The organism is Limosilactobacillus urinaemulieris (genome assembly GCF_932750685.1).
Classification (GTDB): domain Bacteria; phylum Bacillota; class Bacilli; order Lactobacillales; family Lactobacillaceae; genus Limosilactobacillus; species Limosilactobacillus urinaemulieris.
Genome location: NZ_CAKOBX010000004.1, coordinates 1 through 183056, shown reverse-complemented (window position 1 = coordinate 183056; position 183056 = coordinate 1). Strand labels below are relative to the sequence as shown.

General features: G+C 39.1%; 171 protein-coding genes, 1 tRNA gene, 1 other RNA gene, 2 pseudogenes and 1 other annotated feature. Of the genes and pseudogenes, 31 read left to right on the top strand and 144 right to left on the bottom strand.

What is annotated here, in order from left to right:
- Positions 1-396 precede the first annotated feature (396 nt).
- The 4 genes from MR181_RS04530 to MR181_RS04515 form a co-directional block, all read right to left on the bottom strand.
- Positions 397-1215: an aldo/keto reductase gene (locus MR181_RS04530; protein WP_242335412.1), complete on the bottom strand. Its 819-nt coding sequence runs from the start codon at positions 1213-1215 to the stop codon at positions 397-399.
- Between the two features lie 145 nt (positions 1216-1360).
- Positions 1361-1735: RNase P RNA component class B (gene rnpB, locus MR181_RS04525), an RNA gene on the bottom strand.
- 14 nt (positions 1736-1749) lie between these two features.
- The gene (gpsB, locus tag MR181_RS04520; protein ID WP_191336754.1) at positions 1750-2112 is read right to left on the bottom strand and encodes a cell division regulator GpsB; all 363 of its coding nucleotides are present in this window, start codon (positions 2110-2112) and stop codon (positions 1750-1752) included.
- Between the two features lie 97 nt (positions 2113-2209).
- Positions 2210-2791 carry an SLOG family protein gene (locus MR181_RS04515; protein WP_242335409.1) on the bottom strand — a complete coding sequence of 194 codons (582 nt, stop codon included), beginning with the start codon at positions 2789-2791 and terminating at the stop codon, positions 2210-2212.
- 364 nt (positions 2792-3155) lie between these two features.
- Here MR181_RS04515 and recU point away from each other — a divergent pair, with 364 nt between their 5' ends.
- Both recU and MR181_RS04505 read left to right on the top strand, forming a co-directional pair.
- Entirely contained in the window at positions 3156-3770 is a 615-nt protein-coding gene (recU, locus tag MR181_RS04510) for a Holliday junction resolvase RecU (protein WP_102169274.1), read from the top strand.
- 12 nt (positions 3771-3782) lie between these two features.
- Positions 3783-6038, top strand: coding sequence for a PBP1A family penicillin-binding protein (locus MR181_RS04505; RefSeq protein ID WP_242335406.1), 2256 nt, complete (start codon positions 3783-3785; stop codon positions 6036-6038).
- An 87-nt stretch (positions 6039-6125) separates the two neighbouring features.
- Here MR181_RS04505 and MR181_RS04500 read toward each other — a convergent pair whose 3' ends face one another.
- The 3 genes from MR181_RS04500 to MR181_RS04490 form a co-directional block, all read right to left on the bottom strand.
- Entirely contained in the window at positions 6126-6869 is a 744-nt protein-coding gene (locus MR181_RS04500) for an SDR family NAD(P)-dependent oxidoreductase (RefSeq protein WP_242335403.1), read from the bottom strand.
- Between the two features lie 161 nt (positions 6870-7030).
- Positions 7031-7948 carry a GH25 family lysozyme gene (locus MR181_RS04495; protein WP_242335400.1) on the bottom strand — a complete coding sequence of 306 codons (918 nt, stop codon included), beginning with the start codon at positions 7946-7948 and terminating at the stop codon, positions 7031-7033.
- A gap of 42 nt (positions 7949-7990) precedes the next feature.
- Positions 7991-9478, bottom strand: a complete 1488-nt coding sequence (locus tag MR181_RS04490) for an amidase (protein WP_242335397.1) — start codon at positions 9476-9478, stop codon at positions 7991-7993.
- A gap of 130 nt (positions 9479-9608) precedes the next feature.
- Here MR181_RS04490 and MR181_RS04485 point away from each other — a divergent pair, with 130 nt between their 5' ends.
- From MR181_RS04485 to MR181_RS04475, 3 genes are all read left to right on the top strand, one after another.
- Positions 9609-10286 (top strand): amino acid ABC transporter permease, encoded by a 678-nt coding sequence (locus MR181_RS04485; protein WP_242335394.1) that lies wholly within the window; start codon positions 9609-9611, stop codon positions 10284-10286.
- A 128-nt stretch (positions 10287-10414) separates the two neighbouring features.
- Complete coding sequence (locus MR181_RS04480) at positions 10415-11263, top strand: transporter substrate-binding domain-containing protein (RefSeq protein ID WP_242335391.1); 849 nt, start codon at positions 10415-10417, stop codon at positions 11261-11263.
- 12 nt (positions 11264-11275) lie between these two features.
- The gene (locus tag MR181_RS04475; RefSeq protein ID WP_242335388.1) at positions 11276-12163 is read left to right on the top strand and encodes a LysR family transcriptional regulator; all 888 of its coding nucleotides are present in this window, start codon (positions 11276-11278) and stop codon (positions 12161-12163) included.
- A gap of 48 nt (positions 12164-12211) precedes the next feature.
- Here MR181_RS04475 and MR181_RS04470 read toward each other — a convergent pair whose 3' ends face one another.
- From MR181_RS04470 to MR181_RS04455, 4 genes are all read right to left on the bottom strand, one after another.
- The gene (locus tag MR181_RS04470; protein WP_242335385.1) at positions 12212-13429 is read right to left on the bottom strand and encodes an oxidoreductase; all 1218 of its coding nucleotides are present in this window, start codon (positions 13427-13429) and stop codon (positions 12212-12214) included.
- 441 nt (positions 13430-13870) lie between these two features.
- A complete protein-coding gene (locus MR181_RS04465; protein WP_242335382.1) occupies positions 13871-14194 on the bottom strand; it encodes a zeta toxin family protein in 324 nt (107 codons plus the stop codon).
- Positions 14191-14370, bottom strand: coding sequence for a hypothetical protein (locus MR181_RS04460; RefSeq protein WP_242335379.1), 180 nt, complete (start codon positions 14368-14370; stop codon positions 14191-14193). The genes MR181_RS04465 and MR181_RS04460 overlap by 4 nt, the downstream gene beginning before the upstream one ends.
- 164 nt (positions 14371-14534) lie before the next feature.
- Entirely contained in the window at positions 14535-15932 is a 1398-nt protein-coding gene (locus MR181_RS04455) for a PucR family transcriptional regulator (protein ID WP_242335376.1), read from the bottom strand.
- A gap of 120 nt (positions 15933-16052) precedes the next feature.
- Between MR181_RS04455 and MR181_RS04450 the strand changes: the two genes are divergently transcribed.
- The 3 genes from MR181_RS04450 (at position 16053) to MR181_RS04440 (ending at position 18845) form a co-directional block, all read left to right on the top strand.
- Complete coding sequence (locus tag MR181_RS04450) at positions 16053-16994, top strand: NAD(P)H-binding protein (RefSeq protein WP_242335373.1); 942 nt, start codon at positions 16053-16055, stop codon at positions 16992-16994.
- A gap of 15 nt (positions 16995-17009) precedes the next feature.
- Positions 17010-17951, top strand: coding sequence for an NAD(P)H-binding protein (locus MR181_RS04445; RefSeq protein ID WP_242335370.1), 942 nt, complete (start codon positions 17010-17012; stop codon positions 17949-17951).
- Positions 17952-18200: 249 nt separating this feature from the next.
- Entirely contained in the window at positions 18201-18845 is a 645-nt protein-coding gene (locus MR181_RS04440; protein ID WP_242335367.1) for a sunset domain-containing protein, read from the top strand.
- Positions 18846-18888: 43 nt separating this feature from the next.
- Here MR181_RS04440 and MR181_RS04435 read toward each other — a convergent pair whose 3' ends face one another.
- The 6 genes from MR181_RS04435 to MR181_RS04410 form a co-directional block, all read right to left on the bottom strand.
- Positions 18889-19284: a type II toxin-antitoxin system HicB family antitoxin gene (locus MR181_RS04435; RefSeq protein ID WP_242335365.1), complete on the bottom strand. Its 396-nt coding sequence runs from the start codon at positions 19282-19284 to the stop codon at positions 18889-18891.
- A 2-nt stretch (positions 19285-19286) separates the two neighbouring features.
- The gene (locus MR181_RS04430) at positions 19287-19424 is read right to left on the bottom strand and encodes a type II toxin-antitoxin system HicA family toxin (RefSeq protein ID WP_242335362.1); all 138 of its coding nucleotides are present in this window, start codon (positions 19422-19424) and stop codon (positions 19287-19289) included.
- Between the two features lie 60 nt (positions 19425-19484).
- Positions 19485-20678, bottom strand: a complete 1194-nt coding sequence (locus MR181_RS04425; protein WP_242335359.1) for a hypothetical protein — start codon at positions 20676-20678, stop codon at positions 19485-19487.
- A 198-nt stretch (positions 20679-20876) separates the two neighbouring features.
- Complete coding sequence (locus MR181_RS04420) at positions 20877-22199, bottom strand: hypothetical protein (RefSeq protein WP_242335353.1); 1323 nt, start codon at positions 22197-22199, stop codon at positions 20877-20879.
- A 41-nt stretch (positions 22200-22240) separates the two neighbouring features.
- A complete protein-coding gene (gene rfbD, locus MR181_RS04415) occupies positions 22241-23092 on the bottom strand; it encodes a dTDP-4-dehydrorhamnose reductase (protein WP_242335349.1) in 852 nt (283 codons plus the stop codon).
- An 82-nt stretch (positions 23093-23174) separates the two neighbouring features.
- Positions 23175-23561 (bottom strand): type II toxin-antitoxin system HicB family antitoxin, encoded by a 387-nt coding sequence (locus tag MR181_RS04410; RefSeq protein ID WP_242335346.1) that lies wholly within the window; start codon positions 23559-23561, stop codon positions 23175-23177.
- Positions 23562-23986: 425 nt separating this feature from the next.
- Between MR181_RS04410 and MR181_RS04405 the strand changes: the two genes are divergently transcribed.
- On the top strand, positions 23987-24424 hold the full coding sequence (locus MR181_RS04405) for an OsmC family protein (protein WP_242335343.1): 438 nt from the start codon (positions 23987-23989) through the stop codon (positions 24422-24424).
- Between the two features lie 3 nt (positions 24425-24427).
- Complete coding sequence (locus MR181_RS04400) at positions 24428-25441, top strand: lipoate--protein ligase (protein ID WP_242335340.1); 1014 nt, start codon at positions 24428-24430, stop codon at positions 25439-25441.
- A 69-nt stretch (positions 25442-25510) separates the two neighbouring features.
- On the opposite strand, the gene MR181_RS04395 is transcribed toward MR181_RS04400, so the two are convergent.
- The 7 genes from MR181_RS04395 to MR181_RS04365 form a co-directional block, all read right to left on the bottom strand.
- Positions 25511-26620, bottom strand: coding sequence for an Abi family protein (locus MR181_RS04395; RefSeq protein WP_242335336.1), 1110 nt, complete (start codon positions 26618-26620; stop codon positions 25511-25513).
- Between the two features lie 185 nt (positions 26621-26805).
- The gene (locus MR181_RS04390; RefSeq protein WP_242335333.1) at positions 26806-27138 is read right to left on the bottom strand and encodes a type II toxin-antitoxin system HicB family antitoxin; all 333 of its coding nucleotides are present in this window, start codon (positions 27136-27138) and stop codon (positions 26806-26808) included.
- Positions 27139-27384: a type II toxin-antitoxin system HicA family toxin gene (locus tag MR181_RS04385; protein ID WP_242335330.1), complete on the bottom strand. Its 246-nt coding sequence runs from the start codon at positions 27382-27384 to the stop codon at positions 27139-27141.
- A gap of 151 nt (positions 27385-27535) precedes the next feature.
- A complete protein-coding gene (locus MR181_RS04380; protein ID WP_277956489.1) occupies positions 27536-27847 on the bottom strand; it encodes an SDR family oxidoreductase in 312 nt (103 codons plus the stop codon).
- A gap of 12 nt (positions 27848-27859) precedes the next feature.
- Entirely contained in the window at positions 27860-28636 is a 777-nt protein-coding gene (locus MR181_RS04375) for a zinc-binding dehydrogenase (RefSeq protein ID WP_242335327.1), read from the bottom strand.
- A gap of 900 nt (positions 28637-29536) precedes the next feature.
- Positions 29537-30328: a DUF3800 domain-containing protein gene (locus MR181_RS04370; protein WP_242335324.1), complete on the bottom strand. Its 792-nt coding sequence runs from the start codon at positions 30326-30328 to the stop codon at positions 29537-29539.
- Between the two features lie 18 nt (positions 30329-30346).
- On the bottom strand, positions 30347-31141 hold the full coding sequence (locus tag MR181_RS04365; RefSeq protein ID WP_242335321.1) for a helix-turn-helix domain-containing protein: 795 nt from the start codon (positions 31139-31141) through the stop codon (positions 30347-30349).
- Between the two features lie 901 nt (positions 31142-32042).
- Between MR181_RS04365 and MR181_RS04360 the strand changes: the two genes are divergently transcribed.
- The gene (locus MR181_RS04360; RefSeq protein ID WP_242335319.1) at positions 32043-32204 is read left to right on the top strand and encodes a sunset domain-containing protein; all 162 of its coding nucleotides are present in this window, start codon (positions 32043-32045) and stop codon (positions 32202-32204) included.
- 93 nt (positions 32205-32297) lie between these two features.
- Here the strand turns inward: MR181_RS04360 and MR181_RS04355 are convergent, their stop codons facing one another.
- The 9 genes and pseudogenes from MR181_RS04355 to MR181_RS04325 form a co-directional block, all read right to left on the bottom strand.
- A complete protein-coding gene (locus MR181_RS04355; protein ID WP_242335316.1) occupies positions 32298-33677 on the bottom strand; it encodes an IS3 family transposase in 1380 nt (459 codons plus the stop codon).
- A 57-nt stretch (positions 33678-33734) separates the two neighbouring features.
- The gene (locus MR181_RS04350; protein WP_242335313.1) at positions 33735-34280 is read right to left on the bottom strand and encodes a hypothetical protein; all 546 of its coding nucleotides are present in this window, start codon (positions 34278-34280) and stop codon (positions 33735-33737) included.
- Positions 34281-34285: 5 nt separating this feature from the next.
- Complete coding sequence (locus MR181_RS04345; RefSeq protein ID WP_242335310.1) at positions 34286-34789, bottom strand: hypothetical protein; 504 nt, start codon at positions 34787-34789, stop codon at positions 34286-34288.
- On the bottom strand, positions 34743-35972 hold the full coding sequence (locus MR181_RS04340) for a hypothetical protein (RefSeq protein WP_242335307.1): 1230 nt from the start codon (positions 35970-35972) through the stop codon (positions 34743-34745). The genes MR181_RS04345 and MR181_RS04340 overlap by 47 nt, the downstream gene beginning before the upstream one ends.
- Positions 35973-36381: 409 nt before the next feature.
- On the bottom strand, positions 36382-36615 hold the full coding sequence (locus MR181_RS04335; RefSeq protein WP_242335304.1) for a LemA family protein: 234 nt from the start codon (positions 36613-36615) through the stop codon (positions 36382-36384).
- A 606-nt stretch (positions 36616-37221) separates the two neighbouring features.
- Positions 37222-37392, bottom strand: coding sequence for an ATP-binding protein (locus tag MR181_RS08855; RefSeq protein WP_277956491.1), 171 nt, complete (start codon positions 37390-37392; stop codon positions 37222-37224).
- Between the two features lie 52 nt (positions 37393-37444).
- Positions 37445-37591 carry a hypothetical protein gene (locus tag MR181_RS08850; RefSeq protein WP_301050069.1) on the bottom strand — a complete coding sequence of 49 codons (147 nt, stop codon included), beginning with the start codon at positions 37589-37591 and terminating at the stop codon, positions 37445-37447.
- 390 nt (positions 37592-37981) lie between these two features.
- Positions 37982-38128: pseudogene (gene tnpB, locus MR181_RS08845) on the bottom strand (IS66 family insertion sequence element accessory protein TnpB); the annotation flags it as partial.
- 51 nt (positions 38129-38179) lie between these two features.
- Positions 38180-38371, bottom strand: coding sequence for a hypothetical protein (locus tag MR181_RS04325; protein WP_242335301.1), 192 nt, complete (start codon positions 38369-38371; stop codon positions 38180-38182).
- A 73-nt stretch (positions 38372-38444) separates the two neighbouring features.
- On the opposite strand from MR181_RS04325, the gene MR181_RS04320 reads away from it, so the two are divergent.
- The 4 genes from MR181_RS04320 to MR181_RS04305 all read left to right on the top strand — a co-directional run bounded on the left by MR181_RS04320 (position 38445) and on the right by MR181_RS04305 (position 41044).
- Positions 38445-38591 (top strand): hypothetical protein, encoded by a 147-nt coding sequence (locus MR181_RS04320; RefSeq protein ID WP_242335298.1) that lies wholly within the window; start codon positions 38445-38447, stop codon positions 38589-38591.
- Positions 38592-38674: 83 nt separating this feature from the next.
- Positions 38675-39886 (top strand): IS21 family transposase, encoded by a 1212-nt coding sequence (gene istA, locus MR181_RS04315; protein WP_242335295.1) that lies wholly within the window; start codon positions 38675-38677, stop codon positions 39884-39886.
- 4 nt (positions 39887-39890) lie between these two features.
- A complete protein-coding gene (istB, locus tag MR181_RS04310) occupies positions 39891-40643 on the top strand; it encodes an IS21-like element helper ATPase IstB (RefSeq protein ID WP_242335292.1) in 753 nt (250 codons plus the stop codon).
- Positions 40640-41044 (top strand): transposase, encoded by a 405-nt coding sequence (locus MR181_RS04305; protein WP_242335289.1) that lies wholly within the window; start codon positions 40640-40642, stop codon positions 41042-41044. Before istB ends, MR181_RS04305 begins: the two co-directional genes overlap by 4 nt.
- 399 nt (positions 41045-41443) lie before the next feature.
- On the opposite strand, the gene MR181_RS04300 is transcribed toward MR181_RS04305, so the two are convergent.
- The 17 genes from MR181_RS04300 to MR181_RS04220 all read right to left on the bottom strand — a co-directional run bounded on the left by MR181_RS04300 (position 41444) and on the right by MR181_RS04220 (position 57980).
- Positions 41444-42112: a hypothetical protein gene (locus MR181_RS04300; RefSeq protein ID WP_242335285.1), complete on the bottom strand. Its 669-nt coding sequence runs from the start codon at positions 42110-42112 to the stop codon at positions 41444-41446.
- A gap of 78 nt (positions 42113-42190) precedes the next feature.
- Positions 42191-43270 (bottom strand): FRG domain-containing protein, encoded by a 1080-nt coding sequence (locus MR181_RS04295; protein ID WP_242335283.1) that lies wholly within the window; start codon positions 43268-43270, stop codon positions 42191-42193.
- A 211-nt stretch (positions 43271-43481) separates the two neighbouring features.
- Positions 43482-44489, bottom strand: coding sequence for an acyltransferase family protein (locus MR181_RS04290; RefSeq protein ID WP_242335280.1), 1008 nt, complete (start codon positions 44487-44489; stop codon positions 43482-43484).
- Between the two features lie 143 nt (positions 44490-44632).
- Positions 44633-46090: a flippase gene (locus MR181_RS04285; RefSeq protein ID WP_242335277.1), complete on the bottom strand. Its 1458-nt coding sequence runs from the start codon at positions 46088-46090 to the stop codon at positions 44633-44635.
- 4 nt (positions 46091-46094) lie between these two features.
- Positions 46095-47288 (bottom strand): glycosyltransferase family 4 protein, encoded by a 1194-nt coding sequence (locus tag MR181_RS04280; RefSeq protein WP_242335274.1) that lies wholly within the window; start codon positions 47286-47288, stop codon positions 46095-46097.
- Complete coding sequence (locus MR181_RS04275; protein ID WP_242335271.1) at positions 47288-48259, bottom strand: glycosyltransferase family 2 protein; 972 nt, start codon at positions 48257-48259, stop codon at positions 47288-47290. Before MR181_RS04275 ends, MR181_RS04280 begins: the two co-directional genes overlap by 1 nt.
- Before the next feature lie 118 nt (positions 48260-48377).
- The gene (locus tag MR181_RS04270) at positions 48378-49613 is read right to left on the bottom strand and encodes a hypothetical protein (RefSeq protein WP_242335269.1); all 1236 of its coding nucleotides are present in this window, start codon (positions 49611-49613) and stop codon (positions 48378-48380) included.
- A gap of 7 nt (positions 49614-49620) precedes the next feature.
- Positions 49621-50361, bottom strand: a complete 741-nt coding sequence (locus MR181_RS04265) for a glycosyltransferase family 32 protein (RefSeq protein WP_242335266.1) — start codon at positions 50359-50361, stop codon at positions 49621-49623.
- Positions 50358-51122, bottom strand: coding sequence for a glycosyltransferase family 2 protein (locus MR181_RS04260; RefSeq protein ID WP_242335263.1), 765 nt, complete (start codon positions 51120-51122; stop codon positions 50358-50360). Before MR181_RS04260 ends, MR181_RS04265 begins: the two co-directional genes overlap by 4 nt.
- Entirely contained in the window at positions 51122-51724 is a 603-nt protein-coding gene (locus tag MR181_RS04255; protein ID WP_242335424.1) for a sugar transferase, read from the bottom strand. The genes MR181_RS04260 and MR181_RS04255 overlap by 1 nt, the downstream gene beginning before the upstream one ends.
- Positions 51725-51801: 77 nt before the next feature.
- On the bottom strand, positions 51802-52734 hold the full coding sequence (locus tag MR181_RS04250) for an NAD-dependent epimerase/dehydratase family protein (RefSeq protein ID WP_242335260.1): 933 nt from the start codon (positions 52732-52734) through the stop codon (positions 51802-51804).
- Between the two features lie 35 nt (positions 52735-52769).
- Positions 52770-53543, bottom strand: coding sequence for a tyrosine-protein phosphatase (locus tag MR181_RS04245; protein WP_242335257.1), 774 nt, complete (start codon positions 53541-53543; stop codon positions 52770-52772).
- 13 nt (positions 53544-53556) lie between these two features.
- A complete protein-coding gene (locus MR181_RS04240; RefSeq protein ID WP_242335255.1) occupies positions 53557-54312 on the bottom strand; it encodes a CpsD/CapB family tyrosine-protein kinase in 756 nt (251 codons plus the stop codon).
- A gap of 14 nt (positions 54313-54326) precedes the next feature.
- Positions 54327-55208, bottom strand: coding sequence for a YveK family protein (locus tag MR181_RS04235; protein WP_277956488.1), 882 nt, complete (start codon positions 55206-55208; stop codon positions 54327-54329).
- Between the two features lie 169 nt (positions 55209-55377).
- Positions 55378-56361 carry an LCP family protein gene (locus tag MR181_RS04230; RefSeq protein WP_242335252.1) on the bottom strand — a complete coding sequence of 328 codons (984 nt, stop codon included), beginning with the start codon at positions 56359-56361 and terminating at the stop codon, positions 55378-55380.
- A gap of 394 nt (positions 56362-56755) precedes the next feature.
- Positions 56756-57160: a transcriptional regulator gene (locus MR181_RS04225; RefSeq protein WP_242335249.1), complete on the bottom strand. Its 405-nt coding sequence runs from the start codon at positions 57158-57160 to the stop codon at positions 56756-56758.
- A 100-nt stretch (positions 57161-57260) separates the two neighbouring features.
- The gene (locus tag MR181_RS04220; protein ID WP_242335246.1) at positions 57261-57980 is read right to left on the bottom strand and encodes a hypothetical protein; all 720 of its coding nucleotides are present in this window, start codon (positions 57978-57980) and stop codon (positions 57261-57263) included.
- Between the two features lie 216 nt (positions 57981-58196).
- On the opposite strand from MR181_RS04220, the gene MR181_RS04215 reads away from it, so the two are divergent.
- Both MR181_RS04215 and MR181_RS04210 read left to right on the top strand, forming a co-directional pair.
- Positions 58197-58769: a sigma-70 family RNA polymerase sigma factor gene (locus MR181_RS04215; RefSeq protein ID WP_242335243.1), complete on the top strand. Its 573-nt coding sequence runs from the start codon at positions 58197-58199 to the stop codon at positions 58767-58769.
- An 18-nt stretch (positions 58770-58787) separates the two neighbouring features.
- Positions 58788-59030, top strand: a complete 243-nt coding sequence (locus MR181_RS04210) for a hypothetical protein (protein ID WP_242335240.1) — start codon at positions 58788-58790, stop codon at positions 59028-59030.
- Positions 59031-59166: 136 nt separating this feature from the next.
- Here the strand turns inward: MR181_RS04210 and MR181_RS04205 are convergent, their stop codons facing one another.
- From MR181_RS04205 to MR181_RS04175, 7 genes are all read right to left on the bottom strand, one after another.
- Positions 59167-72861 (bottom strand): serine-rich glycoprotein adhesin, encoded by a 13695-nt coding sequence (locus MR181_RS04205; protein WP_242335238.1) that lies wholly within the window; start codon positions 72859-72861, stop codon positions 59167-59169.
- 516 nt (positions 72862-73377) lie between these two features.
- Positions 73378-74874, bottom strand: a complete 1497-nt coding sequence (locus MR181_RS04200; RefSeq protein WP_242335235.1) for a hypothetical protein — start codon at positions 74872-74874, stop codon at positions 73378-73380.
- A 269-nt stretch (positions 74875-75143) separates the two neighbouring features.
- Complete coding sequence (locus MR181_RS04195) at positions 75144-76130, bottom strand: hypothetical protein (protein ID WP_242335232.1); 987 nt, start codon at positions 76128-76130, stop codon at positions 75144-75146.
- 210 nt (positions 76131-76340) lie between these two features.
- Positions 76341-76841: a hypothetical protein gene (locus MR181_RS04190; protein ID WP_242335229.1), complete on the bottom strand. Its 501-nt coding sequence runs from the start codon at positions 76839-76841 to the stop codon at positions 76341-76343.
- 37 nt (positions 76842-76878) lie between these two features.
- The gene (gene glpK, locus MR181_RS04185) at positions 76879-78384 is read right to left on the bottom strand and encodes a glycerol kinase GlpK (RefSeq protein WP_242335227.1); all 1506 of its coding nucleotides are present in this window, start codon (positions 78382-78384) and stop codon (positions 76879-76881) included.
- Between the two features lie 84 nt (positions 78385-78468).
- Complete coding sequence (locus tag MR181_RS04180; protein WP_124031687.1) at positions 78469-78654, bottom strand: 2-hydroxymuconate tautomerase; 186 nt, start codon at positions 78652-78654, stop codon at positions 78469-78471.
- 69 nt (positions 78655-78723) lie between these two features.
- The gene (locus MR181_RS04175; RefSeq protein ID WP_242335224.1) at positions 78724-80556 is read right to left on the bottom strand and encodes a monovalent cation:proton antiporter family protein; all 1833 of its coding nucleotides are present in this window, start codon (positions 80554-80556) and stop codon (positions 78724-78726) included.
- Between the two features lie 195 nt (positions 80557-80751).
- Here MR181_RS04175 and MR181_RS04170 point away from each other — a divergent pair, with 195 nt between their 5' ends.
- Entirely contained in the window at positions 80752-82155 is a 1404-nt protein-coding gene (locus tag MR181_RS04170) for a C69 family dipeptidase (RefSeq protein WP_242335221.1), read from the top strand.
- Positions 82156-82165: 10 nt separating this feature from the next.
- Here MR181_RS04170 and MR181_RS08765 read toward each other — a convergent pair whose 3' ends face one another.
- The 19 genes from MR181_RS08765 to MR181_RS04080 form a co-directional block, all read right to left on the bottom strand.
- Positions 82166-82294, bottom strand: a complete 129-nt coding sequence (locus MR181_RS08765; RefSeq protein WP_277956487.1) for a hypothetical protein — start codon at positions 82292-82294, stop codon at positions 82166-82168.
- A gap of 115 nt (positions 82295-82409) precedes the next feature.
- Entirely contained in the window at positions 82410-83267 is an 858-nt protein-coding gene (locus MR181_RS04165; RefSeq protein WP_242335219.1) for a transporter substrate-binding domain-containing protein, read from the bottom strand.
- A 15-nt stretch (positions 83268-83282) separates the two neighbouring features.
- On the bottom strand, positions 83283-84023 hold the full coding sequence (locus MR181_RS04160; protein ID WP_242335216.1) for an amino acid ABC transporter ATP-binding protein: 741 nt from the start codon (positions 84021-84023) through the stop codon (positions 83283-83285).
- Between the two features lie 17 nt (positions 84024-84040).
- Entirely contained in the window at positions 84041-84718 is a 678-nt protein-coding gene (locus MR181_RS04155) for an amino acid ABC transporter permease (protein WP_242335212.1), read from the bottom strand.
- Positions 84699-85358 carry an amino acid ABC transporter permease gene (locus tag MR181_RS04150; protein WP_102169240.1) on the bottom strand — a complete coding sequence of 220 codons (660 nt, stop codon included), beginning with the start codon at positions 85356-85358 and terminating at the stop codon, positions 84699-84701. The genes MR181_RS04155 and MR181_RS04150 overlap by 20 nt, the downstream gene beginning before the upstream one ends.
- 334 nt (positions 85359-85692) lie before the next feature.
- Positions 85693-85878: a hypothetical protein gene (locus tag MR181_RS04145; RefSeq protein ID WP_102169239.1), complete on the bottom strand. Its 186-nt coding sequence runs from the start codon at positions 85876-85878 to the stop codon at positions 85693-85695.
- Positions 85862-87205 (bottom strand): accessory Sec system glycosylation chaperone GtfB, encoded by a 1344-nt coding sequence (gtfB, locus tag MR181_RS04140; protein ID WP_242335209.1) that lies wholly within the window; start codon positions 87203-87205, stop codon positions 85862-85864. The genes MR181_RS04145 and gtfB overlap by 17 nt, the downstream gene beginning before the upstream one ends.
- Positions 87198-88733, bottom strand: coding sequence for an accessory Sec system glycosyltransferase GtfA (gene gtfA / locus MR181_RS04135; protein ID WP_242335206.1), 1536 nt, complete (start codon positions 88731-88733; stop codon positions 87198-87200). Before gtfA ends, gtfB begins: the two co-directional genes overlap by 8 nt.
- 20 nt (positions 88734-88753) lie before the next feature.
- Entirely contained in the window at positions 88754-91120 is a 2367-nt protein-coding gene (gene secA2, locus MR181_RS04130; RefSeq protein WP_242335203.1) for an accessory Sec system translocase SecA2, read from the bottom strand.
- The gene (asp3, locus tag MR181_RS04125; RefSeq protein ID WP_242335200.1) at positions 91117-92019 is read right to left on the bottom strand and encodes an accessory Sec system protein Asp3; all 903 of its coding nucleotides are present in this window, start codon (positions 92017-92019) and stop codon (positions 91117-91119) included. The genes secA2 and asp3 overlap by 4 nt, the downstream gene beginning before the upstream one ends.
- Before the next feature lie 4 nt (positions 92020-92023).
- Positions 92024-93535 (bottom strand): accessory Sec system protein Asp2, encoded by a 1512-nt coding sequence (gene asp2, locus MR181_RS04120; RefSeq protein WP_242335197.1) that lies wholly within the window; start codon positions 93533-93535, stop codon positions 92024-92026.
- A gap of 11 nt (positions 93536-93546) precedes the next feature.
- Positions 93547-95067, bottom strand: coding sequence for an accessory Sec system protein Asp1 (asp1, locus tag MR181_RS04115; protein ID WP_242335194.1), 1521 nt, complete (start codon positions 95065-95067; stop codon positions 93547-93549).
- Between the two features lie 2 nt (positions 95068-95069).
- Entirely contained in the window at positions 95070-96263 is a 1194-nt protein-coding gene (secY2, locus tag MR181_RS04110; RefSeq protein WP_242335191.1) for an accessory Sec system protein translocase subunit SecY2, read from the bottom strand.
- A 231-nt stretch (positions 96264-96494) separates the two neighbouring features.
- Positions 96495-97376 (bottom strand): glycosyltransferase family 2 protein, encoded by an 882-nt coding sequence (locus MR181_RS04105; protein ID WP_242335188.1) that lies wholly within the window; start codon positions 97374-97376, stop codon positions 96495-96497.
- A 16-nt stretch (positions 97377-97392) separates the two neighbouring features.
- Positions 97393-98421 (bottom strand): glycosyltransferase, encoded by a 1029-nt coding sequence (locus tag MR181_RS04100; protein WP_242335185.1) that lies wholly within the window; start codon positions 98419-98421, stop codon positions 97393-97395.
- 143 nt (positions 98422-98564) lie between these two features.
- Positions 98565-100229 carry an FAD-dependent oxidoreductase gene (locus MR181_RS04095; RefSeq protein WP_242335182.1) on the bottom strand — a complete coding sequence of 555 codons (1665 nt, stop codon included), beginning with the start codon at positions 100227-100229 and terminating at the stop codon, positions 98565-98567.
- 19 nt (positions 100230-100248) lie between these two features.
- Positions 100249-100812, bottom strand: coding sequence for an alkyl hydroperoxide reductase subunit C (gene ahpC, locus MR181_RS04090; RefSeq protein ID WP_040531529.1), 564 nt, complete (start codon positions 100810-100812; stop codon positions 100249-100251).
- Positions 100813-101541: 729 nt separating this feature from the next.
- Positions 101542-101811, bottom strand: coding sequence for a 30S ribosomal protein S14 (rpsN, locus tag MR181_RS04085; protein WP_102169229.1), 270 nt, complete (start codon positions 101809-101811; stop codon positions 101542-101544).
- 266 nt (positions 101812-102077) lie between these two features.
- Positions 102078-102932: a metallophosphoesterase family protein gene (locus MR181_RS04080; protein WP_242335179.1), complete on the bottom strand. Its 855-nt coding sequence runs from the start codon at positions 102930-102932 to the stop codon at positions 102078-102080.
- 88 nt (positions 102933-103020) lie between these two features.
- Between MR181_RS04080 and MR181_RS04075 the strand changes: the two genes are divergently transcribed.
- The 3 genes from MR181_RS04075 (at position 103021) to ubiE (ending at position 106425) form a co-directional block, all read left to right on the top strand.
- A complete protein-coding gene (locus tag MR181_RS04075) occupies positions 103021-104433 on the top strand; it encodes an MFS transporter (protein ID WP_242335176.1) in 1413 nt (470 codons plus the stop codon).
- Positions 104434-104495: 62 nt separating this feature from the next.
- A complete protein-coding gene (locus tag MR181_RS04070; RefSeq protein WP_242335173.1) occupies positions 104496-105719 on the top strand; it encodes an MFS transporter in 1224 nt (407 codons plus the stop codon).
- Between the two features lies 1 nt (position 105720).
- Positions 105721-106425: a bifunctional demethylmenaquinone methyltransferase/2-methoxy-6-polyprenyl-1,4-benzoquinol methylase UbiE gene (ubiE, locus tag MR181_RS04065; RefSeq protein ID WP_242335170.1), complete on the top strand. Its 705-nt coding sequence runs from the start codon at positions 105721-105723 to the stop codon at positions 106423-106425.
- A gap of 224 nt (positions 106426-106649) precedes the next feature.
- Here the strand turns inward: ubiE and MR181_RS04060 are convergent, their stop codons facing one another.
- Complete coding sequence (locus MR181_RS04060; RefSeq protein WP_242335418.1) at positions 106650-107549, bottom strand: prenyltransferase; 900 nt, start codon at positions 107547-107549, stop codon at positions 106650-106652.
- Between the two features lie 73 nt (positions 107550-107622).
- On the opposite strand from MR181_RS04060, the gene MR181_RS04055 reads away from it, so the two are divergent.
- The 3 genes and pseudogenes from MR181_RS04055 (at position 107623) to adhP (ending at position 110655) form a co-directional block, all read left to right on the top strand.
- Positions 107623-108600 (top strand): polyprenyl synthetase family protein, encoded by a 978-nt coding sequence (locus MR181_RS04055; protein ID WP_242335167.1) that lies wholly within the window; start codon positions 107623-107625, stop codon positions 108598-108600.
- A 57-nt stretch (positions 108601-108657) separates the two neighbouring features.
- Positions 108658-109335 carry an ion transporter gene (locus tag MR181_RS04050; protein WP_242335415.1) on the top strand — a complete coding sequence of 226 codons (678 nt, stop codon included), beginning with the start codon at positions 108658-108660 and terminating at the stop codon, positions 109333-109335.
- A gap of 287 nt (positions 109336-109622) precedes the next feature.
- A pseudogene (gene adhP, locus MR181_RS08840) lies at positions 109623-110655 on the top strand (alcohol dehydrogenase AdhP).
- A 100-nt stretch (positions 110656-110755) separates the two neighbouring features.
- On the opposite strand, the gene MR181_RS04040 reads toward adhP, so the two are convergent.
- From MR181_RS04040 to MR181_RS04030, 3 genes are read right to left on the bottom strand one after another with little or no spacing between them, the layout of a single operon-like run.
- Positions 110756-111673, bottom strand: a complete 918-nt coding sequence (locus tag MR181_RS04040) for a dihydroorotate dehydrogenase (protein ID WP_242335164.1) — start codon at positions 111671-111673, stop codon at positions 110756-110758.
- Positions 111673-112968, bottom strand: a complete 1296-nt coding sequence (locus MR181_RS04035; protein WP_242335160.1) for a dihydroorotase — start codon at positions 112966-112968, stop codon at positions 111673-111675. The genes MR181_RS04040 and MR181_RS04035 overlap by 1 nt, the downstream gene beginning before the upstream one ends.
- Complete coding sequence (locus MR181_RS04030; RefSeq protein ID WP_242335157.1) at positions 112968-113924, bottom strand: aspartate carbamoyltransferase catalytic subunit; 957 nt, start codon at positions 113922-113924, stop codon at positions 112968-112970. Before MR181_RS04030 ends, MR181_RS04035 begins: the two co-directional genes overlap by 1 nt.
- Before the next feature lie 296 nt (positions 113925-114220).
- Here MR181_RS04030 and MR181_RS04025 point away from each other — a divergent pair, with 296 nt between their 5' ends.
- Positions 114221-116038 carry a heavy metal translocating P-type ATPase gene (locus MR181_RS04025; RefSeq protein WP_242335154.1) on the top strand — a complete coding sequence of 606 codons (1818 nt, stop codon included), beginning with the start codon at positions 114221-114223 and terminating at the stop codon, positions 116036-116038.
- Between the two features lie 122 nt (positions 116039-116160).
- Here MR181_RS04025 and MR181_RS04020 read toward each other — a convergent pair whose 3' ends face one another.
- The 34 genes from MR181_RS04020 to gmk all read right to left on the bottom strand — a co-directional run bounded on the left by MR181_RS04020 (position 116161) and on the right by gmk (position 152559).
- On the bottom strand, positions 116161-116868 hold the full coding sequence (locus MR181_RS04020) for a matrixin family metalloprotease (RefSeq protein ID WP_242335151.1): 708 nt from the start codon (positions 116866-116868) through the stop codon (positions 116161-116163).
- A gap of 82 nt (positions 116869-116950) precedes the next feature.
- Positions 116951-117778: an exodeoxyribonuclease III gene (locus tag MR181_RS04015; protein ID WP_242335148.1), complete on the bottom strand. Its 828-nt coding sequence runs from the start codon at positions 117776-117778 to the stop codon at positions 116951-116953.
- 13 nt (positions 117779-117791) lie between these two features.
- The gene (locus MR181_RS04010) at positions 117792-118112 is read right to left on the bottom strand and encodes a MazG-like family protein (protein WP_242335145.1); all 321 of its coding nucleotides are present in this window, start codon (positions 118110-118112) and stop codon (positions 117792-117794) included.
- A gap of 174 nt (positions 118113-118286) precedes the next feature.
- Positions 118287-119309 carry a serine hydrolase domain-containing protein gene (locus tag MR181_RS04005; protein WP_242335142.1) on the bottom strand — a complete coding sequence of 341 codons (1023 nt, stop codon included), beginning with the start codon at positions 119307-119309 and terminating at the stop codon, positions 118287-118289.
- Positions 119310-119776: 467 nt separating this feature from the next.
- Positions 119777-120136 carry a 50S ribosomal protein L19 gene (gene rplS, locus MR181_RS04000; RefSeq protein WP_056974551.1) on the bottom strand — a complete coding sequence of 120 codons (360 nt, stop codon included), beginning with the start codon at positions 120134-120136 and terminating at the stop codon, positions 119777-119779.
- 114 nt (positions 120137-120250) lie between these two features.
- On the bottom strand, positions 120251-121687 hold the full coding sequence (locus MR181_RS03995) for an APC family permease (RefSeq protein ID WP_242335139.1): 1437 nt from the start codon (positions 121685-121687) through the stop codon (positions 120251-120253).
- A gap of 12 nt (positions 121688-121699) precedes the next feature.
- The gene (trmD, locus tag MR181_RS03990) at positions 121700-122458 is read right to left on the bottom strand and encodes a tRNA (guanosine(37)-N1)-methyltransferase TrmD (RefSeq protein WP_191910674.1); all 759 of its coding nucleotides are present in this window, start codon (positions 122456-122458) and stop codon (positions 121700-121702) included.
- Complete coding sequence (gene rimM / locus MR181_RS03985) at positions 122458-122967, bottom strand: ribosome maturation factor RimM (protein ID WP_242335097.1); 510 nt, start codon at positions 122965-122967, stop codon at positions 122458-122460. The genes trmD and rimM overlap by 1 nt, the downstream gene beginning before the upstream one ends.
- Positions 122968-123023: 56 nt before the next feature.
- The gene (locus MR181_RS03980; protein WP_191910676.1) at positions 123024-123284 is read right to left on the bottom strand and encodes a KH domain-containing protein; all 261 of its coding nucleotides are present in this window, start codon (positions 123282-123284) and stop codon (positions 123024-123026) included.
- A gap of 12 nt (positions 123285-123296) precedes the next feature.
- Entirely contained in the window at positions 123297-123572 is a 276-nt protein-coding gene (gene rpsP / locus MR181_RS03975; RefSeq protein WP_003717360.1) for a 30S ribosomal protein S16, read from the bottom strand.
- A gap of 83 nt (positions 123573-123655) precedes the next feature.
- Complete coding sequence (locus tag MR181_RS08835; RefSeq protein ID WP_367276838.1) at positions 123656-123841, bottom strand: LPXTG cell wall anchor domain-containing protein; 186 nt, start codon at positions 123839-123841, stop codon at positions 123656-123658.
- The gene (locus tag MR181_RS03965; protein ID WP_277956484.1) at positions 123838-126540 is read right to left on the bottom strand and encodes a mucin-binding protein; all 2703 of its coding nucleotides are present in this window, start codon (positions 126538-126540) and stop codon (positions 123838-123840) included. The genes MR181_RS08835 and MR181_RS03965 overlap by 4 nt, the downstream gene beginning before the upstream one ends.
- Before the next feature lie 326 nt (positions 126541-126866).
- Entirely contained in the window at positions 126867-128321 is a 1455-nt protein-coding gene (gene ffh, locus MR181_RS03960; RefSeq protein WP_242335094.1) for a signal recognition particle protein, read from the bottom strand.
- 3 nt (positions 128322-128324) lie between these two features.
- Positions 128325-128666, bottom strand: coding sequence for a putative DNA-binding protein (locus MR181_RS03955; protein WP_191910679.1), 342 nt, complete (start codon positions 128664-128666; stop codon positions 128325-128327).
- Between the two features lie 14 nt (positions 128667-128680).
- Entirely contained in the window at positions 128681-130096 is a 1416-nt protein-coding gene (ftsY, locus tag MR181_RS03950; protein WP_242335091.1) for a signal recognition particle-docking protein FtsY, read from the bottom strand.
- Between the two features lie 16 nt (positions 130097-130112).
- Positions 130113-133676: a chromosome segregation protein SMC gene (smc, locus tag MR181_RS03945; RefSeq protein WP_242335088.1), complete on the bottom strand. Its 3564-nt coding sequence runs from the start codon at positions 133674-133676 to the stop codon at positions 130113-130115.
- Between the two features lie 5 nt (positions 133677-133681).
- Entirely contained in the window at positions 133682-134404 is a 723-nt protein-coding gene (rnc, locus tag MR181_RS03940) for a ribonuclease III (RefSeq protein ID WP_242335085.1), read from the bottom strand.
- Between the two features lie 60 nt (positions 134405-134464).
- Entirely contained in the window at positions 134465-134719 is a 255-nt protein-coding gene (acpP, locus tag MR181_RS03935) for an acyl carrier protein (RefSeq protein WP_003717350.1), read from the bottom strand.
- A 58-nt stretch (positions 134720-134777) separates the two neighbouring features.
- Positions 134778-135785: a phosphate acyltransferase PlsX gene (gene plsX / locus MR181_RS03930; protein ID WP_242335082.1), complete on the bottom strand. Its 1008-nt coding sequence runs from the start codon at positions 135783-135785 to the stop codon at positions 134778-134780.
- Between the two features lie 13 nt (positions 135786-135798).
- Positions 135799-137835: an ATP-dependent DNA helicase RecG gene (gene recG, locus MR181_RS03925; RefSeq protein WP_242335079.1), complete on the bottom strand. Its 2037-nt coding sequence runs from the start codon at positions 137833-137835 to the stop codon at positions 135799-135801.
- A gap of 78 nt (positions 137836-137913) precedes the next feature.
- On the bottom strand, positions 137914-139620 hold the full coding sequence (locus MR181_RS03920) for a DAK2 domain-containing protein (RefSeq protein WP_242335076.1): 1707 nt from the start codon (positions 139618-139620) through the stop codon (positions 137914-137916).
- Positions 139621-139645: 25 nt separating this feature from the next.
- Positions 139646-140008 carry an Asp23/Gls24 family envelope stress response protein gene (locus MR181_RS03915; RefSeq protein WP_102169432.1) on the bottom strand — a complete coding sequence of 121 codons (363 nt, stop codon included), beginning with the start codon at positions 140006-140008 and terminating at the stop codon, positions 139646-139648.
- A 207-nt stretch (positions 140009-140215) separates the two neighbouring features.
- Positions 140216-140401, bottom strand: a complete 186-nt coding sequence (gene rpmB / locus MR181_RS03910) for a 50S ribosomal protein L28 (protein WP_003713527.1) — start codon at positions 140399-140401, stop codon at positions 140216-140218.
- Positions 140402-140530: 129 nt separating this feature from the next.
- Complete coding sequence (locus MR181_RS03905) at positions 140531-141187, bottom strand: thiamine diphosphokinase (RefSeq protein ID WP_242335073.1); 657 nt, start codon at positions 141185-141187, stop codon at positions 140531-140533.
- 185 nt (positions 141188-141372) lie between these two features.
- Positions 141373-142026, bottom strand: coding sequence for a ribulose-phosphate 3-epimerase (gene rpe / locus MR181_RS03900; protein ID WP_242335070.1), 654 nt, complete (start codon positions 142024-142026; stop codon positions 141373-141375).
- A 12-nt stretch (positions 142027-142038) separates the two neighbouring features.
- Positions 142039-142923: a ribosome small subunit-dependent GTPase A gene (gene rsgA, locus MR181_RS03895; protein WP_242335068.1), complete on the bottom strand. Its 885-nt coding sequence runs from the start codon at positions 142921-142923 to the stop codon at positions 142039-142041.
- An 11-nt stretch (positions 142924-142934) separates the two neighbouring features.
- The gene (pknB, locus tag MR181_RS03890) at positions 142935-144836 is read right to left on the bottom strand and encodes a Stk1 family PASTA domain-containing Ser/Thr kinase (protein WP_242335061.1); all 1902 of its coding nucleotides are present in this window, start codon (positions 144834-144836) and stop codon (positions 142935-142937) included.
- 3 nt (positions 144837-144839) lie between these two features.
- The gene (locus MR181_RS03885; RefSeq protein WP_191910690.1) at positions 144840-145580 is read right to left on the bottom strand and encodes a Stp1/IreP family PP2C-type Ser/Thr phosphatase; all 741 of its coding nucleotides are present in this window, start codon (positions 145578-145580) and stop codon (positions 144840-144842) included.
- Positions 145581-145598: 18 nt separating this feature from the next.
- Positions 145599-146951 (bottom strand): 16S rRNA (cytosine(967)-C(5))-methyltransferase RsmB, encoded by a 1353-nt coding sequence (gene rsmB, locus MR181_RS03880; protein ID WP_369807491.1) that lies wholly within the window; start codon positions 146949-146951, stop codon positions 145599-145601.
- Positions 146941-147894 carry a methionyl-tRNA formyltransferase gene (fmt, locus tag MR181_RS03875; RefSeq protein ID WP_242335055.1) on the bottom strand — a complete coding sequence of 318 codons (954 nt, stop codon included), beginning with the start codon at positions 147892-147894 and terminating at the stop codon, positions 146941-146943. The genes rsmB and fmt overlap by 11 nt, the downstream gene beginning before the upstream one ends.
- 18 nt (positions 147895-147912) lie before the next feature.
- A complete protein-coding gene (gene priA, locus MR181_RS03870) occupies positions 147913-150342 on the bottom strand; it encodes a primosomal protein N' (protein WP_242335054.1) in 2430 nt (809 codons plus the stop codon).
- 13 nt (positions 150343-150355) lie between these two features.
- Positions 150356-151558 carry a bifunctional phosphopantothenoylcysteine decarboxylase/phosphopantothenate--cysteine ligase CoaBC gene (gene coaBC, locus MR181_RS03865; RefSeq protein WP_242335052.1) on the bottom strand — a complete coding sequence of 401 codons (1203 nt, stop codon included), beginning with the start codon at positions 151556-151558 and terminating at the stop codon, positions 150356-150358.
- Positions 151559-151723: 165 nt separating this feature from the next.
- Entirely contained in the window at positions 151724-151942 is a 219-nt protein-coding gene (rpoZ, locus tag MR181_RS03860; RefSeq protein ID WP_003717336.1) for a DNA-directed RNA polymerase subunit omega, read from the bottom strand.
- Positions 151939-152559 (bottom strand): guanylate kinase, encoded by a 621-nt coding sequence (gene gmk, locus MR181_RS03855; protein WP_040531401.1) that lies wholly within the window; start codon positions 152557-152559, stop codon positions 151939-151941. Before gmk ends, rpoZ begins: the two co-directional genes overlap by 4 nt.
- A gap of 160 nt (positions 152560-152719) precedes the next feature.
- Here gmk and MR181_RS03850 point away from each other — a divergent pair, with 160 nt between their 5' ends.
- Complete coding sequence (locus MR181_RS03850; RefSeq protein ID WP_242335050.1) at positions 152720-153049, top strand: hypothetical protein; 330 nt, start codon at positions 152720-152722, stop codon at positions 153047-153049.
- 114 nt (positions 153050-153163) lie between these two features.
- Here MR181_RS03850 and recN read toward each other — a convergent pair whose 3' ends face one another.
- From recN to MR181_RS03775, 15 genes are all read right to left on the bottom strand, one after another.
- Positions 153164-154846, bottom strand: a complete 1683-nt coding sequence (recN, locus tag MR181_RS03845) for a DNA repair protein RecN (protein ID WP_242335048.1) — start codon at positions 154844-154846, stop codon at positions 153164-153166.
- Complete coding sequence (locus MR181_RS03840; protein ID WP_191910848.1) at positions 154847-155308, bottom strand: arginine repressor; 462 nt, start codon at positions 155306-155308, stop codon at positions 154847-154849.
- Positions 155309-155314: 6 nt separating this feature from the next.
- Positions 155315-156136 (bottom strand): TlyA family RNA methyltransferase, encoded by an 822-nt coding sequence (locus MR181_RS03835; protein ID WP_242335046.1) that lies wholly within the window; start codon positions 156134-156136, stop codon positions 155315-155317.
- Between the two features lie 8 nt (positions 156137-156144).
- Positions 156145-157020, bottom strand: coding sequence for a polyprenyl synthetase family protein (locus tag MR181_RS03830; RefSeq protein WP_369807489.1), 876 nt, complete (start codon positions 157018-157020; stop codon positions 156145-156147).
- A 1-nt stretch (position 157021) separates the two neighbouring features.
- Positions 157022-157312 carry an exodeoxyribonuclease VII small subunit gene (locus tag MR181_RS03825; protein ID WP_191910700.1) on the bottom strand — a complete coding sequence of 97 codons (291 nt, stop codon included), beginning with the start codon at positions 157310-157312 and terminating at the stop codon, positions 157022-157024.
- Between the two features lies 1 nt (position 157313).
- Entirely contained in the window at positions 157314-158651 is a 1338-nt protein-coding gene (xseA, locus tag MR181_RS03820) for an exodeoxyribonuclease VII large subunit (RefSeq protein WP_242335040.1), read from the bottom strand.
- A complete protein-coding gene (gene folD, locus MR181_RS03815; RefSeq protein WP_242335037.1) occupies positions 158644-159501 on the bottom strand; it encodes a bifunctional methylenetetrahydrofolate dehydrogenase/methenyltetrahydrofolate cyclohydrolase FolD in 858 nt (285 codons plus the stop codon). Before folD ends, xseA begins: the two co-directional genes overlap by 8 nt.
- Before the next feature lie 116 nt (positions 159502-159617).
- Positions 159618-160028, bottom strand: a complete 411-nt coding sequence (gene nusB, locus MR181_RS03810; RefSeq protein WP_242335034.1) for a transcription antitermination factor NusB — start codon at positions 160026-160028, stop codon at positions 159618-159620.
- Positions 160028-160468, bottom strand: coding sequence for an Asp23/Gls24 family envelope stress response protein (locus tag MR181_RS03805; RefSeq protein ID WP_102168905.1), 441 nt, complete (start codon positions 160466-160468; stop codon positions 160028-160030). The genes nusB and MR181_RS03805 overlap by 1 nt, the downstream gene beginning before the upstream one ends.
- A 128-nt stretch (positions 160469-160596) precedes the next feature.
- A complete protein-coding gene (locus tag MR181_RS03800) occupies positions 160597-161226 on the bottom strand; it encodes a 2'-5' RNA ligase family protein (protein ID WP_242335031.1) in 630 nt (209 codons plus the stop codon).
- Between the two features lie 53 nt (positions 161227-161279).
- A complete protein-coding gene (locus MR181_RS03795) occupies positions 161280-162356 on the bottom strand; it encodes a M24 family metallopeptidase (protein ID WP_242335028.1) in 1077 nt (358 codons plus the stop codon).
- 117 nt (positions 162357-162473) lie between these two features.
- Complete coding sequence (gene rpmA, locus MR181_RS03790; RefSeq protein WP_003717322.1) at positions 162474-162755, bottom strand: 50S ribosomal protein L27; 282 nt, start codon at positions 162753-162755, stop codon at positions 162474-162476.
- A gap of 25 nt (positions 162756-162780) precedes the next feature.
- Positions 162781-163107, bottom strand: a complete 327-nt coding sequence (locus tag MR181_RS03785) for a ribosomal-processing cysteine protease Prp (protein ID WP_242335025.1) — start codon at positions 163105-163107, stop codon at positions 162781-162783.
- 14 nt (positions 163108-163121) lie between these two features.
- Complete coding sequence (gene rplU / locus MR181_RS03780; protein ID WP_003717320.1) at positions 163122-163430, bottom strand: 50S ribosomal protein L21; 309 nt, start codon at positions 163428-163430, stop codon at positions 163122-163124.
- A 16-nt stretch (positions 163431-163446) separates the two neighbouring features.
- Positions 163447-163516: a sequence feature (ribosomal protein L21 leader region), on the bottom strand.
- Positions 163517-163774: 258 nt separating this feature from the next.
- Positions 163775-164422: a TetR/AcrR family transcriptional regulator gene (locus tag MR181_RS03775; RefSeq protein ID WP_242335022.1), complete on the bottom strand. Its 648-nt coding sequence runs from the start codon at positions 164420-164422 to the stop codon at positions 163775-163777.
- 182 nt (positions 164423-164604) lie between these two features.
- Here MR181_RS03775 and MR181_RS03770 point away from each other — a divergent pair.
- Together MR181_RS03770 and MR181_RS03765 are read left to right on the top strand one after the other, a co-directional pair.
- A tRNA-Arg gene (locus MR181_RS03770) sits at positions 164605-164678 on the top strand.
- A gap of 464 nt (positions 164679-165142) precedes the next feature.
- Positions 165143-165286, top strand: a complete 144-nt coding sequence (locus MR181_RS03765; RefSeq protein ID WP_242335020.1) for a hypothetical protein — start codon at positions 165143-165145, stop codon at positions 165284-165286.
- A 56-nt stretch (positions 165287-165342) separates the two neighbouring features.
- Here MR181_RS03765 and MR181_RS03760 read toward each other — a convergent pair whose 3' ends face one another.
- From MR181_RS03760 to MR181_RS03750, 3 genes are read right to left on the bottom strand one after another with little or no spacing between them, the layout of a single operon-like run.
- Positions 165343-165870, bottom strand: coding sequence for a hypothetical protein (locus MR181_RS03760; RefSeq protein ID WP_242335017.1), 528 nt, complete (start codon positions 165868-165870; stop codon positions 165343-165345).
- On the bottom strand, positions 165863-166861 hold the full coding sequence (locus MR181_RS03755; RefSeq protein ID WP_422732541.1) for a hypothetical protein: 999 nt from the start codon (positions 166859-166861) through the stop codon (positions 165863-165865). The genes MR181_RS03760 and MR181_RS03755 overlap by 8 nt, the downstream gene beginning before the upstream one ends.
- Complete coding sequence (locus tag MR181_RS03750; protein WP_242335011.1) at positions 166851-167738, bottom strand: exonuclease SbcC; 888 nt, start codon at positions 167736-167738, stop codon at positions 166851-166853. The genes MR181_RS03755 and MR181_RS03750 overlap by 11 nt, the downstream gene beginning before the upstream one ends.
- A 211-nt stretch (positions 167739-167949) precedes the next feature.
- On the opposite strand from MR181_RS03750, the gene MR181_RS08750 reads away from it, so the two are divergent.
- The gene (locus tag MR181_RS08750; protein WP_003717313.1) at positions 167950-168075 is read left to right on the top strand and encodes a hypothetical protein; all 126 of its coding nucleotides are present in this window, start codon (positions 167950-167952) and stop codon (positions 168073-168075) included.
- Positions 168076-168214: 139 nt separating this feature from the next.
- Here the strand turns inward: MR181_RS08750 and MR181_RS03745 are convergent, their stop codons facing one another.
- The 4 genes from MR181_RS03745 to miaA form a co-directional block, all read right to left on the bottom strand.
- Complete coding sequence (locus MR181_RS03745) at positions 168215-169390, bottom strand: pyridoxal phosphate-dependent aminotransferase (RefSeq protein ID WP_242335009.1); 1176 nt, start codon at positions 169388-169390, stop codon at positions 168215-168217.
- Between the two features lie 163 nt (positions 169391-169553).
- A complete protein-coding gene (gene gltX, locus MR181_RS03740; protein ID WP_242335006.1) occupies positions 169554-171056 on the bottom strand; it encodes a glutamate--tRNA ligase in 1503 nt (500 codons plus the stop codon).
- A gap of 172 nt (positions 171057-171228) precedes the next feature.
- On the bottom strand, positions 171229-172572 hold the full coding sequence (gene glnA, locus MR181_RS03735) for a type I glutamate--ammonia ligase (protein ID WP_102169474.1): 1344 nt from the start codon (positions 172570-172572) through the stop codon (positions 171229-171231).
- Positions 172573-172810: 238 nt separating this feature from the next.
- A complete protein-coding gene (gene miaA / locus MR181_RS03730) occupies positions 172811-173734 on the bottom strand; it encodes a tRNA (adenosine(37)-N6)-dimethylallyltransferase MiaA (RefSeq protein WP_242335003.1) in 924 nt (307 codons plus the stop codon).
- A gap of 101 nt (positions 173735-173835) precedes the next feature.
- On the opposite strand from miaA, the gene MR181_RS03725 reads away from it, so the two are divergent.
- Entirely contained in the window at positions 173836-174012 is a 177-nt protein-coding gene (locus tag MR181_RS03725) for a DUF3042 family protein (protein ID WP_102169472.1), read from the top strand.
- 168 nt (positions 174013-174180) lie between these two features.
- On the opposite strand, the gene MR181_RS03720 is transcribed toward MR181_RS03725, so the two are convergent.
- From MR181_RS03720 to MR181_RS03690, 7 genes are all read right to left on the bottom strand, one after another.
- The gene (locus MR181_RS03720; RefSeq protein WP_242335000.1) at positions 174181-174594 is read right to left on the bottom strand and encodes a rhodanese-like domain-containing protein; all 414 of its coding nucleotides are present in this window, start codon (positions 174592-174594) and stop codon (positions 174181-174183) included.
- 18 nt (positions 174595-174612) lie between these two features.
- Positions 174613-175575: an ROK family glucokinase gene (locus tag MR181_RS03715; RefSeq protein WP_242334997.1), complete on the bottom strand. Its 963-nt coding sequence runs from the start codon at positions 175573-175575 to the stop codon at positions 174613-174615.
- 27 nt (positions 175576-175602) lie between these two features.
- Complete coding sequence (locus tag MR181_RS03710; RefSeq protein ID WP_003717305.1) at positions 175603-175839, bottom strand: YqgQ family protein; 237 nt, start codon at positions 175837-175839, stop codon at positions 175603-175605.
- Between the two features lie 6 nt (positions 175840-175845).
- A complete protein-coding gene (locus tag MR181_RS03705) occupies positions 175846-176508 on the bottom strand; it encodes a rhomboid family intramembrane serine protease (RefSeq protein ID WP_102169470.1) in 663 nt (220 codons plus the stop codon).
- The gene (locus tag MR181_RS03700) at positions 176508-177065 is read right to left on the bottom strand and encodes a 5-formyltetrahydrofolate cyclo-ligase (RefSeq protein WP_242334994.1); all 558 of its coding nucleotides are present in this window, start codon (positions 177063-177065) and stop codon (positions 176508-176510) included. Before MR181_RS03700 ends, MR181_RS03705 begins: the two co-directional genes overlap by 1 nt.
- Positions 177066-177183: 118 nt before the next feature.
- Positions 177184-177333: a 50S ribosomal protein L33 gene (gene rpmG, locus MR181_RS03695; protein WP_003717302.1), complete on the bottom strand. Its 150-nt coding sequence runs from the start codon at positions 177331-177333 to the stop codon at positions 177184-177186.
- Between the two features lie 136 nt (positions 177334-177469).
- The gene (locus MR181_RS03690; protein ID WP_242334991.1) at positions 177470-179551 is read right to left on the bottom strand and encodes a peptidoglycan D,D-transpeptidase FtsI family protein; all 2082 of its coding nucleotides are present in this window, start codon (positions 179549-179551) and stop codon (positions 177470-177472) included.
- A 186-nt stretch (positions 179552-179737) separates the two neighbouring features.
- On the opposite strand from MR181_RS03690, the gene MR181_RS03685 reads away from it, so the two are divergent.
- Complete coding sequence (locus MR181_RS03685; RefSeq protein WP_242334988.1) at positions 179738-182365, top strand: YfhO family protein; 2628 nt, start codon at positions 179738-179740, stop codon at positions 182363-182365.
- A gap of 74 nt (positions 182366-182439) precedes the next feature.
- Here MR181_RS03685 and MR181_RS03680 read toward each other — a convergent pair whose 3' ends face one another.
- Positions 182440-182838, bottom strand: a complete 399-nt coding sequence (locus MR181_RS03680) for a HesB/YadR/YfhF family protein (protein WP_102169466.1) — start codon at positions 182836-182838, stop codon at positions 182440-182442.
- Positions 182839-183056 lie beyond the last annotated feature (218 nt).

Genomic DNA, 183056 nt, shown 5'->3' with positions numbered 1-183056 from the left:
ATTTAAATTAAAGAAAAGTGGGATTACCAACACTAAAACAGTTAATGTCGGTAATCCCACTTGACTAAGCGTAGAAAAGTACTAATTGGATCCAATAATTACTTTGAATCATCATTACTATATTAGACTTGTGATAAAATTTCAACTATTTTTAACAAATTATTCTCGTTTTCGTAACAAAATGATAAAGCAATTCACAGATTTATAAGAAGTTGTTCATTAAGTGAGCTAAAGCTGTTTTGGTAGTGATAAGTTAAAAATAGTGATTTACACTCATCAATCCTTGTCCTTAAGGGATCCTAAATTAGTTCATTAGGAAAGCTTGTTTACCCCTCCCCACTTCAAAAAATTCGAATTCACTTATCTCTTTATTAGTGAAAAATTTTTTGAGATTTTTTAGTAATTATTTTCCTGCATTGTAGCTGGCCAACCATCAATTGACTTCTTAGCATCAAGATCACGAAGTTTTGCCATTTCCTCACCATTAAGTTCAAAGTCAAAAATATCAATATTTTCTTCCATATGTTTAGTGTTCAATGATTTAGGAATAACAACAATTCCACATTGATTTAAGTAGCGTAAGGTAACCTGAGCTGGTGTCTTTTGATATTTATCGCCAATCTCTTTTAGAACAGGAATGTCTAAGAAACCAGGATTAGCCTCTCCTAAAGGTGCATATGATTCATGAACCATATTATTTGCAGTTAAGTAGTCATGCATCCGCTGTTGCTGCCAGAGAATATGAGTTTCAATTTGGTCAACAACTGGTTTAATTGATGAATGATCAATAATCTCTTGAACTTGCGGTTCATTAAAGTTGCTTAAGCCAATTGCACGGATTTTACCTTCCTGATATGCATCTTCCAATGCTCGGTAGGTTTCTAGATCATTGCCCATTGGCCAGTGGATAAGAACAAGATCAAAATAATCCTGATTGAAGTCAAGTAATGAATTATCTAATCCCTTTTTAGTTTCTTCATAGCCACTTGTTTGGACCTTAGTCGTTACAAATAGTTGCTCACGATCAAGGCCGCTTTCCTTAATCGCTTCACCAACGCCCTCTTCGTTTCCATAGTACTGCGCAGTATCAATCATTCGATATCCTAAACGGAGTGCCTTAGCAACATTTAATAAAGTTGTATTAGGAGTAATTTGGTACGTTCCGAATCCAATCATTGGCATCTCAAGGCCATTATTAAGTTTTACTGTCTTCATTAAACTCATCTCCTTACTTCTATTATATTATTTCTTTATTGAGATTGTTGTTTTTACAATTGATTAAAGTAAATATATGCTTATTATTACTAAAAAATTTAAAAAATAAAAAGCCCGGGCGAACCCGGACCACCTGAATGCAAGAATCTGTAGGCCATGTTTTGTCGTAGTATAACTATCAGGTAAAAGTTATACCGAGGTAATCATCTATCTCAGAGCATAAAGCTCTCCCCTGGAATCACTTCAATTCGTTATCCAAAGCTCCCCTACCGTAGTTTGGGTTTACCGCTTGAGGGGTTTACCGCGTTCCACCAATAAAGTTTCCCTTATTGTATCGTCACTGTGGCACTTTTCAGGAATACTCGGACGTAGTAAAACCGTAGTCGTTTCTTCCGCCGTTACCGATTAAATCGGTACCCCGCCTTATTTTTTCAGCGAGCACAAACACTACAGACATCGCAGTCTGTGCGAGCATGGACCTTCCTAACATAACATCAGTTATGCTCAATTACCCAAGACTTGCATCTGAAATTATTAAAGTAAGTGTGAGTCGTTCTCTTGACCGTTAGCTCCCATTTGAGAACCAAAGACACGCCGTTCCAAATTAGATAACCGCTTCAGGATATCCATGTTAGTAGCGTTAGAAACTGGTTGAGAAGCAGCTCCATTATTCATTGATGAACCAACTTCAACTTGACGGTTAAGTTCATCAACCTTAGCACGAAGTCGTTCATTTTCACTATTTAAACGATCAACTTCCTTGTTAAAGGTGTCATAATCTTTGATAACATCGTCCAAGAAGGAATCAACGTCAGCTTCATCGTAGCCCTTTCCGATGTTCCGTTCTTTAAATTGCTTATGCAAAATATCTTGTGGAGTAAATTTAATGTTATCCAATTTATACACCTCAATTGCTAAACTTCAAAAGTACATTAATTATCATACCTAACTCATCCCTCAAATTCAAGCAATTTCGCCCGATATTCACGAAAACCTAGAATTTATCTGCTTCTTCCATTTCCCGTTGACGTTCTTGCCATTCAATGGCTACTTCCTGAAGTTCATCAAAGTCGATTAAGCGATAAGAATAATCATGATTAGCTTGATACTTTTGAATTGCCTGATAATCATACTTTTCCTTTCCTTCATGGTCTGGATCGTAAAGTAAAAGTGCTTCATCAGTATGAGTTAACATGAACTGTTGAAAGGCACGAAGCTGTTGCGGTGATTGATATGGATGATCGCTGACACTTGCACTGAAGTCAACAGCTGATTGAAGGTTAGCTAATTTAGCCTGATTATTCTCATTCCATTGTTGACCAAACTCGGTAAACGGCTGCATCATCGATACTTTCAATTGCGGATAATCGTCCTTTAGTTTCAATGCTACTTCAATCGCCCACTGTTCAGTTCCCAATTGAGGGCCAGTAATCAGCCAAAATTCCTCATCGCTCTCTTCTAGTCGTGCCTTTAGTTCACGAGAAAGGACCTCTTTGATTACGGCAACTTTTGGATCGTCATCCTTAAAAACATTTAATTCATAACTCCGGTAACCCGTGATCCATAATCGATGCATTTAATCGCCACCTTTTTCTACTATTATTATAGGTAAAGTTATTTTTATAGGAAGTGTTTATTTACTGCAACAAGGTCAAGAACTGTTTACCAGGAACTTTCCTACTGCAACATAGACCAAACATGCTCGCCGTGACTGCAACTTCCTATTGTAACATAGCCGAAACGTGCTTCGCCCGAGTTTCCTAGAGCTAGCACCCTCCTTCCTAGGCGCAAGTCGCCTTCGTCAGGAGAAATTGCTAGCTTTCCGGAAACTCTTTGGGACGAAGACACTCTGCTGGCTCGCACTCTAAATTTAAACATTCTGTATCAATCATCTCGATGTATCTCTGGTATAATACTTCTAGTTAGGAGAGTGATCAATGGTGAATATTCACTATCCCAATGGTCAGCAACCGAAGCGGGAGTATAATCCGCAACGAGATTTGCCGACCCCCCATCAATCAATTTACGCAAAACGGGGAATGTCACTGGAAGATGAAATTAATCATAGCAACCAGTATTATTTAGCAAACCACATTGCTGTGATCCATAAGAAGCCAACACCAATCCAGTTAGTAAAGGTCGATTACCCGAAGCGGAGTGCTGCTGTTATTAAGGAAGCGTACTTTCGTCGGCCATCAACGACCGACTATAACGGTGTCTACAAAGGCTACTACATTGACTTTGACGCGAAAGAAACGCGAAATAAGCGGTCATTTCCGTTAAAGAATTTTCATCCCCACCAAATTCGCCACATGCGTGAATGTATCAAGCAGGGTGGGATCTGTTTCGCATTTATTAAATTTACCGAATTAGATCTTATTTATTTACTACCAGCTACCAACCTGTTTGAATTCTGGGATCAGCAAGAATCCGGCGGTCGAAAATCAATTCCGCTTGCTTCAATCGAGAAGTGCGGCTATCAAATTGGTTATCGACTTAATCCTCGTCTTCCATACCTGGAAGCAGTCGACCGAATTATTGCTAATACAAAGTAAAAGGAGAATATCATGTCGAATAACGATGAACCACGGCGCGAAGATCAGTATCGCGCCGATGGTAGTTATGATGATGGCGGAAAGAAGCCATTGTTAAAGCGCATCCTCCTCTGGATAGCAGGGGCAATTGTCCTCCTGTTCGTGGCTGGATGTGCACTATTTTTCTACTACGCTTCAAGCGCCCCGAGGATTAGTCAACGGGAATTATCAAGTCAGAACACAACGATTATCTATGATGCCAATAACAAGGTAATTTCTCGTCTTGGTGCCCAAAAGCGTGATTATGCTAAAGACTCGCAAATTCCTGACACTTTGAAACACGCGGTAGTCGCAATCGAAGACCGGCGTTTCTATAAGCACCATGGGGTTGATGTTCGGCGAATTTTTGGTGCAGCAATCAATAACGTGATTGGTCGTTCAGACGGAATGCAGGGTGGAAGTACCCTAACCCAACAACTGGTTAAATTATCGGTCTTCTCAACTGCTCAATCTGACCGGACCTTCAAGCGGAAAGCTCAAGAAGCCTGGTTAGCCTTAAATGTTGAACGGCACTTCAGTAAAGACCAAATTCTTAAGTACTACATTAACAAGGTTTACATGGGTAATGGGGTCTACGGGATGCGAACTGCTGCCCAGTATTATTATGGTAAAGAATTGAAAGATTTGGATCTTTCACAGTTAGCCTTGCTTGCCGGAATGCCTCAATCACCAACTAACTACAATCCGCTTGCTTCAAATACTAAATATGCCACTGCACGGCGGAATGAGGTTTTGAACGCAATGGTTCGGGCCGGCTACATTACTAAGTCAGCTGCTCAAAGTGCTGCCAGCGAAAGTGTTACTGATGGTCTTGATCCAGATCATGGTGACGTTGAATCAAGTGAAACCAACGTTAAGGAAAAGATCGTTGATCCTTACGTTAAGGAAGTCCTCGCCCAATTACAGGCAGAAGGATATAATCCAAACACTGACGGCTTGTTAGTCCACACTAACATGGATCTTGGTGCTCAAAAGAAGTTATATAACGCTGCAAATAGCGAAGTTTCCTTCCAAAATGACCAAATGCAAGCTGGGGCGGCGGTTACCGATCCGCATAACGGTCAAGTAATTGCCATGCTTGGTGGCCGTCATTCCAACGTCATTTATGGCCTTAACCGGGCTGTTCAGGAAAACCGGAGTTCTGGTTCTACCGCTAAGCCACTGATGGATTATGGTCCGGCGATTGAGTACCTTCAATGGCCAACGTTCAAGACCGTTTCTGATACGAAGTTCTACTGGCCAGGAACAAATAAGGTGCTTCACGACTTTGATAACAAGTACAAGGGGAACATGACGATGCGTTCCGCACTGGTGGAATCGCGAAACGTTCCTGCTATCCGGACATTGCAAGACGTCGGGATTAAACGGGCAACAACCTTCTTAGGCGGCTTAGGAATTTCCCAAAAGGATCCTTACACCCTCCAAAACGGGATTGCACTCTATATCTCCCCACTTCAAATGTCAGCCGCTTATGCAGCCTTTGCTAACGGTGGGACTTACTACAAGCCATATTACATTAGCTCAATCACCACCATGGATGGTAAGACCAAGACTTACTCTCCTCACGGTAAGCGGGCAATGAGTAAAGCAACTGCATACATGATGACTGATATGTTAAAGGGCGTCTTCACTAACTCTGCTTCTACCGGGACTTCTGCTTACTTAAGCGGCGTTCACCAAGCTGGGAAGACGGGGACAACTGACTTCCCTAACCGAAACCAATCAGGAGTAATGGATTCTTGGATGGCTGGTTACACCAAAAACTACTCGATCGGGATCTGGACTGGATTTGATCATCCGATGAATGGCGGTGCAATTTCCACCCAATACGAACGAACTGCGGTCCTCCTCTACAAGAGCATCATGCAGTACCTCGACGAGCAAAACCATGCTTCAAACTGGAAGATGCCAGATACTGTTGAGGCTGTTCGGGTAAACGGTAAGCGTCAACTTGTAATTAAGGATTCCAAGTGGGCCTTAATGTATGGCGCTTGGGATGGTGGCGATGATGACAATGAATCATCACGTTCTAGTTCTAGTTCGAGTTCTAACTCTTCTTCTGATAGTCGAAGTGAATCAATTTCCGAAAGTCGCTCCATTGAAAGTATTTTAAATGGCGGCTCAAGAAATGAAAGCAATTCATCTTCAACTACGCAAAGTAGCAGTGCAAGTTCTGCCTCATCCACTAGTCCAACACCACCAGCTCCTAACGCTGGCAATGGTCAATAATTATTAGCATAAAAAACTAAAGGAATACCTAACGTTTGTCTGCCAGACGTCAGGTATTCCTTTTTAAATTGATAAAGTTTAACTTGTTTACTTTGCCGTTAACCCGCCATCAACAATAAACTCAGAGCCGGTAGAATAATCAGCTTCATCTGAGGCGAGAAAGGCAACCATTTGCGAAACATCCTCAGGTTTAGCGATCCGCTGCAACGGAATTGTCTTTGCGAATGCCTTAACCTCATCACTATTATCATTTTGCTTAATCATTGGTGTTTCAACAACTCCGGGGTGAACTGAGTTGACACGAATATTATACGGTGCTAATTCAAGGGCGGCAGCTTTGGTCATCCCCCGAACAGCAAATTTAGTGTCAGTATAACCAATTGCACCGCCAACTAAGCCATCAATTGATGAAATGTTAACGATACTTCCCGATTTCTGGTTCTTCATTACTTCGCCAACGTACTTAATTCCAATAAAGGTTGAAAGTTGATTAATTTTAACAATCTTCAAATAATCATCAACGCTATAATCAAAGATTGACTTAGTGATGCTAATCCCCGCATTGTTGACTAACACATCAATCTTGCCAAACTTAGCTAATGTTTCCTTAACGACCTTTTGCCAATCCTGTTCGCTGGAAACATCTTGTTTAACAAAAAGCGTCTTTTCACCAGTCGGGTCAAGTTCCTTTGCCAAAGCTTCACCCTTTTCAGCATTAATATCAGTAATGACAATCTTAGCACCATCCTGGACAAAGAGACGGGCATGACTTGCACCCATTCCCTGTGATGCACCAGTGATGATTGCTACTTTACCATCTAATTTACCCATATTCATTTCCTCCATTCCGAGATACTAAGCACCTTTATAACTTTAATTATAACGGCTGTCTTTTCATTAAGCAAAGAATCGGCCTTTTAAGGACTCCTAAGTATCAAATGCCTCATACTCGTTAGCCTGTTTTCTAACGACCATGAGGCATTTTAATTTCGTTATTCACTAAATGTTCCGTATGCTTCATTCGTAACAGCATTGCGGCACGGTAGGTAACCGTATTGACCATTGTCACGTGGTTGACGGATCCAAACTTCGCCATCATGCCGTGACCAGGCATCATAGTCAATCACTGAACCTGTCGGTAATTCTGCAATTGCAGTCGAGGTTGGTAGCGCACCCCAACGCAAAGTTAATGGTCGATTACTCGTAAACCGCCCAACTTCACGGTGCCAGGTATCACCAAGGTTATCAGTCCACGTTTCATCACCTGGTAAATCGCTATCTATAGAGTCTCCAGAGATTATTGGTCGTAAACTTACTTGCCCAGTAGGATTAGCTAATTTTTGCCAACCTTCACGATCAACAGTTGCAACCGAGCGATCTTCATCATCTCCCGTAAATTGCCATAATGTATATACCGGCCAAGGCGCAGTATTAACCTGCATATTCGGTACCTGCCAGGAATGCCAGTTCATTGAGGGATACTTAGCAACCCAAAGGCCACAATCATTCGCACAGTTAGCAACTTGCCAAATTGCCGATTCTTGGACATAGATTAGTGGCCAGACATTTGTTTGCCGATGCACCTCATCAACAAACCTTCGGACCCAATTTACATTACCCCAAGCTGCATTCTGGTATTGCTCCCAATCAATTGCTAAAACCGCTTCGCCAACCTTCCCCTGAATATGATTGAGAAAATATGTTGCCTCCGCGACCGGATCATTGCCACCCGCATAATGATAAAGTCCTAGTAAACGACCGTTAGTTTTCGCTAGGGAATATTGGTATTCATATTTGGGATTAACATAGCCTGTTCCCTGAGAGACCTTCACGATTGTCCCCTGAGCATGGGGATCAGTTACTATCCAATCCGCACTTCCGGAAAAAACATCTGTAAAATACAGTGTCATCTACCCTCACTTCTTCCTTATTAGATAACTTCATTATACCTTTTATGAGAAAAGGGTTGGCTGAAGCATTTTGAATTGCTGATGGTCTTCAAATAACTTGGCCATTTGGAGAAGTAAACTTTCATTTCCTTTTCGGGCAATAAACTGTATTCCTAGTGGCGTTCCATTAGCGCAAACATGGGTTGGTAAGCTAATTGCCGGTTCACCGGTCATATTCGCCTGTTCGGTAAATGGTGTATAAGTCAACGCTGGAAGCCATTGATCATAAATCAACTGGCGCTGTTCTTCCGGTGATAGTTCTGTAATATTTTCCATCCGCTTACGATCGGTTGCCATAATTAAGTCATGATCAATTCGAGGAGCTGGTTGAGCATTCGTTGGCGTAAGGAATAAGGGATACTGATCGTGTAACTGATCATGAATATAGCTTGCTTGATCCCATTGACTCAATGCTTCACTGTATTGGGCTGCCGAAACATTTTCACCAGTTTTCCAAAGAGCATACGTCAATAATTCCATATCATCCCGGCTAGCCGGCCGCCCAAGATACTGTTCGATTCCATCAAACATTGTCGCGGTTTCACCAGCATTCATCGTGTAATAACTATTCATTAGTGCTCTACCATCAACTGAATCAGTAAATTCAGTACATTTAAATCCTTGATCACTCAGAAAAGTCACCGCGTCCAATACCGCTTGCTTTGCTTCGTCACTAACTGGAGTGCCAACCGGTGATTCAAGCGTATAACCAATTTCGACGGTTTTCATTGGATGCCGCAAAGCGTGACTAAATCCAGAGGTAAACTTTGGTACTTGAAAAACAGCTGCTGACTGAACGGTTTGCAACTGATCTAGTAACCGGGCAGAATCTTCAACTGATCGCGTCAGGGCAAAGTTAATCGAGGCTCCCTGCCAAGAACGCCAATCACTCGGTCCAGTTGGTACACGACCACGAGTGGGCTTTAACCCAATTAGTCCTGACCAGCTAGAGGGAATCCGGATCGAACCACCACCGTCATTCCCGGCAGCTAACGGCACCCAACCAGCGGCCACCGCAGCAGCTGAGCCACCGGAAGAACCACCAGGAGTAACTTCCGTATTCCATGGGTTACGGGCCGGACCAAAAAGCTTTGCATCAGTAATATTCTTCCAACCGAACTCGGGGAAATTAGTCTGACCAATAATGATAAAACCCGCTTGTTGCAAAGCCCGAACAAAGTTACTGGTCGATTGGGCAATATTATTTCGAAATAACTTATTGCCGTTAGTATCTGACTCGCCAGCAAGTTGTTGACCCAAACCTTTAATCAAAATTGGCACCCCTAAAAACGGTTGTCCATGATCAACTAGTTGACGGGCTTCCTTTAGGGCTGACTCCGCACGCAGGTGAATTACTGCATTTAATTGCCGGTTCTCCGCTTTAACTTTTTCAATTGCAGCACTTACTAATTCAGAACTGCTGATCTTCTTTGCTCTAACCATATCCGCTAATTGATAAGCTGGTTTTCTTAATAAGGAATGAATATCCATCTATTTTCTTCTTTCTGATAATCACAGTTACAAATAGGCATTTATATTATAAATCGTCTATTAGTCATTGTAAAAGCGTTTTCAATTCAATATACTTTAGGTTAGTAAACTTAATTTGGAGATGGTTCGCTTGAATTGGGAACACTGGTTTAACATTCCTGGACTTTTTGATGCACCACTAGCTTGGCAGTCCCTACCAACTATTCTTAGTGGCTTGCCCTTATCAATCATTCTGTTAGCAATTTGTTTTGTTACTTCTAACATCGTTGGTATTTTAGTAATGCTAATGCGAATTAGTAAATACCGACTTCTTCGTGGGATTGCTCGCTTCTATATTTCCTTTTTCCGTGGTGTTCCAATGCTAGTCGTGCTTTTCTTGACCTACTTTGGATTGAACATGGCTGCCCTGCCCGCGGCGATCCTCTCTTTTACTGTCGTCCCGAGTGCTTTCCTTGCTGAATATTACCGGTCTGCTCTCAAGGGCGTTAGTCAATCTCAATATGATTCTGCGCAAGCCTTGGGAATGTCCTATTTCACCATGATGATTTACATTATTTTGCCCCAAGCCTTTCGGATCGTTCTTCCGTCATTGGGAAACGTCTTACTCGACATGTTTAAAAGTACCTCCCTTGCCGCAATGATTACCGTTTCTGAAATGTTCATGAAGGCCAAAGTTGTCGCTGGAGTAAATCAGGATTACATGACGATTTATATTGAGATTGCCATTATCTACTGGATCGTTTGCTGCATTCTTAGCTGGGGTGAGCAGAAAGTCGAAAATCGTTTACAATTTTACGTTAATGAATGATTATGATTAACAATGTTTAGTATTATGGAGAAGTTATGCAGATCTGATTGAATTGGCTAAATGATCGGAATATAATTAAAGCGTTTTCACATTGTTGTCAGAATAAAATACAGGAAGAAGTCACCCATATGAAGAAAAAGTTTTTAACAATTTTCTCAGTAATTGTTTTAACAATTGTTGGTTTAGCTGCTTGTGGGAAAAAGAGTGCTGCAGATAAGGACACCTGGACTGTCGCAACATCTGGAACCCTCTACCCCACTTCTTACCATGATCCGAAAACTAAGAAGTTAACTGGTTATGATGTTGAGGTTATTCGTGCGGTTGCTAAGGGACTCCATAAGAAGGTCAAGTTTAAAGAGTACGATGTTGACGGGATGTTAACCGCGGTCAAGACTGGAAAAGCAGATATGGCAGCGGATGACTTTGCCATTTCACCTGCCCGCCAAAAGAACTATTTAATGTCATCCCCAATTAAACATTCTTTCAATAGTTTAATTGTTCGGCAAAGCGATAACTCTGGCATCAACAACTGGAAAGACATTAAGGGAAAGAAGTCTGCCGGTGAAGCTGGAACTAATTACCAACGACTCGCCCAACAACTAGGAGCTAAGCTAGTTAACTACGACAACGTTTCTAATGATGTCTACATGAAGGGTGTTGCCAGTGGGAAGACTGACTTTATTATGAATGACTACTATCTCCAAAAGTTGGCCCTCAAAGCACAACCGAATAGCGGGCTTAAAATCAGACAAGGAATGTACTTTACCACGAATGAAGATGGTAAGGGTGAAGGAATCGTCTTTAATAAGAATGATCAAAAACTCCAAAAGCAATTCAATAATGAACTAGCTAAATTAAAGAAAAACGGTACCTTATCTAAAATTGCGAAGAAGTACTATGGCGCCGATGTTACTAAGAAGCCGAATGTTCATATCGACCGTCACTTTACGATTCAGAGTAAGTATAAGGGGGATTAGGAGAACCTTCTCATGAATTATGAGCAACTTTTATACGTTACCCAAACGCTTCAAGAGACAGCGGATTTCCTTCATATTTCTAAGTCAGGATTAAGCCAATTAATTTCCCAGTTAGAAGGCGAACTCGGTGTTCAACTATTTAAGCGTAGCCATCAGGGAACGGTTTTAACTTCTAAAGGACAAGAATTATTACCTTATATCAAGAACATGATGTCAGCTAATATGAATTTAATCCAGCAAGCTGGCAGATTAGGTAAAATTCAAAGTATCCATACGATTAAATTAGCCTATGCAAATACATTTCTAAAACCAATGTTAACGGAATTCCTGAAACTGTATAACGGAAATGCCACCTTAGTGATTAAGCGTAAATCAAGTTTAGAGATTATCGAGCAAGTGCGCCATAAAGAATTAGATGCGGGCTTCATTGCAATTGATAGCAAACACCAAGAACAACTAAATGGTCTTAATTTTATTAAAGTTCATGATGGTCATATCAGTTTAATTACCAGCAACAGGAATCCATTATTAAAGCTAAGGGAAATCACCAAGCAAGACTTAGTTAAGCAAAAGTTTGCTTTGTTTAATGATCCCTACAATGATCAGTTATTTGAACATCTTCAATTTATTTGTGGGCCACTTGAAACAATTGCGCGGTTAGATGATAGTTGGGCAATGAATACCGTCATAAATCAACTAGATGCCGTATGTCTAGCACGTGATTGGCAAGCTCGTCATTCCACAGATGAGCAGTTTACAACTCTTCCTAAAATCAACCTCAGTAATATCATTAACGATCGCTTCTCTCTTGGCTGGGTCACTAATCCAGATGCTCATTTAGACCAATTTACTAGATTACTGCTACAAAATATTAATAATGAACTTACAAAAAGGGACTAACTAGTAACAACAATTAAGTTATTGGTTAGTCCCTTAACTTTTATTAGGTTATTTCTTGAAATGATCGAGGTTGAAAGATGAGCTAGTACCGTTCTTTAACACATCTTTATTTAGTGAACCAGTTTGATGAAGTGAGTAAATCGTTTCTCTTCCAGGAAGGTGCGGTTCCATCTGCGGATCAGAAAAGAGATTAATCAACCCTGGTGTCAGGTGTGATCTTTTTACCTGTTCAGGAGAAATTTTCCGAATAATCTCATCCCCGCGTCCTTCTTCAATTTTCAACCCAATTGCTGGATCAATTAACGTTGCCCGTGCCATCGCTACCAAATCGGTCAATTTCAAGGCATCTTGAGCATCCGCTTCTGACATAACATTACCTACAATAATCTCCTTTACTTCACTACCAATTGCTGGTTGAAATAGCTCGGCAAAAGTTTTCTCGGAATCTTGTGGCTTAGCATTGTACTTTGGAAGTGAAAGATGAATATAGTCCAAATTATAATTATCAGTGATTGCTTTAATCAATTGAGTTGATTCATGCCAAGTATAACCAACCGTTTGGTGAATCTCTTCTGGACTAATCCGATAACCAACAATAAAATCTTTAGGCGCATACTGCTTTACAACGTCCATTACTTCTTTAACAACTGCTAATGGAAAATTCATTCGCTTTTCAAGACTACCACCCCATTTATCTGTCCGGTGGTTAGAAAATGCTGAGAAAAATTGTTGGATTAAATAGTGGTTAGCACCGTGAATTTCAACCCCATTAAAGCCACAGTCGATTGCTCGCTTGGTCGCCGCTCCAAAGTCCTTTACCACTTGTTCTACTTCTTCGCTAGCCAATTCATGAAGCGGGTAATCAATCCACGGAAAATCCATTTGACTAGGAACCTCAACTGTTCGTCCAAGTTTAGGCGCATAGTTTGCTTCCCGACCAGAATGAACCAGTTGCAAGATCGCTTTATTACCATCCTTCTTTAATGCCTGAGCAACTTTTGTCATCCCTGGCTTAAAACGATCGTCATAAATCGCTAATTGCTCACGGTTATCCGCCCAGCTACGTGATGGTCCCCCGTTTTTCCGAACTGAAGTGTACTCAACAATCACCATTCCAGCAGATTGCGAACGAGCACCATAGTAATCCAAGGTATCCTGAGAAACGGCTTCATTATCACCACTATTGGTTAGCATTGGTGCTTGAACAAGGCGATTACTAATCGTTGCGCCATGACGAAATGTAATGTGGTCAGTTAATTGTTTCATAATAATTCCTCCATTCAGTTTCTTTCGACATGTTCAATGTATCACGAGAGACTAGTGAAGGAAATTAGTTGTTTTGGAACATGAGGTTCAGGAAAAGTGAACTATGTAAAATATAATAACTGCTTTTAATATGTATGAACAGCAAGCAAAATTCACAGTCTAAACGTTTACTTTGTATTATAAAAATCCACATCATTTTCAATTGCTTTTTTAGCCCATTTTATATTTTTCCTACTTTTAATAATTATTCTTTTACCCTCACGGATATAAAGCACCTCAAATTTATCAGTATTATTATAAATCCTGACATTATCAAAAAGATAGATTAACTGACTTAAGTGATCGACTGATTTCTTATACCGAATTTTTATAGTTCTTTCAGGTACTCCATGTCCACCAATCCTTACTCGATGATTAACTCTTTTAACAGCTAAGTTGTCACTATCTAAGCCAATGTAATATGAGATTAACAGTATATTTTTTATTTTTTGCTCTCTCCAATAATCTTTTATATGACTTAACACTACTTGCTAATGTTGTCTCAATATTAATAGATTGCCCTAATTGCATAGCATGTTTTAACTCTGAATGAACTTTCATTAAAGCTTTATAATTTGATGTACTGTCTCGCCAATCCCAATTATTCTTCTTAGCAATTTCATCAGCATTTATTCTTTTTGAATTCTTAAAAAGGTCTTGATCAGTTTCATAAAGTGTTGATTTTCCAGCACCATTTATACCAGCCACTACATACAAATTCTTCATCTTATAAATTTCTCTCTACTAATAATTTTCATTTGCCGGTGTCCTAAAGTGTGATTATATATAGCTGTCCAAAAGTCTTTATCTGACTCATTTTTAGCATTAACTATTTCTTCATTTAAGTCTTCCAACGGTGTATTATTAATAGTTTTTTCAAGTTCTTTTATTTTATTTGTCATAATTATTATCCTCCTTTGATTAGGTTATTTTTATTATCTATATTTTACTTTATATTATAAATTTCTCCTAATATATTACTATTCTTTGACTAGAAATATTAAAAGTACACTATTCTAATTTAAGAGAACGAAGAAAAAAGCATTTACTCTTTCCATACCAAAACTCAATCTATAAGCAACGTCGATAATAAAGTATAGAGGTATTGATTAGGTGTTGTTAACTCAATATTATACTTTTCTTCAATTTTGCTTAATCGATAATTCAGGGTTGAGCGATGGATCTGCAATTCAATGGCAGTCTCTTTTTTGTTCTCACGATTAATTAGGAATGCTTTTAGTGTTTTAAATAGTTTTCGATCCTTTTCTTTTAGCTCCAGCACCTTTTTACTTAGATAATTACTAAGCGATTGATCCTGACTAATATGATCGATTAAATCTGCTGCAATATAATCGTGATATTCGTTAATCCCAACACTTTCCCCAAGCTTAATTGCCCGGACAGCTTGTTGGTAAAACTGGTTAAATTGATGTAACTGAGTAAAAGTATTACTGATCCCTGCACAAGTGCTATTTGTTTTCAAGTATGGGTCTAACTCCTGAATAATGGTTTTAAGAATCGTTGGATTACTATCCTCAATGACATAAACGTCATACTGTTCATAATGAAAAACGACAAACTTTGTCAGAATTGTTCCTAATGGTTGAAGATTGGAATGCGGCGTCTTAAGACATAAAACCCGTAAAGGTCTCTTTAACCGATGCGGATCAAATTGTAGCCGATTCTGAATCTCATTAATTGAAATGTTAGGGCGAACCAAAATATCTCGTAATAGTCCCTCAAGATTGCCACCTCGCGATTGATACGGAAAATTATGAAGACCAACGGTTGCCGCAATTTTATCAGTTACTGATTCAATAACAGCCAAATCCTTCTGAAGTTTACTCTGCTCTTCAAGCACAATAATCATATAAAAGTGATCATCATTCCGTAAAATAATCTCTTGAAGGTAGAACGGTAATTTAAAACCAGATAACTGGCATACTCGACCAGAAATTATCTCAGTTGAATTAAAAAGCTCAGCTAATTTAGGATTAGTCTTTCCACTTACACTAATATAACCTGCCCTAACACTTTTTTGCCAATCAGTTAATTGGTTCCGGCTACCCGAACTGTGTCCTAATAACTTTAAACTAGAATCAAAAATCAAGAGCGGGTTAATTATTTTTTGCTTTAAAACATGAAGAATCCTTTTAACTGGTTGCTTGTAAGAAAGTGATTGGGATAACTGATCTTCCCATTTTAAATACTGAATAATCTTACTCTGAAACTCAGTAAAAAATGTTGTCGCTGAGCTTTTAGTAATTAACCATGATTCATCATTATTGAGTGGTCTTTGATCTACAATCAGAATGTTCCCGATTAGTTGCCGGCTTATAGGATCCACCACTTGAATAGTTTTTGAGTGTAATTTAAAGTTCACTCGATTAATTTCAACATCCAGTAATTCATTGTTTAAATTGTAACGATCTACGATTGAGCCTAAAAATAGTTTCAACTTCATTTCCTGTTTCTCCTACATTGTGTAGTAATATCACGCTAAAAATTAACGATAATTGAATGATGATTTAGCAAAAATCCATCACTATACTTTAATTATAGAATGTGAAAGGAGAAACAAGCAATGAGTAAAATAATTATTAATGGAGTTGATGGCAATCTTGGTAAGCAAGTTGTTACTGATATTACTAACTTAATTCCAAAAGAACATGTCATTCTTACTACTCCTTCTAAAGAGCCATTACAGCAATACCAGAAACTCGGCTTTAAGACAGCGGTGGTTGACTTCACTCACACTGAAACTTTAGATCCTGTTTTTAAAAATGCAGATAAAGTTTTATTAATTTCAATGCCATTTGTTGGTAAGAAGCGTCGTCAAACTCATAAAAACGTGATTGATGCCTGTGTAAGAGCAAACGTTAAACAGATTATTTATACTTCTGTTCTCTCATCAGCTAACCCATTAAATCCAAGTGTAGAAAATATCGACCATGGTTACACAGAAGCTTTAATTCAAAACTCACCTCTTGATTACATCATTTTACGGAATTCATTATTTGCTGAAGCCTTTATTTCTGATTATTTAAGAGCAGTCAACAATCATGAAACAGTGATTAATAAGAATATGGGTACAGGTCGTGTCTGGTTTATTTCTCGAAAAGACGCTGCGTTAGCAATCGCCTTTGCCCTAAATAACACTCTGCTTCACCGGGCGATCCTCAACATCAATGGGATTACACCATATAGTTATCAGGACTTTCTCAATGTTGCCAACAAGGTAACTGGGGCTAATATTAAATACAATCAAATAACCGATAAAGAACTTTATCAATATTTTGATAGTATTCACGTTCCCCGAAATACTGACAGTGACTTTTCTAAAAGTCCGATTCAGGCAACATCTGAAGGAATGGTAAGCTTTGGAACGACTGTAAGAGAGGGATTCCTTGACGTTCCGGTCAGCGATTTCGTCCCATTAACTGGTCACCAGCCGATTACAATGGAATACATGTTTGAGCACCAAGACGAGTTTCTTCTTGGTGAACGTCACACAACAGAAAAATAATGAAGGATACAGATAATGGAAAAATTAATTGTTACTGGAATTGATGGCAACTTAGGAAAAGTAGCTGCACAAGAAATTCAAAAGTTAGTACCAGCAGATAAGCTAATTTTTTGTAGCTATGACAAAGAAGCATTAAAAGATTACGAACAATCGGGAATCGAAACTCAGCAAACCGATTTCAATCATTATGATGGTCTAGCAAAAGCATTTCAGCATGGCGTCAAATTACTTTTAATTTCAATGCCATTTGTTGGGAAAAAACGTCAAGCAGCTCATAAGAATGTCGTTGACGCTGCTAAAAAAGCTGGCGTTAAACAGATCGTGTACACTTCACTCGTCAATGCAGATGATCCTACTAACCCGAGTGTTGAAAAGAAAGATCATATCTATACTGAAAATTATATTAAGGATTCAGGATTAGACTATATTTTTCTCCGGAATTCACAATATGCAGAAGCAATGATTACTAACTACTTTACCTATGTTAAGGGTGATGGGATATTAAAGAATAATCAAGGTAATGGTTTGATGGCTTATATCTCCCGCCGAGATTGTGCCAAAGCTGCAGCTTATGCACTAGCTTCTGATGATTATCATCACGCAATTCTTAACATTAACGGACCTGAAGCGATGACAATTAGTAAGTTCATTCAAATTGGGAATGAAGCAACAGGTAATCACGTTACTTATCAGGAAATTACTGATGAACAAAACTATGAAGTCTTTGACGCAATGGGAGTTCCCCGGACCACAGATGGCCAATTTAAAGAGGATTCAGAAGCGCCATTCTCTAGTGATGGAATGGTGACGTTTGGTCAAGCAATTCGTGAAGGTAAAATGAGTTTGCAAACTAATGACTTCCAAAAATTAACTGGAGATCAGCCGCTAACAGTTAAATATATGTTTGAGCATGCGGATGATTTCCAGATTGGTGCACGGCATTCGGAAAATAGGTAAAATAAACAACCTCCTTAGGGCTGAAAATTTACTGAATAAAGAATCAACCCTAAGAAGGCATTTTTATTATCTTGTTACATCTCTTTCTAAATCTTCAATAGTATCACGAGAAACTAGTGAAAGAAATCAGTTATTTTGGAACATGGGGTTCAAGAAAAGTGAACTTTCAAATCTGCCTTATTATTTATCCTAAAATATGATAATCTGTTATAGACAAGCGTAGAAATAACCAAGGAGGAGTATTTCTATATGAAAAGATTTGTAACGGTTTTGAGCGGAGTAATTGCTGGATTATGTTTATTCATTACGCCTACTCTTGCTAGTGGAACACACCTTACCATTAGTATCCCGGATGGTCACAGTACACAAGTGACAAATCAAAGTATCAACATTGATTCGGAAAATGATGGGAGCATCACCTTTACAGGCAAAACCGATAAGGATGCAGTTGTTACCATTGTAAAGCGTAACGGCAATAAGCATCATTATAAGGTTAAACCTGATGATAACGGGAATTTTACCAAAAAGATAAATCTGGCTACCTCAACTAAAAAATGTAAATTTATTGTCTCAGCTAAATCTACTGAGGAAAGTCAGAGTAATAAAGAAGTCTTTGTAGTAAAAAATACCGCTTATGTTAAGCCAGTTCCCAAAAATGATGATAGTAGCGCATCAAGTGAGGAACCAAGCAGCATATCATCGTCAAGTTCATCCGTTGAAAATAATAGAGACATGAAAACAGATGAAGCTAACGGATTAATAGTTGGTAATTCTCGTTCAAAGATTTACCATACACCAGATCAACAAGGTTATCATATGAATTCCGCCAATGCTGTTTACTTCAATTCTGAAGCTGAAGCACAAGCCGCCGGTTACCGGAAATCATTAAGATAAATAAAAGAAGTTAGGGAATTATCCTTAACTTCTTTTATTTATCTTATGCTTCCTTCATTTCTCTTAACGCATTCGTTGTAACTTGAGAAACGTTGATATTATTTTCTTTTGCCCAATTATTCAGTCCTTCTGGGAGTGAAATATTCCGGCGCACGGTTTTACCATACTGATTAAGCCACTTTGCCATATTCACTGTAACCCACATAACAGAATCATTATCACCAAGCTTCCACTTTGTCGGATCTTGTACTTTCGGATATTCTGTCATGTCGCTAATCATTGTTGCAATCGCATCTTCAGCATGAAGGACAGCTTTCGGCATAGTTTTACCATCTGTAACCATCCCCTTAATATTTGGAGAAGAGATCCCATAATAATGACCAGCCTCATCATTACACTCTGTTACAATCACTGGATAAATTAAAATTTTTTCTTTCATAATTAGCTCCTTACTATGCATGGAACCTTAGTCATGCGACCATCTGGAAGAATAAATTTATGATGGCCACCACTTTTAGCTACTTCCTTAAATCCAGCTTTCACAAGATAGTGAATCATTTTTCTTGCCTTAATGGGCATACCTTTACCTCCTCCTTTAATTATACACACTATCTTGTGTATATCAAACAATTAAACAAATTAATCTTCACTATATTTACCCCTATCAATTAACTTGATTGATGGTATCTCCGTTATCCCTTCATTACCAATCTTTAAAATACCATCATATAATGTCCTTGCTAGCATACTTTCAGGTAAATTATAGTTACGACCAAAATTTCTTAAATTCCAATTATCTGCAATTGCTCTTTGGCCTCGCGATTCTAATCCTGTTATCACTGAATTAGCAGCTCTTTTCTTTGGTACTTTTTCCTCGGTTTGCCACTGAACAGCGTAGGCAACAGAGATATAAATTAACCGCCAAATCTGACCAACAGAAAAATTATTTAGAAGGTTATTTAATACCAAATTTGTCTTTTTTCCCGGATTAAAATTAAAACCAACAGCCTTCATTCTATAATTCAAGAATTCTTTACACTCAGCTAAAGCTAACTCTTTCCAAAAACCCAAACTTATATTAGGTTCCAAATAGAATTCCTCGGATTTTGGATACTCTAACATCTCAATTAATTGATCATAATTATCATTCTCGCCAGTTACATTAAGCAGATAATTGACTTTATAAATATAATAAGTTTTGGGAAAATCTTCATCGGTAAAAGCATCGAGTGGTGATTCTGGATCAACTAAAATTATATCTTTAGATACTAAACTAGATAGAACATCTTTATCCATACCTGCTAGAGGTGAAAGCTTTCCTTCCGCTAATTTACTTCCCATTATTTTAGTTGTCTCTTCATTCAACCCTGTTTTTAATACAGTTGCTAAAAACAACTTATCTCTTAACGTGAGGTCATCAATTTTTACTTTTTCTTGAGGAACTAAATACGTATCACGAACCTTATTACGTAAATTCTCTAAATACTTTTTCTCTTCCTCCAGACAGTTTTCACAACGACAATATTGTGAATTCTGATGCCCACAAATTGGACAGTATGGTTCACCACTTAATCCAAGCCCGTCTCGACTATGCAAATTAACGATCATTTTTTCATTGTCATAAGGACATTTTTTATCCACAACTATTGGAGGAAACTCTTTTATTAATTGAGAACTAAGTATATTTAAATGATACTTCGTAATAATATCTTTTACTTTTATTTTATTCGTATAATAATCTGCAATTATATTTTTGACTTCAGTTTTATCTAAATTTCTTAATCGATTACCTATTTTATCCCAATAAAAGTTTATTTCACCTTTATTTTCCATAACATTATCTCCTTTCGAACATACGTTTTTATATAATAATACATCAATCTTTGTTCCTTAGCAAACATTAGTTCGAAAAGAGGCTTTCATATTTTTAATAATGAACAATATCGCTAATCGCTATTACTAACACCCATACGCAAAAAATCCTTCTAAAATCAGCTTAAGTTACCAATTTTAGAAGGATTTTATCCGATTTTAATCTAATGATGGGATATCTAAATTTATGAGTTGCTGTTCAAACCGTCTGATAGTACTCTGATCAAAGTCACTATCTGTAAGTAAATACAAAATAATTTCCATTGGATCAATTGTCGCCGACTTGATCATTTTAACTAATCGTTTATTCAAAGTTGACTGATGATTATCCAGCAATTCAAGTGCATTCGGATATGTCCTTGCCTGTGAAGGAGAGTGTCCACGCAATGACCATTTTGGCGTAATGTTATAAAGAGCAATTAAATTCTGAACTAACTGTTCCAATTCTGCTCGATCCTTGCATCCATAGTCTTGCTTAAGGAGCATTTCATTAATCTCACTAAATAACGGACTTATTTTGTCTGATGTCCAAGTTCGGAATTTTCTAATTGTAGCGTTTATATTATCCAATAATTTAGATTCAGGTATTCCCAGAACGTCCTGATAAAATATTTTAAGGTTCTTCAATTGTGGAGAATCTTCAACATAATCTTCATCAACGTACTTTAGTAAAATTGTTCGCTTTGGAATTGCGAAAGGACGTCCTTCAGTTAATTCGTGAAGGCTTGATAGGCTATCAGGAGCAGTTAATAATTCATGATTGATTATCGTCATTTGTGGCGAAGGAACAAGACTATATAAATGCTGGTTCTGGTATTGAAAGCGTTCAATTAATTGAATAAAATCATCAACTGGCAATTCTAACTGTGGATTTTGTCGACGAATAATCCGATAAGCTTGATCGCAGGAAATTACACCATACAAATTAGCAAAAGCATCAAAATAATGTTCAATCAGCTCATCAATCTCAGCACTAAATACTGGACTACTTGCTTCTAATGCAGCTAAAAGTCTTTGATTTTCTTCTCGAAGCATTTGTCGTGCTTCTGCGGCACCGAATTGTGGCTTTAAAGTCTCCAGCTGTTGCTGATAAAGAGCACCAGTAATTAATTTTTGACTACGAAGAAACTTATAGAATTTATTTAATGCTGTCTTAGTCTGACGCAACTCTTCTACAGAAAAGCCAGCATCCAGAGCCAGTTCTAGATCAACGACTTCATCCCCAAAAATTGTTTCCAAATCATCTGCTAAGTAACCATTTAAGAAATCTTCAAGACGGTGTTGATGTCGAGTAACTGTTTTCTTAGAAAGGTGTTGGCTTATTTCCTGCGTAAAAGCATCAATTAATATTTGGTTAAGACGAACTAGTTTGTCTATCTCATTGTTAGCTTGTGCTATTGAATAAGTAAATATTTTTTCACGACTAGTTTGAATATTTCTTATTTGATTACTAACATTTATAAGTGACAACTCTGCTGACATGATTTCTCCTTTAATAAATATAAAGCTAGTAAATTTAAGTCCTACTTATCCTCACTTACCTCACCCATAAACTTGCCCAACGCCTCTTGCCACGTTGGCACTTCGAATCCAGTCGCCTTGACCTTATCCAAACTCATAATCGAGTGCCGAGGACGGTAAGCTTTTTGCGGATATTCGGCTGAAGTAACGGGACTAACTTCAACTTTCTCATTCTTTAAAATCTCGCTGGCAAATTCATACCAAGTGCAAGAATCATCATTTGACAATTGGTAAGTACCATATGGAATTTGGTGTTCAACCGCATACAACATAAATTCAGCTAACGTCCGCGTCCATGTTGGTCGACCGACTTGATCATCAACTACTGTCAGATGATCATGAGTTTTGGCTAACCGTAGCATCGTGTAAACAAAATTCTTCCCATACTCGCCAAAAACCCAGGAAGTCCGAATAATATAATACTTATCCATGATCGACTTAACTACTTCTTCACCAGCAAGCTTAGCCTTACCATATTCATTCTTTGGGTTGGTAGGAGCATCAACCTGGTACTCGCCTTCGTTAGTGCCGTCAAAAACATAGTCAGTACTAATATAGACCATCGTTGCACCAATTGATTGCGCAGCCTCGGCAACATTCTTGGTTCCATCTTCGTTGACCTGCCAATTAAGCTTCTTGTCCTCATCTTCTGCCTTATCAACAGCCGTATAAGCAGCGCAATGAAAAAAAACTACTGGTTTTAATTCTGCAAACTTAGCTTTTACTTGCTCTTGATTAGTAATGTCCAATTCTTTGGAACCAAAAGCATCATAAGCAATTTTCTTTTCATCTAATAAGTGACATAATTCAGTACCCAGTTGACCGTGAGCACCAGTGATTAGGATTTTTGACATTTAATAATTCCCCTTAAATAATAATTTTCAATCTTCTAACTGTATATAAAACATCTTAACTAATTATAGAGTATTTAATATTTTATACACCTAACTTTTTCTTCAATGCAGCCGTCATTACTTCGCTAAAATTAATCCTATTTTCTTTTCCTAATTCATTTAAGTAATTGGGAATCGAAATTGTTTTCTTAACTACCCGATTATCATTCTTTCGTTTATATTCAGAAATGTTCGCTGTCACCAAAGTTACAATTGCCCCTTCTTCCGCTCTAGGCAATTTAGTATTTGATTCAGGCAATTTATTTTCTAACGAGAATGTGCCAATATAATCCTCTGCCATTTTCATCGCATCAGTAACTGATTTACCTTCAGTCATTCCATCAATATCTGGAATTTCAACAAAGTAAGGATATTCGCTACTACCCTTATCCTTAGTAATTATAATTGGAAATACTCTAATTTCATCCATGGCTGTCCCCCCCTAATGAGGTTTTACTTTTTCATTTACCTCAAATTAAACTTTTTTATTAAAGAATTATAGAGTCGATCACTAATCTTTGGATGTCTCGGTAATTGTGTCTTAACTTTACCATTTGACCAAACGTCATGATTTCCACCATGTCTAACAAAGAATCAACCATTTAGCTTGAACCTTTTTTCAACATCTCGTCGCTTTACCACACATTCCACATCTTTCTTTTATTATAGCATACGTATTTACCACGTATAAAGACTGACTCCTGTATTTAGAGAGCCTCTATTAATAAAGAACGTAAAGAAAGAGAAATATTACTATTTTAAAGTTCCTACACAAACTAATCACTTTCGTCTCTTTTAACCTTCTTTCGTACGGACTATAATTAAGTAAGCGGATTCAAAGGAGGCAGTTTAAAAATGACTGAAAAGATCCTGTATCAAACAGTAGTAGAAAACGATGCTGGAATTAACGACCACGCGAAGGTAATCCACGGCGGCGATTTAGACGTTTTAACCAGTAACCCAGTTCACGATAATCCGGGTACTAATCCAGAACAGTTAATTGGACTTGCTTTGGCAACTTGTCTTAATGCCACAATCGAAGCTGAAGAAAAGCGTCGTGGATTAGCTCATCAAAGCGTCGTTCGGGTTGGCGTCAAGATGGGCTTTGATAATCCTGGCTTTCAGTTTTGGCTAGATGCACAGGTAAAAATTCCCCAAGTTGAACATGATGAAGCAGTAGCAATTCTTAAGAAGGCAGAGACTCGTTGCCCAGTCGCTAAACTTCTTCAGGATAACGACAACGTTTCTGTTCACCTTGTTGACTATTTTAATTTTAACGAAAAAGAGGTTTAATAAATGAAATATCTTGTAACTGATAGCCGTGATATTCGGTATAACCTAGCACTCGAAACTTACTTAATGGAGCACGCCAACCTAGATGAGCCAATCCTTTACTTCTACATCAACTCGCCATGCATTATTCTTGGTCGTTACCAGGATGCCTACGAAGAAATTAACCAAGAATATGTTGATCAACATGACATTATCGTGACTCGGCGAACTTCTGGCGGTGGCGCTGTTTATGACGATCTCGGTAATGTTAGCTTTAGTTTCATTACTAAGGATGATGGCGATTCAATTGGAAATTTCCGGAAATTTACTGATCCGGTCATTGCCGCACTTCATAAACTAGGTGCGACTGAAGCTAAGATGACGGGTCGAAATGATTTGCAAATTAATGGCAAGAAGTTTTCGGGAAACGCGATGAAAACCGAGAAAGGACGAATGTTCTCTCACGGCACCCTAATGTATGATGTTGATCTGAGTGTGATCGGTGAGGCCCTGAATGTCCCAGCAGATAAAATTGCTTCTAAGGGAATTAAGTCGGTTCATAGTCGCGTAACCAATTTAAAGCCTTTCTTTAAAACTGAATTTCAGAATTTAACAATTGAAGAATTCCGTGATACTTTGGCGAAAACAATCTTGGGTGTTGATGATTTAAACGATGCCAAGGAGTACGAGCTAGATGCAAAAACGAAGCGCGACGTTGAAGAACTCAATCAATCAGTCTTCAGTAATTGGGATTGGATTTACGGTCAATCACCAAAAGCTGCGATCCAACACCGAAAACATTTTCCCCAAGGAACAGTTGATTTCCGTTTAACAATTAAGAACGGTCGAATTGCCGGGTTAACGGCTTATGGTGACTTTTTCGGTCAGAAACCAATTGAAGAATTTGAAAAACAGTTAATCGGTACTCGTTATGAACGAACCGCTGTCAAAAATGTATTGGATAATATTGAATTAAGTGATTACTTTGGGGAAATTCCAGAAACTGACATTTTAGACTTGTTATTAAGACAAGAATAAAGAAAGCCCTGATACCAGATTGTTAATGGGATGGTATCGGGGCTTGAGTGGTTTAAAATCTAATTATAATCATTTGTTTTTTAAAAACTTAATATAAATTGAACTTACTTTCTTTTTCATTTGACGACTTAAAATGGCTATAAAATAATAGATCAACTGATTGACTATCTCTAAATCCATAATAATTACTGTAACACTATCATTTATTAAGTTCTTAATTGAACTATTTAAATCATGAAAATTATATTTTTGGTTTATACACCGCATCAAATGAACTATTATCGCCAAGGGCAATGCTATACGATTAGTAATTAACCATCTTCTTAAATTTCCATCATGATCTTTAATCGGAATAGTATACAGAATTTTCTGATTTATAAATTCTCGAGGAGCTCTAGGTCTTGTTTTTAATTGTAAATCAGCCAAATTACCATTGTGACAACAAATATTTCTGATTAACCTTAAACATTCTAACCAGCTGATCAGTTCATCTGTCGTACAATTAAAATAATCAGCTATTAATTTCCGCAATTTTGGCTTCATTAGTTTATATAAGTGAATGGAATTACCCAAAGTTAACTCATTCATTAGTAACCAGATAGGAACGTCACTAGTATCACTTTCTTTTCTTAACCTAACAACATCCGGAGTACGTGATTTGATGATTTTTATCCTTACTTCTTTAATAAATTTAACTTGTTCATCTTGTAATACATCTTTACTCATAAATTTTGAACGCCATCTGTTATTTCTTCTTACCTTAAAGTATGGATTATAAGTATTGTGTTGACACCAATTACTAAAATTAAGGTATCCGTACGCACCACAATTATCACCTAAGACATGAGCAATTTTAGTATTCAGTGTAACTTCAATATCCTCAATAGCATGCAAAGTATTTTGCCTTACTCGTTTATCCTGATAATAACGTTCTCGCATTTGCCTAAAGGAAATATTACTAAATCGACTTCCTTTTCTATACGGATATAAATAGTCCTTTAATTGATAATACCCCAATGTGCTAAGGTCACTTAATTGTCGCTGTAAGTAATATCTTTCACGCTTTCTAATATTTAAATTCCGATTATAAAGTGACCATTCTAAGTGAATACCTTGAACACCACGAAGCTTTAATAAGGCAAGCTGATCAATATATCTTAATTGTTTCTTATTGATCATAATTTCTCCAAAAAAAAAGCCCTGCTGGACAGCATCCATAGACAGGGGGTTTGATTTATATAATAATTATATCTTATAAGGATTGTTATTACAACTAAAAAGACGATCGGTTAGATTCTTATGTTGTTATAAACTCAAACGTAACTGTTAGCCTCTGGTTAATAGTCTTAATCTTTTTGTAAGCGTCAATAAATCATCTTTTCAATTGCCTCGCGAACTACTGAATTTAAGCTTTCGTCTCTCTGTTCAGCATAAACTACTAAATCCCGATGAAGTTTTGGCGTTACCCTAACATTGAAATCCCCCTTATAGGATACTTGTGGTTTAATTCCTCGTCTTTGACAATCATTTAAGTACTCATCTACGACTCCTTTAAAATCTTTTTCTAGCTCTTCTAGAGTAGTTCCTTCATAAGAAAGGAGTCCCTTTATACCGACCACTTTGCCATATAAAACATTATCTTCCAATGAGGTCTCTATAGTCCCGTAATAATCTTTATAATGTAAAAGTTCTTTCATTTAAATCTTCCCCTTTAATTCATTGATAATTTGTTTTACTTGATAAGGTAACAGTGTTTTCCGGGGGTGAGGGTTATGTAAATAGATCGGTTCTCCGGTAAAATTTATAAATTTTACCCTCGATCCACTAGTTTTGCCCTTATTAAGTTGTTTGTAGCCAAGTGACTTTAATAACAATGTTACCTCATCAAAAGTTACATTATTAGAACCACTTTGTAACTTACTAATCGTTTTCTGATGTCCCATTTATCGTTTCCCTTTTGCAACTATTTATAGTTACATTTTACCATCATAATATCAAAAAATCACAGACTTAAGGTTTAAAATAACAAAGCCCCAGACGTATCTGGGACTTCAAGATGCGGGCACCCTTTAAAGAGTTCTACACTACAATAATTTATTTCTGCAAAATATCATGAATATTCTTTTGCGGGATAAAGGAATTAGTACTCCAACCACCATCAATTACTAAATCCGCACCGGTCATAAATTTAGACTCGTCGGATGCTAGGTAAACAAATGCATATCCGATATCATCGGCTTCCCCAGCGTATGGTGGTAAGTTAATTTTCCCTTTATGCAATTCTCCCATTGCAGCTTGCAACTCAATACCTGATTCTTTAACCATCACTGTAAAGATTGGTCCAGGATTAATATTGTTAACTCGAATATGATACTGAGCAAACCATTGCGTGGCATGACGCGTCATTGCATCAATACCTTAATTGAATAAAATAACCGGTTTAATAACTTTCCCAGATTCAAAATCAGCAAATGCTTGCTTAACATCACTGAATTGATAAAAACTCATCAGCTTATCAAGCGGAAACTTACCTTTTTTATAGTAACTAACCAATTTATTAATAAATAATTGTGGAATTGCATCCCCCTCAATTAACCCAATCACTTGTTTAGAATCTCCCATGATATCCATTCCGGATAGATTCAATGGACCAGCAATACCAATAATATAAAGCTTTCCAGCCGTCGTAAGAGAAGCTAATTGTTCCTTGATTAACGGTGCGTACCCGGTAGTATCAACTGCATATTCAGGACCCTTAGGCACTATTTCTCTAATTGCTGAAACGATGTCATCAGTATTATTAGTATTGATAACATCAGTTGCACCTAATTCTTTAGCCATCTTCAATTTAGAATCATTACGATCAAGTATAATTAAGTGCTCTGGATTATAAAGATTAGCAGCCATTACAGCAGCAAGACCAACACCACCAGCTCCCGCAATAATAATTGAAGAGCCAAATTCTAGCTTTACACCATTAATTACCGTCCCGGAGCCAGTTAAAAATCCACAGCCAAGAGACGCTAAATATTTAAGTTCAACATCTGGATCTACCTTAACAACATTATGCTCATCAGCAACAATATAATTAGCTAAGGAAGATTGACCAAAAAATGTACTTAAATCTCTTCCGTCCTTAAAATGCAAACGATGGGTTCCGTCGTAATTAGTCCCACCAATTAGCGATTGGATCATTCCCTAAATTAAAATGAACCTCTCCATTCAATAAAAGCGTTAATTGACAATTCTAATTTTTTCAAAGCATACCTTAACGCATTCTCTATTATACAAAACAGTTTTTTTATATGTGCATCATGAAAATAGAATGTAATCTCCATTAAATTATTTATATCGTATTTATCTTTGATTAAAATAATTTAATGGAAATTACATTAACATTACTATATATGCGAACTTAGTTAATAAACTCCGATCTAGGTTTAATGTTATACATATCAGTAAGATTATATGTAAATATCGTTTATCGTCTTGTCTCACCCATATTATCTTCTAACTTATTACTTTTACCTAACTCATAATTAGTACCATTTACTATCATCTATTGTGTGAAGTAGCTTACTCTCCTTAATAGATCTAATTAATTCTTATTTTGTTAGTTTTGAAATTCTAACGGGACCAATTTCTTAAATTTCACAAAATACTTAGCTAATTTCTCATAATACCTTAAAAACTCTCTATAAGCTGCATGTTCATTTTTATAAAATTCTTTATCAGTTACCAATAAATATCTTTCAAAGTTAAAGTACCCAAAGAGATCATACATAAAAATTAACCATTAAATTCTCTTAAACAGAAAATGATAAGCTAGCGTAGTCTTCTACAGTTTTCATCAATATCATTACTATTTATAACATACTCTACATAAAAGCAAAAAGGGATAATATGCTAAAAATACATATTATCCCTTTTTCTTAGGTGACGACATGAACTTAATCATGAAGTATTAATAAATACTAACACCCGTAGAATTAAATTTTCTCCATTTCACATAATGGGCTGCCGAAGCATCGAAACTAATCTTCAAACCCATTTGTTACTATTAATTATAACAAATATTAACCATAATGGATAGTTTTAATTAATTAGAACTACACCATATTTTCCGGCACCATTATAAACTGTACCTCCATCATACCTTTTGCATCTAATCTTTTGATAAATGCTAGGATTGCTTTTCTTTTGCCCTACTTTTACATAATGCAACAATAAAGGTCGTGGAATAAAGTCAGCAATCTGCAAAAGATTATCATTACTCATTTTTTCTACAAAAGAAATTCCTGTTAACTTGTTTTGTAAATATAAAGCAGAATACCGATACGTGCCATGACACATTATTTTATAATATTGTTTACGTATTCTCGAATCTAATTTTTGATTATTAGTTGTTTTTCTACTTTCTAGTATTATGTTCCCTGTAGCATTATGATCATACAAAAATTTTGTATAATTCTCCATAATAGTTTTCATACCAAGATAATAAGAAGTATAGGTAGATTCTTTAATCCTATAATTTTTATTAAGAGATGTTACATCAATAATTGTTCCCAATACATAGCAGTAATTATTAATAATATCTCCAATTTGGTTAAAAACTAATTTCATATTTTTCCTTCTAGTTAATAAAGAGTATTCTGGTATTTCATTAATTATTTTTTTATTATTCTTACCAGCTTGCCTTATATCTGTTTCATGCAGAATTACTTCAGGATTTTTGAATAATCCCTTTTTAAAGTCAGTTAACTTATTGTCAATTTCTAACTTCTTTTCTTCATTAATTATCACACCAGCAATCCCATATACATTGGGCTGATCGCGGTTTTTATTCCATAGCTTTGTCTCATCTAAGTATAAAGTATACCTATTCATCAATTTCACCTCTCTGATTTAAAACTCATACTTTTTATAATCATAGTCCTCAATAACTGAAAACAATTTCATGAAATATTCATTGTCCATTTCATTTTCTTTACCTTCTCCATCTAATAACATCGTTAGAGCGCCACAAATAATTGAGTGAAGTATGTATACCGAATTTTTATTAATACTTTTCAAGTCATTTATTATTTCCTTTTCGTTATTTTCACCACAAAAAGCAAGTAATATGTATAAGAGAGCAAAAGCTGGATCTTTATAGGCATAATCTAATTGCCTCAACAATTCATTTACTGCTTGTAATAATTTGCGATCATTTAAACTTGCGATAAAATTATCCATACTGTGCGGTAGATATTTACCATTAACTCCCAATAAATAGCTAGACTCTGCTCCTAATGCTTCAGATAATTTTCCCCAGTTTTCAACGGGTACTGAGCGAACTCCTAATTCATATTCAGAAATATATTCCCGAGTAACTCCAATTTCCTTTCCCAATTCTTCTTGCGTCATATGTTTACTTTTTCTTTCTACGTAAATGTTGTTATTATTTTCCCTTTTTTCTCCAAAATTAATCTTATCTAAGATCGTAGGAGCTTTAGAATTACTTTTACCAGTTAAATAGTTTACTGATACGTTAAAGTAATTTGTAATTTTTTGAAGTTTTTCTTTATTACGAGGAAATTTTCCCCGTTCATAACACGATATTAACGCTACAGAAACTTTGACATTTCTCTTTTTCAGTTCTTCACTTAATTGTTGCTGTGTCAATTGTTTTTCTTTTCTTAAAAGTTTCAGACGATTCATAATCAGCACCCCTTCTTTTCAAGATATATAAAATTTAACATAGACCCTTTCAAATTACTTTAACTTTTAGTAATTACTGAAAGTGGATTAAAATTCAGTTTTTTTTGAAATTTTACACTGAAGAAATCAAATATTTACCGTCTATACAAAAACATCTCTCTATGCACGAAAGTAGCATTTAAGTTCATGTATATCTGAAAGCTACATAATTACAAAATAAAAACTCTTTTCACAAATATAATCATTACTCTTGCTTTCGTAAGCATCCTCTAAACACGAAAATGGTCAACCAGCGTAGCTACATAGTTGCGTCGATTGACCATTCAATTCTCAAAGCTCTTTCATTATACCAGGAGATGACAAAAATAAATTAATAAGTCCTTTTTTCACCAGTTCTAGTGATATTAGCTACAAATTCTCCACTATGATATCCTATTATACTGGAAAAATTATTATCGGGATTGCCACTAGTTTATACTTATAGGTAATTCCAGCAGTACAGTCAGTCGAGACAATTCAAATATCACTAACCGTCAATATTTCTGATGGTAAACAAGCACAAATTACCGATAAGGCGATCAAGCTTAATTCAGAAGATGACAAGGCAGTCACTTTTGAAGAAAAACTGAGGCAAATGCAGAAGTTGCCATTGCCAAACTTGATGGAAACAATCGTCCTTATAAAGTCGAAGCAGATGAGAACGGTAATTCTTCTAAAAATTTAAAGTTATCAACCAAAACTAATGAAGATGATTATGATAGCAAGAGTACAGAGACAACCTTTACTGTTAACAATTAGGCTTATATTAAGCCGATAGTTAAAATCATCAAGTAGTAGCTCAGTAGATGAAGAATTAACGAGCACCGTAAATTCACCGTCTAATAGCACCTCTACTAGTGATGTGAAGACTGATCAAGCAAACGAGATGATTGTCGGCAATGCTAATTCCAAAATCTACCATACATCTGATCAGCAAGAATACCATATGACCCCAGCGAGTGCCGTTTACTTCAATAGTGAGGCAGAAGCCCAGGCGACTGGATATCGTAAATTACTTAGATAATATTTAAGAGCTTCTCGCCTATTCCCGGTATGATGTGCACTCTTAAAGTTGGAATTTGTATGTCCTTACTTTAAAACTGAATAAATATTTTTTCTAGGCAATCAATCTTTGCTCGTATTGAAGTGGAGTTTGGTTGCCTAGTTTCATTTGAATCCGTCGTTCGTTGTAGAAATGAATCCATTTATTAATTGCTTGTCTTAACTCCTCTTGATTACGATAACTGGTATCAGGGCCAATTTCTGCCTTTAGCTTACTAAAAACTGTTTCACAGGCAGCGTTATCTAGACAGGTTGCCCGATGCGACATGCTTTGCCTAACTCTGCCTTGACGAAGAAACTTTCGCCAAGCGCGATGTTGGTAATGCCAGCCTTGATCAGTGTGCAGTGTTAGTTGGTATCCGGTATGAGGTAACTGCTGGAGAAGCTTTTTTAGTGGTGTTAAGGCAAACTGCAGATTAGGATGATCACCAATTGACCAGGTAAGAATTTGGTTAGTTGCCAAGTCCTTAATCATTTCCAGATATACTTTTCGTCCGTTGTGAGCCTTGAATTCGGTAATGTCGCAAACCATTTTCTGGTATTTACGGTTACTCATAAAACGACGATTGAGCTTATTCTTCGCTTTCTTACCGGTTGGTCCCTTAGAGGAATTGTACTTGCGAACCCGCCGATTATATTTAGTACATTTAAGCCCCATTTCATGCATTAAACGCTGAATTCGCTTATGATTAAGTGCTTCTTTTCCAATTAAATGATAATAATCGCGAATTTGTGAACTTAGCCGTCGTACGCCATATTCAGTTTCATAGTAGTCAAAGAGTCCTTTAATGACTGCTTTAAGTTCTATTTCTTCTACCTCTGGATGTTCAAACTTAGCTTGCCAATATTGGTAAGTAGACATCGCGATGGAGAGCGCATCAATCAGATCTTTTAACAGGTATTTGGCCTTGAGTTCATAGATTACTTGCGCGAGTTCTTTTTTGGATGCTTTCTCAAGGCTGTTAATTTTTTTGAGGCGTCGAGTTGAATCTTTAACAATAAGTTTTCTCTTTGTAGGGCTTGGTTTTGCTTCTGGAGTTGGTGTAGTTCCTCGGCTTGATGTTTGTCGTGTTGGTTGATCATTTTTAGCTTTCCTTCCGTGGCGTAATCGTAGTAAAGCTTGCGGTCCTTGTTTATTGTAAAGAGCTTCCCATTTAGATATTGAACCAGGCGAACGGAAAGCAAAATGAATACAAGTTTTAGGGATTGACGCCAAATTTTCTTGTTTCCACTTTACCAGATTCAACCGAAAATCCCCAGTCACTTTGGGTGGATTGAGTAGTGCCTGTTTACCGAATTTTGCATAAATTCCCACATAAATTTGAAATTCAAGTTTGGCAATCCCATATTTAGCTCTTACTTTGGCTAAAGTGGTTGAACCATTGACATATTCCTCAACGGCTTTAATCTTAGTATTCATACTAATTTTGGTCATATAAAATACCCCCAGAATTGATTTCCAACTCTAGGGGTACACATCAACTTAATGTATTTATCGAGCTTTATTTATTAATTTTAATGTATTGCCTACTTTGCTAAATGTGTCTTGCACTATATCATCGCTTATACCCTTAGAATCCATTGTTTTTATTGCATTTAGCTTCTGATATGTTTCAAAAAGTTCCTTAGCACTCTCCTCTCCATAAGCAATATATTCAATTGAGTTTTCCCAAAGTTTTACACTAAGCATGTGTTGTAAAACCTCTTTGCTGGTATACTCTCTATCAATATATTTTGAAAGTCTCCTTTTGTCACTATTAAGTTCAAGTTCTACAAGAAGTTTCATGTTTTCCCATTTGTTTTGTTTATCTACTTTTTTCTGCTTCTCATATGTTCTTAATTGCCTTATAGCAGCTAATGATGCTACTAAAATAGAAATTAAAATTGATAATGAACTTGAAATCATCGTCATTAACATTGATAGTCTTTTATCAAAAGCTATCTTCGAGCCAAGAAATACCCAAATACTTACTGAAATATAAGCTATTATTAATATTGTAATTACAATGTAATACCATGTTTCTTTATTATTTTTCATAAAGATTACCAAGCCCCTTCATATTCTTTGCACAGTTGTATGTTTCCTATACTCTTAACAGTCTTGTCTGAATACAATGGGGCTCTCACTTTTTTTGGTTCCGTAATGTATTTTGGCAGATTTGATGGCGTATCAACCAATCTATAATAAAGAACAAATTGACATTCCGAAACAGGAATGTAACTGTCTTCTTCAATTGAATAGATTTCATTATTTTCAATTCCTGCTTCAATACTTTCTTTAGACCAACCATCAATCAGTGGCTCCATTCTTGGCGATATAACTCGATAGAACTTTTTAAAGAGCCCTAACTTATAAGCCTTTTCAATAATGTGAGCTGCTGTTGCAGCTATAATATTATAATCCGTAGCAAATTGTAAAGGATTTATATATTTTGTGTTTTCATGTGACAAATTAATTAACCATATATCTAATTTTTGAATTGCATCAATGGCAATTAAGTCATTCTTCATTGTTTTTTCTAATTCTTCTAATTTTTTGAAGTACATTTTTATACTCATCCTCCGTTATATCACTATACAAAAAGTGAGTTTCTAAAAAGCCCGGAAAGGCTGTATAACGTACCTGTAGAAAGTTACTAATGTCATCATATCCTGGTGTCCATACTATCAACACAGAAAAAAGTTTCTGCGCCTTATTTATTGTCTCTTTATTGTCAAAATAAGCTGTTGAGCTTTCAATATTAATTTCATCACCTATTAGTGATCTTCCAGGTCCTTTGCTGGCTTGTAACCTTGTTCCTTCAGGATCACTGAAAATGAAAGCTTTTACTCTTCCTTCTACATTCGGATTATTTGTAAAATTATTAAAATCATTTTGAATTATTTTTCGTAAAAAAACACCTTTTACTCGTTCTAACACTTCATTATCATCATCTTCGATATCTAGATTTTCCAATATATTATCACAAAGTTCTTCAATGCTGTCTTCTTCTTTTCTAACCATTTCCAAATACTTCTCTTCATCTTTCTTTGTAAGGTAGGAATAAAGCTTAAAAATAAAATCTTCTTCACTGTTTTCGTTAATCATAATACCATAGCTATTATGCAATATTGATTTAAAATAATTAAAAAGTAGCATTGGTTGTGAGGGTAATTCACGATCCACTTGATTATTATGTCTACTCGACATGTGCAGCCAAACCTTAAATGCCTCAAAATCAACTTCAACCCAAACATACTCACCTCTTAACTTTTGGCTTTCTGGCGAAGGATCTATATATTTTCTCGCAAAGATAATATCTATATGCTTAATTTTATCCTTTGTTTCATCATCTCTATCAAGAACTACATTTCTATAAATCGTCTTAAATTTATTAGAAGGATTAAAAGACATAATATTATTAAGATTGAGTTTGTTTTCTGATATTTTTAACTGATTAATAAGCTTTTTCTTGCTAGTAATTGGATGGGGTATATTAGCAATATCACTCTCTGTTATTACTCTTGACTTACCATACATTAAATTTTTTATAACGAATTCACTAAAATTGTTTTTTGCATCTGCACAGTTATCAAAGAAGTCATATACCAAGCTTAATTTATTTGAATTATGTGAATATTTATTCTTATGATCTGTCTCTTCTAAAAAATGTTGAAGACTTGTTTTATTGATTCGTGATGGAATTATATCCTCAATAATTAGCTGTGTTAATTCATTAGTAGTTTCCATATTATCATTCCTCATTTTTATTTTTTATAAGGATAGCATCTTTTCACTTATATCTAAAGAATATGTTAGCTTCTCCTGTAAATTACTAGTTAATGCCAGAGAGCACGAGCCTAATTTAGCCATCGCTCCTCTGGCTACTAAAAGCGTATAATTCTACCACACTGCCGGTTGTTGTATTCTCTTCATATGGTGCAGTACTAAAAATGTCACGTCTATCAATATAGAAATGGTAATTATCATTATATACACAACTAATTTTTATTTGCTATTCAGCTAATCCACTGACTTCATAGCTACCTTAGTATTGTTTGTTTACATCATAGTTAAGTAGCTGATATATCTTCGTATCATTTCCAATCACGTTCAAGATCTGGTAATTAAGGAATCAACGAATATACACGTTACAGTTTTATACTTTGTCATTGTAATCTTCATAATAATTAGCTAAACGATTTTCAATAATACTAAATTCCAACATTGACTGCTTATAATTATTCTGAGGTTTCAATTGTGAATAATATTCAACTACGGCATTAAGAGATGAACTTGTCTGGTTAATCGTACCAGAGCTTGCTTTAACACGAACATCAGTAATTTTTTGTTGAGTTGAGCCTTTCGTACTGAATATAGCTTTGAACTGCATCAACCATGTCCTTAAATAGATCCGCCCTCTTCATTGGAAATATTTATCTTTGCTGTTAGAACCTTTTGCTGACGATTAATTTAACCATTACTGATACTAAAAGCCAAGATAACTAATAATAGTAATACAACTTTAAATTCATTAACAATTACTTCTTGTAGTTGTATATTCATTTTCTATTCTCTTTTATCAAATAAAAAACTCCCTAGCTAAAGTAAAGTGCTTTACAACTGTTAAGTAAAACATACTAAGAAATAAGCTTGTTTAGCCAATCATCAGTGGACCTATATCTCAGTAATCATTGATGAAGCTAGTCAAGAAATCCTCGCTTTTCAAATTAGTACCAGTCCGAATAAGAAACTCATCATACACACCTTAGGAGCATTAACTAGTAAATTACCTAATGATGTCCATCCAGTTATCCCAACCTGATCAAGGATAGCATTACCGACTAGCTTACTATACCCAAAAATTAATAGATCACCATTTTATTCAGAGTATATCCTAAAGAGTGTATTGCTTGGACAATGCTTCCTTGCAAAAAGTGTCAAGAGCGGTTTTAAATTGTCACTTTATGGCGGTTTAACAATGTATGATTGGGGCGACTTAAAAATCGACCGATGTTAGCTTTCCCTTGATCTTAATTACGTATGAGTGATAGACAAGCCGGTCTAAAATGGCTTCTGCGGTTGCCGTACTATAGAGGGCGGTTTCCCAACTTGATAAGGGCACATTGGTCGTTATGATCGTTGATTTACGTTCATAATAACTATCTATTAGTTTTTTGCTTCCTTCGTTAATATTGGTAAATAGCCTAATTCATCAATAATTAACAGCTCTCATACCTTTTGTATCGATGCATTACGCGCTTTAAGTTTTGCTTCTCTTGAGCCACCCTCAATCTAAGAATTAGTTCATGGCAATTAATAAATAGTGTTCGTACACCTTGTTGACATGCTTCGATGACAAGACCAATTGGTAGATGTGTTTTACCTACACCAGATCTACCAATAAAAATGATATTCTCTTAATTGCTAAAAATAACATCGTCGCAAACTCAGCTATTTGATGTTGATTGAGGTTGAAATTGATAGTCAAAATTATTGAGTCGTTTGATAATTGGAAATCTAACTCGTTTGATTCTTCCTTTTAAGCTCTCTTGTTGCTGATAAGCAATTTCTTATCGATTAGTTCTAATAGAGCTTCACTAAAGCTAATTCAGCTATCATTGACTTGTTGACGATAATTTGCAATTGATACAGCCTTATTATGTAAATTAACCCTTTAAGTAAGTAGACAATTGAGAGTGTGAAAGTTGCTTAGCTTCAGAACTACTTCGTGGCCACTTTAATCGACCATTTTCAAATCATTTATAAAGCAAGATAAAAACTTCACCATCCCAAAATAATGCTTTAAACCGATCACTGCGGGATCCACAAAAAAATAACGAGTTACTATATAGCTCTAATCCATAATTTTCGGCGTTTACAATTACTAAATCGTCGATTTTCTTCCGTAAATCAGTTTACCACAAACCAGATAAACCTTATCTGGATCCTGCCAATTAACGAGCATACCGAACCATCACTTTCGCTAATTCAATCACCAGGCTGGGATTAGTTTCTTTGAAGATCGATAATTTAACACCATTTATTGTCATCTTAGCTGCTAAATGTGGTTTACTTCGTTTTGCTTTAGCTGATAATTCCTGCTTAGCGGAAAAGCTAGGTATAATAATTTCGTGTTTTTCTTCCAATAAAAAGGACTTCCTTACTGATGATTTCAGTATAGGATATTTGAAAAATTAAATATAGGCGTGTTGTTATGGTATGCTTACAAAAGAAGTCGTTACTCAAATGGTTACTATGGCACGTCAATTGAAACATGATGATTTATCAATTCTTACTAGTGTTCCAGGAATATCAAACACAACCGCAGTACTACTCTTGAGCACCTTATGTCCACACCGGTTATAAAATGTTGGAAAACACCGATTTAAAATTGTCGGTTTTCCAACATTTTTTTATACTTGTTTCATATTAAATCTGGAGGAATTTATATGAGACAAGATATTCGACAGGAGTTGAGAAAATATCAAATGGATAAAATTAAACCAAATTTCACTGAATTAGGTCGCCAATTAGGCTGTGATCCGAGGACTGCTAAAAAATATTATTATTTGAAAGAAGATGATTACGAAAACAAAAGAAAAAGACGTAAAAGTAAATTAGATCCCTATCGAAACATTATTGATGAGAAGGTTAAAAATTCTTGTTCAGCTACTTCAATTTTCTATTTTATTAAGGAGATGGGTTATACCGGCGGTATAAGTATATTGCGTGATTATTGTCATCAAATCAAAGTGAAAAAGCACACAACTCCGGTTGTAAGAATTCAGACTGCGCCAGGTCAATCTGCACAAGTTGATTGGAAAGAGGATTTTGTTCTACATACCCGAAAAGGTACTCCTATTAAGTTCTCAATTTTTCTTTATGTTCTTGGATATTCTAGGAAAAAATATCTTAATTTTGTCTTTGATCGGAAACAAGACACCTTATTCTCCAGTTTAGTCGGAGCTTTTGAATTCATGAACGGAGTTCCTAAGGAAATTGTCTTCGACAATATGAAAACGGCTGTTGATCATGCTAGAAGTTCCTTTACTAAGGTTGTATGGAATGAGAAGTTACTAGAGTTTGCACGGACTGCCGGCTTCATACCTAAATCATGCAAACCATTCAGACCACAAACTAAAGGTAAAGTCGAATCGCTAGCCAGAACTATTGAACGATTAAGAGTCTATGATTATGAATTTGATAATATAAATGACTTAGCACAGCTAATTCATAAGTTAAATGTGCAGCTTAATAATGAATTGAGTCAAGCAACTGGGGAGAAGCCCAACACTTTATGGACAAAAGAAAAAGAATATTTATCGCCTTTTGACAAGAATTTGCTTCTTTCAATAATTGATCGGGATCAAACTCGCAAAGTTTCTAATGAATCCATGATCACTTACAAGGGTAATAAATATTCTGTACCAGTTAAGTATATCGGAAAAGAAGTTACAGTCAATATAACCGACTCACTACTTCTTGTATCATTTGATGGCCGTCTTCTGCGAAAGCATTCGCTTTCGAATCAGAAAATAAATTACCACCATGATGATCTACAAGAAATACTCGCCAATGGTGTATATCATGATCTCGCCGAAGAAGAATTGGAGAGACAGGTTCAACGTAATCTTACTATGTTTGACAATTTAAGAGGATAAATTAATGACAGCTTATACAGAATTAGAAAATAATTTAGAAGCACTAAAACTAAATGCTATTAAAGAATATCTACCAAATTACCTTGAAGGAGACAAAAAACTCTCACTAGCTGAAATCCTTAAACAATTAACTGATAAAGAATTAAATTACCGTAAGCATCGCTCAGCACGTATGTCAATTCACACGGCGCATTTTCCCTATCAAAAAGAAATTAAAGATTTTAATTTTCAACCTTCTGTTGATAAAGGGAAAATAACCAATTTAATGTCAATGGAATTTGTTGAGAATGCACGCAATGTTTTATTTATTGGCAGTTCTGGTGTGGGTAAAACACATTTAGCTACTGGACTAGGAGTTGAAGCATGTAAAAATCATTTAAGTACTTATTTTGTTAATTGTCATGAACTAATTGAAAGGCTGAAATTAGCCTATCAAGAGAATCGTCTTGAGCCTATGCTCAAGAACTATCTTCGTTATAAGCTTTTAATAATCGACGAAATCGGCTACTTACCAATTGATGATTTAGGATCTAACCTATTCTTTCAGCTAATTTCAAGGAGATATGAAAAAAAGTCAATCATTGTTACTACTAATATTCCGCTATCTAAATGGGGACAGACTTTCTCTAATCCTACTATTGCCAATGCCATTCTAGATAGATTAGTCCATCATTCAGAAATATTTAAAATTTCTGGCAAATCATATCGTATGAAAGATTACACGGAACAACATGCAAAACAGCATTTAAACCGGTGAAAAAGTACATTTTTAAACCGGTGATTTCTGACAATTTTAAATCGGTGTTGACACCCTTAGGTGACATTCGTCGCTTTCGCAACCCAAACGCCCTAAATGCCTTTGTTGGAGTGGATTTACGTCATTATGAATCAGGACAGCTCACTGCAGCTGATCATATTAGTAAACGCGGTAATGCAATGGCTCGTAAGATTCTGTACAGAACAATTGGCCAGATGGTTTCAGCTAGTTACTATCATCAATCTCACATTGCGGACTACTACGCACAAAAGAAAAAATCTTCCCAGAGCCGAAGCTCTAAGAAGATCGCGATTGCAGCTGTCCATAAACTGATTAGAACCATTTACCACCTAATAATCTATGGTCAGAAATATGATTATCAACTTGCCAACCATCACTAATTGACAAAGATAACCTTTGATCAACACTTATTATAGCTAGTTCAACGATAATTTTAAAATCATTTTGAACTGGTTAATTTTAGTATACCCAAAATCAGAATCCAAAACGGTTATTGGTAATAATAAACTCAAAAAGTCAGGTCAAAACAGTAACTAAATACTGATATGACTTGACTTTGAGTAGAAAGAAACGACCTTACCGCAACGAAATTTCGTTACGGCATTTTTATTATTTAATGTGTAAACTTGACAGGGGTACAGTGCCCATACCTTAGCAACTTAATAATTTAATTTTGTCTTGCACTTCACTATTGTAATCCTTCATTTTAATAAATAACCGAACATTCTATTTGTTAATAATAGTATTTATAAATTTTAGTTCCCTAATAGCATTGACCATTACCCTTTTAACAACATATTATTCTTTTTTACATCAATTCTTAAAATATCTAAGGCAATACTTAATTTCCTTTTGCTAGAGAAATGATTTATTAATAAGATAATGATTATTATTAATATACCAGCAATTATTGAAATATAAATATTTTTAGACAATATACTTGTTAAAATAGGCACAAATAAAGAACCAAATACCCCATATTTAGCCATATCAAACCTACTAAAAAAATCAGTTTCGTTTTGCCTAGGTAAACTTTTTATCAAGCACTTTAAGGCCGCATTATCATTAATATCAAATTTATTAAGAAGCTTAAAAACTAATACTAACTTTAAATTATAAATCAATGGATGTCGATTATCTTTATTCATCCACGCAAAATATAACAGAATTAACAAAAATAGAGTCCCTATAATTAAAATTTTATAAAAATATATTTTTATATGAAAAAGATCGCTCGATGTAATATAACTCATAATGCAATAATCAATTAATAAAACATCAAAAACTATAGATAAGGCTAACATTAATGCCAAAGAATTTATAAATATATTAATTTTAAATAGTCCTTCAATTATTTGTTGTTCATTATTACTTGTGTCTGGAAGTTTTTTTCCCTCCATTATTTTCCAAAGTTTCCAAAAGCTTTTTCTGTCTTTTGCCTTTTTCACAAGCTATTCTCCTAACTACACTACTATACTTACTAAAACACTTAAATATTTAACCTAAAATTCCGTACAATAACAAGATTAACAGTATCTCCCTTTTATCTTATCAGCAATAATTGAATAATCGTCTGGATAAACAAAGTTTGAATCTATTCCTAATAAACTTAAATCTCTTAAAATTTCTTTCTTTTTAGAATTGGGTATTACAATTTTTATCATTTTATTTTGTTTATCATGGAGTCGTAAAATATTAATTAGCATTTCTGTCTTTACTTTTAAATCATCAAAGCTGGATTTACTAATAAATGGCGTAAAAATAAAGGCACCCCGTTGATTCTTTATTCTTCCATCAATTAATCGAGAACTCACCAATTTTGGAAGGATAAGTTGAATAGGATTCATCATTACACGGAAATTTTGTATATCCTTTTTTGCTTCATGAAATAGTTGTTGTACGGCAAAAGATCCAAAGCCAGCTAATTTCTTATATTCTTTCCAAATTGTGTCCTCCATACTATTTCTAACCTTATTATTCTTAATCCACTTATTATACTCATAGCTCCAACTAGAGTAACCACATAAAAAATCATAAAATCTACTAACTTCTCTTAAGATATTAGTACGATCACTCATACTAATCCTAATTAATGATGCTTCAAGTTCTATTTCATCACTATATGGGGTCTTATTGAAAAATTTATGTAAATTAGAAGAATTTTCATCAAGATTTTTACTTACTCCTTGAAATCGCAAAAAATCAAGTGTCCTTTTTAGACTATTACTATCTATCCTATCAGAAAAAATATATACACAACCGTCATTATCCTCACTATCTAAACAAGCAAAAAATAAAGCAATTAACGGGTTTTTGGTCACATCTAAAAGGCGTGTTGGAAGCTGATGATGTTGCATAATTGTTAAACGATCATAGTTGTTTTTACAGTTTTTGAACAAATTAGGAGAATCAGATAAAAAACTATTAAATAGTTCACTTTCATTCAAATAATAGTTTTTATTTCTTAATACTGCTGGTAATAATTTATAACTGATATTATTTTGTCCCCGATAATAAAGAACTTCCTTATCATGCTTATGCTTACAACTCAATATTTTTTCTATATATTCTGTTAGATCATTAGTTTGAAGGATAAGTTCTTTCATTTTCTTCTCTCCTGTTAGAATTATTGTTTATATATCTGTTTATTCTTTAAACCTTCCTAATAGGAATTTCCCAGATTTATAATCTAAATGCAATATCAGAAATTAACCAAGGAGTCAGTGAAGGCCTAACCCTTGATTGATCGCAAAAATAGAAAGATGTTCTTGATACTGAGTAGTACTTAAAATGTTCTAAACGCTTTCTTTATAATTATTATTTGACCTTTTTAAAAATCTTAAAAATACTAGTCAAACATACATCTAATAAGCCGAAGAAAAGACAGATTAAAATAGTCACTAAGATCTCAACTAGTGGTAAATAAAATTTATCTTGATATTTATTCATTTGAATTATTGAATTATAGAAATAATCCTGAAAGTTAGGATTAGAAGTAACTAAATATACTGCAAACATCCCTTTTGCTAATGTATTAATAATTTTAGAATAAAGAGGTTGAGTTACTGAGAACAATGTAAAAATAAAAGTAGCTATTACTACTGCTAAAACATATTGGGTAAAATGAGCTGAATGTGAAAATTCCATACCTATAGCTCGTGAAAAATATATTGTACATACGTCAATTAAACAAAATGCGATTAATGAAAGCCAAATAGTCCATTTGTAAGAATTTATTTTTTCCTTATAAAAGTTAACTTTAAACCCAATAATATATGATTCCAAAGCAAGAAAGTATCGACTAACTAGTGAATTATTTACCAACTCTAAAAAGAGTAATAAAAATAACATAAGGACCAAATAGTTCGTCTGCTTTTCAGAACACTTAAACAAAATATAGTTAATAAATGGTGAACTTAATATAAGCAGTATATACGCAGTCACAAACCAATATTCGTTAAATGAAAAAGGGAAAAAAGCAACAACAGCTTTTTTTAAACCAATTTTAGTTAAAGATAATAGGTAGCAAATAAATAAAATACATACAGAATATAAAAATGTCTTTATCCAAACTGATTTAATTTTATAGAGTGATTTATAAATAGCTTTATCAACATCATAATCACGTGCAAAAAAACCTGGAATCATAAAAAACAAGACCGCTCCAATAGGTCCAAGTGTATCAAAGCCTAACAATCTTACTGTGCTGTAAGGAGAAAGGTTACTTATTCCTTCCCAGTTTGTATAAAGTGAAATGTGAGATATTACTATCATTATCATGCTTAGAATTCTTAAAAATTCAATATTTGAAATTCTTTTTTTCATTAATTTCACCTTGCCATTTGTAAGTTTGTAAAATAATAAAACTATCTTCAATAACTATATTGATACGCCGATTAGCGTGATTTTCAATATTTGTAAAGTGTAATCAGTTCTGATCAAGATTAATAATAGTATATAATTGATAATTAATAACCTAATTTTTGCAATAATATCTTAAAAATTGAAATTGCATACTTATTTCTAAATAGTAGAAGTGTAATAGTATAAGAAATTACTCCTAAGATAACTGTTACTGTCGTTCCAAATAGAAGTGATGGGACAGTTTGCAGTACAAGTTTACAAATAATGCAGATTGCCATGCATCCCAAAACTGACTCTAAAAAATTCGTCAAAAACTCTTTTGAAAAGAAAATCTTTTTTACAATATTTCTACAAAAATAATAATTCATCAAAAATAGTAATAACTCTGCTATTACTGTAGAAAAAGCTGCAGCATTTTCATTAAACTTTGGTATCAATAGTAAATTTAATAAAACATTAACTAAGGCGCTTAAAGATGTACTTATTAATACATACTTCTCCTTTTTAAGGGGGATCAAAACACATGTACTCAAAATAACTTCAAGTATTGAAAATACTAGCGCAAAACAAAGTATTTTAAGAGAAGTAATTGATCTCAAAAAGTGTGCACCGGATATAATAAGTACCGTTTGTCTACTCAACATAAATAGCCCCGTTGCTATAGGTAGAATTATAATAATTAAACCGTTAAGTACCTTACTTAGTAATAAGTTGAAATTATTTACTTCTTTTCTACCATAATAAAAAGCTAATCGTGGTACTGATACTAATAGCATAGCCGATACTGCATTTTTCAAGATTACATAGATTCGGCTTGAGATTGTATAAATTCCAACAATATAATTATTCTTTATAAATCCTAAAATGGTTAAATCAGAATTAACATAAATGACATTTGCAACACTTGCCGCAAATATTATTAGAATAGGGCGCATTCGTTCCCACCAGTTAAAGTGAAAATCTAGATGTAGTTGAAAATGCTTCTTTGCCCTAACAAAATTTAATACATTAGAGCCAACCAATGAAAACACTGATACAGCGGCGTAATTTAAATAATCCCCCGGACTTTTTACAAAAGTGAATAGTAATATTATTGACAAGATCTGAAAGATAATACTTCTGAGCGTTATATACAGGAAATCCTCATAAATTGTATACAACCACTCTACACTTAAAACTGAAAAGCCAATCTGAATACTACAAATAAGAATACATAATAAATAAGAATGTAATTTATTTAAAAAAATTAGCAAACATATAAGAAGTAATATATATGCAAAAGTAGCAGAAAAAACATTAATTGTTAGAATCTGATTTGCAAATATATTGATTTTTTTATTGCTATCTCTAATTTTAGAGCCTTCCCGTACTGCATATTGTTCAATTCCTAAAGTGGCAATTAGAAAGAAATAGCTAACTATAGAACTTGAAAAATTATATTTTCCAATTCCATTAACATTTAACACACGTGATACATATGGAAAAGTAATTAAGGGAAAGACTAAGCTCATTACATTTCTTACTGTATTTAAAAATGCATTTAATTTAATTGATTTTTTCATACATTCATACTAATTCCTTTGCCAGCTCTTTATAATATTTAAACTCATTATTGGGAAAAATCTTGCTTTTTTCAAAATTTGCTTTACCCATTTTTTTTCGTAATAATTTTTTTGAAGATATAATATCTATTGCTTCAGCAAATTTTTCAACAAACTGATCATTATTATTAATTAAAATAGATCCTTTCTGTGATAACACCTCAGGTAAGCCACCAACATTGGAGGCAATAACTGGTTTACCCATAGCCATTGCCTCCAATGCAACCACGCCAAATGCCTCCTCAACTTGACTAGGGATAACTATACAGTCTGAGGAAGAATATATTATTGGTAGATCTTTATTTTCCATATACCCCATAAATCTTACAGAAATTCCTGACGAACCTGCTAATTTAGCAAGCTTGTTTTTATATTTATTATGCATGTTCCCCTCATAAAGATTATCACCGATAATTAAACAGTATATATTTTCTTTATTCTTTAATAAATGTAGAGACTCTAATAACTCTTTAGCCCCTTTATCAGGAGTTAATCTGCCTATAAATGTAAATATTGTCTTATTAGTTGGTATATTCAATCTACTTTTAAATCTTTGAATTTTCTCTTCCGATACTGTTTCAAATCGTCTAGATAAAAAAACATTGTACACAACTGAAACATTTTCTGCTCCAATTTTTTGAAGTTTCTTTTTTAAATAATTACTTACAACAATTATCTTATCAGCAGTATTAATGATATTTTTTGTTTTAAAAAGTGTTTTCCCAGCATCTCCATTGTTAAAATCATTATGAAGGTGAAAAATAAATTTTTCATTCTTTTTTTCTTTTATTAATGAATTATACAAATCCATATTATTTTCCACTAAAGTAATATCATAAAAATTCTTTTTGTAAACATTTCTGATCCTATAACCTATATAACTTTTACTTTTACCGCGCCCCAATAAATGCAAAAGAATATTATTAAACATATAATATATTTTTATTAATACATGTTCTTGCATGTTTTTTATTTGAATAATATTTGTATATTTAAAAGAATACTCATCTAATTTGTCTGATGACATAGTATATAAATCAATATCATAGAAATGATATTTTTCATTTGCGTAAATAAAATATGTTATAATTTGCTCAACTGCTCCTCCTTTAACCGAAGGAACAGGTAGGAAAAATGGTGTAATAATTGCTAATTTCATTAAATCACCCTTTTATTTAAAATTAATCTAATTAAAAAAATGAGTCTTGTTTTTACTGGAATTGAGATATCTAAAAGTGTTTTCAGTAGATACTTATCCTTTAGACTTGTATATTGCTTATGATTATTTTTCCCGTTAATCATTAGTCCATTTTTTCTTTCTTTGAATTTTATATTATTTATTAAAATTAGATAATCTTCATAAAATTTTGCTATCACTGCATTACTAAATTTCCTTTTTTCTATTATTAATTCAATCTCTGAATAAACAACTAATTGTTCCTCCAACTGTTTTTTCATTAAATCAGTTGAAATTTTTTTATGCATAACACTATTTTTATTAATTCTATAAAAATATGTTTCACTCTTATTAAATGATGCTCTAAATTTATCACAAAAACTAAAATAACTTACTACAAATAATAGGTCTTCTGATATATGTATATTATCTTTAAAATTTATTCCATTTTTTTTAATAATAGACATTCTAAATAATTTATTAAAAACAAATCCTTGAATGTCTCTCCACCCAAGAATACCTATTATTGCCTTATCACAGTCATAAATAAAGCGTTTACTCCTTACCTTATCTAATTTGTTTATATTTCTAGTAACACTGGTTATCGATAAAACTACATCATTACTATTCATTCCTTTAACTAAGTTCAGAATATGAAAAGGTGAAATAATATCATCACTATCCATAAAAGTAACGAAGGGAGTATCTACAACACTAAGTCCTAAATTTCTAGAAACAGAAACACCTTTTGATACAGTATTTTTAATAAATTTAACAGATATCTTTGTCGAATTTATAAAACTTTCAATTATCTTTATCGAATTATCCTTCGAGCCATCATCAACTATTATTAATGCAAAATTTTTATAAATCTGATCATTAATACTTTGCAAACATTCTTCCAAATATTGTTGTGAATTGTGAACAGGTAAAATTAAACTAACTTTTTTCATTTTGTTCTCCGAATAGATATTAATCATTTTTAACACTAAATCATCTACATTAATAATATTTAATGTTAATTCAAGCACAAATCATTAAGTGTTACCTATAATTACCAAATAATTCTAATCACCCTATAAGAATTGCATGATTAATTAAGTAAAAAATACTAACAAACCATATTCTTAACGAACCAACAGGAAATGTAAATTGACAAAAAGAAGCATATCCAAAAATAAAAGAAATAAAAATGTCAAAGGCAAATAGTAAAGACACAAGTAATCCTTTTCCTTCCGAGAAATTTATAAAATGATTTTCATTTGCTACTGTAAGCAATATATCGACGGCTATGAAAAAAGTAGCTAATGAAATAAAACGAATAAGAATCAAGTATCTTGTAGAAAGTAGTAGAGTAGAGATAATGGCAAGTATGGACAAATTGGTAAATGGATTTATCACGTCTGGGCTTAACCTATGAATTACTATATTAATTAATATTAAAATAATATACGCTGTATATATAACTATATTCAAAATTACAGCATTTCTAGTTTGCCCTGATGCTAAAAAGTTTTTAGAATAAATTTTAGTTGTGTTTAATAGTTGCCCAGTAAGATCTGTGGAATTCGATCCATTAATTGAAGTAAATAAAAATACAAGAACACAAATTATATATATAATTAACTCAGATAATCTGACCCTCTTCGCTACTAAGACAAAGAACGACATTACTACAGCTAAAATTATTCCTAAATGAAATAGTAGCGGTATTAATAAAAGAAAAGCCCATTTCTTTTTTTCTTTTAATCGTATAAAAAAAAGATAATTAACAAATAAACATGACGTTACTGCTAGTGACCATCTCATTACACTTGCCATATATCCGTACCCTAAAATATTTAGACAAATAAATCCTAAGCAAAGTGCTAAAAATCTATGCTTATCTTCTTTCTGAACAATATCTAAGAAGGGAAAAATGCAGAAAAAAGAAGAAAGAAAGACGGATATAACAGAAAGTAAATTACCTACCTTAAATTTTGAGCAAAAATACTGAATTAACATAAATAAATAATTATTAGTTTCATTCATCGCGTTTACTTTATAAAATTCATATAAATCATGTAAAGATGAAATCTTTATGAACTTTAAAGAACTGGTTATTTGCATGTACCTATCAAAATCTAAGCCATATCCAGGTATTATATCTAAAAAAAGTAAGCTAGTTAACGTACAAAAGAGCAGTAAGTAAATATAGGGCTTCTTTCCAGAACTAAAGAAAGCAGCTACTAAAAAGATAATGCCTGCTATTGCTGGAAAAAAGAATAGCAACAAAGTTATAATAATTATTTCAGATATTATTTTCATAAATTCACTACTCTCTTATCAATTTCATATCTTGCTCGGCAATTTTTGCACCTCGTTTAGCCGAAATTTTAGAAAAAGCATATGGAAAAAGCGAAGAAACTTTTCTTTTCATAAATCCATACATTCCCTTATTTTTTACTCCCCAAGAATTATCAAATAGATGTTGTGCGTAATTTGCTTTATTATTCCTACTTAAATAGCAAAAATAATCCTTGGGAAAAATTATTATTCCGTTCTCTAATTCCTGCTTTTCCCCATTTAATTTCAAAGAAGACCACTTTCTCAAAAAAATACTAGTAATAATAGGATTACTAGTAAAATTGCCCAATTTATTATAAATGTCGGTATTAATTTTACCGGCATACGTATCTAATAAATACATCAAGAATTCTTCCTGTGGTTCAGAACCTATTAAACCACCAGATATACTATTATCATACATAAATCCCCAAACCATTCTATTATTTAACAAGGGAGTTAGGTCCTTTTTTATTACCTCATCTGTATCTAAATAAAACCCGCCATAATTATAAAGAACATCATATCGCAACTCATCAACAATATATCCGTATTGCCCTTTATCATACTTATCCCCAGAAAACTTAAATTTATGAATGTCATAATTATTTTCATTCCAACAGATAAATTTCCATTCTGGCAACACACTTTTCCACTCATTTACCCGGTTTTTAATCTGTTCCGGTTTTTCTGAGCCAAACCAAGCGTAATGTATGATTTTGGGTATCATAATGCTTTCTCCTTCTTCCTATAAAAATAATTAATAATATATCTTAAAGTTAAAAAAACACTAAATATAATATTAATATGATTTGCTCTAAAAACTTCAAAAGTCCACTTAATAGATTGAAGTTTATTAGCAGATACAGAATTTTTATGCTTCATATAATAAGATAGGCTATCTAACATCAAAAATCCTGGAATCCCTTTTTTTGAAAGCCTAATCCATAAATCGTAATCTTCATGTTTAATATTTCTAAAATGATTACTTCTCAAAATAGAAGTTTTTACTACCACCGTCAACATTCCAACAGGATTCCCCATTGAAATAATTTCCTTATAAGTATAAATGCCGTATTTTCTTACACGTTCTCCTAAATATTGATATTTATTATTAACTACCGAATAGTTACTAAAAACCCACTCAGCATCCCAACGCAAAATAAAGTCATGCTGTTTTTGTAATTTTTCACTTTTCCAAAGATCGTCTCCGTCTATAAAAGCAATATATTTTCCTTTTGCTTTCTTTATACCAATATTTCTTGCGTAAGAAACTCCCATATTTCTGTTTAATCTTATTAAATGAATAAATTTTTCTCTACAATTAATTTTATTAATAAAATTAATTGTAGAATCAGTTGAACAATCATCTACTATAATAATTTCAAATGATTTATAAGTTTGATTTAATACCGATTCAAATGTTCTAACAATGGTTTCTTGATTATTATGGGTATTTAATATTACAGAAAAAAAAGGTGCTTGCTCCATTATCTTGCTCCATCACCAGTAATAATAATTTTCAATGTTTCAAACGCTATCTTAAAGTCAAATTCCAATGAATAATGATCAATATAATAATTATCTAACTTACATTTTTCATTTGGCTTAAGATCATACCCACCGTGAATTTGAGCATAGCCGGTTAATCCAGGAATAATCCGCAATCTTCGTGGGAAATCAGGCCATTTTTCAGAAAACTCTTCAGTAAGAACAAAACGTTCTGGTCGAGGGCCAACTAAACTCATATCACCTTTAATGATGCTCCAAAATTGTGGTAATTCATCCACACGAGTCTTTCGCATAAATTTACCTACTGTTGTTACTCGTGGATCATCCTTCTTAGCCCAAACTGCACCAGTCATCTTTTCTGCATCATTACGCATTGACCGTAGTTTAGTAATAACAATTGGCTTCCCCATATAACCAACCCGTTTTTGTCTGAAAAAGACAGGGCCCTTTGAAGTGAGTTTAATTATAATTGCAAACACTAAAATAATCGGTAAACTAATGACTCCAAATAAAATGCCAAAAATAATATCACAAATTCTTTTCCCAACTAGTTTTGACTTAGGAACAGGCGTACCGATCATACTTAGGAACTTTAACTTTTTCTTACTATCATCTATATTTTCCACTAATGCTTGCAATTTGCTTCTCCTCCAATAGATTAATTCTTTGAATAATAATCCCAGTAGTTCTTCAAACCATCTTCAAGCGACCATTGAGGCTGAAAGCCAATTTCTTTTAACCGGCTAATATCAGCTTTAGACTTACTAATATCGCCATTCCGAACTTCTTCATAGTTAATTGAAATCTTTTTACCAGAAATTTTCTCGTATGTGTGAATAACATCAATCAACGGTGTCTCCCCACCATTTGCTACATTATATACTCGAGGTTTACCGTTCTGTTTTGAAATAGTGATCAAAGCATTGACAACATCATCCACATAAACAAAATCACGAGTTTGCGAGCCATCACCGTATAATGTAAATGGTCGGCCTTCTTTCATACATTTAGTAATAATCGAAAGAACCCCTGAATAAGGTGAATCAGGATTTTGTCGAGGTCCATAAACATTAAAGAAACGAACTGCTGCAGTAGGTAAACCATATAAATTACCGTAATCAATGGTGAACCGTTCAGACGCATACTTATCAATCGCATATGGAGTCAATGGCTGAACATGTGAATCCTCCCGCTTAGGAAAATCAGGTAAATTTCCATAAACAGCTGCCGAAGAAGTAAACAGAAACTTCTTAATCGGTAGCTGTTCTTTACGAATATATTCAAGAGTATCAACCACTGATTCTTGGTTTACTTCATGAGTTTCTAGTGGGCGTTCTACTGAATCAGCGACACTTGATACAGCCGCTAAATAATAAATATAATCGAACCTTCCCTTAGTAAGCAGCTCGTGCATAAACTGATGATCACAGACATCATGTTGATAAAAAGTAACATCAATATCTTCAATATTCTCTTTACGTCCCATCGAAAGGTCATCTACGATCGTAACGTCACAACCTAAATTAACTAGCTTGTGAGCTAAAAACGAGCCAATAAATCCGGCTCCACCTGTGATTAACACCTTAGTCACTTTTATTTTCCTCCCCTATATTCGATAACTAACACTTACCACCACAAGAAATGCTTCTTTTTCTTCAGCGGCTGTACTTCATTCACGGGAACATTTTCCCCATTAATAATTGCTCGAGCATTGTCACCATACCGTTTAGCTAAATCCGGACCAAACTCCTGACTCAACTTATCAAATGCCTGACGCATCTCATACTTTCGCCCTGGTAAATCATGGGCATCAGAAGCAAACAGGTAACCCTGACCATTAGCAATCAGTTTTCGGCTAAAATCCTCAACCTTCTTACCAAATGTCCCGACATATGAACTCGCAGTAATCTGAGATAAACATCCCTTCTCCAGCATCTGGTACAACAAGTCCGGCTGTTCCATAATCTTGGTATTCCGTTCGGGGTGAACAATTACTGGAACAATCCCCCGTTGTTGAAGTTCAAAGATCATTTGATTAGTGTAATGTGGCACATCATCGTCCGGAAATTCTAACATTAGGTAACGGTTATCCTCATCCGCAAACAGGATGTCATCATGATCCAATGCATCAATTAACTGTCCATTGATCCGCACTTCCTGTCCTGGAAAAACGGTTAATGGAATTTGACGCGCCTTTAATTGCTCCCGAAAATCGTTCGTCAACTTAATAACATCTTGTTTATGGTTAACGTAACGACCATTCATGTGATGTGGCGTCAGCAAGGCATGGGTCACCCCATTTTCGACCGCCTCGCGTGCTAATCGTAATGAAATTTCCATATTCTTGGAGCCATCGTCAATTCCCGGAAGAAGATGACAATGTAGATCAACCATTACCATAACTAATCAGTCCTTACTTATTATCTGATGAATACCCGTAGCCGTAACCATATCCATAGCCGTAACCGTAAGCAGAGTCGCCATTCCGGCCAACATCATTCATTACGTAGCCCAGGATATTGACATGGGCCAGCTTTAATAATTCAACTGAACGCTTAAGGCCAGCTTTTTCTGTTTGCCCCATCTTCACAACCAAAACAACCCCATCAAGATGGCTAACCAACGCTTGGGTATCAGACACGGCAAGAATTGGCGGAACATCAAGAATTACAACATCATAATTTTGTTCGACACTAGCAATCAATGCTTGCATTCGTTGAGAATTCAATAATTCAGCGGGGTTGGGCGGAATTGGTCCAGAAGTCAAAATTGATAAATTATCAATCTCTGTTTTCTTAATCATATTCGTAATGTCCATTTCTGCGGCATCACTGGTCAAAATAGTAGTTAACCCTTCACGATTAGCAATATTAAAAGTCTGGTGGAGTGTTGGCCGGCGTAGATCAGCATCAATTAATAACACTCGTTTACCAGAATTGGCCCAAACAACCGCAATATTATCAGTAACGGTTGACTTCCCCTCACTAATGTTGGCGGAAGTGAAGGCCAAGGTCTTGATTGGGTGATCAATTCCCATAAAGCTAATGTTTGTCCGGATTGTCCGGAATTGTTCAGAGATGACACTCTTGGGATCCTTGACGGTAATTAATTTGGTCCCGTAACGGATCGTTTCATTACTAATATTCGTTTTCTTTTTGAATAAACTCATCTTAGGAAACCTCCTTAAACCCGTCGGTGATGGTCGGCAGAGTGACTAGCGCCAATTCCATCTTGGTCGGCACTCATTTGAATGTGGCCAACTGCACCAAGGTTGGTTAAGCCAAGCTCATTCGTCAAGAAGTCGTCACTCTTCACTGTGGTGTCGGTTAATTCCTTAATCAGAACATAGGCAAAGCTAAGGAGAAGTCCTAATACAGCCCCTGCTAAGGTAAAGAGCTTCTTGTTTGGGAATGCAGCAGCTTTCGGTGTATTCGCCCGTGAAATAATTGTCACGTTGTTAACTGACATAATATGCTTAATCTGTTGCTTAAATACAGAAGCCACCGTATTAGCAATCGCAGCTGATTCCTCAGCGTTATTCGTCTTGGCATTCAAGGTGAAGACCTGAGAATTTTGCTGGGTTTGAACTGAGATTGCCTTCTTCAGCTGAGTGGTAGTAACGTGGTAGGACTTACCATTTGTCCGTTCCACTACTGCTGGCTTAGCTGAACGAACCAACACCCGCCGACCATTCGCGTTCTCACGGTAAACAGCCTTCTTTGCTGGCGTAATTACCTTGACAGGATTTTCCAACTGCTTGCTGGCCTTAGAAAGGATCACTTGGTTAGTGATGATGTCCTTGTAGGTATTGATCACTTGAATATCAGCTTGCTGGTTGTTATACGCTTGGCCGTCAGCGTTATCATGCTTCTGGTTAACCAAGATTTGGGTTGAAGCTGTATATTGTGGGGTAATAACAAACTCAGCAACCACAAAACCAACAATTCCCATAATCACTGTCCAAAGGATGAACAGTTTGGCGTGATCGCGACAGATTTCCATTAACCGGTGCAAGTCAATTTGGTTTTCCCGACTTGCATTTTCGGTAGAACTATTAGTATTCACTTTTGATTCTCCTGTTGTTTAGATTTTTTATTCATTAATAAGGTAGGGTTAGGCAACAAAGGCGAAACGTGTTCGCCAGGAACTTGCTAGGGCTAACAACCTCCCTCCTAGGCGCAAGACGCCGTTGTCGGGAGAAATTGTTAGCCTTCCGCAAGTTCTTTGCTGGCTCTCACTCTAAAGCTTTTTCCAACAAATCACTAATTCGTTGCCGTTCATCGTGGTTAACCACTTGGAAGGAAGTCCCGCCTTCGTTGTCGTTATCCCCTTCGGCATGGTCTTGAACGATGTGGTCACGGGCAGCGGAATAGTGCTGAGCGAGCTGCATCATATCGTGCATCGTTAAGTCCGTTTGGGAGCTATCCGCGATTGAATGTAAGAAGCTCCGGTTCAAAACGGTCTTGTAAGAAACGGACTTCTTTAGAAGGGCCGCAATGATTAACCGTTGCCGTTGCTGACGACCATAGTCACCATTTGGATCCTCATGCCGCATCCGACTAAATGCGAGAGCTGTTTCTCCATTTAAGTGATACTTCTTCCCTTTTTGGAAAGAGTGTCCCTCGTAACTAAAGGTTAATGGTGAAACAACATCAACACCGCCAACCTTATTAATGGCTTTTTCCAGACCATTCATGTTGACTAACAGGTAAAAGTCAATTGGAACGTTAAATTCCTTCTGTACCGTGTTAATTGATTCCTTAACGCCACCATAAGTATAAGCAGCGTTAATCTTTGATGGCGAATACTCTGGATAGCCAGGTAAATTAACTTTCATATCCCGTGGCAAACTAACAATCGTGGTTGTCTTTGTCTTCGGGTTAAGGGTCATGATCATTAAGGTATCTGTCCGCCCCTTATCACTTCGGCCAAATTCACCAGTATCGGTTCCCATTAATAGGATCGACACTGGCTTTTTTTGTGCTAGTACTTTTTGTGCATTTCTCTTGGGATTTGCTCCAGAAGTGCTGTACATATCGCCAGTAGTAACGGTGAGATTATGGTAAGCAACCCCCGCAAAAATCAGTAGAATTGCAACTAACACCCCGAAAATTGACCAAAAGATCTTCCATCCCCGTCGCATATGGTGGCGATGATGATGCTTGTGATGATGGTGCTTCTCTACGCTATTTTTTGAAGACCAATCATTTTCCGTCATACTTATTTCTCCCCACTAGTAAATTATTTAATTTTTCCATAAACTTTAACTTTTGTATCTTACCACTTTCATTTAGCTAATTAAAGCCATTCTAATAGGAGATTAAAATCTCGCTAAAAATTATTTATCAAGAGAAAAGTAATTAGAAGCGATCTTTCACCCCCTCCTCCCCTCCACGTGGAGTAACGTTCGTATTCCTTGTCAGCATTGAATTTATCAAACTATTTAAGAACAGCAATCATAATTTAGCACCTGAAAGAATCATCATATTAGTCAAATAAGCTCATTTTAAATTTAGCAAAATTTTATCGACCATTAACTTATTTTTCCATCAAAAAAGCATCCCCCACCTTTCAGTGCGGAATGCTCTGGTCCCCTATGAGACAACTTTTTATTAGATATTCATGTACTTACGCAGAACACCGTCACGAAACTTAACCAATTCTTTCAGGTTAGCAACTCGTTCCGGCTCAACAATCAATTCTGGAATAATCTCTTCTTGATTATCCATCTGCTGGCGACCCCAAACACTTAACGAAATCAACATATTTCGCAAGTCGTCGCCATCATTCGTCAATGTCCATTTCTCCTGATCATCTTTAATTGGATTTACGACACCATTTTGCTGCAATTTCTGCAGGGCAAGTTCAATTTTCTCATCCGAACTCTCAATTAAAGTAGATAGTTCATCTTCATTGAAAGGTCGGAATCCTAACCAGAAAACAAGCCCGACCAGATCAGAATCAGCGAGAATTTTCTTTGCATATTCAAAACCACTTTGTTTAGAATTACTCATCATAATAACACTTCCATGTCCTGTCCGCTTTGAAAATATCCCCCTTCAGTTGAATTCTAACAGATTATCAGACAAATTGTTAGTATTATGTACATAAATAATCTCAATATCGACCAAGAATTCGCCGTAATTGCTTGTAAAAGTCTGCCGTAAAATCCTCACCATAACATCGATCTGCGGTCTGCCCAACTACTTTCAAAATTTGATCCATGAAAACCCGTTCATATTGCTTACGATGCAGGAATTGTTCATGATCGGTGGTCTCACAGGTAAAGCGCCCAACCTCATTGTTGCCGATGCCAAAACTATTACAAAGATTCTTTACCGATTCGAGTTGGATCTTACCAACTTCATGCGCCTGATGAAGCAATCGTTCAAAGGTCTTCATGCATGTTTCGACGGCTACCGTAACTAACCTTTGATCACAACCCTTAAAAGTAATCAAAACGCCATTATTCTCCTGGTTCAATTGGTAATGATCAATATGATGGGCCATGTAATAAGCAACCCGACTGTTTCCCCGACCACATGTTGGCACCAGTTCATAGTGACCAGCAATAATTCCCGTAGTCTGTCCCTTAACAATGCTGTACAACGTCTGCATTTCGATCTGATGAACCCCAGCGAACTCCCCAAAATTCCGCAAGACCTCCTGCAATCGTTGCTCCAATACTAATTCTGCACCATCGGTCGTCAAGATATACGTCCGCTTCCGGTCATACGGTGTCATCAGTAAAACATTATCCCATCGCGGTTGAAATACAGTGGTAACTGAATAATTCTTAAGATCGCCTAGTCGTGAAACGTCAATAATTTCATCCATGTAGGTGGCCTCCCTTTCAAATTTCAAAAATGAGCAAAATGCCGGCAAAGATTGCTCATTAATTAACGAATAATACAATATACGATTATGCAACCGGCGTCAATGGTTTTTCGCGCAACATAATTCATTTTCTATCATTCGCTCAGTCAGCGGCTTCCTGTTAAGTTAAAGCTACTCAAGAGCTCTTGGGAATAATCTCACAAAGGATGTTTCCAAATGACAAATCAAAAATTAATTGACGGCCTCGTTTACTTATCGACAAACAAGCGAATTAATCTCGTTCACAGTGTCCTTCAGCAACTCCACATTCTACCAACCCATGACTGTTACGACGACCTCTTCCAGGAAGGCTGTCTCATTTTTAGCCATGCCTACACTCACTTTCCTGACAATCCTAATAATCCAGAAAATGAACGCCGGCTAATGAACTTTGCCTATAAGCGAATCTACTGGCGGTTGTTGGATCAATTACGCCACCAATTTTGGGAAAGAGAGCACTGGCTTGGCTCAATCAATGATGAATCACTGGACGAAAACACTCATAACCACTTTACCGTGGATCGCAATAGCCAGCATGGTTTTGTCCGTCGCGAAAACAGCGACTTCTTCATCCATCTAGAAGCACATTGTTCACCAAACGAAAAGCGCTACCTGCACGCTGTTTTACTCTTCGATCTCAAGGACAGCGAGATTGCCGAAAAGTACCATGTTTCCCGTCAAACGGTTTATTCCTGGAAACGGGGGCTGATTAAAAAAGCTCGTGCGCTCAATGATCCGATTAGTTTATAATAAAAACGAGGTGGTAACGTGAATCGTCATCAAACCAGCAACCAGGATCAGTGGTTTCACTCTCGCTATGATGGTGAAGACCGCGATGATGGTTGCCAAAATGAGCTCAGCATCAAGCCAAGTCAGGAAAATGCCAGCCGACTAGAGGTTCTTCTTACCAATGTCGGGTTCAACGGAAAAACTTACGACAATACTTTCTCCCTAACAAGAGAAGATGTCGAGCAATTACGGGACTTTCTTAACCAATGGCTTAATCAATAACTAAAACGTCAGGATCAGTGAAAATACGATCCTGGCGTTTTCAATTTAAACCAAAAAATAAGGGCTAATGGTGAAAGACCATTAGTCCTTATTTCTATTCATGCGGAATTACTTCGCATTAGTTACTTAACACTGACTACTTATTGTCATCCTTACGCTTCTTACCGCCTGCGATGCCAAGAAGAGCAAACATTGCGGAGATGAAGCCAAGGTCAGCTAACATTTGAGCGTTACCAGTATTACCAGTTTGTGGTAATCTCATGTGACCCTTCTGACTAGCAGCTGCGCCATTACCAGCTCCGGTACCAGTAGCACCGTTACCAGCAAGACCTGCAGCACCGAAGTCAAGGCTTGATGCAACTTGACCTGCACCTGTATCGTAACCGAGGTTAGTAAGACCACCGTTACCAGCGAAGCCAGTATTACCAGTGTTGATTACACCGTTGCCATTATTAGCAGCACCGTTGTTACCAGCGTTACCAGCGTTACCGGCGTTGTTACCGTTATTGCCTTGGTTGCCATTGTTCTTACCACCATTATTGATGCTGGTTGAAGTTTGGCCACCATTGCTACCGCTGACACTTGAAGCGTTACTCAAGCTTTCACTGAGACTTGCACTTTGTTGTACTGATTCACTAGCAGATTGTGATTCACTAACACTGATACTCAAGCTCCGTGATGCTGGGTCATTGTTTGAAATGGAGTTGGAGATAACTTGACTAGTTGAAGCGGATGCACTAACTGATTCTGAACTAGAGTTGCTACCAGTTGAAGTACCTTCAGACTTAGAACCAGCGGCATGTGATTCACTTGTGCTGTTATTACCGTTAGAAGCACTGAGGCTTGCGGATAATGATTCAGAAGCACTGGTGCTAATTGAGTCACTCATTGATTCGCTAGCACTAAGTGATGCACTAGTTGATTCACTTGCACTGATAGATTCTGACTTACTCTTACTCATGCTTGCGCTATCTAATCCAGCATGTGATTCGCTCGTGCTGTTATCACCATTTGAAGTGCTGAGGCTTGCAGATAGTGATTCAGAAGCACTAGCACTAATTGAAGTGCTCATTGATGCGGATGCACTGGATGAAGTACTCAAACTCATCGAAGCAGATTCACTAGAACTGATGCTCAAGCTGAGACTTGCGAGTGATTGACTAGTAGCTTCATCAACTTGGCTTTGCTTTGCGCTAAGTGATGTTGATGTTGAAGCACTGTCAGAAACTGAAGTACTCAAGCTCCGTGATGCGCTTTGACTTGCAGAAGTTGAAGCAGATTCGCTGGTGCTAAGGCTGGTTGAAGCACTTGCGGATGCGGAACGGCTTGCTTCGGCTTGTGAGTTCTTAGCGCTCAAACTCATTGATGCACTGTCAGATAATGAGGTGCTCAAGGATTGACTTGCACTAAGACTTGTAGATGCGCTGGTGCTCATTGAAGTTGAAGTACTCAAGCTTGCACTGGTTGAAGCACTTTGACTTGCACTAGTTGATGCAGATTCACTAGCAGAAGTTGATGCGCTTGCGCTAAGGCTTGCGGAAGCACTCGTACTCAAGGAGCTGGATGCTGAAGCACTGTTGCTCAATGATGTGCTGAGTGATTCACTAGCACTCGTTGATAGACTAGCGGAAGTTGATGCGCTAGCACTTGCAGATGCACTGGCACTTTGTGAACCGCTAAGACTAAGTGATGCGGATGCGCTCGTACTCATTGAAGTTGAAGTACTCAAACTTGCACTAGTAGATGCGCTTTGACTTGCACTAGCTGAAGCAGATTCACTTGAGCTGAGACTAGTTGAAGCACTGGTACTCAAGGAGTCAGAAATTGAAGTACTGTCAGATAATGAGGTACTCAATGAACGACTTGCACTGTTGCTCAAACTAGTTGATACAGATTCGCTATCGCTAAGTGAAGTGCTCAAGCTCCGTGATGAACTAGTACTCAAGCTGTCAGATACTGAAGTACTATCACTGAGGCTGGTGCTGAGTGAACGACTTGCACTGTTAGATACAGATGTTGAAGTTGATTCACTGTCACTAAGACTAGTACTCAATGATTGACTTGCGCTGGCACTTGCAGATGCACTAGCACTTTGTGAACCGCTGAGACTAAGTGATGCGGATTCACTAGAACTCAAACTAGTTGAAGCGGAGTTGCTCAAGCTAGTAGATACAGAGTTGCTATCAGAAACTGAAGTACTCAAGCTCCGTGATGCGCTATCTGATACAGAAGTGCTCATTGAACGACTTGCACTGTTACTCAAGGAGTCAGATACGGAAGTGCTATCACTCAAGGATGTGCTGAGTGAACGACTTGCGCTCTCACTGAGACTTTCTGATACAGATACACTCGTGCTGAGTGATGTACTCAATGAAGCAGATGCGCTCAAGCTCCGACTCATATCAGCGTTGGAGTTGCTGAGGCTGGTGCTCAATGAGGTTGAAGCACTGTCACTTACAGATGTACTGAGTGAACGACTGTCAGATACTGAAGTACTCAAGCTCCGTGATGCACTGTTACTCAAACTATCAGATACTGATGTACTGTCACTAAGGCTGGTGCTGAGTGAACGACTGTCAGATACTGAAGTGCTCAAGCTTGCGGATTCACTAGAACTAAGTGATGTTGAAGTACTCAAACTAGTACTCAATGATGCAGATGCACTTGAACTCAAACTAGTTGAAGCGGAGTTGCTCAAGGAGCCAGATACTGAGTTGCTGTCGCTAAGACTAGTACTCAATGAACGACTTGCGCTGTCACTAAGACTAGTTGATACAGACTCGCTATCACTCAATGATGTGCTGAGTGAACGACTTGCACTGACAGAAGCAGTTGATTGACTTGCGCTAAGTGAAAGTGATGTTGATTCGCTATCGCTTAATGAAGTACTGAGTGAACGACTGTCGGATACTGAAGTGCTCAAGCTCCGTGATGCACTATCGCTAAGACTAGTAGATACTGATTGACTACCACTCAAGCTAGTGCTCAAGGATGCGGATTCACTTGAACTGAGACTAGTTGAAGCGGAGTTGCTCAAACTGTCGGATACTGAGTTGCTGTCGCTAAGACTAGTACTCAATGAACGACTATCAGATACGGAAGTACTCAAACTCCGTGATGCGCTGTCACTAAGACTAGTTGATTTGGATTGGCTATCGCTCAAGCTGATGCTCAAACTAGTACTCAATGATGCGGATTCACTAGAACTCAAACTAGTTGAAGCGGAATCACTCAAGCTATCTGAAGTTGAGGTGCTCTTGCTGAGTGATGTACTCAGTGATGCACTAGCACTTTGACTAGCAGATACTGATTGACTGTTCTTGATAGAGTCGGAAGTAGATTCGCTAGCTGATACAGATTCACTCTTTGATGTACTGTCAGATACTGAGGTACTCAAGCTCCGTGATGCACTGTTGCTCAAACTGTCTGAAGTTGAAGCACTACCACTAAGTGAAGTACTCAATGATTGACTTGCGCTAGCACTTGCGGATGCAGAAGCACTGTTAGATACAGATACTGATGTTGATTCGCTTGAACTTACTGATTCACTCTTGGAAGTTGAATCGCTGAGACTAGTGGAAAGTGAACGACTTGCACTGTTACTAATGCTGTCAGCAGTTGAAGTGCTATCACTTACAGAAGTGCTCAAGGATTGACTCTTGCTGAGGGAAGTACTCAATGAACTACTCAAGCTATCACTAAGACTGCTACTCTTTGAGATACTATCGCTCAAGCTGGTGCTCAAGGATGCAGATGCACTTGAACTCAGACTAGTTGAAGCAGAGTTGCTCAAGCTGTCTGATACTGAGTTGCTGTCGCTAAGACTAGTACTCAATGAACGACTATCACTAACACTAGTGCTGAGTGATTGACTTAAGCTATCGGATACTGAAGTAGAATCGCTGAGACTAGTTGAAAGTGAGCCGCTCAAGCTAGAACTTACACTAGCACTGAGTGAACGACTTGTACTGTTACTCAAGCTGTCTGAAGTTGAAGTACTGTCGCTAAGTGAAGTACTCAAGGATTGGCTTGCACTAGCACTTGCGGATGCAAAAGCACTGTTAGATACAGATACTGATGTTGATTCGCTAGCTGATACAGATTCGCTCTTTGATGTACTGTCAGAAACTGAAGTACTCAAGCTCCGTGATGCGCTATCACTGAGACTAGTTGAGGTTGAAGTGCTCTTGCTAATTGAAGTACTCAATGATGCACTAGCACTGCTGCTCAAACTGTCTGAAGTTGATTCACTAGTGCTCAACTTGGTGCTAAGTGAAGTACTGTCGCTGAGACTAGTTGAAAGTGAAGTTGAAGCACTATCACTCAAACTAGTACTCAATGAACGACTGTCGGATACTGAAGTACTCAAACTCCGTGATTCACTGTCGCTAAGACTAGTTGATTCAGATTGACTACCACTCAAGCTGGTACTCAAACTAGAACTCAACGATGCGGATTCGCTTGAACTGAGACTAGTTGAAGCACTGTCACTCAAGCTATCTGAAGTTGAAGTGCTCTTGCTAATTGAGGTACTCAATGATGCACTTGCACTTTGACTAGCAGATACTGATTGACTGTTCTTGATAGAGTCTGAAGTTGATTCACTAGCTGATACGGAGTCGCTCTTTGATGTACTGTCAGAGACTGAAGTACTCAAGCTCCGTGATGCACTGTTGCTAATGCTGTCAGCAGTTGAAGTACTATCACTTACAGAAGTGCTCAAGGATTGACTCTTGCTGAGGGAAGTACTCAATGAACTACTCAAACTATCACTAAGACTACTGCTCTTTGAGATACTGTCGCTAAGACTGGTGCTCAAGGATTGACTAGCCTTGTCACTAAGACTGGTAGATTCAGATTGACTACTACTCAAGCTTGAACTCAATGATGTTGATGCACTAGCACTGAGTGAACGACTTGTGCTGTTACTCAAACTATCTGAAGTTGAAGTGCTGTCACTCAATGAAGTACTCAAGGATTGACTTGCACTAGTTGAAGTTGAAGCTTCTTGACTGTTCTTAACAGATGTTGAAGTCGATTCACTAGCACTTACTGACTCACTCTTGGAAGTACTGTCAGATACGGAAGTACTCAAACTCCGTGATGCGCTGTCGCTAAGGCTAGTTGACGTTGAACCACTAGTACTCAACTTGGTGCTAAGTGAAGTGCTGTCACTGAGACTAGTTGAAAGTGATGTTGAAGAACTGTCACTTACTGAAGTACTCAATGAACGACTGTCAGAGATTGAAGTACTTAAGCTCCGTGATGCACTGTCGCTAAGACTAGTGGATTCGGATTGGCTACCACTCAAGCTGGTGCTCAATGATGCAGATTCACTTGAACTCAAACTAGTTGAAGCGGAGTTGCTCAAACTGTCTGAAGTTGAAGTACTGTCGCTAAGTGATGTGCTCAAGGATTGACTTGCACTAGCACTTGCGGATGCTGAAGCACTGTTAGATACAGATGCTGATGTTGATTCGCTGGCTGATACGGAGTCACTCTTTGAAGCAGAGTCACTTTGACTAGTTGAAAGTGAACGACTTGCACTGTTGCTTAAGCTGTCAGATGTTGATTCGCTATCACTTACAGATGTGCTGAGTGAACGACTGTCTGAGATTGAAGTACTCAAGCTCCGTGATGCGCTGTCGCTAAGACTAGTGGATTCGGATTGGCTACCACTCAAACTAGTGCTCAATGATGCGGATTCACTAGAACTCAAACTAGTTGAAGCACTGTCACTTAAACTATCAGAAGTTGAAGTACTCTTGCTGAGTGATGTGCTCAACGATGCGCTAGCACTTTCACTAGTAGATGCAGACTGACTGTTCTTAATGGAGTCGGAAGTTGATTCACTAGCTGATACGGATTCGCTCTTTGAAGCACTGTCGGATACTGAAGTACTCAAGGATTGACTTGCGCTAGCACTTGCGGATGCTGAAGCACTGTTAGATACAGATACTGAAGTTGATTCACTAGCTGATACAGATTCACTCTTTGATGTACTGTCAGATACTGAAGTACTCAAGCTCCGTGATGCACTGTCGCTCAAACTATCAGATGTTGAAGCACTGTCACTAAGACTAGTAGATTCAGATTGACTTGAACTAAGTGAACGGCTAAGTGATTGACTCAAACTGTCAGAAACTGAAGTAGAATCACTCAAGCTAGTGGAAAGTGATGAACTCAAGCTTGAACTTGCGCTGTCGCTAAGTGAACGACTAGTGCTGTTACTTAAGGAGTCGCTCTTTGATGTACTGTCACTCAATGAGGTACTCAAGGATTGACTTGCACTAACTGAAGTTGAAGCTTCTTGGCTATCCTTAATGGATGTTGAAGTTGATTCACTGTTCTTGACAGATTCACTAGTTGAAGCACTATTGCTGAGGCTAGTACTCAAGCTCCGTGATGCACTATTACTAATGCTATCGGATACTGAGTTGCTGTTGCTCAAGCTGGTACTCTTGGAAGTGCTGTCACTTAAGGAAGTGCTGAGTGATTGACTTGCTTCGGTACTAAGTGAACCGGAAGTGCTGAGACTTGACGAAAGACTGGCACTTGCGCTATCGCTGAGTGAACGACTGGCACTACCAGATAATGATTCGCTCTTTGAAGTACTATCAGATACTGATGTGCTCAAGGATTGACTTGCACTAGCACTTGCTGATGCTTCTTGACTATCCTTAACAGATGTTGAAGTTGATTCACTAGCTGATACGGATTCGCTCTTTGAAGCACTGTCGGATACCGAAGTACTCAAACTCCGTGATGCGCTATTGCTCAAGCTATCTGAAACTGATGCACTATCGCTAAGACTAGTGGATTCGGATTGACTTGAACTAAGTGAACGACTTGCACTGTTGCTTAAGGAGTCACTCTTTGAAGTACTGTCACTCAAACTAGTGGAAAGTGATGAACTCAATCTTGAACTTACACTGTCGCTGAGTGAACGACTAGTACTGTTGCTCAAGGACTCGCTCTTCGAAGTACTGTCAGATACTGAAGTACTCAAGGATTGACTTGCGCTAGCACTTGCGGATGCTGAAGCACTGTTAGATACAGATGTTGAAGTTGATTCGCTGGAGCTTACTGATTCACTCTTAGAAGTAGAATCACTAAGACTAGTTGAAAGTGAACGACTTGCGCTGTTGCTTAAGCTATCAGAGGTTGAAGTACTATCACTTACAGAAGTGCTTAAGGAGTCGCTCTTGCTGAGTGAAGTACTCAAGGAACTACTCAAGCTATCGCTGAGACTGCTACTCTTTGAAATACTGTCGCTAAGACTAGTACTCAAGGATTGGCTAGCCTTGTTGCTGAGTGAAGTACTATCACTGAGACTAGTTGAAAGTGAAGTTGAAAGACTTGAACTTTCCTTCGTACTCAAGGATACTGATTCACTTTGCTTTACAGATTCGCTAGTTGAAACTGATTCGCTCAAACTAGTGGACCGTGAAGCTTCAGCACTATCCTTAGTGGATTCTGACTTGGAGTTAGCATCACTTAATGATGTACTCAAGGAGCGGCTCAAGCTGTCGCTAAGACTATTACTCTTTGAAATACTACCACTAAGACTTGTACTCAAGGATTGACTGTCGCTGAGTGACGTGCTTAGGCTCCGTGATGCCTTATCACTAAGGCTAGTGGATTCGGATTGGCTAGCAGAAAGTGAACCGCTAAGTGACTTGCTCAAACTATCGGACTTAGAAGTAGAATCGCTAAGGCTAGTTGAAAGTGATGAACTTAAGCTTGAACTTGCACTATCGCTAAGTGAACGACTGGTACTGTTGCTCAAGGAGTCACTCTTGGAAGTGCTATCAGATACTGATGTGCTCAAGGATTGACTTGCGCTAGCGCTTGCGGATGCAGAAGCACTGTTAGATACAGATGCTGATGTTGATTCGCTTGAACTTACTGATTCACTCTTAGAAGCGGAGTCACTAAGACTAGTGGAAAGTGAACGACTTGCACTGTTGCTTAAGCTGTCAGATACTGATTCGCTATCACTAAGACTAGCTGATTCAGATTGACTTGAACTAAGTGAACGACTAAGTGACTTGCTCAAACTATCAGACTTAGAAGTTGAATCACTCAAACTAGTGGAAAGTGATGAACTCAAGCTTGAACTTGCGCTGTCGCTGAGTGAACGACTGGTGCTGTTGCTCAAGCTGGTACTCTTTGAAGTGCTGTCAGATACTGAAGTACTCAAGCTTGAACTTGCACTAACTGATGTAGAAGCACTTTGGCTGTCCTTGATCGAGTCTGAAGTGGATTGACTATTCTTGACAGATTCACTAGTTGAAGCACTGTCACTAAGGCTAGTACTCAAGCTCCGTGATGCACTGTTGCTAATGCTATCGGATACTGAGTTGCTGTTGCTCAAACTAATGCTCTTTGAAGTGCTGTCACTCAATGAAGTGCTCAAGGATTGACTTGCTTTAGTACTGAGTGAACCAGAAGTGCTGAGGCTTGATGAAAGACTGGCACTTGCACTATCGCTGAGTGAACGACTAGTACTGTTAGATACGGATTCGCTCTTGGATGTACTGTCACTCAATGAAGTACTGAGTGATTGACTTGCACTAGCTGAAGCAGAAGCATCTTGACTTTCTTTAATCGAAGTTGAAACTGACTTACTTTGATCAGTGGAGAGTGAATTGGAAGTACTTTGACTAAGTGAAGTACTCAATGATGAATCTTCACTATTCTTAACAGATTCACTCTTAGAAGCACTATCACTAAGGCTGGTAGATTCAGATTGACTACCAGAAAGTGAACTGCTGAGTGACTTGCTCAAACTGTCAGACTTAGAAATAGAATCGCTCAAACTAGTGGAAAGTGAACTACTCAAGCTTGAACTTACGCTGTCGCTAAGTGAACGACTGGTACTATCACTCAAACTAGTACTCTTCGAAGTACTGTCAGATACTGAAGTACTCAAGGATTGACTTGTGCTTACTGATGTTGAAGCACTTTGACTGTTCTTAACAGATGTTGAAGTAGATTCACTGTTCTTAACAGATTTGCTAGTTGATTCACTGTCACTAAGGCTAGTAGATTCAGATTGACTTGCACTTGTTGATGCAGAAACGCTTTGACTATTCTTGATAGACGTTGAAACTGACTTACTTTGATCAGTGGAAAGCGAACTGGAAGTGCTTTCACTAAGCGAAGTACTCAACGATGATTCTTCACTATTCTTAACAGATTCACTCTTAGACTTGCTATCAGAAGCAGAAGTACTCAAGGATTGACTAGTAGAAAGTGAACCGCTGAGTGACTTACTCAAACTGTCAGACTTAGAAGTTGAATCGCTAAGGCTAGTAGAAAGTGATGAGCTTAAGCTTGAACTTACGCTGTCGCTAAGTGAACGACTGGTACTATTACTTAAACTAGCACTCTTCGAAGTACTGTCAGATTGTGAAGTGCTCAAGGATTGACTTGCACTAGCGGATGCTGAAGCGCTTTGACTATCCTTGATTGAGTCTGAAGTGGATTGACTGTTCTTAACAGATTCACTAGTTGATTCACTGGCACTGAGGCTAGTACTCAATGAACGACTTTGACTATCCTTGATTGATTCAGAAGTTGAGCTACTTTCACTGTTCTTAATTGAAGTAGAAGTCGATTGACTAGCACTTACGGATTCAGAAGTTGACTTGCTATCACTCAAGCTGGTTGATTCAGATTGACTTACTGAAGCTGAAGTTGAAGCATCCTCACTATTCTTGATAGATGTTGAAACTGACTTACTTTGATCAGTTGAAAGTGAGTTTGAAGTGCTTTGACTAAGTGAAGTGCTTAAGGATGAATCTTCACTGTTCTTGATTGATTCACTCTTGGACTTGCTATCTGAAGCTGAAGTACTCAAGGATTGACTAGCAGAAAGTGAGCTGCTAAGTGACTTGCTCAAGCTATCAGACTTAGAAGTAGAATCGCTTAAGCTAGTTGAAAGTGAACTAGATGTTTCTTCACTATTCTTAATTGAAGTTGAAGTCGATTGACTAGCACTTACGGATTCAGCAGTCGACTTGCTATCACTCAAGCTAGTTGATTCAGATTGACTTGCACTAGCTGAGGCAGAAGCACTTTGACTATCCTTGATAGACGTTGAAGTGGATTCGCTGGAGCTTACTGATTCACTAGTTGACTTAGAATCACTCAAGCTCGTACTCTTCGATACGCTGTCGCTCAAACTAGTGGAGAGTGAACTAGATGTTTCTTCACTATTCTTAATTGAAGTAGAAGTTGATTGACTGGCGCTTACTGATTCAGCAGTCGACTTGCTATCACTCAAGCTAGTAGATTCAGATTGACTTGCACTAGCGGATGCTGAAGCACTTTGACTATCCTTGATAGACGTTGAGGTAGATTCACTGGAGCTTACTGATTCACTCTTTGAAGTGCTGTTGCTCAATGAAGTACTCAAGGATTGACTAGCAGAAAGTGAACCGCTAAGTGACTTGCTCAAGCTTTCAGACTTAGAAGTAGAATCGCTTAAGCTAGTGGAAAGTGAGCTTGAAGCCTCTTCACTATTCTTAATTGAAGCCGAAGTAGATTCACTGGAGCTTACTGATTCGCTCTTTGAAGTGCTGTCACTCAATGAAGTACTCAAGGATGCGTCTTGACTCTTCTTAATTGAGTCTGAAGTTGAAACTGAATCACTTAAACTCGTACTCTTGGAATTACTGTCACTTAAGCTAGTGGAAAGCGAACTGGATGTTTCTTCACTGTTCTTAATCGAAGTTGAAGTTGATTGACTTGCACTTACTGATTCAGCAGTTGACTTGCTATCACTCAAGCTGGTTGATTCAGATTGACTTGCACTAGCTGAGGCAGAAGTACTTTGACTATCCTTGATAGACGTTGAAGTAGATTCACTGGAGCTTACTGATTCACTAGTTGACTTACTATCTGAAGCTGAAGTACTCAAGGATTGACTAGCAGAAAGTGAACCGCTAAGTGACTTGCTCAAGCTTTCAGACTTAGAAGTAGAATCGCTAAGGCTAGTAGAAAGTGAGCTTGAAGCCTCTTCACTATTCTTGATAGATGTTGAAGTTGACTTGCTTTGATCAGTAGAAAGTGAACTTGATGTACTTTGACTGAGTGATGTGCTTAATGAATCTTTTTGACTATCACTAGTTGATTTAGAAGTCGACTTACTCTGACTTTGTTGAGTACTTAAGCTGCTTGATTGACTTGCTGAAATACTTTCTGAAGTTGAAGACTTCTCGCTTTCCGAAATACTCTTGGAAGTAGAATTTTGCTCAGAAATGCTCTTTGAGTTAGATTCACTATCAGCTGTACTCTTAGAAATCGAAGCTGACTTTGATGCATTAGATTCGCTATCGGCAGTACTCTTAGAAAGTGAAGCTGACTTCGATGCATTAGATTCGCTATCAGCAATACTCTTTGAGTTAGATTCACTGTCAGCTGTACTCTTAGAAGCCGATTCACTATTGCTGGTACTCTTAGAGGTTGACTCACTGAGCGTTGTTTTACCGTTGTATACAACTTGTGTAGTATTAGGCTTATTAACATTGCCAAAAAGATTGGTTGCTAATTGTTGCTGCTTAGCAATTTGTAAGTCAGTATTAACATTTTCAGTTGGACTAATGTATATTCCAGAAACTACTCCACCACCATTTGAATAGTTTCCATAACTACTAATCAATATGGCTGACTTAGTAGTAGTACCAGCTTCGGTAACTTCAATATTTGAAGCATTAACTCCTACATGGATATCTTGTTGACTAGCAGTACTGTTATATACATAACCTGTTCCTTTATTAAAGGTAACTACGTTTGGATTATTAATAGATACGGTAGCATTAGCCTGATTTGTTGAAATGTTAGATGCATCCCCATATGTAGTAGCTGTTAAGGTTGCACCATTATTAATATCCATCTGGAACTTAGACGAATTACCAGTTGAAATTCCACTTTGACCACCATTTACTGTGTAGTAACTATTACTACCAAATGACATGATATTGCCATCCTGATCAGAACGTGAATTACTACTACCGTCAATTGTTAAGTTAACATTAGACTTACCAATGGTTACGTTGTTTTCATAATCATTTGAAGAACCATTGTTCATCAAAACATTGAAGTTAGATGACTTCATGTTAACGTTAGAGTTATCACCAACAGTAAAGCTATTACCTTGGTTCCAACTATTACCAGCAATTGGTTGGTTCATGATCACGTTACCGGTGGTTGAGCCTTCCATGTTGACAGTGGCGTTGTTGCCAACAGTAAATTCATGAGCATGAATGTTGTCCCGAGCATCAACGTTGTAGGCGGTTAAGCCATTAGCATTCATGTTCAAGGTTGCACCGTCGCTCACATCTACCCCATTAGCAATGTAAAGTTGTGATGTACCCTGGCTATCGTTTGGGTTAGCCCAGAAGTAAGTGTTAACATCTGCTCCATTTTCTGCTTGGTAAGAACTAGCAGCATTAATGTTAACTGTACCCTTAATGGTGACCTTGTTTTGACCTTGACCAACAGTTTCAGAACGAACTGCAGTCCCACCAGTAATATTAGTATTTTCAAGGACTAAGTTAGTGTTACCCGGATTACTTAATGGCCGGAATGCACCATAACTTGAAGAAGTGTAGATGTCAGCGTTTTTAACAGTAACTTCAGTAGTGGTATCAGCAGTACTATTACTAATTGCAATGTTATTGTTATTATTTCTGACATACGTAGAACCAGCCTTATTGCCGTTAAAGTACATCTTGTAACCATTAGCATTGATGTTCAATGAGTGGCTAATGTTTAATTGACCATATCCATAATTACTGAAGTCAATGTTACCGACTAAGTTAATGTTAGTAACATTCTTGTCTTGAATTGCCTTTTGGAACTCAGCAACTGTTGAAACATCAACGCCACCGTTATCCTTGCTGGTAACGATCTCAGTTTGTTGTTTTTGAACAAGGCTAGTACCAAATAGATTTGCTAATTGTTTGGCAGTTAGCTTTTGATTACCTTCCTGGATAGTTTTACCATTAACTGTTAATGTTGCAGTTCCAGCTAAGTTAACATTGTCACCTAGTGTGGTGCTGTTCATTGAGTTAACGGTTGAACTAGCAGCGGATGTGTTCAGGCTATTATTTGAACCTGAAGTTGAACCACTAGTACTGCTTACTTGGCTACCAATAGTACTTGCACTGCCAGAAGTGGTAGATGCGGAGGTTGAAGTGGAACCTGAAGTACTTGAAGCACCTGAAGTAGATGTTGAGGAGCTAGTTGAGCCACTAGTGCTTGAACTGCTGGAAGTTGAGGTTGAAGTAGAACCACTTGCTGTTGAAGTGGATGTACTACCGCTTTCAGAAGTTGAAGCATTGCTCATACTAGTTGAGTTAGTACTGTTGCTGTTTGATTGAACGTTACTTTCTGAGTAAGTCCGTGATTGGCTAGTACTATTAGCGGTTAAACTATCAACGGTACTAGAGTTTTGGTTGCTCACGGAAGCTGAAGTTGATTCAGTCTGAGAAGCAGTCCCTAAAACTTGTTCACCGTTTAAGTTAGCTTGCTTTTGAACATTAGTATCAGCAAAAGCATTTCCGGTCATCATTGCACTACCACCAAGAACGGCAGTCATTGCAGACAACCCTTTAATATAAGCTTCTGTCGTGTCACTTAATTTACTTTCGTCTAATGCATCTGGGTCCGCATTCTTTGCCTTAACACTGTTCTTATCTTGAACAGCAAGAAGCTTGAAGAACCGATCCAGAGAACTCATCCAACCCTGGTGAGTCTTGTAAAGCTTTACTTTACTGTCATCAGAATTGAACATCTTCTTTTTATTTCTCCGATTGACCATAAAAAAGCTCCCTCTCATTAAATAGTTAAGTAAATGTAATGAATTAATTAAGAAAATGAAAAACTTATTAAACTCCTATCAAGTAATAGTTTATTACGATTCTTAGAAAATGTTAACACTTTTGATTGAATTTATTTATCGCTTGTTTACTTCTCTGCAATACTACTGTTAAGGCATTTATCGGCATTCAATTATGCATTTAGTTAGTGAATATGGAAAAGCTGTCAATCACTCTATTTAACAGCATTTAGTGACTTCAAATAAGCAACATTATTTTGGAAAATACAAATTTATTTTTTATTTAAAGCTAATTGGTAAAAGAAAAAGTTTCAAATAATTATTTAATCTAATGAAATATCCATCATATGTTGATTGTCTTATAGACTTTTTAGCGATTTCTGTACCGTACTTTTGCTTTTTGGTTTTCAATTGATAACTTAGGTTTAAGGGTAAAAGAAAAGGAACTTAACAGAAGTCGTTTATGGCTTCTATTAAGTTCCCGTCGACAAGTTTCTTCTATTGAATTGTTGGTTGATAAGTAGTACAGATTTTACGACCGTTGCGCATGAAGACGCAAACTGTTTGGGGATCAACCGTCCCAACAAATGACCGTTCTGGGTAGTAAGTAATTAATCCGCTATCAGTCTCAATCTCTGCTTCACCAATTCGTTCACCATTTGCCGTCATTTCGATAACGGTCGTTGTCTTGTTATTTTTAACAAAAACTGCTGGCTGAGCAGCCGAAATCTTCATATTTGGAAGAACCTTTCCGGCAACAACCTCAACCTTTGATTGACCATTCTGACCATTAACATACGTGGTATTTTTAATATCATATTTCGCAACGTCAATTGTAAAATCAACTTCGTGTGAATCACCATTTGCGGTTTTCGCTAATAACTTGATTGGTGACGTTTGACCACTGAATCCGGCAGCCGCTTCAAAATGAATTTTGTTTCCCTGGGTTAAGGTAAAGGTATTTACCCCACCGCCAATTAACTTTTGCTTTAATACTTTAGCTGGTGTTTCCTGACCATTAACCACGAAGCTTAACTTAGTCACTGGTAATTCTAAAATTGGCTGGCCATTAGGAAGGATTAACCGCCGTGCCGTAATTTGCGGAACATAACTAGAATTACTGTATAGGTTATTAATCATCGTCTGGTACTGCTCAATCGTTAAGTTAGTGTATAGGAACAAGCTCGTTGTTGTATCACTAAACATGATCCTTCTCTGCAAATGGTATTGCGGAAGAAGGGTATTTGGCTGGTATTGCAAGAATCCAACACGAGAGAACTCATCATTAGCAATGATGTAAACCGGCGCAATCTTACCCTCATATTGAAGGTCGTTATTATAAAAGGCTACCTTTAACTGGAATAGCTTATCAGTTGCGACAAATGTTAATTGGTAGGTTCCCACGTTAGCACCAGCAATCGGCTGACCATTTTCATCAGCTTTTAGTGCCGGTAAAGTAGCAACCGCTTGTTGAGCACTCTTCTGGTTAAACGAAACAAATTGCGTCCGTTGCGGATCATTAAGGTATGGCGAGGTGCTCAATGCAAATGAGGTTTTGACGCCCTGATCATTTTGAATATCAATTGTCTTTTCCTGAACCTGTGTCCCTAACAAGCCAAAGCTTTGTTGCCGACCACCAATAAACATATTAGCAAGGTAAATCTGTGCGTTTCGCCCTTCCTTTACAATTGTGGTGGGATCAAAGCTAGTAATTTGATTACCATATTGGTCAAGCAGGACTCCTTGAGGTGCCTTCAAACTAATTGGATCATACTTTCCCGCTGCATTAGGCGAGAAAGAAACTACTTGAACGGGATGCTGCATATCACCACTAACTGAATTGATGATAAGCGAACCCTTTGTTTTACTCTTATTTTGGCCCATCCCAGCATTAACGTTGTTAACCAGTGCAGCGTTACCGTCAACCTTGCCGGAAACGGACCGACCGGCCACGTTATTAGGTTTGGTGTTTATTTTTTGATCATAATCGGTCATTTAACGTCCCTCCTGCAAGGCTTTCAACTGATAACCTTAAAATTTTCTTAACATTATTTTAACCTAATATTAGCCCCTTCCATTCTCCTTTTCAAGTGACTTGTTAAAAAAATAACAATAAATTTATTATCAAGTGTTCAAAAAGATAAAAGGCCAAGTAAACATCGTCACTTAGCCTTTTATCTTTTTGAATAGAGGTATAATTTTCTTCTATTTTTAACGTTATTAATTAACAAATCGTTAAACAAGTGTTAATTAAATGCTCAGTCTTAAAATACTGGTTGATAGCTACACTTAACTACCTGATTGTTCTTCAGGTAAATCAAAACAGTAATCTCGTCCAATTGACCGGTATAGCCTGATAACTGAACCAGGTTAATTTCTCCAGTTGCCGGATCGATTTGTGCCTCACCAACAGTTTGACCATTAGCAGTAACATTAATAATTGTTGTGTTATTACCATCCTTAGCAAAGAAGACCTGCTGTACATTAGCCTTCTTTAAAGGAACATCAGTATTTCCAGCACGGAAAACAACTTGATCCTTTTGGTGGTCAGCAGAATATGCAATTGCTGGTTTCAGGATTGTGGTAACGTAATCGACCGTATGCCGATCACCATTAACTGTTGTTACACTCAACTTAACCGGAGCAACTTTACCGCTAAATTGCTTTGCTGGAACCACATTAATTGCGTTTCCCATAATTTTAAACAGGTTGCTCTCCCCATTAGCTAGAAACTGTTTTAGCTTTGAAGCATTCGATTGCTTACTGTTAATGACAAAATGGATCTCCCGGATTGGAATTTGGAGAAACTTCTCGCCGTCTTGATCATCAACTTCTTTAGCAACAACTTGGTCAACTTTTGCCTTTACTGCTGCAGGATTAACCAATGCTGGTGTTTGCGGTTGGGTGATAGAAATTGTTTGAATTTTCTTTCCAGCAGATTCCGTTGTCGTCTGTTGAACGTCCGGTTCTGTCGATAATTCATTATTAGATACCGCAGACTGCGCATCCTCGAGTTGTTGCCGAAGCATTGACCGATAATCAGCCAAACTCATCTTCGTCCGTAAGGAGAGCGGTTCGCCCTCCCCTGTTGCTGACGTAAATGCAGTCGCAACAAATAAGGATTCTGTATCCTTATTAGTCGATAAGTCTTTTGGTGCTGATTCACTTTCTCTTTTGAGAGATTGTGTCGGTGCTTGACTAGTTGTTAAGACCTGTTTATTGTTTGCTGACGTTTCAGATTTATTTTCCATAATATTACCACTGCCTTTGCTAAATCATTATTCCGTTAGCAGAATCGCGGTTATCTTATGGATAAAATCCACAAGAATACAGTAATTGTTTTCCATTAAATTACTGCAATAGAAGCTAACCTCTTTTTCATAATTCAGTTGATAGATTAATTCATTACTCAACTATTACTATAACCCTAGTAAACTGATTTCGCAATGTACAAATTTAACCTAAAACTTTCTCAATGCATCCCCAAGGAACTTCCAATAATCTAATAAAAGTGACATGTCAACCACGTTCAGATCATCCAAACTTAATTTAGTCATATCATTCACACTAACCCGCAAAATATTGAGAAAACTAGTCATGCGCACAATTTTGGCCTGCTGAACCTGTGGTAGTCGGTCTAAGATAACAGTTTGCAATTCTTGAAGAACACCGTCATAAAAACCAACTTTATCCGTTGCTTGAATTGGGAGCGCCGTAAAGATTTCTTCACTTTGCTGGGCAAATGATTGGTGCCATTGATCCATGGCTATCCAGTATAGCTGGTATAGCCGCTGATCATCTGCTGTTCCATTTTCAGGACGGTAACGATTAACTGCTTTCCACTGCGCAAGGACTTCAAGGTATAGAGACTCATGCCGTGTCCATACCTGATCTTCACGGTTAGCAGTAATCCAATGTTGAAGATCATCAATTAACTTTTGCGGATTAATATTTTGATCCACTCAAAAAACTCCTTTCGGTCTCCAATAATATTAAATTTTATTTCCCGTGACTAAAAAATTGCGCAGCCTTAATTGCTTGTTGCCAGCCGGTATAAAGGGTCGCGGCCTTTTGGGGTTCCATTTGCGGGACAAATTCATCCCCGATCTTCGAAAGTTTCTTTACTTCATCCTGATCATGCCAGAAGTCAACTGCAAGACCAGCAAGAAAGGCAGCTCCTAAAGCCGTCGTTTCTTCCATTGCCGCCCGCTTAATTGGTGTTTGTAAAATGTCAGCCTGGAATTGCATCATGAAATTATTCCGTGATGCTCCACCATTTACGGTTAAGGCCTTCAATGGCAAGTTAGTATCCTTGACCATCGTATCAACAACATCACGAGTCTGGTAGGCAATTGATTCTAGGGTTGCCCGAACAATATGTCCCCGATTAGTTCCTCGGGTCAAGCCAAACATGGCACCACGGACTTCCTGATCCCAGTACGGTGCTCCAAGTCCGGTAAACGATGGAACGACATATACACCACCGGTAGTCTTCGCGTCAACGGCCATCTGTTCTGACTCGCTCGCGTGCTTAAATAACTGTAAACCGTCACGTAACCATTGCACTGCAGACCCGGCAACAAAAATACTTCCTTCAAGGGCATAGTATGTCTTGCCGTCAATTCCGTAAGCAATCGTCGTTAATAGACCATTATCCGAAAGAGTCGGTTCCAATCCCGTATTCATCACGATAAAGGCACCGGTCCCATAGGTATTCTTAACCGACCCCTTTTCATAAGCTGCTTGACCAAACAAAGCCGCCTGTTGGTCCCCCGCAATTCCGGCAATTGGGATCTGCACACCAAAGAAGTGGTAATCACCAGTATAGCCATAGATTGTAGAACTTGGCTTGACTTCTGGCAGCATTGCTTCTGGAATATCTAACAATTTCAGAATATCCTGATCCCACTTCAGATCGTGGATATTAAAGAGCATTGTCCGACTCGCGTTAGTAACATCTGTAGCGTGAACCCGTCGACTAGAAAGGTTCCATAATAGCCAAGTATCGATCGTTCCAAAGAGCAGATCACCATTAGCTGCCTTTTGTCGTGCTCCGGGGACTCGATCCAAGATCCACTTAATCTTGGTTGCCGCAAAGTACGAGTCGATTACCAGCCCGGTCTTTTGGTGGATCATGTCCTTATAGCCGTCTTTAATTAGCTGTTCTGCAATCTCACTAGTTTGTTTTGATTGCCAAACGATCGCGTGATAGATCGGCTTACCGGTGTGACGATCCCAAATAACGGTGGTTTCCCGCTGGTTAGTAATTCCGATAGAAGCAATCTTATATGGTGGGATCTGAGACTTGATCATGACATCCGAGATCACTGACTGGACGGCATCCCAAATCTCCATTGCATCATGTTCAACCCAACCAGGCTGCGGAAAGTATTGGGGAAACTCTCGTTGGCTCATTGCTACTTTATTTCCTTGGTGATCAAAGATGATCGCCCGCGTACTAGTGGTCCCTTCATCAATCGCCATTACATATTGTTGTTCATTCAAAATTCTCATCCTTTTCAAATTAAGCTCAGGAACGGTCGAAAAAAGGGAGCCAAGCTAACTGCCCAGCCCCCTCTAATGCTCTGTTTACTTGTCGCTAACCATCTTGCCAGCAACACTGTAACGGTCTTTTCGCATTTCATTTAAAACGATGTGAATTCGTTCAGCTGGGACATTAGCATCCTTTGAAATAGCAGCTGTAACATCCTTTACCAAGGCCTTTAACTGTTCGTCAGTCCGACCTTCAAGCAAATCAATATGTACTAATGGCATTTGTATGCCCTCCCTTGTTAAATTTATTTAATCTTACCATAATCGACTATCTTCCGGCAATTATTCTTATTAACCACGACGACCAAGTCGTTTCCGTACTTCGTTAACAATCTCATACGGCCCGGTGTAAAGAATGTGATCACCATATTCAAGAACAGTATCCCCGCTTGGCGAAATCGGCTTATGCTTGCGGTAAATTCGACTAACCGTAATTTGATCAATAAATGGTAGGCTGCGAAGTTCAATACCAACATAACGCTGATTATGAATTGTCGCTTCAAACAATCCTGAATGAGTACTCATCAGCATTTCAAAGACCGATGGTGATTCAATCAGCGAACGCAGAACACTATTCTGGACCACAAAGCTATTGAAGATTTCTACTCCGAGACGGTTAAGCTCATCAATATGTTCGGTTGAAATCTTTGGGTTTTGAACACTCGCAATTACCCGTTTAACACCATGTTTTTTTGCTAGGACTGCCATTTGATAATTCTTGTTATCATTTCTGAAGCCAAGAACCATCACGTCAGTATCAAAGTAATCACCGTTATCAAGCGCCTGCTCATCAATCTTTTCAAGGTATTTTAGATCATCAACCTCGCTGTTGAAAGTCTTGTAGTTATCCTGGTTATCGGTCAGCATCCGAACAACATACCAATTATGGGACAACTGCTGGGCAACCGGAACAGTTAGGGTATTCGCACCAATAATGACAACCCGTTCCTTAACCAGGTCTTCTTTATTTAACTTATAGGTTGAATTAAAGACGATCGGAGCCACGACACAAACAATCACGGCCGCTAACACGAAGGCATCTGATTGCGTACTTGTAATTGCATGAAGGTTCTTAGCCACTTGTAGTGATGGCAGGACCAAAGTAATTGTTGTAACGGTTAGGAAACTACCAGCAAACGAATTTCGGCTGTTAAAGCGCCGACGATAGATTAACATTGTTGGTAGCTTGGCGATAATAAAGCAGGCCACCAAAACTGGAATTAACGCTAGTGCAGTACTATTAGCAAATAACGATTTTAGATCTAATCGGACCCCCGTCATAATAAAGAAGATCGGGATAAAGAAGCCGTAACCAATTGAAGTTAACTTTTCCTGAGTAGCCTCGCTTGGTTCCAGTAATTTCATAACCATTCCAGCAAGGAAGGCTCCCAGAATATTTTCTGCCCCAACTGATTCAGCAACCGTCACCAGAGTAAAAATCAGGAAAAAGGCTAGCCGAATATCAAGCTGGGTAGTCGCCTTAGAAACATTATTGAACCAGACATAGGGTTGACGGAACCGACGTAAAAGGAAAATGGCCGCCAAGAAAAGAAGCACGATTAGCCAAAGACGCCCCGCGTTGTGACCATAAATTGAGGCATAAAATGTCAATGCCAACATCGGAATTACTTCACCGAGGACAGCGGTTAACAGGAGTGTCTGCCCCATCGGTCGACCGAGGATCTCCTTTTCCTTGAGCGTTGCGATAACAACCCCTAAAGCAATCGTTGAAAAGAGTAGCGTTGCCAGTAGAATATCAGAGAACAGTCCCGTAAAGTAAAGGAACACGCCCAGCAGAAAGGCGGTAATAATCACACAGACGAAACTAAGGACAGCAATTGAAACTGGCGACTTAGCATCACGTTTCTTTTGACCAGGGGCCTTCTTAAAGAGGTCAAAATTAATTTCCATTCCGGAGAGGAACATTAAGATAATTACCCCTAAACTAGAAAGCAACGTCAGTGAAGACGTTTCCTGGACGATATTAAAGGCACTCTTCCCGAGGAGAATTCCTGCAACGATTTCCGCAACGGCGGTCGGGATACTTGAAACCTTAAATCGAGCCATTGCAATCGGGATAATAAGTGCCGCCAACATAATAATTAGCATTGATAACTGTTGCATAATTTTCCCTCTCTTACGAAAAAAATAATCAATCTATTATATGATCTTTTTCTAGTACACGGCAAAAGAATTCACTGGGTGAAATTTTCACTGCCAATCTAAGCGGTGTATAATTAAGAAAGAATATTAGTGAGCAACTGTTATTTTGAGAACAATTTGGTACTCACACTTAATTAATTAAAAGGGGTTTTAAATATGCCAAACAAATTATCCGCTTGTACGAGTATTTTGATTGGGAAAAAAGCCAGTATTGATGGCTCAATTATGATTGGTCGAAACGAAGATGCCAAAGCTGCCTGGCCAAAGCACATGATTATTCACCCTCACGGTGCTGTGCCACGCAAGTTTATTTCAAAGGAAACTAAATTGGAACTTGAGCTTCCTGATAATAGCGCCCGTTACTCCGCTACACCTGAATGGACTGATAAGTACGGGTTATTTGAAGAAGACGGAATTAACGAATACAACGTTGCAATGAGTGCAACCGAAAGTGCCTATTCCAATAGTTTAGTATTAGGTGCGGATCCACTAGTCAAGAATGGCCTGAATGAAGAAGCAATGGTAACCGTTGTTTTGCCATTCGTTAAGACTGCTCGTGAAGGAGTTCTCCGTCTTGGTAATTTAATCGCCAAATATGGGACGGGCGAAACTAACGGGGTCCTGTTTGCTGATGATAACGAAGCCTGGTATTTTGAAAGCGGTGCTGGTCATTACTGGGTCGCCCAGCGAATTCCTGATGATTGCTATGCAGTTGTCGCTAACCAATTAGCAATTCAAGAAATTGATTTTAACGACCCAAATAACTTTATGTTCCATCCTGGGATCCAAGAATTCGTTGAAAAGAACCACCTTAATCCGGATCCAGCAACATTTAACTTCCGGAAGATCTTTGGAACGGCTGACCGGTCAGATGCCATTTATAGTGAACCACGGGTTTGGATTGGTCATCAAATGTTCAGCCCGCGTCAGGCTAGTGCTGAAACACCGGAATCAACTGAATTACCATTCTTGATGAAGCCAGACCGCCTTCTTTCAGTGATTGATGCGCAGAACTACTTGAGCAATCACTATGAGGGAACCGAATTTGATCCGTTAACGAGCAGTCCGAATGCACACAAATACCGGCCAATCAGCTTGGCTAAAACTCAGGAATCACACATTCTTCAAACTGGACGCAAGGGCCCAGATATTCACTGGCTCGCCATGGGGGTGGCTAATGAAAGTACCTATGTTCCATTCTTTAATGGGATTACCAAGTTGCCAGCCGCCTATGGTCGAGGAAAACTACCGGCTCAATTAAATTCCGCTTACTGGATCTTCAAGCATGCCAGTGTTCTGGTTGATAGTCATCTTCATGACTTCCTTCCTCTCCTTCGGGATGTTCAAAAAGAACGGAATGTCGCTGCACAAAAGTTAATCCGTGAAACTGATACTAAGGCAGCTGCATTGCAAGGTGATGCATTAACCAACTACTTAAACGATCAAAGTGACAAATTTGCTAACGATACCCTAACCGCGTACCGTAACCTCGCAATGGAATTAATTACGAAGATGACTGATTATTGCGAGTTAAACTTTAAGACGGATGAGAATTTGTAATTAGGATCATTTAAAAACTTAAAAGACCAGCAACATTGTAATTGGTGTTGCTGGTCTTTTGTGTTGGGTGTTTTACTGCGGCATTGCCAAAACGTGCTTTGCCGTGACCGTAGCTTCCGCCTAGCGTTCTGGGCAGCATAGTAGGAATGTGCTCGCCCTAACCTTCCTCGACCTAACGACCTCCACCTCCGACGACGAGACGCCGTTCGGTGGAGAAATCGTTAGCCACCGGAAGGTTTTAACGGTCTCGCACTCTACTTATTATTCAACACAATATCCGATGGCTTTACTTCACTGCCGAAGTAAGGCTTGAGTTGGCTATTGTAATCCTTAGTAAAGAAGTCTTCCTTATTTAACTTGGTGATTTCTTTATTACTCCAATCGAGGAGGGACTTGTTACCCTTCTTAACAGCTGGAGAAATGTATTGCTTAGGACCGATACTCTTAATACCAACTGTGTACTTAGGGTTATTCTTTACCCAAGCGTAAAGGTATGAGTTATCATCAGCAAGTGCTGCGGCCCGGTTATTCTTCAGAGCGTTAAATTGTTGGGTCTTCGAATCAAACTTCAATAGTTGAACACTTGGTTGCTTACTAGTGAAGTAGTTTTCAGCAGTGGTTCCCTTAGTAACAATGACCTTCTTGCCCTTTAATTGACTAACTTTAGTGATTGCCTTCTTCTTTGGCGAAACAACCCCAACGGATACTTTCATGTAAGGCTTAGCAAAGTCAACAACCTTCTTCCGCTCAGGGGTAACGGTGAAGTTAGCCAAAACAATATCAGCCTTATTAGAGTTCAACGTATCAACCCGGTTGTTAGCGTTAACCTGAACAAACTTGGGCTTAACACCAAGATCCTTCGCCATCCGCCGTGCCAATTCAACATCGTAACCTACACGCTTACCATCCTTGTTCACCCAGCCATATGGTGGCAGGTCACCAAAAACGGCAACCCGTAAAGTTCCCCGCTTCTTAATCGCGGAAACGGAACTAGAATCGCTCGCAGCATTTACGGTTGCTGGCTTAAGATAACTTGAACCAGCAAGCAAGGCAATTGTTCCTGCTACAGCAACAGCACCGGCAATAATCTTTTTCCAATTAATCTTCAACATATCAATTCTCCCTTTCTAAAACTCCATGCTTGATAAGAATTCTTCTGCCCGAGCAGTTTGCGGATGTTCAAAGAACTGCTTCCCTGGTGTCTCCTCTAAAATTCGACCGTTTTCCAGGAAGAGAACTTGATCCGCAATCTGTGCCGCAAAATTCATTTCATGAGTAACAATAATCATCGTCATGTGATCCCGATCAGATAACTCCTTAATAATTTCGAGAACCCCACGCACCATTTCTGGGTCGAGGGAAGCGGTGACTTCATCGAAAAGCATTAATTCAGGATGCATTGCTAACGCCCGGACAATTGCAATTCGTTGCTTTTGACCACCTGACAACTGACGAGGGTATGAATTTGCTTGGTCTGCCAAGTCAACCCGTTCCAACAAGGCCAGTGCTTCCTTCTTAACCTCTTCCCGATTCCGCTTTTGAACCTTTGTCGGTGCCAAGAGGATATTATCCAAGACAGTCAGATTCGGGAACAGGTCATAACTTTGAAAAACCATCCCAATCTTTTGGCGCAACTCCTGCCATTCCTTTGGTGAAGGATTAACTTTATTTCCCTTGAAATAGATAGTCCCGTCACGGAATGGTTCCAGACCATTCAGGGTACGGATCAACGTACTCTTTCCAGAACCAGAGGGACCTAGTAACGTCACAACTTCGCCCTTTTTCAATTCGAAATTGATGTCATGCAGGGCTTGCCAATCGCCATAGAATTTATTTAAATGTTCAACTTTAAGAATTTCTTCTGCCATATTACCACCTACCAAAATTAATGCTCTTCTTTTGTAGTGAGATGCTTTGCCCAGAGGGATAATGGATAATCAACAATGAAGTAGAGGATGAAAATCAGACCATATACCCAGAAAATACCGGTCGGGTGTGTTTGGTTATTTGCTTCGATGATCTGTTGACCAACGTTGATAACATCCATAACACTAATCATTAGCAAGAGCGAGGTTGTTTTAATCACCCGCGTTGCTAAGTTAATCGTTGCCGGGAGTTCCAACTGGATTGCTTGGGGCAACAGGACATAACGGAACAGCTGCCATTGATTGAGTCCCAATGCTAACCCTGATTCACGCTGGTGCTTGGGAACTGACTCGAGTGCTCCCCGAACAATATCGCTAAATTCAGCTGCAACCCATAAGGAGAACGCCAGAACCGCCATCCAAGTTGCCGGTAAATTGACGTTAAATTGTCGCGGCAAAATGTAGTAAACCAGGAACAAGAGAACCACTGTTGGAACAATCCGGAAGAACTCGAGGTAAAGGAGCAGGATAAAGCGGATAATTCGGCTAGGCAGGGTTCTTAACAGGCCGAAGATGGTTCCCAGTAGCAAGCCAATCGCTAACGAAACAACCGCAATCCAAACTGATGTCCACAGCCCACCCATTAACCGGGCAAAGTTTGTTCCTTCAAATAAGACACTAATTCCCGAATGAGCCATACCGAACCCTCCTTTCAAGCCAGTCAAGCAGTAAGATTACCGGAATTAAGATAATTGCGTAGGCGATTACCAATACAAACAAGTACTCGTTCGACCGGTAGTACATTCCAATCAAGTCAAGAGCTGTGTTAGTCAGCTCCGGAATTGCAATTACGGAAAAGATTGACGTTTCCTTGATTAGGAAAATAATGTTAGCCGCTAACGCTGGAACACTCAATGACAATCCCTGCGGAAGGATAACGTACCGTGCAAGCTGATACTGATTCATCCCCAGTGCTTCACCAGCATCAATCTGGGTTTGACTAACCCCATTAAATCCACCGGTGAATCCTTCAGCCATGTATGCTCCGCCAAGGAAAATCAACCCAATAATCCCACAAGTTTCGGCCGTCATCTTAATCCCCATTACTGGAAAAGCATAGTATAAGAAAAATAGCTGAATTAGTAATGGAGTATTCCTCGCAACCTCAACGTAAACGTTAAGAACCTGCCGAAGACCCGGAACCCGAAAGTACTGTACTAAACTGGTGATAATTCCAACAATGATTGAGCCAACAATCCCAACTAGTGAAAGCCAAAGAGTTAATTTAAACCCTTGGACAAAGTTAGGGAGGCTCTGCTGGATAATCGTCCAATCCATATAAAGATCATCCTCTCTTTTCTTTTACCGCGAAGTGAAAAAAGGCTTACAATTCAAATTCAGAATTGTAAGCCTAGTTTATTAATAATCAATCCAAAAGTAGCTTGATTACTCTTGATTTTACTAGAATACAAATTACTGAATTTTAATCACGCCAAAAAACTTGTTACAAGCAACGCAACAAGCAGGACAGAATTCATTTGGCATGACATTATTCAGCATAATCTGTACTCCCTTCGTGATGAATTAATTAAATTCTACCCGATAATGGCTAAAAGTCAATAGAATATCCTAACTTTTTGTAAGTTATCAATTGAACAAGGTCTCGTTTTAGCTAGAAAATACTTACCAACGAGGTTAGCAGAACAATAATCAGGATAATCCCCATAATGATCTTGGCCGGACTAAACTTTTCAGGTTTCTTAGCATACGCTTTTCGGTGTTCCTTTTCAACGTGGTTCAACCGGTCAAGAGCATGTTTCTCTACCATTGATTCATTATCTTTATCTTGCTTTGCCATTTGTCAACGCTCCAATCACTTCTTTGTACTGTTCAACAGTCGCATCATTAGCATGTTCACGCTGGGTATCGATTAGTTTCTCCATCAATGCTGGCTTAAGCAACGCTGTCAAAATCGTTTGGGTCATTTCTTTGGCCTGGTTTTGATCAAAGATATTTTGTGGCGCAACAAATTGCGGTTCATGCAAGGTGTCCTTAAAGCCAAGGATTAACATGTTTTGTTCAAACGCTGCCCGGACACTGTCAAGGATTTCACTCCCCCGGTTAATATCAAGGTAGACGTCACAATCTTTCAATAATTGCAAAGCCCGTTGACGGCTAACGTTTGGATAAACCGTTACATTTGGTCGTTCACCAAATACGAGGAGCTTCCCGGACATTTCAGTCACCGCAGCAATATGGAATTGAATATTTGGCATTGCCCGCACTAATTCATCTAAATGATCAATTTGGTCAGAATTAGTCATAATGAGAATGCTTGGTTGCAGCTTATTCCCCCGTGGATGCGGGTAAATCATCCCCAAATATTGGAGATCGTCAACATTACCAGTACCATTAGGGAATAATTCCCGTCGGCGCATCCAATCACGATGACGTTGAAAAACGATATGCTTCGTCCTTGTCTTCTTGTCCAGCAAGTACTGCATATTCCCGGGGATCTTTGCGCCAGTATCTTCATTCCAGAAGAGCGTATCTGAACCATCAGCCGGCAATTGATCCATTACCCATAACGGGTAGCTAAGGGAATTGTAGAAGATGTGATCAAGGTTATACTTTCGTAACTGAAGGTAGAATGTGACGAACTGCGGTAATGAAGTAAAGTGACGGTGAATCTTCTTGGTATTTAAAAAAATATCGCCAGCAGTAAGGTTCCACTCAATCACAATTTTGCCGTGATTATCAAAATACTTCCGGTACTTTGCCTGACCATTCTCATAGTAGGTTTTAGCAAATAAGTGCCCATGATTATTGTAATGGTCGACCCATGAAACCGGACCAATATCATCAGACCAGCGAACTTCCTTCACTAGCCGCGTATTGTTTGTAGAACTATAAAAGATCTGGGCCTTTCTCTTATCTAAATCATAAATCCGGCCCTCAGAGGCTGTACTCAAGATCCGCCAATAATACGGAATCTTAAGCTGATCAAAGTACAACGGATCATGGTTATCAGTCAAATTACAGAAATACTTAAACGGCGAATCAACATCGTCAGGCAAGAAGCCATCATCAACCATCGCTACTGACGGAATCTTGATCTTTGCCGTTTTTTGTGAAAAGAGGAAGTCACGAGAACTGCCATCATATTTTTCAAATAGGTTAATCATGTTTTAATTCCTCCAATAGCTTTCCCCACCGCTTAGCGACGTTATCGGTGAGGTATGGTTCCGCAAGGTCATAGGAGTGCTGGATAAATTTCTCCTGATCAGCGGTGGTAAAGAGTTTGATAACTGCATCAGCTAAGAGGTCAACCTTCTTATCATCGCTCCAATCTTGGGTATATGGTAACAAGTAGCCATTCTTGCCATCATCAATGAAGGTCTGGTTACCATATGGCACGTCAAACCCAATCATTGGCAAGCCCGATCCAACTGCTTCCAAAAGGCTCAAGCCAAAGCCCTCACTGGTAGAACCAGCAATATAGGCTGCATAATTCTTATAAACATCGGTAAGGTCATGTTGCCCCATCAACCGAATATAATCATTTGCATGGTACTGGTTGATTAGCTCAGTCAGCCGGCCCATTTCGCCACCCTGACCGTAGATATCCAAGGTAACGTCTGGAACTTCCTTATGTGCCTTAGCAACTGCCTTTACTAACCAGTCAATATGCTTTTCAGTAGCTAACCGCGAGGCAGTAATTAGTGAATGCGGCTTCCGCTTAGTAGTTGGCTTCGTCAGCTTCTGCAGGTTTCCCACTGGAATAGTAGTAACGTTCGGTGTCACGTTCTGGTATTGCTTAAATTGCTTGGATAACAGTTCACGCTGCTTATCAGTGGCCACGATGAAACTAGCAACATCCTTTGTATGAGTAAACTGGTACTCGTAGAAGTTATTCCACAAAACATTCTTCTTGTTGGTATAGTGTTCATCATAGTGATCTGCATGAACAATAATTACTAACTTAGCCGGATTATGATGTTCAAAAATTAACTGACCATTAATCAGAATGTTTCCATCATCCTCACGGTCAAGAATAATTGTGTCATCCTTCGTCAGGTGAAGTCGTTTTAACATTTCAAGGTAAAGAGCGTTCTTTGAATAATAAATCTGATCAGGAAATTCAAAGACTTCATGCTTTCCCCGCAAATGTTGAGTATAAGCAACACTACCATCCTCATTATAGAAGTCACGGTAAACAACATGGTTGCCATTCTTTTCGCCGCTATAATATTCGGTCGCGTATTTCGTGTATGAATAGAAATCACGTTTTACCATTGCCCCATTAGCAACGTAGGAAACCTGATCAATCGTCTTCTTTTCGGGATCATGGAAGCGAACATTGATCGATAACCCTTCTTCATCAGAAGTATAGAAGTAATTCTTCCCCCCATTGATCTTCTTACAGTTAAAGCTCCGGTCTTTAAGATTAATATCATCCTCAAACTTACTCAGGGGATAATCTGATGGTGCAATTTTGACATCAGTAAAGAAATTGTAGAACCAGATGATCTCATCGTCAGAATAACCAAGGTTTTTCGTTAAGTCCTCAATGTTGTTTGCCAAGATTAGATCCGAAAAAATAAACTTGGCTGGTATTTTTAATTTTCGTAATGATTGGGCACGGTAAGCTTGGGCGTACTCGACACCGCTGCTTGCCCAACCAATTCCGAGGTTGACATTATATACAGTCATCTAATCGTCCTCCCGTTTACCTAGTTGAAACTAACCACTAGTTGGTTCTTCTTGTTTAACTTAATCCGACTAAGCAGCAAGTTATCAACCGCTTTTTTCCGTGCTTCACGCAGCATGTTTTTGTATGATTCAAAGGCCTTTACTTGATAAATATAACCGGGATCACGACCAGAAAGCGACCATGGCTCAACAATAATCCGTAAATCATTGAGATAATTAACCTGATTAGTCCAACAACTATCCAAGGCGGTTAACAAGGCGGAACGATAAAACTGGTTTAATTGTTCAGTATTAATTAGCGTCTTGTATTTCTCCTTAAGAATATCTGTACATAAATTTTCCAGGTACTTTTTCAGCGCCTTACGGTTATACATTAAATTATCGGGAATCTTAACTTCCTGATAAGTAAAATGCTCATTAATCAAATGTTGCAATTGACTAGGCGACCAATCTGTCTGGGTATTAAGGAAGTCGTCAATTCCTTCGCTTAGCCAGTTACCAACTGTTCGTTCGAGGCGGGCATTATTCATTAACTTTTCCCGTTCCTTATAGAATTGGGTTCGTTGGATTCGCAGGGCAACTTCGTACTTGTTAGTCTTTTTCCGTGACCGAACTTCACCATCAGCTACCCGGCTCTTTAGCATTTCCAGACTTAAGCGAATCCGAGAACTTGTATGCTCCTTCGGCATTGCCCCCTTACGACGCTTTTCAACTAACTTGCGGTACATCTTCTTAAACCGCTTTGTACTTGCCTTTGCAATATAACTATCTTCCAACGAAATGTAGAATTGGCTAGAACCAGGATCCCCCTGCCGTCCAGCACGACCGGCAAGCTGCAGCTTAACCCGTTCTGGTAACATTTCAGTCCCAATAACAGCAAGGCCGCCCTTCTCCTTAACACCAGGACCCAACTTAATGTCAGTCCCCCGTCCGGCCATGTTAGTTGCGACCGTAACGGCTCCTGGCTGACCAGCATCCTTAACAATGGCAGCTTCACGGGCAATGTTAAAGGCGTTCAAGACGTTGTGCGGAATTCCGCGGTCAAGTAAGAGTTCCGAAATAATTTCGGAATTTTCCACCGAACCGGCAACTAGCAGGATTGGTCGTCCCGCTTTATGGAGCGTGATGGCATCATTTAACGCATGCATTAACTTTTCGGAAGTTGTTAGGTAAATCTTTGGCGGATAGTCTTTCCGAATAACTGGCTTATGGGTCGGAATTTGAACGACTTTCATGTTATAGACGTTGATAAATTCGTCTTCATCACCCTTAACCGTCCCACTCATTCCAGAGATCTTATCAAATAGTCCGAATAAACTCGGGAACGTGATTGAAGCAGCTGTTTTTTGGTTATCAGTAACCTTCACGTGTTCCTTTTGTTCAACAGCTTGGTGAAGACCGGTATTAACCTTAACCCCGTTTTTCAGCCGACCATCGGTTTCATCAAGCAGGACAACTTTTCCCTTTTCAACCAAGTAGTCATGACCATTTTTCATGAAGTAGTGGGCCCGCATCGCCAAAGCAATATGACGGTAAACCTCACGACTTTCATCATCATACAGGTTGCGGATCCGGAAATATTGTTCGGCTCGTTGAACCCCGTTATACGTCAACCAAATTGCCTTATCCCGACGACGAACGGTAAAGTCTCGTTTAGGAACCAGTGTCCGGACAAAGTCATCACACAGCCGGTAAAGGTTAGATTGAAGCATCGGGGCACTCGCAACAACAAATGGTGAAGTAGCTTGATCCAACAGAACATCATCCACTTCATCAATAATAACGTAATGGTACGGCCGTAAGTATTGACCGTCCTTATTGGCTGCTAAGTTATTGAATAGGTAGTCAAAGGCTAGGTTACTAGCGGTCGTGTAAAGAATATCTGAGTTATACCATTGCCGTTTTTCCTCTGGTCGAACCTTTCGCTCAGGATCATCCTTGGGGAACCCAGTACTTACCGTTAGTCCCATCCATTCATAAACGGGTGCCAACTGTTCCTCATCACGTTGCGCCAAGTAAGCGTTTGGTGTAACCAGAATTGCACCCTTGCCACTCAATGCATTCAAGTATAGTGCGAGGGTCGCGGTTAACGTTTTCCCTTCACCGGTTTTCATTTCAGCGATGTACCCTTGATTAAGGACAATCGCCCCCATTACCTGAGCATCATATGGGAACATCTTTAGCACCCGTAAATCGGCCTCACGCATAGCAGCGAAAGCACGGGGAAGGATTTGGTCAACAGTTTTCCCATCAGCCAATTGCTTTTGGAGAATCTTAGTTTGTGACTTTAATTCCTCATCACTCATTTTACGCATCTTGGGAGCCCATTTATTGACTTTCCGCAGCTGGCGCTTAATTTGGTGACGTTCAAAAGCATCAAGAATCATTTAACTTTCACCCCTCCCCATAATCCATTGATTGCGTGAGTAATTGTAATCCAATCTGGATCAACCAAGTTAGCCGTACTCCACTCAGGAATATCACGACTGGCATAAATTTCATAGTCAATATGCAATTTATCATCCTGACTTGCTTCCGTCAGTAACAGCTGGGTCTTTGGACTAGCCTGATGAACTTTTCGTAAAACCTTATCCAGATCAGCAGCTGTACTAATTAAGTGTGCATAAAGCTGGTTTTTCTGTTCAATCCAATGAACAATTGCATCAGCCAGGTCACCATCATACTGCCACCCAATACTGATGATCTGTAAAGGTAAGCCATTAAGCATCTTACCAACTGTTTCCCAGGTTTTCTTTACCCGCTTTGGGTCATGCATTACGACAATATTAATCGGCTGGTCAGAGTCTGAATTAACTGGCTGATGAAACCATAAATCGTTATGAACACTCCGTGGAAGCTTAGCCGGGCAAATTTCAAGCCGTTTAAATTGCAGGCTAGTACATCCCGTATTAACGAGACTAACTTCATAATGGACAGCACCCTCCGGAAACGTAAACGCCTTTTCAAGGTTATGAAATTCAAGCCGACTAATTTCATCTCCCTGGCCATTAAAGAAGATGATTCGGGTAAAGAAACCCTGTGCCGGTTCGGACGACGCCTTAATTGAAATCCGGTAGCGCTGGTTAATTCGTAGCAATGGTAATTGGGGAACAATCTTATTCGCCTGAAAATTATAGACGGACCCCCACTTAATAATATCCTTCCCGGGAACCATTAACGGATTATTAAAGTCCACTTCCTTTTTGGCGGAAATCGTTACTTTGGACCCGTTATAATAGGTATTCCACGATGGTCCCCAATATACTTGGTTAATATAATTCTGCATCTTATTAGCCCTTCCTGCCAAAATCGTTTTGCATTAATTCCTTTAGTCGACTGACAAACCAACTAACAACTTCTGGATCATCATTGTGTCGTCCAGGGAAGCCCTTATAGATAAACTGTCGTGCTTTCTTTACCGCACGATTGTTTGATAGATCATGATATGCCAAATTATCGTAGTCATCATCTTTCATGTAAGCGATAAATAACTTCGTATTCGTCAGATCACATTCAGTAAAGTCCTCCCAGAATGTTTGGTCAATCATGTTTAGATCGGCAATGCTTAATTTTTTCGTTAGCTGTGAATCAATATCAAAAATCGTATCAAATTCATCTGGACGGTGAAGACGCCCACGTAATGCCACGTAACCCAGGTTAGTAATCGGCTTCGAAACGATGATTGCATGGGCAGACAATTCAGCGCCATACTTCAATGCCGGATAAGTCCCCATTGAAATTCCATTCATCACTAACTGATCCTTGGTGAAGCCCAGCTCTTTCAAGTGGGTCATAATCTTTTCCTTGATTAACTCTGAAATTTTAGCGCCAGTATAGAACTGCCCAACTTCAAGCCGGGGATCCGTAAACAGGAGGGATGGTGCATGGACACTCCTGAATAGTGGGTAAGCTTCAAACCCTTCCAATTCACGGGCACCAGAAAAGTAAACATTCAGCGGTGGCTTTAGATCGCCAGGGTTAAAGTAAACGCCAACCTCTTCTCTTGTTTGCGGATCAACTAATCGATCTCCACCAACAATATAATGACCAACACCCCGTCGCGACCAGCGAAGGTGAAGGTTACCAAGAATCAATACTCCCTGACCGCGAGCCTCCAACTGAACATTGGTTAACCGACCAACTTCAAGCGGCTTAAGCGGTAAGTCTTGTTCCTCCGAGGTATCCATATCAAGAATAAATGACTTAGCGGGATCTCCATCCCCACCTAGCGGACTGTAAAAGGCTCGCAGACGAAGATGCAAGTCATCAGTATTTTGGTGCTCAAGCCAAAACTTAATTACCCGATTTGGGTCAATGTAAAGTGAGGGCCGGTAATTACCTAACGAGCGCCACTCTTCTGCTGTATCAACGTTCAGGATCAGGTGTCCCTCATCGTGAAACTGCATTTCTTGAATATACTGATCGTTTAGTATCAGGCTTTGTGGTGAAATCCGCATCCCCGATTGACCAAAGTAATACTTACTAGGCAGGCTGTTAATTAGTGCTTGTGGCTCCTCATCAATTGGCTTGGCTAGCTGGAGGCGGAGATATGTTTGTCCCGCAAGACTAATTTGTTCCTTAGCTTCCGGAACATAAAGGACGGTATAAGGATCAGATAACCACTGTAATTTCGCCCAATCCTCGTCACTCAACTGGGTTGCCCCAGTAACAATAACAACCGTATAGCGATGTGGTTTATCCTCTTTTAGCGGCCGAGGATAAGCATTATATTCCCACTTAACATCTTTCGGAATCGCGTAATTTACTGACCAATCACTTGGCCCTAATTGAAGGACATTCATTAACTCTCACCTCACTTTGCAGTAACTCGTTGCCAAACCTTTAGCATATTCTCTTCTGAATACTGGTTAAGCATTTGAACATCATACGTTAGCGCCATATTCCAGTTCTTCAAGCTATCCATGTAGTAACTTAAAGCTACTGGCAGTTGAAGCATATTCTCACAAACAAAGCCATTTTTCCGATCAACAATGGCGGCCGTCCCAACTTGACGAATTTGCGGAATCCCAACGTTAATTGTTGCCATTTGAAGGAAACTATCCGGACGTTCTCCCCAATCAATAACGAGACGGATCTTGTCTAAGGCACTCATCACATCATTATTGTTCGTCCAACGATGAACCCGAATTTCTAGTTCAGGTGTTTGATCATCTTCATCGGGAATGGATCGCTTTAACATTGGCTTTTCTGGCTTTAACTTAAATTCTCCTGGGTGGGCGGCCTTGAGTTCTTCAATCATCTGGTTTGCTAACTGCTCTTTTTCGCTAGTATAGGCAAACATGTATAAGGCCTCTCCCTTAGGATTCTTGAGAAGGCGTTGGTAAACCAGTTCGATAATTGGCCGCAGCATGTTCGGGTCAACATCTTCCACAAAGACACCGATCCGTTGCTGACTAATCCGCTGACTGTGCCCCAGTTTGAACTGGGATGGAAATAGCGGAATTACCCCTGTCTGGATGGCAACCACGTATGCCTTCTTTAACATTGCGGAAGTTTCTTCTGAATCAACAAGGATTCCTTGATTAGCCTCCCCACGCAATACTTGAAGCGTTTTTTGGAAAGGATGCCAGCCACTGACTGAATAAACCGGCCGTAACTTAGCAAAGGTTTCATTTTTAACCATGGATTGATCGTCCATCGTTACGATTAAATTATCTTCTTTATGAAGATGCGCAAGAAATTGGGTTTCTACGATCTCGGAAACTAAATCGGTCAACCGTGAATATTGAAGTTGCTTAGTAAATCGTGGCAAATCAGCATTGATCTCTACCTCATCACTTTGCAAGTGGTGCTTAAAACGCCAATGCCCCTGCTCATCATAATAGATGTGGAGGACTGGGCGCTGATTGTCTAGCCGTCTTTCACGGGAGATAAAACCGCGACTATCAAAATCGAGGATACGGTTAATCCGTCCCTGCTGATCATAGTATTCAACGGCTAAGATTTTCCCTTGATTATCAAATGCCACCTTAGCGTAAAGCCTATCCTTGCGAATCGCATATACCCGAAAGGCGGTGTAGTTGAAGCTAGTATCATCCGGCCAGTTAAGATCATGCAGATCAATAATCCGACTGGCAAAGTGATTAACCCCCTGTAAATAATCAAACACAGAAAAGATCTTTGAAGGTGCTAATGCCATCTCGTTTAGTTTAGTCATTAGCTGGGGCTGGTAATCAGTTATTACTAGTCCTGCTTTATTCTGGGTATTTTGTAACAACTGCATGTGACTCGTTGCATCGTCAAAGGCAATCTTTGGGACAGTTGTCGCCCAGTCCTCCATCAATTCATGCCAAGCTGGTACTAAGTAATCCAAGATTATCCCTCTTTCTTCATTAACTTCTCGTAACGACTTGGGAACAGCAAGGTCAACAGTTGATCCTTAATTCCGGTCATAAACATAACCAACATAACAATATTCATTGGGATAACAGCAAAACCAGCAAATTTCCCCAAAAGCTGGTTACCGAGTAATCCGAGGGTCAATTGAATAGCGTTCAGAAGTGCTCCCCAGAATGAGACCCGTAAAAGTTTTTGCTTCAAGTATTCTTGAGTTGGCTTCCCTGGCCGAATTCCGAGAACATAATTGTTGCTGTTCCGAAGCTGCTTTGCCTGTTCCTTAGGATTAAATTGCATAAACGCAAAAAAGTAGAATAAACCAAATGCCAACAATCCACTAATAATGGCATCAAAGTAAACATTAGCAAAGATCGAATCTCTGCCGAGGAGGCTTCCGATCATTGTTGGGAACATCAATAAAGCCATCCCAATCATGTATGTCATCATTGCTCCTGAGTTAAGTCCAATTGGTACAATAATCGGTTTGGCACTGCTTGGCATTGATGTATTAATTGTCTTAACCGGGTAATAGGCATGACCAAATGCGTTCCAGAAAACAATTGCGAGAATTCCAACAAGGATTAGGGCAACGATCCAGAATGCCGGGTGACCTAAAGTAGTGATTCCCTGAACGGCTTTTTTAAGGTTTGGTAACGACATCGTAACCATGTTAAAAAGAACGATCGTGATCGTCCCTCCAATACCAAATTCCATGTTCATGTACCCCATCCAGACAACAAACAAACTACCAGCAGTTAAAATAATTATTACGGCAATCGCTTGCAGAATATCTGAAGTCAGGTGAAGACCAATGACCAGGGTAACGGCCTGAATTAACGTTAAAATTAAGGTCACAAACTGTTGAACCACCATCATCTGACGCATTGATAAGGAATCCAGACTGAAGAGCTTCATCATCATTAAAAGCTGCATAATCAACATTGCAATCATCAGTGGGTTTAGTCCGATCATGAACAGCGATAGCTTTTGGAAGTTAGCCCCACTCATGAAACTAACAACGCTCAACGGCGTATTGTTTAACAAATGATGAAACGACTTGGTAAACCGTGCAAACGGAACTGGGATTGACGATCCGAGCATGTAAACCAGTAATGTAAGCAACGTCACCGCAACCCGACGACGCAAATTAGACAACTGAGATGTTTTTCGCATTTTTCACACGCTTTCAAATATATTTCTAGAAATACGGAAATAGTGGTTTTGTTCTTTGCAAACTTTCCCCAACAAATAATTAAAATTTGACCACTAAATCTTGCTAACATCTTAATTTTAATGCAAATAGATCATAAATAAAACACTTATTACCATATAAACGAAATTCATGACAAACTAAAAGAGGTTAGGGATTGACTCCAACCTCTCTGCTATTTAAAGCTAATAATGTCACAACTTAGATTTTGCGATCATTCTTAATTTAAAATCAACGTCTTGGTACTCATGGTACATTCCGGCATTCAAGTATGCTTTTCGGCATCTCTTTAACCGTTTAATATAAATTTCCTCTAGGATCCGCGGATCGTACCCTAAGATATGAAGAAAAGCAATTTCCTCCTCCAAGCTCCGTAATGGCCGAATGTCTTCTTGGTTTCTGCGATGCGAAAGACCCTCTTGATTAAGGCGATAAATATAATCCTCATCATCTAAGTAAACAATTTTGCTAGCCTGGAGGTACGTTTTCCAGGTTGTAAATTCATCATCAATTTGGGTATCTTCTGGGCAAAAGATCTGTTTGAGAACTTCTTGGCGAAAGAGTTTTCCCCAGAGAACAGTATAAATTAATTGAAAAAAGTCATCCCTATTAGTATAAGCAAAGTCAAACCATTCTCGTGGGGTGAAGGTATGCCGACTAACCTTATGCTCTGGCATATGCACAAGTAAGTGACCATTCCCCTTATAATACTGAAAGTCACTTATTGCGATCTGGCTTCCAGTTGATTTCAAGGCCGCAAATAACTCTTCTAAATAATTAGGCATTATGTAGTCATCACTATCCACAAAGGTAATGAAATCCCCAGTAGCAACATCCATTCCATAATTCCGCGCCTTGCTAACACCTTGATTTGACTGATGGAATACCCGAACTCGTGAATCCAGTTCCTGATAATGAGTGCAAATTGCAAGTGAGCGATCCGTTGACCCATCATCGATCAAAATTAGTTCAAGGTTCTGATACGTTTGTTTCAATATACTTTGAATACATTGATCTAAATACTGTTCAGTGTTATAGACTGAAACAATAACTGATATTTGATCTTCTCTCATCATTATTTACCCAGCATTACTAATCATAAAAAGCCTTAAAAACCGCTTCAGTCAATGCTCGTTTTACAAAGTAACCTCCACGAATTAGCTTTGCAAAATCATCAATTGAGTCAACCATTTGATCGTACTCCGCGGTCGTCATTGTTTGAACCTGTTCAATTGCTTCAGGGAGTGAATCAGCAATAATTCCCAAGTTCTTTTTCTCAATAATGTCACGAGCTGGGGTCCCGCTATTGACAATGACTGGCAACCCAGCAGCCAAATAAGTTGACAGCTTAAATGAACAATTATGCTTCATATATTCAAGCCAGTATGGATCGCCAGACCAAATCAGACCAAAGCCACCCGTCCGGCGAATATTATCTAATAAGGCGATATCTGGCATGCTGCCAACAAATTCAATATTACGACCGACTCCCCAGTCTTTTGGCGATGTAAAGACTCGAAGCTTAACGTCTGGATTAAACCAGGTTCCACCAAAACCAAATTTATCTGGATTAGTTGGATCACCAGCAAAGTTAATAATTGGAGCATAATGAGGCTTTTCCTTCCCCAGCTCATTGTCAACCATATGGTCCCACATTTTTTGGATAACAACTTTCTTAACAGTTAAGCCATGCTGACGTAAAAGTTCAACCATGGATTGGGATGGAGCAATGATCACATCAGCCATGTTGTAATACTTAATCCATTTGTCCAACAAGTACCGATTGCTCTTCCACATTAACGGAATCACATCATGGATGAAAATAATCCGTTTTAACCCATCATAAATCATGGTTCGTTCAATAAGCGCTGTATCCCATTCAACTGAGTTCCAGGATGGCGATTGAAAAACGATCACATCACCCATTTCGACTCCCGCTAACATTCCATCAAAGCGAGAAATTAATGAACGCTTGCTCTCGTTTTTGTCTTGATACTGAAAAACACCAATTTCACGAAAGCCGAGTTCTCTCGTCGCAATGTCCGTTACCATATTCTGGGCCAGTCTGGCAACCCCAATCATATGGTGCGTGTTGGTAATGTGTACTCTCAAATTATCCATCCTTCTTTCTAAATCCAATTATAGCAAACTTAATCATTTTTATAAAAAAAGCTCCAGCATTTTAAAGCTAAATGCGTGGAGCTTTATTCTGATACAGATTCAATCATTATCTAGTATAAAATGAAATGACTATTCTGCAAAATTTAAGGACGAGTGTTCTCAACAGCCGTAACAAGCTGATCCATTGTCTGACTACCAAAAATGACAGGTCCATCATTAATCATTGTTGCAGGGACACTCATGATGTTCTTAGTTTTCCGCAATTCTGGGAAGTGTTGTAAGTCAATCATCGTTGCCGTAATCTTTGGATTTAATGCAGCCATCCGTTGGCAAGCAGCGACAACATCAGGGCAGAAGTGACAGGTTAGTGAAACACCAATCTTAATGGTTGCTTCAGGAAGTGCTTTAATCCGTTCAACCATTTCCGGTGAAATCGTCTGTCCAGGTCCCGCAACATTATAGATGCCTAAAACAAGTGAATTTAACTCATGACCTGTCGGAATTCCTGCATAGTGAAGTCCAGTATCATTACCATTAGCATCAAGCAACCGTAATTGTGGCAAGTACTTAACATCTTGCGGAGCAGCTTGCTTCTCGACCTTCATATGTTGCTCATCCAAACTAGCAAATTCCGTTACAAAGCCAAGCAACTGGTCACTTAATGACGTTCCGTTAGCTAAGACTTGTAAAGTAACGGTCTTTGTCAAACGAGCAAGGATTGGCTTCAATTGCTGATCAATATCTGCAGATAACCAATTGCCAGCATGCGGTGTAACTTCCTCTTCATTATCAAGAGAAGAGGTTTGACCGACCGTTTTGGTTGGCTGTTTAATTTCTGCATGGATTGGAATTCCAAGTCGTTGTTTTTGATCAGCAATATACTTTTCAGCAGCCGTGGCAGCTTCGGCACCGTCAGCAGTAGCCGTTACTATTTGCCGAAGCGACTTTTCAATAATATCGCCAGCAGCAAAGACTCCTGGAATGTTTGTCTGCCGTTGACTATCAGTAATAATATAGCCTTGCTGATTAAGCTTAATGACTCCTTCAAGGTTCTTTGTTGCCGGTTGGGTCCCAATGTAAATAAAGACACCAAAGGTTTGGTCACCATCATTAAGGTGGTAAGTTGTTTTTTCACCGGTCTTATTATTAACCAGGATGGCTTCGGTTAAGTAATCATCACCAGAAACACTTTCTACCTCAGTGTTGTACTTAACGCTAACCTTTGGATTATCCAATGCCCGAGATGCGATCAGCGGCGGACAGGTAAAGTGATCGCCCCGAACTAAAACGGTAACGTGCTTTCCATAACGACTTAGGTAGTCAGCTTCTTCTGCGGCAGCATAGCCACCACCAACAACGAAGATTTGCAAACCGGTGAACAGCTCACCATCACAAGTTGAACAGTAGGCAACGCCCCGGCCACGGAACTTTTCTTCACCAGGGAAACCAACCTTTCTTGGGTTAGCCCCGCCAGAAATGATAATGCTCCGTGCCAGGTACTGCTGCCCATTAGTATCAGTTACGGTTTTAACGTCAGCAGTTAAATTATCGTACTTGGTAACTTCAGCGTGTTTGATTTCAACACCGAAATCCGCAACCTGCTTTTGCATTTTATTCATCAATTCAGTGCCGTCAACTTCTGCTACCCCGGGATAGTTATAAACAACGGATGTCGTCGTTACTTGACCGCCAACACTGTTTCCCTCAAGGATTAGCGTATCAAGGGTTGCCCGACCAGCATAAAGACCAGCTGTCAATCCAGCTGGACCGGCACCAACGATGATCAAATCATAGATATGCTCACTCATCGGTGTTTCCTCCTATAAATTAAAGCTTACCAACAAGGTCCAAGCTTGGCTTAATTGAGTCTTGACCTGGCTTCCAGTTTGCAGGGCAAACACGATCACCATGTTCACGAACAAATTGAGCAGCTTGAAGTGTCCGCAGAATTTCATCAGCGCTACGACCAATTCCCATGTTGTTAATTGTGTAAGATTGAATCTTGCCATCAGGATCAACGATGAAGACACCACGGTAGGCTTGGCCAGCGTCTTCATCCAAAACATCAAACATCCGGGCAAGCTTACCAGCAGGATCAGCTAACATATTGTACTTAATCTTGCCAATCTTTTCTGAAGCTTCAGCCCATGCTTTGTGGACGAATTCAGTATCCTCTGAAACTGAGTAAATATCTGCATCAGCCTTCTTAAAGTCATCATACTTATCTTGGAGAGCTTCAAGTTCTGTTGGGCAAACAAATGAGAAGTCAGCTGGGTAGAAAAAGAAGATACTCCACTTACCCAAAACATCATTCTTAGTAACTTCCTTGGTCTTGCCGTCTTGGTATGCATTTACCTTAAAATCATCAATTTCGTGACCAATAAAATTCATCATAATAACCTCTCCTTAATTTAGAATCATTCTTAACTACATCTTAAGTATAACTAATTTCCAATTAAGATCAAGGCTAAATTAGAATTATTTTAAATCAAATATTTTAAAAATAAAAAAGGGGTTGTGGCATAAGTCCTATTACTTAGATAAAACACGAACAGCGCAGTACATAAATGGCTTCTGTCACGCTCCCTCGCAATGGTTACCTAATAATATAGATAAACCTCTTAAACCAGTAAATTTGCTGGTTTAAGAGGTTATACCATACTCTCTATCTAAATTAAATTCTTATTTACTTAACTATTACAGACAATAGTATAGCACATGATCGTGATCATGTTAACAATGGTTTAGTTGGATAATAGTGGTCGCGGGCTAGGCAACTGAGTCGGCCTATGCGCAGTAGCTGATTGACTTCTTTCATCAACAGATTGATAGCAAGAAGTCTAATCAGACTTGCAAGGGTTCACAGACGAAAACAAGTTTTCTGGTTCACTCCTTCGCCCTAACCTTCCTCGAGCTAACAGACTAGGTAACTGAGTCGAAATGTGCTCGCCAGGAACTTGCTAGGACCAGCAACCTACGACTTTCTAATGCAGCTAAGTAGAAATGTGCTCGCCCTAACCTTCCTCGAGCTAACGACCTCCGACTCCGACGACAAAACGTCGTTCGTCGGAGAAATCGTTAGCCACCGGAAGGTTTTAACGGGCTCGCACTCTGTTTCTACTACCAACTAGCCTTTTTAACACCAGGAATTTGACCTTTGTGGGCAAGTTCACGGAAAGTTAATCGAGACATGCCGAATTTACGCATGTAAGCGTGAGGACGACCATCGTAACGGTCACGGTTGTGCAAACGAACGGCACTTGAATTACGTGGTAACTTGGACAAGGCGATGTAGTCTCCTTGTGCCTTCAATTGCTTCCGCTTTTCAGCATACTTCTTTACCAATGCTTCTTGGTGCTTCAACTTAGCAATTTTTGACTTTTTTGCCATAAATTAAAGATCTCCTTTGTATTCATATTATTTGTAAATAAGCTATTAATAACAAAACGAACGAAATATTAACAAACTAATGGTTAAGACCCGTATTAATTTTTCCGATTAGTTTAGCTAGTATTTCCAAGCGACTGTAACAGCATAACGTGATCTCATTAACTTGTGGCGATAATGAGACCCCGCGTCATTAATCAACATTTGCGAACAATTCATTAAGTATTATTATACTAACTTTTTGTAAGACTTACAAGAAAAATGTCTGACTAATTTTGACCAAGCCGTTTACAGTAGTCTAAATACTGAGCAGCATAACCGTACTTTTGATTCAGCCGAGTTAATTTTTCGGGATCATGAGTATACGCCCTTCCGGTATGCATCATCAGATCGTACAGTTCAACATAGGGAACGGCAGACTGATCAGCAATTGCCTGCTCCGCCTTTCGATCATAACCAACATGGCGGAAGTTAACGGATGCCATCCCGAGATCATCAACCTCAATTACTAAGTAGTGGGCCCGCATATCGCGGTGCAGCTTATCCCAGCCATTAAATGGTTCACCAACAGCCCCGGGATTCATAACAATTCGTTCGTCGCTTGCATACCGCATAATCTCATGGTGGACATGGGCATAGATTGCAACATCAATTGGTGGATTAGCTGGGGTAAACACTTGATCGAAATTCTTAGTTGATTGAGTTGGAAAAAGATCCTGGCCCATATTTAACCACGGTAGATTATGGGAAATACCGAAATTTAGGGGACCAACCTTCTTGGTAACGTGGAGAGGCCAGTTAGCTATTTCATCGACCATCCCCCGTGGAGCGCTTTGACCGACATACTGGGCTAACCGAGCAAAGTAAATATGAGATGGATACTTAACATCTATTTTCCCCCGAACGCCATTAACTACCAAATCGTCCCAGTTTCCCCGAACGATTACACTTGGATTAATGATTTTAAGCAACTGCCAGATTTCACTAACACTTGGTCCTGGCATCAACAGATCGCCCACAAACCAATACTGATCAACGTGCTGTTGACGGCTATCACGGTACATTGCACGCATTGCACTCAGGTTCCCATGAACATCTGAAAAAACTGCAATCCTCGTTTTCATTAAGTCCGCTCCTTCTCCTACAAATTACACTTCACCGATAATTGTACCAAAGAATCCGTTAAAGAAGCAGCAATTGATTTGACACTCCATGGTAAACTATTTTAGTAACCTCAAAAAGCAAAGGAGTAATAGTGTGAATCAAAATGGAGAAGTAAGCCCACAGGTCCGGAAAATTATTACGGTTGTACTGCTCGGCTCTTGTTTTATTAGTTTAGCAAGTCAAACAATGATGGTAACAGCTCTTCCCGTTATTCAAGAAGATCTTCACGTCTCATTAAATGCCGTTCAATGGTTGACAACCGGCTACACCCTGATTATCGGGATTGTGACCCCGCTCTCATCAAACATGTACGAAAAGTTCACTAACCGGCATGTCTTTATCGGAATTATTGGAACCTTCCTTGTCGGGACACTAGTAGGCTGTTTTGCCAGTAATTTTACAAGCCTTTTAATTGCTCGGTTGATCCAAGCATGTGCCAGCGGGATGCTAATGACCTTTCAAATGACAACAATGATTTCAATTTATCCAATTGAAAAGCGCGGATCAATTCTTGGTCTTTCAAGCCTTGTCATTTCTGCCGCTCCAGCCCTCGGTCCTACAATTTCTGGATTAATTCTTGAGTTTCTTTCATGGCGCTGGTTATTCATCCTTGTCCTGCCACTAATGATTTCGGCCTTTATTATCGGTTATTTTAAATTGCCTAACTTCTCCACTCCACGACCGATCAAGATCGATTACATCTCTGTTATCATCTCGTTAGTTGGTTCTGGATTAGCCCTCGGGAGTTTAACCGTCTTCCAGATCAATTTCTGGGATGGCCTGGTAATGTTAATCAGCGGTTTCATTATTATTTGGGGCTTTGTCAAACGGCAGCTTCACTTAAAGAATCCAATGCTTAAAGTTCAAATTTTTGCTTATCCATCTTTTCGCTGGATGACGATTGTCGGCGTGTTTACCTTTATGGTTCTTTTAGGAACCGAGCAGTTAATTCCAATTTATACAGAAAAGATCATCGGAATGGGTAGCTTCCTCTCTGGATTAATTCTTCTTCCAGGAGCGATTGCTAATGCCATTACTGCATCAATTGTTGGTCGACTCTATGATCAATATGGTCCAAAATGGCTGATTACGATTGGGGCAGTCATTATGCTGGTTGCATCGATTCCGTTGGTGCTTGTTAGCCGCCATTCATCCATTACCCTCCTTACCCTGACCTACATGCTCCGAATGATTGGAAATGCCTTTGTCTTTAGCCCGGCCCTTTCAGAAGCTTTTTCTAACCTGAACCAGGAGGAAAATAGCCACGGTACAGCGCTAAACAATACTCTTCGACAAGTTTTCGGGGCTGTTTCAGTTACCCTCTGTGTGGTTATTGCCAACACACCGGCCTCATTAGTAACCGGGATCCGCTATGGAATGTGGGCAACTGTCATCATGGTTATTCTCATGATTCTTAGTTTCTACCATTATTTACGAATCAAGAAGGCTGAACAAAATTAGCTTCTTTCCCGTGAACTTGCTATACTCGTAGTTACTACAATTAAAAAGGAGCAAATATCTATATGGATTCTGAGCTATCTCCCCTGTGGCGCAAAACATTCTATTCACTATGGATTGGCTGTTTTATAACCGGGATGGGATTCTCAATGACGATGCCATTCGTTTCACTATTTATTAATGAGCTTGGTAACTTTTCAAAATTCCAACTAAATTTCTACTCAGGATTAGCATTTGGGGCCACCTTTGTTAGTCAAGCAATCGTTTCCCCGCTTTGGGGCAGTTTGGCCGACCAAAAAGGACGTAAATTAATGTGTATGCGGGCCTCCGGTGTAATGGCTTGTACAATCTTTATCACTGGACTTTCACAGTCAGCATGGATGATTATTGGAATGCGCTTTTTACAGGGAGCCTTCTCTGGGTACATCAATAACGCTGCGGCCTTAATTGCTGGAGAAACTCCCCACAGCAAGTCTGGTTGGGCAATGTCAGCAATTTCAACCGCCGGGATTGCCGGAAATCTTGTTGGACCGCTACTTGGTGGGGTTCTTTCAGGAGCATTCGGCTACCGGGTTCCCTTCTTCATTACTGGTTTTTTGATGTTCTGTGTCTTCCTAAGCACGACATTCCTAGTTAAGGAACGACATTTCAAGCCGATTAAGAAAGAAAAGATGCGGCCAATCAAGGAAGTGATGGCTGAAATTCCTAACCGCAAGCTAATTTTCGTTACTTTCCTAACGACACTTATCGTTATGGCATCGTCAATGTCAATTAGCCCAATTATTAGTTTGTACGTCCGTCAATTAATGCATAACCATGGCAACATTGCCTTTGTCGCTGGGATTGTTGCTGCAACACCGGGATTGGGAACCCTTATCGCTGCCTCAAAAGTTGGTCACACAATGGACGAAATCGGTCCAGAAAAAGTCTTACGAATCGGATTAATCACTGCCTTTATTCTGTTCGTCCCAATGACCTTTACCCATTCACCATGGTCGCTAGCTTTTTGGCGCTTCCTTCTTGGTTTAGCCAACGCAGCATTAATGCCCGCTGCCCAGACTGTCTTGACACTGAATGTACCAACGGAAGCCTTTGGTCGGGTCTTTAGCATTAATCAGTCGTTCCAAGCTGGTGGAGCCGTTTTTGGTTCACTTCTGGGATCGATCATCTCTGGACTTTCCTCATACCCGATGGTCTTTGCGATTACCGGACTAACACTGTTAATTAATTTTATCTTGATTGTATTAGTGCAACCAAAGAAACCAGCTACTAACAAGAAAGGTTATTAGTATGACAAAAACAAATCACCTCAAAAACGAATCTGAAGTTAATGAAATGTTTACCAGAGTTGCTCCCAATTATGACAAACTTAACAATATTATTAGTCTTGGGACACAAAAGCTCTGGCGAAAAAAGCTTTTAGCCGGCTTAGAATTCAAGCCAGGAATCACGGCCCTTGATGTTTGCTGTGGAACCGGAGATTTAGCAATTGCCCTGGCTAACCGGCTACCACAAGGACGTGTTACCGGGGTTGACTTTAATGCCGCAATGTTAAAAATTGCCGAACAAAAAGCTAAGACGATTCCAAATCTTATCTTGATTAATGGGGATGCAATGGCCCTACCGTTAGCAAACGAATCATTTGATATTGTTACAATTGGTTTTGGCCTACGGAACGTTCCAGATGCCGATAAAGCATTAAGCGAAATTTATCGGGTACTGAAACCTGGCGGGCAATTAGGTGTCCTTGAAATGTCCCAGCCGACAAATTCGCTGATTAGGGTTGGCTGGGAAGCTTACTTTAAAGCGTTCCCTTACTTAGCCAAACTTGCTGGCGGCCACGTCAAAGATTACCAATACCTTAAAAAGACAAGTCAGCAATTCGTTTCCGCTGATCAATTAGCCAGAATGATGGCTGATGCCGGATTTAAAGCCGTCAACTATTCATCACTTAATTTTGGCGCTGCAGCGATTCACTTTGGGATTAAAGAATAAATAAAGAAAGCCGGAAAAATAATTTTTTCCGGCTTTCTAATGCAGCTGAGTGGAAATGTGCTCGTCACAACCGCCACCTCCGTCTAACGGTTCTAGGCAACATAGTCAAGATCTGCTTGCCCTAACCTTCCTCGAGCTAACGACCTCCGACTCCGACGGCAAGACGCCGTTCGTCGGAGAAATCGTTAGCCACCGGAAGGTTTTAACGGGCTCGCACTCTAACTCTACAACACCCCCACCCCATATGTTATTACTTGGGCGAGGGAGCCGACGAGGAGAATTTTAACGGCACAGGGGAAGGTACGCTTTTTGACTTGTTCATGATACAGAAGCTTGGTTTGTTTGATAACAAACGGAATAATCAATAAGGTAAGCAGCATTGTCCAAGGGGCTAGGCGTGCCATGACAGCGGTAATAATTGCTAAAAAGGCAATCACATTTTTAGTAGTAAAACTATTTAGCCCCTGCTGAACACCAATAAAATGGATAATGGTGTGACGGTGATTATCTTCATCTTCTTGAGCATCACAAATATTATTAGCAAGCATCAGGTTTGAAATCCACAATTCACATGGTAAGGCCACTAGCCAAATCTTGATTAAGTTAGTCCAGCTCCAATCAAAGTTACCAGTTTTATTAATATAAACCGAAATCAGCATAATCATAAAGCCCATCGTAAAGCCAGAAAAGAATTCACCAACCGGTAACCCGTTCATCGGGAATGGTCCTGACGAATACAAAATTCCTACAGCAAAACAAAAGATTCCCATCCAAAGCAGTGGCAATCCAACCCGGGTAACAAGGTAAATCCCCATTCCAGCAGCAACAATGCTAAAAAGAAGAATCAAGGCTAAGACAAGTTTGGGAGAAATCTTTTCCCGACCAATAATATTGGTATTTTTCTTGTAATCCTCAGTATCAACCGCATGATTATAATCATTATAATTATCCATCATATCAACGGCCATATTAAAGAGGAGCATTGCAATAAAAAAGAGAATTGAGTTAATGAGGTTAAACGAGTGGTAATAATAAACACTCATGCAGACCCCGAGAAGCATCGGGAGGATACTAGCAGTTTTGGCTTTAATCTCAACTAACTCTAAAAAGACATCTAATGACACATTCATACTTCCCATTCATTTAAAAATATTGTTACAATATGATAGTACACCAATACAAAGGAATTATCATTCAATGGACAAACATTATTTCCGTAGTGACCCACAGCTTAATAACGCACTTCAGGAAGTCAATCACCTGATTAATCAGCGGATAACCGTTAATAATAGTGATTTACAAGTAGCACTGAAACAAATGGCTTCAAAGGGCGGTAAGTATCTCCGCCCTGCTTTCTGCCTAACCTTTGCCCGATTAGGCGGCAAGGATAGTTGGAACAGTTCTAAGCTAATCAAAATTGCTTCCTCATTAGAAATTCTCCACATGGCAACTCTGATTCATGACGATGTGATTGATGACTCCCCTGAACGACGAGGAGCGCCAAGCATTCAAAAAGCTTTTGGCAAGGACACAGCAGTATACAGTGGCGATTTACTATTTACCGTTTTTTTCGATTTATTGGTTGAAACCATGGAGAGTTCACCGTACCTAGCAACAAATGCTCTAGCAATGCGTAAAATTCTCGCTGGAGAGCTAGGTCAAATGAATCAACGCTATCGTCAGCAATCACTTCTTGAATATTATCGGAATATTAACGGTAAAACAGCTACTCTTTTTAGCCTGGCCGCTCAAGAAGGAGCTTATTTCGGTGGTGCCGATGCTAAAACCGTTCACCTTGCCAAACATATCGGGCAAAATATCGGGATTACTTTCCAAATTCTGGATGATATGTTGGACTATACTACCAACAAAAAATTGAATAAGCCAATTCTTGAAGACCTCGCTACTGGTGTTTATTCCCTGCCGCTTCTCCTGGTCTTAAAAGAGCACCATGAAGAACTTAACCCGTATCTCGCCAAGAAACAGGAAATGACAGTCGAAGATACTCAAAAAGTTCAACAATTAGTTAACCAGTATGGCGGTGTTAAGCAAGCTCATGAATTGGCTGGTAAGTTTACTAATAAATCATTACAATTAATTGATGAATTACCAACAAGCCCTACTCAGAAACTTCTTAAAAAAGTAACCATCCAACTCTTGAACCGCTCAATGTAAGAATAAGGAAGTTAAGCCAAATTGAAACGTCAAGTATACATTTTATATCTTCTTACCATGGCCCTATTAGCGGTTGTTTCGGTTCTATTAATCGCATTTGACTTTGCCCATGAGCTTAATATCAATAATGAACCTTTTAAGGCAGTGAATAACGGGATCCTGGTTATTTTTACAATTGATTACTTTACCCGGTTTTATCTTGCAAAGGATAAGAAGAAGTTCTTCAAACATAATATTTTTGACCTGCTTTCAATTATCCCCGTTAATGGCCTTGCATGGATCTTCCGGTGGAATCGGGTTAGTCGAGTCTTCACCTTCTTACGAATCGTTCGTCTTATTGGGTTAACTGGGCGGTTAAACCGGTTTATCGAAAAGGATGGTCTGCTGTACTACCTTTATGTAACTTGCGCGGTTCTTTTGATCTCTGCTTCGATGTACAGCATCTCTGAGGGCACTCATTTTTCCACCGCTCTTTGGTGGGCAATCACTACGGCTTCAACAGTTGGTTATGGTGACATTTCGCCCACCACCACGATCGGCCGCATTGCTGGTGTCCTATTAATGCTCGTGGGAATTGGGTTAATCGGGGTTATTACCAGTACAATTACCGATTATTTCTCCCAAGAAGATAATAATCAAATTCAAGATAAATTAGACCAGATTGAAAGAGAAAACCGAGAATTACGCAAAGAATTGCAAGAGTTAAATGAACACTTGAATCACCTTACTAAATGATCAGCATCAACTGATCATTTTTTTAATTATTTTTTCTTAGAATTATTTTGCATATATACATTTAGACCAATATTATTCTTTATGTTAACCGGTTATCATAAAACTGGAATTGATCAATTGCTTACCAATTCACTAGTTTCTCTTTTAGTAAAATTTTACGTTTATAAAATGAGAGTTTCTTTACTTGTAAGCGTTTGCAAGCACAATAAACCTATGCTACATTAACCATAGTGATTCGGATCATAGTTGTTAACTAACTGTTTTACTAAAGTTGGGAGGCTAATGAAATGAAAGCTGCCGTTGTTCGTAAAGATTGTGATGGATACTTTGATGTTAAGAATGTTACTCTTCGTGACTTAAAACCGGGTGAGGCCCTAGTAAAAATTGAATATTGTGGTTTATGCCATACTGATTTACACGTTGCTGCTGGTGATTTTGGTAAGGTTCCTGGTAGAATTACCGGTCATGAGGGAGTTGGCCGAGTTGTTAAAGTTGGACCAAATGTAACTAGCCTTAAAATTGGCGATCGGGTATCAGTCGCCTGGTTCTTCTCTGGCTGTGGTCACTGTGAATACTGCATTACTGGTAACGAGTCACTTTGCCGTCACGTTGAAAATGCTGGTTACACTGTTGACGGGGCAATGGCTGAATACTGTATTGTAAAAGCTAATTACGCCGTTAAAGTCCCAGAAAACTTGGATCCAATTAAGGCTACTTCCGTTACCTGTGCTGGGGTAACCACTTACAAAGCAATCAAGACCAGTCAAATTCGCCCTGGTCAATGGTTAGTAATTTACGGTGCTGGTGGCTTAGGCAATCTAGGTGTTCAATGGGCAAAGAATGTTTTTAAGGCCCACGTAATCGCCGTTGATAGTTGATATTAGTGATGAAAAACTCCAAGCAGTTAAGGATGCTGGTGCGGATATGATTATTAATTCTGCAAAAGTTGATCCTGCAAAGGAGGTTCAAGACAAGATCGGCGGAGCACAGGCAGCGGTTGTTACTGCTACTGCAACGATTTGTTATGATCAAGCACTTGCTTCTGTTCGTGCTGGCGGAAAGGTTGTTGCAATTTCACTGCCAAAGGGAAATATTGATGTTCCAATTGCTAAAACAGTCCTTGATGGGATTGAAATTGTTGGCTCATTAGTTGGTACCCGGCAAGATTTAGCCGAAGCATTTAAATTGACTGCTGAAGGAGCCATTAACCCAATTGTCCACACGCGGAAATTATCCGAAATCAATAATATCGTTGACGAAATGAAGAACGGTAAAATTGTTGGCCGAATGGTTGTTGATTTCACTAATGGTGCTAATTAAACGTTAAAAAATAAATAATAAAATCACCTTTAACTGATATAGCTAAAGATGATTTTATTATTATATGAAGAATTTTTTACAAGCAAGTTCAGACTGTAATTTATATTCTCAGCTCTGCCAGTGAGCCAATGCCAACTCGAGCCATCGCTTGCGGCAACTGCTCAATAATGTGGGGCATTGCTAAAGCATCATGAAAGTGCGCAGAACCGACCTGAACAGCTGAAGCACCAGCTAAAAAGAATTCAATAACGTCTTCTGCAGAGGAAATTCCCCCTTCACCAATGATTGGAATGTTCACTGCATGGGAAACCTGGTAAATCATCCGAATAGCCAGTGGCTTAATTGCGGTTCCCGAGAGGCCACCCATGATATTTCCCAGAACCGGCTTCCGGGTTTTCGGATTAATCTTCATCCCCAATAAAGTATTAATCATACTTAAACCATCAGCACCCCCTGCTTCAACTGCCTGAGCAATCTCCACAATATCAGTAACATTAGGAGTTAGCTTAACATAAACCGGAACATCGCCACTAGCAGTTTTAACTGCCTTGGTTAGTTTCTCAGCAACTTGCGGATCAGTTCCAAAGGCCATCCCACCATGTTTAACGTTGGGACATGAAATATTAAGTTCCAATGCATCAACTAATCCGGTTGTGGCCAGGTGTTTAGTAACCATTACATAATCCTCAACACTTGCGCCACCAATACTTGCTACTAAAGGAAGATCAGGGTATTGATGCTTAAGATGGGGAATCTTTTCTTCTGCAACTACCTTTACCCCAGGATTAGTTAAGCCAACTGAATTTAACACCCCATCACTCAATACCGCAATCTGTGGTTGGGGATTTCCCGTTCGCGCTTGGGGAGTCGTAGTTTTGATTACGATTGCGCCCAGCCGGTTAAGATCATACTTTCGTGCTTGTGGAACATCACCGAAGCCAAATGTTCCAGAGGCCGGCATTACGGGGTTCTTCATTTTTAACCCCGGCAAATTTACTGCAAGACGAACATCAGTCATTATCCTTCCTCCCCATTTCGTGAATAAGCAACTTCCCCATTAACTAGGGTTAAATCTGTTGTTCCATAAACTCGTTGACCGGTGAATGGATTGTTAACACCCTTGGAAAGGTAAGAGTCTTCAGTAATTTCCCGCTCCGTATCTAGATCGAAAATTGCAATATCAGCTGGCTTGCCAGGTTCTAGGTGCCCTGCCTGGTCTAAGCCAAACTCTTCTGCTGGAACTGTACTCATCCAATTTAACAGCTGGGTTAAACTAAAGATTCCCTGACGAACAAAATGCGTGTAAAGCATTTTAAATGCGGTTTCACTGCCGGTAATTCCGTTAGCTGCCCCCCGCATATCGTCTTGCGGTTTTTCTTTCCGTGAATGAGGAGCATGATCGGTCGCAATCATATCAATCGTCCCGTCAAGTAGTCCCTTAATAACGGCTTGACGATCCTCCTCATGCCGTAATGGCGGATTCATCTTAAAGTATGAGTTATTTGCTGGAATGTCTTTGTCAGCAAGCAAAAGATGGTGCGGTGTCACTTCACAGGTAACATTAACTCCCTCTTTCTTTGCCAAGCGAACAAGTTCAACACTTTCCTTTGTTGATACATGGCAAATATGGTAGTGAACTCCGGTTGCCTTTGCAAGGACAAGGTCACGCGCGACCTGCGCTGATTCGGAAACACTCGGTGCCCCGGGTAAACCTAACTCCTTAGCCCGCTTTCCGGCAGTCATTACACCACCAAAGAGAAGTGAATTATCTTCAACGTGAGCTGCTAATGGCAGACCAACCTTAGCAGCCCCCTCCATTGCCCGATACATGGTTCCAGCAGTCTGAATTCCGCTACCATCATTACTGAAAGCAAAGGCTCCTGCATCCTTCATTGCCTGAAAATCAACTGGCTGGTCCCCCTGACGGTTAATCGTGACACTTGAATATTGGGCCACGTGAACAAGACCAGTCTTCCGGTTATGATCAATCATTCGACGAAGCTTTTCAGGAGTATCAGGAACGGGATCAACATTTGGCATCGCACCAACCGTCGTAAAGCCACCATGGGCAGCGGCCTTACTCCCTGTTTCTACCGTTTCCTTATAGGTAAGACCTGGATCGCGGAAGTGAACATGAACATCAACTAAACCAGGAGCAACCAATTTTCCGCTAGCATCAATTACCCTATCCACACTTTCGTCAGCAATTAAATTCTTGCCAAGCGCCTGAATTTTGCCATCCTTAATCAGGACATCCGTATCTATTAACCGGCCGTCAACAAAGCAGCGACCACCTTTAATTAACATTCTCATTAATCTAAGCCACCCAACTTTCGACCGCGAAGAACTGCTTCTAACATTGCCATCCGCATGAAGACACCATTTTGCATTTGTTCATAGAACTTGCAGTTAGGTGCTTCAACCAGACTACCTGCTAATTCAACATCGTGGTTGATCGGACCTGGGTGCATGATAATTGCATTCTTTTTCATTCGATTGTAACGCGCTTCATTAATTCCGTACTTTTCGTGGTAAGATTCAGCAGAGAACTTTGCTTCGTTGGCATCCCCGGCATGTCGTTCATGTTGAACCCGAAGAAGCATGAGAACATCCATTTCACCGACTAAATCATCAAGTGGCATAAACTTACCGTACTTATCGTAAGCGTGGTCATACCAGTAATCTGGACCAGAGAAGTAAACCGAAGCACCAAGACGGTTCAAGATTTCCATGTTACTTCCTGCAACCCGTGAATTAGTAATATCACCGATAATACCAACCTTTAAGCCATCAAAATGACCAAAATGTTCATGAATGGTCATCATATCAAGCATACTTTGTGAAGGGTGCTGACCTGACCCATCACCAGCGTTAACAATCCCCATGTTCAAATGAGAGCCTGCTTGGGGATGAATCAATGGTTCATAATAAGCATTCGTTGAGTGACGAATAACTGCGAGGTCAACACCGAGGGCATCCATTACTAACATTGTGTCATACATGGTTTCACCCTTCTTGACTGAACTGTGTTGCGGGTCAAAGAAAATATCAGTTAAACCAAGGCGTTTTTCCGCAACTTCAAAACTCGTGTGAGTCCGAGTTGAGTTTTCAAAGAAGGCATTGGTAACATAAACTGGTTTAGTCAGCTTTGGCGTTTCACCACCATCTTTGTAAAATTCAGCGCGATGAATCAATGATAATACTTGTTCAGAAGATAAATCTTCAACAGTAACAAAGTGGGGGAGCTTAACTAATGGTAATTCAGTCATAATTAAATTAACTTCCTTTATCTAAAAATTTGTCCTAAAGAAAAACACCAGACGCAATAGAGGCCTGGTGTTAACGAATTTTTTAAAGTTAGTTAATCTTACTTTGAAAAAGTCGTCTTTCTAGCCTCACGGGACTAAATTAAAGGACATTGATTGTTGCTAATAATGTACTCTGATTGGTGTCAAATGTCAAATGAATTTTTAAATTAACTATGCTAGAAAGAATAGTTAAAAGAACAGGCTCCCTTCCCAATTTAACGTATAATAAGAGTAAGAAGATTACGGGAGGGATAATGGTGAAAAAATTATCAAATAAGCAGAAGCTCTGGTTAATCATCATCATTGCTGCTGTTGCTGTTATTTTACAGTACGCATGTGGTTATCCGCTTTTTGCACAAATATTAGTAACGGTGGTTGGGGCAGTAGTTGCTCTTTCAATGTTTATCGGAATGGTCAAGTCAATTCGTACCGGTGACTACGGTGTTGACCTCCTTGCAATTTTAGCCGTAGTTGCCACCCTAGCTGTAGGCGAATATTGGGCTGCAATGGTAATCCTGGTAATGTTAACGGGTGGGGATGCACTGGAAGACTATGCAGCCAGGAAAGCGAACACTGAACTGAAATCACTACTGGATAATACTCCCCAAATTGCTCATGTCGTAACTGATGGAACAACCAACGATCTCGCTGTAAAGGATGTGCAGATTGGTGCTGAGGTAATTGTTAAACCTGGAGAAATTGTTCCGCTAGACGGAAAAGTAGTCACTGGTCAAAGTGAGCTAGATGAATCATCCCTTACCGGCGAATCACGACCAGTAAGTAAATTTCCTGGTGATGAAGTGATGTCAGGAGCAATTAACGGTGCTAACTCAATCACAATCAAGGTAACCAAACTTGCCAAGGATAGCCAGTATCAACAACTGGTTAAGCTGGTTAAGACCGCTGAGGAATCTCCTGCTCACTTTGTCCGATTGGCAGATCGTTACGCAGTGCCATTTACTATCGTTGCAATCTTGATTGCTCTAGCTGCTTGGTGGTGGTCCGGAAATCCGGTACGAATCGCGGAAGTTCTTGTAGTAGCTTCGCCTTGTCCATTAATTTTAGCTGCCCCAATTGCAATGGTCTCAGGAATGAGTCGGGCCTCCCGAAATGGGATTGTGGTTAAAACCGGAACCGTCCTCGAAAAATTGGCCAACGCCAAAACCGGGGCTTTTGATAAGACTGGAACAATTACTAATGGGCAATTAGCTGTTGGAGAGATCATCCCTGCTTCTGATAGCCATTTTTCTCATGACCAGCTCCTGCAACTGGTAGCGAGTGCTGAAAGCGAATCTTCACATATTCTTGCCCGGTCACTGGTTGACTACGCCAAAAAGCAAGCAGTTTCCCTTAGTCCGGTTCAAGATCTTCAAGAAGTTACCGGTAAAGGAATCACGGCTACAGTTGATGGTTATCAAATGAAGATCGGTAAATTAGCATTCGTCGATCCTGAGGGAAAGCAAGCCATTCTCCCTTCGACTGCGGTTTACATTGAAATTAATGGTCAATATGCTGGAGCAGTAACATTCGTTGATCATATTCGTCCAGAAGCACGGCAGACAATGAATGCACTCCGTAAAATGGGTGTTACTAATCTGATGATGCTAACTGGTGATCAAGCAGCTTTTGCAAAGGAAGTTGCTAAACAAGTTGGTATTACAGACGTTAAAACGAACTTACTGCCACAAGGAAAGATTGCCGCACTGAAAGCAATTCCATTAGATCAACATCCGGTCTTTATGGTTGGGGATGGTGTTAACGATGCCCCATCGTTTGTAACTGCTGATGTTGGAATTGCCATGGGTGCTCATGGCGCCACCGCTGCTAGTGAGTCTGCATCAGTTGTGATTATTCGCGATGATCTTTCACGAATTGCCAAAATTGTCGAAATTGCTAAAGACACAATCAAGATTGCTAAACAAGCAGTCTTAATTGGGATTGCAATCTGCATCATTTTAATGTTGGTTGCCTGCACCGGGATTCTTCCTGCCTTTGTAGGTGCAATGTTCCAAGAAGTGATCGATACGGTTTCAATCTTGTGGGCACTGAAAGCACGCAGGGTTAAGCTAGATTAGAATGGTGCGTAACCCCTTTAGAAAACACAAATGATGAGCTCCAGTGCTCGGTTAGGCCGAACTCTGAAGCTCATCATTTGTGTACTGCGTTATCAAAGTAATGAGGTCATATACCATCATCCTTACTTTGGCGCATATAATTTTTTAACTGCTTGAACATCAGCTGGCTGAATAGTGTAGAAAGAACCAGCAGGTTGCATTACTGAAACGTGATTTGTGTGATCAAGACCAATTGCGTGGCCAAGTTCATGCTCTGCTGTATTAACTATTCGTTGTTGATCATAACCATAGTCAGGGTCAAGAAGGTATCGCTGGTTTAAATAAACATTAGCATGGACAAAGTGGTTATTAACCGAATTCGATGAAGTTTTAGTCAAACCGGCCGCATTAGTACTATCGTTATCCATTGCACTCACAACGATTTCTGCTTGTTGGCGGCTATTAACTTGACGAAATGTAAATGCTCCGGTCTGGTTCCATTGTTGGATTGCCGATTGGGTTGCTGAATCAAGGGTTTGATTACCAGTATTAATATAAATCGTTGCGGTATTTGTTGCCCACCGTCCATTAGTAGGAATCGTTGTTGAATCGGTTTGTTGCTGACCCGTTTGCTGGTTCTTTTGAGAATCCGAATCACTCAGGTTAAGGTTCTGGGTAGTCGAATCATCCCCATGACCAATCAGATTAACAATTCGTTGCCGAAAGTTCCAAATCATTGCAGTTGATGCCGCTTGAATTCGTGAATTGTTAAAGTAAAGCCAGCTGCCACCGATAATTAGCGTCAAAACGACCAATCGTTTAAAAAGACGAAAGATCCTGATCTTGGCCACCTTCTTTCTCAATGATTAATATTCTAACTAGCAATATTTACTAAATTGTGACCAAGATATTAAATTTTTATTAATCATGTTTTTAAAGATCGATATCTAATTCAATCGGCGTATGATCACGTCGTTTACCAGAATCAATCATTGTTGAACTCTTAATCTGATCGGCAAGCCGGTCACTAACGAGCCAGTAATCAATTCTCCAGCCTGAATTATTTTGCTTACTAGTGATTACCCGTTGTGCCCACCAAGAATAGGCGCCTGTTTTTCCTGGATTAAGATGACGAAAACTGTCGGTAAAACCAGCCGCAAGTAATTTAGTAAAGTGTTCCCGTTCCTCATCCGTAAACCCTGCGGAATGATGGTTATTTTCTGGATGAGCCAGATCAATTGGTTCATGGGCAACATTAAAATCACCACTTGCAATCACTGGCTTTTGTTGATCAAGTTTCTGTAAATATTCACGATACCGATCATCCCAAACCTGACGATCGGCTAACCGTTTCAAGCCACTTCCAGAATTTGGTGTGTAAACCTCAGTAACGAAAAAGTTAGGAAATTCAAGGGTAATAATTCGCCCTTCATCATCCATCGTTTCTGGTGCCCCAATTTGGGGATAAGTAACTGCCGGTTCATATTCCTTTAGGTAGAGGTACATTGTTCCGGCATACCCCTTCCGTGCGGGCTCGACTGAACTTCGCCAGACAACCTGGTAGTCAGGAAACAACTCTTGCAAAACCGCAAAATGTTTCTTTGTTGGTCCATTTTTGGATAATTTAGTTTCTTGAATTGCAATTACATCTGGATGCTGATCTGCAATCTTATGGAGAACGGTTCTCGTTTCTTCAGCCCTTGTCGATGTTCCGGTTAAGGCCGCGTTAATCGAATCAATGTTCCATGAAATTAACTTCATAAATAACTTCCTCCTAATTTTTCCTTTCAAGATCGCTCTGCTTAATGAAGACACCATCAGAAGTAGTTTCACCCTGACGATCCGCAATTTCCCGATAAGCAGCTGTTAATGCTTTCTTATGGTCAACACCAACTAACTGGCAAAAAATTAACAAGGCGATTTGGAGATCACCAATACTATCAACTAACCGCTCGTGATTTTGTTTATTATAGGCAGCTGATAGTTCCCCGAGTTCTTCAGTCATCTTCATAAATTCAACTCGTGGATCAGCCCGATCAATCTTTCGGTGGTGTGCCCAATCATGGATCCTATTAATTAGCTCTTCGTACTCCACAACGATATTCCCCCTCAGCTGATATATTCTTCTTGTCTATTTTACATTATTTCAATTAAAAGCAATAACAGAATAATAGGTTTCAAATTTAAACAGTATTCGTTAAACCCGAACTAAACTACCCTAAAATTGTCAGAGTTGTCTAACAATTTTAGGGTAATCAAAATAGGACTATTATTCTCCCATATAATTATGTAACAAGTCATCAGATGCCGATTTCAGTGTTAAATAATCAATATTATTAGAGAATAACATGATCATCTTCTTGGTCTTGTAATTAGCAATGAAACAGGCATTATAGCCTGGAATACTACCGTTAGCCCGAATGATATCACTATCAATGTACACTCCACCAAAGTAGGCAACTTCTTGTTTCTGTGATTCTTGATAAAATTCATTTACCATCTGAGGATTTTTTAAAACATAATTGTAAATGAATTGCCAATAATTATTCGGTGATATAAACAAGTTTCCCGCACCGAAATCAGAAGATGTAGTAACGGTTACCCGGTGCCAATCAACAGTCGAATCCATTGTCTGGGGAACATTCTTCTTATTGACTTCAGAGAAATCCTTAATCTGCCGTAAATGAAGTGGCTTTGCAAATTTTCTTTGGATATAGGCATTATAGGTAGAATGTGTCTGCTTACTAATAATTGCAGCTAACAGTTCATAATCAACATCTTGGTAATCCCAGGTATGAACGTGATCATTCTTCAAATGGGCAAGCATATAATCAATTTGTTGCTTCTGCCCTTTGAGTGGCATTAAGGGACGATCATTATTCACTAAACCACTGGTATGGTTCATTAACTCGCGAATTGTTATATCCTGACTACCATCAATTTGTGGAAAATACTTATGAAGTGACGTATCATAAGTTATTTTTTTCTCTTGCTTTAGTTGGTAAATTGCAGTTCCCGTTATGATCTTTTGGAGCGAAGCGGTTGGAAATAATCGGTTTGTTTTAACAATCTGGTTCTTGTTAGCATTTTCGTTATTCGTTATGGTAACTGGCTGTTTTCCCTTATCATTAACCAATATCACCCCATTAATGTGATGTGACTTTAGATAATCATAAAGTTGTGTTTGCGTCTGCATATCCACTGTGGCCGCTTTACTTTGCTGCTGAGTTGATACAAAGAATAACCCGAAAGAACAAAACGTTAGAAAGATAAATAAATTAAGTTTTTTCATAATTGTACTCCAGATAATAAAAGCCCAATAATATAAATAGTATAATTTTATTTTATTCTTATTTAATAACCCAGGCAAGAAAATGAGAGTATCAGGAATTGAGTAAACTTCATTTATGCAAATCATACTATATATTTGATTTGCATAAAATATAATATAAATTGTATTAAGGAATATACCACCGTGCAGTGGGTGCTTTCTAGCTCACAAGACGGTATGAGTGGATGCTTTCTTGGCACCCACCTTTCATTTTAAACTTTGATCTAGCTGCCAACTGGAGTAAAATATACTTGTCTTATCAAAGACACACCATTTATTGGTCCTTGAGGCCGAATTCAAGTTATCCTCCCAAAAATAACTTGAAACATATAGAAAGTGCTAATTTGCTGATTCGAATTAGCATTTTTTTATGATCAATTTTAATTTAAAATAAAAAAGAACCCCTGCTACACAAGGGTTCCAAGCTACTACTTGTCGCGACGCTTTTCAGCGATCCGAGTAGCCTTACCAGTACGTTCACGTAAGTAGTATAACTTAGCACGACGTACACGACCATGACGAAGAACGTCAATCTTAGCAACACGTGGTGAGTGAACTGGGAAAGTCCGTTCAACACCAACACCGTTACTGATCTTACGAACAGTGTAGGTAGCACTGATACCAGCACCGTGACGCTTGATAACGATACCTTCAAACATCTGAACACGTTCACGTGAACCTTCAACGATGAGGGCGTGAACCCGAACAGTATCACCGGCACGGAAATCTGGAATGTCATCTCGTAATTGACTTGCAGTAATCTTTTCGATTAACTTGTTTTGACGCATAAAAAATTCTTTCCTTTCGCCGACATTCATGTCCGATGTGGGCAGCGGAATACCGTTTCTTATGGCTAAACAGCCACCTACTACTATACTAGCTTTTTATTTTCCTTTCAAGGGTTATTTTGACTGATGTTCCTGATTAATAATCGAATGGTGAATACCATAGGTAAAGTAAATAATTAAGCCGATAAGGAACCAAAGAACCATCATAATCTTAGCATCGGCATTTAATCCCCAGAAAATCACTGCAGAAAACAAAGCAGAAATCGCTGGCAATACCGGATAACCGGGCATTTTAAACTGGGCTGCAGGCAGATCCTTCCCTTCTCGAGGACGGAGGGCGTAAATTCCCAGCGAAACAAAGACAAATGCCACCAGAGTACCCGCTGATACTAGTGTTGCCAAAAATGTAAACGGGAAAACAGATCCTAAAATCATTGCCAGGAACGTAATCATCCATAATGCACGATTAGGAACGTGTTTATGGTCAATATGACCTAGGCCGCGAGGAAGAAGGCCATCCCGACCAAAGGCATAGATAAGTCGTGATGAGGCTAATAAAATCGCAATTAACGCCGAAAAGATTCCAACGATAGCAACGATTGATAATAGGTTAGCGGTAAGATAATGACCAGACTGACGGAGTGCCCAGGCAGCAGGTTCCGCGTTATTTGCATAGCGACTGTACTTAAACATCCCCACAAGGACAAGGGACACCGCAATGAAGAAACCAGTGCCTAAGACTAGCGTCCCAATTAATCCCCGTGGCATTGTCTTCTGGGGATTAATCGTTTCTGCCGTATTAGCTGCAATCGCGTCAAAGCCAACGTAAGCAATAAAAATTTGGGCTGTCCCAGCAAGGATCCCCTGCCAGCCACCAAATGTTGTTCCAGCAACATGAGGGGGAATAAATGGCGAATAGTTTTGCGGATGAATAGCCGTCATCCCGACAACAATAAACATTAAAATAACCAGGAGCTTCACACTGACAATAATATTTTCAATCCGGCTCACCTGGTGAACCCCACGAGAAATTAAAATTCCCACGGCTAAAATAGCAATCGCAGCTAAGAGATCAACATATGAACCCCGTTGCGGATTGAAGCCCCCGGTTAATGCTACTGGCAACTTAATGTCAAAACTAGCGAGAAATCCCTGCATATAGGCTGACCAGCCTGACGCAACGAAAGCAACTGAAATAAAATACTCAGCCAAAAGCGCCCAGCCAGCAATCCACCCGAAGAACTCGCCAAAAAGAACATTAATCCATGAAAAGGCTGAACCAGCAAACGGCAATACTGATGATGTCTCTGCATACGCTAGTGCTGATAAGCCGGCACCAATTGCTGCAACGATAAATGCCAACGGAACTGCTGGCCCCGTATGTTCAGCAGCCACGATTCCTGGCAAGGTAAAGATTGCTGTTCCGACAACCATCCCGGTCCCCAGACCAACTAGATCAATTGTCCGCAAACTGGGTGTTAGTTTGGCATCCTTACTACGGTAAAGAGCCGGATCCTGTTTCCATAATAATCGCTGAATAAACTTTTTCATTTGAACCCCTTTCTAGTCCGGTACATCCGGGTCTTGATCGAGTTTCAAATCTTCAAGCATCAACTGTTGTTCACGGGTCAGTTTAGCCGTCTTTAACAAATCAGGGCGCCGTTCAAGCGTCCGTCGTAATGCCTCACGTTGACGCCATTCTTTTATTTTCTGGTGATTACCACTGGTTAAAACTTCAGGAACCTTCATTCCCCGAAAGTCAGCAGGTCGAGTATATTGTGGATATTCTAGCAAGCCATTACTAAAGGAATCGCCCATCGGTGAAGACATATTCCCCAAAACACCAGGAACAAAGCGGACAGTAGCATCGATCATCACCATTGCAGCCAGTTCACCACCAGTAAGGACATAATCACCTAATGACGCTTCATCTGTCACTAAGCTCCGAATTCGCTCATCATATCCCTCATAGTGACCACAGATAAATGTAAGGTGTTCTTCCTGTGATAATTCTTGGGCATAGTCCTGATCAAACTTTCGTCCCGCAGGATCCATCAAGATTACCCTTCCTTTGGGATAACGATCCTTTGTCTCTTCATCAATTGCTGCCATTGCATCAAAAATTGGTTGCGCTTGGAGAAGCATTCCCGCACCACCACCAAATGGCGTATCATCAACCCGGTTGTGCTTATTATCAGTATAATCACGAAAATCCGTTACCTTGATATCGAGGAAACCATTATCCTGTGCTTTACCAACAATTGATTCGCCAAGAGTTGCCTGAAACATATCAGGAAATAGGCTTAAAATATCAATTCGCATTATTCAAGTCCCTCCAATAGTTCCACCTCAACTACGCCATTATCCAGATCAACCTTTTTTACCACATCATCAATCTTGGGTAATAATAAGTCGGCTTGGTGTGGTCGTTGAACAACCCAAACATCATTGGCGCCAGGAGAAAGGATCTCCTTAATCTTCCCTAATTCACGACCATCAATTGTCTTAACGGTCAAGCCAATAATTTGGTGGTAATAATAACTACCTTCTTCGAGTGGCTGCTGATCCTCTTCACTAACTCTTAACTCACGATCGCGGAAGTTTTCAACATCATTAATATTGTCATACCCAACAAACTTAACAAGAATTGAACCCTTATGTGGACGTGACGATTCAATTGTTAACTCTAATGGTTCAGCCTGTTGATTATCCAAATATAGTTTGGCACCCTTAGCAAACCGTTCATCAATAAAGTCGGTCGTTGGGATCACCCGAACTTCACCACGGATCCCGTGAGTATTTACTATTTTTCCAACATTATAAAATTTCATTCAAATTCTCCTAAAATTGACAAAAACTCCCACAGATTAGTGTGGGAGTTTTTATTTTAGTGACGGTGGTCATTTATTAGTAACCGGACCTTTTTTGAATTGGAGCGTCGTGGACGTGCTCCTTCAACGACCGTACGCAGTGCTGAAGCAATATGTCCCTGCCGCCCAATTAAGCGACCAACATCTTGGGGATGAACATCAACAACGTAGCGCTGAAAACGATCATCCTCAGACTCGGTAATTGTTAGAGCATCCGGATGTTCTAACAATGGAGTTACTAAACTACGAACCAGCCCTTCAATATTTGTCTCAGTCATGACTAAACATCACTACTTCTTAGCATACTTTGATTCGTGGAACTTCTTCATAACTCCAGCCTTTTGAAGCATGTTACGAACAGTGTCAGAAGGTTGAGCACCCTTTTGCAACCAATCCATAATGGCATCTTCGTCAAACTTGATTTCCTTAGGAGTGGTCAATGGGTTGTAAGTACCTAAAGAAGTAATGAAACGACCATCACGTGGTGCACGTGAGTCAGCTACAACAATACGGTAGAATGGACGCTTCTTTGAACCCATACGCTTTAAACGAATTTTAACGGACATTCTTTGCACCTCCCTATAAATTTCTTAACAGGTAATAATATACCAGTCTTCCAAAAGAATGTAAAGTATTTTTTCTTGACAGCTTAAATATTTTTCTTTTTCTTCATTCCAAAGCCAAAACTAGTCAATAAGCTGACAATCCCAAGCGCCATTAATCCCTTGCCTTGGCCTAATCCCGTTTGTGGTAGTTGGCGATGACCAGTTTGAACTAACCGTGTCTTCGCTTTAGGTTCAACTAAGCTATCAGACTTAGGAGAAGGATTATCTATCCCTGATTGTGGTGCTGGCTCTGTACCGGTGTCGACTCTGAGCTATTAGGAACTGGGGTTAGTTCTGGCGCCGGAGTGGGAGTCGGAATTGGATCAGGTTTAGGTTTTGGCCCTGGCTGTGGCTGAGGTTCTGGTTGCGGAGCTGGGGTTGGTGTCGGAGCTGGATCAGGTTTAGGCTGAGGTGTTGGTATTGGATCCGGCTGAGGTTCTGGAGTTGGAATTGAGTTTTTAGTATAAATAACTGTTTTTACAATGTTGTTATCTTCTGAGGTTACCTTAATTTCACTAATTACCTTTATATCAGGAGTATAGCCCTCGATTTCAGGTGATTCTACCTCAGCGAATATTCTTTCTGCAGGTGTCCAGTTATCCCAAGTAATACCTTCAGCTGTTTTGGCACCATTTCGCGTAAAGGTGACTTGCTGCGTTTTATCATCTGCCACTTTGGTTTCATCCTGATAGACATAGTGAATCGTTTCAGTAATTGTTTTACTATCTTTTACTGGAATTGGTTTTGGCGTCGGCTCTGGATCAGGCTTCGGCTTTGGATCCGGCTGTGGTTTTACTGGAGTTGACTCACTATTCTTAACATACACAACATATTCAACAAAATTATTATGCGGGTACGTGAAGCGGCCTTCATCACCAATCTGAGTAATCTTTCCGCCACTGTAAATTACCTTCTTAGCATCTGACTTTTTGCCCCGATAAGTTGAATAACCCTTTACTCCAGGAATGTCGATATCGCTGAAGTAACTGTCTGTCTTAAAGGATCCGCTTGCTCCAGTATCACTAGTAAAGGTAACCTGCCGAACTTTATCAGCAATAGGCTTCCCTTTATCGTCCATCATTTGATTACCATCTGCATCAACATAATGAATTGTTTGGTTAACGAAACCATAAAATGTGGAATTAACATCTGCCTGATTTACTGGCTTAGAATCGGTCCCCATGTCAATCCAGTAGCCACAATCAGTATCATAGTTTCCATTTTGGCTAGTTACAGTTACATGCCAAGGATGGGTATTCATGTAATTACGAACATCCCGATCCCGAATTGAGTAACCATAGAGCCAATTATGAAGATCCTGATTGAAATAAGTAGCTTGATCATGATCTTCCTTTGAATTATTAATTCTCTTTTCAGGTAATAACGCACCTTTTCTGGTAGGCATCCAGGTAATTAAAGTAACGGGAGACAGTTCAATCCCATTCGCAGCCGAAGTGACTTTAAATCCTTTATAGTCACCATCCACTGTCACGTGGTATGTTATTTTATTCTCATCATTTTTTACAGCCGTTACGTTAACTTTTGGTTTCGGATAAACAAACTGATCAGACAGGTAGTAATTACCAGTAGTAGTCAATTTATCCACTAAGTTTGAAGATACTTTGGAATCCAGCGGAACAACTAGATCTTGTAATGCTTTCTGTAAGTCACTAGCACTGACAAAATTAGTTGTTACATCATCATTAGAAGCCGGTTTTGTAACAGTAATTGTAAAGGTTTGACCTAAATTATCTAAAGAAATCCCAACACCCTGTGCTTGATTATTGGTAACTTGCAGCGCCTCTTTACCATCAATTGCCCGCCATAAATGTGCTGGGGTATTACTCGTATGATCAATTGTTTGAGACTTTGAAGTTACTGGAACAGAACTTTCCCCTTTCTTCTTTGCAATTACACTAATGCTAATTCCGCTGGTAAATGTTTGATTACCAATTTGAAGATCATTTTGGGGAGAGTAACTTGTCTCACCATTATCACTATAAAGGGTAATTGTCTCACTTGGCTTTAAAGCCTGCTTATCACCATTACTACTGGTGTTGTACCAAACCATCTTAGCCTTAATATCAATCACACCGCTTTTTCCAGAATGGTTCTTTAAGTACTTGCTTAAGACATCGTTAAAAATTATCCGGTAATAACCATTGCTTCCGGCACTACTTATATCATCCTTATTCTGATTATCAATTACTGTCCACTTAATTGCCCCAGTCGAAGAGGCTTCAGGAAATGACTGCTTATAACTCTCGGTATCACCAGCAGGGACAATATATCCAATTACCTGATTTTGATATTTAAGGGCCTTAATATTATCCTTACTATCATTTACGGCACCATAACTAAAGACGTAACTATTTCCATCTTCTGTGGTATACGGCATCCCCAATCGAATATCAATATAATCACCAGCTTTAATTTGCTGCGCATCTTCAGCTGATATTGTCATCTTCAGCTCAAGGTTGGTCGTCCCCCGTTGTCCTGTCGCCTTATCCCCAGTAGTTTCGGTAACGTTATGGGTAACAACATTAATTGTTTTGCCAACCTGATCATTAATTGAAGTAGTTGGGGTAATGGTTGTTTGAACAACCTGCTGAGAATTTGTATTCGCAGTAGTTGATTCTACTGGTATCTGGTCCTGATCTTGGATTGTCGAAGTTGCAGTCGGTACTTGATTATTTTTCAAGGTAACTGAATTAGTCGCATTGTTAACCAAAGATTTATCAGTTTGACCAATCTCCTGATTAGTTTCTCCGTCAACAGTATCAGCCTGTGCTTTCGTGGTCATCCCCATTAAAATTGACGTTGATAGCAATACAGAAGCAACCCCTACGCTTAACTTCCGTAATCCATAATGCGGAATCAACCGTTCCTGCTTTGTCATTAAGTACTTTTTATTTCCCTTTGAAACCATATTAATCACTCCACCTATCGGCTAGATTTCTCTATATAGCTTGTAGTTTTAGAAAAAAGCTAATTGCAGATCCCCAAAACTCCGTAATTTTAGCCCTTTAAGTTTTTGATAGCAAGATGACTATTTTTAAATCAATCAATTGATAATTAGAAAAATTGGAATTTGATCATTTATCGACTTAATTAACTTTTCACAATCTAGGATAATGTTTATTAAAGTACGTATTAGTTTACAATTTTTAATTAATTATTTTCTTTATAATAATTCAAAAATAATAACCAGTTAGTTAATCACTTATTGCCCTTAACTAACTGGTTATTGCTTATTTAATGTTTTTTTCGTAATTTCCGTAACTTCTTAATCCGCTTCTGCTTATCCTTTTTCATCTTCCGTGCCATGTGGTTCATAGCCATTTGTCCCATTCGGCCACCTGGCATTCCCGGCATTTGCCCGCCAAACATGTTTTGCATCCCATTAAAATTACCATTGGTAACCTGCTTCATCATCTTCCGCATCTGATTAAATTGCTTAATCATTCGGTTAACTTCCACAATCGGCCGGCCAGCCCCAGCGGCTAACCGCCGACGCCGACTTGGATTCATCAAGTCAGGATTCTCTCGTTCCTCTGGAGTCATGGAATAAATGATAGCCCGAATATGGTCTAATTGTTTTGGATCAAGGTTCAAGTTCTTTAATGCAGGGTTATTAGCCATCCCCGGCATCATTTTAATGATATTTTCTAATGGTCCCATCTTGGTTACTTGATCCATCTGTGATAAGAAGTCGTTGAAATCAAAGGTATTTTCACGCATCTTATCCATTGTTGCTTGAGCCTGTTCTTCATCGAAATCCTTCTGGGCTTTTTCAATTAGGGTCATCATGTCCCCCATTCCCAGGATTCGTGAAGCCATTCGGTCAGGGTGGAAGACATCAAGATCCTCCATCTTTTCCCCTTCACCGACGAATTTAATTGGCTTTCCAGTAACGGCACGAATTGACATAGCAGCACCACCACGGGTGTCACCATCAAGCTTGGTCAATACTACACCGGTAATATCAAGTTTGTCGTCAAATCCCTGAGCAGTATTAACAGCATTTTGTCCAGTCATGGAGTCAATTACCAACAGAATTTCATCAGGGTTAACGAGTTGCTTAATATTTGCTAACTCATCCATCAATTGTTCATCAATTTGCAGCCGACCAGCAGTATCGATAATTACATAGTCGTTATGATTTTGCTTAGCAACTTCCATCCCTTGACGAACAATTTCAACTGGATCAACGTCAGTTCCCTTTTCAAAAACAGGAACATCAATCTGATCAGCTACCTGCTTTAACTGGGTAATTGCGGCAGGTCGATAAACATCGGCAGCAATAAACAGTGGTCGCGCTTTATCTTCATTTTTCAAGCGGAGAGCTAACTTACCAGCAGTCGTCGTTTTACCGGCCCCTTGAAGGCCAACCATCATAATAACGGTCGGAATATGAGCGGCCTTATTAAGCGGCACCGCTTCTTCACCCATTAATTCAGTTAACTCATCATTAACAATTTTAACAATTTGTTGGGCTGGATTTAATCCCTTAAGGACTTCCGCACCAGCGGCCTTCTCCCGAACCTTCTTAACGAAATCTTTTACAACAGCGAAGTTAACATCGGCTTCCAATAATGCTAGCCGAATTTCTCGCATTGTTTCACGAAGGTCAGCTTCGGTAACTTTAGGCTTCCGTCGTAGCTTTTCCATCGCCTTTTGAAGACGATCTGTCAATCCTTCAAATGCCATCTTTTATTCTTCCTCCAAATTTTCCAAACGGCCCACAAGTTTATTTAACTGTTGATCATCTGGATAATGTCGTTTAACGTATTGCTGAATCTCATCAGCCTGCTTATTCCGCGCTTGAAACTCAGCGTCTAAATGTAACTTAGCTTCATAAGCTTCTAAGATCTTTTCAGTCCGTTTAATATTATCATACACTGCTTGACGACTTACGTTGAAGTTTTCAGCAATCTCACCAAGCGAAAAATCATCAGCATAATAAAGCTCAAGATACTGGTTTTGCTTCTCCGTTAAGAGCGGTTGATAAAACTCAAACAGCGAATTAATCCGCTCGTTTTTTTCAATTTCCATCAGCAACTCCTTAACTAATCAACTTCAACTAAATCCTTAAATAGGCCATAGACAAATTCACTTGCATCGAATTTCTGTAGATCATTAACCTTTTCACCCAAACCGACATACTTCACCGGAAGATGGAGTTCATTCCGGATAGCTAGGACAATTCCCCCGCGAGCAGTTCCGTCAAGCTTAGTCAGGACAATTCCGGTAACATCCGTGCTTTCCTTAAATAATTTAGCCTGGTTCAAAGCATTCTGACCGGTTGTTGCATCCAATACAAGGAGAACTTCATGCGGGGCATCAGGAATTTCACGAGTTAAGATCCGCTTCATCTTGGCCAATTCCTTCATCAAATTAACCTTATTCTGTAACCTTCCTGCGGTATCAACGAATAAAATGTCATAGTTCTCTTTTTTTGCCTTCTGAACAGCATCAAATACAACCGCAGCCGGATCACCATTCTCTGGGCCGGTAACGATATCAACACCATCACGCTTAGCCCAAATGTCAAGTTGTTCAGTAGCACCTGCCCGGAAAGTATCAGCCGCTGCCAAAAGGACTTTCTTCCCCTGGCTCTTAAATAATGCCGCCATCTTTCCAATGGTAGTTGTCTTCCCAGCACCATTAACACCAACAAACATGATCACGGTTGGCCCTTCCTTGGCAAAGTTCAGGTCGGACTTTTCATCTTTTCCTGCTCTGTCATAAAGATCAACCATTTTTTCAATAATAACGTTAGAAACTTCCTGCTTGCTCTTAGCGTTTTGCAGTTTTACCTCTTCACGAAGCTCATCACTAAGTTTCATTGCCATATCGTAACCAACATCGGACTCAATCAGTAAATCTTCCAGATCATCAAAGAAGTCCTCATCAACATGACGAAAATTAGCTAAAAAGCGATTAAGACGAGCACCAAATCCTGTCCGTGATTTTTCTAGTCCCTGATCATATTTTGCTGCTGTGCTTTCCTCATCAACAGTTTCGTCATCACTTGCAGCTGCTGATTCTTCTGCTTCTTCCTGAACATCATCATTAACTTCACTTTCAGGTGCAGGAGTCGACACTTCTGCTACTTGAGAACTACTTTTTGTTGTTGGAGCCTCTTCTTCTGGTTCATCATTTCGACTTATGACAGTTTCTTCTTCAATAGTACTTGCTGATTCTGCATTTTGTTCAACAGAAGATGAAGATCCCGAAAGTGAATCATCAGAAACTTCTTCATTTTGCGGTTGCGCTTCTGTAGTTGTAGAGGAATCTTGATCAACCTCAGGAGCTTCTTCCTGTGCTTCGGATTCACTACTAGCACTTTGTGAAGTCGTTGCTACCTCACTATCAACGTGAGCATCAGCGACTTTCTGCTCTTCTTTCTCTTCCTGTTGGGGCCGCTCCTCCTGCTTATCTTCGTGCTTTTTATGCCGACGAAAAATATCAAATAATCCCATAAATTACGCCTTCTTCCTAGTCGTTTGAACTTTCTAAGGTATCGATCACATCAACGGAAACCATTCTGGATACTCCTGACTCCTGCATTGTTACCCCATAAAGGACATTGGCATTCATCATTGTTCCCTTACGGTGAGTAATAACAATAAATTGCGGACCATCATTTCCAAAATGGCTCAGGTAGTTAGCAAAGCGCTGCACATTGACTTCATCAAGTGCTGCTTCAGGTTCATCGAGAATTGCAAATGGTACTGGCCGTACTTTGAGGATTGCAAATAACAGAGTAATTGCGGTTAACGCCTTTTCACCACCTGAAAGGAGACTCATTCGCTGATTCTTCTTCCCGGGTGGCTGGGCCATAATATCAATTCCCGTTGTCAAAATATCATGGGGATCCGTTAGGACTAACCGCGCATGACCACCGGCAAAGATCTGCTGGAACGTCTGGTCAAATGCAGCTGAAACCTTATTAAACGTTTCGCTAAACCTTGTTTTAACCTGCTCGTCCATTTCATTCATTGTTTCATTTAATTGATCACGCGAAGCTAATAAGTCTGCTTGCTGTGTTGATAAGAAATCATACCGTTCCTTAACCCGTTTATATTCAGCAATCGCTCCAGTATTGACTTCACCAAGGTCAGCTAATCCCCGCCTTAACAGTTTCAGCTTAATCTTCAGTTGATCATCCGGGAGATCGCTAATCTTTTCCTTTGCCTCACCAATGGTCATTGAATACTGCGAACTCAAATGATTCAGGTAACTATCTAACTGTGATTCATGACGAATCCGTTGAGCATCAAAATGGTTCAATTCATTTGTTGCTGCCGCTAATAAATCGCGTAATCGGTTATGTTCTCCTTCAGCATTAGCAACCTGTTCACTAAGCGAGGTCAGTTTCTCCTTAGCAGTAACTAACCGTTGTTTAACGGCCGCTAATTGCCGAGTCGCATCCTGCAAAGCTGTTGTATTTGATTCATTATCTGCATGATCACTATTAATTTGTAAATTAAGCTGTTGAATTTGTCGTTCAAGGTAATCGGCTTTGATTTGCAGTGAGTTTTTCTCCTGTTGCAGAGCATGACGACTACTCTTAAGTTGTTGCAACCGTTCCTGAGCAACCGCAATCCACTGCTCCATCTGATGAAGCTGCTGACTTTGCGCTGATTCATCACTTTGCAACTGCTTAATTTGTTCCTGTAGTTCAGTAGTCCGCTGCTTATTAACATCAAACTGCTGCTGAGCATCTTTCAACTGTTGAACATTTTGCTGTACTTTTTGCTCATAATCAGCGTGCTGATCATCCTGCTGTCCCGATTGAAACTTAAGAGCAGCTACTTGACGTTCAACTGCTTGACACTGATTTTGTAACACTTGCTGCTGGCCGATTGCTGAATGAAGCTTTTCACTTGCCTGGTGCAAATGAGTCTGTAGATCGGTTAACTGCTCGTCAATTTCTTTTTGGGTAGCCTGCAATTGGGCAACTCGTTTTTCCAATTGACCTGCCGTAACTTGTTCCTTATTAAGAGCATTTTGCAGCTGGCTAGCTAATTGCTTTTGACTAAGCAAGCCGATTCGTTGGTGACGATTGGCACCCCCGGTCATTGATCCGCTAGCATTAATCAATTGACCATCAAGCGTTACCACCCTGACATAGTGATGACCGTGTCGAGAAATCTCTGTTGCATGATCAAGATTGTCAACTACAGCCGTATTTCCTAGAAGGTGTTGTGCAACCACATCATACTTAGGATCATAATTGATTAATTCAGTTGCCCGGCCAATATACCCAGGCAATGACCGTAATTGGTTAAAAATTGTTGAAGCCTGATAATGCCTTAACGTATCAAGGGGCAAGATAGTCACACGTCCCGCACGACGACGGACCAAATAATTAATGATCTGCTTAGCAGTCGCCTGGTGATCAACTACTAATTGTTGTAACTGACTACCGAGAACCGTCTCAATCGCCGTTGTATATTTTTCTGGAACATCCAGCAGCTCGTTTACAGCACCATCAAGGCCTGAAAACTGTTGCCGTTGCTTCAAAACGGTCTGAACACCCTGATAGTATCCAGAATATTCTTCCTGCATTGAATGATAATTTTTTAGCCGTGACTGGAGTGAATGAACATCCCCAAGTGATTGGTACCAAGAACGTTGAGCTTCTTGATACTGTCTCTGTATGCTTTCCTGCTTCTCCTGCTGGCTTTTTAACTGGCTTTGAAGATTGGTAACGTGGGCTTGCTGGTCCGTTGCTTCTTTTTTAGCGGTTGCTTCTTGAGCTTTAATTTCAGTTAATCGTTGTTGAGCAGCCTGAAGCTCAGCATTACTTTGCTGTTGTGCGTTGATGGTTTGCTCGTGATTACTTTTCAGAAAAGCTTGCTGGTTTTGCAGGGTTGTAATTTGTTGCATTAAATCAACTTGATTTCCCCGCAATTCTTCTAGTTTTTCATTAGCATGCTGAATCCGTTGACTACTAGTCATTCGCTTGGCAGCAGCTAATTCTTCCTGATGATTGGCAATTGCCCCTTTTTGTGACTGAACCTGTTCATTAGCCTGAGTTAATTTTTGGTCAACCTCTGTTTGTTGCTGTTTAAGCTTCTGCAGTTGATTAGTTAATCGCTCGCGTTCCTGAAGCTGCTGCTCACGTTTAATTGAAGACACCGATTGCTGATTTTGCAATTTACCAATCATTTCGGTAGTCGTCAGAATTTGAGCCTGAAGTTGGTCTTTTTGCGTCTGCAAATTACCTTGTTGTTGCTTTAACTGGTTCAATCCCGCTGTTGACTTGGTAAGTTGAGCAGTATAATCACTGACCAGCTTTTGATCAGTCGCTAGCTTAGCTTTCAGATTTGTTAATTCCTTACTAGTTTGCTCATAAAGACGTACTGTTTGGGTCCGGTCGAGAAGATCATATTGCTCTTTCTGCTCTAAATAATCCTCAGCAAGGGCACTTTCATCAGCTAATGGTTCCAGCTGACTCGTCAACTCAGCAATAATATCGTTAACCCGGTTAAGATTATCCATAGTTGAGCTCAGCCGTTTTTCAGCAGTATCCTTATTTTTCTTGTATTTTGCAACTCCAGCCACCGCTTCAATAATTGAACGACGATCAGCTGGCTTACCGTTAAAAATTGCCTCAATTTGTCCCTGGGAAATAATAGAAAAGGACTCCCGACCTAACCCAGAATCAATGAATAAATCAGTAATATCCTTTAACCGAACTTCTTGACCATTAACCAGATATTCACTATCACCATTTCGATACAGCTTTCGAGTAATTGTTAATTCAGTAAAATCACTGGCAAGGTAATGATCGCTATTGTCAAAAGTGATTGATACAAGTGCCCGATTAAGCGGTTTGCGGTCACTGGAACCGTTAAAAATCACATCAGCCATTTTATCACCACGAAGCTGATGAGCGGATTGTTCACCCATTACCCAGCGAATTGCTTCAATAATATTACTCTTTCCACTGCCGTTTGGGCCAACAATTCCTGTCATTCCTGGTTCAAATTTAATTGTTGTCTTCTGAGCAAAGGACTTAAAGCCATCCAATGTTAGAGATAATAACTGCATAGTGCCTACTTACCTTCTTGACGGAGTTTATTAAGTGCTTGACTTGCTGCTTGCATTTCAGCATGTTTCTTAGAGGAACCAGTTCCCTCACCAATTACTTTCCCATCAGCTGAAACGTTAACTTTGAACTCTGGATCGTTTTCCGTCCCCGATTCCTGAAGAAGGTGGTATTCAATATCAACATCACCATCACGTTGTAAAAATTCCTGAAGGCTTGTTTTAGCATCAACGGCATGGTCAAACCAACCCAAATCAAGCTTAGGGAAGATTACTCGTTGAACAAACTTTTCAACGGCAGGTCGTCCCTGATCTAAGTAAAGGGCCCCAATAAATGATTCAAAAATATCACAAAGCAATCCTGGACGTTGACGAGCACCGGCCATTTCTTCACCATGGCCCAAGCGAATGTATTGGTCGAAATGACATTCTTTAGCGAATTTAGAAAAACTGTCTTCGCAAACCATTGCAGCCCGTAAACGGGTCAACTTTCCCTGTGGTAATTCTGGAAAACGTTTATAGATGTATTCGGAAACAATCAATTCCAACACAGCATCGCCAAGAAATTCAATCCGTTCATAAAATTTAAGTCCTTGATGAGGATGTTCATTTACGTATGAAGCCTGAGTAAATGCTTCCGCTAGCAAATCAGGATTAGTAAAATGAATATCAAAGTCCTTGGCCAGGTAGTCTTGTAAATTCTTAATAGTAAAAACTTCCTTTCTCTTCATTAAAGATGTGAAAAAAGCCGCGATAAAGTACAAGCCTTCATCGCGGACCTCAAAGAATTATTAATCAGCGGTATGTTCGGCAATGTAGTCAACTACTTCACCAATCGTACTTAACTTTTCAGCATCTTCATCATCAATTTCTTCACCAAACGTATCCTCAAGCTCAAGGACAAATTCAACAAAGTCAATTGAATCAGCATCTAGATCTGTTTTTAAATTTAATTCATCGGTAATTTTTGCCCGATCAACATCAAAGTGATCAGCCACGATTTCTGAAACCTTATTAAAGATTTCTTGCTTTTTATCTTCAGCCATTGACTGTTACCTCTCTTTATTAGTTCGCTACTATTTTAGGCGTTTTTTGCCTTCTTGTCTACTCATTGTTTTGGTTAAAAAATTTAACGGTTTCCTCAATAACACCAGTTTTTAGCATTGTCCGAATCTGACTAATGGTATTTTTAACGGCTGTGGCGTCAGATGAACCGTGTGTTTTAACTACGGGAGCTTTTAATCCCAGGAGAACGGCGCCTCCATAAGTTGAAGCACTCATTTTCTGCCCAATCCGATGAAAGACCGGTTTCAACATTAAATAACCTAGCTTAGCACGGATACCACCATTTAGGATACCATCCTTAATTAATGTCATCATCATTTTGGCAGTTCCTTCAGTTGCTTTCAAAGCAGCATTGGCCGTCCAACCATCGCTAACAATGACGTCAGCCTTACCAAATAAGAGGTCGCCGGATTCAACATTACCGATAAAGTTAAGTTCTTTTTCTGTATTAAGCAGCTGCCAAACATCCTTATGGAGCTGATCGCCCTTATCTTCTTCAGCACCATTATTAAGCAGTGCAATTCGCGGATTAGCAACTCCGAGAACCTTTTCTGCGTAAAATTTACCAAGATAAGCAAATTGAACAAGATTCTTCTCTTTACTTTCAGCGTTAGCACCGGTATCAAGGTAAACAAAATTTTGACGTTTAGATCCCGGCTTAGCAATGGGAAGGATACTGGTTAGTCCTGGTCGATCGATTCCATGAATTCGTCCAACAATAAAGATTCCCGCAGCCAGAACAGCTCCCGTATTCCCAGCAGAAAAGAATGCATCCGCATCCCCTTCCTTAACCGCTTTAGCAGCCCGAACAATTGAAGAATCCTTTTTCTTGCGAATCGCCCGAACCGGCTCTTCACCCATCGAGATTTCTTCAGTAGTTTCAACGATTTTTAAACGATCCTGATTAGTAATCACGGCTTTAATTTTATCAGGGTTACCATAAAGATCAAAGGTCAAATCAGGATACAAATCCCGTGCCTCTTCGACCCCTTCAATAATTGCTTTAGGGGCATTATCACCGCCCATTGCATCTACAGCAATTTTCATTATATTAATCCTCCTAGTCAAAGTGTGTCTCAAGTTGGTTTCGTTTTAAGTAGAGTACTAGTGGCTGATTATCATCCACCTGATCCCAATGGGGAGTCGCTAATAGGTTAGCGGCATCTTCCTTAGCAATTTGTAAAATCTTCAAATCACCAATCGGGTCCCCAACCTTAAAGTCAGGAAGTCCCGATTGCTTGGCCCCAAGAACATCACCTGCTCCACGAAGTTCAAGATCCCGTTGGGCAACCTTAAACCCATCAGTTGTTGCAACCATTGTTTTCATTCGTGCTGTTCCTTCATCGGTTTTGGGATCAGCAATTAACAAACAATAACTTTGTCGTTTTCCACGCCCAACTCTCCCGCGCAGTTGGTGTAATTGGGCAAGGCCAAAGCGATCAGCGTTGTAGATAATCATCACAGTTGCATTAGGATTATCAACACCGACCTCAACAACCGTTGTTGAAACAAGAACCTGGATTTTGCCGTCTTGAAAGTCTTTCATTACGGCATCCTTTTCGTCCCCACTTAAGCGACCATGTAAAAGGCCAACCTTATAATCTGGCTGAAAGTAATTGGCTAATCGTTCATAAAGGTCAGTCGCGTTCTGAACATCCAATGCTTCTGACTCTTCAATTAACGGACTAACAACATAAGCTTGAGCCCCACCAGCTAATTGCTGACGAAGAAACTTTAAGGCATCATTACTTTGCTTATCTTTTAGCCAACGCGTTTCAATCGGTTTCCGCCCTGCTGGTAGTTCATCAATTACTGACACGTCCATTTCACCATATGAGGTAATTGCTAATGTCCGTGGAATTGGTGTAGCCGTCATGGCAAGAACGTCCGGGTGTTCACCCTTTTCCCGTAATTGTTGACGTTGGTTAACACCAAACCGGTGCTGTTCATCCGTAATCACCAAGCCAAGATTAGCATACTCTACATCCGATTGAATTAATGCATGCGTTCCAATTATTAAATTGATATCACCTTTTTTTATTGCGCTAACTAATTCACGATGCTGCTTAGCGGTTAGTGAACCAGTAAGCAGACCAACATGAACATGCGTACCCGCGAAGACTTTAGCTAATTTTTCTGCATGTTGAGTTGCTAAAATTTCAGTTGGCGCCATTAAAGCTGCCTGATAACCTGCACTTATTGTCGCATAAATGGCAATCGCAGCAACAATCGTCTTTCCAGAACCAACATCTCCCTGAAGAAGGCGATTCATTTGAATTGGTTGCCGTAAATCACGACAGATTTCATTGACAACCTTCTTTTGCGCATTGGTAAGCTCAAACGGAAGCCGAGAAATAAATTCTTTTAACTCGTCATTATGGTATAAGATTCGTGTGCCGTCTTCCTGACGATGCGCTCGTCTGATCGCCTGTAGACGCAGTTGAAATAGAAAGAACTCCTCATATGCCGCAGTTCGTCGTGCTGTCTTAGCAACCATTTGACTTTCCGGAAAGTGAAGATCCTTAATCATTTCTCGTCGATCTAATAACCGATATTTTTGGCGAAGCGTGGTGGGGAGTAATGTTGGAATAACCCGCTGGTAATCTTCATATGCTTGACGGATTAACGATCTCAAGGTACTTTGGCGAAGATGCTTATTTGTCGGATAGATGGCACCAAATTCATTCTCTGGAGTTCCTGTTGTCGTTACTAGTTTTGTCCCCGTTACCTGTTGACGACTAGCATCCCACTTGCCCATTACGGTTACCTGTCGATCTAACTCCACTTGTTTTTTTAAATATGGTTGGTTAAAAAATGTGGCCATGACCACCTGCTGGCCGACCTGTAACCGAAAACTCAGCCGATTTCGCCGGTAGCCAAACCGGCTAAACAGCGGTTCGGAAACAATCTTTCCTTTAATGGTTACCCGTTGTTTATCCTTGACCATCCTTAAGTCGTTCGGCGTAAAGTCATCATACCTTGTCGGGTAGTATGTCAGCAAATCTTCAATCGTATCGATATTTAAAGTTGCTAAATCAGCCACCCGTTTAGGACCAACTCCTTTTAACACCGAAACTGGATCCTGAAGACTTTTCATCATACTCCCTCCCCACTGTAAAAAGAGTTGGATGGACATCAGTTGACTGGTGTTCTGCATCCAACTCCTTAATTTAAATTATTCAACGGAAATCAAATATGGGTATACTGGTTGGCCACCTTCATAAATTTCGGTTTCCAATTCATCATCCATTTCTTCAACAGCTGCCTTAATTTCTTCAGCTGTCTTTTTATCACCGTCTTGTCCATATAGAATTGTTACGATTTCACTGTCTTCATCAAGCATTTTTTTAACCATCTTGATAGCAGCTTCCTTGAGGTCTGGATCGGTATTAACAATCTTTCCATCAACAATTCCCATGAAGTCATCTTTCTTTATCGTTTGACCGTCAATTTCGGTATCTCGAATAGCGTTGGTAACCTCACCACTCTTAACTGTAGAAAGATTGACCTCCATATTAGATTGATTATCTTCTAATGATGCTTCTGGATTATATTCAAGAAGTGCAGTCATCGCTTGAGGAATTGTCTTACTATGAACCACGACGGCTGGAATATCCGCAATGTCAGCAGCCTGTTCTGCTGCCATAAAGATATTTCCGTTATTTGGCAAAACGATCGCTTGCTTAGCACCACTATTATTGATTGCATCCGCAATATCCTGAATACTTGGGTTCATCGTTTGACCACCCTTAATAACGTGGGTTACTCCAAGACTCTTTAACAGTTTAGCAATTCCATCACCAGACGTTACCGCAATTACAGCGGTTTCTGGCTTAGGCTTAGCTGCTTCACGGGCTTTGTCAATTGGTGTTTCTGAGCGTTCTGCTTCTTCTTCATCGTGTTCCATAATCTCTTCTTGTTGCCAAACCATGTTATGGATTTCAATGGTTTGAAGATCACCAAATTGCTGACCCCATGATAAAACTTCGCCGGGGTGTTCAGTATGAACATGGACCCGAACAACAGAATCATCGTTTAGGACAAGGAGACTGTCACCCATTTTAGCAAGGTAATTGTAAAAAGTATCGTAATCAAACTTTTGCTTAACCTGTTTTCCCTTACCAATTCGCACAAGCATTTGCGTACAATAAGTATATTGAATGTCTTCCGGATTTAGCTTTCCCTGGACACTTTGGTGATCCATCGCCTTAACCATTTCATCAACTTCGGCATTATCAGGCTTGTAACTATCATCCTTATCAACCTTACCACTTAAGGCTTCATCAAAAGCTTGAAGAACAAAAACAAGTCCTTGACCACCAGAGTCAACAACCCCGACCTGCTTAAGAACAGGCAATAGTTCAGGGGTTTTCTTAAGAGCAACCGTTGATGCCTCATAAATTGCATGCATAATCTCGACAATATCGTCGGTCTGCTTGGCTTTATCCAATCCAGCTTGTGCTGATTCACGGACAACAGTTAAAATCGTCCCTTCAGTTGGCTTCATAACAGCTTTGTACGCAACCTTCGCACCATTGGCATAAGCCTCAGCAAAATCATGGGCGTCAAGAACTGTTTTCCCTTCTGCTCCCTTGGCAAAGCCACGAAAGATTTGTGAAAGAATCACTCCTGAATTCCCCCGGGCACCCATTAAAAGTCCTTTAGCTAAGGCACCAGCTAAATCGCCAACCTTAGTACTATTTGCATTGCGTTCGTACTTAGCACCACTAGCCATTGAAGATGTCATGTTTGTCCCCGTATCACCGTCAGGAACAGGGAAAACATTCAGTGAATTAATAAATTCGGCATTCTTGCTCAGCTTACTAGCAGCAGCTTGAACCATTTTGCCAAATTCAAGATTCGTAATTTCAGTTACAGCCAATTATCTTTCCTCCTAGTAACGCAAATTAATCATCAAGTGAGCGAACACCTTGAACACAAACATTAACCGAGTTTGCCGTAATGCCAAGCATTGATTCAAGGTTATATTTTACCTTTGATTGAACACTCTTTGAAACTTCCGAGATCTTAGTACCATAACCGACGATGATATTCACATCAATGGCAACACCGTTATCTTGTTGACGAACAACAACACCACGACTAAAGTTTTCGCGACGCAAGATCTGGTTAACACCATCACGAAGTGGATTACGTGATGCCATTCCAACTACACCATAGTTATCAGTAGCAGCACCACCAACAACTGCTGAAATTACGTCATTGTTGATATCGATCATTCCAGATTGTGTTTTAATTTTAACCGCCATCATATGGCCTCCTTATATTGGTCAACCAATGCTCCATTAATATAAGACGAGCATCGATTAGCAATCATCCTGTTAAAAACTCATATTAATAATACCATAGCAGACGGAATGAAAAAAGTCGTCTACTAATAATGGTTAATGGCATATACTATTTTTAAAATAAAAAATAAGCCGCTCATCACTGAACGACCATATTTTCTGATTTAATTAAACCCGAGTCACTTTACCGGACTTCAGTGTACGTGCTGAAACGTAAACCTTCTTAGGCTTGCCGTTAACCAAAATGGTTACCTTTTGCAAGTTAGGCTTCCAGCTACGACGACTTGAGTTAAGGGCGTGAGAACGCTTGTTACCAAAGCGTGTCCGTTTACCGTTGATAAAATCTTTAGCCATTGGTGGTACCCTCCTCTTCTCATCTATGTTTTTTCGTTTTACGCATCTGCGCTATAACTCACTTAAACAATTTACCATAGGCTGAGTAACAATGCAACAGTTTTCTTTCAAGTAATTTTCCTTGACAGGCTACTTAATTGTTAAGTCACGTGACTTAATCACCGCCACAATCCCTGATTGGAAGCTGAAATGGTTTACCTCACCATTGAACTCATTACTTGACCAGCAAAAGGGAATTGACGAGTTCCAGTTAGTTAGCGGGTATTTTTCGTCAACCAGCGTTAATCCGGTTACTGGCGTTAAATTAACAAACGCAAGGTACTTAAAACCTGCCTCAGCCTTGATCGCATATTTTCCCGGTAAATAATAATCAACAATGTTTTGCTTATCTATAAGTTGAATTTTTTCTAAGTAATCCTTAAATTCCCTTTCTAACGGTAAAAACAGGTTACTCAAATATTGGTCTAGCCGCCCTCCAGTCGCGCCAAATATCGTAATTTGATCCGGATTATAAAGCTCGATTGCATTTTTCACACCAAGCTGCGTATCAGTATAGTCTTTTACAGGAGGAAAAAGGTGAATGTCATTAATTGCCCTTTTCACCCGCTTAAATTGTTGATCATCCGTTGAATCAAAATCCCCAACAGCAACTGCTGGTGTTATTCCTTCATTGAGTAAGCGAGTTGCACCAATGTCAACGCCTACCCATTTTTCGTTTTGCCGTGCATGGACTTCTGATAGTGGAATTAATGAGTCAGGTCCACCCACCATAATATTTACCCGCATTCATTTCTCCTTATAAAGAAAAGGGACTGTGACATAAGTACTTTTACCAAGTTCAAATACGAACAGCGCGGTACGCAAATGGGTTCCAGTGTCCAGTATAACCGAACTCTGGAACCCTATTTGCGCTCGCGGGGGCGTGAAAACGAAGTCATAAATGACTTCTGTCACGCTCCCTTTTCTACTAATTATTTAGTTGCATCCCTTAACGCCTGAATCCGCTTAGCAGGATCAGCGACGTTGTATACATATGAACCGGCAACAGCAACGGTTGCTCCAGCCTTATAGCAGTCCACAACGGTTTGATTGTTAACACCACCATCAACTTCGATGTCAAAGTCATAACCCTTATTCTTCTTAATTTGATTAAGTTGGGCAATCTTTTCTACGGTTTCAGGAAGAAACTTTTGACCACCAAAGCCGGGGTTAACGGTCATCACTAATACTTGATCAACCATGTGAAGAACTGGTTCAATCATGGCAACTGGTGTGCCAGGATTAATAACTACTTCTGCCTTTACCCCACCATTTTTTATAATTTGGAGTGCCCGATGAATATGTTGAGTAGCCTCAACTTGAACACCAATGATATCAGCACCAGCATCAATAAATGCAGGTAAAATGTGTTCAGGATTTTGAACCATTAAGTGGCAATCAAGAACCATCTTCGTAATTGGGCGAATCGCCTTTACGAATCCTGGACCATAAGAAATACTTGGTACGAATGAGCCATCCATCACATCAATGTGAAGATATTCGGCACCCGCCTTATCTACTTTTTCAATATCCCGTTGCAAGTTAACATAATCAGCACTGAGAATCGAAGGTGCTACTTTAATCATTTTATCAATCCCTCATTTCTTATTCTTACCATAATCTGGTTTTTGGTTAGCAATTAGGTTATGAAATTGAACATAATCATCATACCGACTTTTCATGATTATACCATTTTTTACTGCATCTTTAACTGCACATTGAGGTTCTTTTAGGTGAAGACATCCCCGAAATTTACAATTAGGTGCTAACTCTTTCATTTCCGGAAAGAAATTTGGCAATTCTTCAACGGTCATATCAAAAGTTTCATACGATGAAAAGCCAGGAGTGTCCGCAATCCAGGCACCTGCAACATTTAGTAAACTAACCTTTCGCGTTGTGTGCCGTCCACGCTTTAATGCCGTTGAAATTTCACCAGTTGCTAAGTCTAAGCCCGGTGCAAGATGGTTTAAGAGTGTTGATTTCCCTGCACCTGTTTGCCCCATCATTGTAACGATTTGACCCTTTAAAAGTTCTTTTAGTTGATGCAACTGATCTTCAGCAAATGATTTCCGACTAAAGAATACCTGATAACCAATTTTTCTGTAACCGGCAACGATTTCTCCCAATCTTGTATATTCATCATCATCAAGGAGATCCGTTTTTGAAAAGTAAATTACCGGAATGATTTTTTGCGCTTCAAGAGCAATCAATTGTCGATCTAACAAATTAGTCGAAAATGTCGGCTTCTTAGCTGCCGTTACTACAACAGCAATATCAACATTAGCTACTGGCGGACGAACTAATTCGTTTTTTCGTGGTAAAACACGAAGAAGGTAGCCATTCTCAAATTCAACTCGATCACCAACAATTGGTTTAATTTTCCGAGCACGAAAATTCCCCCGTGCCCTTGTTCGGTGAATTTCACCATCAGTCAAAATATCATAAAAGCCACTTAAAGATTGTTGTATTATTCCCTGTTTCACCTTTATCCTCCTTAAGCGGTAATATTAGTCGCACTCATAATCGTTCGTCCATTGCGAACAACCCGGTAAGCACCCATTTCACCTTGTCGAAGGGTAAATGGAACATTAATTGTTGTTTCCTGGTTAATCGTAATATCTTGATACTGCATGGTTAAATTATGCTGAGCATCCTTAATATAGACTTGAACACGATTTTCACGTTGACCACCATTACCATCAAATGGAATATTGATCTGGATATTAGTAGTCTTAGTTTCATTCCCTGAGTTTGCAACAGTCACCGTTAACGTATCATCACGACTTAAAGTCGAACCAGCCTTAGGTGTCTGTGCAATTACGTGGTTTGTCGCCACCGTCTTAGATGTTTTTTCTTGGGTCGTTAACTGTAGGTGGTGTTCATTGGCAAATTTTTGGACAACACTAACATCTTGATTCTTAAAGTCAGGAATCTTAATCTGCGTCTTGCCCGCACTGACTTTAAAACGAATGGTATGAGATGCCGTAGCAACAGTCTTCCCTTTTGCATAATTTTGTTTCATGATTTGTCCAGGATCAACTGTCTCTGAATGAACCTTGACCTGTTCAACCCGAAATCCCTTAGCGCGAAGGTTGCTTGCAACTTCACTATAATCTGAGCCAACATAATCAGCCATTGTCATTTGTTTAACACCCTGGCTAATCTTGAGATTAACATAACTATTAACCCGTGTCTTGTCACTTCCGTTTGGTGAGCTGCTAACTACATGATTCTTGGGAATACTTGAATTATATACCCGTGTAATGTTGCCAACTCGCAGATTATGCTTATGTAACGTTTGTTCTGCCTTTACCGCACTTTGTCCATCAACATCAGGCGTCACTACACTCCGGCCGAAAAACCACCAACCACCAAAGCTAGCTACAATTAAAACCACTATTACAATTCCTGACCAAATATACTTTTTATAGTGGTGCCAAACATTTTCGTGCTTTTTCTGTGGCTGCTTCTTGACATCTTGTTGTGGCTGCTTTTCATGATGACTTGGCAATTCAATTACCTTAGTTTCACCGTCATCATCTGCATTAAATTCCAATCGCGGTTCATTTTTTCTTGCCGGATCCAAAGATGTTTTCAAATCTGCTGCCATCGCTGCTGCTGATTTATAACGATCACTCGGATCCTTAGCGGTCGCTTTGATAACAACATTTTCTAATGCTTGCGGGATATCACTATTAAATTCACGAACTGACGGGATATTTTCCTTAAAATGCTTTAAGGCAATTGAGACGGCTGTTTCCCCCTCAAACGGAACCTTTCCGGTTAACAATTCATAAAGAATAATCCCTAAAGAATAGATGTCAGATTGCTTGGTTGCAATACTTCCCCGTGCCTGTTCAGGAGAAAGATAATGAACAGAACCCATCAACGTATTCGTTTGGGTTAATGAGTCCTGATACGCAGCAACCGCTATTCCAAAATCAGTGATTTTAATGTTTTTATTTTTATCAATTAAAATATTTTGTGGTTTTAAATCACGGTGAATAATCCCATGATCATGAGCAGTTTGAACGGCAGACAAAACTTGTTCCATAATGTCGACCACTTGTGGCAATGGTATTGGGAAATTTTTCTTAATATAAGCTTTTAAGTCCGTCCCTTCAACATACTGCATTACCATAAACTGCATTCCATGATCCTCACCAATATCATAAACGCCAACAATGTGAGGATCATTTAATTGTGTCGCTGCCATTGCTTCTCGTTCAAAGCGACGTTGAGTGTTTGGGTCATCACGTAAATCTAAGCGAAGAAGCTTAACCGAAACTTTACGATCGAGCACTTCATCATATGCTAAATAAACATTCGCCATTCCGCCTTCACCAAGCGTGCGAATAATCCTGTATCGTTTACCGATCTTATATCCAGGATTCATTTACTACCCCTCCTGGTCTTCTGCTAACCCAATCAGGACAGTGATATTATCAGGCCCACCAGCCTCGTTTGCCATTTTCACTAATTGCGAGCACTTCTTTGTTAATGAAAGATCTGATTCGAGTACCCCCATCATCTGTTCTCGAGTAATCATCTTTGATAAACCGTCAGAACATAGCAAAATTTGGTCACCAGCACCCAAGTCAAAGCGATTAACTTCAATTCTAGCATCAGCTGATACACCAATAGCACGAGTAATAATATTATTTTGTGGATAATTACGAGCTTCTTCTTCTGTAATGTCACCATGCTTGACCAGCTCATTAACTAATGAATGGTCGATTGTTACCTGTGTCAACAAGTTATCATGGAGGACATATCCCCGACTATCACCGATATTAGCAACTACCATTGCCTGATCAAAAATAATCGCAGCAACTAATGTAGTACCCATCCCCTGATATTTTGGGTTTTCTTTTGATTTTTGTAAGATTTCGTCATTGATTAATTGGACCTCACGTGCGAACCACCGGATTGCTTCCAATGATGAGTTTGGTGAGGCCGCTTGGAATTGACGACCAAGATGATCAACAGTAATTTGGGCAGCAACATCGCCACTTCTACTACCGCCGATTCCATCGGCAACGACCACCAAAAGAGTCCCATCAGGGGCAGTGAATTTGGCTACCCGATCCTGATTTTCCTTTCTTTGATGACCAATATCTGTTTGATAAGCAACTTTCATAAATAATGCTTTTCCCTTCTACAGATTTCGCTTAAGGCAACTAATAAAGAAGCCATCGGAACCGTAATCACTCGGCAGAATTGTTAAAGTTGCCGAATCTCGATCGTCCTTAAGAGCACGCTTTGTTACTGTTCGCTCCAGTGTGAAAGCTGGATGTGCTTGAAGAAATTCTTGAACTGTATGTTCATTTTCTTCAGTTAAAATTGTGCACGTGCTAAAAATAATTATACCGCCTTTTTTCACTTTTGGGGCAACAGCATTTAAAATTGCTAATTGAATTTGATGTAATTGTTGACTGTCATGAGCAGTTTTTGTATAACGAATTTCTGGTTTACGTCGTAATAAGCCAATTCCACTGCACGGAGCATCAACTAAAATTCGGTCAAATTCCTCATCAGCAAATTCGTCGTTAATCTTCCGGGCATCAAGCGCTAACGGTTTAACAACGCTTTCGACCCCCATTCGTTGAGCATTTCTCTCAATTAGGCGAACCTTGTGTTGGTGAATATCTAAGGCAACAACTTGACCATTCTGGGCAGGTGAAAGCTGTTCAGCAATTTGAACAGTTTTGCCACCTGGTGCTGCACATGCATCAAGTACCTTAAATTGTGGATGAAGATCCATACTTTCCACCGCTAGCATGGCACTTTCATCCTGAATCGTAATAACTCCATCCCTCAGTAATGGAGAATTGACAATATTACCTGATGTCACAACTAGAGCATTGGTGGCAACTTGACTTTCAGTCGTCTCAATACCATCATCTAATAACTGCTGTTTTACTGCTTTCAGATTGCTCTTTTTAGTATTAACCCGAATGGAAACATGAGCAGGCTCATTAATTGCTTGCAGAATTTTTTTCGTTGTCTGTTCGCCATTTTCTTCAATAAATTTTTCAACTAACCATTGTGGAACGCTTGCCTCGATTGATAATCGTTTTGCAATTGGCTTAATCATTGAGAGTTCAGGAGTTCCTTGCCGTAATGCAGAATGAAGGACTCCCGTAACAAACTTTCTAATTCCCGGATTTCCACGACGCTTAGCAATTTTTATTGTTTCATCAGTTACTGCCCAATCGGGAACACGATCTAAATAATTATATTGATAAAGCGCTGTTAATAAAAGCGTTTCAACCCATGGATCCAACCGTTTACCTGGTATTAAAGATTTTAGCCAATATTCCAAAGTAAGCTGATGCTGAAGAGTTCCATAGACAATTGTCGTTACCAATCGCCGGTCTGCAGGGCTTAGATCATGTCGACGAAGCGTCTCGTCTACTTGAAGATTAGAATATGCCTTTGTTTTACGAACTCGCTCTAAAGAAACAAAAGCTAATTCCCGCGCATTTTGTGGGGTGAATTTAGTCATCAGTTACCACTTGCATCCCTTCCTTAATGTTTTGGTGACCATTTAAGTAAGCTGTAATGTCCATCTTTTGCTTACCAGCAGGCTTCAACTCATTAATTTGATATGTAGTCCCATTACCAGCAGCAATAACTAAATGGTGTTTGTCGACTCGAACGACCTTACCCGGTTCCAATTCAGTTTTTTCGGTTAATGGTGTCACATCATAAATCTTAGTTCGCAACCCATCAATCTTCATATTGCCAATTGGTGCAGGACGCAATCCGCGAACCTTATCGTCAATTTGCTGTGCCAACATTGTATAATCAATTTTTTCTTGTTCACTTGAAATATTTGGTGAAAAGGTTACCTTTTCTGGATCTTGTTTTTGTGGTTTGACGTTCCCACTAATCAAGTCAGGCAGTGTGTCTAATAGGAGATCTCGACCAAGGATACTTAATTTCTTAAACATTGTTCCATTATCATCATTAGGTTCAATTGGAATAGCCCGCTGAGAAATCATATCACCAGCATCCATTTTCTTAACCATATACATAATTGTAATCCCTGTCTCCTGGTCACCATTGATAATGGAATATTGAACTGGAGCACCACCACGATACTTAGGCAATAGTGAACCATGGACATTAATTGCAGCGATCTGTGCAGCGTCTAATAACTTTGTTGGTAAGAACTGACCATAGGCAGCAGTAATCAGCAAATCAGGATGCAGTTCGATAATTTCTGCCATCTCTTGACTGCCACTAAGCTTAGTTGGTTGTAAAACCTTAATGTGGTTTTCTACTGCAAGTTTTTTCACTGGAGACGGCGTTAAAATATGTTTACGGCCAACACGATGGTCAGGTTGGGTTAAAACAGCTTTAACATCATACTCAGGTGCGTCAATAAGACTTTGAAGAATTGGAACCGCAAATTCTGGGGTTCCCATAAATACGATTGATGTTGACATAAGTAAATCATCCTTTCATTACATAAAGTATTGTGGATCAGGATCAATTGAAATTTGAACATCATTTTTTCCCTTACTCTGTGTTTCTTGAAGAATTTTTTGCAAGAGTGAATGCAAATGTTGATCCTGCTTATATTTAATTACAATTTGGTAGTAATATCGCCGTTTCATTCGCGCAATTGCCCGTGGCGTCGGTCCAAGAATAATTGTCGAGGGCATCAGACTCTTAGTTAACTGTTCTTTAGTTTGCGCCATTGCACGTGCGGCAATTGCTTCATCTTCATGGCTCGCCATTAACCGAACAGTAAAGTAATACGGAGGATAGCTAGCTTGGTGGCGCAGTGCCATCTCACGCTTAAAAAATCCTTCATAATCATTTCTTTGGGCAAATCGGATAGCATAGTGGTCAGGATTATAGGTTTGAATTATTACTTCCCCCTTCTTATCGGCTCGGCCAGCACGCCCACTAACCTGACTTAGCAAGTCAAAGGTTCGCTCACTTGACCGAAAATCGGGAAGTCCTAATCCTGTATCTGCGTTAAGCACTCCCACTAAGGTAACATTGGGAAAATCAAGTCCCTTAGCAATCATCTGGGTCCCCAAGAGGATATCAGCTTTGTGCTGACCAAATTGTCGTAACAGTTTTTCGTGCATTCCTTTTCGTCTGGTAGTATCAACATCCATCCGAATAACGCGCGCTTGAGGAATTAAACCAGCCAGTTCCCGCTCAACCTTTTCCGTCCCTGTTCCATAGTAGCGAATTTCACGACTACCACAATGAGGACAAAAGCGGGGGATTGGTTCCTCATGGCCACAATAATGACACTTCATCGTGTGACTATCCATATGCAAAGTCAGAGAAATATCACAGTTTGGGCACTTAAGGACTTCCCCACAATCACGACACATCATAAACGATGAAAAACCTCTTCGATTAAGCATTAAAATACTCTGTTCATTTTTTGCCAAACGATCAGTTAACTTAGTTAAAAGCTCCCGAGAAAAGTTACTCTCACCGCGTTCCTTAATTTCAGGACGCATATCCACCACTTTAATGGGTGGTAAGGGTCGTTTATTTACCCGATGTTTTAATTGAAGGAGTTGATAAACACCCTTCATTGCCCGTGCCCGACTTTCTAAACTTGGGGTAGCAGAGCCAAGAACAACAGGGGCATTATTATACTTTCCCCGCCACTTTGCAACTTCACGAGCATGATAGCGAGGAGCCTCATCTTGTTTATAGCTTGATTCATGTTCCTCATCTAAAATAATCACACCGATATTAGTTAAGGGAGCAAATATCGCTGATCGAGCGCCAACCACAACCTGAGCTTCTCCACGATTAATCCGTCGCCACTCATCAAAACGTTCCCCAGCGGAAAGGCCACTATGGAGGACCGCAACCTTTGAACCAAAACGACGACGAACCCGGTTCACAATTTGAGGAGTCAATGAAATTTCTGGAACAAGCATTAGAGCTGTTTTATGATTTTGAAGTGCTTTAGCAATCGACTGAAGATAAACCTCGGTTTTCCCACTACCCGTCACTCCTTCAAGAAGGAAAACACGACTACGGGAATCGTCAATTGCCTGTTCAATCTCATTGGCAGCTGCTTGCTGTTCATCGTTCAAAGTTAACGGCTTGGCAAGGTGGTGATCATCTGGCAAGGGTTCTTGTCCAAGCGGTGTTCGATAAACTTCAATCGGGACCTTTGCCAACCATCCCTTTTGAACACCAGTATTAAAAGTTGCTGCTTTTAATCCGCTAATCTTTTCAGCATCTACCTGTTTAACTGTTTTACCAATAATACTTTGTAAATAAGAAAGCAAGCGGTTCTGTGCATGAGCATTAGCATGAAGGGATGTTCGTGCTTCCTCAAGTTCCTCAAAACTTAGTTGGGGGCGAATTCCTACCGTTGTTTTGGCCTTTGCTTTATCTGCCACTACATATTCAAAACGGACCTTCTCCTGCCTTTGCAGTTTGAGTAGCAAACTAACTATCTGAGGATTGGATTGAACCGTTGCAAAATCCAGTTCATCTTTACCATGAAAAACATCAAAAGCAATCTGTTCATCCACTTCATCAATAATTTTAACGACTCGTGTTGACTTAGCTTTTAACATGTTGGGTAACATTGTATAAATACTGGAAATCCAAAAAGCATATGTCCGATCAGCAAGCCATTTGCTGAGACTTAATAACTCATCCCCAATTACCGGTTGCAAATCCATTAAGGCATCAATTGCCTTTAATTGACCGTTATACCTCGTTGGTTGATCAAGACCAACAATAAACCCTTGTACCTGCCGCTTACCATTGCCAAACGGGACGACTACCCGCATCCCTAATTGGACCTGATTTTCGAGCCGAGTTGGCACTCGGTATGTATAGGGTCGATTCGTTTGCATTGTAGGAACATCAACAATTACCTGTGCTAACTGTGCCACACTCTCACTCACCTTACTTTATCTTGGTAGCAAGTAACTGAATTAGTTTGATTGCCACTTCTATTTTTGTCATTTTTGACCATTGAACCGGCTCAGTACCTAATTGAAGAATTGTTACTTGATTTAAATCACTGCCAAATGCTCCATTATCCCCAGCAACACTGTTAGCAATGATTATATCAGCATTCTTCCTCCTTAACTTACTATTAGCATTTTGTACTAGATCTGTGGTTTCCGCAGCAAAACCGACTACGAGCTGATCTGCCCGCTTCTTTTCCGCAACAGTCTTTAAAATATCTGTCGTTTTTACTAACTGAAGCCCCAACCGTTCTTGATCATCCTGCTTCTTTATCTTTTGGTTAGCAACTTGTGCCGGACGAAAATCAGCAACTGCAGCTGCCATAATTAAAATATCAGCTGCAGGAAAGAGCTCCGTCACTTTTGCCTGCATTTCCTCCGTACTTTCAACCTGATAAATATTAATTCGTGGGTTTACTGGTTGAGGAACTGAAATTTGACCAAGAACCAATTCAACAGTAGCACCTTCATCTGCGGCTGCTTTAGCAATGGCAATCCCCATTTTTCCCGAAGAGCGATTACCTATAAAACGAACAGGATCAATTGCTTCGCGAGTTCCACCGGCAGTAATTAATACTTTTTTCCCAAGAAGGCTTCCACGAATTGAACCGTTAATTATCGACCGTAACTGACTAATGATTTCAGAAGGTTCCGGTAAGCGTCCTTTCCCTCGGTAGCCTTCAGCAAGCATTCCAACTGCTGGTTCAAGAACCGTCACCCCATCTTGCCTTAGTTGAGCCACGTTCCGCTGAACAGCGGGATTATTCCACATGTTGGTATTCATTGCTGGAACAACAATTTTAGGAACTACCGTAGCTAAAATGGATGTTGATACTGCATCATCAGCAATTCCGTGCGCCATTTTACCAATAATATTAGCAGTTGCTGGTAACACGATTGCATAGTCTGACCAGTCTGCAAGCTCAATGTGGGGGACCGGGGAATTATTATCATTCCATAGGGATGTCAGTACGGGATGGTGTGTTAGTGCATGTAACGTTGAAGGAGTTACTAGTTTAGTTGCGGACTCAGTCATCGCCACGCGAACCTGATGTCCATCCCTTTCTAAAGAACGAATTACCTCAATTCCCTTATAAAGAGCAATTCCTCCTGTCATATATACCGCTATTTTTGCCATCTAGCACCCTCCAATCGTTTAACTCCAAATTTGATTATATCATTCTCACTCAGCTTTTCCGTGACTTCCACAATAATTATTTAATAGAAAAAAGCATTCGTAACCCCGGTGAATTAATCATTCAGAAATTACGAATGCCTCAGTATAATAGTGCCCACTTAGTAGTTAGTCTTGTAAGTCTTCAAAGTGATCTGGATCAATTGTTACCTTGTCGGCTTCAATTTCTTCTAGAGCCTTTCCAACCGGCTTACTTGAGTAGTAGTGATCAAGAAGTGGTGCAGATCCACGTTCCAATTCATGTGCTCGCTTACTTGCAAGCATTACCAAAGAATACCGTGAATCAATTCGTTTTAACAATTCATCAACTGATGGAAAAAGAATCATTGTGCTGAATCTCCTAACATTTCAAGATAACGTGGCATTACTCGATTAACCCGGAGCCGTTCCGTGCGAATAATGTCCTTAATTTTAGCAACAGCATTTGGTACCTTATCATTAACAACCGCATAGTCATAATTTTGCATCATTCGAATCTCATCAAAAGCCTTTCGAATTCGCTTGTTAATAACATCCATACTATCAGTACCACGGTGAATTAATCGTTGCTTCAGCTCATCCAAATCAGGCGGCGTTAAGAAAATAAAGACACCATCTGGACATTTTGAACGAACTTGCATTGCACCGTTAACTTCGATTTCAAGGAAAACATCCTTTCCCGAATCTAAGGTCTCATTAACATATTTTAATGGGGTTCCATAATAGTTGTCAACATACTTTGCATATTCAAGCATTCCACCCGTTTGAATTTCGTGTTCAAATTCTTCTTTTGAAACAAAGTAGTAATCAACCCCGTTTTTTTCGCCAGGCCGTGGTTGTCGTGTTGTCATTGAAATAGAATATTGAAAGTCATTATCATTAGAATCAAAAATTGCTTTACGTACAGTACCCTTACCTACACCAGAAGGACCAGAAAGTACAATTAACATTCCCCTTTTTGCCATGCTAATTCTCCTATTCAAATATAACGTATTATTACTATAATGCACTAAATAAACGATAAAATCAACTAGTGAAATTGTCATTTTTTCTAAATTGGTACTTGCATTTTTGAACATCCGTTCGTATACTATAACTACAAACAAATGTTCGGAGATGTGTGAAATGCAAATGGAACAATCTTTATTTAAATCAGCATCAACTATCATTAATGATAAATTACAACAGTTACTGAATAATGACTTTTCGTTTCACGAAGAGCCAATTAAATTATTAACTCCCCAACCAGCAAAGCAACGACTTTCTTTTCTCAATAAAACTATCAGTAACGGTTTGCGGGTGTTGATTCAATTAATGCCCGTTAATAACGATGGCTACCCTGTTAACGTTCGTGGCACCGTTAAGAAATTAGATAGCAAACGGTACCTTATCCAAAACCAAAACGTAAGTTACGTAGTTAATTTTAATCAAATTCGTTATATCGCGAATTTTTAATTTCTTCCAAATTAATAGTAAGCGAGTAAAAGAACGAGGTCAGGAAAAACATAAATTCCCTGATCTCGTTCTTTTTGTTCTCTAACTAAAATTATTCCACATTGTCTGCATTATCTAATCTTGTGCCATCTTCAATAATTCTTCCGCATGTTCTTTGGTTAATTTGGTTACCTTTTCACCCGACAACATTCGTGCTAATTCATTAACCCGTTCTTTATCACTAAGAATTGTCACCATTGTGGTTGTCCGCTCATCTTTAACGTGTTTCTGAATTAAAAAGTGGTGTTGAGCTACCGCGGCAACCTGTGGCAGGTGAGTAATACAAAGGACTTGTGACTTATTTGCAATTACCTTAATTTTATCCGCAATTGCTTGAGCAACACGACCGCTAACTCCAGTATCCACCTCATCAAAGATAATACTCGTCACACCTTCATTTTGCGCGAAGATTGTTTTAAGGGCAAGCATTACTCGCGAAAGTTCACCACCAGAAGCAATCCGTGCTAACGGCCCCATTGTTTCTCCAGGGTTAGTCTGAATATAAAATTCAACCTCATCAATCCCATTTGGAGTAAAGTGAGCTCGTGACTGCTTTGCAAAGTGAACTTCAAAAACCGCCTTATCCATATAAAGTTCTTTTAACTGCTGGTGAACTAGTTTAGTTAACCGGTGAGCTGCCTGTTGGCGAACCTGACTTAGCTGTTGACCGGTTTTAATTAATTTTTCTTCAGCGGTTGACAGGCGTTCCTCTAAATCGCTGTTTGAATCCGCAGCTTCTTCCATTGAATCCAGTTCTTGCTTAATTTGATCATAGTAATCAAGAACGTCCTTAACACTATCACCATACTTATGCTCTAAATCGCCAATCATGGTTAATCGCTGGTCAATCTCACTAAGACGGTTGTCATCAAACTCCAATAAGTCTAACTGCTGACTAGCTTCTGTGGCAACATCTTGGAGAGCATAGTAAGCATCATTCAACGATTTACTCAGTGAATCATATGCGCCATCAAATTCTGCAATTTCGTTAATTGAATTCATAACGGTTGCAATTTGATCAAGAACTGCTCCCTGGTCACCACCATTGAACACCGTCACTGCCTGTTGAAGCGCATTATTAATCTGCTGAAAATGCTCTAAACGATCCCGCTCACTTGTTAATTGCTCTTCCTCATCGGCTTTTAGATTAGCCTCTGCAATCTCGTTAACTTGGTAGCGAAGCATATCTAAGCGTTGAGCCCATTGCTGTTCATTATTTTGTTTTTTACTAACTGCCGCTTTTAATTTTACATAATCTTGATATTCATTTTGGTAGCGAGTTAATAATTTCTGAACCTCATTATGAGCAAATTGGTCCAGCATTCCGAGATGCATCTCTGGTTGTAATAATAACTGGTGCTCATTTTGCCCCTGAATATCTACCAATCGCGAACCAATTTGGCGTAAAGTTGCGGTATTAATTAATTGACCATTAACCCGGATAACATTTCGCCCGCGACGATAAATTTCGCGTGAAATAATTAAAATACCATCTTCATGATCAATTCCTAACGAATCTAACAAATGGTCAAACTCTGGATCTTGAGGAAGAGCAAACTGTCCTTGAAGAGATAACTTGTCGGCTCCACGGCGAATATATTCTTGGGAACCACGACCACCTGCCAGCAATCCTACGGCATCAATAATGATGGACTTCCCGGCACCGGTTTCCCCCGTTAGAACAGTCATTTGATCAGAGAAATCCAGCGACAGATGCTTTATGATTGCTAAATTATCAATTGTTAATTCTTGTAACATTTAGTCACCTTGATTTATCAGATTCTGAAACATCTCTTCGACATTAACCGCCGCATCAGCTGACCGACAAACAACAAGGACCCCAGCATCATCACCAATTACCGAAAAGACGTCATCAATTTCCAACTGCCGAATCAAACTTGCCATTACTGGTCCATTCCCCGGACGCATAACAATGGACAGGAATTGTGTTTGTCGTTCTAAAGAAAGCATGTTGTTAGATAATTCGGTACTTAATCTGGTTTGATTATCAATGTTTCCTTGTGCAGGCAGTGCATAGCGGTACCCACCATCATTGGAGGGGACCTTAACCAATTGCAATTCTTTAATATCACGTGAAATTGTCGCCTGAGTTGCGCGAGCACCACGAGCCATTAATGCAGCAACTAAATCATCCTGCCGTTCAATTTGACTTTTAGTAATAATTTCCCGAATTAATTGTTGACGCTCAACCTTTCTCATCATTTTTCACTCCTTATGGTTAAGTTCTTCATCAGCATGAGCCAATACCTGATCAATATTAACCTGTTCTGCAACTTTGCCAGGTTGTCCCGTTAATTTTAAATGGACAAGAAATTCAATATTTCCTTGACCACCCTTAATTGGTGAGAAATCCAAATTAAGAATATCAAAACCATCTTCCCGAGCAAAGGAAAGAACATCTTCAAGGACCTCCCGATGAACAGCGTGATCCTTAATGATTCCATGTTTACCTACTTTTTCTTTTCCCGCTTCAAATTGTGGCTTAATCAATGCCACTACTTCCCCACCAGGAATAAGAATTTTTGCTAACGGCGGTAGTATTAAACGCAAAGAAATAAACGAAACATCAATTGAAGCAAACTCAGGCTGCCCGTGGTCAAAATCAGCTAACTTGCTGTACCGAAAATTAGTTTGTTCCATAACAACCACTCGTGGATCCTCACGAAGCTGCCACACTAGTTGATTTGTTCCAACATCGAGTGCATAGCTTAGCTTTGCCCCATTTTGTAACATTACATCAGTAAAACCACCAGTTGAAGAACCAATATCTAAAACAGTCTTATCTTTAACACTAATCCCAAAGACTTTTAATGCCTTGGCTAATTTTAGCCCACCACGACTAACATATGGCATCTTATGACCCTTCATGTGCAATGTTGTAGTCACCGGGATCTTTTCTCCTGGTTTATCTAAGCGTTCATTATTCTTCCCTAGAATTTCGCCAGCCATCACAGCTCGCTTTGCTTGTTCACGAGAGTCAAAAAGCCCTTGTTTTACTAGTAAAATATCAACACGTTGTTTTTCCATCGTTACCCTCACAATTTAAAATATGCTAGGAACTGATCATAAGCACTGAAATCATAGCCGGTTTTCTCAGTCAGTTTTCTTTGACTCTCCTTAGCCTGCTTCAATGCTAAATGGAGTTGTTCCTCTGCCCCTCGAACACCCAGTAATCCTGGATAAGTATTCTTATGTTCTCCAGCATCTTTATGAACAGCTTTTCCCATCTGTTTTGCTGTGCCGACAACGTCCATTAAATCATCATAGATTTGGAAAGCCAGCCCAAACTGAACACCGAAATCAGCAAGAAGCTTCTTAGTAGGCGAATCCTGTTTTGTGATAATTCCACCAGCTAAAACAGCATAACTTAAAAGATCTCCTGTCTTTTGACGATGAAGGTAACGCAATTGCTCAAGAGTCAAGTTTTGGTGTTCTCCTTCAATATCCCGAGCCTGTCCGGCAACCATTCCCGCAGGACCGGCCGCCTTAGCAAGGGCCAGCGTCAATTTTGCTTGTGTCTCCGTTGACAATTGATTATCCGTTAACCATTGAAATGCCATGGTTAGCAGGCCATCACCTGCGAGCGTTGCCATTCCTGCTCCAAATTTTTTATGGTTAGTTGGTTTTCCACGACGCAGATCATCATTATCCATCGCTGGCAAATCGTCATGAATTAATGAATATGTATGAAGTAATTCAACTGCAGTTGCGGCTTTCATTACATCTTGGCTAAGCTGTCCGCCAAATATCTGGACAGTCGTCAATGTTAATGCTGGACGCAATCTTTTCCCACCAGCATTAACAGAATATTCCATTGATGATGCCAGAGTTGGCTGATCAATATCAGAAGGCATCTGCTGCGCCAAGAATTGATCAATTTGTTCTTTTAATTCTTTCAGCTCAAGCATCAGATTACTCCTCTAGCGGTTTCTCATCACTACCATAACCACGATTGCCACCACCATTATTACTTGGATCATCTGTTGCTTTTTCGTACTGTTTTTCATTGCCTTCGTCATCAATTAGACTTCCTAATGTTTTTTCAGCACTGGTTAACTTCTTTTGGAGTGCCCGCGCTAATTCAATTCCATCTTTATATTGAGTAAGCGCCTCTTCCAACGGAACGTTTCCCTGCTCCAAGTGACTAACAATTTGTTGAAGTTGGCTTAATTGTTCCTCAAACGTTGCTTTTTTCTCTGTCATTTTAGTTCTCCTTTGTGCCAATGATCTTTGCCGTTGCTTTTCCATCATTAAAATGAAGGCTTACCTGCTGCCCACTTTCTAATTCTTTAACCGTATTAACAACTGAATTACGATAGGTAACGTATGAATATCCACGTCCCATAATCTTCAATGGGCTTAAAGAATCTAATTGCTGAATCAGGCTCATTACTTGCTGCTGGCGCTGTTGCTGGCTATTTTTAGCACTACTTAATAACCGGTTCTGAAGTTGAGTAACCGTTTCTTGTGCCCGTTCAATTGTATGCTGAGGTGAGTTAATTTGTAATCTTCCTTGCAGCTGTTGAACACTGTTTAACAGCTCCTTAACAAGATTACTAACATCATTTTTTAAGGTTTGAGTTAATTGATCGAGCTTCTGAGCATAATTTTCGTATAGCCTACTTGGTTGCTGAAAAATATAACTTTGCAATTGCTTTTGTAATTGTTTTCGGTCAAAATCAATCAGCTTTTTCATTGTACTATTTAAACGAACTTGATCATCCTGGATAGTCATTAAAACATCTGCAAGGCGATTTGGAGTTGCTAATTCTGCTGCCGCAGTTGGCGTAGCTGCCCGCTGATCGGCTACTAAATCAGCAATAGTGGTATCGGTTTCGTGACCGACTGAGGAAATCACTGGAATATGGCTGTTGGCAATTGCCTGTGCAACAATTTCTTCATTAAAGGGCCATAAATCTTCCAATGATCCACCACCACGACCAATAATCATTGTGTCAAAATTCCCCATCTGGTTTGCCCGGTTAATTTGACGAGCAATATCAGCAGCAGCCTTATCTCCCTGAACAACGGTCGGGAACAGAACAACCTGAGCGATTGGATAACGGCGGCGAACTGTCGTGTTAATATCACGAATTACCGCACCATCTAAACTGGTTACAACAGCAATTCTTTTCGGGAATTGAGGGATTGGTCGTGGAATTTGGTCAAAGAGTCCTTCAGTGCCTAATTTCTTTTTTAACTGTTCAAATTGGAGATAAAGGGCACCAAGACCGTCCGGCTCCATTCGATCAACGTAAATCTGGTATCGACCGCTTTTTTCATAGAGACCGATATGGCCAACAACCAAAATCTTCATCCCAGTTTCAGGGCGAAAATTTACCTGACGGAATTGACGTTCAAACATTACAGCATCAATAACCGCATTCTCATCTTTGATACTAAAATATTGATGACGCTGCCGGAGTCGAAAGTTTGAAAGCTCACCAGTTAAATAAACAGTTTTCAGATAAGGATCACGATCAAACTTTTGTTTTAGGTAACTTGTTAATTCACTAACTGTTAAGTACTGACTTCTATCCATTATGACTCCACTCCGTAAGATCAACGGTTTGTTCCATTAACGTTGCAATCGTCATCGGACCAACACCACCTGGAACAGGAGTAATCATTTTGGCAACAGGAGCAACACTCTCGAAATCAACATCCCCCGTTAATGTCTTATCTTTTAAGCGATGGATGCCAACGTCAATTACAACTGCACCCTTTTTGACCATTTCACCGGTGATCAAGTGCTTAACTCCCGCAGCAACAACAAGGACATCGGCTTGTCTAGTTATTTCACTAAGGTTTCTAGTATAACGATTAGCAACCGTAACTGTTGCATTAGCATTTTCAAGTAACGCTGCCATCGGTTTACCAACAAGAATACTCCTGCCGATAACGACTGCACGAGCTCCTTCCAAATCCACTTGGTAATGCTTTAAAAGACTCATGATACCCCGCGGCGTACAACTAACCGGGTAGTTCTCCTTAATATTATTATATAAACGACCAACATTAAATGGATGGAATCCATCAACATCTTTACGCGGATCAATCGCATTTAGGAGTTCATTCCCATCTAGGTGATCAGGCAACGGCTCCTGAACAAGAATCCCATTAATTAACTCGTCTTCATTAAATTGACGAATATCATGCAAAAGTTCTTCTTGACGAACATCTTCTGGATAGACCGAAAGGACAGAATGAATTCCTAATTTTTTTGCCTTCCGATCTTTCATTCGGGTATAAATTTTACTGGCCGGATCTTCACCGACCAAAATCACTGCCAATCCGGGAATAATCCCATCATTAGCTAAACGGGCTACTCGTTCTGCGGTATTTTCGTTAATTTCTTTTGCCACGGCACGACCGTCAATTAGTATCGCCATTCTGCCATTCTCCTTTTCCAGTTTAACTAAAAATATTTTACCATATCAATGCCAAAAGAAGTTTAAAGCAAAAGAGAGTTTGCATTTTCACTGCATCCTCTCCCTTAAACCAATATTTAGTTGCTTTCTAATTGGCGCTCAAACTTGCCTAATGCACCATTGATAAACTTACGGGATTTATCATTACTATATGTTTTAGCTAATTCCAATGCCTCGTTAATTGCTACAACAGTTGGTACTTCATCTACAAATTGAATCTCATATAAAGCCAACCGCAAAATTACCAAGTCTGTTTGGGCGAGACGATTAATTTCCCAACCACTAGCTAAAAGTTGCGTAATTTGCTCATCAAGTTTTTCTTGATGTTCATTAACTCCTTCAACTAACGTTTGCAAGTATGCTGGAATCTTATCAGCATGGCTTGGTAATGATTCATAAATATCAGTTAACGTTGCATCTGGATTTGATTGCTTAGCAAATAAAATTTGAAAGGCTTCTTCACGAACTGCGTGTCGATTTGGCATCATTACTTTTCACCAGCCTTATCATCTTCGTGTTCTCCAAAAATATCATCCGGATCCACTGTTTGTTCTTCCTTCTTTTGAACAATTCCTTTAACGTGAATATTAACCTCACTAACATTTAGATCAGTCATTAACGTTACTTGTTGTTTCACCCGATCTTGAATCTTTGCAGCAAGCTTAGGAACTGAAACACCATAATCAATATAAACATCAATATCGATAGTCAAATTATCATTTTGGCTAGTTAACTTAACCCCACGACGCTGATCAGACCGTCCTAATAATTCACCAAAACTATTGGCAAGTGAACCGTACATTTTTGAAACACCGTCAATTTCACTTGCAGCAACGCCAGCAATAATCTCAACAACACGAGGTGCTACTTCAATCGTACCGAGAGATTGATCTTCACTGCTCAAGATGATCTTTGAATCTTCTGCCATTATAAGTCCTCCATTTTATAGTATTTCAGTATATTAACTACTAATTATTTTAGTGGTTTTACAATAATCTTCATCGAAGTATCTCAGTATTATTTTGCACTATCTATTAGAAAAAAGCAACAATCCAATCAAGTGGTTTTGAGTGAGAAACGTTCTATTAAGTGTGACCGGCGATTATACCAATCATGAATTACTAAATCAACTTCACTAGTTTGGAAGTCACCGAATTCAACATTATGAAAATTGTTAATTTCACTTAAAAATTCTTGCGGGTGAATAAGATTCTTTTTAAATCTCGCAACTGTTGCATGACCGGAAAAGGTTGCGTAACGTTCATCTAATACTAGTCCGTTCTTAAGAAAGTTTGTCCTTAAAGCATTACGAAGTTGTTGCAATTCTGAAGAATAAAATCCCTTAACAAGAATTGCTCCCGGGCTACAAATCAGTCCCGCCATATGCCAATTAATTGCATTAACATTCTCAATCGTTTTCTGAATGACTTGTTGATAGTTAATTAATTCTTCTTTGATCATACGAAAGTCAGAAACGGCACGCCGAATATCCATCACAGTAATATGGATAGTATTAGCTGGGTAATAATACTGAAATGGTTCAAGTCTTTTAAGCTCGTTTAGCACAAAATTAATGTTTCTGGTAACGTGAGCCGGTAACTTAATAAGGAGGGTTAGCCCTTGCCTGGAATCGGCTTCTAAATTTTGCAAATTAAGATCAATCTGTACTTGGCGAGTCCTAATCACCTGAATTCCCTACTGTTCAATCTGAGTATAAAGTTGATTCAGTTTACCCATTGCTAGTCCCCAACAATAATCAATTCTGTTGGTGCAGTCGTAATTACTTCTGCACCACCATGAGTCACAATAATATCATCTTCAATTCGAACACCACCAATTTGGGGAATGTAGATCCCTGGTTCAACCGTAATCACTTCATTATTTTTTAGTTTAACCCTTGTAGTTCCTGGCGCATACGTTGCCGGTAACTCATGGACAGCCAAACCAATGCCATGCCCCATTCCGTGATTAAATTCATCACCGTAACCAGCTTCTTCGATTAAGGCACGACCGTATGCATCCAGTTCATTACCATGAGTACCAACCTTAGCATGATCAATCACCAACTGGCGAGCCTCATTCACAATCTTATAAACATCACGGAGTTCAGGATCAATTGAGCCAACAGCAAAGGTCCTCGTCATATCCGCGGTGTAGCCATCAAGATAATAACCAAAATCTAATGTCACAACATCCCCGTCAGCAATCGGTTTACTTGAAGCAGTCGCATGTGGTTTTGCGGAATTAACTCCACTAGCAACAATTGTTGGAAAAGATGGTCCTGAAGCACCTTGCATTTTCATCCAATAATCAAGTTTAATTGCTAATTCACGTTCTGTTATCCCTGGATGAACAATTGAGAGAACGTATTCATAGCCTGCTGATTGTAATTCAGCAGCAGCACGAAGTTTACTAATCTCGGTGCTATCCTTAACTAACCGCATTTTTTCTATCAAATGGTGAAAGGGGACGATATCAGACGTCATCAGTTCATCAAGAACATCAAAAAGATAATACGGAATAGTGTCTTCGTAGCCAAGAACCCTTAAGTCAAGGCCCTCACAAATTTTATTGACGGCACCATAATAATCCCGGCTAATCGTTGCAACAACCTCATCAGACTCAAATTCTTCTAAAGCTAACTGGTACCGTTCATCAGTAATAATAATGGCATTCTGCGGCGTTACTAGTAAGCATCCATCACCTTGAAGGAGGTTAAATCCTGTTAGATAATAAATATTTCTTTGGTCAGTTACCAAAAAGGCATCAATGTATAATTGTTCGAACTTCTTTTGTAATTTACTGATTCTTGACATTAGCTGGTTCCCCCATTTTTGATTTAATTCTATTATAGGTAATTTTGATAATTAATGACGAGGGGTAAATTTAAAAATAAAAAGACCGAACCATTAAAGGCACGGTCCCTTATATTATTATTCGGCAACTGGGTAAACAGAAACCTTCCGCTTGTCACGGCCAAGACGTTCAAACTTAACCCGACCAGCAACCTTAGCGTAAAGGGTATCGTCACCACCACGGCCAACGTTTTCACCAGGGTTAATGTGAGTACCACGTTGACGGTAAATGATTGAACCAGCTGTAACGATTGAACCATCAGCAGCCTTAGTACCAAGACGACGACCAGCTGAGTTCCGACCGTTGGCAGTGGAACCGCCCCCCTTGTGGTGAGAGAAGAATTGCAAATTCATAATCATAATTGTTCACCTCCAGCAAATATTTTTAATTTTCAAACATTTTTATTTCAATGTTTTGAGGATAGCTTTCTGCAATATCATTCATTCCATTAAAGAATGTCTGCATAATAACTTGCGCATCATGAGCCAAACTAATATCAGTAACATCGAGAAAGCCACCATTATCATCATCACTATCAATATTCGGCTTAGTTTTAGCAACTTGCTCCAAACCATTAATAGTAGATATTGATAAAGCAGATGCAGCTGCACAAACAATGTCTTGACCATAAGGACCAGCATCGGCATGCCCTGTCATCTGAAAAGCGGTAATTAGGTGATCCGAATTCAAATTAAAAGTTACCCGAATCATTATTTACCTCCGCATTAAGCATTGATCTTGTTAACAGTAACCTTAGTGTATGGTTGACGGTGACCTTGCTTAGTGTGGGTGTGCTTCTTAGGCTTGTACTTGAAGGTAACAACCTTCTTTTCCTTACCTTGCTTATCAACAGTAGCTTCAACTGATGCACCATCAACTAATGGAGTACCAATCTTAGTGCTGTCGCCACCAACAAAGACTACTTGATCAAAAGTAACCTTGTCGCCTTCCTTAGCATCAAGCTTTTCAACGTAGATGGATGAACCTTCTTCTACCTTGTATTGCTTACCGCCAGTTACGATAATTGCGTACATAAATTTGTGCACCTCCTTAATTTCTAAGACTCGCCGAACCAAGCAGCAAATGCTTTAAACTTGGCAGCGTGCGGTTGTAGTTGTTGGGTCACAAATACAACAGTTGCATAATATCAAAAATCAACTAATTAGTCAACTACAACTTTGATAGAGTTCAAAAAGGGAGAGGCCGGGAAATAACCCGACCTCTTCACTGTTTTAAAGGTAATACTGCAACAGCGCAGTAACTGGCTGGCAGCTCAAATGCTGATTTATCAGCGTTTGACCAACCTAGCCATCCTTACGGGGGTGGGAAGACGAACTAGACGAACTAGTTCTGTCCCACTCCCTCCTTAAACTAAGATTCATTGAATATCCTGTAATGCTGGCTCAGCTTCATGACTAAAGAAGTCAAGCAAAAGGATATTGTTAGAATCTAACTGATCGAGCATCTTCCCCACGCTTTGAGTCATGTATCGTGATGTATAAATCATACCGTCTTTTAGCCAATGACTTATTATCCCAAGAAGTGCTGAATCAATGAAGGAGATCTGCAAATTCAAGGGAACTTTTGGTTGCTCATCTGCTTCAGCCATCACTGTGTAAAACCTTGATAGCTGTTCAGATAACCGATCATAAAGTTGTTCATAGAAGAAGTCATTTCGTTCGTTGTTCAGTAATACATCAAAAATATCAACTTCACTTTCAATGTACTGAAACGCCTTCTGGAGTGAGAACACCTGCACCGTTTGCCCTTTAGAAAAACTAAGGTCCTCACTCTCTACCATCACTTGATCAAAGAATTCATCAAGGATCTCGTTAATCGCGGATCTGATGAAGTCCTTCTTATCTTTATAGTGAAGATAGAAAGTTCCCCGGGTGATGTTGGCGGTTTCAGTAATTTTTTGAACGCTGATGTCTTCTAATTTTTCTCTTCGCATTAGATAAACTAGTGCTTTACGAAGACTATTACGTGTCTTCACTACACGTGGATCTGTCTTATTACCTGCCATAAATCATCATCCCTTCGATTTCAGCTTAAGTTCCCCTCACTTTCGTACTTCTACTAATTTAAAGTATAGGTTTTGAAAGCGGTTCAGTCAAACAATCAAAGTAATCATTCTATAAAAAATGCAATATGTTTTCAAGCTGCATTGACAATTACGGACGTAAAATTATATACTATAATTTGTCTGAAACGGTAGCTCAACTGGATAGAGCATCGGTCTTCTAAACCGAGGGTTGAGGGTTCAAGTCCCTCTCGTTTCATTTCAAATGCTGATATATCAGTATTTATGAGCCAGTTGAACTTTAGGAATACTTCTAAGCAAATAGAAAAATAGCATTTCCTTCAAAATAGGAAGTGCTATTTTTTATACTAAATATCATCTATGTGAGTAAATTGGCTGGCTTAAAATAATAACACCGGATTGCCTGAAATATTTTTCAATATATGATTAATTTATCAATCTATTAGCTATTTTCCCAATTAATTACGGATTAAACAAATAATATTCTCAAAAATAAGTAATCTTCAATAATTTAATAATAATCTCTCGATAACTCAAGAAATACAGCGTCAATGAGAGTTAGACCTTTCATATTAAATCTTCTAAAATTGATAATATTTTAAACATTTAATAAAGATTATGTCAGTTTATTAGTTATTAATTGCAAAATAATGAAAAAGTCTAATAATAAAAAATAGAGAATGCTTTTTGAGGTGATTTATCATGTTACCATTCTTTGTTATTATAATAATTTTAATTGGTTCAGTTGTTGGTCAAATTATGTTTGGTGACAAAACCAATAATGATGATCAAACAGCTGGTAAACATGTTGCTTCTCGTAACAGTTATAATAGTCGGAAAGCATGATCGTTTTCGATTCAACAAAAAAGGGGACTGGCAAATGTCAGTCCTCTTTTTTTGCTTTAATTTTTTATCCAATGGGTTCGTTGCTGCTCAATCAATTCTTTATACTTAGTAGTAATTTCTTCGCCACTAAATCTTAAATCAACCAGCCCCCACTTTATTAGGAGATGCCAAGCATGACGAAAACTTTCCTGACGGTGATTGTAGTAAGCATCGTTAAGAAAGTGCTTAATTGCTAAGTATTGCTTATTAAGATCGGCAAGTTTCGTTGTTGGTTTAGTTCGTTGAATTAAATCCCATTGTTTTTGATCCATAACAACCAAATGTGTCCACTGCTGCTTTGCACTGAATAGTAACAATAATTCAAGTGATTGCAAGTAGTGCTCAAGTGACTCCTGGGGATCTTCCTTAGATTGATCAAGAACCTTAAACCAGCCATTACTATTCGCAAGCTTTGCTAGTTCTACATCTAATGCAACAAAGATTGTTTGCTTGCGCGTTTCTGGACCAATCGTCAGTTCCCTTGCCTCGTCCACATCGAGTTCTAAATCAATTACTTGATGTAGTAATGTTGTCCAATTAATCATTTTTCTCATCATCCTCAAGAACTGACTCATCAGTTGTCGGCTCATCCTGTTCAACTTGCTCATCATCGGCAAAAATTAACGGATCTGACTTGACCGCTAATTCATCACGATTATTCAAGTACCAATCACGAATTAATTGATAATGAAGTAGCAAGTCAAAAAGTGAAACTTGGGCGTCAGGATCTTGAACAGAGAAAAACCATTGTTGACTGTAATCATCAGGGTCAAACGAAAGATCAAGATTAACCTGACGTTCAAGCCGTAATTCAGCACCATCATTCTTTGGCAAATTAAATAGCATGTAATCAGTTTCTGCCGTAGCAACGAACAATCGATCAATTACGGTTAATGATAGTTCAGGCTGAGCTAAGTCATAATGCTGATGATTACTTGTATCAAGGATTCCCCGATCAATTACAAAATTCAAATCGTCGTGAAGTGCCTGAGCAAAAAGTAATAACGGTTTGATTGCCGAACGTAAGTCAAGATCCGAATACTTTTTTAACCCATTAATGATAAAGTAGTTCACTAGTGCTTTATTATTAAACCGCAGCATTTGATGCTTGAGGTTTAGAGAAAAAATTGGTTCATTATCATTGACATCCGTAAAAGCGGCATTTCCTTCCGCATCCTTAATAAAATGAAAGAGGACCTTTTCACCTAACGCAGAAATCGTTGCATAAAAACGGTGGCTTGTTGGATCTTCAGTAATTTTGAGTTCTGTATTGGAGTGCATTTCCAACAATCGTCCCATTAATAGCAAATAATAATCTGCAGCCTGATAGTGTTGAGGAAACTTAACAAACGCGTCTTCTAAATCTAAATTTACTAAATCGTTTGTTGCAGCAAGAAGATCATGAGCGTCTTCAGTTTGAGCTAGTTTAGTTAATAATTTGACGTAATGTTGACCAATTTCCAGGCCATGCTCAAAAGAATGGGCCAAGGCATTTAACTGTTCAGATGGTTGATTCAACATTTGATTATTGTTCATCATCTGTCACCTGCTTTTCTTGGTCATCAGATAAGCTCTTAATGTAATTAGCGTATAAATTGCGGTTAGCTAATTCAAAGTCTTCAAAAGAACCGAACGTATCTAAAATACTTTTTTGTTCATAGCTCAAAATTGTATTTTCTTTTGAAAGTGACAGAACTACCTGCTCATTATCCTTGATTGTTTGAGTAGCTGTTCGTGATTCTTCCTCTTCGTCTTCTAACTTTTGAAGAGCATCAACAAGGCTTTGTCGACTTTCCTTATTCTTAGTACTTTCCCAAATTCCTGAACGCGAGCTAACATCCTTTAGTTGTTCTTGTAACTTTGTCCGCTGCTCTTCGCGTTCGCGCTGGTGATCGATTAAATCTTGCAGTCGATCATTTTCAGCAGAGATTTTATCAATCTTATCGCTATTGTACCGCTTATTATCACGGGACAAGTCAAACGTCTTCTTCAACTTATCGTATTCATCATTATTAAACAGGAAGCGAACATTGAGAACGTCCAATTCACCAAATTCACGGCGATCCCACCAATTACCAAAATAGATTCGGTAATGACCGGTCTCATATTCCTCATAATAAAAGAATGGATACTGCTTTCCTAAATAATCAATCAATTTAATACTTAAGAAGTTACTTAAGTAATTAGTAATATCATCAACTAGGCTCATTACGCTTTGGTTGTTAGGTTGTTGCTCCCGATGTTCAATCTCCTTAGCATAACGTTGATTATCCAATAACTGATAGATTTTTTTGTCATGGTGATCTTTTACTGCTTCATCCACTTGGCGCAGGAAGGAAACCTTTTCAGCAATCCGCTGATTAATAATTCCACTTACGTCATGAGCAGCCTGTTCGTGTCCTGAAATTGCCATTATGCACCGCTCCTCACTTTAATAACTAGTTTTTATCTTAATCGACTTGCAGCAAGATTTAAAGAACTTCATAAATTATTGAAGAGTTTCTTTACATTTAACCAGCGATCGTTGATTTTAAAATAAAATTGGTTATAATTACTATATAGATATATTACATTTGTGTAATATATCTATATTGTTGAAGCGTTTCGGAAAGAGGCGAAGTTAGATGGCACTTAGTAAGCAAGAACGTAAGGAAATGGCACGTAAAGCCATGGAAAAGCGTAGCAACAAGAAGCCAGATGGTTCTGGTTTTGCAAAGATTGATGCTGACGCCAAGAAGCTGAGCGATTAACTTTTTTTGAAGCAATTCACTCTTTATTCAAGGGGCTTACTCTAAAGCCTCTTGAATTCTTTTAACTATAAAAAAGATCCTAAAACGACTCATGGTATTTGAGAAACATCAGATACCATGAGTCGTTTTTTATTAAATATTACTGGCGTGCTTTATTAATGTATTTCTCTAAACGATCCATTCCCTCTTTAATCTGATCCATACTAGTTGCATAGCTAAACCGTAAGTAGCCATCGCCACCTTTACCAAAGTACGAACCCGCTGTAATTGCAACCCGCGCATTCTTAACAAGATCATAAATCAGCTTAGTGTCATCTTGTTCTAAGAAGTCAGGAATTTTAGCGAAAATATAGAACGCTCCTATTGGTCGACTGCAGTCAAACCCCATCGCTGTCAACCGTTTCTTCATATAATCACGCCGTTGAATGTATTTTTCGTCCATTTCTTTAGTTGCTGTTGTTCCACCTTTTAAGGCCGCTTCAGCAGCATCTTGAGTAAAGGTCGCAACGTCCGTCATTACAAACGAATGAACCTTAAAAATTTCATTAGTAATTGCTTCTGGTGCACAAAGATAGCCAATCCGCCAACCAGTCATTGCGTACGATTTAGAAAGGCCATTTGTTAAAATTGTCTGTTCGGGGAGTGCCCGTGCCATCGAAGCATATCCACCATCATAGATTAGTTCACTATAAATTTCATCACTAATCGCAAAGATCGGTTTCCCCTTAATCAATTTAGCAAGGGCATTAAGTTCCTCTTGGGTATAAGCTATTCCAGTGGGGTTTGATGGATTAACAAAAACAACTCCTTTAACCCGTTCACCATAGTTGTCTAAATAGGACTTCAGTAATTCGGGAGTTAATTTAAAATCTGTTTTTGAAGTATCAACCTCAACAGCCGTCCCACCAGCAATTACTGCATCAGGACTATAGATTGAAAAGGTTGGTGTGGGAACTAAAATAACATCACCGGGATTAGTGATTGCAGTAATTGCCGAATAGACTCCCTCAGTTACCCCATTAGTAATTAAAATCTCAGTTTGGGGATTATAATGCAAATCGTAATTTTGAGCTAAGAAATCCGAAACTGCCTTTAGCAGACCTGCAGTCCCCCGTTGCGGTGCGTAGTGAGTCCGATTATTCTTAATACTTTTAATTGCTGCATCTTTAATGTATTCTGGCGTATTAAAATCTGGCTCGCCAATTGTAAATTTAATCACATTGTCAAATTGTGAGGCATAATTACTAAATTCAAAAATCTTTAGTTTAGGAACATCATTTAGTGATTTCCGCATGTATTGCTTCATCTCAACCATTTTAACAACCTCGTTTTTTGTTTTATCGTTAATTACTAGATTACGTCTTTTGTTCAGTAATGGTCAAGCTTCTTGGCTAAATTTTAAAAATAAAATAGAAGAAGCTATGGTACAGCCTATCTTAGGCTTACTCATAACTTCTTCCATAATTCATATCTTAAAATTAAGCTTGAAGTGACTTGATCATCCGGTCAAGCAATTCAATATCTGTATCACGAGAATAGATATCCATAATCTCGTAAATTTGTGGAGCAGAAGTTGACCCAGTAAATGCTAAATTAAGTGGGAAGTATAAGCCACGTCCCTTAATGCCAGTAGCTTTACCAACTTCCTTAATAGCTTGACTGTAGTCATCCGCACCGTTTTCAAGTTTTTCTTTTAAGCCGGTTAAGACAGCTAAAACATCATCATTAGCGAAGTCTTCATTGTCCTTAATTAGATCGTAATTGAAGTTTTCATCAAGAACGTTGTAATAGGACCAAACATATTCAATCACTTCAAGTAACTTATTAACATCACGTTGGTGAACATGGATTGTCTTCATAATCAAGTTCTTTAACTGATCTTCTGGAATTGATTGAAGGCGCTTAGCTTCTTCAGTTTCGCCTTCTTTTACCAATTCCATGGTCCGATCGGTCAATTCATCAACGGACATGTTCTTAATGTATTGAGCATTCATCCAATCAAGCTTCTTTTGATCGAAGTAAGCTGGAGCTTTTGACATCCGGTTTGGATCGTAAACCTTAATTAATTCATCCTTAGAGTAAATTTCCCGTTCGCCAACTGGTGACCAACCTAAGAATGCAATGAAGTTAAAGATTGCTTCGTGAAGATAACCATGCTTTTTGTATTCACTAATGAATTGCAAAGTATCCTTATCACGCTTACTTAACTTCTTCCGGGTCTTTGGGTTAAAGATCAATGGAATGTGGCAGAAAGTTGGGTGATCCCAACCTAGTGCTTCATAAATTGCAATTTGCTTTGGTGTATTTGAAATATGATCAGCACCACGTAATACGTGAGTAATGTCCATCGTATGGTCATCAACAACAACCGCAAAATTGTAAGTAGGCATCCCATCACTCTTTTCAATGATGAAGTCACCACCAAGATTATCAGAGTTAAAGGAAACATGACCCCGAGCAATATCATCCCATTCATAGTCATGGTTCTTTGGGAAGTGGAAACGAATAGTTGGCTTTAACCCCTTAGCTTCAGCAGCCTTTTGCTCTTCTTCGCTCTTACCATACCAACGACCATCGTAATGTGGTGCTTCGTTATTAGCCCGTTGACGTTCCCGCATTTCGGCTAGTTCTTCTTCAGTTGAGTAATCCTTGTAGGCTAACCCTTTGTCAAGCAATTCTTGAATATACTTGTGGTAAATTCCTTGCTTATTCCGTTCACTTTGACGGTATGGAGCATACTTTGGATTAGGCTTGTTAGGACCCTCATCCCAATCAATTCCTAACCAATGCAAGTTCTCCCGTTGACTTTCTTCCCCGTCCTTAACATTTCGCTTGGTATCAGTATCTTCAATCCGTAATACCATTGTTCCATTAAAGTGACGAGCAAATAAATAATTAAAAAGGGCTGACTGCGCATTACCAATATGTAAGAAACCTGTTGGACTAGGTGCGTAGCGAACTCTGACCTTCTTGTCATCCATGTTTGCGATTCTCCTTTATATCTGTTTCACGAACAACTTCGTGACTGCAACATGTTTAATTGTATCGGAATGTTGCTATTTGTCAATTTCATTCAAGCACAGATAATGAGGGACCGCAAGTACTAGTACTCAGTCCCTCATTATTTGCTATTTTATTATGGCGTTAAAATTGTTAATATTGTTCCATGTACCGTTGCCGTTCCCAATCAGAAACATGAGCACGGTAAGCATCATATTCACGGGTCTTAGCCTCTTCAAAGCTTTGGTATAAGTGTTCACCCATCGAGCTCTTAATCACTTCATCATCAGCTAAGTCCTTTAATGCACTGTGTAAAGTGTCAGGTAAGTTAACAATCCCCTTGTTCTTCCGTTCCTTAACAGTCATATCATAGATATTTTCATCAACGTTGTGAACTGGTGGCAAGTTATTCCGTAGACCATCAAGTCCCGCTTCAAGAACCGCAGCAATTGCTAAGTATGGGTTGGCTGCAGGATCAGCTGACCGCAATTCAAGACGAGTTCCCATTCCCCGATCATTTGGAATCCGAACTAGCGGTGAACGATTAGAGGTTGACCAAGCAACATAAACCGGTGCTTCATAACCTGGAACTAACCGCTTATAAGAGTTAACAATTGGGTTAACAATCGCAGTATAACTCCGTGCGTGCTTCATCAAACCACCTAAGAAATGGTAAGCAGTTTCTGATAATTGGTTCTTATCATTTTCATCATAGAAAGCATTCTTGCCATCTTGAGTAAAGAGTGACATATTAAGGTGCATTCCTGAACCATTAATTCCAGACAATGGCTTCGGCATAAACGTTGCGTGTAATCCATACTTCTTGGCGATTGTCTTAACAACCAGCTTAAATGTTTGAATATTATCTGCCGCTTCAAGTGCATTAGAGTACTTAAAATCAACTTCATGCTGACCAGGAGCAACTTCGTGGTGAGCTGCTTCAACATCAAAGCCCATCTTTTCTAATGCAAGGACAATATCGCGCCGACAATCTTCACCAATGTCAGCTGGTTCCATATCAAAGTAATTTTCGGAATCATTAACCTTAGTGGTTGGGTTACCGTTATCATCCGTCTTAAAAAGGAAGAATTCTGGTTCAGGGCCGATATTGAATGAATTAAAGCCCATCTTTTGCATTTCTTTTATAACCCGTTTGAGATTGTTCCGTGGATCACCTGAGAATGGGGTACCATCTGTCATGTGAACACTGCAAATCACCCGAGCAACCTTTCCGTGATCAGCTCCCCAAGGGAAGACTAACCAAGTTGACATATCAGGGTAAAGGTACATGTCACTTTCCTCAATCCGCACGAAACCATCGATTGAAGAACCATCAAACATGATCTTATTATCCATTAACTTATCAAGTTGGCTAACCGGTAAGTCAACACTCTTAATTGTTCCTAACAAATCGGTGAACATCACCCGCAAAAAGCGAATATCTTCATCTTTAACCATTTGACGTACTTCATCTTTGGTATATAAATGTCTAGCCATAAATTCATTCCCCTTCTTAAAGACACCTTAATCAGGTTCCTTAATAAAAGAAAGTAAATAATAATTTTACTGGCCAGTTTCAATTTAAAATTTAGACTAGACCAATCCAAATTAAATAACTTGTATTCATTAAGTAACCCTGTTTCCTTAGTACTGCTTAAGGATACCAATTGAAAATCATTAAGTCAATTTACTGAAAACGTTTTAACCCGATTATAACTAAATCAACACAAAAACTTTAATTTTTTAACCAGGAGGAAATAAATTGTTTAATTTCGTTAGTATTATTTTGGCCGCCCACGAGGTCAAACCAGTGGACATCCATTTTATTTCTAAACCAAGTTAGCTGTCGTTTTGCATAATGGCGTGAATCTTGTTTAATTTTATTTACAGCATCATCAAGCGAACATTTACCAGCAAAGTAGGGAAATAACTCATGGTAGCCAATTCCCTTTCCGGCTGGTAATTCAATTCCGCCTTGATCATATAACCATTTAGCTTCATCAATTAATCCAGCTTTTATCATCAAATCAACTCGATGATTGATGCGGTCATATAATACTGGCCGCGCTGTAGTAAGTCCAATCAGTAGAAAGTCATCCATTGATTGCGCCTGATGTTGTTGGGAGAATAGTTGACCACTAGTTTCAATTACTTCCAATGCGCGAATCACCCTCCGTGAATTATTTTCAGGGATTGTCATTGCTGCTTGATGGTCCTTCTTTTCTAGTTGTTTCCAGAGGTAATGAGCACCATTTGCTTCTAAAATTTTTTGCCAATGTTGGCGAATCTTTTCCGAACGAGCATTATCTTGATGACCACCTAATGCAAGGTTATTTGTTAATGACTGCAAATAAAATCCAGTTCCACCAACGATTAACGGTAACCGTTTAGCGTTACTGATCTTTTCAATCCAAGAATTAGCTTCCCGTTTAAATTTAGCAACTGAATATTGTTGATCAACGTCACAAATATCAATTAAGTGGTGAGGGATTCCTGCCATTTCTTCAGCTGTTACCTTAGCTGTTCCAATATCCAGGTGTTTATATACTTGCATTGAATCACCGGATATTACCTCACCATTAAAGGCAGTTGCAATTTCGATTGATAAAGCAGTTTTACCTACCGCTGTAGGGCCAACAATTGCCACAACTTTAGACATTTTTTATCTCCTTAATATAAATTTTGATCCTTCTGACTGGTAAAAAGGCATTAAGTCTTGCATAATAGAAGTAACATAGTAGCAAGAGGAGGTTATATATTATGAAAAACTTTGCTAAGGGTGTCTTAATCGGAACTTTCGGTACTCTCGCCGCAATTGCTAGCGGAGCATTCACCTTCCACAAGACAGTTGTTAAACCAATTGAAGATCAAGAAGAAAAATTTGATGAGAACCGGAAAGCTGCCACTCGAAAGAGTCGTTCAGCTCACCAGGCTTAATCAATTCTCTTATAAAGAAAAGGGAGGAGGACGAAACTAGGTTGCTAGTTTGAACTCCCGTAAGCACAAATAGGGTTCCAGAGTTCGGCTTTGCCGAGCACTGAAACCCTATTTTTGTACTGCACTATTCATTTTTCAATTAGGTAACAAGACCTATATAATGCCCTCTTAATACTTAGACTTCTTAGTCTTTCCTTTCCAACCATTATAACCACCCTTAAGGATGTACAGTTGATGATAACCATGTTTAGCAAGAAAGGCAGCAGCTTGAGTGCTAATTGCAATTCCTTGGTCATACATATATACAGGAAGATCAGTACGTAATTCACCATATTGTTGTTTCAAGTAAATGTATGGTAAATTCCGTGCCCCTAAGATATGTCCCTTCTTAAAGTCATTAGGCTGCCGAAGATCGATTACTTGCGCTTTACGCATCCCCTGATGAAAGGCATTTTGATCCAAGACCGTTGCATACTTCTTCCGACGGTAGTATTGGAAAAGCCAAGTAAGTCCCCAGGCAAGCAAAAGGACAATAATAACAATATTAAAGGTTAATAAACCATTACTAACTCCAAGAACCACGTTAACGCTCCTCACTTTTTACATGAATTGCCGAGCCAAAGAAGCAGCCCCGATAACCCCAGCATCATTACCAAGTTCAGCTAACTTCAATTGTGTTGATGTCCGGACAGTTGGGAAAGCAAACTTCTTGAAGTTTTCGTTAACCCGCTTCAAAAGGAAGTCACCAGCAGCTGAAACACCACCACCAATAACAAGGTATTCAGGGTTAAGCGCATTACTTAAGTTAGCAGCAGCTAATCCTAGGTAAAATGCAACTTCATCAACAACAGTGTTTGCTAAGTAGTCGTTTTGCTTAGCTAAATCAAAGACAATCTTAGCAGTAATTTCGTCACCATTATCAATCATTGCCTTTAGGCGGCTGTCACCTTCATATTCTTCAGCCTTGTCCTGAGCAATGTGAACAATCCCAGTAGCGGAAGCATATTGTTCAAGGCAGCCACGATTACCACAAGTACAAAGGTACCCATTAGGCTTTACGATCATGTGACCAACTTCACCACCAGCACCGACCATACCGTGAACTAGCTTACCATTGGAGATTAATCCACCCCCAACACCAGTACCAAGTGTCATGAAGGCAACGTCATCACCTTCATTACCAGCACCCTTCCAGCGTTCACCGAGGGCAGCCACGTTAGCATCATTGTCAAGAGAGAACTTCATGCCAGTTCCTTCTTCAATTTGTTCCTTAACTTTTTGAGTAGTCTTCCAGTTAAGGTTATAAGCACCAACAACAGTTCCCTTATCACGGTCAATTGTACCTGGAGTTCCCATTCCAATACCAACAAATTGATCACGATCCATCTTGTACAAGTCAAGGTGGTGGTTAATTGAATCAATAATATCAGGAACAATGTGTGAACCTTCATCTAAAATATTAGTCCGTAAAGACCACTTTTGTTGAATTTCACCATTTTCAGTTAAGATCGCAAACTTAATAGTAGTTCCACCAAGATCAACACCAATTAATTTTTTAGCCATTTTTTCATTTCCTTTCTTATTAACAACTTAAATTGCTGTTCCGTTTTTTTCACGCAGTTCTTCTTCACGATGTTCCTTCCGAAGAACGATTTTTGCTTTCATGTAGGTCGCGTTATCAACAACCCCAGCTTGATATAAGTGATCCAGCTCGATCGCAATTAACTCAATATCATATAACCGTTTACCAACATAGACATAAACATTAAATTCTTTTAGCAACTGTTGAACATCATATAGAGTTCGATATTCTCGCGGTCGTGTCACCTTAAATCACCTGCCAATTGCAATTATCATAGTAATAATGCCAAAGAATAATACAACACTGCCAATCATCCGTTTATAAAGGCGAACGTGCCCGACAAACGGCGCACCAACAACATATGATATTAAAAATCCACCGAGAAGGCCACCAATATGTCCGGCAAGATCCACTCCAGGAAGGAAGAAGTCCATCACGATGTTAATTCCGACTAAAACCAAGAATTGTCGGCTTAAGTCCTGAATTAATTCGTTATCGTGAAATGATTCTCCTAACATTAAGAATGCTCCAAACAAGCCGAAAAGTGCCGTACTCGCACCGGCTGAAATTGTATTAGGCAAGAAATAAGCACTTGCCAAGTTCCCGGTAAAAGCACTCACCAAATAAATCACCAGCATTCGCCAATGACTGAACAGTTCCTCAATATACATTCCCAAGAAATAAAGGGTAATACTATTAATAATTAAGTGAGCAATGCCGATATGGAGAAATACCGGTGTTATCAACCGCCACCATTGACCCTCATGGATCAGGGACGTAACTCGCGCACCGCACTCTATTAGAACACTAGAATTCGTTGAACCACCTAATAGTGTCATTATAATAAATGCAACTATCTGAATAATCAAGAGGACAACGGTTACTGGTGCTCTTCGCCAAATTTGATCCCTCATTAATCAGTCTCCGGTAAAGAAAGCACTTTATTGACATGTCTGTCGTATTGGTCACTTTGCCACTCATTTTCGTTTGCTAATTGGGTAGTAAAAGATAGTGAGATCGTATCACCATCATACTTATCTAAGTAACGATCATAGTATCCCCCGCCAAAACCAATCCGACGACCAGACAGAGTAAATGCAACCCCTGGAACAATCATTAGATCAATTTCATCGGGTTGGTACACTCGACCATTTTTTGGTTCTAAAATACCAAAAGTTGTTTCCACAAATTCGGTATCTTCATCCAACGCCACAAACTCCATTTGACGATCTGGCAAGGTTCGTGGGACAATAATTTGACGGTTCTCATGACGAGCATGAAGTATGATTGGAGAAGTATCCAATTCTAAGGACTGACTTAACGTTGTTGCGATAACCTTAGCATTCATCCACTCGGGTTGGTCAAATAGCATTGAAGTTAATCTTTTTTCTTCATGTAAACGCGTATTAAGATCAAGTTGTTGCAGTCGTGCGATATACGCCTGACGCAACTCCTTCTTTGAATACGTCATTATCCTACAATCTCTCCTTTTAAACGTTTTCAATCTATAATTATCACAGCTCATGACTATTTATGCAAGCGTTTTTTCACTAAGTAATAAAAAAGGCACCTAAAAAGGTGCTTTTTTATTACTTAGTTTCACGGTGTAAAGTAACCTTACGTTCCCGAGGGCAGTACTTGTTTAATTCAAGACGGTCGGGATTGTGACGACGGTTCTTACTAGTTAAGTAAGTCCGTTCGTGGCATGATGTGCATTCAAGGATAATGTTGACACGCATTGTCATGACCTCCTATTTTTTTATTATTTAACGTGGTTATTAACCCTAACTCGTACAACTATATCATTAATTAACTAGTTTGACCAGTCTTTTGTGATAATTGTTAAGGAAAAATACTTGACAGATAACCTAACGACTAATCATTGCTGGTACTCTTAGAATCCTGAACCATCTTCCAGTAAGCACTGAATATTTGCTTAGCCATGTTCAAGTTAGCACCACCATTTTCATTAGTTACCCCCGGAATTGCAAGGGCAACAACAACTTGAGGGTTCTTTGATGGCGAGTAACCGGCAAAACTAATCGTTGAGGTCTGATGGCCATTAGTGACAGTTTCAGCAGTCCCCGTCTTCCCTGAAATAGATGGTTTAGCACTTCCCAAGGACTTAGCAGTTACGTAAGAACTCGTCCCGTGAGTAACCTGATACAGTCCCTGACGTACTAGATCAAAATCTTCTTTTGAAGCGGGAATTGTAAATTGAACCTGTGGTTGGGTTGTGGATTCAACTCTTCCCAGCTTACCATTAGACTTGCTACCACGAATTTCCTTAACCACATACGGCCGCATCCGGTTTCCACCATTAGCGATCGTTGACATATATTGAGCCAGCTGAATAACAGTATAACCATCATAGTTCCCGTATGATAAGTCAAGTGCTGAACCAATATGTGCCTGAGTCGACGGTCCATTATAACCAGCTGTTTCTCCCGGCAGATCAATTCCTGTCTTTTGCCCCAAACCAAACATGTTAAAGTATTGGCGTTCCTTAGCAAAAATACTTGGTTTCAGTGTTAACTGGGCACCTGGTTTATAATTCATTCCGCCCTCCTTCATGATTAATTGCATCATGTAGGAGTTTGATGAAACTTCTAGTGCCATTGGAGCACTTAAAGCCATGTTAGCAGAACCGGTTTTATTGAACCACGAACTTTTCGTTGAGGTCCCCGCAACCTTAATTGGTTGATCGGTCAAGGTATTATTGGTTGGTGTAATAACACCACTCATTAAACCACCCATAATAGTCGCACCCTTAACAGCAGATCCCATTGTAATCGGGTGGTTAATTGCTCCAATCTCATCAACGGTTTGTTTACCAGTCTTAATATCCCGGTCAATTCCAGCCATAGCATAAATTGCCCCAGTATGCGGATTCATTACTACTGCGTAAACACCTGACGAGTATTGAATCCCTGCCGAAGAGTAATTCTGTTTCAAAATTTCTTGAACACGTTTTTGGAACTTAGAATTAATCGTTAAGACAAGGTTATCCCCCTTCTTACCAGGATACTTAACTACCTCATCAGTTACCTTATTTCCACTAGTAGTCACCTGTGTCTGTGATTTTGAACCAGCCAGAGTTCCCTGAAACATCTTTTCCAAGTAACTTTGACCCACACTATCACTTCTGGAATATCCTTGCGAAAGCAAACTATTAACCTGGTCGCTTGGTAGTCCGGTTGTTGAAACAGTCCCGGTTAGTGATTGGAAATCTTTCCCTTGGGGATAGTTTCTTGTCCAAGCCGTTCCGATTTTTACACCAGGCATCTGGTTTAAGTGTTCACCAACTTCTGCAAGCTCTTTACTAGTAACTCCAGACTTTTTGATGTAAGTTGTTGATAGCGAATATGCTCCGGTCATCGCAGCATATATCCGGGCATTACTCTTCTCGTGATTTGACAATCGCCATTCACCCGGATGACTCTTTAAATACTTTAATGCAGCATTATATTGATCATCATCACTAGCATCCTTAGAGAGGTTTAGCTTTTTAGTAATTCGCTTGAGGTTATCCTTATTTGCTAGGTAGTAATCTTCTTCATTCCGGTCCGTTAACCGCGTATCACTGTTACTTACGGTAATGTACTTTCCTAAGCGATTAGCAATCTTATAAAGCTGATCAGTGGTTACGTCAGAGCTCTTAGTATAAGTAATTGCTTGGTGAGTCTGATTACCAACGATTACCTTACCGCGACTATCGTAAATCATCCCCCGCTGGACATTATTTGTTTGAATCGTAGTATCTGATCGTTTAACCTCCGCCTTATAGGATGACCCGTTAAGGACTTGCAAGTAAAATAAACGACCAGCAAGCATTAGTAGCAAGATTCCGACAATCCAAAGCAATAAGTTCAACCGTGAGGGAATTATGGATTGAGCGTTTTTATGTTTACCTTTATTTGAACTAAAATAGTTCGTAATTCGATCAAAAAACTTCACAGTATTAAACTTCTCCTTTTACCGTGATGAATTCTATTGTAGCAAATTTTACTTCATTTGACAGTTAAAGCTGACTTACCAAAATGAAATCATACACTTTATTGTTGTAAAAATGAATATGTAAATCGGTAAATCAAAGAAACTTAACAGAACCTTCATATTCATCGGGGATTAATTCGGTATATAATGACAAAGATATTTTATTTAGGAGGACATTTTGTGCAATTTCGTTCTCAACTTAAAAAACAACATATTTTATTAATCAGTTTTCTTCTTCCCGTGATTATAATGGGAGGCTATTTTGCCTATCGCTCAATGGCGCCATTTGGGCAAAATAGTTTGCTAACCGTTGACCTTGGACAGCAATACATTGATTTCTTCTCTTACTTCCGGCGAACCCTGCTGCATCATCCAAGTGAATTTATCTATTCATTTAGTAAGGGCCTTGGCGGAGAGATGTGGGGGACAAATGCTTATTATCTTTGGAGCCCATTAAACCTAATTCTTATCTTCTTCCCCGCTGCCCATCTTTCCAGTGGTGTTTTGGCGTTAACCCTATTAAAATACGGGCTTTCTGGCCTTTCATTTGCCTGGTTATTAACAAAAACTAAGCTACAAACCGGAATTCGTATTCTTGCATTTAGTACCGCCTATGCCCTTAATGGTTGGATTGTTGCTAATCAGCTAAACTTACTCTGGCTTGATGCAATGATTATTTTACCGTTAGTTATCTGGGGACTTCATCAAGTTATTTTTGCTCGTAAATTTTCTTGCTATATTTGTTGGCTTGCCGTGATGATGATCGATAACTACTACATGGCATGGATGATCTGCATATTTACAATTCTTTTCTTCATCTGGCAGCTTCCAATAATTAATAATTGGCAAGAGCGAATGCGGGCTTTTAGTCGCTACATAGTTTCTTCATTAATTGCTACGGGTATCAGCTGTATCGTCTTATTACCAACCATCTATACCCTCCTTCAAAGTAAGGGAACCTATACTAACAACCATATTCAAAGTCGCTTCGAATATAATCCGCTAAAACTGCTTGCTAAGCTTGTTCCCGGATCGTTTAATTTTAACCAAATGCCTAGTGGCCAAGCAAATATTTATGTGGGAATGCTAATGATGTTTGGCTTCGGATTATACTTTTTAAACCGTAATATCAACCTTCGTCAGCGAATCCTCGCTCTCCCCATTACGATCTTTTTCATCCTTTCATTCTGTTATGAACCATTTGACCTTTTTTGGCATATCGGCCAATTCCCGGTATGGTACCCTTCACGGTTTTCATTTATCTTCTGTTTTTGGACAATTCTTCTTGCTGCTACCTGTCTTCAAAAAGGTTTTCAGCCTGGAAAATGGCAACTCGCAGCCTTACTGATAGTCACTTTAGCAATTTTTGCATATGTTGAAACCCTAACCGTTTCCTACATTAATAACAGTCAGAAATTAATCGGACTAGGGATCGCAGTTATCAGTATTATCTTTTTGGCGATCCCTCATGCAGCTTCCCCAAGCTTAAATAATCTTTTACTGGTACTGATCACAATTTGTGATGTTTCAACTAGCGCCTATACTGCCCTCAACCAAATTTCATATGTCAGTCAAACCGAGTTTGGTGAGTATACCACAGCACTTAATAACGCCACTACAAAGATTAAGAATAGTGATCAGAACTTCTACCGGATTGCTAAAACATTCATGCGAACTAAAGACGATCCTATGCAGAGCGGCTTTAACGGTGGTGATCACTTTGGCTCAACAATAGTTCCTAGTCTCCCCACATTCATGGGAGCAATTGGACAACCGGCTGGCGATGGTTTTGTGTCATATGATAATGGTACTCAAGTAACGGATTCGTTATTAGGTTTCCGCTATACAATGGCGGTTATTGATCCAAATCGTTCAACGCCATTTCTTCCCTTATCAGGTTATCGTCCTGATTGGAATACTCAGGAACCTGTAGCGGTAACTAATAATATTGGAATAAGAAAAAACAAAGCTGCATTACCGATTGCGTTTGGTGCTAATTCACGAATTCTCAACTTAAGCCATGATACTTATGATCCCGTAGCTTACCAGTCTGAAATCTATCAAGACTTAGCTAACTCTCCACAACCATTGTTTGAAATACAAAACTTTAATCAGGTCGATTTCCAAAATGTTCAAAGTGCAAAACAAATTACCGGAACCGTTTTTGAAAAAGAACAAAAGTCTGCCGGCGCAACCGTCAAATTAGAATTCATCCCTAATAGCAATGATTCATACTATTTAACTGTTGGACCAAATGTTAAGGATGATGCATCAATTACGGTTAATAATCGGCATTTTAGTCAATATCAAACTTACAGGGATACGGTCGTTATGAATGTTGCCCATCATCAAAAAGGGCAAAAGATCATAATTACCTTCCATCTGAAACACGCGGAATTATGGATGCAAAATGTGAGCTTGTACCGGCTTAACCAGCAAGCATTTAATCACGATCTCAAAGTTTTGCAACGGTCCCCATTAAAGCTCAATCATACTAGTGCAACAACTCTTAACGGAAAAGTAAATATTAAACAGGATCAGGGAGTTTTGATGACAACGATTCCCTACGATCGTGGTTGGCATGCTAAAATTGATGGTCATCCGGTAAAATGTCAAAAAGTTATTAATACATTCTTAGCACTGAAGATTAAACCAGGAACCCATCAGGTAACTCTTCATTACCGGCCACCATACTTAATCACCGGAATGATTATTAGCGTGCTAAGCTCATTAGCAGCATTCTTCTTAATTAAATTTAGCGTGCGTCGCCACTAAAGGGAAAAGCAGGAACGTAAACTAGAGGGCTACATTAGCCCCTATATACGTCCCCGCTTTTTTCTTTTGATTATCTATTTCCATTGTGCAGAAGCACCGGTCGAAGCATCGGCCTTACTATCTGCATGATCATCAGAGTCTTTATCTAATCCAGCAACATCAGGTGTTGAGTCACCATCTTCATGCTTGAAATGGAAAATTGGACCATCGGATTTTTCATCATAATCAACCGTCATTATTAATCCCTTGAAAAACCATTCATCAAGGTTATCAATATGATAGTTAACGTTGCCCTTCTTTACTTCAAGAATTGGTGAAACAGGAACATCCTCACGTGTAAAGCCCTGTGAAAAGCCATGGTGAACTTCAGTTGAACCATAAGTTTTCCCGTAGAACTTTACTCCACCGCCATTTTCCAAGCTTAAGTTAGTTCTAAACCAATTATCTGCAGCATCGGTTATAATCATTTTCATTAACTTCACATCCCTTCGATTACCATACCTTATGATAGCACTTTCATTAGGAAGAAAGATATCATTTTCGGTTAATAAAGCTAAAACTTAATAGATTAGACAACTGATCATAAAAGGTCCAAACTCCCCTTGCGGAATTTGGGGTATACACTTTCTGGTATTGATAAAAAATCAATGCCAGTTTTTTTGTACACAAAAAGGACAACTGCTGTCCTCGT

Coding starts and splice junctions, on each gene's coding strand:
- MR181_RS04530 (WP_242335412.1), bottom strand. CDS start 1,215: ATGAAGACAGTAAAACTTAATAATGGCCTTGAGATGCCAATGATTGGA.
- MR181_RS04515 (WP_242335409.1), bottom strand. CDS start 2,791: ATGCATCGATTATGGATCACGGGTTACCGGAGTTATGAATTAAATGTT.
- MR181_RS04505 (WP_242335406.1), top strand. CDS start 3,783: ATGTCGAATAACGATGAACCACGGCGCGAAGATCAGTATCGCGCCGAT.
- MR181_RS04500 (WP_242335403.1), bottom strand. CDS start 6,869: ATGGGTAAATTAGATGGTAAAGTAGCAATCATCACTGGTGCATCACAG.
- MR181_RS04495 (WP_242335400.1), bottom strand. CDS start 7,948: ATGACACTGTATTTTACAGATGTTTTTTCCGGAAGTGCGGATTGGATA.
- MR181_RS04490 (WP_242335397.1), bottom strand. CDS start 9,478: ATGGATATTCATTCCTTATTAAGAAAACCAGCTTATCAATTAGCGGAT.
- MR181_RS04480 (WP_242335391.1), top strand. CDS start 10,415: ATGAAGAAAAAGTTTTTAACAATTTTCTCAGTAATTGTTTTAACAATT.
- MR181_RS04475 (WP_242335388.1), top strand. CDS start 11,276: ATGAATTATGAGCAACTTTTATACGTTACCCAAACGCTTCAAGAGACA.
- MR181_RS04470 (WP_242335385.1), bottom strand. CDS start 13,429: ATGAAACAATTAACTGACCACATTACATTTCGTCATGGCGCAACGATT.
- MR181_RS04465 (WP_242335382.1), bottom strand. CDS start 14,194: ATGAAGAATTTGTATGTAGTGGCTGGTATAAATGGTGCTGGAAAATCA.
- MR181_RS04460 (WP_242335379.1), bottom strand. CDS start 14,370: ATGACAAATAAAATAAAAGAACTTGAAAAAACTATTAATAATACACCG.
- MR181_RS04455 (WP_242335376.1), bottom strand. CDS start 15,932: ATGAAGTTGAAACTATTTTTAGGCTCAATCGTAGATCGTTACAATTTA.
- MR181_RS04450 (WP_242335373.1), top strand. CDS start 16,053: ATGAGTAAAATAATTATTAATGGAGTTGATGGCAATCTTGGTAAGCAA.
- MR181_RS04445 (WP_242335370.1), top strand. CDS start 17,010: ATGGAAAAATTAATTGTTACTGGAATTGATGGCAACTTAGGAAAAGTA.
- MR181_RS04440 (WP_242335367.1), top strand. CDS start 18,201: ATGAAAAGATTTGTAACGGTTTTGAGCGGAGTAATTGCTGGATTATGT.
- MR181_RS04435 (WP_242335365.1), bottom strand. CDS start 19,284: ATGAAAGAAAAAATTTTAATTTATCCAGTGATTGTAACAGAGTGTAAT.
- MR181_RS04430 (WP_242335362.1), bottom strand. CDS start 19,424: ATGCCCATTAAGGCAAGAAAAATGATTCACTATCTTGTGAAAGCTGGA.
- MR181_RS04425 (WP_242335359.1), bottom strand. CDS start 20,678: ATGGAAAATAAAGGTGAAATAAACTTTTATTGGGATAAAATAGGTAAT.
- MR181_RS04420 (WP_242335353.1), bottom strand. CDS start 22,199: ATGTCAGCAGAGTTGTCACTTATAAATGTTAGTAATCAAATAAGAAAT.
- rfbD (WP_242335349.1), bottom strand. CDS start 23,092: ATGTCAAAAATCCTAATCACTGGTGCTCACGGTCAACTGGGTACTGAA.
- MR181_RS04410 (WP_242335346.1), bottom strand. CDS start 23,561: ATGGATGAAATTAGAGTATTTCCAATTATAATTACTAAGGATAAGGGT.
- MR181_RS04405 (WP_242335343.1), top strand. CDS start 23,987: ATGACTGAAAAGATCCTGTATCAAACAGTAGTAGAAAACGATGCTGGA.
- MR181_RS04400 (WP_242335340.1), top strand. CDS start 24,428: ATGAAATATCTTGTAACTGATAGCCGTGATATTCGGTATAACCTAGCA.
- MR181_RS04395 (WP_242335336.1), bottom strand. CDS start 26,620: ATGATCAATAAGAAACAATTAAGATATATTGATCAGCTTGCCTTATTA.
- MR181_RS04390 (WP_242335333.1), bottom strand. CDS start 27,138: ATGAAAGAACTTTTACATTATAAAGATTATTACGGGACTATAGAGACC.
- MR181_RS04385 (WP_242335330.1), bottom strand. CDS start 27,384: ATGGGACATCAGAAAACGATTAGTAAGTTACAAAGTGGTTCTAATAAT.
- MR181_RS04380 (WP_277956489.1), bottom strand. CDS start 27,847: ATGACGCGTCATGCCACGCAATGGTTTGCTCAGTATCATATTCGAGTT.
- MR181_RS04375 (WP_242335327.1), bottom strand. CDS start 28,636: ATGATCCAATCGCTAATTGGTGGGACTAATTACGACGGAACCCATCGT.
- MR181_RS04370 (WP_242335324.1), bottom strand. CDS start 30,328: ATGAATAGGTATACTTTATACTTAGATGAGACAAAGCTATGGAATAAA.
- MR181_RS04365 (WP_242335321.1), bottom strand. CDS start 31,141: ATGAATCGTCTGAAACTTTTAAGAAAAGAAAAACAATTGACACAGCAA.
- MR181_RS04355 (WP_242335316.1), bottom strand. CDS start 33,677: ATGACCAAAATTAGTATGAATACTAAGATTAAAGCCGTTGAGGAATAT.
- MR181_RS04350 (WP_242335313.1), bottom strand. CDS start 34,280: ATGAAAAATAATAAAGAAACATGGTATTACATTGTAATTACAATATTA.
- MR181_RS04345 (WP_242335310.1), bottom strand. CDS start 34,789: ATGTACTTCAAAAAATTAGAAGAATTAGAAAAAACAATGAAGAATGAC.
- MR181_RS04340 (WP_242335307.1), bottom strand. CDS start 35,972: ATGGAAACTACTAATGAATTAACACAGCTAATTATTGAGGATATAATT.
- MR181_RS04335 (WP_242335304.1), bottom strand. CDS start 36,615: ATGCAGTTCAAAGCTATATTCAGTACGAAAGGCTCAACTCAACAAAAA.
- MR181_RS04320 (WP_242335298.1), top strand. CDS start 38,445: ATGCTTACAAAAGAAGTCGTTACTCAAATGGTTACTATGGCACGTCAA.
- istA (WP_242335295.1), top strand. CDS start 38,675: ATGAGACAAGATATTCGACAGGAGTTGAGAAAATATCAAATGGATAAA.
- istB (WP_242335292.1), top strand. CDS start 39,891: ATGACAGCTTATACAGAATTAGAAAATAATTTAGAAGCACTAAAACTA.
- MR181_RS04295 (WP_242335283.1), bottom strand. CDS start 43,270: ATGAAAGAACTTATCCTTCAAACTAATGATCTAACAGAATATATAGAA.
- MR181_RS04290 (WP_242335280.1), bottom strand. CDS start 44,489: ATGAAAAAAAGAATTTCAAATATTGAATTTTTAAGAATTCTAAGCATG.
- MR181_RS04285 (WP_242335277.1), bottom strand. CDS start 46,090: ATGAAAAAATCAATTAAATTAAATGCATTTTTAAATACAGTAAGAAAT.
- MR181_RS04280 (WP_242335274.1), bottom strand. CDS start 47,288: ATGAAATTAGCAATTATTACACCATTTTTCCTACCTGTTCCTTCGGTT.
- MR181_RS04275 (WP_242335271.1), bottom strand. CDS start 48,259: ATGAAAAAAGTTAGTTTAATTTTACCTGTTCACAATTCACAACAATAT.
- MR181_RS04270 (WP_242335269.1), bottom strand. CDS start 49,613: ATGAAAATAATATCTGAAATAATTATTATAACTTTGTTGCTATTCTTT.
- MR181_RS04265 (WP_242335266.1), bottom strand. CDS start 50,361: ATGATACCCAAAATCATACATTACGCTTGGTTTGGCTCAGAAAAACCG.
- MR181_RS04260 (WP_242335263.1), bottom strand. CDS start 51,122: ATGGAGCAAGCACCTTTTTTTTCTGTAATATTAAATACCCATAATAAT.
- MR181_RS04255 (WP_242335424.1), bottom strand. CDS start 51,724: ATGATCGGTACGCCTGTTCCTAAGTCAAAACTAGTTGGGAAAAGAATT.
- MR181_RS04245 (WP_242335257.1), bottom strand. CDS start 53,543: ATGGTAATGGTTGATCTACATTGTCATCTTCTTCCGGGAATTGACGAT.
- MR181_RS04240 (WP_242335255.1), bottom strand. CDS start 54,312: ATGAGTTTATTCAAAAAGAAAACGAATATTAGTAATGAAACGATCCGT.
- MR181_RS04230 (WP_242335252.1), bottom strand. CDS start 56,361: ATGACGGAAAATGATTGGTCTTCAAAAAATAGCGTAGAGAAGCACCAT.
- MR181_RS04225 (WP_242335249.1), bottom strand. CDS start 57,160: ATGATGAGTAATTCTAAACAAAGTGGTTTTGAATATGCAAAGAAAATT.
- MR181_RS04220 (WP_242335246.1), bottom strand. CDS start 57,980: ATGGATGAAATTATTGACGTTTCACGACTAGGCGATCTTAAGAATTAT.
- MR181_RS04215 (WP_242335243.1), top strand. CDS start 58,197: ATGACAAATCAAAAATTAATTGACGGCCTCGTTTACTTATCGACAAAC.
- MR181_RS04205 (WP_242335238.1), bottom strand. CDS start 72,861: ATGGTCAATCGGAGAAATAAAAAGAAGATGTTCAATTCTGATGACAGT.
- MR181_RS04200 (WP_242335235.1), bottom strand. CDS start 74,874: ATGACCGATTATGATCAAAAAATAAACACCAAACCTAATAACGTGGCC.
- MR181_RS04195 (WP_242335232.1), bottom strand. CDS start 76,130: ATGGAAAATAAATCTGAAACGTCAGCAAACAATAAACAGGTCTTAACA.
- MR181_RS04180 (WP_124031687.1), bottom strand. CDS start 78,654: ATGCCATTAGTACATATTGATTTGCTTGAAGGTCGGACTGACGAACAG.
- MR181_RS04175 (WP_242335224.1), bottom strand. CDS start 80,556: ATGCAACAGTTATCAATGCTAATTATTATGTTGGCGGCACTTATTATC.
- MR181_RS04170 (WP_242335221.1), top strand. CDS start 80,752: ATGCCAAACAAATTATCCGCTTGTACGAGTATTTTGATTGGGAAAAAA.
- MR181_RS08765 (WP_277956487.1), bottom strand. CDS start 82,294: ATGCTGCCCAGAACGCTAGGCGGAAGCTACGGTCACGGCAAAGCACGT.
- MR181_RS04165 (WP_242335219.1), bottom strand. CDS start 83,267: ATGTTGAAGATTAATTGGAAAAAGATTATTGCCGGTGCTGTTGCTGTA.
- MR181_RS04160 (WP_242335216.1), bottom strand. CDS start 84,023: ATGGCAGAAGAAATTCTTAAAGTTGAACATTTAAATAAATTCTATGGC.
- MR181_RS04155 (WP_242335212.1), bottom strand. CDS start 84,718: ATGGCTCATTCGGGAATTAGTGTCTTATTTGAAGGAACAAACTTTGCC.
- MR181_RS04150 (WP_102169240.1), bottom strand. CDS start 85,358: ATGGATTGGACGATTATCCAGCAGAGCCTCCCTAACTTTGTCCAAGGG.
- MR181_RS04145 (WP_102169239.1), bottom strand. CDS start 85,878: ATGGCAAAGCAAGATAAAGATAATGAATCAATGGTAGAGAAACATGCT.
- gtfB (WP_242335209.1), bottom strand. CDS start 87,205: ATGATTAACCTATTTGAAAAATATGATGGCAGTTCTCGTGACTTCCTC.
- gtfA (WP_242335206.1), bottom strand. CDS start 88,733: ATGACTGTATATAATGTCAACCTCGGAATTGGTTGGGCAAGCAGCGGT.
- secA2 (WP_242335203.1), bottom strand. CDS start 91,120: ATGATTCTTGATGCTTTTGAACGTCACCAAATTAAGCGCCAGCTGCGG.
- asp3 (WP_242335200.1), bottom strand. CDS start 92,019: ATGCAGAATTATATTAACCAAGTATATTGGGGACCATCGTGGAATACC.
- asp2 (WP_242335197.1), bottom strand. CDS start 93,535: ATGAATGTCCTTCAATTAGGGCCAAGTGATTGGTCAGTAAATTACGCG.
- secY2 (WP_242335191.1), bottom strand. CDS start 96,263: ATGCGAAAAACATCTCAGTTGTCTAATTTGCGTCGTCGGGTTGCGGTG.
- MR181_RS04105 (WP_242335188.1), bottom strand. CDS start 97,376: ATGATGAGAGAAGATCAAATATCAGTTATTGTTTCAGTCTATAACACT.
- MR181_RS04100 (WP_242335185.1), bottom strand. CDS start 98,421: ATGGATAATTTGAGAGTACACATTACCAACACGCACCATATGATTGGG.
- MR181_RS04095 (WP_242335182.1), bottom strand. CDS start 100,229: ATGAGTGAGCATATCTATGATTTGATCATCGTTGGTGCCGGTCCAGCT.
- ahpC (WP_040531529.1), bottom strand. CDS start 100,812: ATGAATTTTATTGGTCACGAAATTGATGATTTTAAGGTAAATGCATAC.
- rpsN (WP_102169229.1), bottom strand. CDS start 101,811: ATGGCAAAAAAGTCAAAAATTGCTAAGTTGAAGCACCAAGAAGCATTG.
- MR181_RS04080 (WP_242335179.1), bottom strand. CDS start 102,932: ATGAAAACGAGGATTGCAGTTTTTTCAGATGTTCATGGGAACCTGAGT.
- MR181_RS04075 (WP_242335176.1), top strand. CDS start 103,021: ATGGTAAACTATTTTAGTAACCTCAAAAAGCAAAGGAGTAATAGTGTG.
- MR181_RS04070 (WP_242335173.1), top strand. CDS start 104,496: ATGGATTCTGAGCTATCTCCCCTGTGGCGCAAAACATTCTATTCACTA.
- ubiE (WP_242335170.1), top strand. CDS start 105,721: ATGACAAAAACAAATCACCTCAAAAACGAATCTGAAGTTAATGAAATG.
- MR181_RS04055 (WP_242335167.1), top strand. CDS start 107,623: ATGGACAAACATTATTTCCGTAGTGACCCACAGCTTAATAACGCACTT.
- MR181_RS04050 (WP_242335415.1), top strand. CDS start 108,658: ATGGCCCTATTAGCGGTTGTTTCGGTTCTATTAATCGCATTTGACTTT.
- MR181_RS04040 (WP_242335164.1), bottom strand. CDS start 111,673: ATGACTGATGTTCGTCTTGCAGTAAATTTGCCGGGGTTAAAAATGAAG.
- MR181_RS04035 (WP_242335160.1), bottom strand. CDS start 112,968: ATGAGAATGTTAATTAAAGGTGGTCGCTGCTTTGTTGACGGCCGGTTA.
- MR181_RS04030 (WP_242335157.1), bottom strand. CDS start 113,924: ATGACTGAATTACCATTAGTTAAGCTCCCCCACTTTGTTACTGTTGAA.
- MR181_RS04015 (WP_242335148.1), bottom strand. CDS start 117,778: ATGAAGTTAATTTCATGGAACATTGATTCGATTAACGCGGCCTTAACC.
- MR181_RS04005 (WP_242335142.1), bottom strand. CDS start 119,309: ATGAAAAAACTTAATTTATTTATCTTTCTAACGTTTTGTTCTTTCGGG.
- rplS (WP_056974551.1), bottom strand. CDS start 120,136: ATGCGTCAAAACAAGTTAATCGAAAAGATTACTGCAAGTCAATTACGA.
- MR181_RS03995 (WP_242335139.1), bottom strand. CDS start 121,687: ATGAAAAAGTTTATTCAGCGATTATTATGGAAACAGGATCCGGCTCTT.
- trmD (WP_191910674.1), bottom strand. CDS start 122,458: ATGCGAATTGATATTTTAAGCCTATTTCCTGATATGTTTCAGGCAACT.
- rimM (WP_242335097.1), bottom strand. CDS start 122,967: ATGAAATTTTATAATGTTGGAAAAATAGTAAATACTCACGGGATCCGT.
- MR181_RS03980 (WP_191910676.1), bottom strand. CDS start 123,284: ATGACTGAGACAAATATTGAAGGGCTGGTTCGTAGTTTAGTAACTCCA.
- rpsP (WP_003717360.1), bottom strand. CDS start 123,572: ATGTCCGTTAAAATTCGTTTAAAGCGTATGGGTTCAAAGAAGCGTCCA.
- MR181_RS03965 (WP_277956484.1), bottom strand. CDS start 126,540: ATGGTTTCAAAGGGAAATAAAAAGTACTTAATGACAAAGCAGGAACGG.
- ffh (WP_242335094.1), bottom strand. CDS start 128,321: ATGGCATTTGAAGGATTGACAGATCGTCTTCAAAAGGCGATGGAAAAG.
- MR181_RS03955 (WP_191910679.1), bottom strand. CDS start 128,666: ATGGAAATTGAAAAAAACGAGCGGATTAATTCGCTGTTTGAGTTTTAT.
- ftsY (WP_242335091.1), bottom strand. CDS start 130,096: ATGGGATTATTTGATATTTTTCGTCGGCATAAAAAGCACGAAGATAAG.
- smc (WP_242335088.1), bottom strand. CDS start 133,676: ATGCAGTTATTATCTCTAACATTGGATGGCTTTAAGTCCTTTGCTCAG.
- rnc (WP_242335085.1), bottom strand. CDS start 134,404: ATGAAGAGAAAGGAAGTTTTTACTATTAAGAATTTACAAGACTACCTG.
- acpP (WP_003717350.1), bottom strand. CDS start 134,719: ATGGCTGAAGATAAAAAGCAAGAAATCTTTAATAAGGTTTCAGAAATC.
- plsX (WP_242335082.1), bottom strand. CDS start 135,785: ATGAAAATTGCTGTAGATGCAATGGGCGGTGATAATGCCCCTAAAGCA.
- recG (WP_242335079.1), bottom strand. CDS start 137,835: ATGAAAAGTCTTCAGGATCCAGTTTCGGTGTTAAAAGGAGTTGGTCCT.
- MR181_RS03915 (WP_102169432.1), bottom strand. CDS start 140,008: ATGGCGGTTAAAATTAAAACACAATCTGGAATGATCGATATCAACAAT.
- rpmB (WP_003713527.1), bottom strand. CDS start 140,401: ATGGCTAAAGATTTTATCAACGGTAAACGGACACGCTTTGGTAACAAG.
- MR181_RS03905 (WP_242335073.1), bottom strand. CDS start 141,187: ATGCGGGTAAATATTATGGTGGGTGGACCTGACTCATTAATTCCACTA.
- rpe (WP_242335070.1), bottom strand. CDS start 142,026: ATGATTAAAGTAGCACCTTCGATTCTCAGTGCTGATTATGTTAACTTG.
- pknB (WP_242335061.1), bottom strand. CDS start 144,836: ATGAATCCTGGATATAAGATCGGTAAACGATACAGGATTATTCGCACG.
- MR181_RS03885 (WP_191910690.1), bottom strand. CDS start 145,580: ATGAAAGTTGCTTATCAAACAGATATTGGTCATCAAAGAAAGGAAAAT.
- fmt (WP_242335055.1), bottom strand. CDS start 147,894: ATGTCAACATCAATCGTATTTATGGGAACCCCAGAATTTGCGGTTCCA.
- coaBC (WP_242335052.1), bottom strand. CDS start 151,558: ATGGCAAAAATAGCGGTATATATGACAGGAGGAATTGCTCTTTATAAG.
- rpoZ (WP_003717336.1), bottom strand. CDS start 151,942: ATGATTCTTTTTCCATCAGTTGATGAATTGTTAAAACGAATTGATTCA.
- gmk (WP_040531401.1), bottom strand. CDS start 152,559: ATGGCAAAAAGGGGAATGTTAATTGTACTTTCTGGTCCTTCTGGTGTA.
- MR181_RS03850 (WP_242335050.1), top strand. CDS start 152,720: ATGCAAATGGAACAATCTTTATTTAAATCAGCATCAACTATCATTAAT.
- recN (WP_242335048.1), bottom strand. CDS start 154,846: ATGTTACAAGAATTAACAATTGATAATTTAGCAATCATAAAGCATCTG.
- MR181_RS03840 (WP_191910848.1), bottom strand. CDS start 155,308: ATGAGAAAGGTTGAGCGTCAACAATTAATTCGGGAAATTATTACTAAA.
- MR181_RS03835 (WP_242335046.1), bottom strand. CDS start 156,136: ATGGAAAAACAACGTGTTGATATTTTACTAGTAAAACAAGGGCTTTTT.
- MR181_RS03825 (WP_191910700.1), bottom strand. CDS start 157,312: ATGACAGAGAAAAAAGCAACGTTTGAGGAACAATTAAGCCAACTTCAA.
- xseA (WP_242335040.1), bottom strand. CDS start 158,651: ATGGATAGAAGTCAGTACTTAACAGTTAGTGAATTAACAAGTTACCTA.
- folD (WP_242335037.1), bottom strand. CDS start 159,501: ATGGCGATACTAATTGACGGTCGTGCCGTGGCAAAAGAAATTAACGAA.
- nusB (WP_242335034.1), bottom strand. CDS start 160,028: ATGATGCCAAATCGACACGCAGTTCGTGAAGAAGCCTTTCAAATTTTA.
- MR181_RS03805 (WP_102168905.1), bottom strand. CDS start 160,468: ATGGCAGAAGATTCAAAGATCATCTTGAGCAGTGAAGATCAATCTCTC.
- MR181_RS03795 (WP_242335028.1), bottom strand. CDS start 162,356: ATGTCAAGAATCAGTAAATTACAAAAGAAGTTCGAACAATTATACATT.
- rpmA (WP_003717322.1), bottom strand. CDS start 162,755: ATGATTATGAATTTGCAATTCTTCTCTCACCACAAGGGGGGCGGTTCC.
- MR181_RS03785 (WP_242335025.1), bottom strand. CDS start 163,107: ATGATTCGGGTAACTTTTAATTTGAATTCGGATCACCTAATTACCGCT.
- rplU (WP_003717320.1), bottom strand. CDS start 163,430: ATGTACGCAATTATCGTAACTGGCGGTAAGCAATACAAGGTAGAAGAA.
- MR181_RS03775 (WP_242335022.1), bottom strand. CDS start 164,422: ATGGCAGGTAATAAGACAGATCCACGTGTAGTGAAGACACGTAATAGT.
- MR181_RS03765 (WP_242335020.1), top strand. CDS start 165,143: ATGTTACCATTCTTTGTTATTATAATAATTTTAATTGGTTCAGTTGTT.
- MR181_RS03760 (WP_242335017.1), bottom strand. CDS start 165,870: ATGATTAATTGGACAACATTACTACATCAAGTAATTGATTTAGAACTC.
- MR181_RS03755 (WP_422732541.1), bottom strand. CDS start 166,861: ATGAACAATAATCAAATGTTGAATCAACCATCTGAACAGTTAAATGCC.
- MR181_RS03750 (WP_242335011.1), bottom strand. CDS start 167,738: ATGGCAATTTCAGGACACGAACAGGCTGCTCATGACGTAAGTGGAATT.
- MR181_RS08750 (WP_003717313.1), top strand. CDS start 167,950: ATGGCACTTAGTAAGCAAGAACGTAAGGAAATGGCACGTAAAGCCATG.
- MR181_RS03745 (WP_242335009.1), bottom strand. CDS start 169,390: ATGGTTGAGATGAAGCAATACATGCGGAAATCACTAAATGATGTTCCT.
- gltX (WP_242335006.1), bottom strand. CDS start 171,056: ATGGATGACAAGAAGGTCAGAGTTCGCTACGCACCTAGTCCAACAGGT.
- glnA (WP_102169474.1), bottom strand. CDS start 172,572: ATGGCTAGACATTTATATACCAAAGATGAAGTACGTCAAATGGTTAAA.
- miaA (WP_242335003.1), bottom strand. CDS start 173,734: ATGTCTAAAGTTGTGGCAATTGTTGGCCCTACAGCGGTAGGTAAAACT.
- MR181_RS03725 (WP_102169472.1), top strand. CDS start 173,836: ATGAAAAACTTTGCTAAGGGTGTCTTAATCGGAACTTTCGGTACTCTC.
- MR181_RS03715 (WP_242334997.1), bottom strand. CDS start 175,575: ATGGCTAAAAAATTAATTGGTGTTGATCTTGGTGGAACTACTATTAAG.
- MR181_RS03705 (WP_102169470.1), bottom strand. CDS start 176,508: ATGAGGGATCAAATTTGGCGAAGAGCACCAGTAACCGTTGTCCTCTTG.
- MR181_RS03700 (WP_242334994.1), bottom strand. CDS start 177,065: ATGACGTATTCAAAGAAGGAGTTGCGTCAGGCGTATATCGCACGACTG.
- rpmG (WP_003717302.1), bottom strand. CDS start 177,333: ATGCGTGTCAACATTATCCTTGAATGCACATCATGCCACGAACGGACT.
- MR181_RS03685 (WP_242334988.1), top strand. CDS start 179,738: ATGACAAAGATATTTTATTTAGGAGGACATTTTGTGCAATTTCGTTCT.
- MR181_RS03680 (WP_102169466.1), bottom strand. CDS start 182,838: ATGAAAATGATTATAACCGATGCTGCAGATAATTGGTTTAGAACTAAC.